The 230,686-nt window shown below is 63.7% G+C and carries 205 protein-coding genes, 5 tRNA genes, 1 other RNA gene, 3 pseudogenes and 1 riboswitch (2 of these 215 running past the window's edge); of the genes and pseudogenes, 58 read left to right on the forward strand and 156 right to left on the reverse strand.

The window, feature by feature from the left end:
* Together dnaX and AC5QPF_RS22160 are read right to left on the reverse strand one after the other, a co-directional pair.
* Positions 1–96, reverse strand: partial view of a DNA polymerase III subunit gamma/tau gene (gene dnaX / locus AC5QPF_RS22155; RefSeq protein WP_494959895.1) — the beginning only. Its footprint begins 1,974 nt before the window's first position; the window shows 96 of its 2,070 coding nt (coding positions 1–96); its start codon is at positions 94–96; its stop codon lies beyond the left edge, outside the window.
* 205 nt (positions 97–301) lie between these two features.
* Entirely contained in the window at positions 302–763 is a 462-nt protein-coding gene (locus AC5QPF_RS22160) for a DUF2938 family protein (protein ID WP_494959896.1), read from the reverse strand.
* Between the two features lie 85 nt (positions 764–848).
* Here AC5QPF_RS22160 and AC5QPF_RS22165 point away from each other — a divergent pair, with 85 nt between their 5' ends.
* Positions 849–1,226: a MerR family transcriptional regulator gene (locus AC5QPF_RS22165; RefSeq protein WP_494959897.1), complete on the forward strand. Its 378-nt coding sequence runs from the start codon at positions 849–851 to the stop codon at positions 1,224–1,226.
* Between the two features lie 128 nt (positions 1,227–1,354).
* Here the strand turns inward: AC5QPF_RS22165 and AC5QPF_RS22170 are convergent, their stop codons facing one another.
* Complete coding sequence (locus AC5QPF_RS22170; RefSeq protein ID WP_494959898.1) at positions 1,355–1,741, reverse strand: Rap1a/Tai family immunity protein; 387 nt, start codon at positions 1,739–1,741, stop codon at positions 1,355–1,357.
* 17 nt (positions 1,742–1,758) lie between these two features.
* Positions 1,759–2,682, reverse strand: coding sequence for a LysR substrate-binding domain-containing protein (locus AC5QPF_RS22175; RefSeq protein WP_494959899.1), 924 nt, complete (start codon positions 2,680–2,682; stop codon positions 1,759–1,761).
* Between the two features lie 102 nt (positions 2,683–2,784).
* Here AC5QPF_RS22175 and AC5QPF_RS22180 point away from each other — a divergent pair, with 102 nt between their 5' ends.
* On the forward strand, positions 2,785–3,537 hold the full coding sequence (locus tag AC5QPF_RS22180; protein ID WP_494959900.1) for an SDR family oxidoreductase: 753 nt from the start codon (positions 2,785–2,787) through the stop codon (positions 3,535–3,537).
* 353 nt (positions 3,538–3,890) lie between these two features.
* Positions 3,891–5,402, forward strand: a complete 1,512-nt coding sequence (locus AC5QPF_RS22185; protein WP_494959901.1) for a phospholipase effector Tle1 domain-containing protein — start codon at positions 3,891–3,893, stop codon at positions 5,400–5,402.
* Between the two features lie 148 nt (positions 5,403–5,550).
* Here the strand turns inward: AC5QPF_RS22185 and AC5QPF_RS22190 are convergent.
* The 8 genes and pseudogenes from AC5QPF_RS22190 to AC5QPF_RS22225 form a co-directional block, all read right to left on the reverse strand.
* Positions 5,551–5,922: pseudogene (locus AC5QPF_RS22190) on the reverse strand (HDOD domain-containing protein); the annotation flags it as partial.
* A gap of 84 nt (positions 5,923–6,006) precedes the next feature.
* Positions 6,007–6,267, reverse strand: a complete 261-nt coding sequence (locus tag AC5QPF_RS22195) for a hypothetical protein (RefSeq protein ID WP_494959902.1) — start codon at positions 6,265–6,267, stop codon at positions 6,007–6,009.
* Between the two features lie 65 nt (positions 6,268–6,332).
* Positions 6,333–6,884 (reverse strand): hypothetical protein, encoded by a 552-nt coding sequence (locus AC5QPF_RS22200; RefSeq protein ID WP_494959903.1) that lies wholly within the window; start codon positions 6,882–6,884, stop codon positions 6,333–6,335.
* 223 nt (positions 6,885–7,107) lie between these two features.
* An RNA gene (gene ffs, locus AC5QPF_RS22205) (signal recognition particle sRNA small type) lies at positions 7,108–7,204 on the reverse strand.
* Between the two features lie 325 nt (positions 7,205–7,529).
* Entirely contained in the window at positions 7,530–9,887 is a 2,358-nt protein-coding gene (gene ligA, locus AC5QPF_RS22210; RefSeq protein WP_494959904.1) for an NAD-dependent DNA ligase LigA, read from the reverse strand.
* 312 nt (positions 9,888–10,199) lie between these two features.
* Entirely contained in the window at positions 10,200–11,072 is an 873-nt protein-coding gene (zipA, locus tag AC5QPF_RS22215; protein ID WP_494959905.1) for a cell division protein ZipA, read from the reverse strand.
* Positions 11,073–11,272: 200 nt separating this feature from the next.
* Positions 11,273–14,761, reverse strand: coding sequence for a chromosome segregation protein SMC (gene smc / locus AC5QPF_RS22220; RefSeq protein ID WP_494959906.1), 3,489 nt, complete (start codon positions 14,759–14,761; stop codon positions 11,273–11,275).
* A gap of 2 nt (positions 14,762–14,763) precedes the next feature.
* Positions 14,764–15,423 carry a GntR family transcriptional regulator gene (locus AC5QPF_RS22225; protein WP_494959907.1) on the reverse strand — a complete coding sequence of 220 codons (660 nt, stop codon included), beginning with the start codon at positions 15,421–15,423 and terminating at the stop codon, positions 14,764–14,766.
* 339 nt (positions 15,424–15,762) lie between these two features.
* On the opposite strand from AC5QPF_RS22225, the gene xdhA reads away from it, so the two are divergent.
* The 4 genes from xdhA to guaD all read left to right on the forward strand — a co-directional run bounded on the left by xdhA (position 15,763) and on the right by guaD (position 21,903).
* Positions 15,763–17,214 carry a xanthine dehydrogenase small subunit gene (gene xdhA / locus AC5QPF_RS22230; protein ID WP_494959908.1) on the forward strand — a complete coding sequence of 484 codons (1,452 nt, stop codon included), beginning with the start codon at positions 15,763–15,765 and terminating at the stop codon, positions 17,212–17,214.
* The gene (xdhB, locus tag AC5QPF_RS22235; RefSeq protein WP_494959909.1) at positions 17,207–19,606 is read left to right on the forward strand and encodes a xanthine dehydrogenase molybdopterin binding subunit; all 2,400 of its coding nucleotides are present in this window, start codon (positions 17,207–17,209) and stop codon (positions 19,604–19,606) included. Before xdhA ends, xdhB begins: the two co-directional genes overlap by 8 nt.
* Positions 19,607–19,742: 136 nt before the next feature.
* A complete protein-coding gene (gene xdhC, locus AC5QPF_RS22240) occupies positions 19,743–20,588 on the forward strand; it encodes a xanthine dehydrogenase accessory protein XdhC (RefSeq protein WP_494959910.1) in 846 nt (281 codons plus the stop codon).
* 10 nt (positions 20,589–20,598) lie between these two features.
* Positions 20,599–21,903, forward strand: a complete 1,305-nt coding sequence (guaD, locus tag AC5QPF_RS22245; protein WP_494959911.1) for a guanine deaminase — start codon at positions 20,599–20,601, stop codon at positions 21,901–21,903.
* On the opposite strand, the gene aqpZ is transcribed toward guaD, so the two are convergent.
* Together aqpZ and AC5QPF_RS22255 are read right to left on the reverse strand one after the other, a co-directional pair.
* A complete protein-coding gene (gene aqpZ, locus AC5QPF_RS22250; RefSeq protein ID WP_494959912.1) occupies positions 21,900–22,619 on the reverse strand; it encodes an aquaporin Z in 720 nt (239 codons plus the stop codon). The two genes, guaD and aqpZ, sit on opposite strands and share 4 nt — an antisense overlap.
* A gap of 191 nt (positions 22,620–22,810) precedes the next feature.
* Positions 22,811–23,581 (reverse strand): GntR family transcriptional regulator, encoded by a 771-nt coding sequence (locus AC5QPF_RS22255; RefSeq protein WP_458978289.1) that lies wholly within the window; start codon positions 23,579–23,581, stop codon positions 22,811–22,813.
* A gap of 358 nt (positions 23,582–23,939) precedes the next feature.
* Here AC5QPF_RS22255 and AC5QPF_RS22260 point away from each other — a divergent pair, with 358 nt between their 5' ends.
* A complete protein-coding gene (locus tag AC5QPF_RS22260; RefSeq protein WP_494959913.1) occupies positions 23,940–25,289 on the forward strand; it encodes a solute carrier family 23 protein in 1,350 nt (449 codons plus the stop codon).
* 181 nt (positions 25,290–25,470) lie between these two features.
* Here the strand turns inward: AC5QPF_RS22260 and uraH are convergent, their stop codons facing one another.
* Complete coding sequence (gene uraH / locus AC5QPF_RS22265; protein ID WP_009396156.1) at positions 25,471–25,824, reverse strand: hydroxyisourate hydrolase; 354 nt, start codon at positions 25,822–25,824, stop codon at positions 25,471–25,473.
* Positions 25,825–26,212: 388 nt separating this feature from the next.
* Here uraH and puuE point away from each other — a divergent pair, with 388 nt between their 5' ends.
* The 7 genes from puuE (at position 26,213) to AC5QPF_RS22300 (ending at position 33,175) form a co-directional block, all read left to right on the forward strand.
* Complete coding sequence (puuE, locus tag AC5QPF_RS22270; protein WP_316918813.1) at positions 26,213–27,142, forward strand: allantoinase PuuE; 930 nt, start codon at positions 26,213–26,215, stop codon at positions 27,140–27,142.
* Entirely contained in the window at positions 27,139–27,654 is a 516-nt protein-coding gene (gene uraD / locus AC5QPF_RS22275; RefSeq protein WP_494959914.1) for a 2-oxo-4-hydroxy-4-carboxy-5-ureidoimidazoline decarboxylase, read from the forward strand. The genes puuE and uraD overlap by 4 nt, the downstream gene beginning before the upstream one ends.
* A 64-nt stretch (positions 27,655–27,718) precedes the next feature.
* The gene (locus AC5QPF_RS22280) at positions 27,719–28,222 is read left to right on the forward strand and encodes an ureidoglycolate lyase (protein WP_494959915.1); all 504 of its coding nucleotides are present in this window, start codon (positions 27,719–27,721) and stop codon (positions 28,220–28,222) included.
* Between the two features lie 51 nt (positions 28,223–28,273).
* Positions 28,274–29,644, forward strand: a complete 1,371-nt coding sequence (locus AC5QPF_RS22285; RefSeq protein WP_494959916.1) for a urate hydroxylase PuuD — start codon at positions 28,274–28,276, stop codon at positions 29,642–29,644.
* Between the two features lie 122 nt (positions 29,645–29,766).
* The gene (locus AC5QPF_RS22290) at positions 29,767–31,122 is read left to right on the forward strand and encodes a solute carrier family 23 protein (RefSeq protein WP_494959917.1); all 1,356 of its coding nucleotides are present in this window, start codon (positions 29,767–29,769) and stop codon (positions 31,120–31,122) included.
* Positions 31,123–31,259: 137 nt separating this feature from the next.
* The gene (locus AC5QPF_RS22295) at positions 31,260–32,048 is read left to right on the forward strand and encodes an outer membrane protein OmpK (RefSeq protein ID WP_494959918.1); all 789 of its coding nucleotides are present in this window, start codon (positions 31,260–31,262) and stop codon (positions 32,046–32,048) included.
* Positions 32,049–32,404: 356 nt separating this feature from the next.
* Entirely contained in the window at positions 32,405–33,175 is a 771-nt protein-coding gene (locus AC5QPF_RS22300; protein WP_494959919.1) for an outer membrane protein OmpK, read from the forward strand.
* Here AC5QPF_RS22300 and AC5QPF_RS22305 read toward each other — a convergent pair.
* Positions 33,159–34,865 carry a phosphoethanolamine--lipid A transferase gene (locus AC5QPF_RS22305; protein ID WP_494959920.1) on the reverse strand — a complete coding sequence of 569 codons (1,707 nt, stop codon included), beginning with the start codon at positions 34,863–34,865 and terminating at the stop codon, positions 33,159–33,161. The two genes, AC5QPF_RS22300 and AC5QPF_RS22305, sit on opposite strands and share 17 nt — an antisense overlap.
* A gap of 30 nt (positions 34,866–34,895) precedes the next feature.
* Positions 34,896–35,195: a hypothetical protein gene (locus tag AC5QPF_RS22310; protein WP_494959921.1), complete on the reverse strand. Its 300-nt coding sequence runs from the start codon at positions 35,193–35,195 to the stop codon at positions 34,896–34,898.
* Between the two features lie 225 nt (positions 35,196–35,420).
* Between AC5QPF_RS22310 and AC5QPF_RS22315 the strand changes: the two genes are divergently transcribed.
* Entirely contained in the window at positions 35,421–37,373 is a 1,953-nt protein-coding gene (locus tag AC5QPF_RS22315; protein ID WP_494959922.1) for a sulfatase-like hydrolase/transferase, read from the forward strand.
* 30 nt (positions 37,374–37,403) lie between these two features.
* Here AC5QPF_RS22315 and AC5QPF_RS22320 read toward each other — a convergent pair whose 3' ends face one another.
* The 6 genes from AC5QPF_RS22320 to AC5QPF_RS22345 all read right to left on the reverse strand — a co-directional run bounded on the left by AC5QPF_RS22320 (position 37,404) and on the right by AC5QPF_RS22345 (position 49,978).
* On the reverse strand, positions 37,404–40,220 hold the full coding sequence (locus AC5QPF_RS22320; protein WP_494959923.1) for an RHS repeat-associated core domain-containing protein: 2,817 nt from the start codon (positions 40,218–40,220) through the stop codon (positions 37,404–37,406).
* 76 nt (positions 40,221–40,296) lie between these two features.
* On the reverse strand, positions 40,297–41,202 hold the full coding sequence (locus tag AC5QPF_RS22325) for a DUF808 family protein (protein ID WP_494959924.1): 906 nt from the start codon (positions 41,200–41,202) through the stop codon (positions 40,297–40,299).
* Positions 41,203–41,281: 79 nt separating this feature from the next.
* Positions 41,282–42,703: an efflux transporter outer membrane subunit gene (locus AC5QPF_RS22330; RefSeq protein WP_494959925.1), complete on the reverse strand. Its 1,422-nt coding sequence runs from the start codon at positions 42,701–42,703 to the stop codon at positions 41,282–41,284.
* Positions 42,700–45,783: an efflux RND transporter permease subunit gene (locus AC5QPF_RS22335; RefSeq protein WP_494959926.1), complete on the reverse strand. Its 3,084-nt coding sequence runs from the start codon at positions 45,781–45,783 to the stop codon at positions 42,700–42,702. The genes AC5QPF_RS22330 and AC5QPF_RS22335 overlap by 4 nt, the downstream gene beginning before the upstream one ends.
* Positions 45,780–48,851, reverse strand: a complete 3,072-nt coding sequence (locus AC5QPF_RS22340) for an efflux RND transporter permease subunit (RefSeq protein WP_494959927.1) — start codon at positions 48,849–48,851, stop codon at positions 45,780–45,782. The genes AC5QPF_RS22335 and AC5QPF_RS22340 overlap by 4 nt, the downstream gene beginning before the upstream one ends.
* Positions 48,848–49,978 carry an efflux RND transporter periplasmic adaptor subunit gene (locus AC5QPF_RS22345; RefSeq protein ID WP_494959928.1) on the reverse strand — a complete coding sequence of 377 codons (1,131 nt, stop codon included), beginning with the start codon at positions 49,976–49,978 and terminating at the stop codon, positions 48,848–48,850. Before AC5QPF_RS22345 ends, AC5QPF_RS22340 begins: the two co-directional genes overlap by 4 nt.
* A 225-nt stretch (positions 49,979–50,203) precedes the next feature.
* Between AC5QPF_RS22345 and AC5QPF_RS22350 the strand changes: the two genes are divergently transcribed.
* Positions 50,204–50,812, forward strand: coding sequence for a TetR family transcriptional regulator C-terminal domain-containing protein (locus tag AC5QPF_RS22350; RefSeq protein ID WP_494959929.1), 609 nt, complete (start codon positions 50,204–50,206; stop codon positions 50,810–50,812).
* A gap of 177 nt (positions 50,813–50,989) precedes the next feature.
* Here AC5QPF_RS22350 and AC5QPF_RS22355 read toward each other — a convergent pair whose 3' ends face one another.
* A complete protein-coding gene (locus AC5QPF_RS22355; protein ID WP_494959930.1) occupies positions 50,990–51,430 on the reverse strand; it encodes a heme-binding protein in 441 nt (146 codons plus the stop codon).
* Between the two features lie 245 nt (positions 51,431–51,675).
* Between AC5QPF_RS22355 and gcl the strand changes: the two genes are divergently transcribed.
* From gcl to AC5QPF_RS22400, 9 genes are all read left to right on the forward strand, one after another.
* On the forward strand, positions 51,676–53,451 hold the full coding sequence (gcl, locus tag AC5QPF_RS22360; protein WP_494959931.1) for a glyoxylate carboligase: 1,776 nt from the start codon (positions 51,676–51,678) through the stop codon (positions 53,449–53,451).
* A 57-nt stretch (positions 53,452–53,508) separates the two neighbouring features.
* Complete coding sequence (hyi, locus tag AC5QPF_RS22365) at positions 53,509–54,291, forward strand: hydroxypyruvate isomerase (protein WP_494959932.1); 783 nt, start codon at positions 53,509–53,511, stop codon at positions 54,289–54,291.
* 145 nt (positions 54,292–54,436) lie between these two features.
* Complete coding sequence (locus AC5QPF_RS22370; protein ID WP_494959933.1) at positions 54,437–55,330, forward strand: 2-hydroxy-3-oxopropionate reductase; 894 nt, start codon at positions 54,437–54,439, stop codon at positions 55,328–55,330.
* A gap of 160 nt (positions 55,331–55,490) precedes the next feature.
* A complete protein-coding gene (locus AC5QPF_RS22375; RefSeq protein WP_494959934.1) occupies positions 55,491–56,771 on the forward strand; it encodes a DUF4147 domain-containing protein in 1,281 nt (426 codons plus the stop codon).
* Positions 56,761–58,176 (forward strand): pyruvate kinase, encoded by a 1,416-nt coding sequence (pyk, locus tag AC5QPF_RS22380; protein ID WP_494959935.1) that lies wholly within the window; start codon positions 56,761–56,763, stop codon positions 58,174–58,176. Before AC5QPF_RS22375 ends, pyk begins: the two co-directional genes overlap by 11 nt.
* A gap of 156 nt (positions 58,177–58,332) precedes the next feature.
* Positions 58,333–59,202 carry an urea transporter gene (locus AC5QPF_RS22385; RefSeq protein WP_494959936.1) on the forward strand — a complete coding sequence of 290 codons (870 nt, stop codon included), beginning with the start codon at positions 58,333–58,335 and terminating at the stop codon, positions 59,200–59,202.
* A 104-nt stretch (positions 59,203–59,306) separates the two neighbouring features.
* Positions 59,307–60,131, forward strand: a complete 825-nt coding sequence (locus tag AC5QPF_RS22390) for an ion transporter (RefSeq protein ID WP_494959937.1) — start codon at positions 59,307–59,309, stop codon at positions 60,129–60,131.
* Positions 60,132–60,225: 94 nt separating this feature from the next.
* A complete protein-coding gene (locus AC5QPF_RS22395; RefSeq protein WP_494959938.1) occupies positions 60,226–61,227 on the forward strand; it encodes a sulfate ABC transporter substrate-binding protein in 1,002 nt (333 codons plus the stop codon).
* Positions 61,228–61,424: 197 nt separating this feature from the next.
* Positions 61,425–63,452 carry a mechanosensitive ion channel domain-containing protein gene (locus AC5QPF_RS22400; protein ID WP_494959939.1) on the forward strand — a complete coding sequence of 676 codons (2,028 nt, stop codon included), beginning with the start codon at positions 61,425–61,427 and terminating at the stop codon, positions 63,450–63,452.
* A 151-nt stretch (positions 63,453–63,603) separates the two neighbouring features.
* Here AC5QPF_RS22400 and AC5QPF_RS22405 read toward each other — a convergent pair whose 3' ends face one another.
* Both AC5QPF_RS22405 and AC5QPF_RS22410 read right to left on the reverse strand, forming a co-directional pair.
* The gene (locus tag AC5QPF_RS22405) at positions 63,604–64,512 is read right to left on the reverse strand and encodes a class I SAM-dependent methyltransferase (protein WP_494964230.1); all 909 of its coding nucleotides are present in this window, start codon (positions 64,510–64,512) and stop codon (positions 63,604–63,606) included.
* A 42-nt stretch (positions 64,513–64,554) separates the two neighbouring features.
* Positions 64,555–65,447: pseudogene (locus AC5QPF_RS22410) on the reverse strand (DMT family transporter); the annotation flags it as partial.
* Positions 65,448–65,584: 137 nt separating this feature from the next.
* Here AC5QPF_RS22410 and AC5QPF_RS22415 point away from each other — a divergent pair.
* The 3 genes from AC5QPF_RS22415 (at position 65,585) to AC5QPF_RS22425 (ending at position 68,779) form a co-directional block, all read left to right on the forward strand.
* Complete coding sequence (locus AC5QPF_RS22415; protein WP_316918792.1) at positions 65,585–66,022, forward strand: Lrp/AsnC family transcriptional regulator; 438 nt, start codon at positions 65,585–65,587, stop codon at positions 66,020–66,022.
* Positions 66,023–66,465: 443 nt separating this feature from the next.
* Positions 66,466–67,995 (forward strand): cytosine permease, encoded by a 1,530-nt coding sequence (locus AC5QPF_RS22420; protein ID WP_494959940.1) that lies wholly within the window; start codon positions 66,466–66,468, stop codon positions 67,993–67,995.
* Positions 67,996–68,050: 55 nt separating this feature from the next.
* Entirely contained in the window at positions 68,051–68,779 is a 729-nt protein-coding gene (locus AC5QPF_RS22425) for an aspartate/glutamate racemase family protein (RefSeq protein ID WP_494959941.1), read from the forward strand.
* Positions 68,780–69,093: 314 nt separating this feature from the next.
* Here the strand turns inward: AC5QPF_RS22425 and AC5QPF_RS22430 are convergent, their stop codons facing one another.
* Positions 69,094–69,765: a histidine phosphatase family protein gene (locus AC5QPF_RS22430; RefSeq protein WP_494959942.1), complete on the reverse strand. Its 672-nt coding sequence runs from the start codon at positions 69,763–69,765 to the stop codon at positions 69,094–69,096.
* A 208-nt stretch (positions 69,766–69,973) separates the two neighbouring features.
* Positions 69,974–70,312 (reverse strand): FKBP-type peptidyl-prolyl cis-trans isomerase, encoded by a 339-nt coding sequence (locus AC5QPF_RS22435; protein ID WP_494959943.1) that lies wholly within the window; start codon positions 70,310–70,312, stop codon positions 69,974–69,976.
* A gap of 170 nt (positions 70,313–70,482) precedes the next feature.
* Here AC5QPF_RS22435 and AC5QPF_RS22440 point away from each other — a divergent pair, with 170 nt between their 5' ends.
* Positions 70,483–70,998, forward strand: a complete 516-nt coding sequence (locus tag AC5QPF_RS22440; protein WP_494959944.1) for a D-alanyl-D-alanine carboxypeptidase family protein — start codon at positions 70,483–70,485, stop codon at positions 70,996–70,998.
* Here AC5QPF_RS22440 and AC5QPF_RS22445 read toward each other — a convergent pair.
* The 12 genes from AC5QPF_RS22445 to ccmA all read right to left on the reverse strand — a co-directional run bounded on the left by AC5QPF_RS22445 (position 70,995) and on the right by ccmA (position 79,744).
* Positions 70,995–71,399: a GFA family protein gene (locus AC5QPF_RS22445; protein ID WP_494959945.1), complete on the reverse strand. Its 405-nt coding sequence runs from the start codon at positions 71,397–71,399 to the stop codon at positions 70,995–70,997. The genes AC5QPF_RS22440 and AC5QPF_RS22445 overlap by 4 nt on opposite strands.
* A 76-nt stretch (positions 71,400–71,475) precedes the next feature.
* A complete protein-coding gene (locus AC5QPF_RS22450; RefSeq protein ID WP_494959946.1) occupies positions 71,476–72,414 on the reverse strand; it encodes an NAD(P)-dependent oxidoreductase in 939 nt (312 codons plus the stop codon).
* A gap of 42 nt (positions 72,415–72,456) precedes the next feature.
* Entirely contained in the window at positions 72,457–72,867 is a 411-nt protein-coding gene (locus AC5QPF_RS22455) for a hypothetical protein (protein WP_494959947.1), read from the reverse strand.
* A 10-nt stretch (positions 72,868–72,877) separates the two neighbouring features.
* Entirely contained in the window at positions 72,878–74,077 is a 1,200-nt protein-coding gene (gene ccmI / locus AC5QPF_RS22460; RefSeq protein WP_494959948.1) for a c-type cytochrome biogenesis protein CcmI, read from the reverse strand.
* Positions 74,070–74,546, reverse strand: coding sequence for a cytochrome c-type biogenesis protein CcmH (locus tag AC5QPF_RS22465; protein WP_494959949.1), 477 nt, complete (start codon positions 74,544–74,546; stop codon positions 74,070–74,072). Before AC5QPF_RS22465 ends, ccmI begins: the two co-directional genes overlap by 8 nt.
* The gene (locus tag AC5QPF_RS22470) at positions 74,543–75,079 is read right to left on the reverse strand and encodes a DsbE family thiol:disulfide interchange protein (protein WP_494959950.1); all 537 of its coding nucleotides are present in this window, start codon (positions 75,077–75,079) and stop codon (positions 74,543–74,545) included. The genes AC5QPF_RS22465 and AC5QPF_RS22470 overlap by 4 nt, the downstream gene beginning before the upstream one ends.
* Positions 75,076–77,049, reverse strand: coding sequence for a heme lyase CcmF/NrfE family subunit (locus AC5QPF_RS22475; RefSeq protein ID WP_494964231.1), 1,974 nt, complete (start codon positions 77,047–77,049; stop codon positions 75,076–75,078). Before AC5QPF_RS22475 ends, AC5QPF_RS22470 begins: the two co-directional genes overlap by 4 nt.
* Positions 77,050–77,060: 11 nt before the next feature.
* The gene (gene ccmE / locus AC5QPF_RS22480; RefSeq protein ID WP_458978322.1) at positions 77,061–77,513 is read right to left on the reverse strand and encodes a cytochrome c maturation protein CcmE; all 453 of its coding nucleotides are present in this window, start codon (positions 77,511–77,513) and stop codon (positions 77,061–77,063) included.
* Complete coding sequence (ccmD, locus tag AC5QPF_RS22485) at positions 77,510–77,686, reverse strand: heme exporter protein CcmD (protein WP_494959951.1); 177 nt, start codon at positions 77,684–77,686, stop codon at positions 77,510–77,512. Before ccmD ends, ccmE begins: the two co-directional genes overlap by 4 nt.
* Positions 77,683–78,453, reverse strand: a complete 771-nt coding sequence (locus AC5QPF_RS22490; protein WP_494959952.1) for a heme ABC transporter permease CcmC — start codon at positions 78,451–78,453, stop codon at positions 77,683–77,685. The genes ccmD and AC5QPF_RS22490 overlap by 4 nt, the downstream gene beginning before the upstream one ends.
* Positions 78,454–78,497: 44 nt before the next feature.
* Positions 78,498–79,166 carry a heme exporter protein CcmB gene (gene ccmB / locus AC5QPF_RS22495; RefSeq protein ID WP_330076917.1) on the reverse strand — a complete coding sequence of 223 codons (669 nt, stop codon included), beginning with the start codon at positions 79,164–79,166 and terminating at the stop codon, positions 78,498–78,500.
* A complete protein-coding gene (gene ccmA, locus AC5QPF_RS22500; RefSeq protein WP_494964232.1) occupies positions 79,163–79,744 on the reverse strand; it encodes a cytochrome c biogenesis heme-transporting ATPase CcmA in 582 nt (193 codons plus the stop codon). The genes ccmB and ccmA overlap by 4 nt, the downstream gene beginning before the upstream one ends.
* 196 nt (positions 79,745–79,940) lie before the next feature.
* Between ccmA and fliK the strand changes: the two genes are divergently transcribed.
* On the forward strand, positions 79,941–81,503 hold the full coding sequence (gene fliK, locus AC5QPF_RS22505) for a flagellar hook-length control protein FliK (protein WP_494959953.1): 1,563 nt from the start codon (positions 79,941–79,943) through the stop codon (positions 81,501–81,503).
* Positions 81,500–81,838 carry an EscU/YscU/HrcU family type III secretion system export apparatus switch protein gene (locus AC5QPF_RS22510; protein WP_494959954.1) on the forward strand — a complete coding sequence of 113 codons (339 nt, stop codon included), beginning with the start codon at positions 81,500–81,502 and terminating at the stop codon, positions 81,836–81,838. Before fliK ends, AC5QPF_RS22510 begins: the two co-directional genes overlap by 4 nt.
* Before the next feature lie 144 nt (positions 81,839–81,982).
* Here AC5QPF_RS22510 and AC5QPF_RS22515 read toward each other — a convergent pair whose 3' ends face one another.
* The 68 genes from AC5QPF_RS22515 to flgB form a co-directional block, all read right to left on the reverse strand.
* On the reverse strand, positions 81,983–82,375 hold the full coding sequence (locus AC5QPF_RS22515; RefSeq protein ID WP_494959955.1) for a DUF2802 domain-containing protein: 393 nt from the start codon (positions 82,373–82,375) through the stop codon (positions 81,983–81,985).
* 1 nt (position 82,376) lies between these two features.
* Positions 82,377–82,856, reverse strand: coding sequence for a chemotaxis protein CheW (locus AC5QPF_RS22520; RefSeq protein ID WP_042123150.1), 480 nt, complete (start codon positions 82,854–82,856; stop codon positions 82,377–82,379).
* Positions 82,857–82,921: 65 nt separating this feature from the next.
* Positions 82,922–83,851, reverse strand: a complete 930-nt coding sequence (locus AC5QPF_RS22525) for a chemotaxis protein CheW (protein WP_494959956.1) — start codon at positions 83,849–83,851, stop codon at positions 82,922–82,924.
* On the reverse strand, positions 83,851–84,639 hold the full coding sequence (locus AC5QPF_RS22530; protein WP_330076911.1) for a ParA family protein: 789 nt from the start codon (positions 84,637–84,639) through the stop codon (positions 83,851–83,853). The genes AC5QPF_RS22525 and AC5QPF_RS22530 overlap by 1 nt, the downstream gene beginning before the upstream one ends.
* Before the next feature lie 42 nt (positions 84,640–84,681).
* Complete coding sequence (gene motD, locus AC5QPF_RS22535; RefSeq protein ID WP_494959957.1) at positions 84,682–85,572, reverse strand: flagellar motor protein MotD; 891 nt, start codon at positions 85,570–85,572, stop codon at positions 84,682–84,684.
* A 2-nt stretch (positions 85,573–85,574) separates the two neighbouring features.
* The gene (locus AC5QPF_RS22540; protein WP_494959958.1) at positions 85,575–86,315 is read right to left on the reverse strand and encodes a flagellar motor protein; all 741 of its coding nucleotides are present in this window, start codon (positions 86,313–86,315) and stop codon (positions 85,575–85,577) included.
* Positions 86,315–87,439, reverse strand: coding sequence for a chemotaxis-specific protein-glutamate methyltransferase CheB (locus AC5QPF_RS22545; RefSeq protein WP_494959959.1), 1,125 nt, complete (start codon positions 87,437–87,439; stop codon positions 86,315–86,317). Before AC5QPF_RS22545 ends, AC5QPF_RS22540 begins: the two co-directional genes overlap by 1 nt.
* Before the next feature lie 46 nt (positions 87,440–87,485).
* On the reverse strand, positions 87,486–89,723 hold the full coding sequence (locus tag AC5QPF_RS22550) for a chemotaxis protein CheW (protein ID WP_494959960.1): 2,238 nt from the start codon (positions 89,721–89,723) through the stop codon (positions 87,486–87,488).
* A gap of 12 nt (positions 89,724–89,735) precedes the next feature.
* Positions 89,736–90,524: a protein phosphatase CheZ gene (locus tag AC5QPF_RS22555; RefSeq protein ID WP_494959961.1), complete on the reverse strand. Its 789-nt coding sequence runs from the start codon at positions 90,522–90,524 to the stop codon at positions 89,736–89,738.
* A gap of 19 nt (positions 90,525–90,543) precedes the next feature.
* Positions 90,544–90,918: a chemotaxis response regulator CheY gene (locus AC5QPF_RS22560; RefSeq protein ID WP_330076905.1), complete on the reverse strand. Its 375-nt coding sequence runs from the start codon at positions 90,916–90,918 to the stop codon at positions 90,544–90,546.
* Positions 90,919–91,024: 106 nt separating this feature from the next.
* Complete coding sequence (gene fliA / locus AC5QPF_RS22565; protein WP_042123134.1) at positions 91,025–91,765, reverse strand: RNA polymerase sigma factor FliA; 741 nt, start codon at positions 91,763–91,765, stop codon at positions 91,025–91,027.
* A complete protein-coding gene (gene fleN, locus AC5QPF_RS22570) occupies positions 91,762–92,595 on the reverse strand; it encodes a flagellar synthesis regulator FleN (protein ID WP_009399964.1) in 834 nt (277 codons plus the stop codon). Before fleN ends, fliA begins: the two co-directional genes overlap by 4 nt.
* Positions 92,596–92,715: 120 nt before the next feature.
* Entirely contained in the window at positions 92,716–94,032 is a 1,317-nt protein-coding gene (gene flhF, locus AC5QPF_RS22575; RefSeq protein ID WP_494959962.1) for a flagellar biosynthesis GTPase FlhF, read from the reverse strand.
* An 11-nt stretch (positions 94,033–94,043) separates the two neighbouring features.
* Complete coding sequence (flhA, locus tag AC5QPF_RS22580; protein ID WP_494959963.1) at positions 94,044–96,173, reverse strand: flagellar biosynthesis protein FlhA; 2,130 nt, start codon at positions 96,171–96,173, stop codon at positions 94,044–94,046.
* A gap of 141 nt (positions 96,174–96,314) precedes the next feature.
* Complete coding sequence (flhB, locus tag AC5QPF_RS22585; RefSeq protein WP_494959964.1) at positions 96,315–97,451, reverse strand: flagellar biosynthesis protein FlhB; 1,137 nt, start codon at positions 97,449–97,451, stop codon at positions 96,315–96,317.
* Between the two features lie 2 nt (positions 97,452–97,453).
* A complete protein-coding gene (gene fliR / locus AC5QPF_RS22590; RefSeq protein WP_494959965.1) occupies positions 97,454–98,230 on the reverse strand; it encodes a flagellar biosynthetic protein FliR in 777 nt (258 codons plus the stop codon).
* Between the two features lie 7 nt (positions 98,231–98,237).
* The gene (fliQ, locus tag AC5QPF_RS22595) at positions 98,238–98,507 is read right to left on the reverse strand and encodes a flagellar biosynthesis protein FliQ (RefSeq protein WP_042124652.1); all 270 of its coding nucleotides are present in this window, start codon (positions 98,505–98,507) and stop codon (positions 98,238–98,240) included.
* A 16-nt stretch (positions 98,508–98,523) separates the two neighbouring features.
* A complete protein-coding gene (gene fliP / locus AC5QPF_RS22600; RefSeq protein ID WP_330076900.1) occupies positions 98,524–99,276 on the reverse strand; it encodes a flagellar type III secretion system pore protein FliP in 753 nt (250 codons plus the stop codon).
* Positions 99,276–99,737 carry a flagellar biosynthetic protein FliO gene (gene fliO, locus AC5QPF_RS22605; protein WP_494959966.1) on the reverse strand — a complete coding sequence of 154 codons (462 nt, stop codon included), beginning with the start codon at positions 99,735–99,737 and terminating at the stop codon, positions 99,276–99,278. The genes fliP and fliO overlap by 1 nt, the downstream gene beginning before the upstream one ends.
* Positions 99,738–100,208, reverse strand: coding sequence for a flagellar motor switch protein FliN (gene fliN, locus AC5QPF_RS22610; protein ID WP_494959967.1), 471 nt, complete (start codon positions 100,206–100,208; stop codon positions 99,738–99,740).
* Positions 100,209–100,254: 46 nt separating this feature from the next.
* Complete coding sequence (gene fliM, locus AC5QPF_RS22615) at positions 100,255–101,223, reverse strand: flagellar motor switch protein FliM (RefSeq protein WP_494959968.1); 969 nt, start codon at positions 101,221–101,223, stop codon at positions 100,255–100,257.
* Between the two features lie 9 nt (positions 101,224–101,232).
* Positions 101,233–101,736, reverse strand: coding sequence for a flagellar basal body-associated protein FliL (fliL, locus tag AC5QPF_RS22620; RefSeq protein WP_494959969.1), 504 nt, complete (start codon positions 101,734–101,736; stop codon positions 101,233–101,235).
* A 140-nt stretch (positions 101,737–101,876) separates the two neighbouring features.
* Positions 101,877–103,181, reverse strand: coding sequence for a flagellar hook-length control protein FliK (locus AC5QPF_RS22625; RefSeq protein WP_494959970.1), 1,305 nt, complete (start codon positions 103,179–103,181; stop codon positions 101,877–101,879).
* 96 nt (positions 103,182–103,277) lie between these two features.
* Positions 103,278–103,625 carry an Hpt domain-containing protein gene (locus AC5QPF_RS22630; protein WP_494959971.1) on the reverse strand — a complete coding sequence of 116 codons (348 nt, stop codon included), beginning with the start codon at positions 103,623–103,625 and terminating at the stop codon, positions 103,278–103,280.
* A 25-nt stretch (positions 103,626–103,650) separates the two neighbouring features.
* Positions 103,651–105,354, reverse strand: coding sequence for a SpoIIE family protein phosphatase (locus AC5QPF_RS22635; RefSeq protein ID WP_494959972.1), 1,704 nt, complete (start codon positions 105,352–105,354; stop codon positions 103,651–103,653).
* A gap of 8 nt (positions 105,355–105,362) precedes the next feature.
* Positions 105,363–105,677, reverse strand: coding sequence for an STAS domain-containing protein (locus AC5QPF_RS22640; RefSeq protein WP_494959973.1), 315 nt, complete (start codon positions 105,675–105,677; stop codon positions 105,363–105,365).
* A 94-nt stretch (positions 105,678–105,771) separates the two neighbouring features.
* Entirely contained in the window at positions 105,772–106,224 is a 453-nt protein-coding gene (gene fliJ / locus AC5QPF_RS22645; protein WP_494959974.1) for a flagellar export protein FliJ, read from the reverse strand.
* Between the two features lie 6 nt (positions 106,225–106,230).
* On the reverse strand, positions 106,231–107,589 hold the full coding sequence (gene fliI, locus AC5QPF_RS22650) for a flagellar protein export ATPase FliI (RefSeq protein ID WP_494959975.1): 1,359 nt from the start codon (positions 107,587–107,589) through the stop codon (positions 106,231–106,233).
* Positions 107,579–108,370, reverse strand: coding sequence for a flagellar assembly protein FliH (gene fliH, locus AC5QPF_RS22655; RefSeq protein ID WP_494959976.1), 792 nt, complete (start codon positions 108,368–108,370; stop codon positions 107,579–107,581). The genes fliI and fliH overlap by 11 nt, the downstream gene beginning before the upstream one ends.
* Positions 108,371–108,474: 104 nt before the next feature.
* Positions 108,475–109,494, reverse strand: a complete 1,020-nt coding sequence (fliG, locus tag AC5QPF_RS22660; RefSeq protein WP_494959977.1) for a flagellar motor switch protein FliG — start codon at positions 109,492–109,494, stop codon at positions 108,475–108,477.
* Positions 109,487–111,268 carry a flagellar basal-body MS-ring/collar protein FliF gene (gene fliF, locus AC5QPF_RS22665; protein ID WP_494959978.1) on the reverse strand — a complete coding sequence of 594 codons (1,782 nt, stop codon included), beginning with the start codon at positions 111,266–111,268 and terminating at the stop codon, positions 109,487–109,489. Before fliF ends, fliG begins: the two co-directional genes overlap by 8 nt.
* Positions 111,269–111,283: 15 nt before the next feature.
* Complete coding sequence (gene fliE / locus AC5QPF_RS22670) at positions 111,284–111,613, reverse strand: flagellar hook-basal body complex protein FliE (RefSeq protein ID WP_494959979.1); 330 nt, start codon at positions 111,611–111,613, stop codon at positions 111,284–111,286.
* Between the two features lie 117 nt (positions 111,614–111,730).
* The gene (locus AC5QPF_RS22675) at positions 111,731–113,125 is read right to left on the reverse strand and encodes a sigma 54-interacting transcriptional regulator (RefSeq protein ID WP_494959980.1); all 1,395 of its coding nucleotides are present in this window, start codon (positions 113,123–113,125) and stop codon (positions 111,731–111,733) included.
* Complete coding sequence (locus AC5QPF_RS22680) at positions 113,122–114,327, reverse strand: ATP-binding protein (RefSeq protein WP_494959981.1); 1,206 nt, start codon at positions 114,325–114,327, stop codon at positions 113,122–113,124. Before AC5QPF_RS22680 ends, AC5QPF_RS22675 begins: the two co-directional genes overlap by 4 nt.
* Positions 114,328–114,517: 190 nt before the next feature.
* On the reverse strand, positions 114,518–115,993 hold the full coding sequence (locus AC5QPF_RS22685) for a sigma 54-interacting transcriptional regulator (protein ID WP_494959982.1): 1,476 nt from the start codon (positions 115,991–115,993) through the stop codon (positions 114,518–114,520).
* A 169-nt stretch (positions 115,994–116,162) separates the two neighbouring features.
* The gene (gene fliT / locus AC5QPF_RS22690; RefSeq protein ID WP_494959983.1) at positions 116,163–116,459 is read right to left on the reverse strand and encodes a flagellar protein FliT; all 297 of its coding nucleotides are present in this window, start codon (positions 116,457–116,459) and stop codon (positions 116,163–116,165) included.
* 24 nt (positions 116,460–116,483) lie between these two features.
* Positions 116,484–116,867 carry a flagellar export chaperone FliS gene (fliS, locus tag AC5QPF_RS22695; RefSeq protein ID WP_330076883.1) on the reverse strand — a complete coding sequence of 128 codons (384 nt, stop codon included), beginning with the start codon at positions 116,865–116,867 and terminating at the stop codon, positions 116,484–116,486.
* A 131-nt stretch (positions 116,868–116,998) separates the two neighbouring features.
* Complete coding sequence (gene fliD, locus AC5QPF_RS22700; protein ID WP_494959984.1) at positions 116,999–118,411, reverse strand: flagellar filament capping protein FliD; 1,413 nt, start codon at positions 118,409–118,411, stop codon at positions 116,999–117,001.
* 81 nt (positions 118,412–118,492) lie between these two features.
* The gene (locus tag AC5QPF_RS22705) at positions 118,493–118,861 is read right to left on the reverse strand and encodes a flagellar protein FlaG (RefSeq protein ID WP_494959985.1); all 369 of its coding nucleotides are present in this window, start codon (positions 118,859–118,861) and stop codon (positions 118,493–118,495) included.
* A gap of 67 nt (positions 118,862–118,928) precedes the next feature.
* Positions 118,929–119,783: a flagellin domain-containing protein gene (locus tag AC5QPF_RS22710; protein WP_494959986.1), complete on the reverse strand. Its 855-nt coding sequence runs from the start codon at positions 119,781–119,783 to the stop codon at positions 118,929–118,931.
* Between the two features lie 218 nt (positions 119,784–120,001).
* Positions 120,002–120,262, reverse strand: coding sequence for a hypothetical protein (locus AC5QPF_RS22715; RefSeq protein ID WP_494959987.1), 261 nt, complete (start codon positions 120,260–120,262; stop codon positions 120,002–120,004).
* Entirely contained in the window at positions 120,259–121,548 is a 1,290-nt protein-coding gene (locus tag AC5QPF_RS22720) for a 6-hydroxymethylpterin diphosphokinase MptE-like protein (RefSeq protein ID WP_494959988.1), read from the reverse strand. Before AC5QPF_RS22720 ends, AC5QPF_RS22715 begins: the two co-directional genes overlap by 4 nt.
* Before the next feature lie 56 nt (positions 121,549–121,604).
* Positions 121,605–122,531 (reverse strand): 3-oxoacyl-[acyl-carrier-protein] synthase III C-terminal domain-containing protein, encoded by a 927-nt coding sequence (locus AC5QPF_RS22725; RefSeq protein WP_494959989.1) that lies wholly within the window; start codon positions 122,529–122,531, stop codon positions 121,605–121,607.
* A gap of 245 nt (positions 122,532–122,776) precedes the next feature.
* On the reverse strand, positions 122,777–123,829 hold the full coding sequence (gene pseI / locus AC5QPF_RS22730) for a pseudaminic acid synthase (protein WP_494959990.1): 1,053 nt from the start codon (positions 123,827–123,829) through the stop codon (positions 122,777–122,779).
* The gene (pseG, locus tag AC5QPF_RS22735; RefSeq protein WP_494959991.1) at positions 123,816–124,892 is read right to left on the reverse strand and encodes a UDP-2,4-diacetamido-2,4,6-trideoxy-beta-L-altropyranose hydrolase; all 1,077 of its coding nucleotides are present in this window, start codon (positions 124,890–124,892) and stop codon (positions 123,816–123,818) included. Before pseG ends, pseI begins: the two co-directional genes overlap by 14 nt.
* A complete protein-coding gene (gene pseF, locus AC5QPF_RS22740) occupies positions 124,889–125,602 on the reverse strand; it encodes a pseudaminic acid cytidylyltransferase (RefSeq protein WP_494959992.1) in 714 nt (237 codons plus the stop codon). The genes pseG and pseF overlap by 4 nt, the downstream gene beginning before the upstream one ends.
* A complete protein-coding gene (gene pseC / locus AC5QPF_RS22745) occupies positions 125,599–126,801 on the reverse strand; it encodes a UDP-4-amino-4,6-dideoxy-N-acetyl-beta-L-altrosamine transaminase (RefSeq protein WP_494964233.1) in 1,203 nt (400 codons plus the stop codon). The genes pseF and pseC overlap by 4 nt, the downstream gene beginning before the upstream one ends.
* A gap of 282 nt (positions 126,802–127,083) precedes the next feature.
* Positions 127,084–129,993, reverse strand: a complete 2,910-nt coding sequence (locus AC5QPF_RS22750; protein WP_494959993.1) for a TIGR00180 family glycosyltransferase — start codon at positions 129,991–129,993, stop codon at positions 127,084–127,086.
* A gap of 105 nt (positions 129,994–130,098) precedes the next feature.
* Complete coding sequence (locus AC5QPF_RS22755) at positions 130,099–130,830, reverse strand: CmcI family methyltransferase (RefSeq protein WP_494959994.1); 732 nt, start codon at positions 130,828–130,830, stop codon at positions 130,099–130,101.
* Positions 130,831–130,850: 20 nt separating this feature from the next.
* Positions 130,851–131,924, reverse strand: a complete 1,074-nt coding sequence (locus AC5QPF_RS22760; protein ID WP_494959995.1) for a methyltransferase domain-containing protein — start codon at positions 131,922–131,924, stop codon at positions 130,851–130,853.
* Positions 131,914–132,771: an NAD-dependent epimerase/dehydratase family protein gene (locus AC5QPF_RS22765; protein WP_494959996.1), complete on the reverse strand. Its 858-nt coding sequence runs from the start codon at positions 132,769–132,771 to the stop codon at positions 131,914–131,916. The genes AC5QPF_RS22760 and AC5QPF_RS22765 overlap by 11 nt, the downstream gene beginning before the upstream one ends.
* Positions 132,771–133,994, reverse strand: coding sequence for a methyltransferase domain-containing protein (locus AC5QPF_RS22770; RefSeq protein WP_494959997.1), 1,224 nt, complete (start codon positions 133,992–133,994; stop codon positions 132,771–132,773). Before AC5QPF_RS22770 ends, AC5QPF_RS22765 begins: the two co-directional genes overlap by 1 nt.
* Positions 133,991–134,551 (reverse strand): dTDP-4-dehydrorhamnose 3,5-epimerase family protein, encoded by a 561-nt coding sequence (locus AC5QPF_RS22775; protein ID WP_494959998.1) that lies wholly within the window; start codon positions 134,549–134,551, stop codon positions 133,991–133,993. Before AC5QPF_RS22775 ends, AC5QPF_RS22770 begins: the two co-directional genes overlap by 4 nt.
* Positions 134,548–135,630 carry a CDP-glucose 4,6-dehydratase gene (rfbG, locus tag AC5QPF_RS22780; protein ID WP_494959999.1) on the reverse strand — a complete coding sequence of 361 codons (1,083 nt, stop codon included), beginning with the start codon at positions 135,628–135,630 and terminating at the stop codon, positions 134,548–134,550. Before rfbG ends, AC5QPF_RS22775 begins: the two co-directional genes overlap by 4 nt.
* Complete coding sequence (rfbF, locus tag AC5QPF_RS22785; protein ID WP_494960000.1) at positions 135,612–136,385, reverse strand: glucose-1-phosphate cytidylyltransferase; 774 nt, start codon at positions 136,383–136,385, stop codon at positions 135,612–135,614. The genes rfbG and rfbF overlap by 19 nt, the downstream gene beginning before the upstream one ends.
* A 134-nt stretch (positions 136,386–136,519) precedes the next feature.
* Positions 136,520–140,104, reverse strand: coding sequence for a glycosyltransferase (locus AC5QPF_RS22790; protein WP_494960001.1), 3,585 nt, complete (start codon positions 140,102–140,104; stop codon positions 136,520–136,522).
* 115 nt (positions 140,105–140,219) lie between these two features.
* Positions 140,220–141,794, reverse strand: coding sequence for a flagellar hook-associated protein 3 (locus AC5QPF_RS22795; RefSeq protein WP_494960002.1), 1,575 nt, complete (start codon positions 141,792–141,794; stop codon positions 140,220–140,222).
* Positions 141,795–141,807: 13 nt separating this feature from the next.
* Positions 141,808–143,859: a flagellar hook-associated protein FlgK gene (gene flgK / locus AC5QPF_RS22800; RefSeq protein WP_494960003.1), complete on the reverse strand. Its 2,052-nt coding sequence runs from the start codon at positions 143,857–143,859 to the stop codon at positions 141,808–141,810.
* A gap of 10 nt (positions 143,860–143,869) precedes the next feature.
* Entirely contained in the window at positions 143,870–145,072 is a 1,203-nt protein-coding gene (gene flgJ, locus AC5QPF_RS22805) for a flagellar assembly peptidoglycan hydrolase FlgJ (protein WP_494960004.1), read from the reverse strand.
* A gap of 12 nt (positions 145,073–145,084) precedes the next feature.
* Positions 145,085–146,194, reverse strand: a complete 1,110-nt coding sequence (locus tag AC5QPF_RS22810; protein ID WP_494960005.1) for a flagellar basal body P-ring protein FlgI — start codon at positions 146,192–146,194, stop codon at positions 145,085–145,087.
* A gap of 12 nt (positions 146,195–146,206) precedes the next feature.
* Complete coding sequence (flgH, locus tag AC5QPF_RS22815; RefSeq protein ID WP_494960006.1) at positions 146,207–146,902, reverse strand: flagellar basal body L-ring protein FlgH; 696 nt, start codon at positions 146,900–146,902, stop codon at positions 146,207–146,209.
* 48 nt (positions 146,903–146,950) lie between these two features.
* A complete protein-coding gene (flgG, locus tag AC5QPF_RS22820; RefSeq protein WP_494960007.1) occupies positions 146,951–147,736 on the reverse strand; it encodes a flagellar basal-body rod protein FlgG in 786 nt (261 codons plus the stop codon).
* A gap of 46 nt (positions 147,737–147,782) precedes the next feature.
* Positions 147,783–148,523, reverse strand: a complete 741-nt coding sequence (locus AC5QPF_RS22825; protein ID WP_494960008.1) for a flagellar basal body rod protein FlgF — start codon at positions 148,521–148,523, stop codon at positions 147,783–147,785.
* Positions 148,524–148,841: 318 nt separating this feature from the next.
* Positions 148,842–149,024 (reverse strand): hypothetical protein, encoded by a 183-nt coding sequence (locus AC5QPF_RS22830; RefSeq protein WP_494960009.1) that lies wholly within the window; start codon positions 149,022–149,024, stop codon positions 148,842–148,844.
* A gap of 72 nt (positions 149,025–149,096) precedes the next feature.
* On the reverse strand, positions 149,097–150,428 hold the full coding sequence (gene flgE, locus AC5QPF_RS22835; RefSeq protein WP_494960010.1) for a flagellar hook protein FlgE: 1,332 nt from the start codon (positions 150,426–150,428) through the stop codon (positions 149,097–149,099).
* A gap of 27 nt (positions 150,429–150,455) precedes the next feature.
* Positions 150,456–151,181, reverse strand: coding sequence for a flagellar hook assembly protein FlgD (flgD, locus tag AC5QPF_RS22840; protein WP_494960011.1), 726 nt, complete (start codon positions 151,179–151,181; stop codon positions 150,456–150,458).
* A 16-nt stretch (positions 151,182–151,197) separates the two neighbouring features.
* Complete coding sequence (flgC, locus tag AC5QPF_RS22845) at positions 151,198–151,641, reverse strand: flagellar basal body rod protein FlgC (protein WP_494960012.1); 444 nt, start codon at positions 151,639–151,641, stop codon at positions 151,198–151,200.
* A 3-nt stretch (positions 151,642–151,644) separates the two neighbouring features.
* Positions 151,645–152,055, reverse strand: a complete 411-nt coding sequence (gene flgB, locus AC5QPF_RS22850; protein WP_494960013.1) for a flagellar basal body rod protein FlgB — start codon at positions 152,053–152,055, stop codon at positions 151,645–151,647.
* Between the two features lie 334 nt (positions 152,056–152,389).
* On the opposite strand from flgB, the gene AC5QPF_RS22855 reads away from it, so the two are divergent.
* On the forward strand, positions 152,390–155,074 hold the full coding sequence (locus AC5QPF_RS22855) for an autotransporter domain-containing protein (protein WP_494960014.1): 2,685 nt from the start codon (positions 152,390–152,392) through the stop codon (positions 155,072–155,074).
* A 146-nt stretch (positions 155,075–155,220) separates the two neighbouring features.
* Here AC5QPF_RS22855 and cheR read toward each other — a convergent pair whose 3' ends face one another.
* On the reverse strand, positions 155,221–156,048 hold the full coding sequence (gene cheR / locus AC5QPF_RS22860) for a protein-glutamate O-methyltransferase CheR (RefSeq protein WP_330077976.1): 828 nt from the start codon (positions 156,046–156,048) through the stop codon (positions 155,221–155,223).
* Between the two features lie 55 nt (positions 156,049–156,103).
* Positions 156,104–157,036, reverse strand: coding sequence for a chemotaxis protein CheV (locus AC5QPF_RS22865; RefSeq protein ID WP_489016446.1), 933 nt, complete (start codon positions 157,034–157,036; stop codon positions 156,104–156,106).
* A 67-nt stretch (positions 157,037–157,103) separates the two neighbouring features.
* Between AC5QPF_RS22865 and flgA the strand changes: the two genes are divergently transcribed.
* From flgA to AC5QPF_RS22885, 4 genes are all read left to right on the forward strand, one after another.
* Complete coding sequence (gene flgA / locus AC5QPF_RS22870; protein WP_494960015.1) at positions 157,104–157,856, forward strand: flagellar basal body P-ring formation chaperone FlgA; 753 nt, start codon at positions 157,104–157,106, stop codon at positions 157,854–157,856.
* 182 nt (positions 157,857–158,038) lie between these two features.
* Positions 158,039–158,353 (forward strand): flagellar biosynthesis anti-sigma factor FlgM, encoded by a 315-nt coding sequence (gene flgM, locus AC5QPF_RS22875; RefSeq protein ID WP_494960016.1) that lies wholly within the window; start codon positions 158,039–158,041, stop codon positions 158,351–158,353.
* 44 nt (positions 158,354–158,397) lie between these two features.
* Positions 158,398–158,865, forward strand: coding sequence for a flagella synthesis protein FlgN (locus AC5QPF_RS22880; protein ID WP_330077972.1), 468 nt, complete (start codon positions 158,398–158,400; stop codon positions 158,863–158,865).
* Between the two features lie 75 nt (positions 158,866–158,940).
* Positions 158,941–159,684 carry a flagellar regulator YcgR PilZN domain-containing protein gene (locus AC5QPF_RS22885; protein ID WP_494960017.1) on the forward strand — a complete coding sequence of 248 codons (744 nt, stop codon included), beginning with the start codon at positions 158,941–158,943 and terminating at the stop codon, positions 159,682–159,684.
* A gap of 36 nt (positions 159,685–159,720) precedes the next feature.
* Here AC5QPF_RS22885 and AC5QPF_RS22890 read toward each other — a convergent pair whose 3' ends face one another.
* The 3 genes from AC5QPF_RS22890 to bkdR all read right to left on the reverse strand — a co-directional run bounded on the left by AC5QPF_RS22890 (position 159,721) and on the right by bkdR (position 163,246).
* Complete coding sequence (locus AC5QPF_RS22890) at positions 159,721–161,061, reverse strand: MFS transporter (protein ID WP_494960018.1); 1,341 nt, start codon at positions 161,059–161,061, stop codon at positions 159,721–159,723.
* Between the two features lie 174 nt (positions 161,062–161,235).
* Complete coding sequence (locus AC5QPF_RS22895) at positions 161,236–162,477, reverse strand: glutamine synthetase family protein (protein WP_494964234.1); 1,242 nt, start codon at positions 162,475–162,477, stop codon at positions 161,236–161,238.
* A 277-nt stretch (positions 162,478–162,754) separates the two neighbouring features.
* Entirely contained in the window at positions 162,755–163,246 is a 492-nt protein-coding gene (bkdR, locus tag AC5QPF_RS22900; protein WP_494960019.1) for a Bkd operon transcriptional regulator BkdR, read from the reverse strand.
* A 199-nt stretch (positions 163,247–163,445) separates the two neighbouring features.
* Between bkdR and AC5QPF_RS22905 the strand changes: the two genes are divergently transcribed.
* The 4 genes from AC5QPF_RS22905 to lpdA are packed head-to-tail and all read left to right on the forward strand — an operon-like array spanning position 163,446 to position 168,401.
* Entirely contained in the window at positions 163,446–164,678 is a 1,233-nt protein-coding gene (locus AC5QPF_RS22905; protein WP_494960020.1) for a thiamine pyrophosphate-dependent enzyme, read from the forward strand.
* A 1-nt stretch (position 164,679) separates the two neighbouring features.
* On the forward strand, positions 164,680–165,738 hold the full coding sequence (locus tag AC5QPF_RS22910; RefSeq protein WP_494960021.1) for a transketolase C-terminal domain-containing protein: 1,059 nt from the start codon (positions 164,680–164,682) through the stop codon (positions 165,736–165,738).
* Positions 165,739–167,010 (forward strand): 2-oxo acid dehydrogenase subunit E2, encoded by a 1,272-nt coding sequence (locus tag AC5QPF_RS22915; protein WP_494960022.1) that lies wholly within the window; start codon positions 165,739–165,741, stop codon positions 167,008–167,010.
* A 2-nt stretch (positions 167,011–167,012) separates the two neighbouring features.
* Positions 167,013–168,401, forward strand: a complete 1,389-nt coding sequence (gene lpdA / locus AC5QPF_RS22920; RefSeq protein WP_494960023.1) for a dihydrolipoyl dehydrogenase — start codon at positions 167,013–167,015, stop codon at positions 168,399–168,401.
* Positions 168,402–168,453: 52 nt separating this feature from the next.
* Here lpdA and AC5QPF_RS22925 read toward each other — a convergent pair whose 3' ends face one another.
* From AC5QPF_RS22925 to AC5QPF_RS22945, 5 genes are all read right to left on the reverse strand, one after another.
* Complete coding sequence (locus tag AC5QPF_RS22925) at positions 168,454–169,419, reverse strand: hypothetical protein (RefSeq protein WP_494960024.1); 966 nt, start codon at positions 169,417–169,419, stop codon at positions 168,454–168,456.
* Positions 169,420–169,529: 110 nt separating this feature from the next.
* Positions 169,530–170,420 (reverse strand): hypothetical protein, encoded by an 891-nt coding sequence (locus AC5QPF_RS22930; RefSeq protein WP_494960025.1) that lies wholly within the window; start codon positions 170,418–170,420, stop codon positions 169,530–169,532.
* An 82-nt stretch (positions 170,421–170,502) separates the two neighbouring features.
* Positions 170,503–171,450 (reverse strand): hypothetical protein, encoded by a 948-nt coding sequence (locus AC5QPF_RS22935; protein ID WP_494960026.1) that lies wholly within the window; start codon positions 171,448–171,450, stop codon positions 170,503–170,505.
* 168 nt (positions 171,451–171,618) lie between these two features.
* Positions 171,619–172,341 (reverse strand): TylF/MycF/NovP-related O-methyltransferase, encoded by a 723-nt coding sequence (locus AC5QPF_RS22940; RefSeq protein ID WP_428583787.1) that lies wholly within the window; start codon positions 172,339–172,341, stop codon positions 171,619–171,621.
* Positions 172,338–173,204, reverse strand: a complete 867-nt coding sequence (locus AC5QPF_RS22945) for a phytanoyl-CoA dioxygenase family protein (protein ID WP_494960027.1) — start codon at positions 173,202–173,204, stop codon at positions 172,338–172,340. The genes AC5QPF_RS22940 and AC5QPF_RS22945 overlap by 4 nt, the downstream gene beginning before the upstream one ends.
* A gap of 333 nt (positions 173,205–173,537) precedes the next feature.
* Between AC5QPF_RS22945 and AC5QPF_RS22950 the strand changes: the two genes are divergently transcribed.
* A complete protein-coding gene (locus AC5QPF_RS22950) occupies positions 173,538–174,173 on the forward strand; it encodes a hypothetical protein (RefSeq protein WP_494960028.1) in 636 nt (211 codons plus the stop codon).
* Between the two features lie 120 nt (positions 174,174–174,293).
* On the opposite strand, the gene AC5QPF_RS22955 is transcribed toward AC5QPF_RS22950, so the two are convergent.
* Positions 174,294–175,496, reverse strand: coding sequence for an FAD-dependent oxidoreductase (locus tag AC5QPF_RS22955; RefSeq protein ID WP_494960029.1), 1,203 nt, complete (start codon positions 175,494–175,496; stop codon positions 174,294–174,296).
* 115 nt (positions 175,497–175,611) lie between these two features.
* On the opposite strand from AC5QPF_RS22955, the gene AC5QPF_RS22960 reads away from it, so the two are divergent.
* Positions 175,612–176,151, forward strand: coding sequence for an Rrf2 family transcriptional regulator (locus tag AC5QPF_RS22960; RefSeq protein WP_494960030.1), 540 nt, complete (start codon positions 175,612–175,614; stop codon positions 176,149–176,151).
* On the opposite strand, the gene AC5QPF_RS22965 is transcribed toward AC5QPF_RS22960, so the two are convergent.
* Positions 176,152–176,841, reverse strand: a complete 690-nt coding sequence (locus AC5QPF_RS22965; protein WP_494960031.1) for a TraX family protein — start codon at positions 176,839–176,841, stop codon at positions 176,152–176,154.
* Positions 176,838–177,662: an AraC family ligand binding domain-containing protein gene (locus tag AC5QPF_RS22970; RefSeq protein ID WP_494960032.1), complete on the reverse strand. Its 825-nt coding sequence runs from the start codon at positions 177,660–177,662 to the stop codon at positions 176,838–176,840. The genes AC5QPF_RS22965 and AC5QPF_RS22970 overlap by 4 nt, the downstream gene beginning before the upstream one ends.
* An 85-nt stretch (positions 177,663–177,747) precedes the next feature.
* Here AC5QPF_RS22970 and AC5QPF_RS22975 point away from each other — a divergent pair, with 85 nt between their 5' ends.
* Genes AC5QPF_RS22975 through AC5QPF_RS22985 form a run of 3 tightly spaced genes read left to right on the forward strand, consistent with a single transcriptional unit; the run spans position 177,748 to position 181,367 of the window.
* A complete protein-coding gene (locus tag AC5QPF_RS22975; RefSeq protein ID WP_494960033.1) occupies positions 177,748–178,647 on the forward strand; it encodes an EamA family transporter in 900 nt (299 codons plus the stop codon).
* Between the two features lie 51 nt (positions 178,648–178,698).
* Positions 178,699–179,382 carry a response regulator gene (locus AC5QPF_RS22980; protein ID WP_494960034.1) on the forward strand — a complete coding sequence of 228 codons (684 nt, stop codon included), beginning with the start codon at positions 178,699–178,701 and terminating at the stop codon, positions 179,380–179,382.
* Positions 179,379–181,367: a 7TM diverse intracellular signaling domain-containing protein gene (locus tag AC5QPF_RS22985; protein ID WP_494960035.1), complete on the forward strand. Its 1,989-nt coding sequence runs from the start codon at positions 179,379–179,381 to the stop codon at positions 181,365–181,367. Before AC5QPF_RS22980 ends, AC5QPF_RS22985 begins: the two co-directional genes overlap by 4 nt.
* Here AC5QPF_RS22985 and AC5QPF_RS22990 read toward each other — a convergent pair.
* The 6 genes and pseudogenes from AC5QPF_RS22990 to AC5QPF_RS23015 form a co-directional block, all read right to left on the reverse strand.
* Complete coding sequence (locus tag AC5QPF_RS22990; protein ID WP_494960036.1) at positions 181,339–183,258, reverse strand: pentapeptide repeat-containing protein; 1,920 nt, start codon at positions 183,256–183,258, stop codon at positions 181,339–181,341. The two genes, AC5QPF_RS22985 and AC5QPF_RS22990, sit on opposite strands and share 29 nt — an antisense overlap.
* 161 nt (positions 183,259–183,419) lie before the next feature.
* Complete coding sequence (locus tag AC5QPF_RS22995; RefSeq protein WP_494960037.1) at positions 183,420–185,276, reverse strand: ATP-binding cassette domain-containing protein; 1,857 nt, start codon at positions 185,274–185,276, stop codon at positions 183,420–183,422.
* 212 nt (positions 185,277–185,488) lie between these two features.
* On the reverse strand, positions 185,489–185,833 hold the full coding sequence (locus AC5QPF_RS23000; RefSeq protein ID WP_494960038.1) for a hypothetical protein: 345 nt from the start codon (positions 185,831–185,833) through the stop codon (positions 185,489–185,491).
* 82 nt (positions 185,834–185,915) lie between these two features.
* The gene (locus AC5QPF_RS23005) at positions 185,916–186,695 is read right to left on the reverse strand and encodes a methyl-accepting chemotaxis protein (protein ID WP_494964235.1); all 780 of its coding nucleotides are present in this window, start codon (positions 186,693–186,695) and stop codon (positions 185,916–185,918) included.
* 123 nt (positions 186,696–186,818) lie between these two features.
* Positions 186,819–187,856, reverse strand: a pseudogene (locus AC5QPF_RS23010) (cache domain-containing protein); the annotation flags it as partial.
* Between the two features lie 141 nt (positions 187,857–187,997).
* Positions 187,998–189,155, reverse strand: coding sequence for an aminotransferase class I/II-fold pyridoxal phosphate-dependent enzyme (locus AC5QPF_RS23015; RefSeq protein WP_494960039.1), 1,158 nt, complete (start codon positions 189,153–189,155; stop codon positions 187,998–188,000).
* 82 nt (positions 189,156–189,237) lie between these two features.
* Between AC5QPF_RS23015 and AC5QPF_RS23020 the strand changes: the two genes are divergently transcribed.
* Positions 189,238–189,684, forward strand: coding sequence for a MarR family transcriptional regulator (locus tag AC5QPF_RS23020; protein WP_494960040.1), 447 nt, complete (start codon positions 189,238–189,240; stop codon positions 189,682–189,684).
* A gap of 212 nt (positions 189,685–189,896) precedes the next feature.
* On the forward strand, positions 189,897–190,769 hold the full coding sequence (locus tag AC5QPF_RS23025; RefSeq protein WP_494960041.1) for an EamA family transporter: 873 nt from the start codon (positions 189,897–189,899) through the stop codon (positions 190,767–190,769).
* 36 nt (positions 190,770–190,805) lie between these two features.
* On the opposite strand, the gene AC5QPF_RS23030 is transcribed toward AC5QPF_RS23025, so the two are convergent.
* From AC5QPF_RS23030 to AC5QPF_RS23040, 3 genes are all read right to left on the reverse strand, one after another.
* Positions 190,806–192,905 (reverse strand): TonB-dependent receptor domain-containing protein, encoded by a 2,100-nt coding sequence (locus AC5QPF_RS23030; protein ID WP_494960042.1) that lies wholly within the window; start codon positions 192,903–192,905, stop codon positions 190,806–190,808.
* A gap of 100 nt (positions 192,906–193,005) precedes the next feature.
* Positions 193,006–195,414, reverse strand: coding sequence for a membrane-bound PQQ-dependent dehydrogenase, glucose/quinate/shikimate family (locus AC5QPF_RS23035; protein ID WP_494960043.1), 2,409 nt, complete (start codon positions 195,412–195,414; stop codon positions 193,006–193,008).
* A gap of 332 nt (positions 195,415–195,746) precedes the next feature.
* Positions 195,747–196,748 carry a substrate-binding domain-containing protein gene (locus tag AC5QPF_RS23040; RefSeq protein WP_494960044.1) on the reverse strand — a complete coding sequence of 334 codons (1,002 nt, stop codon included), beginning with the start codon at positions 196,746–196,748 and terminating at the stop codon, positions 195,747–195,749.
* A gap of 167 nt (positions 196,749–196,915) precedes the next feature.
* Between AC5QPF_RS23040 and AC5QPF_RS23045 the strand changes: the two genes are divergently transcribed.
* Positions 196,916–197,788, forward strand: a complete 873-nt coding sequence (locus AC5QPF_RS23045) for a TIM barrel protein (protein WP_494960045.1) — start codon at positions 196,916–196,918, stop codon at positions 197,786–197,788.
* Between the two features lie 111 nt (positions 197,789–197,899).
* Here AC5QPF_RS23045 and mmsB read toward each other — a convergent pair whose 3' ends face one another.
* The 6 genes from mmsB to AC5QPF_RS23075 all read right to left on the reverse strand — a co-directional run bounded on the left by mmsB (position 197,900) and on the right by AC5QPF_RS23075 (position 204,887).
* Complete coding sequence (mmsB, locus tag AC5QPF_RS23050) at positions 197,900–199,090, reverse strand: multiple monosaccharide ABC transporter permease (RefSeq protein WP_494960046.1); 1,191 nt, start codon at positions 199,088–199,090, stop codon at positions 197,900–197,902.
* On the reverse strand, positions 199,087–200,622 hold the full coding sequence (gene mmsA, locus AC5QPF_RS23055; protein WP_494960047.1) for a multiple monosaccharide ABC transporter ATP-binding protein: 1,536 nt from the start codon (positions 200,620–200,622) through the stop codon (positions 199,087–199,089). The genes mmsB and mmsA overlap by 4 nt, the downstream gene beginning before the upstream one ends.
* Before the next feature lie 54 nt (positions 200,623–200,676).
* Complete coding sequence (chvE, locus tag AC5QPF_RS23060) at positions 200,677–201,744, reverse strand: multiple monosaccharide ABC transporter substrate-binding protein (RefSeq protein WP_494960048.1); 1,068 nt, start codon at positions 201,742–201,744, stop codon at positions 200,677–200,679.
* 97 nt (positions 201,745–201,841) lie between these two features.
* Complete coding sequence (locus tag AC5QPF_RS23065; RefSeq protein ID WP_494960049.1) at positions 201,842–202,927, reverse strand: Gfo/Idh/MocA family protein; 1,086 nt, start codon at positions 202,925–202,927, stop codon at positions 201,842–201,844.
* A gap of 51 nt (positions 202,928–202,978) precedes the next feature.
* Complete coding sequence (iolG, locus tag AC5QPF_RS23070; RefSeq protein ID WP_494960050.1) at positions 202,979–203,974, reverse strand: inositol 2-dehydrogenase; 996 nt, start codon at positions 203,972–203,974, stop codon at positions 202,979–202,981.
* A 46-nt stretch (positions 203,975–204,020) separates the two neighbouring features.
* A complete protein-coding gene (locus AC5QPF_RS23075; protein WP_494960051.1) occupies positions 204,021–204,887 on the reverse strand; it encodes a TIM barrel protein in 867 nt (288 codons plus the stop codon).
* A gap of 258 nt (positions 204,888–205,145) precedes the next feature.
* Here AC5QPF_RS23075 and AC5QPF_RS23080 point away from each other — a divergent pair, with 258 nt between their 5' ends.
* The 3 genes from AC5QPF_RS23080 to AC5QPF_RS23090 all read left to right on the forward strand — a co-directional run bounded on the left by AC5QPF_RS23080 (position 205,146) and on the right by AC5QPF_RS23090 (position 207,669).
* The gene (locus AC5QPF_RS23080; RefSeq protein ID WP_494960052.1) at positions 205,146–206,060 is read left to right on the forward strand and encodes a LysR substrate-binding domain-containing protein; all 915 of its coding nucleotides are present in this window, start codon (positions 205,146–205,148) and stop codon (positions 206,058–206,060) included.
* A gap of 101 nt (positions 206,061–206,161) precedes the next feature.
* On the forward strand, positions 206,162–206,542 hold the full coding sequence (locus AC5QPF_RS23085) for a DUF4440 domain-containing protein (RefSeq protein WP_494960053.1): 381 nt from the start codon (positions 206,162–206,164) through the stop codon (positions 206,540–206,542).
* 56 nt (positions 206,543–206,598) lie between these two features.
* Complete coding sequence (locus tag AC5QPF_RS23090) at positions 206,599–207,669, forward strand: iron-containing alcohol dehydrogenase (protein WP_494960054.1); 1,071 nt, start codon at positions 206,599–206,601, stop codon at positions 207,667–207,669.
* Between the two features lie 59 nt (positions 207,670–207,728).
* Here the strand turns inward: AC5QPF_RS23090 and AC5QPF_RS23095 are convergent, their stop codons facing one another.
* Complete coding sequence (locus tag AC5QPF_RS23095; RefSeq protein WP_494960055.1) at positions 207,729–208,643, reverse strand: LysR substrate-binding domain-containing protein; 915 nt, start codon at positions 208,641–208,643, stop codon at positions 207,729–207,731.
* Positions 208,644–208,800: 157 nt separating this feature from the next.
* Here AC5QPF_RS23095 and AC5QPF_RS23100 point away from each other — a divergent pair, with 157 nt between their 5' ends.
* Together AC5QPF_RS23100 and AC5QPF_RS23105 are read left to right on the forward strand one after the other, a co-directional pair.
* A complete protein-coding gene (locus AC5QPF_RS23100; RefSeq protein ID WP_494960056.1) occupies positions 208,801–209,673 on the forward strand; it encodes a dioxygenase family protein in 873 nt (290 codons plus the stop codon).
* 65 nt (positions 209,674–209,738) lie between these two features.
* Entirely contained in the window at positions 209,739–210,044 is a 306-nt protein-coding gene (locus AC5QPF_RS23105) for a Dabb family protein (RefSeq protein ID WP_494960057.1), read from the forward strand.
* 112 nt (positions 210,045–210,156) lie between these two features.
* Here the strand turns inward: AC5QPF_RS23105 and AC5QPF_RS23110 are convergent, their stop codons facing one another.
* The 3 genes from AC5QPF_RS23110 to AC5QPF_RS23120 form a co-directional block, all read right to left on the reverse strand.
* The gene (locus AC5QPF_RS23110; RefSeq protein WP_494964236.1) at positions 210,157–211,467 is read right to left on the reverse strand and encodes a carbohydrate porin; all 1,311 of its coding nucleotides are present in this window, start codon (positions 211,465–211,467) and stop codon (positions 210,157–210,159) included.
* Between the two features lie 288 nt (positions 211,468–211,755).
* A complete protein-coding gene (locus AC5QPF_RS23115) occupies positions 211,756–213,219 on the reverse strand; it encodes a sugar porter family MFS transporter (protein ID WP_494960058.1) in 1,464 nt (487 codons plus the stop codon).
* Positions 213,220–213,458: 239 nt separating this feature from the next.
* Positions 213,459–214,007, reverse strand: coding sequence for a cytochrome b/b6 domain-containing protein (locus tag AC5QPF_RS23120; RefSeq protein WP_494960059.1), 549 nt, complete (start codon positions 214,005–214,007; stop codon positions 213,459–213,461).
* A gap of 242 nt (positions 214,008–214,249) precedes the next feature.
* On the opposite strand from AC5QPF_RS23120, the gene AC5QPF_RS23125 reads away from it, so the two are divergent.
* Positions 214,250–215,437 (forward strand): MFS transporter, encoded by a 1,188-nt coding sequence (locus AC5QPF_RS23125; protein WP_494960060.1) that lies wholly within the window; start codon positions 214,250–214,252, stop codon positions 215,435–215,437.
* A 5-nt stretch (positions 215,438–215,442) separates the two neighbouring features.
* Here the strand turns inward: AC5QPF_RS23125 and AC5QPF_RS23130 are convergent.
* A tRNA-Arg gene (locus tag AC5QPF_RS23130) sits at positions 215,443–215,519 on the reverse strand.
* Between the two features lie 296 nt (positions 215,520–215,815).
* On the opposite strand from AC5QPF_RS23130, the gene AC5QPF_RS23135 reads away from it, so the two are divergent.
* Positions 215,816–216,013: a hypothetical protein gene (locus tag AC5QPF_RS23135; RefSeq protein WP_494960061.1), complete on the forward strand. Its 198-nt coding sequence runs from the start codon at positions 215,816–215,818 to the stop codon at positions 216,011–216,013.
* Here AC5QPF_RS23135 and phnN read toward each other — a convergent pair.
* Positions 216,001–216,603 (reverse strand): phosphonate metabolism protein/1,5-bisphosphokinase (PRPP-forming) PhnN, encoded by a 603-nt coding sequence (phnN, locus tag AC5QPF_RS23140; RefSeq protein WP_494960062.1) that lies wholly within the window; start codon positions 216,601–216,603, stop codon positions 216,001–216,003. The two genes, AC5QPF_RS23135 and phnN, sit on opposite strands and share 13 nt — an antisense overlap.
* A 341-nt stretch (positions 216,604–216,944) precedes the next feature.
* Here phnN and AC5QPF_RS23145 point away from each other — a divergent pair, with 341 nt between their 5' ends.
* Complete coding sequence (locus tag AC5QPF_RS23145; protein ID WP_003254499.1) at positions 216,945–217,271, forward strand: Arc family DNA-binding protein; 327 nt, start codon at positions 216,945–216,947, stop codon at positions 217,269–217,271.
* Positions 217,272–217,387: 116 nt separating this feature from the next.
* Here AC5QPF_RS23145 and mgtE read toward each other — a convergent pair whose 3' ends face one another.
* From mgtE to alaS, 8 genes are all read right to left on the reverse strand, one after another.
* Complete coding sequence (gene mgtE, locus AC5QPF_RS23150) at positions 217,388–218,830, reverse strand: magnesium transporter (protein WP_494960063.1); 1,443 nt, start codon at positions 218,828–218,830, stop codon at positions 217,388–217,390.
* 375 nt (positions 218,831–219,205) lie between these two features.
* Positions 219,206–219,282 (reverse strand) — tRNA-Arg (locus tag AC5QPF_RS23155).
* A gap of 74 nt (positions 219,283–219,356) precedes the next feature.
* A tRNA-Arg gene (locus AC5QPF_RS23160) sits at positions 219,357–219,433 on the reverse strand.
* Positions 219,434–219,507: 74 nt separating this feature from the next.
* A tRNA-Arg gene (locus tag AC5QPF_RS23165) sits at positions 219,508–219,584 on the reverse strand.
* 108 nt (positions 219,585–219,692) lie between these two features.
* Positions 219,693–219,783: transfer RNA gene (locus AC5QPF_RS23170), tRNA-Ser, on the reverse strand.
* 72 nt (positions 219,784–219,855) lie between these two features.
* Entirely contained in the window at positions 219,856–220,044 is a 189-nt protein-coding gene (gene csrA / locus AC5QPF_RS23175) for a carbon storage regulator CsrA (RefSeq protein ID WP_009399024.1), read from the reverse strand.
* A gap of 181 nt (positions 220,045–220,225) precedes the next feature.
* Positions 220,226–221,461 (reverse strand): aspartate kinase, encoded by a 1,236-nt coding sequence (locus AC5QPF_RS23180; RefSeq protein ID WP_494960064.1) that lies wholly within the window; start codon positions 221,459–221,461, stop codon positions 220,226–220,228.
* An 87-nt stretch (positions 221,462–221,548) separates the two neighbouring features.
* Complete coding sequence (gene alaS / locus AC5QPF_RS23185) at positions 221,549–224,173, reverse strand: alanine--tRNA ligase (RefSeq protein WP_494960065.1); 2,625 nt, start codon at positions 224,171–224,173, stop codon at positions 221,549–221,551.
* Between the two features lie 227 nt (positions 224,174–224,400).
* Positions 224,401–224,553, forward strand: a riboswitch (FMN riboswitch).
* A gap of 109 nt (positions 224,554–224,662) precedes the next feature.
* Between alaS and AC5QPF_RS23190 the strand changes: the two genes are divergently transcribed.
* Positions 224,663–225,160 (forward strand): 6,7-dimethyl-8-ribityllumazine synthase, encoded by a 498-nt coding sequence (locus tag AC5QPF_RS23190; RefSeq protein ID WP_494960066.1) that lies wholly within the window; start codon positions 224,663–224,665, stop codon positions 225,158–225,160.
* 113 nt (positions 225,161–225,273) lie between these two features.
* Here the strand turns inward: AC5QPF_RS23190 and astE are convergent, their stop codons facing one another.
* The 6 genes from astE to aruF form a co-directional block, all read right to left on the reverse strand.
* Positions 225,274–226,284: a succinylglutamate desuccinylase gene (gene astE / locus AC5QPF_RS23195; protein ID WP_494960067.1), complete on the reverse strand. Its 1,011-nt coding sequence runs from the start codon at positions 226,282–226,284 to the stop codon at positions 225,274–225,276.
* 11 nt (positions 226,285–226,295) lie between these two features.
* Positions 226,296–226,586 carry a topoisomerase II gene (locus tag AC5QPF_RS23200; protein ID WP_042124493.1) on the reverse strand — a complete coding sequence of 97 codons (291 nt, stop codon included), beginning with the start codon at positions 226,584–226,586 and terminating at the stop codon, positions 226,296–226,298.
* Between the two features lie 14 nt (positions 226,587–226,600).
* A complete protein-coding gene (gene astB, locus AC5QPF_RS23205) occupies positions 226,601–227,950 on the reverse strand; it encodes an N-succinylarginine dihydrolase (RefSeq protein ID WP_494960068.1) in 1,350 nt (449 codons plus the stop codon).
* 25 nt (positions 227,951–227,975) lie between these two features.
* Complete coding sequence (gene astD, locus AC5QPF_RS23210) at positions 227,976–229,439, reverse strand: succinylglutamate-semialdehyde dehydrogenase (protein WP_494960069.1); 1,464 nt, start codon at positions 229,437–229,439, stop codon at positions 227,976–227,978.
* Entirely contained in the window at positions 229,436–230,464 is a 1,029-nt protein-coding gene (gene astA / locus AC5QPF_RS23215; protein WP_494960070.1) for an arginine N-succinyltransferase, read from the reverse strand. The genes astD and astA overlap by 4 nt, the downstream gene beginning before the upstream one ends.
* 61 nt (positions 230,465–230,525) lie before the next feature.
* A protein-coding gene (aruF, locus tag AC5QPF_RS23220) for an arginine/ornithine succinyltransferase subunit alpha (RefSeq protein ID WP_494960071.1) crosses the window boundary here: on the reverse strand, positions 230,526–230,686 show its end. The gene runs 859 nt beyond the window's last position; 161 of the gene's 1,020 nt are visible here — the last part of the coding sequence; its start codon lies beyond the right edge, outside the window; its stop codon occupies positions 230,526–230,528.

A 230,686-nucleotide genomic window follows, 5' to 3' on the forward strand; every position in this document is an offset into this window, starting at 1 on the left:
GAGCGCGTTGATCAGGGCCTTGAGCACATGGGTCTGGCCGACCATTTCGCGGAACGAGCGCGGACGCCATTTACGTGCAAGAACCTGATAACTCATGAAAAACGTCGCAACCTGAACGAGCCGGGAGAAGACCGCTAATGCTAGCGGAGCGGGGGCAAAATTGCATCCTGCCATTCTGGATCGGGCCGTGATTGCCCCTGAAGGCGGCGCGGACCTTGTGGGAGCGGGTTTACCCGCGATTACGGTAGTGGGCCCGCCATCGCCATCGCGGGTGAACCCCCACAGGGTTCGCGGCGCTCAGTCAGAGAAGGTTGGCAGCCAGATACAGCCCGCAACCGAACACCGCGTGGGTCATCAAGCTCCGCAACCGGTTCCGCCAGGGCGTCGGCGTCCGGCTGGCAAAGAGCCCCGCCCCCATGGCCGGCTGCATCACACACCAGGGCGCCAGTACCGTGATCAGGCCAAAGATCAACGCAGGCCCCAGCGTCGGTGCCTGCAACCAGCCCTCCCCGACGATCATCACCAAACTGGCAGCGAACAACAGCCCGACGGCGTAATGCAGCCCCCAACCCCAGGCCAGCTCATGGGCGATCGGTTCAGCCTTGGCGATGGCCGGCTGATAAACCTGCCCGCGAACCACATGTCCAGCCCAGCGCCCGAGCATGGCGTAGTTCAAGGTGGCGATACCCAGCCGCTTGAGCAACAGCGTCCACAGGTCCATGACCAGCGTGGCCCCGACCCCTATAAACAGAATGGAAAGCATGACGAAAACCCTCGGCACATTGACGAAAAACCACTATGCCGAGCACGATAGAAGTTGAAGTCAACTTCAAGTCAAGGATTTGAACATGGACATCGCCGACGTCGCCAAACGCACCGGGGTACCGGCTTCCACGCTGCGTTACTACCAGAAGATCGGTCTGCTCCAGTCACTGGCCGGGGCGGGACAGCGGCGGCAGTTTGCGGCGGATGTCGAGGATCGCCTGGCGCTGATCGCCCTGGGACAGGCGGCGGGGTTTTCCCTGGAGGATGTGGGCGCGATGCTGGTCAATCTGCAGGTGGACCGGCAGAAGCTGCTGGAGCGGGCAGACGAGATCGATGCTCAGGTGAAGCGCTTGCAGGCGATGAGCAAGGGGTTGCGGCATGCGGCGGAGTGTCCGGAGGAGGATCACCTGGCGTGCCCGACGTTTCGACGGTTGATGAAGGTGTCGCTGGCGAAGCGTTAGCTCGAGGGTGTTGCTGATGACCTCATCGCGGGCAACGCCCGCTCCCACAAGATTCAGGGTCGGCCTCCCGCCGCGATTGGACTGTGCCCCAAATATGGGACACCTTTGCCTAATCCATGCGGCACTGATCAGCGGCAGGGATACTCGGACTTGAGCGCGAGCATTGTTATCAGCGCCGCGTCCTTCTTCACCTCGTCAGGATGGTCATCCAGGAACTTCACGACAGCCTGCACTCCCATAGCCTCTTCATAGCTGGCAGGCAGACATACCTTGGCGTGATCGTTCTTCAGCCAGCCTTCGAGGTATTGCAGCGATGCACGAACCCCATGCACGACACCCACGCAGTAGCCCATGGCGGCGGCATCATAGTTTGCCTCTACCGGCTTTCCATTCCAGTAATTCAGGAGCCCCCTGCACGATTTGAAGAACTTCATCCCGCCCTCAACATCCGCGGCGAGTACCGTCCCATTTGCCAGCGCCCCAGCCAGCAGCACCATTCCCATCCATGCCTTCATGATGAAATCCTTTCGAATTAGCCGGGCATGCTACAACGCCACACCGGCTCTGCAAGGTGCTCATGGAAAAAGTCCGAAAGCGCCCTGATCTTCGCCGGCCGCGTCCGCGCCGATGGCGTCACGAAGTACAGCCCTCCCCGCGTCATGCTCCACTCCGGAAGGATCCTCTCCAGACGCCCATCCGCCAGGTACTCGCTGGCGATGAACTCGGGCAATTCCGCGATGGCGAGCCCTTCGAGCAATACCGGAATCATGGCATCGGAGTTGGTGACCCGCAGCGGCCCGTTGGGCACCACGTCCTCTTCAGCCCCGGAGGCATCGGTAAAGCGCCACACCTGGCTCCGGGCGCGGTAGGCATAGCTGAGACACGGCGCATCAACCAGATCCCGAGGATGCTGCGGACGACCGTGCCGCTCCAGGTAGGCCGGCGACGCCACCAGCACCTGCGTGACGGCACACAGACGCCGGGCCACCAGCGAGGAATCCGGCAACGCCGCAATCCGCAGCGCCGCATCGAAACCCTCCGCAACCAGGTCCACTGAGGCATCGGACAGGTGCAGATCGATGGACAGCTCGGGGTACTGGCGAATCAGCTTCGGCAGCAAGGGCGCCACCCACCTCAGCCCGAACGACATCGGCACCGCCAGCCGCACCTGACCACGGGGTTGCACCGACAACTCCATGGCCTCCCCTTCGACCTCCTCGGCCTGGCGATAGATCTCGCTGGCCTTCCCGACCATGCCGTGCCCGAACTCGGTCAACGACAACTGCCGCGACGTGCGATTGAACAGCCGCCCGCCCAGGCGCTCTTCAAGCCGGGCAACCGCCCGTGAAACCGTCGGCACCGACACCCCCATGACCCGCGCTGCCGCCGCGAACGAGCCTTCTTCGGCCACCTTGGCGAACATCGCCAGCCCCTCAAAATCCGGAAGCTTGCTCATTTCATTTCTGCAACGATGAGTTTCAAACGATTCTATTTTGGTTTTTCCTGATCGTCGATAGGCTTCTCTCACCGAAACAAACAACCCCTTGGAGAAGCAATCATGAGCAACAAACTTGAAGGCAAGATCGCAATCGTCACCGGCGGCACCAGCGGCATCGGCCTGGCCACCGCCAAGCTCTTCGCCAGCGAAGGCGCCACCGTCTACGTCACCGGCCGTCGCCAGGCCGAACTGGACGCCGCCGTCGCGCAGATCGGCAACGCCACCGGCGTGCAGGTCGACTCCTCGAAGGTGGAGCAACTGGACGCCCTCTATCAACGAGTGAAGGCTGAACACGGCCGCATCGATGTGCTGTTCGCCAACGCCGGTGGCGGCTCGATGCTGCCGCTGGGCGAGATCACCGAGGCGCACTACCACGACACCTTCGACCGCAACGTAAAGGGCACGCTGTTCACCGTGCAGCAGGCGCTGCCGTTGCTGGCGCCACAGGCTTCGGTGATCCTCACTGGCTCCACCGCCGCCAGTTCCGGCACCCCGGCGTTCAGCGTGTATGCCGCGTCCAAAGCCGCTATCCGCGCCTTCGCCCGCAACTGGATTCTGGATCTGAAGGACCGCAATGTGCGGGTCAACACCATCAGCCCGGGGGCCACCCGTACTCCAGGCCTGGTCGAACTCGCCGGCCCCGATGCCGCGCAACAGCAAGGCCTGCTGGACTACCTGGCTTCGCAGATCCCGCTGGGGCGCGTTGGTGAGCCGGAAGAGATTGCCAAGGCTGCACTGTTCCTGGCGTCCAGCGATGCGAGTTTCGTCAATGGGGCGGAGTTGTTCGTGGATGGTGGTCAGGCGCAGATCTGAGCTGAAGCCGTTGGGGCCGCTTTGCGGCCCCAAAATCACTGACTGACCGGCATTGAATACTTTCATCAAGCAACGAAGTCGGCGAACTCCATGACCTGGGGGACGCCTCCGCGCATAGCGCTGGCCCCCTGATGGCGCATTGCCTTTACCGCGTCTACCTTGATCCTTACCAACGTGCAAAACCCACGACAGGTGTCGCAGCTCGACTGCAGTAGTCGGTCCGTTGGATGGCGTTTCACGAGCATGGATGCATTGGATTGCCTGCTGGTGACTACCGCTCCATGGAAGGTCCGGCCGGCTTGTCCAATACAGGGCCCCAGGACCAAACAGGAAACTTGGCGTTCGAGGCCCCTATGCGCAAGACCTTGCTGCTGATCATCTGCACCCTGACAGGATGCTCAACTCCCCCGCAGTACCTCGCACCAATGAGCGAGAGCGTTTCAACCGCCGTACCGGCCTCACAGAGAGTCAAAAAGGATCCCGATAAGGTACTGGTCCAGAAAGCTCGGGGCTGTCCCGGCGTCGATACGTTTCCTTTCAGCAAGCCGGACGACGCCTACGAGAAGGTGCGGGCACGCTGGGCGCTGCTCAACTGCCTGCACAAAGGACCCGAGCCGCGCAAGCTGGTGGTTCTGCTGGACGGCACCGCCAACGACAAGGAAGACTCCACCAACATCTGGCGTCTATACAACCTGGCCCTGTCCAGCTCCCTCGCGGACAAGAACAGCCCTGACAGCTCCAGGGTGATTCCGTTCTATGACAAAGGCGTCGGGACGGATCCCTATACTCCCGTCAGCGGCGCCATGTTTGGCGCCGGGGTGAACACGAACATTCGCCAGGGCTATCGCTTCCTGGCAGAGACCTATAAGCCGGGTGATCAGATCTATCTGTTCGGCTTCAGCCGGGGTGCGTTCACCGCACGCTCACTCAGTGGTTTCATCGAGTTCGCCGGTCTGGCAGAGCTCGACACGGTCAAACCTGACACGCTGGACAGCACCTTCATGCTGCGCTGGGCCGGCAACTTCCATCGCAAGATCCAGGGCATGTATCGCGTCTACAACAGGACCAATGACGGCAGCGCAACGTTCGAGGAGACACTTCGAACCGACCTCGAGACATATCGGCAAGACAAGGGCATCAGAATCCACGGCGACAAGCCAGGTGAGCCCAGGCCCGTGGTAGAAGTCATAGGCGTCTTCGACACGGTTCCGGCGATCGGCTTCGGACTCGATGAAGATCCTGACGGTCACCGCCTGGAGCTGTACGCCAAGCGGGGGTACCACGCGATGTCACTGGATGAGCAGCGCGACAGTTTCCGCCTGCAGCGATTCGGCGTCCCCCAGTACGACTATCAGCAACTTGAAGAGGTCTGGTTCGCGGGTGCCCACGCGGATGTGGGCGGGGGATACTCCAAGGGATTCGACGCCTCCATGTGTGCGAAAAACCTGGACCCGGAGGCAGCCGACCCCGTAGGTCTCGAAGCGACGCCGCTGCGCTGGATGTTGGAGCAGGTCAAGGATCAGCGCCTGTTCGCAAGCACGGCGTGGCCCCAGGAATGCCTCAATGCCAGGCTGCACGACGAATACTTCGACGCCAGCGTCCTGCTCTCCCACTTCTATCAGAACGCAGGGCTGCTGAGACGCAAACCCGTCAACCACGACAAGGTCCATGGAAGCGTCCTGGCGCGTATGAAATTCTGCGCATTACCCAACCATCACCCCAAACGGGAGCCTTCGCAAAAGTACCACCCCACCAACCTGGGGCACGACCCGGAAAAGACGTTCACCATCGTCAATCGCTACATCGTTTCCGCAGATCCCTGCCCACCATCCACGCAGGATGTCGCGATCTCCCCGGGTCGGTGACGAGGTTTGAGAGCAAACATCCTCGATCGTAGAGTCCAGTTCCAGCGCAAGTCTTGGGCCATTTTCTGATTAGCCACAAGCTTGCGCTGGAACTCGGGACATTCGGATTGAACCTCGTAGGCTCATCGGGAAAAGAGTGTCGCGATGATCAGGCGAGAAAGTCGGCAAACGCCTTGTCCTGCTCCAGCACCACCGGCAACTTCTCGAACAACCCATCCAGATCCACGCCTTCGAACAACGGCCCACCCAACGCATTACGTGCCTCCACTCCCGGCCCGCCGTGCTGCTCCAACGCATCACAAATTTCCATGGCCTGGGCAATGATCCGCGCATATGGCTGCCCATCCGGCGCCTGATGTGGCTGCGCCTGATAGCGAATCGCCGACTGGATGGTCTGCGGCAGGTTCCAGCGCTTGCCCAGTTCCGCGCCGACTTCCGGATAACCGAAGCCTAGCTGCTGGGTTTCGCTGGCGGCGCGATTGGTGGTCCCGCTGGCGCCCTTGATCCGCGCGGCATACTCAGAAAAAAGGGGACAGATTTATTTTTCCAGCCGAAAAATAAATCTGTCCCCTTTTCTTTTAACACGAAGGGGTGATATCAAAAATCAAGCACTCTGCTTTGCATCGGGCTTAGACTCTTTTTGACGAGCCTTGATACTCTTGATCCATATGCCTTTCGTCTTCTTACCGACGAGTGGACCAACAAACTCTTGATCGTCGGAACCACTGAAGGTGAAAGAATAAAACTCACCACGAGCAGCAGCGTAGTCTTTAATTCGACGCGAAATCTCAGCAATATCGATTTCTTTCGGCTTTTGCTTTGATTTTCTGTTCAGCCCCACGAAACGGGCAGTGAGCTTTGCCATATGAACCTCCTACCTCGCTCCTCAGTGTCCACCCTACGCCAATCACCAGCGGCGGTCAAAACAACCTACCTAATCGCCTTCACAAGCAGTTTATCTCTCGGTGGGCTTCCACGGGCCATACGCTTCCGATCATTGAAAATCCGCCCGTACCCCAAGCGTAGGTAATAATCCACGACCAAGGGCAACGGATTCGATACGGAGACGTGGGTAGCGCCCAATGAGGCAGCAAATAATTCAGCATGAAACATCGCGACTCCCAGGAAGACTTTCTTCAGTGGGTGCTCAGGATCCGGTGATGCTTCAACGTACATCACATTGACATTCACACGTGACCGGGAAATCGTGGCAACCATCAAGCCACAAAGCTGATCACCGCAATAGAATGAGGCATCCATACGCTTGGCAGTCCGTCGGATCCGGCGCATCAACTCTCGCCACCCCCACGTGACTTGGCATGCGGGGTGTTGACGCCACAGCTCCGTTGCCAAGATTTCCGCTTCCTCGATCGAACCCAGCGAAATTTCGACCCCGGCACGCTGACTCAAAACTGGTGCGATCAAGGGAAAGGCGATCTCAGCATGCTCGACGTATCGCGCGCGTATTTGTCCGAGCTTCAAATTGACCACCCTGTTCCTATGAAGCGCGAATTCTATCCTGTTGCACCAAGCACCGAACAACACCGAAAATGCAACGCGGTATTAAAATGAAATCGGCCACTGGAATAGAACGATTACAAATCACAGGAAAATGAGCCCTCAGATAAACGGGCGCATAAAGAAGGGGCAAAGCGACGAGATAGAGGCCCTGAAACGACTTTTCAGACCCCAGAAATGGAGGCGGCCCCACCAGCCACACCCCGGCACACAATGTTCCCGCTGTGGCTGCTCCCTTCCGGGCCTGACCAGGTTTACGGGTAATCGTTGCGGGGGGACCGATGGGGCCACCATAACGCGGCTCGTCAGGTGACGAGCCGCGCTATTGTACCGGTCTGCGGCAGAGTTACAACCTTTGAGTGAGAAAAAATCATCATTTCTCAAGGACTTGTCCGAAGCGAGGGACTAGCTGCGCGTCTTTTGGCAATTGATGGCGAAGCTGTCGGAGAGCCTGAGCGCCAGTTGTGTCAGGCTTACCGAAATGAAGGCTGATTGTGAGGGCGGCGAACCACCGCAATCAGGAGGCTGAATTCACCGACGCAATCGCTGGCAAGCCAGCTCCCACAGGGGTCCGCGTCGCCCATGGGAACGCGGACACCGCGAGGGACGTTAGAGGGCGATGCCCTGCTCCGCCAGAAACTCGATGAACGCATCCTCATCCAGCACCTTGACCCCCAACTCATTGGCCTTGGTCAGCTTGGAACCCGCTCCAGGCCCTGCCACCACGCAGTGGGTCTTGCCCGAGACCGAACCCGCCACCTTGGCTCCAAGGCTTTCCAGCTTGTCCTTGGCGATATCGCGACTCATGCGCTCCAGGGTGCCGGTGAGCACCCAGGTCTGGCCGGCCAGGGGCAGGCCTTCGGCAACCTTCTTCTCGCTGGTCCAGTGCATGCCGAATTCCAGCAGTTGCGCTTCGATGGCGCGAGCCAGGTCACGATTGGCTTCGATCAGGAAGAATTCGCGCACCGCTTCGGCCTGCTTGGCCGCCAGGGCCTGGCGCAGGTCGATGCCGTCGGCGGCGAAGATGGCGTCCAGGCTGTCGAGCTTGGCCACCAGCTTTTCCGCGCCGGTCGGGCCGACGGAGGAAATATCCAGCTTGGCGATCAGGCCAGCCAGGGTGGTGCTGCGGGCGAACTCGGCCGCGACCTCGCCTTCGTCCTGCAGGACCATGCCGCAGTCCAGCAGTTGCTGGATGACGCTGCGGTTGTGCTCGTCTTCGAAGAAGTTGTGGATCTCGTGCGCCACTTCCAGGCCGATGTCCGGCAGGTAGGTGAGCACCTGCGGCAGGGCCTTCATCACCCGTTGCAGCGAGCCGAGGGAGCGGGCCAGGACCTTGGCAGTCTCTTCGCCCACGTCAGGGATGCCGAGGGCGTAGATGAAGCGCGCCAGGCCCGGGCGCTTGCTGGCTTCGATGGCGGCCAGGAGCTTGTTGCTGGACACTTCGGCGAAGCCTTCGAGCTCGACCACCTGCTCGAAGGTGAGGCGGTAGAGGTCGGCCGGCGAGGCGATGAGCTTTTCGTCCACCAGTTGTTCGACGCTCTTTTCGCCCAGGCCGTCGATGTCCATGGCGCGGCGGGAGACGTAGTGGATGATCGCCTGCTTGAGCTGCGCCGCACAGGCCAGGCGGCCGACGCAGCGGTACACGGCGCCTTCGCTGACGGTTTCCTTGCCCTTGCTGCGCTTGACCAGCTGGGTGCGCTCGACCTGGGAGCCGCACACCGGGCATTCGGTGGGGATCTGTACCGGGCGCACGGCCTCGGGGTCGCGGCGCTCCAGGACCACTTGCATCACTTGCGGGATGACGTCGCCGGCGCGGCGGATGATCACGGTGTCGCCGATCATCACGCCCAGGCGGGCAACTTCGTCCATGTTGTGCAGGGTAGCGTTGGCCACGGTGACGCCGGCGACCTTGACCGGCTTGAGCCGCGCCACGGGGGTGACGGCGCCGGTGCGGCCGACCTGGAATTCGACGTCGAGGACTTCGGTGAGCTCTTCCATCGCCGGGAACTTGTGGGCGATGGCCCAGCGCGGTTCACGGGCGCGGAAGCCGAGTTCGCGCTGCGAGGCGAGGCTGTTGACCTTGAACACCACGCCGTCGATCTCGTACGGCAGGTCGTTGCGGCGGGCGCCGATGTCCTGGTAGTAGGCCAGGCATTCCTCGATGCCGGCGGCATGCTTGAGCTCGCGGCTGATGGGCATGCCCCAGGCCTTGAGCTGTTCGAGGATGCCGATGTGGGTGTCGCCCACCGGCGCCGAGACCTGGCCGATGCCGTAGCAGCAGAATTCCAGCGGGCGGCTGGCGGTGATCTTCGAGTCGAGCTGGCGCAGGCTGCCGGCGGCGGCGTTGCGCGGGTTGGCGAAGGTCTTGCCGCCGATTTCGGCCTGGGAGGCGTTGAGCTTTTCAAAGCCGGCCTTGCTCATGAAGACTTCGCCGCGCACTTCCAGCACGTCCGGCCAGCCTTCGCCTTGCAGCTTGAGGGGGACGTTGCGGATGGTGCGCACGTTGACGCTGATGTCTTCGCCGGTGGTGCCGTCGCCGCGGGTGGCGCCCTGGACGAGCTGGCCGTTGCGGTAGAGCAGGCTTACGGCGAGGCCGTCGAGCTTGGGCTCGCAGCTGTAGTCGACGGGCGCACCGCCGCCGAAGAGGTCGCCGGCGGGGAGGTCGAGGCCTTCGGTGACGCGGCGGTCGAATTCGCGCAGGTCGTCTTCTTCAAAGGCGTTACCGAGGCTGAGCATGGGGACTTCGTGGCGGACCTGGGTGAAGGCCGCCAGGGCCGCGCCGCCGACGCGGCGGGTGGGCGAGTCCTCGGTGACCAGTTCCGGGTGCTCGGCTTCCAGGGCCTGGAGTTCGCGGAACAGGCGGTCGTACTCGGCGTCCGGCACGCTGGGCTCGTCGAGGACGTAGTAGCGGTAGTTGTGCTGGTCGAGTTCGGCGCGCAGTTCGAGGATTCGGGTTTCGGCGTTCATGGTTCGGGGTCTCTTGCGGTGCGGAAGAGCGGCCGGGTGGAGAGTCAGTTGTGGAGCCAATCCATATGGCGGCGCGGACCTTGTAGGAGCGGATTTATCCGCGATCGGCGGCGAAGCCGTCGTAAAACCTGAGTCCCGGATCTGCCTGACACACCCGGGACTCAGGTTTTATGGCCGCTTTGCGGCCAATCGCGGATGAATCCGCTCCCACGCCTATTGCGGCGTTTCCATATAGCACAAAGGGCCGCTATGCGGCCCCAAGGTTCAACTGACTGGCATCCACCAGCCTACTCTTGCGTGTTTCTATTCTTTTCAGCGCTTCTGGGTCAGGGCACGGCGTTCGAATTCGACGATGCGCTGGCGATAGTGCTCGATGGTCTGGGCGGTCAGCACGCTGCGCTGGTCGTCCTTCAATTCGCCATCCAGCTCATGGGCCAGCTTGCGCGCCGCTGCCACCATCACGTCGAAGGCCTGCTTCGGATGACGCGGGCCCGGCAGGCCGAGGAAGAAGCTCACGGCACGGGTGCTGAAGTGGTCGATGTCGTCCAGGTCGAACACGCCCGGCTTCACGGCGTTGGCCATGGAGAACAGGACTTCGCCATTGCCGGCCATGCTTTCGTGACGGTGGAAGATGTCCATCTCGCCGAAACGCAGGCCGCTTTCCAGGATGTTCTGCAGCAGGGCCGGACCCTTGAAGCCGCCTTCGTCGCGGGAAATCACGCTGATCACCAGCACTTCCTCGACCGGTGGCAATTCTTTGCCCTCGGCAGCGGTGCCGTAGCCGGTAGTGGTGGTGCGCGGTTTTTCCGCCGGGAAATCGTCGTCGGCATCGGCGAACAGGTCAGGCTCGCGCGGTTCGGCGCTGAGGTTCAGGTCGCCCTGCTGTGGCTCGTTGCCACGCTTGCCGCGCTTGTTGTTCTTGCCCGGCTTGGGCTCGCGCGCCGGGGCGCTCATCGACGGCAGGTCGTCCTCGTCGAGTTGCGGCTCCTGGTGCGTATCCAGCACGCGGGACGGGCCGAGCACTTCGGCATTGTTCTCTTCGTCGGGAAGATTGGAGAAACTGCGATCCAGACGGAATTTCAACTTGCCCTTGCCACCGCGCATGCGGCGCCAGCCGTCGAAGAGAATACCGGCTATGACAATGATGCCGATGACGATCAGCCATTCGCGCAGACCGATTTCCATGTAATCCCGTGCCTCTGTAAAAAATGCTGAAAAATAAAAGGGTTAAAACCCTTTAAAACGTGGCGCCAACTCTATGTTCTGACTGACGTTTTACCCACGCACGAAAAATTGACATTAAGCTAGCACGACCAAAGATAACTTTACACCGTCTGTCACCATTGACAGGCCATTTGCTCGAAGATCGTGCGCTTTTTCCTGTTTCAGGCGTCGACCATGGCCATCGCCTCCTCCACATCCACCGCCACCAGCCGCGAGCAGCCTGGCTCGTGCATGGTCACGCCCATCAATTGATCAGCCATTTCCATGGCGATCTTGTTGTGGGTGATATAGATGAACTGAACCGTTTGACTCATCTCTTTCACCAGTCGCGCATATCGGCCGACGTTGGCGTCGTCCAGTGGCGCATCGACTTCGTCGAGCATACAGAACGGCGCGGGATTCAATTTGAAGATGGCAAATACCAAAGCCAGGGCCGTCAGCGCTTTTTCACCGCCGGAGAGCAAATGAATGGTGCTGTTCTTCTTGCCCGGCGGGCGCGCCATGATCGTCACCCCTGTATCGAGTAGATCTTCGCCCGTCAGTTCCAAGTACGCGCTGCCACCACCGAAAACTTTCGGGAAAAGTGCCTGTAATCCGGCATTTATCTGATCGAAGGTATCTTTGAAGCGGTTGCGGGTTTCTTTGTCGATCTTGCGGATGACGTTTTCCAGAGTGTCCAGGGCTTCCACCAGGTCGGCGTCCTGGGCGTCGAGGTAGCGCTTGCGCTCGGACTGCTGCTGGTATTCCTCGATCGCTGCCAGGTTGATCGCGCCGAGGCGCTGGATGCGGGCGTCGATGCGTTCCAGCTCGGCTTCGGCTTCTTGCTCGCTGGCACCCTCGGCCAGGGTGGCGAGCACGCCGTCGAGGTCGTAGCCGTCGGCGTGCAGCTGTTCGTGCAGGGTCTTGCGGCGCACGCTGAGGCCCTGCCATTCCAGGCGATGGCTTTCCAGCTGGCCGCGCAGCAGTTGCGATTGTTGCTCGGCCTGGGTGCGGCGCTTTTCGGCGTCGCGCAGTTCGCGGTCGGCGTCTTCCATGTGCAGGCGGGCCTGGCGCATTTCCTCGTCGACGCTCATGCGCTTTTCCAGCAGCTCTTCGAGCTTGAGGCGCAGCTCTTCCAGCGGGGCCTCGCCTTCCTCCAGGTTCAGCGTCAGTTGCTCGCGTTTCTCGGTCAGGCGTTCGGATTGCAGTTCCAGGCGCTCAAGGGCCTGTCGGGTGGAGTCGTGCTGGGCACGCAGCGATCCGAGGCGCACGGCGAGCTGATGGGCATGATCCTTGTGCTGGCGGGCTTCCTGGCGCACGCGGTCGAGGTGTTCGCGCAGGCCGTCGCGCTGGGCCAGGAGCAGTTCGCGCTGCTCGGTGTCCTGGGCCATCAGGTCCAGGGACTCTTGCAGGATCAGGCGCGACTCGCCCAGTTGCTCCTGCTCGACGGCACGCTGCTCGGCGGCTTCGGCCAGTTCGTCTTCGAGACGCTGGCGGCGCAGGTTGAGCTGTTCGGCGCGGGCCTTGCCAGCGGACAGCCTGGCCTTGAGTTCGCCTTGCTGGCGGGCTTCGTCCTGGGCGCGGCGGCGCAGTTGCTCGCGGCCGTCTTCCAGTTGGCGCTGCTGTTCGCGCAGGTCGCCCAGTTGCTCGTCCAGTTGGGCAAGACGGGCTTGCTGTTCTTCCTGCTCCAGGCCCAGGCGTTCCAGCTCCTGACCACGGGCCAGCACACCGCCCTGGGCATCGCTGGCGCGGCTGACGCGGAGGAAGTGCCGACCGACCCAGTAGCCGTCGCGGCTGACGAGACTTTCGCCATCGCCCAGTTGAGCGCGCTGGGCCAGGGCCTGGTCGAGGGTTTCCACTGGCCGTACGCGACCGAGCCAGGGCGCCAGGTCCACCGCGCCTTCAACCTTCTCCAGCAGGCTGCCGGGCAGGCGCGGCGCACCGGCGGCGACATCCAGCAGGCGCAGTTCGCCCTGGTCGAAGCCGTCGAAGCTCAGGCCGTTGAAGCCATCCACCAGCACGGCCTGCAGATCGGCGCCGAGCACGGTTTCCACCGCCAGTTCCCAACCCGACTCGACCCGCAAGCCTTCGGCCAGACGCGGACGCTGTTCCAGGCCCTGCCCGCGCAGCCACTCGGCAGCGCCGCTACCGGGTTCCAGCGCAGCCTGTTGCAGGGCTTCCAGCGAGGCCAGGCGGCCGCCCAGACGTTGCAATTCGCCTTGGGCCTGCTGCTGGGCCTGGGTCGCCTGTTGCAGTTGCTCACGCAGCGCGTCGAGACGCTCCGCGGCGTGTTGTTCTTCCAGTTGCAGGTCTTCCAGCACCAGTTCGCTGCTGGCCACCTGTTCGGCGAGTTCGAGGATCGCCGCGTCTTCCGGGTCGGCGCTGAGCTGGTCGCGTTCCTCGCCGAGCTTGCGCTGGCGTTCGGACAGGCGTTCCAGGCTGTGTTCCAACTGCTGGATCCGCGACTGCTGCACCTCGGCCTGACGCCGAGGCTCGGCGGAGCGCGAGTTGAAGCTGTCCCATTGCTCCTGCCAGCCGTGCATGGTGGTCTCGGCTTCTTCCAGGGTCGCCGCGGCTTCCTCGGAGGACGCCAGGGTCATTTCCTGTTCCGGCTCGAGCATTTCCAGCTCTTCGGAGAGGGTCGCCAGCAAGGTGCGGTCGTGGCCCAGGTGGGATTCGGTTTCCTGGCGCGAGCGCTCGGCTTCCTTGAGGTCGTCCTGCAACTGGCGCAGGCGCTGCTGGCCGTGCTGGATGCTCTGTTCGATGCGGGCGATATCGCCGCCCACCGAGTAGAAGCGGCCCTGCACCTGGTTGAAGCGCTCGGACAGCTCGTGGTGGCCGTCGCGCAGGCGCTCGATGCTGGCGTCGGCGTTGCGCTGGTCGGCGACCAGGGCTTCGAAGGACACTTCCTGGTCGCCGATCACGCTTTCGCGCTGGCGCACCTGCTCATCCAGGGCGCGCCAGCGCAGGGCCGACAGTTGCGCCTTGAGCTGGCGCTCCTCGGCCTTGTATTCGGTGTATTTCTCCGCTGCCTGGGCCTGACGGTGGAGGCGTTCGAGCTGGCGCTCCAGCTCCTCACGCAAGTCGGTCAGGCGCTCGAGGTTTTCCTGGGTGCGGCGGATGCGGTTCTCGGTCTCGCGGCGGCGCTCCTTGTACTTGGAGATGCCGGCGGCTTCCTCGATGAAGTTCCGTAGTTCTTCGGGCTTGGCCTCGATCAGCTTGGAGATCATGCCCTGCTCAATGATCGAGTAGCTGCGCGGCCCCAGGCCGGTGCCGAGGAAGATATCGGTGATATCGCGGCGGCGGCACTTGGTGCCGTTGAGGTAGTAGGTGTTCTGCGCGTCGCGGGTGACCTTGCGCCGGATCGAGATCTCCGCGTAGGCGGCGTATTCGCCCACCAGGGTGTTGTCGCTGTTGTCGAACACCAGCTCGATGCTCGCCTGGCTCACCGGCTTGCGGCTGGTGGAGCCGTTGAAGATGACGTCGGTCATCGACTCGCCGCGCAGGTTCTTCGCCGAGCTTTCGCCCATCACCCAGCGCACCGCGTCGATGATGTTGGACTTGCCGCAGCCATTGGGCCCGACCACGGCGGCCATGTTGCTGGGGAAGTTGACGGTGGTCGGGTCGACGAACGACTTGAAGCCCGCCAGGCGGATGCACTTGAGGCGCATGGTCAGTCAGTCACCAGCGCGGCCAGCACCAGTTCGCAGCTGCGCGCGCAGTACTCGCCGAGCACCTCGCGGATCTGCACCAGGTCGCGGGCAATCACCGCCTGCAGCAGGCGGGCGAAGAGTTGCAGGAAGTCTTCCATCTGCGTCTTGCGCCGGTCGAGGGCCAGGTAGTGGGCACGGCTCATCGCCGGCTGCAGGTTTTCCACGGTCTCCTGCAGGTAAGGGTTGTTGGCGAACGGATAGGCGGCACGCATCACCGCGAAGCTTTCTTCGACGAAGGCCTTGATGTCCTTGCGTTCGCAGGCGGCCTGCAGGCGTTGCTGGATGGCGAGGAACGGGGCGAGGTCGGCCGGGGTCTTGTGCCCGGTGGCCACCGAGTTGCCCAGCAGGATGTACAGCTCGCCCATCAGCGCACAGAGGCTGCGCAGGTTGTGTTCGTTGAGCTCGGTCACATGGGCGCCACGGCGCGGCAGGATGGTCACCAGGTGACGGCGTTCGAGGATCAGCAGGGCCTCGCGCACCGAGCCACGACTGACATTCAGTGCCTGGGTGACCTTCTGTTCCTGGATACGCTCGGCAGGCTTGAGGACCCCACCGATGATCTGCTCGGCCAGGTGATGGGCAATTTGCTCGGAGAGGCTGTCCGGCGCCTTGAACGTCATGGTTTTCCTTCGAAATCGGTTAACGGCTAAAAACGCGGAAGTGTACCGCAAATGCCCTGCTGCCAGCATGAAGGCCGTCAACTGCGCGAAGCTTCCCTCCTAGGCTAGTAGAAGTAACGGCATGTTGCTTGCAGATGCTTAGGGCGTACCTACGCGATCCCAGGGCGCAGCCAGCCCACCATCTCCTACACTGAAATGCATGAAACCAAGGCATCGGACGACAGCGTGCGGAAAATTTCCTGACCCTTAGGTCAGAAAATCATTGACCGGAAAGTCAAGGCTGAATACATTCCGCCTCAGTCCGCTCAACAACAATAAATTCGCTTGTGAGGCCCTTCCGTGATCCAGTTTCTCTTGAACCAGGAATTGCGCAGTGAGCATGCCCTGGACCCCAACATGACGGTGCTCGAGTATCTGCGCGAGCATCTGGGAAAAACCGGTACCAAGGAGGGCTGCGCCAGTGGTGACTGTGGCGCCTGCTCCGTGGTGGTCGCCGAACTGACCCAGGAAGACGGCAAGGACAGCCTGCGCTACCGCAGCCTGAACTCCTGCCTGACCTTCGTTTCCTCCCTGCACGGCAAGCAACTGATCAGCGTCGAAGGCCTGAAGCATCAGGGCAAGCTGCACAGCGTCCAGCAGGCGCTGGCCGACTGCCATGGCTCGCAGTGCGGCTTTTGTACCCCAGGCTTCGTCATGTCGCTGTTCGCCCTGCAAAAGAACAGCGATGCACCGGATCTGCACAAGGCCCAGGAAGCCCTGGCCGGCAACCTGTGCCGTTGCACCGGCTACCGGCCGATCCTCGCCGCCGCCGACCAGGCCTGTTGCCAGGCCCAGCCCGACCAGTTCGACGCTGCCCAGTGGCAGACCATCGAACGCCTCAAGGCCATCGCGCCGAAGGACATCGGTGAACTCAACAGCGGCGACAAGCGCTGCCTGGTGCCGCTGACCGTGGCCGACCTGGCCGACCTCTACGGCTCGCACCCGGAAGCCCGTCTGCTCGCCGGCGGCACCGACCTGGCCCTGGAAGTGACCCAGTTCCACCGCACCCTGCCGGTGATGATCTACGTGGGCAACGTTGCCGAGCTCAAACGCATCGAGCACTTCGACGACCGCATCGAGATCGGCGCCGCCACCCCGCTCACCGACTGCTACGACGCCCTCAGCGCCGAGTACCCGGACTTCGGCGAACTGCTGCACCGCTTCGCCTCGCTGCAGATCCGCAACCAGGGCACCTTGGGTGGCAACATCGGCAACGCCTCGCCCATCGGCGACTCGCCGCCCCTGCTGATCGCCCTCGGCGCGCAGATCGTCCTGCGCAAGGGCAACGACACCCGCACCCTGAAGCTGGAAGACTATTTCATCGACTATCGCGTCACCGCGCGCCAGGAGAGCGAGTTCATCGAGCGCATCATCGTGCCGAAGGCCCGCGAACACTGGGCGTTCCGCGCCTACAAGGTGTCCAAGCGCCTGGACGACGATATTTCGGCGGTGTGCGCGGCGTTCAACCTGCGTATCGAGAACGGTGTGATCGAACAGGCCCGCGTCGCCTTCGGCGGCATGGCGGCGATCCCCAAGCGCGCCCATGCCTGCGAAGCCGCGCTGCTCGACAAGCCGTTCAACCAGGCCACCCTGGAAAAGGCCTGCCAGGCCCTGGCCCAGGACTTCACCCCGCTCTCGGACTTCCGCGCCAGCAAGGAGTACCGCCTGCTGGGCGCGCAGAACCTGCTGCGCAAGTACTTCGTCGAACTGCAAACACCGCACATCGAGACCCGGGTGACCGCTTATGTCTAACCATCATCACGTCGTCAAGAGCCAGGCGGAACTGGCCGAACTGTTCAGCCAGGACCTGACCACCGGGGTCGGTCGCAGCGTCAAGCACGACAGCGCCGACAAGCAGGTGTCCGGTGAAGCGGTGTACATCGACGACCGCCTGGAATTCCCCAACCAGCTGCACGTCTACGCCCGCACCGCCGACCGCGCCCATGCGCGCATCCTCAAGGTCGACACCAGCCCGTGCTACGCCTTCGAGGGCGTGCGCATCGCCATCACCCACGAGGACATTCCCGGCCTCAAGGACATCGGCCCGGTGGTGGCCGGCGACCCGCTGCTGGCCATCGACAAGGTGGAGTTCTTCGGCCAGCCGGTGATCGCCGTGGCCGCCCGCGACCTGGACACCGCGCGCCGTGCGGCGATGGCGGCGATCATCGAGTACGAGGACCTGGAGCCGGTGCTCGACGTGGTCGAGGCCTTGCGCAAGAAGCATTTCGTGCTGGACAGCCACACCCATCAGCGCGGCGACTCGGCCAGCGCCCTGGCCAGCGCCCCGCATCGCCTGCAGGGCACCCTGCATATCGGCGGCCAGGAACACTTCTACCTGGAGACCCAGGTGTCTTCGGTGATGCCCACCGAAGACGGCGGCATGATCGTGTATTGCTCGACGCAGAACCCCACCGAAGTGCAGAAGCTGGTGGCCGAAGTGCTCGACGTGCCGATGAACAAGATCGTCCTCGACATGCGTCGCATGGGCGGCGGTTTCGGTGGCAAGGAAACCCAGGCGGCCAGCCCGGCCTGCCTGTGCGCGGTGATCGCACGCCTCACCGGGCAACCGACCAAGATGCGCCTGCCGCGGGTCGAAGACATGACCATGACCGGCAAGCGCCACCCCTTCTATGTGGAGTACGACGTCGGCTTCGACGACAGCGGTCGCCTGCACGGCATCAACTTCGACCTGGCCGGCAACTGCGGTTATTCGCCGGACCTGTCGGGCTCCATCGTCGACCGCGCCATGTTCCACTCGGACAACGCCTACTACCTGGGCGATGCCACGGTGCACGGCCACCGCTGCAAGACCAACACCGCGTCGAACACCGCCTATCGCGGCTTCGGCGGCCCGCAGGGCATGGTCGCCATCGAGGAAGTGATGGACCGCATCGCCCGCCACCTGGCCCTCGATCCGCTGGCGGTGCGCAAGGCCAACTACTACGGCAAGACCGACCGCAACGTCACCCACTACTACCAGACCGTCGAGCACAACATGCTCGAAGAGATGACCGCCGACCTGGAAGCCAGCGCCGACTACGCCGAGCGCCGCGAGTCGATCCGCCGCTTCAACGCCAACAGCCCGATCCTCAAGAAAGGCCTGGCGCTGACCCCGGTGAAGTTCGGCATCTCGTTCACTGCCACCTTCCTCAACCAGGCCGGTGCGCTGATCCATATCTACACCGACGGCAGCATCCACCTGAACCACGGCGGCACCGAGATGGGCCAGGGCCTGAACACCAAGGTGGCGCAGGTGGTGGCGCAGGTGTTCCAGGTGGACATCGAACGTATCCAGATCACCGCCACCAACACCGACAAGGTGCCCAACACCTCGCCGACCGCAGCGTCCAGCGGCGCCGACCTGAACGGCAAGGCGGCGCAGAATGCGGCCGAGATCATCAAGAAGCGCCTGGTGGAGTTCGCGGCGCGGCAGTACAAGGTCACCGAGGAAGACGTCGAATTCCGCAACAACCATGTGCGGGTGCGCGATGAGATCATCACCTTCGAATCGCTGATCCAGCAGGCGTATTTCGCCCAGGTGTCGCTGTCGAGCACCGGGTTCTACCGCACGCCGAAGATCTTCTACGACCGCAACCAGGCCCGGGGCCGGCCGTTCTACTACTTCGCCTTCGGCGCGGCGTGCTGCGAGGTGATCGTCGATACGCTGACCGGCGAGTACAAGATGCTGCGCACCGACATCCTGCATGACGTCGGTGCGTCGCTGAACCCGGCCATCGACATCGGCCAGGTCGAGGGCGGCTTCGTCCAGGGCATGGGCTGGCTGACCACCGAGGAACTGGTGTGGAACGCCAAGGGCAAGCTGATGACCAACGGCCCGGCCAGCTACAAGATCCCGGCGGTGGCGGACATGCCCATCGACTTGCGGGTGAAGCTGGTGGAGAACCGCAAGAACCCGGAAGACACGGTGTTCCATTCCAAGGCCGTGGGTGAGCCGCCGTTCATGCTGGGGATCGCCGCGTGGTGTGCGATCAAGGATGCGGTGGCGAGCCTGGCCGACTATCGCGAGCAGCCGAACATCGACGCCCCGGCGACGCCGGAGCGGGTGTTGTGGGGTTGCGAGCAGATGAGGAAGAAGGTGGCGCAGCAGCAGGCCTCGGTCGAGGTCGAGGCTGTGACTGAATAAAGGACTCACTGAGTTAGCAGGGACCTTGTGGGAGCGGGTTCACCCGCGATGACGTCGGTGAATCCACCACCGCAATCGCGGGTGAACCCGCTCCCACAGGGGTCCGCGTCAACTTCACTGCATCGAGGTCTTAATCATGCACCAATGGATCAACGCCCTCGCCGACCTGCAAGCCCAGGGCGAGCCCTGCATCCTGGTGACCATCATCGAGGAGCGGGGCTCGACCCCGCGCAACGCCGGCTCGAAGATGGTGGTCAGCGCCACCCGCCTGTTCGACACCATCGGCGGCGGCCACCTGGAATTCAAGGCCATGCACATCGCCCGGCAGATGCTCGCCGAAGGCCGCGAATCGCCGCACCTCGAACGCTTCAGCCTCGGCGCCAGCCTCGGCCAGTGCTGCGGCGGCGCCACCGTGCTGCTGTTCGAACCCATGGGCGCGGTGCAGGCGCAGATCGCGGTGTTCGGCGCAGGCCATGTCGGCCGCGCTCTGGTACCCTTGCTCGCCGCCCTGCCCTGCCGGGTGCGCTGGATCGATTCGCGCGAGCAGGAATTCCCCGAGACCGTCCCCGCCGGCGTCAGCAAGATCGTCTGCGAAGAGCCGGTCGACGAGGTCGACGAACTGCCCCGCGGCAGCTACTGCATCGTCATGACCCACAACCACCAGCTCGACCTCGAACTCACCGCCGCCATCCTCAAGCGCAACGACTTCACCTGGTTCGGCCTGATCGGCTCGAAGACCAAGCGCGCCAAGTTCGAACACCGCCTGCGCGACCGCGGCTTCGACGCCGAACGCCTGCAGCGCATGCGTTGCCCCATGGGCCTGGCCGAGGTCAAGGGCAAGCTGCCGATCGAGATCGCCGTGTCCATCGCCGCCGAGATCATCGCCACCTACAACGCCAGCTTCGGCCAGCACAATCCGGCCGTGAACGCTGAACCCATCGCCCAACTGCTGCCGCCCTCCCGGCGCAGCCAAGCCATCTGACGAGACCGTTATGAGCGCAACCCGCAAAGCCTACCGATCCGCCCTCCTGCACAGCATCGCCGACCCCGCCGACGTGGGCGTGGAAAACTCCTTCGAGTATTTCGAGGACGGCCTGCTGGTGGTCGACCAGGGCAAGATCACTGCAGTCGGCCACGCCGCCGAGCTGCTGCCGACCCTGCCCGCCGATATCGAAGTGGTGCAGTACCAGGACGCCCTGATCACCCCGGGCTTCATCGACACCCATATCCACTTCCCCCAGACCGGCATGATCGGCTCCTACGGCGAGCAGTTGCTGGACTGGCTGAACACCTACACCTTCCCCTGCGAGAAGCAGTTCGCCGACAAGGCCCATGCCGACAAGGTGGCGAAGATCTTCGTCGAGGAACTGCTGCGCAACGGCACCACCACCGCGCTGGTGTTCGGCAGCGTGCACCCGGAGTCGGTGAATGCCTTCTTCGAGGAGGCCGAGCGCCTGGACCTGCGGATGATCGCCGGCAAGGTGATGATGGACCGCAACGCCCCGGACTACCTGACCGACACCGCCGAGTCCGGCTATGCCGAAAGCAAGGCGCTGATCGAACGCTGGCACGGCAAGGGCCGCCTGCACTACGCGGTGACCCCGCGCTTCGCCCCCACCAGCACCCCGCAACAGCTGCAACTGGCCGGGCAACTGCTGGGCGAGCATGAAGGCCTGTACATGCACACCCACCTGAGCGAGAACCTCAAGGAAATCGAGTGGGTGAAATCGCTGTTCCCCGAGCAGAACGGCTACCTCGACGTGTACGACCACTTCAAGCTGCTGGGCGAGCGCTCGGTGTTCGCCCATGGCGTGCACCTGTGCGATGCCGAGTGCCAGCGACTGGCCGAGACCGGTTCGGCCGTGGCGTTCTGCCCGACTTCCAACCTGTTCCTTGGCAGCGGCCTGTTCAACCTGCCCCAGGCCGAGCAGTTCAAGGTCAAGGTAGGCCTGGGCACCGACGTCGGCGCCGGTACCAGCTTCTCGCTGCTCAACACCCTGAACGAGGCATACAAGGTCATGCAGTTGCAGGGCGCGCGCCTGCATCCGTTCAAGTCGCTGTACCTGGCCACCCTGGGCGGCGCCCGCGCGCTGAGCCTGGACGACCGCATCGGCAGCCTCAAGGCCGGCAACGACGCCGACTTCGTGGTTCTCGACTACAAGGCCACGCCGCTGCTGGACTACCGCCTGCAGCAGTCCAACAGCATCGAGGAGACGCTGTTCGTGCTGACCACCCTGGGTGACGACCGCACCGTTCGCGAGACCTTCGCGGCCGGCAACCGGGTGCACCAGCGCTAGGTTTTAGCGCCGCCGAACAGTCCGCGATAGACCGCGCCGCCGATGACTGCCCCAATCAGCGGCGCCACCCAGAACAGCCACAGCTGATGCAGCGCCCAGCCGCCCACCCACAGGGCCGGCCCGGTGCTGCGCGCCGGGTTGACCGAGGTGTTGGTCACCGGGATGGAGATCAGGTGGATCAGGGTCAGCGCCAGGCCGATGGCGATCGGCGCGAACCCTGCCGGCGCCCGCGCATCGGTGGCACCCATGATGATCAGGATGAACATCGCGGTCATCACCACCTCACTGGCGAACCCTGCCGCCATCGAATAGCCCTGCGGCGAATGCTCGCCGTAGCCATTCGAGGCCAGCCCCGACGACAGCTCGAAACCGGCCTTGCCGCTGGCGATGAAATAGATCACTCCGGCAGCGACGATCGCCCCGACCACCTGGGCGACGATGTAGGGCAGCAGTTCCCGTGCCGGGAAGCGCCCACCCACCACCAGCCCCAGCGATACCGCGGGATTGAGATGACATCCAGAGATATGACCGATGGCGAACGCCATGGTCAGGACGGTCAGGCCGAAGGCGATGGACACACCCACCAGGCCGATACCGACCAGATTGGTACCGGTGGGAAACGACGCCGCCAGTACCGCACTGCCACAACCACCCAACACCAGCCAGAATGTCCCTATCAGTTCAGCCGCCATGCGTTTGCCAAGGGGCGAAGACATCTGTCAGTCCTCAAGAAGTGGTACGCCGATAAGCGCAAGCCCAACTGCCTTGATGAAGGTTTGCGGACATGTAGCAGAATAAATCTAGCAGAGCGGCAAACGCCCGCCAGCCGTGGTTACAAACGAAGCGGGGCCGTTCCACTCACCTGGTCATGGGAGTGGAACGGCCCCGCTTCGTTTATCGGTGGGAATCAGCCCTTGGCCGGTACCGAGCTGCCGCGTTTCTTGCTCTGCAGCAGGTGCGAGAACACCGCGTGGAGGTCGTCCGAGGCGCTTTCCTCGTCGAGGTTGAGCTTGCTGTCGATGTGGTCCATGTGGTGCATCATCAGGTCCACCGCCTTGGCCGCGTCGCGGGCCTCGATGGCGTCGATCAGTTGCATGTGCTCGTCGTAGGAGCAGTGCGAGCGGTTGCCGCTCTCGTACTGGGCGATGATCAGCGAGGTCTGCGACACCAGGCTGCGCTGGAAGCTGATCAGCGGCGCATTGCCGGCGGCTTCGGCGAGCTTGAGGTGGAATTCGCCGGAAAGGCGGATGCCGGCGCCGCGATCACCGCGGGAGAAGCTGTCGCGCTCTTCGCGGACCATCTCGCGCAGTTCGTTCAGTTGCTCGGCGGTGGCGTGCTGTACGGCCAGTTCAGTGATCGCCCGCTCCACCATGCGCCGCGAGAAGAACACCTGGCGCGCTTCCTCGACGGTGGGGCTGGCCACCACCGCACCGCGGTTGGGCCGCAGCAGCACCACGCTTTCATGGGCCAGGCGCGACAGCGCGCGGCGGATGATGGTGCGGCTGACGCCGAAGATCTCGCCCAGTGCTTCCTCACTCAACTTGGTACCCGGTGCCAATCGTTGTTCGAGAATGGCCTCGAAGATATGCGCGTAGACGATGTCATCCTGGGTGCCGCTGCGGCCACCGGTCTTGCCGGCTCGCGGGGCTTTCTTGAGGGGTTGTAGCTGTTCGTTCATGGGCACTCGCGCACGAAGATTCGCCTATCGGACCTCGACTGTAATACCAGCCAGTGGGGCGATGGCAAGTCCTGGGTAGAAAATTAACGGCTGAAGGTATTGCCGCATTGTACACAGCAATCGGCATTTCTGCAGGCGAGCGTGTTCGTTATAGCGCCTGCAACCGCTAATTTGCGCACATCTAATAAAACAGTATTTGCATTCTTTGTATACAAACGCATAATCCACGGGCAGCAACCTGACCCAAAAGTCAACTTAAGATCAGGATGCCATGCGATCCCCTTCCCTCGCAGAGCCCCCAGTGAATTTCCGCAGGACCAGCTCTGAAAAAACAAGAAAGACTTGAGGAGTACACGCTGTGGAAAGCCGCAAATCCGACGCACCTACGCTGGATCTCGCGCCGCCGCTCGAAACGAGCCTGCTGGAGCGGATTTTCAAACTCAAGCAACACGGCACCAGCATAAAGACTGAAATGATCGCCGGCCTGACGACCTTCATCACCATGGCCTACATCATCTTCGTCAACCCCAACATCATGGCCGATGCCGGCATCGATCACGGGGCGGCCTTCGTCGCCACCTGCATCGCTGCCGCCCTTGGCTGCCTGCTGATGGGGTTGTACGCCAACTGGCCGGTCGGGCTCGCGCCTGGCATGGGCCTGAACGCCTTCTTCACCTATACCGTGGTGGGCACCATGGGCTACACCTGGGAAGCCGCGCTGGGCGCGGTGTTCGTCTCCGGGGTGCTGTTCATGTTCCTTACCTTGTCCCGCGTGCGCGAATGGCTGCTCAACAGCATCCCGGTCAGCCTTCGCCATGCCATGGGCGCCGGCGTCGGATTGTTTCTCGGACTGATCGGCCTGAAAACCGCGGGCATCGTCGTCGACAGCCCGGCCACCCTGATCAAGCTCGGCCACCTGAACACGGCCGGTCCGCTGCTGGCAGCGCTGTGCTTCCTGATGATCGCGGTGCTCAGCTACCACCGGGTGTTCGGCGCGATCCTCATCAGCATCATCACCGTGACCCTGGCCGGCTGGGGCCTGGGCCTGGTGGAGTACGGCGGGGTGTTCTCGCTGCCGCCGAGCCTGGCGCCGACCTGGATGGCCATGGATGTCGCCGGGGTGTTCAACGTCAGCATGATCGCCGTGGTCCTGGCCTTCCTCTTCGTGCACATGTTCGACACTGCCGGGACCCTGATGGGCGTTGCCCAGCGCGCCAACCTGGTGAATGCCGACGGGCGCATCGAGAACCTGTCGCGTGCACTGAAGGCAGACAGTGCGTCCAGCGTGTTCGGTGCGGTGGTGGGCGTGCCGCCGGTGACCAGCTATGTGGAGAGTGCTGCCGGCGTGGCCGCCGGTGGACGGACCGGCCTGACCGCAGTGGTGGTGGGCCTGCTGTTCGTCGCGGCGATGTTCTTCGCCCCGCTGGCGGGGATGATTCCGGCCTATGCCACTGCTGGCGCGCTGATCTACGTAGCAATGCTGATGATGGGCAGCATGGCGCATATCGAGTGGGATGACGCCACCGACAGCATTCCGGCGATCGTCACGGTGATCATGATGCCGCTGACCTTCTCGGTGGCCGATGGTATCGCCCTGGGCTTCATCACCTTCGTGGTGCTGAAGGCCTTCACCGGCAAGCACAAGGAAATTTCCGCCAGCCTGTGGGTGCTGTGCGCGATCTTCATTGCCAAGTTCATCTTCCTGTAAGGGTTGGATGCAGGGCAGGAGCCTCACCTTCGGGTGGGGCTTTTTTGTGGGTGTTCTCCCGGGCCCTATCGCTGGCTTGCCAGCGATAGGGCCCGGGAGAACACCCACAAAAACTGCAGACGAAAAAAAGCCCGCCAGTGTGAGCGGGCCAAGGACCTACGAAGATTCTTCTAGCGACCAACTAGCTTCCGCGATAGGTCGAGTAACTGTAAGGCGAGATCAGCAGCGGCACGTGGTAGTGATCCTGTTTGTCGTTGATGCCGAACCGCAGCACCACCACATCCAGGAACGCCGGCTCCGGCAGTTGCACGCCACGGGCGCGGTAGTAATCACCGGCGCTGAACTGCAGCTGGTACACACCACTGCGGTAGTCGTCACCCTGCAGCAGCGGCGCGTCGACGCGGCCATCACTGTTGGTCAGGGCAGTGGTCACCAGTTCCAGTTGCTGGCCTTCGACCCGGTACAGCTCGACCTTGATCGAACTGCCAGGGCAGCCATGCGCGGCATCCAGTACATGCGTGGTCAAACGTCCCATTGCTTGCTCGCCTCTTGTTCACTCTATGGGCAAAAAATACCCGCCTGCACCAGAGAGAAACACGGCAGCGGGCGGCTGTGGAAGTATTAAGACACTTTAGAGAAAAATTGTACACAATTTTTCTGGCGATTTTCCGATTCAGCGCTAGCGACCTCTGGAAATACGCCATTAGTCGCAAAGCCAGAGCCTGTATAGACGTCATCGTCATTAGCTGACCAATCAGGCAGGTTTCTTGCACACCCTCCTATAGACGAAGGGCGAAAGAAAAGGGAAAAAACAGGCTTACAAATCGTAAATAAAGTTGTATACAATCAACCCATCGTCGTGGCCCCACGCAATCTCGCGCATGCCACCACCCCTGTTTTTACGAACAAGAAGGAAGACTGCAGTGAGCGCTGACTACCCTCGCGACCTGATCGGTTACGGCAATACCCCTCCCCATCCGCACTGGCCGGGGAATGCCCGCGTCGCTTTGTCTTTCGTGCTCAACTACGAAGAGGGTGGCGAGCGCAACATCCTCCACGGTGACAAGGAGTCCGAAGCCTTCCTCTCCGAGATGGTCGCCGCCCAGCCGCTGCAGGGCGCGCGCAACATGAGCATGGAATCGCTCTACGAATATGGCAGCCGCGCCGGCGTGTGGCGCCTGCTCAAGCTGTTCAAGGACAGCGGCGTACCGCTGACCATCTTCGCCGTGGCCATGGCCGCCCAGCGCCATCCGGACGTGATCCGCGCCATGGTCGAGGCCGGCCACGAGATCTGCAGCCACGGCTACCGCTGGATCGACTACCAGTACATGGACGAGGCCCAGGAGCGCGAGCACATGCTCGAAGCCATCCGCATCCTCACTGAACTCACCGGCGAACGCCCGCTGGGCTGGTACACCGGCCGCACCGGTCCGAACACCCGGCGCCTGGTGATGGAGGAAGGCGGCTTCCTCTACGACAGCGACACCTATGACGACGACCTGCCCTACTGGGAGCCGAACAACCCGACCGGCAAGCCGCACCTGGTGATCCCCTACACCCTGGACACCAACGACATGCGCTTCACCCAGGTCCAGGGCTTCAACTGCGGCGAGCAGTTCTTCCAGTACCTGAAGGACGCCTTCGACGTGCTCTACGAGGAAGGCGCCGAGGCACCGAAGATGCTATCCATCGGCCTGCACTGCCGCCTGGTCGGCCGTCCGGCACGCCTGGCCGCGCTCAAGCGCTTCATCGACTACGCCAAGAGCCACGACCAGGTCTGGTTCGCCCGTCGCGTCGACATCGCCCGCCACTGGCACGCCACCCACCCATTCCAAGCCGAGACCGCGAAATGACCGCTTTCAAGACCCTGACCCCTTCGACCCTGGACCGCGCCGCGTTCGTTGCGGCCTTCGCCGACATCTACGAGCACTCGCCGTGGGTCGCCGAAAAAGCCTACGACCTGGGTCAACTGGCGGAAGTGGATCAGATCGAGAACCTGCACCAGCGCATGAGCGACATCCTCCTCAGCGCCGATCACGCCGCCCAACTGGCGCTGATCAACGCTCACCCGGACCTCGCCGGCAAGGCCGCGATCCAGGGCGAGCTGACCGAATCGAGCACCAACGAACAGGCCGGCGCCGGTATCCACCAGTGTACCGCCGAAGAGTTCGCCCGCTTCACCGAGCTCAACGATGCCTACAAAGCGAAATTCAAGTTCCCGTTCATCATGGCAGTGAAGGGCAGCAACCGGCACCAGATCCTCGCCTCCTTCGAAACCCGCATCCACAACGATGCCGAGACCGAGTTCAAGGAAGCCCTGGCGCAGATCAACCTGATCGCCCTGTTCCGCCTGCTGCAACTGTAAGACCCGCGCCAGCCCGGCTGGCGCCCATAGCCTGACAACAACACAGAATTCAGAGAATAAAAGCATGCGTACTCTTGTGATCGAGCCCCTGACCAAAGAAGCCTTCGCCCCGTTCGGTGACGTGATCGAAACCGATGGCAGCGACCACTTCATGATCAATAACGGCTCGACCATGCGCTTCCACAAGCTGGCGACGGTCGAGACCGCGCAGCCGGAAGACAAGGCGATCATCAGCATCTTCCGCGCCGACGCGCTGGACATGCCGCTGACCGTACGCATGCTGGAACGCCATCCGCTGGGCAGCCAGGCCTTCATTCCGCTGCTCGGCAATCAATTTCTGATCGTGGTCGCGCCAGTTGGCGATGCACCTGTATCGGGTCACGTCCGTGCCTTCATGAGCAATGGCAGGCAGGGCGTCAATTACCATCGCGGCGTCTGGCACCACCCGGTGCTGACGATCGAAAAGCGGGATGACTTCCTGGTGGTTGATCGCAGTGGTTCCGGCAACAACTGCGACGAGCATTTCTTTACCGAGGATGAGCAACTGATCCTCAATCCCCACCAATAAGAGAAGGCCGGCCACCGTTTCCTGGCGGTGATCGGCAAGAGGTACAAGACTGTGGAAGCACATCTGTTGGAATGGCTGAACCTGAGCGTGCGCTGGGTTCACATGATCACTGGCGTGGCCTGGATCGGCGCGTCGTTCTACTTCGTATGGCTGGAAAACAACCTGAACCGGGCCAATCCGCGCGATGGCTTGTCAGGTGATCTCTGGGCGATCCACGGTGGCGGTATCTACCACCTGGAGAAGTACAAGCTGGCACCGCCGAAGATGCCGGAGAACCTGCACTGGTTCAAATGGGAAGCCTACTTCACCTGGATGTCGGGTATCGCTCTGCTGTGCCTGGTGTTCTACTGGCAGCCGACCCTGTACCTGCTGAAACCGGGCAGCACCCTGACCGGCTTCGAAGGCGTGACCATCGGTGTCGGCTCGCTGATCGCCGCCTGGTTCATCTACGACTTCCTCTGCGACTCGCCACTGGGCAAGCAACCTGCCCTGCTCGGCCTGGTGCTGTTCGTCCTGATCATCGCGGCCTGCTTCGGCTTCAGCCAGGTGTTCAGCGGTCGTGGCGCGTACCTGCACACCGGCGCGATCATCGGCACCATCATGGTCGGCAACGTGTTCCGCATCATCATGCCGGCCCAGCGCCAGCTGGTGGCCGCGATCGAAGCCAACACCACCCCTGATCCGGTACTGCCGGCCAAGGGCCTGCTGCGCTCGCGCCACAACAACTACTTCACCCTGCCGGTGCTGTTCATCATGATCAGCAACCACTTCCCGAGCACCTACGGCAGCGAATACAACTGGGCGATCCTGGCCGGTATCGCGGTAGCGGCGGTACTGATCCGTCACTACTTCAACACCCGCCACGACAGCAACAAGTTCGCCTGGGCCCTGCCTGTCGGCGCCCTGGCGATGATCTGCCTGGCCTACGTCACAGGTCCCAAGCCGCTGCCGACCGCGCCTGAGCAGGCTGCCGCGAAGATCGAGTACCAGCCGCTGCCGGAAACCGCACTGGGTGGCAAGACCGCCGCCGAGAAGGCCGAAGAAGAGAAAGCCGCTGCCTGGCAGGCCGCCCAGGCCAAGCCTGCCGCACCTGCTGAAGCCGTACCCGCCGCGCCTGCCGCGACCCCGGCCGAAGCGACCGCTGCCGCGCAAGCCCCGGGTGGTGGTTTCGACAAGATCCACAGCGTCATCCAGGAGCGTTGCACCGTGTGCCACTCGGCCAAGCCGACCAGCCCGCTGTTCAGCACCGCCCCTGCCGGCATCATGTTCGACACCCCGCAACAGATCCAGGCCCTGGCCCCGCGTATCCAGGCGCAAGCCGTCGCCAGCCAGATCATGCCGCTGGGCAACATCACCCAGATGACGGCCGAGGAACGCAAACTGGTCGGTGACTGGATCGCCAAGGGCGCCCCGGTCAACTGATCCGCGACACCGCAACATCGCTGCAAGCTTCACGCGCATCCCGGGCGGGAACCACGGGCTTTTCGAAGTCCGCCGCCAGGGATCGCGGCTCAAAAAAATAACAACAAAACTCGAGGTGCTGCATGTCCGAGTCTCGCCAGGCGTACATCCCCGATGCGCCGCCACGACAGCCCCTGCCCCTGCTGCAACTGATCCTGGTCGGTCTGCAACATGTGCTGCTGATGTACGGAGGCGCCATCGCGGTGCCGCTGATCATCGGTCAGGCTGCCGGACTCTCCCGAGAAGAAGTCGCTTTCCTGATCAATGCCGATCTGCTGGTCGCCGGTGTCGCCACCATGGTCCAGTCGTTCGGCATTGGTGCTGTCGGTATCCGCATGCCCGTGATGATGGGCGCCAGCTTCGCCGCCGTTGGCAGCATGGTGGCCATGGCCGGCATGCCGGGCGTCGGTCTGCAGGGCATCTTCGGTGCCACCATCGCCGCCGGTTTCTTCGGCATGCTCATCGCGCCGTTCATGTCCAAGGTGGTGCGGTTCTTCCCGCCGCTGGTGACCGGCACGGTCATCACCTCGATCGGCCTGTCGCTGTTTCCGGTAGCGGTCAACTGGGCCGGCGGCGGCGCCACGGCCGAGCCTTTCGGTTCGCCGGTGTACCTGATGGTCGCCGCCCTGGTGCTGCTGACCATCCTCTTGGTCAACCGCTTCATGCGCGGTTTCTGGGTCAACGTGTCGGTGCTGATCGGCATGGGCCTGGGCTACATCCTCGCCGGCTCCATCGGCATGGTCGACCTGTCCGGCCTGGACGAAGCACCCTGGCTGCAAGTGGTCACCCCGCTGCACTTCGGCATGCCGACCTTCAGCCTCGCGCCGATCCTTTCCATGTGCCTGGTGGTGGTGATCATCTTCGTCGAATCCACCGGCATGTTCCTCGCCCTGGGCAAGGTGACCGACCGTGAAGTCACCCCGGGCATGCTCCGTCGCGGCCTGATGTGCGACGCCGGTGCGTCGTTCGTCGCCGGGTTCTTCAACACCTTCACCCACTCCTCGTTCGCCCAGAACATCGGCCTGGTGCAGATGACCGGGGTACGCTGCCGCTACGTCACCGTGGTTGCCGGCGCCTTCCTGATCCTCCTGAGCCTGCTGCCCAAGGCGGCCTTCCTCATCGCCTCGATCCCGCCGGCGGTACTCGGCGGCGCCTCGATCGCCATGTTCGGCATGGTCACCGCCACCGGCATGAAGATCCTCCAGGAAGCCGATATCGCCGACCGCCGCAACCAGCTGCTGGTGGCCGTCAGCGTGGGCATGGGCCTGATCCCGGTGGTGCGTCCGGAGTTCTTCTCGCAGATGCCGCAGTGGATGGAACCCATCACCCATAGCGGCATCGCCATGGCCACGGTCAGCGCCCTGGTGCTGAACCTGCTGTTCAACATTCTGGGCGGGGCCGAACGCGCCGCGCACAACGAAGCCAGCCACTCGCATTGAGCTTTGGGCGGCGCCCTTGCCGCCCGGTTCCACTCCGAGCAACACGCAGGACCGTCGACCCGTGGGAGCGGGTCGTCCGGGGCGCTTCGCGCCGAAAAAACCGCAACGAACAATAATAATCAGCCGGGAATCACAACATGAAACGCACCACCACTTCCCTTCTCCTGGGCAGCAGCTTGCTGGCAACACTTCCAGCGATGGCGGGGGACCTGATCCAGTGGCACGGCGAAAGCCTCACCTACCTGTACGGCAAGGACTTCAAGGTCAATCCGTCGATCCAGCAGACGATCACCTTCGAACACGCCAACAAGTGGAAATACGGCGATACCTTCCTGTTCATCGACAAGATCTTCTACAACGGCCAGGCCGACCGGGGCAAAGGCTACCGAACCTACTACGGCGAGTTCACCGAGCGCTTCTCGTTCGGCAAGATCCTCGACCGCAAGGTTGGCTTCGGTCCGATCAAAGACGTGCTCCTGGCACTGAGCTACGAGTCCGGCGAAGGCGACAACGAGGCTTACCTGATCGGCCCCGGCTTCGACCTGGACATTCCCGGCTTCAACTATTTCACCCTGAACGTCTACAACCGTCACACCGAAGGCAGCCGTGCGGGTGACAACGTCTGGCAGATCACCCCGACCTTCTCCTACACCATTCCTGCAGGCAAGTCGGACATCCTCATCGATGGCTATATCGACTGGGTGGTGGACAACGACGAGACCAAGAAGCGCGGTACCTATCACGCCAACCTGCACTTCAACCCGCAGGTCAAGTACGACCTGGGCAAGGCACTGAACTTCGGGGCCAAGCAGCTCTACGTGGGTATCGAGTACAGCTACTGGAAGGACAAGTACGGTATCGAGAACAGTAGTCGCCTCGATACCAACCAGAGCGTGACCAGTGCGTTGGTCAAGTTTCACTTTTAGATCCTGACCAAACGCACAGTTTTTGTACCACCTGCTCCAGGAGGGAGCACTTGAGGGTCAGCGCGCAAGCCAGTAATCTGCGCGCCCCCTCGATCGGGGCGGAAGGATTCCGCCCACGTTTGCTGACCGCTCAGTCAATGAATCCGGGCGTTTGGCAGGCGTAAGGCCAGTACGAAATAGCCGTTTCATCTGTTCAGCAAGACGTCGAGCAGGAGTGCTGCATCCAGCCGGGAAGGTTGGCCCAGCTCTTGCCATGTTGCTGTGGCCAATCGAAAAAACCTGACTTTAAAGACAATAAACTAAACCCGACGACGCCATTACAAGAGCGTCGCACACAGAACCAAGGGAGCAACGCGATGAGCTTTACCAAGAGCCTGATTCTCGCCAGCGGCCTGCTGGCTGCCAGTGGCGCCATGGCCGGTGACCTGCTGCAGTGGCAGAACAACAGCCTGACCTACCTGTGGGGCAAGAATTTCGCCGTCAACCCGGAAGTCCAGCAGACCTTCACCTTCGAGCACGCCGATGCCTGGAAGTACGGTGACAACTTCCTGTTCGTCGACAAGATCTTCTACAACGGCAAGAAAGACGGGAACAACGGCCCGAACACCTATTACGGTGAGTTCAGCCCGCGCCTGTCGTTCGGCAAGATCTTCGACCAGAACCTGTCGTTCGGCCCGGTCAAGGATGTGCTGCTGGCCATGACCTACGAGTTCGGCGAAGGCGACAGCGAGTCCTACCTGATCGGTCCTGGCTTCGACCTGGACATCCCGGGCTTCGACTACTTCCAGCTGAACTTCTACAACCGCCAGACCGAAGGCAGCCGCGACGGCGACAACGTCTGGCAGATCACCCCGGTCTGGGCCTACACCATCCCCGTGGGCAAATCCGACATCCTGATCGATGGCTTCATGGACTGGGTGGTCGACAACGACAAGAGCTACCACGCCAACCTGCACTTCAACCCGCAGGTCAAGTACGACCTGGGCAAGGCGCTGAACTTCGGCGCGAAGCAGCTCTACGTCGGTTTCGAATACGACTACTGGGACAACAAGTACGGGATCCAGAACACCCGCTACTTCGACACCAACCAGAACACCGCGAGCTTCCTGGTCAAGGTGCACTTCTAAGGTTGTGGTCTGCCGCCGTCGGCTCCTCGATGGCGGCAACCTGTCCGGGCCCTGCGCAGGGCCTGAACAGGTCGAGTTCCGCGCGATACACCGTCGTCCTGACTCCCATCAGGCCGAGCATCGAGTGGAACAGGTTGTCGTGGGACAGCGTCGATTCCCGCTGCTCCCGCAGGCAACCGCTGGTGATGCCACTGCGCCGGGTGAAGCCCGGCGACAGCCAGGCGAGCATCGGCACCCGGGTCTGCTCGTCCGGCGCCATGGCGTAGGGCAGGCCGTGCAGGTACACCCCCTTCTCGCCCAGCGACTCGCCGTGGTCCGACACGTACAGCATCGCCGTATCGGCATGTCCCGCCTGTTTCTCCAGCAGCTCCACCAACTGGCCCAGCACGTGGTCGGTGTACAGGATGGTGTTGTCGTAGGCGTTGACAATGCTGGCCTGGTCGCACTTGTCCAGCTGCGCGGTTTCGCAAGCCGGGGTGAAGCGGTGGAAGGCCTGCGGGTAGCGCTTGTAGTAGGCCGGACCGTGACTGCCAAGCATGTGCAGGACGATCAAGGTGTCATCCGTCGAACGGCCGATGCGCTCGGCCAGCCCGTGCAGCAGCGCTTCGTCGAAGCAGCCATCAGCCGTGCACAGACCTTCGATCCGCTGCGCCTCCACGTCCTCGCTGGGCACCCGCTCGCAGACCCCCTTGCACCCTGAGTTGTTGTCCAGCCACAGCACCGACACCCCGGCGCGCTGGGCCACGTCCAGCAGGTTCTCGCGCCCACGGGCATGGAAGCTCTTGTACTCGCGCCGGCCCAGGTCCTGAAACATGCAGGGCACGGAGATGGCCGTGGCGGTGCCGCAGGCGCTGACCTCGCTGAAGCTCACCACATCGTCCCGCGCCGCCAGGGACGGGTTGGTCTCGCGCTCGTAGCCGTTGAGGGAAAAGCTCGCCGAGCGGGCAGTCTCGCCCACCACCAGCACCACCACCTTGTGCCGCTCGGCCTCGCCGGTCACGGCGACACGCACCGCATCCAGCCCCACCGGTTCGAGCACCGACGGCTGACGCAACTGACGCTTGGCATAGCTGTGCACGGCACCGACCAGGTTCGACGGCACCAGCATCAGGCGCAGTTCGCGGTGGTTACGCAGCAGGCCGGCGTAGGACTGGTAGGACAGCGCAAGAATCAGGGCAATCGCCAGCAACGCGGCGCACAGGCTGCCCAGCTTGATCAGCAGGGCACGCGGCAGGCTCTGGCGCACCAACTGCATTCGACTGACCAGGATCGCCGGTATCACTCCCACCAGCAGTACCCAGAACAGCAGGCCCGGGCCGAGCAGGTCGAAGACCTCGCGGCGGTCGGTCTGCAGGGCGTTCAGCAGCATGGAATAGTCGATCATGATTCCGTAACTGCTCATGAAGTAACTGACCGCAGCGGACAGCAGCAACATGACGATCAGCACGACTTTCGTCAGCCTGCCCCAGGCCAACAATCCAAGAACGACGAAGTTGAACAGACAGACCAGTACCGGCAGCGTCGCGAGAAACAAAGGCCGCTCATTCTCCAGCCCGCCCACCGCCTCCCACAGACGCAGCCAGAACGGCCCGTTCATGAACAGGGTCAACCAGACGGAAACGATAAATACCAACAACGTGTTTTGCAGCGGCCAACTCCCTGGCGCGCGCACCGATGCATCCACACTCATGCGTGTCTCCTGACACTGTTTGAACCCGCGTCAATCACGCAGGCGCAGGATCCTCCATATGCCCAGGGCCGGAACGCCGACACCGACCAGCATCAGCGCCAGCAGCAACAGGCCGTCGCGGTCGAGAAACACCAGCACGTCCAGTAGCAGCAGGCCGCCGATCAGCAGCACGCCGGACAGGGGCACGCCCCAACCCCCCAGGTAGAGGCGTTGGCGGGCCAGGCGTTTCGAGTGGAAAGCGAGCAACAGGCACAGGCAGAACCAGGCCAGGGCGACCACCAGATAGACGGCCAGATGGAAGATATCGAAGTGAAAATGAAAGCCGGGCATGAAACAACGTCCTTGAACTACTCGCGTGTGGAAACCGTTCTCAGTTCATAACGGACTTCCCTGCCCGAATGCAACGAGAGACGCTAGTTCAAGTTCTCGTTTTTTCCACATGACATTTACATTTCTTTCTCGTTCCCCTTGTTAGCGTTCGCCGCCTACACTCGCCATACCTGCCAGCCAACTGGAGTTGCCGCAGGTAATGGACCAATAAAAAGGGAATTAACGATGCACACCCCCAAGACGGCGCCCATGCGCTTTCTCTTCCTGCTGAGCGCCACCTGGCTCGGCATCTTCTTCCTGACCCGCGCGGTACTGCTCTTCAGCCATCTCGACGAAGCCGGACATGCGTACATCTCGCCGATCCTGGTCGGCCTGCTCAATGACCTGGTGTTCCTGGTCTATACCGCGCTGCCGCTGAGCCTCTTCATGCTGCTCTGCCCACGCCGGCTGTGGCAGGCGCGGGTCACCCGCGCACTGTTGTGGGTAGTACTGGCCGCAAGCATCTACCTGATGCTGTTCACGGCAGTGGCGGAATGGCTGTTCTGGGACGAGTTCGGGGTACGCTTCAACTTCATCGCCGTGGATTACCTGGTGTACTCCGACGAAGTGCTGAACAACATCCTCGAGTCCTACCCCATCGGCCTGCTCCTGAGCATTCTCGGCCTGCTCACCCTCACCCTTTGCCTGGCCCTGCGCCGGCCGCTGCGCTGGGCGCTGGATGCGCCGTATCCGAGCCTGCGCCAGCGCGGCCTGCAGACCGCCGGCCTGGCCGTGCTGACCCTGCTCTGCGTGCAGTTCGCCGACCAGGACAGCCTGCGCAGCCAGGGCGGCAACACCTATCAGCGCGAACTGGCAAGCAACGGTCCCTACCAGTTCTTCGCCGCGTTCCGTAACAACGAACTGGATTACCAGCAGTTCTATGGCACCTTGCCGGAAGCGGTCACCGCCAAGCAGATGCAGACCGAACTGAGCGAGCCGGGCGTGACCTTCATCGGCAAGGAACCGCTGGATATCCGCCGCAAGGTCAGCAACCCCGGCACGCAGCGCACGCCGAACATCGTCCTGGTGACCATCGAAAGCCTGAGCGCCAAGTACCTGGGCAGCAACGGCGACCCGCGCAACCTCTCGCCCAACCTCGACGCGCTGCGCAAGCAGAGCCTGTACTTCAACAACTTCTACGCCACCGGTACCCGTACCGATCGCGGCCTGGAAGCCATCACCCTGTCGATCCCGCCAACGCCGGGGCGCTCCATCGTCAAGCGCATCGGCCGTGAAGGCGGCTTCGCCAGCCTTGGCCAGCAGTTGAGCGAAGTAGGCTACGACGCCGTATTCGTCTACGGCGGCCGTGGCTACTTCGACAACATGAACGCCTTCTTCAGCGGCAACGGTTACCGCATCGTCGACCAGAGCAGCGTCGACGAGAAAGAGATCAGCTTCAAGAACGCCTGGGGCATGTCCGACGAAGACCTGTATCGCCAGGCGATCAAGCTGGCCGACGCCGACCACGCCAACCAGGTGCCGTTCCTGCTGCAACTGATGACCACCTCGAACCACCGGCCATACACCTACCCGGACGGGCGCATCGATATTCCGTCGGGCAACGGCCGCGATGGCGCGGTGAAGTACACCGACTACGCCATCGGCAAGTTCCTCGAGGAGGCACGTACCAAGCCCTGGTTCGACAACACCATTTTCATCTTCGTCGCCGACCACACCGCCGGCAGCGCGGGCAAGGAAGACCTGCCGGTGCAGAATTACCAGATCCCGCTGTTCATCTACGCGCCGAAGCTGATCGAGGCCCGCGAGGAAGGCAAGCTGGCCAGCCAGATCGACCTGGCACCGACCCTGCTCGGCCTGCTCAACATGAGCTACACCTCGACCTTCTTCGGCCGCGACCTGCTGCGCCAGGACGAACTGCCGCCACGGGTCTTGATCGGCAACTACCAGCACCTGGGCCTGTTCGACGGCCAGGACCTGGCGATCCTCAGCCCGCGCGGCATGCTGCGCCTGCACAAGCAGGCACTGGGGGAAAGCCGGGAAGTTCCTGCCGAGCTGGACGACCCGCTGATCACCCGCGCCATCGCCTACTACGAAAGCGCCAGCTACGGGTTCAAGCAGCGCTTGCTGGAGTGGGTGCCGGAGGGGCAGCACGAGGCGCGTACGGTGGCCAATCCGTAAGCCCTGCAGCGGCCACCCTGCGGTGGCCGCTCAGCCGATCGAGGCGCGTCGGCCGGGGCGGATATGTCGCCAGTTGGCCGAGGTATCCAGGCCGCTCCGATAGTCCGAATAGAACACATCGACCAGCGGCCGCTCCTGCGGTTCCTCGCCAGTAGGCGTGGTATCCCTTGAGTAGAAAGAGTCGATCGGCAAGGCATCCGCATCTCGACTCACCCGGTTTCTTCCCAGCACATTCACGATCATCTGCGGTCCGGTCAGGCTCATGGTGAGGTTGTGCCGGGAAAACATCGAAAGTCCGGGCCCGGAACGCTTATCGACCCAACTCGCCAGCGGCCTGAGACGATTCGTGGAAGCGTCCGGCGAGTACCCCAACACCAACCGGTCGAGCAGACGCTGGCCGGTCCACGACTCCGGCTCGGCGGCCAGAATGGTATTCGTGGCCTCGCCGCTCTCCTCGCTCGCATACATGTAGAAATCGCTGTCGAGCCCGGAAAGGTCAATTTGCCCGGCCACCGCTACATCACCATCCATCCACAGCCCACCATAGGCCTGTAGCGCGCCCAGCCGGAACGCATCACTCATCGATGCCCAATTCGGGTAGACCCCCGCACCTTCCCTTGCATAGATCCCCTTGACCTTGTGCGCCTGCGGATAAACCTCGGCCAATGCCGTGAACATTTCCTCCGGGTCACGGTGGACAATCTGATCACCGAATTCACGGGCCAGGAAACGCTGCACAGCGGTGCCGTCGTTTTCCATCTCCAGCATCGCCGGCACCCAATGCTTGGGCTTGGGCGTCCACAGGTTCACCTGCCAGTCCGGGTTGTGGTACTGGAACATCAGGGTGTTCTGCAGGAACTCCGCCGACATCGGCTTGCCCGCCCAGAACGAGTGCGCCAGGGTCGGTATTCCTTCACCACCCTGGCGATCCCGCAAGCTCAGCGGATTGTTCGACACCATGCGGTACAGGTTCAACCCGTCCACCTCGCCCAGCGGATCGGCGCTGGTCCAGCGCGCCAGCCAGGGCGCGTAGTAGCGCAGGCCGAAACAGTAAAGACCACTGGCATCGCGCTCCTTGCCAGAGTAACGGTGGCTTTTCCGGTTGCCTTGCACGGCACTCTTCGCGGCCCACACGGCGGTACCGCCATAGGGATAGAACGCCTCGCGACTGAGCAACGCGCCCTCCCCGTCCAGCTCGACGGCGATGGAGTCCAGATGATCGCCCAGGCTGTAACGCCATTGCCCGCTCGCGATGCGCAGATGCTCGTCGACCAGCACGACCTGGCGAGTTTCGCCGCTGACATCGCGATGCAGCTCCAGCCCAGGCAGGTAGCGCACCTCTGTCAGCAAACTGTGCGAACGCGCCTGTGCCACCCGGAGCTTGCGCACCCGGCTGCCATCGGCGGCATAGACATAGCGTTCGTAGTCGTCACCGGCCGACTCGCGCAGCACCTGGCGCACCTCGGCCAACTGGTTGCGCGGGTTCCAGATCAGGCTGGCAAGCCCTTCCAGCTGGAGAAGATTGCCGCAGCCATCGTGGGCCTCGGCGATCTGTGCATCGTCTGGCAGGCTGCCATCGGCGCGCTGGGGCAAGGCGCGATTGCTCGTCGTCGCCACCGCCATGTGCAGCGTCGGGGCGCCGCCGTGCTGACGCTGCAACAGGTTGCCGGCGACGTCGTAGGTGAAGTGCTGCTGGTAATTGACCAGCCGCGTCGGGTCCAGAGGCAGGTCGTATTGCGGCGGCAAGCCGGGACCATGGCTGGGCTGGTCGACCTCTACGCCACGGGCTTCGATCAACTGATAGAGCGTGTCGTAGATCATGGACTGCTGAGCCGCGACCCGCTGGTTGCGGTGGAAGGTCAGCGCTTGCGACAGGTCCTCGATGCTCAGGATATTGCCCACCGGATCGTACCCATAGCGCAGGTCCTGCAGCGCCGCCTGGCCCGGCAACCGCGACAGCTGGCGCTGAAGGCGGCCATCGCGGAGACAGAAGTCACGCTCGGTGACCACGCCATTGCCCGCCGTCTCGCTGACCACCCGACCCATGGCGTCGTAGCGAATGAAATCGCGGACCGCCTGCGGCGCCCCACCATCGGCCAGTTGCACACTGGAGCGGCGCAGCGCACCGGCCACGTCGAGCAGCAGCGACTGCCGGTTGCCGAGGGCATCGATACGCAGGCAGGGATCACCGGTGGGTGTGAAGTGCGCCTCGCTGACATAGCCTGCACCGACTTCCAGCAAGGCATCGCGGGCGACCAGGTCCAACGGCCAGTCCGGGTCCTGCACGATGTCGAGAAAGCGTCGGCGTTGCACCCGCAACTGCCCGCCCAGTGCATAGTCGTCGAACAGCACGCTGCCGGCCGGATCGTCATGGCGCAGCAGCCTGCCGGATTGATTGCGCGTGGCGAAACCGGCGCCGGCATAGTGCCGGCGCTCGATCACCCGGGAGGCTGCGCCGGCGGCCTGCTCGTGCCTCGCCAGCGGGCGCAGTTGTGCGTCGTACTCGGTGTGGAGGAAGGTGCCACGGCTGTCCCAGGCTTCGCAGGCAACACCGGCCTCGCCGAACAGCACCAGGCGCCAGCCGGCATCACAGCTGTCGACCAGCAACGGACGTCCGGACAGGGAGTGAACAGCGGTGCGGTTGGCCGGTCCGCCAGCGCCCCAGGCACGGGGATCGCGGGCGGCGACGTCGTGGCCCAGGAGATCGAACCCATGGACGGTGACGCGCGCCTCGGCAAGCGTCCGCGTCGAGGCCCGGCAATAGGCGACGGCGCGCACCGGCGCCCCGCGCGCATCGCTTACCGCCAGCCGTGGCGTGTTCTGATGAAGCAGACGACTTGACGACATGACTGGCATCCCCCGGTCCTCGGTGACGGCCAGTATGGTCCGATCCGGACGGGCTGGAACCTGACAAAAATACCAGTCAGCCGCGCAACGCCTTCCACAGCTTGCCCGCCACGCTGACAACGGCCAGCACCACAGCACCAGCGACAACACCCAGCACGCCGTTGATCAGCGTCGACACCAGCACCCCGCCGTTATCCGCCGCAAACGCCTCGACCCCGTGGTGCAGCGGCGCGATGCCGTGCACGAGGATGCCGCCCCCCACCAGGAACATCGCCGCCGTACCCACCACCGACAGCGTCTTCATCAGGTACGGCGCGGCACGCACGATGCCATGGCCGATGGACTTGCCGATGCCCTTGGAGGTCTCGGCCAGCCACAGGCCGAGGTCGTCCAGCTTGACGATCCCCGCCACCAGGCCATAGACGCCGATGGTCATGACCAGGGCGATGCCGGACAGGACGATGATCTGCTGGGTCAACGCGGCACCGGCGACGGTGCCCAGGGTGATGGCGATGATCTCGGCGGAGAGGATGAAATCGGTGCGGACCGCGCCCTTGATCTTGTCCTTCTCAAAGGCCACCAGGTCCACTGCCGGGTTGGCCGCGGCATCACTCAGGGCAGCGTGTTCAGCCTGTTTTTCCTCGGCGCCGTGGAGGAACTTGTGCGCCAGCTTCTCGAAGCCCTCGAAGCACAGGTAGGCGCCGCCGAGCATCAGCAGCGGGGTCACCGCCCAGGGGATGAAGGCGCTGATCAGCAGGGCCGCGGGCACCAGGATCAGCTTGTTGACCAGGGAGCCCTTGGCCACCGCCCAGACCACCGGGATCTCCCGCTCGGCGCGCACGCCGGACACCTGCTGGGCATTGAGGGCGAGGTCGTCGCCGAGGACCCCGGCGGTCTTCTTCGCCGCGACCTTGGTCATCACCGAAACGTCGTCGAGTACCGTGGCAATATCGTCCAGCAGTACGAGCAGGCTGCTTGCCATGTTGTGCATACCCTTGTGTGCAAAACGCAGAGCATACCCGGCTCTTCGGGACTGATGTCGGTCAAACCAGGTGGGGCCGCTAATCCTGGGGCCCCTGCCAGCCACCGCCGAGGCTCTGGATCAAGGCCACACTGGCCTGACTCAGTTGCCCTTGGGCATCCCGCAGATTCTGCTCGCTCTGCAGCAACAACAACTGCTGGGTCACCACTGCCTGCTGGCTGACCACCCCCACTCGCTGCTGGGCCTCCTGGCTGGCGAACAACTGCTGGTTGCGCTGGTGGATCTGCCGGTAGGTCTGCTCCTGAAGCTGCAAATGATTCACCGCCGAGAGGTTGTCCTCCACATTCTGCAACGCCGCCAGCACCGTGCCGCGATAGTTGGCCACATCCTGATCATAGCCGGCATAGGCCTGACGCAACGTCGCCTCGCGGGCACCACCGTCGAACAACGTCGCCGCCAACGTCGGCCCCAGGCTCCAGATGCGGTTGGGCAAGGTGAACAGATTGCCGAACGAACTGCCGCGGAATCCGATCTCGGCACTGAGGTCCAGCGTGGGGAAAAACGCCGCCTCGGCCACGCCGATGCGCGCATTGGCGGAGGCGGCGGTACGCTCGGCGGCGATCACGTCGGGCCGCCGCTGCAAGAGGCTCGACGGCAAACTCAAGGGCAGTCGCGGCGTGGCGAACACATAGTCGGCCTTCGGCGCCACGCCGAAGCGCGCCGGCGCCTCGCCCACCAGCACCGCCAGGGCATGCTCGAACTGCTCGCGGCTGCGTTGCGCGGTCTGCAAGGCGGCGACCACCGTGCTCAACTGGTCCTGGGCCACCAGCAACTGGTCATTGGACGCCGTGCCCTGGACGAAGCTGGCCTGGGTCATGTCCAGCAGTTGCTGGTTGAGACGCTGCTGCTGGCTGAGCAGGCCGATATCCAGGTCCAGCTGGCGCAGGCCCAGGTAGTTGTTGGCGACACTGGCCGCAATGGACAGGCGCACCCCGGCCAGTTGCGCATCGGACACCCGCTCCAGCGCCTCGCTGGACTCGATGCCCCGCCGCACCTGCCCCCACAAGTCCGGCTCCCAGCTGGCGCCAAGGGTAGCGCTGACCGACTGCTGCACCCCGCCGCTGCTGGTGGATGTGCTCTTCGACAACCCCGAGCCACCCCCATCGACACCACGGGTCGCCGAAACGTTCAGACCGACCGTAGGCCAGAGCCCGGCACGAGTGATCGCCACCTGCTCGCGGGCCTGGCGCCAGGCCGCCTCGGCGGCGACGATCGACTGGTTGGCCTGCGCGGCCCGTTGCATCAGGCCATCCAGTTCGGCATCGCCAAAGGCCGTCCACCAGCGGCTATCCAGCGCGCCTTTTGGGTCGGCGACCGCGCGCTGCCAGTCCCCGCCCTCCTTGAACGACTGCGGCAGGTCCAGCGCCGGTTGCCGGTAATCCGGGCCGACCATGCAGCCTCCCAGCAACAGGCAGATCGTCAACGGCCAGGCCTTGTTCATGACGGCTGCTCCTTCCCGCGTCGACGCAGCCGGCCCGCCAGGCGATCCAGCCACAGGTAGATCACTGGCGTGCTGTACAGGGTCAGCAACTGGCTGAACAGCAGGCCACCGATGATCGAGATGCCCAGCGGCCGGCGCAGCTCGGCGCCATAGCCGTTGCCCAGCACCAGCGGCAGCGCGCCGAGAGTCGCCGCCAGGGTGGTCATGATGATCGGCCGGCCGCGCACCAGGCAGGCGCGGCGGATCGCTTCGCGGGCCTCCAGGCCCTGGGCACGGCGCTCGTGGATGGCGAAGTCGATCATCATGATGGCGTTCTTCTTGACGATACCGATCAGCAGGATCACCCCGACCAGGGCGATGATCGACAGCTCGGTGCCGGTCAGCAGCAGGGCGATCAGTGCACCGACCCCGGCCGACGGCAGCGTGGAGAGGATGGTCAGCGGGTGCACCAGGTTCTCGTAGAGGATGCCGAGGACGATGTACACCGCCAGCAGCGCGGCGACGATCAGCAACGGCTCGCTGGCCAGCGACGACTTGAACACCTGCGCGGTCCCGGCGAACTCGCCGACCACGCTGGCCGGCATGCGCAACTGGCGCACCGCGTTGTCCACCAGCGCCGTGGCTTCGCCGATGGACACGCCCGGGGCCAGGTTGAACGAGGCCGTCACCGCCGCAAAGGTGCCCTGGTGGTTGATGGCGATGGCAGTACGCGTCAGCGACTGGCTGGCCACCGCCGTCAGCGGCACCAGTGGCGCGCCGGCCGTAGCGGATGGCAGGTAAATGGACTGCAAGGCCGCCGGGTCGGTCCAGTACGACGGCGCCACACTCATCACCACGTGGTACTGGTTGGCTGCCCGGTACAGGGTCGAGACCTGGCGCTGGCCAAAGGCGTCGTAGAGGGTCTGGTCCACCGCGACCATGCTCACCCCGAGGCGCGCGGCGGCGTCGCGGTTGACCTGCAGGCGGGTCATCAGGCTGGCGTTCTGCTGGTCGGTGTTGACGTCGGTGAGTTGTGGCAACCCGCGCAGCACCGCGACCACCTTGGGCACCCACTGGTCGAGGGTGTCCTGGTCGTCGGCGGTCAGGGTGTACTGGAACTGCGCGCCGCTCTGCCGGCCGCCGACGGTGATGTCCTGCACCGATTGCAGGTACAGGCGCGTGCCGGGCATGTCGCCGAGGGCATGGCGGACCTGGCCGATAACCTGGTCGGCGCTGTCCTGGCGCTCGCCCTTGGGCTTGAGGGCGATGAACATCTGCGCGCTGTTGATCGCTCCCGAGCCTCCGCCCCCGCCGCCACCGACGAAGCCGCCGACGGTCTCGACGTTGGGGTTGGCCGCGACCTTGCGGTTGATCTCGCGAAAGTCCGCCTGCATCGCCGCGTAGGACACGCTCTGCGAGGCGAGAATGCTGCCGGACAGGCGCCCGCTGTCCTCCTGCGGGAAGAAGCCCTTGGGCACCAGCACGAACAGGGCCACGGCCAGCACCAGGATCAGCAGGGTGACCAGGCCCATCAGCCGCGAATGGTCGATGACCCAGGCCAGGCTGCGGTCGTAGTAGCGATGGAACAGCGAGTCCGGGGTTTCGCCGTGGTCGGACTGGCGTGGCGGGCGCAGGGAGACGCTGGCCAGCACCGGGGTCACGGTGAGCGAGACCAGCATGGAAATGCCGATGGACAGCGACAAGGTCACCGAAAACTCGCGGAACAGCCGGCCGACGATGCCGCCCATCAGCAGCAACGGGATAAACACCGCCACCAGCGACACACTGATGCTCAGCACGGTAAAGCCCACCTCGCGGGCACCGTCCAGCGCGGCGTCGAGGCGCGACTTGCCGCGCTCAAGATGCCGCATGATGTTTTCCACCACGACGATGGCGTCATCGACCACGAAGCCGGTGGCGATGGTCAGGGCCATCAGCGACAGGTTGTTGAGGCTGTAGCCCAGCAGGTACATCGCGCCAAAGGTGCCGAGCAGCGACAGCGGCACGGCGACGGCCGGGACCAGGGTGCTGCGCCAGTCGCGGAAGAAGCCCCAGGTGACCAGGGTCACCAGCACGATGGAGGCCATCAGCGTGATTGCCACGTCACGCAGCGAGGCGCGGATGGTGGTGCTGCGGTCCATCAGGATGTCCAGCTTGATGGTCGCCGGGATCGATGCCTGGAGGAACGGCAACTGCGCCTTGACCCGGTCCACCGTCTCGATGACGTTGGCCCCCGGCTGCTTGAACAGCACCAGCAGCACCGCCGGCTTGCCATTGAACAGGCCGAAGTTGCGCAGGTCCTCGACATCCTCGCGGACCTGGCCGACATCGCCGATGCGCACCAGCTCGGCGCCGGACTGCTTGACCACCAGCGGCGCATAGTCCGCCGGGGTGTAAAGCTGGTCGTTGGCCGCCAGCACATGCTGCTGCCCGGCGATCTCGACGCTGCCCTTGGGCAGGTTGACGTTGGCTCCGGCCAGGGTGCTGCGCACCTGTTCCAGGCTGACGCCGTAGTGGTTCAGACGGTCGGGATTGAGCTCGACCCGCACCGCCGGCAGGGCCCCGCCGCCGACGGTCACGTCCCCTACCCCGCTGGTCTGCAGCAGGCGCTGTTCGAGCACGGTGGAGGCCACGTCGTACATCTGCGCCGGGGTGGCGCTGGTGGAGGTCAGGCTGATGATCAGGATCGGCGAGTCGGCCGGGTTGACCTTGCGGTAGGTCGGGTTGCCGGCGAGGTCGCTGGGCAGGTTGCTGCGCGCCGCATTGATCGCCGCCTGCACGTCGCGGGCGGCACCGTCGATATTGCGGTCGAGGTCGAACTGCAGGTTGATCCGGGTAGCGCCGAGGGTGCTGGCCGAGGTCATCTGGGTGACCCCGGCGATCTGCCCGAACTGGCGCTCCAGCGGCGTCGCCACCGAGGTCGCCACGGTGTAAGGATCGGCGCCGGGCAAGGAGGCGCGGACGCTGATGGTCGGGAAGTCCACCTCGGGCAGTGGCGACACCGGCAGCAGGCTCAGCGCCAGGCCGCCGAACAGGGCCAGGCCCACGGCGAGGAAGGTGGTAGCCACCGGGCGGCGGATAAAGGGTTCGCTGAGGTTCATCGTGCCAGGTCCAGCACCGCGCGGCGCCCGCCGAGGCGCTGCGCCAGGCCGTTCATGGCCAGGTAGATCACCGGCGTGGAGAACAGTGTCATCGCCTGGCTAAGCAACAGCCCGCCGATGATCGCGATGCCCAGCGGATGGCGCAGCTCGGAGCCAACGCCGGTGCCCAGCGCCAGCGGCACCGCACCGAACAGCGAGGCCAGGCTGGTCATCAGGATCGGTCGCAGACGCAGCTCGGCAGCGCGGCGGATCGCCGCCAGCGGCTCGATGCCTTCGCGGCGCTGCGCTTCGAGGGCGAAGTCCACCAGCATGATGCCGTTCTTCATGACGATGCCGATCAGCAGGACGATGCCGATCAGGCCGATGATGTCGAACTGGGTACCGGTCAGCAGCAGCGCCAGCAAGGCACCGAGGGCCGCCGAGAGCAGGGTCGAGAGGATGGTCACCGGGTGCACGAAGCTCTCGTAGAGGATACCCAGCATCAGGTACACCACCACGATGGCCGCCGCGACCAGGAACGCCTGGTTGCCCAGCGAATCAGCGAAGGTCGCCGCCGCGCCTTCCAGCGATACCTGCACCGAGGCCGGCACACCCAGTTGCGCCTCGATGTCCTTGAGCCGCTGAACCGCCGTGCCAAGGGTCTGCCCGGGGGCGAGATTGAAGGCGATATCGGCGTAGGGAAACTGGCCGAGGCGGTTCAAGGTCAGCGGCACCCGCAGCAGTTGCTGGCTGGCCATGCTCGCCAGCGGCGCCACGCCCCCGCCCGGAAGGCTGACGTGCAGGCCCGAGAGCAGGTCGGCGAGGTCATTGGGCGGCCGGTCGCTGACCATCACCACGTGGTACTGGTTGAGCTGGGTGTACAGGGTCGAGACCTGGCGCTGGCCGAAAGCGTCATACAGCGCGTTGTCGATGGCCAGCGGGGTGACGCCCAGGCGCGCGGCGGTGGTGCGGTCGAAGTCGAGCTGGACCTGGTTGCCAAACTGCATGGCCTGGCTCTGCACATCGGTGAACAGCGGGTCTTTGCGGATCGCGTCGAGCAGGCGGCCGGTCCAGCGCTCCAGGGTGCCCATGTCACCGGCCTGCAGGCCGAGACGGTAGCTGGTGGTCGACACCGTGGCATCCAGGGTCAGGTCCTGCACGCTGTGCAGGTACAGGCGGATGCCGGCGTCGTCGCGGTTGGCATCGGCCAGGCGACGGATCACCGCGCCGCTGCTGTCCCGTTCACCGCGGGGCTTGAGGTTGATCAGCAGGCGGCCCTGGTTCAGTGTCGGGTTGTTCTGATCGATGCCGACGAAGGACGACAGGCTCTGCACCGCCGGATCGCGCAGGATGCGTGCGGCCAGGCGCTGCTGTTGCTCCTGCATGCGCTGGAAGGAAATGGTCGGCGCGGCCTGGGAAATGCCCTGGATCAGGCCGGTGTCCTGCTCCGGGAAGAAGCCCTTGGGCATCAGGCTCAGGGTCAGCAGGGTCAGGGCGCCGGTGAGCACCACGGACAGCAGAGTCAGCACCCGGTGTGACAGGACCCAGTCGAGGGCGCGCACGTAACGGCGGTTGATGCGGTCGAAGAAATCCGCCTTCTGCTCCTCCGGCCGATGGCGCAGCAGGCGCGCGCAGAGCATCGGCGTCAGGGTCAGGGTGATCAATGCGGAAATGACGATGGTGACCGCCACGGTCATGGCGAACTCGCGGAACAGTCGCCCCACCACGTCGCCCATGAACAGCAGCGGGATCATCACCGCGATCAGCGCCACCGACAGCGAGACGATGGTGAAGCCGATCTGCGCCGAGCCCTTCAGCGCGGCCTGCAACGGCGTATCGCCGGCCTCCAGGTAACGGGTGATGTTCTCCACCATGACGATGGCGTCGTCGACCACGAAGCCGATGGAGATGGTCAGCGCCATCAGGGTCAGGTTGTTCAGGGAAAAGCCCAGGGTGTAGATCACCGCCAGGGTGCCGACCAGGGTCAGGGGCACGGTCAGCGCCGGAATCAGGGTGGCGGTGAGGCTGCGCAGGAACAGGAAGATCACCAGCACCACCAGGAGCACGGCCACGCCGAGTTCGAACTGCACGTCGCTGACCGAGGCGCGGATGGTCTCGGTGCGGTCGCTGAGCACGCTGACCTTGACCGTGCCCGGCAGGCTGGCGCGCAGGGTCGGCAGCAGGCGCTGGACCCGGTCCACCACCTCGATCACGTTGGCCCCGGGCTGGCGCTGGATGTTCAGGACGATGGCCGGGGTGCTGTCAGTCCACGCTGCCTGGCGCGGGTTCTCCGGACCGAGGATCGAGCGCGCCACCTGCGCCAGGCGGATCGCCGCGCCATTGCGGTAGGCAATCACCAGGTCGTGGTAGTCGTCGGGGTTCTGCAACTGGTCGTTGGCGCCGATGGAGTAGGCCTGGTAACGCCCGTCGATATTGCCCTTGGCCTGGTTGACGTTGGCCGCGCCGAGGGCGGTGCGCAGGTCTTCCAGGGACAGGCCGAGGTTGTTCAGCGCCGCGGTGTTGGCCTCGATCCGCACCGCCGGGCGCTGGCCGCCGCTGAGAGTGACCAGGCCGACGCCGGCGATCTGCGAGATCTTCTGCGCCAGGCGGGTATCGGCGAGGTCCTGGACCTTGGTCAGCGGCAGCACGTCGGAGGTCAGCGACAGGGTCAGCACCGGCGCGTCGCCCGGGTTGACCTTGCTGTACACCGGCGGGTACGGCAGGTTGGCCGGGAGGAAGGTGCCGGCGGCATTGATCGCCGCCTGCACCTCCTGCTCGGCGACATCCAGCGACAGCGCCAGGTCGAATTGCAGGGTCACCACCGAGGCGCCGTCGGAGCTGGTCGAGCCCATCGACTTCAACCCCGGCATCTCGCCCAACTGGCGTTCCAGCGGCGCGGTCACCGATGAACTGATGACCTCGGGACTGGCCCCGGGGTACTGGGTGAACACCTGGATGGTCGGATAGTCCACCTGCGGCAGCGCCGACACCGGCAACAGGCGGTAGCCGAGGATGCCCACCAGCAGCACCGCCACCATCAGCAGGCAGGTCGCCACCGGGCGCTCGACGAACGGCCGCGAGATGTTCATTGGCCGGGACTCACGACCTTGATCGGCGAACCGTCATCGAGCTTGTCGGCGCCTTCGGTGATCACCTGCTCGCCGGCCTTGACGCCGTCGTCGAGGATCGCGGTCAGCTCGCCCATGACCGGGCCGCTGCGCACATGGCGCAATTGCGCCTTCTGGCCGTTGACGATGAACAGGAAATCGCCGCCGCTGCCGTGCTGGATGGCCCGGGTCGGCACCACCGGCACCTGCTGCAGGGTATCGGCCTGCAGACGGGTGTTGACGAACTGGTTGGGAAACAGCGCGTGGCCGGCGTCGTCGAAACGCGCCTTGATCTTCACCGTGCCGGTGCTGGTGTCGATCTGGTTGTCCAGCGCCAGCAGGCTGCCGGTGGTCAACAGCTGGCGCTTGTCGCGATCCCAGGCCTGGACGCTGACCGGTCCCTTCTCGATGGCCTTGTGGATGCTGCCGAGGGCGTCTTCCGGCACGGCGAACACCACCATGGCCGGGTGCAACTGGGTGACCACCGCAATGGGCGTGGTGGCGGTGGTACTGACGTAGTTGCCCGGATCGACCTGGCGCAGGCCGACCACGCCGTCCACCGGCGAGGTCAGGGTGCAGTAGCTCAGTTGCACTTCAAGGTTCTGCACCGCGCCCTGATCGGCGGCCACGGTGCCGGCCAGTTGCTGCACGGTGGCGGCCTGGGTATCGAGGGTCTGCTGGCTGACCGAGCCGATGCGGATCAGCTCGTGGAAGCGCGCCAGGTCGCGGCGGGCGTTGTCCAGCACCGCCTGGTCGTGGGCCAGGGTGCCGCGGGCCTCGGCCAGTTGTGCCTTGATCGCACGGTCGTCGATTCGCGCCAGTACCTGGCCCTGGCGCACCGCCTGGCCCTCGGTGAACTCCACCGAAGCGAGAATGCCGTTGACTTGGGTGGTGAGGCTGACACTGTGCGCGGGGGTCACCGTACCCAAGGCATCGATGAACACCGGCACGTCCTTGAGCGTGATGGCGACCACCGCCACCGGCTCGCCGGCCTGCGGCGCGTGATTGACCTTGGCGGGGGCGGACAGCAGCCACCAGGCGCCGAGCGCCAGGAGCAAGCCGAGGCCGAGCAGAAGAAGTCCATGTCCAGTTCGTTTGCGGGTGCTCACGACAGCGCGTCCGATCGGTTCGAGTGAAAGGAAAGCGGGCAGCCCCGAAGACGTCGGCGACCTCCTGTCGCCGCAAGGCACGTTGACACTCTAGCAGCCGGTGGCCAGCACACCCGGGCGATGCGCATTTCATTCAGCCGGGCGACAGTTTGCAGCGCTGGCGTGCCGCTTCCAGCGTTCGGTGCTACCATCCGCGTTCGCCGCGCCAGAGGACTTCCAGCACCCATGAGTACCATTCGCGAACGCAACAAGGAACTGATCCTGCGCGCCGCCAGTGAAGAGTTCGCCGACAAGGGCTTCGCCGCCACCAAGACCAGTGATATCGCGGCCAAGGCGGGCCTGCCAAAGCCCAACGTCTACTACTACTTCAAGTCGAAGGAAAACCTGTACCGCGAGGTGCTGGAGAGCATCATCGAGCCGATCATGCAGGCTTCGACGCCGTTCAATGCCGAGGGTGATCCGGAAGAGGTGTTGAGCGCCTATATCCGCTCCAAGGTGCGTATTTCCCGCGACCTGCCCTTTGCGTCGAAGGTGTTCGCCAGCGAGATCATGCACGGCGCGCCGCATTTGAGCCCGCGCCAGGTGGAGCAGTTGAACGTCCAGGCCCGGCACAACATCGCCTGCATCCAGCGCTGGATCGACAAGGGCCAGATCGCCCCGGTGGACCCGCACCACCTGATGTTCAACATCTGGGCGGCGACCCAGACCTACGCGGATTTCGACTGGCAGATCTCGGTGGTGACCGGGAAGGCCAAGCTGGATGACAGCGATTACGAGGCGGCGGCGCAGACGATCATTCGCCTGGTTCTAAAGGGCTGTGCGCCGGACAACTGAAGATTCCGCGATTGGTGTGGGGGATTCACCGGAACGCTGGAACGCCGCGATCGGCGGCGAAGCCGTCGTAAATCCTGAGTCCCGGTTTCTCCTGACACACCGGGGATTCAGGTTTTATGGCCGCTTTGCGGCCAATCGCGGATGAATCCGCACACCGACCTTCACCAACCTCCCGACTTAGGCCGCAACCCCCGCATCCGCCCGCAACCCCGCCTCCTCGATCGCACTGATCGCACACTGCTCGTCGATATCCGACGTATCCCCGCTGATCCCGATCGCCCCGAGCACCACGCCCGCTTCATTGCGAATCAGCACGCCACCCGGCGCCGGCACCACCGGGCTCTGGCCCAGGCCATTGAGCGCGGCGAAGAACGCCGGGCGTTGTTGCGCGTCCAGGGCCAGCAGGCGCGAGCCCTTGCCCAGTGCGATCGCACCCCAGGCCTTGCCCATCGCCACCTGCGGTCGCAGCAGGCTGGCGCCATCTTCCCGCTGCAGGGTCAGCAGGTGGCCACCGGCGTCCAGCACCACCACGGTCAGCGGCGCAGCGCAGATCTTGCGACCTGCCGCCAGCGCGCCATTCACCAGGCCAACGGCGACTTTCAAGCTCAATGCGTTCATGAAACGGTCCTCTTGTTGTTGGAAGCCCAGGGGGCAAGTGAAAATTGATAGACCAAATAGAACACAATGGAGAAAATTTTTGTATACAATAATTCGAACCCGATTGCCTGATTCCCAGCAAACCCCATTTCTGCGGCATTTCGCCCATGGGCGATGAAAGGGATTGACCAGAGTCGCATCCCGTGAATACACTCTGGCCAAAAGCAGTTTTGTATACAATTACAACATCAATGAGGCACAAAGCCATGAGCAAAATGAGAGCAATCGATGCAGCCGTTCTGGTGATGCGCCGCGAAGGTGTGGAAACCGCGTTTGGCATTCCTGGTGCAGCGATCAACCCGCTGTACTCGGCCCTGAAGAAAGTCGGCGGTATCGATCACGTCCTCGCTCGCCACGTTGAAGGCGCCTCGCACATGGCCGAGGGCTACACCCGCACCAAGGCCGGCAACATCGGCGTATGCATCGGCACCTCGGGCCCTGCGGGCACCGACATGGTCACCGGTCTGTACAGCGCCTCCGCCGACTCCATCCCGATTATCTGCATCACCGGCCAGGCTCCACGTGCCCGCCTGCACAAGGAAGACTTCCAGGCCGTGGACATCACCAGCATCGTCAAGCCGGTGACCAAGTGGGCGACCACCGTCCTGGAACCGGGCCAGGTGCCCTACGCCTTCCAGAAAGCCTTCTACGAAATGCGCACCGGCCGCCCAGGCCCCGTGCTGATCGACCTGCCATTCGACGTGCAGATGGCCGAGATCGAATTCGACATCGATGCCTACGAGCCGCTGCCGGTCACCAAGCCCGCCGCAACCCGCAAGCAAGCGGAAAAAGCCCTGGCCATGCTCAATGACGCCGAGCGTCCGTTGCTGGTCGCCGGTGGCGGCATCATCAACGCCGACGCCAGCGACAAGCTGGTGGAGTTCGCCGAACTGACTGGCGTACCGGTAGTACCGACCCTGATGGGCTGGGGCACCATCCCTGACGACCACGAGCTGATGGTCGGCATGGTCGGCCTGCAGACCTCGCACCGCTACGGCAACGCCACCCTGCTCAAATCCGACCTGGTGTTCGGCATCGGCAACCGCTGGGCCAACCGTCACACCGGTTCCGTCGACGTCTACACCGAAGGCCGTACCTTCATCCACGTCGATATCGAACCGACCCAGATCGGCCGCGTGTTCACCCCGGACCTGGGCATCGTGTCAGACGCCGGCTCCGCACTGGATGCCTTCCTCGAAGTGGCTCGCGAGTGGAAAGCCGCCGGCAAGCTGAAGTGCCGCGGCGAATGGCTGAAAGACTGCCAGGCCCGCAAGTCGAGCCTGCAGCGCAAGACCAACTTCGACAACGTTCCGGTCAAGCCACAGCGCGTGTACCAGGAAATGAACGAAGTGTTCGGCAAGGACACCTGTTACGTCAGCACCATCGGCCTGTCGCAGATCGCCGGCGCACAGTTCCTCCACGTCTACAAGCCACGCCACTGGATCAACTGCGGCCAGGCCGGCCCGCTGGGCTGGACCATCCCTGCCGCGCTGGGCGTGGTCAAGGCTGACCCGACCCGCAAGGTCGTGGCACTGTCGGGCGACTATGACTTCCAGTTCATGATCGAAGAGCTGGCGGTAGGCGCGCAGTTCAACCTGCCATACGTCCACGTGCTGGTGAACAACGCCTACCTCGGCCTGATCCGCCAGGCGCAGCGTGGCTTCGAGATGGATTACTGTGTACAACTCGCGTTCGAGAACATCAACGCCCCGGACGTCAACGGTTATGGCGTCGATCACGTCGCCGTCGTGGAAGGCCTGGGTTGCAAAGCCCTGCGCGTGTTCAAGCCTGAGGAAATCGCCCCTGCCCTGCTCAAGGCGCAGAAGATGGCCGAAGAGTTCCGCGTACCGGTGGTCGTCGAAGTGATCCTCGAGCGCGTCACCAACATTTCCATGGGTACCGAAATCAACGCGGTCAACGAATTCGAAGACCTGGCGCTGGTCGGCAACGACGCGCCAACCGCGATTTCGCTGCTCGACTGATCGTCTGCGCGACCCAGCCCTTCGGGTGCGGGGTCCCGACCTAGCAAGGAGAATTCCATGCCACGTTTTGCCGCCAACCTGTCCATGCTGTTCACCGAACAGGACTTCACCGCCCGCTTCAAGGCTGCCGCCGACGCTGGTTTCAGCGGTGTCGAGTACCTGTTCCCGTACGACTACCCGGCGACCGAGATCAAGCAACTGCTCGACGCCCACGGCCTGACCCAGGTGCTGTTCAACCTGCCGGCCGGCGACTGGGCCAAGGGTGACCGCGGCATCGCCTGCGACCCGGCCCGGGTCGAGGAATTCCGCAGCGGCGTCGACCTGGCCATCGCCTACGCCAAGGTCCTGGGCAACACCCAGGTCAACTGCCTGGCCGGCATCCGTCCACAAGGGCGGCAGTGCGCCGACGTGCGCAAGACCTTCGTCGACAACCTGAAGTTCGCCGCCGACAAGCTGAAGGCTGCCGGGATCAAACTGGTCATGGAAATGATCAACACCCGCGACATCCCCGGTTTCTACCTGAACACCACCCAGCAGGCCCTGGAGATCCAGGCCGAGGTGGGCAGCGACAACCTGTTCCTGCAGTACGACATCTACCACATGCAAATCATGGAAGGTGACCTGGCGCGGACCATGGAAACCAACCTGGCGAAAATCAACCACATCCAGCTGGCCGACAACCCGGGCCGTCACGAACCGGGCACCGGCGAGATCAACTACCGCTTCCTGTTCGAGCACCTGGACCGCATCGGCTACCAGGGCTGGGTGGGCGCGGAGTACAAGCCCAAGACCACCACCGAGGAAGGCCTGGGCTGGCTGAAGACCCATAACGCGATCTAACAAGCACCGCCCTCCCCTGTGGGAGCTGGCTTGCCAGCGATGAGGCCCGACCGGACAACATCGTTGCTGCTGCCGGCCCTATCGCTGGCAAGCCAGCTCCCACAGGGACCGCGTCGCTCCTGATTAAAAGAAGAGGCAATTTCTCATGGCTAAAATCGGTTTCATCGGCACCGGCATCATGGGCCGCCCAATGGCGCAGAACCTGCAGAAAGCAGGTCACAGCCTGTTCGTTTCCACCCACCACGACGCAGCCCCTGCCGACCTGATCGCCGCTGGCGCCGTGGCCCTGGCCAATCCGAAGGAAGTGGCCCAGGAAGCCGAATTCATCATCGTCATGGTCCCGGACACCCCGCAGGTCGAAAGCGTCCTGTTCGGTGACAACGGCGTCGCCGAAGGCGTTGGCCCGAACAAGATCGTGATCGACATGAGCTCGATCTCCCCTACCGCCACCAAGGCCTTCGCCGAGAAGATCAAGGCCACCGGTGCTGCCTACCTGGACGCACCGGTGTCCGGCGGCGAAGTCGGTGCCAAGGCCGCGACCCTGAGCATCATGGTCGGCGGCTGCCCGAAAGCCTTCGAGCGCACCCTGCCGCTGTTCCAGGCCATGGGCAAGAACATCACCCGCGTCGGTGGCAACGGTGACGGCCAGACCGCCAAGGTCGCCAACCAGATCATCGTCGCCCTGAACATCCAGGCCGTCGCCGAAGCCCTGCTGTTCGCCGCCAAGAACGGCGCCGATCCGGCCAAGGTCCGCGAAGCACTGATGGGCGGCTTCGCGTCGTCGAAGATCCTCGAAGTGCACGGCGAGCGCATGATCAAGGGCACCTTCGATCCAGGCTTCCGCATCAGCCTGCACCAGAAGGACCTGAACCTGGCCCTGCAAGGCGCCAAGGAGCTGAACATCAACCTGCCCAACACCTCCAACGCCCAGCAAGTGTTCAGCACCTGCGCGGCCATCGGTGGTGCCAACTGGGACCACTCGGCGCTGATCAAGGGCCTGGAACACATGGCCAACTTCTCGATCCGCGACGACAAGTAAGCACGACCTGCACGCCGCGGAGCGAAGGGCCGCGCATCGTCCCTTTCATTCTTGTGGCTGGCAGTTGCAACCGCGCAACACCGCCCCTGGTTCAGCCTGCACGGAGGCCGTCCCAGGGGCGTTTTTGATTCTGCAGAACAATAAGATTTGGAGGCCTGAGATGTCGGTCGATCCGCAACAATTTCTCCGCGACCTGTTCGCCACGGCCATCGATGCCGCGCACCCGCGTCAGGTCCTCGAAGCCCACCTGCCCGCCGACCGCAGCGGCCGGGTGATCGTCATCGGCGCCGGCAAGGCCGCTGCGGCCATGGCCGAAGTGGTCGAGCGCGCCTGGCAGGGCGAAGTCCGCGGCCTGGTAGTGACCCGCTACGGCCACGGCGCCAGCTGCTCGAAGATCGAAGTGGTGGAAGCCGCCCACCCCGTCCCCGACGCCGCCGGCCTGGCCGTGGCCAAGCGCGTGCTGGAGATGGTCAGCGACCTCGGCGCCGACGACCGGGTGATCTTCCTCCTGTCCGGCGGCGGCTCGGCCCTGCTGGCCCTGCCGGCCGAAGGCCTGACCCTGGCCGACAAGCAGCAGATCAACAAGGCCCTGCTCAAGTCCGGCGCCACCATCGGCGAGATGAACTGCGTGCGCAAGCACCTCTCGGCGATCAAGGGCGGACGCCTGGCCAAGGCCTGCTGGCCGGCCACCGTGTACACCTACGCGATTTCCGATGTGCCGGGCGACCTCGCCACGGTCATCGCCTCCGGCCCCACCGTGGCCGACCCGAGCACCTCGGCCGAAGCCCTGGCGATCCTCAAGCGCTACAACATCGAAGCGCCGAAAGCCGTGATCGACTGGCTGAACAACCCCGCCTCGGAAACCGTGAAGGCCGACGACCCGGCCCTGGCCCGCAGCCACTTCCAACTGATCGCCCGGCCCCAGCAGTCGCTGGAAGCCGCTGCGGTGAAGGCCCGGCAAGCCGGCTTCAGCCCGCTGATCCTCGGCGACCTGGAAGGCGAATCGCGGGAAGTGGCCAAGGTCCACGCCGGTATCGCCCGCCAGGTGGTCCTGCATGGCCAGCCACTGGCCGCGCCCTGCGTGATCCTCTCCGGTGGTGAAACCACGGTGACCGTGCGCGGCAATGGCCGTGGCGGACGCAACGCCGAGTTTCTCCTCAGCCTCACCGAAAGCCTCAAGGGCCTGCCCGGCGTGTACGCCCTGGCCGGCGACACCGACGGCATCGACGGCTCGGAAGACAACGCCGGCGCCCTCATGACCCCGGACAGCTACGCCCGCGCCCAGGCCCTGGGCCTGTCGGCCTCCGACGAGCTGGACAACAACAACGGCTATGGCTACTTCGCCGCGCTCGACTCGCTGATCGTCACCGAGCCGACCCGCACCAACGTCAACGATTTCCGCGCCATCCTCATTCTTGAGACTGCCCAACATGACGCCTGACAAAAAAGTCAAAATCCTCGCCACCCTCGGCCCTGCCATCAAAGGTATCGACGACGTCCGCGCCCTGGTGGAAGCCGGGGTCAACATCTTCCGTCTCAACTTCAGCCACGGCGAGCATGAAGACCATGCGATGCGCTACCAGTGGATCCGCGAGGTGGAAAGCCAGCTGAACTACCCGCTGGGCATCCTCATGGACCTGCAGGGGCCGAAGCTGCGGGTCGGCCGCCTGGCCGAAGGCAAGGTCATGCTCCAGCGTGGCCAGTCCCTGCGCCTGGACCTCGATCCGACCCCGGGCGACGCCACCCGGGTCAACCTGCCGCACCCGGAAATCATCGCCGCGCTGGAACCGGGCATGGACCTGCTGGTGGATGACGGTCGCCTGCGCCTGCAAGTGACCGCCAAGCACGCCGACGCCATCGACACCCGCGTGCTCAACGGCGGCGAGCTGTCCGACCGCAAGGGCGTGAACGTGCCGCAGGCGGTGCTGGACCTGAGCCCGCTGACCGCCAAGGACCGCCGCGACCTCACCTTCGGCCTGGAACTGGGCGTGGACTGGGTGGCGCTGTCGTTCGTGCAGCGTCCCGAGGACATCGTCGAGGCCCGCCAGTTGATCGGCGACCGCGCCTTCCTGATGGCCAAGATCGAGAAGCCCTCGGCCGTCACCCAACTGCGCGAGATCGCCGAACTGAGCGACGCGATCATGGTCGCCCGTGGTGACCTGGGCGTGGAAGTGCCGGCCGAGGCCGTGCCGCAGATCCAGAAGAACATCATCGCCACCTGCCGCCAGCTCGGCCGTCCGGTGGTGGTGGCCACGCAGATGCTCGAATCGATGCGCTTCTCCCCGGCACCGACCCGCGCCGAGGTGACCGACGTCGCCAACGCCGTGGCCGAAGGTGCCGATGCGGTGATGCTGTCGGCGGAAACCGCCTCCGGCGACTACCCGCTCGAAGCCGTGCAGATGATGAGCAAGATCATCCGCCAGGTGGAGTCCGGCCCGGACTACCAGACCCAGCTCGATGTCGGCCGGCCGAAGGCCGAGGCCACCGTGTCCGACGCCATCAGCTGCGCCATCCGCCGCATCAGCGGCATCCTGCCGGTGGCGGTGCTGGTCAACTACAGCGAATCCGGCAACTCGACCCTGCGCGCCTCCCGCGAGCGGCCACGGGCGCCGATTCTCAACCTGACCCCGAACCTGGTCACCGCGCGGCGCCTGAGCGTGGTCTGGGGCGTGCACTCGGTGGTCAACGACCGCCTGCGCCAGGTCGACGAAGTCTGCTCCACCGCATTGGAAATCGCCCAGGCCCAGGGCATGGCCAACCGCGGCGACACGCTGCTGATTACCGCCGGTGTGCCTTTTGGCCAACCGGGATCGACTAACTCGCTGCGGATCGAAACCCTGCTTTGACCCTTTCGCGGGGCAGGCCGGCGGTCATCGCTTCATCCGCGTGAAGCCGTGGCCGCCAGCGTGCTCCGCGATCCACGACAGAAGAAAAGCTGTACCCGTAACCGTGGGAAAACACACGCCCAAAGAGGCGCCCCACTTCACTTCAGACCTACTGCCATGTACACGAAGAATTTTGTAAACCCGTGCCCGGACTGGGCCACTGCCTTGCTCAACGGCTTCAGCCAGGTGCTGCTGCAGCGCAATCCGCTGTGCGGCCTCTGTTGCCTGCTGGCCATCCTCATTACCGCACCGCAACTGATCGGCGGCGCGCTGCTGGGTGCCCTTGCCGGGCTGCTCACGGCGCAGCGCCGCGGCTACAACCGCGCCGACCGCCAGGCCGGACTGTACAGCTACAACGGCGTGCTGATCGGCGTGCTGTTCAGCTACCTGCTGCCGTGGTCGCCGTTGCTGCTGCCGCTGATCATCGCCGCCGCCGGGCTGAGCAGCATGCTCGTGCACCAGTGGCTCAAGCGCGGCGGCTCGGTGTTACTGCCGGCCTATACCCTGCCCTTCGTGCTGGCGGGCTGGGCCTTGTTGCTGGTGGCCGAGCCCGCGACGACGGCCAATACGCCAGTGCCGGCCAGTGCCCTGGATGCGCTGGCGCGGGGGCTGGGGCAGATCTTCCTGCTCGACCAACCGCTGGCGGGGATGCTGATTGCCCTGGGGCTGTTGTTGGCGGATCGCTATGCCGCGGCCTGGGCCTTCGTTGGCGCGGCTATCGGCGGCAGTGTCGCGCTGCTCGGTGGAGAGGCCACGGCGGCCTACATGGGGCTGTATGGCTTCAACGCGGCGCTGGCGGCGCTGGCCTTCAGCGGAACCCGGGCGCAGCCGTGGAAGCCGTTGCTGGCGATCGTGCTGGCGATCGCGGTGCAGCCGTTGTTCAACCTGCTGCCGATTCCGGGGCTGACGGCGCCGTTCATCGTGGCGTGCTGGATGGTGCGGCTGGGGGATGTAAAAGGGACCGGGGTGCAGAGTCGCTGCATCTGACGCTATCGCTGGCAAGCCAGCGATTGGGCCCTGGAAGCTTGCACAACTGCCGGATCCCACCCTAGGCTTCCCAGCACCACCCCGCTTTTGGAACCACCATCCCTATGGACACCCCCCAGAGCCTGCGCGAACGGCTCTATGTCATCGTCTTTCAAACCGACACCATCGCCGGCCGCCGCTTCGATACCATCCTGCTGCTGATCATCCTCGCCAGCCTGGTCACCGTGATCCTCGACAGCATCGACGAGGTCCATCAGAGCTACGCCGGCCTGCTCGCCGCCATCGAGTGGGGCTTCACGGCGGTGTTCCTGGTCGAGTACCTGCTGCGCCTGTACTGCTCGCCCAAGCCCATGCGCTACGCCTTCAGCTTCTACGGCCTGGTCGACCTGCTGGCCATCGTCCCCGGCATCATCGCGTTGTACTACAGCGACGCCCAGTACCTGCTGATCATCCGGGTCATCCGCATGCTGCGGATCTTCCGCGTACTCAAGCTCAGCCCCTACCTCAAGCAGGCCCACTACCTGCTCGACGCCCTGCGGGGCAGCAAGCAGAAGATCATCGTGTTCCTGGTCAGCGTGTCGACCCTGGTCACGGTGTTCGGCACCCTGATGTACGTGGTCGAAGGTCCCGAACACGGCTTCACCAGCATCCCCAAGGGCATCTACTGGGCCATCGTCACCCTGACCACCGTGGGCTTCGGCGACATCGTGCCGAAGACGCCGCTGGGCCAGGTCATCTCCTCGATGGTGATGATCACCGGCTACTCGATCATCGCCGTGCCCACCGGTATCTTTACCGCCGAACTGGCCAACGCCATGCGTGGCGAGCAACTGCGCCATGATTGCCCGGTTTGCCGTAAAGGCAGCCACGAACATGGCGCCGCGTTCTGCTCGCGCTGCGGCAATGCGTTGTTCAAGAAGCTGGAATAAGCACAGTACTTTTTAATCTTTTTGTGCCTAAGCGGCGTTTGGCTATAGTCGCTGGCACAATGCCTTTAACTCCAATGCCAACAAGGAATGCACAGTGAAAAAACTCTTCGGTGCCTCGCTTCTCGCCGCGAGCCTGGCCGTGGGCAGCGTTGCCCAGGCCGCTCCTGCTCCGCTGCTGAACGTCTCCTACGACGTGATGCGCGACTTCTACAAGGACTACAACGTCGCCTTCCAGAAGCACTGGGAAGCCGAGCACAAAGAGAAGATCAACATCCAGATGTCCTTCGGCGGTTCGAGCAAGCAGGCCCGCGCCGTGATCGACGGCCTGCCGGCCGATGTCATCACCATGAACATGGCCACCGACATCAACGCCCTGGCCGACAACGGCAAGCTGGTCCCGGACAACTGGGTGACCCGTCTGCCGAACAACAGCGCGCCCTTCACCTCGGCCACCGTGTTCATCGTGCGCAAGGGCAACCCGAAAGCACTGAAGGACTGGCCGGACCTGCTCAAGGATGGCGTGCAGGTGATCGTGCCGAACCCGAAGACCTCGGGTAACGGCCGCTACACCTACCTCTCGGCCTGGGGCTACGTCCTCAAGACCGGCGGCGACGAAGCCAAGGCCAAGGATTTCGTCGGCAAGCTGTTCAAGCAGGCGCCAGTGCTGGACACCGGTGGCCGTGCCGCCACGACCACCTTCATGACCAACCAGATCGGCGACGTGCTGGTGACCTTCGAGAACGAGGCCGAGATGATCGCCCGCGAGTTCGGTCGCGACCAGTTCGAGGTGATCTACCCGAGCGTGTCCGCCGAGGCCGAGCCGCCGGTGAGCGTGGTGGACAAGGTGGTCGACAAGAAAGGCAGCCGCGCCACCGCCGAGGAATACCTGAAGTACCTGTGGTCGCCTGAAGCCCAGGAAATCGCCGCCGCCAACTACCTGCGCCCGCGGGATCCGGCGGTGCTGGCCAAGTACACCGACCGCTTCCCGAAAGTGGAATTCCTCTCGGTGGAGAAGACCTTCGGTGACTGGCGCACCGTGCAGAAGACCCACTTCAACGATGGCGGGATCTTCGACCAGATCTATACCGGCAAATAAATCTGGGGCCTGACTTTAGGGCTCCATCGCTGGCAAGCCAGCTCCCACAAGGTCTCCACTGGCTTCGAAAGCGGCGCGGTACCTGTGGAAGCTGGCTTGCCAGCGATTGGCCCTCCGGTATTGCAAATCCCTCGCAGAAAAACCCGCCCGAGCATTGTCTACCCTTTCCGTCACCCCACGGCTGAAAGGAGTACCCCGTGATCCGTACCCTCCTCGTCCTCCTGCTCTGTACCCTGCTCGGGACGCCCGCATTCGCCGCCGGCCCGTTGTCCGCCATCACCGGCGAACCGCCGGCCAAGGAGCCGGAACCCGTGGTCCAGGGCGGCTTGCTCGGTGCCCTGGCCAACGGCCTGGACGATGTCTCCGACGAACTCGACCTCGACCACCACCTGCTCGACGCCTGGCGCCTGCGCGCCGACCGTGCGGCCAACGAGGCCGGACAACTGGTCACCCGGCACAGCCCGGAAGACAGGCTGCAGATGGCCCGTGACTTCCTCATCCTCAGCGCCGCCTGGGCCGCCAGCTTCGCCTTGCTCTGCTACCTGGGCCGCCTCGCCTCGCGCCGATCGGCGCGCACCCGGCTCCTGCGCGAACGCCCGCGCCCGCAAAAACTGCTCGGCTACCTGCTGTCCTTTACCCTGCCCGCGCTGATCAGCCTGCCCGCCGCGCTGTTCGTCAGCCGTCAGCTGGACCCCTCGGTGGGCCGCGCCCTGGGCATGAGCCTGGCCTACGCCACCAGCAGCGGCCTCTTCTCCACCTCGATCATCCTCTGCCTGATCACCCTCTTCGACGTCGGCCACAAGCGCGCCGCGGTGCGTATTCTCCGCGAGTCAGCGCCACGGCCGCTGTTCATGGTGGGCTTCCTCGCCGCCTGGAGCGACGCCCTGACCAGTCCGCAGATCGTCCGCCAACTGGGCGGCAACCTGACCAGCAGCACCGCCGCGATCACCGGTCTGCTGGCGACCCTGACCTTCGCCGTGCTGGTCCTGCGCTCGCGGCGCCCGGTGGCGCACCTGATCCGCAACCGCAACCTCAAGGAGCGCCTGCAACACCGCGCCGTGCAGGAAACCCTGCGAATCTTCTCGGCACTGTGGTACCTGCCGATCCTGATGATGATCCTGGTCTCGGCGATCAACCTGATCGGCGCCGGCGAGGAAAGCCAGCGCGCCCTGCAGAAGGCCCTGCTGACCACCGTGCTGCTGATCGGCACGGTGTTCCTCAGCATCACCCTGCAGCACCTGTTCAAGCCACGGCAGACCGAACAGCGCCTGCGCCCCTACAAGGAACTGCTCTACAGCCTGGCTCACGCCCTGCTGCGCATCGCCATGGCGGTGGCCTTCATCGAACTGCTCGGGCGCATCTGGGGCTTCTCGGTGCTGGACTTCGCCCTGCGCAACAGCCTGGGCCGGGCGATCAGCGACTCCCTGAGCAGCATCGGCCTGATCCTGCTGGTGACCTGGCTGCTCTGGGTGGTGATCGACACCGCCATCCAGGAGGCCCTGAAACCCACGCCGGGCAAGCGCAATTCGCGCCAGCCCAGCACTCGCACGCGGACCATCCTGCCGATGCTGCGCAACGCCACCAAGGTGGTGCTGGTGGTGATCTGCACCATCACCACCATGGCCAACCTGGGGATCAACGTGGCGCCGTTCCTCGCCGGTGCCGGGGTGGTCGGCCTGGCCATCGGCTTCGGCTCGCAGCAACTGGTGCAGGACGTGATCACCGGGCTGTTCATCCTGATCGAGGACACCATCGCCATCGGCGACTGGGTGGTGCTCGACTCCGGGCATGCCGGAACCGTCGAGAGCCTGACCATCCGCACCCTGCGTCTGCGCGACGGCAAAGGCTTTGTGCATTCGGTACCCTTCGGCCAGATCAAGGCGGTCACCAACCAGTCGCGGCAGTTCGCCTATGCGTTCTTCTCGGTGCAGTTCAGCTATGACTCGGACGTGGACACGGCCCTGAAGCTGATTCGCGAGGCGGGACAGTCGATCAGCGAGGACCCGATCCTGAGGCACAACCTGCAGGGGCCGTTGCAGGTGTTCGGGGTGGACAGCATGAACCTGAATGGCATGACCCTGACGGCGCAGTTCAGGACCACGTCGGGCGGGCAGTATGCGGTGAACCGGGCGTTCAACGAGCGGTTGAAGAAACTGGTGGACCAGACCGACGAGGTGAGTTTTGCCCAGTACAACCCGTTGCCGCAGCGGGATGTAGCTCAATAATTTGTGGTGTTCTTGAGGGCCTCATCGCGGGCAACGCCCGCTCCCACAAGGTTCGGCAATGGACACAGGGTCTGTGTCGTTCTTGAGGGCCTCTCGGCGGCAGGCACAGGACCTGTGGAAGCGGGCGTTGCCCGCGATGAGGCCCTGAAGGTCAGCGGAAGACCAAAGCCTTCAAACCACCACCCACCTCGATCTCGGGAAACTCCGGCGGATTCTCCAGCCGCTCGACGAACCTCAACCCCGGCGCCTGCTCTGCCATCCCCTGGATCAGGAACTCCGGCCCGATCCCCGGATCGTTCACGCAGGCCAGCACCGTCCCGTCCTCGTTCAGCAACTCCGGCAGACGCCGCAGGATCTTCGCGTAGTCCTGGGTCAGGGCGAAGCTGCCCTTCTGGAAGGTCGGCGGATCGATGATGATCAGGTCGTAGGGCGCCGACTTGCGCACCTTGCCCCAGGACTTGAACAGTTCATGGCCAAGGAAACCGACCCGGCTCAGGTCATGGTCATTGAGCCGGTGATTGTCTCGCCCGCGGGACAGCGCCGCCCTGGACATGTCCAGGTTGACCACCTGCTCCGCTCCACCCGCAATCGCCGCCACCGAGAAACCGCAGGTGTAGGCGAACAGATTGAGCACCCGCTTGCCCGCCGCCTGCTCGCGAACCCAGCGCCGGCCGTAGCGCATGTCGAGGAACAGCCCGTTGTTCTGCTTCAGGCCCAGGTCCAATTGGTAGCGCAAGCCATCCTCTTCGATCACCTTCGACTCGCAGGGCTCCCCCAGCAGCCAGTGGCCGGGGCTGTCCGGCAGGTAGCGATGCTGGATCAGTACCGCCACGCCTTCCGGCGCCAACCCGCGCAACATGGCTTGCAGTTCCGCCAGTTGGCCTTGCGGCGGCTCGCGGAACAGCGCCACCAGCAACACACCCTGCAGCCAGTCCACGGTGATCTGCTCCAGCCCCGGCCAGCAGCGCCCGCGGCCATGAAACAGCCGCCGGGTTTCACTCGGCGGCGGGTTCAGGGCGGTCAGCAGGTGGTGGTGCAGAGTTTCGATGGCAGCGGTCATGGCGGGTTTTCGGCGAACTAAAGCGGCGCATTCTACGCCTTTGCGTCGCTCGCGCGGACGGCGGATTTGAACCACCAGCCCCGTTGCATGCCGGCAGCCGCCAGCAGGATCGCCGCCACGCCCAGCCATTGCAGGGCTTCCAGGCGGTGACCGAACGCGATCCAGTCCACCCCGATGGCGGCGATCGGATAGATGAACGACAGTGCGCCGGTCAGCGCGGTCGGCAGTTTCTGGATTGCGCCATACAGCAGCACGTACATCAGGCCGGTGTGAACGATGCCCAGGGTCACCAGGCTACCCAGTTCGGCATGACCGGTCGGCAAGCCGCCGAGGTTGGCGAACGGCGCCAGCAACAGCACCCCGGTGCACACCTGGATCAGCGCGATCAGATGCGGCGGCGTGCCGGTCAGGCGCTTGATGACCAATGCCGCGACGGCATAGAGGAACGCCGCGCCGAGGGCCAGGGCGATGCCCAGCAGGTAGGCGTCACCGCTCTCGCCCTGGCTGCCGTGGGCACTGACGATGGCCAGCATGCCGGCGAAGGACACACCCAGCCAGAACAGCTTGGGCACGGTGATCTTCTCGCCGAGGAACAGCGCCGCCAGGCCCACCAGCATGAACGGCTGAACGTTGTACACCGCCGTGCCGATGGCGATGGACGCCCGCGAATAGGAGGCGAACAGCAGCACCCAGTTGCCGACGATGGCCACGCCACTGAGCACGGCGAGCAGGAAGGTCGTGCGGGTCAGCAGGCCCGGGCGCAGGAAACCCATGGCCGCGCAGATCGCCAGCAAGGTGGCGGCGCCGAACAGGCAGCGCCAGAACACCACATCCAGCACCGGTTGCCCGGAGACCAGCACGAACCAGCCAATGGTCCCGGAGATCAGCATGGCGCCGATCATTTCCAGCGAACCGCGACGCAGCGAATTGTCCATCACGCACCTCCCAGTAGATGTGACAGATTATGACGAGGGTCTTGCGGGCCGTTCCAGTGGATAAACAAGGCTGGAATGTCGGCTAACCTTTGTTATCAAGGCAATTACACCAACTCACCTTACGAGGCGTGTTACCCATGACCGATGCCATCGACCAACTGCTGCTCAATGCCCTGATGGAGGACTCGCGGCGCTCGCTGAAGGCGCTGGCCAGCCTCACCGGGCTGTCCGCCCCCAGCGTCAGCGAACGCCTGCGACGCCTGGAGGAACGCGGGGTGCTCAAGGGTTACACGGTGGAAGTGGATGCCCGCAGCTTCGGCTACCAGCTGCAGGCCATCGTGCGGATCCGGCCGTTGCCGGGGCAGTTGCATGAGGTGGAACGGCAGATCATCGCCATTCCCGAGTTCACCGAGTGCGACAAGGTGACCGGGGATGACTGCTTTATCGCGCGCCTGCATGTGCGCTCGATGGAGCAGTTGGACACCTTGCTGGACAAGCTCAACAGCCATGCCGAGACGAGTACGGCGATCGTCAAGAAGACCCCGGTGAAGCGGCGGTTGCCGCCGATGGATTGATGTACGCGGTCAACCTGTGGGAGCGAGTCAACCTAAAAACTGTACACATACATGTAACTTTAAGTGCCATTTTTGTGTGCAATTTTTCCAGCAAGCGCCCCATAACGTTACATCCCCCGCTCCAACTAATTTGACCAATCGATCAGTATTTAACCGCTTTAAAAAATAAATCCTGCTTATTTGGTCAACTTATAAATTCGGAATTTCATCAACTTACAAAAAATCCAAACAACTTCAACAACATAGCCAACCCCCCACTGAAGTTCCCGTGGCATGGAACTGGCTAACCTCTGCTCGTGCTTTGTATACAAATTTCATAAATCCAGAGCACACATAGATCCGCCCACCTGCCGTCGCCGGGTAGCGGAATGCCCCTAACCAATTGGTTCTCGTGGTTTAACAACCAGGCCTCACCGCGCCACGAGTATCAGGAGCACGCCGGAATGAGCATGAGTCTCTACAACAAGACAGAACTGGACTTTTCCTCGTCTATCCCCGAACCGTCGACGCAGCCGCAACACCCCGTTACCCTCAGCCCCCGCCTGCACAACCACGACCTGGCCCCGACCAAGGCCGAAGGTCGGCGCTGGGGGCGCTACAGCATCTTCGCCCTGTGGACCAACGATGTGCACAACATCGCCAACTACTCCTTCGCCATGGGTCTCTACGCCATGGGCCTGGGTGGCTGGCAGATCCTGCTGTCACTGGGTATCGGCGCGGCGCTGGTGTACTTCTTCATGAACCTGTCCGGCTACATGGGCCAGAAGACCGGCGTGCCGTTCCCGGTAATGAGCCGGATCGCCTTCGGCATCCACGGCGCGCAGATCCCGGCACTGATCCGCGCGGTGATCGCCATCGCCTGGTTCGGCATCCAGACCTACCTGGCCTCGGTGGTCCTGCGGGTGCTGCTCACCGCCGTCGCCCCGAGCCTCGCCGTGTATGACCAGGATTCGATCCTCGGCCTGTCCAGCCTCGGCTGGGTGTGCTTCGTGGCGATCTGGCTGGTGCAACTGGTGATCCTCGCCTACGGCATGGAGATGGTGCGCCGCTACGAGGCCTTCGCCGGCCCGGTGATCCTGCTCACCGTCACCTGCCTGGCCGCCTGGATGTACACCCAGGCCGGCTTCGACATCGCCTGGTCGGTTCGCGAGCCGCTGACCGGCACCGCCATGTGGCACAACATCTTCGCCGGCGGCGCGCTGTGGCTGGCAATCTACGGCACCCTGGTGCTGAACTTCTGCGACTTCGCCCGTTCTTCGCCCTGCCGCAAGACCATCCGCTCCGGCAACTTCTGGGGCCTGCCGGTGAACATCCTGGCCTTCGCGGTGATCTCGGTGCTGCTGTGCGGCGCGCAGTTCAAGATCAACGGCCAGATCATCGACAGCCCGACGCAGATCATCGCCAGCATCCCCAACACCTTCTTCCTCGTGCTTGGCTGCCTGGCCTTCCTGATCGTCACCGTGGCGGTGAACATCATGGCCAACTTCGTCGCCCCGGCCTTCGTTCTCAGCAACCTGGCGCCGCGGGTCCTCAACTTCCGCCGCGCCGGCATGATCAGCGCCACCCTCGCCGTGCTGATCCTGCCGTGGAACCTCTACAACAGCCCGCTGGTGATCATGTACTTCCTGTCCGGCCTCGGCGCCCTGCTCGGCCCGCTGTACGGCGTGATCATGGTCGACTACTGGCTGGTGCGCAAAGGCCGGGTCAACGTACCCGAGCTGTACAGCGAAGACCCGAAAGGCGCCTACCACTACCGCCGTGGCGTCAACCCGCGAGCCATCGCCGCGTTCATCCCGGCCGCGCTGCTGGCCATCGTCCTGGCCCTGGTGCCCAACTTCGAAACCATCGCGCCGTTCTCCTGGATGATCGGCGCGGGCATCGCCGGCCTGCTCTACCTGCTGATGGCGCCACGCAACCGGCAGTACGCCGAGGTCAGCGGCGAATCCATTGCCGTCGACAGCGTCAGCCACTGATTCCTTGTTCAGGCCCGGGACTGCCGGGCCGTCACTGCCTTAGCGAGACCCCCACATGCGTATCCTGATCGTCAACGTCAACACCACCGAAGCCATTACCGAGGCCATCGCCCGCGAAGCCCAGGCGGTCGCCGCGCCGGGCACCGAGATCATCGGCCTGACCCCGTACTTCGGTGCCGAGTCGGTGGAAGGCAATTTCGAAAGCTACCTGGCCGCCATCGCCGTGATGGACCGCGTGCTGGCCTACGACGGCCCCTACGACGCGGTGATCCAGGCCGGCTACGGCGAGCATGGCCGCGAAGGCCTGCAGGAGTTGCTCAATGTGCCGGTGGTGGACATCACCGATGCGGCCGCCAGCACCGCCATGTACCTCGGGCATGCCTACTCGGTGGTAACCACCCTGGACCGCACCGTGCCGCTGATCGAGGACCGCCTCAAGCTCTCCGGCCTGTACGACCGCTGCGCCTCGGTGCGGGCCAGCGGCATGGCCGTGCTGGAACTGGAAGAGCAGCCGGAACGCGCCCTGGAAGCCATCGTCGAGCAGGCCGAGCGGGCGGTACGCGAGGACAAGGCGGAAGTGATCTGCCTCGGCTGCGGCGGCATGGCCGGCCTGGACGAGAAGATCCGCCAGCGCACCGGCGTGCCGGTGGTAGATGGGGTCAGTGCGGCGGTGAAGATGGCCGAGTCGCTGGTGCAACTGGGCCTGTCCACGTCCAAGAGCCGTACCTACGCCACGCCGCGGACCAAGCGCATCGTTGGCTGGCCGGCGCATTTCGGTCGTTGAGATTCCGGTAGCTGCTGTCTCCCAGCAGCGGCACACCGGTGAGGAGCGGCGGAACGCACGCCGACCCGCTCCCACACCCGCCGGATGCCCAGGCCCAGGAACCTGACGCATCCGGCAAACCCGGCAATACCTCTTTGCGAGGCGCGGTCCGAGACCGACGCCTCGTTTTTTTACGCACTCAGAACACTGGAGAACGTTGTAGGAACTGGCTTGCAAGCGATGGGGCCTGATCAGACAACGTCGTCGTCAACTCTGACCCAATCGCTGGCAAGCCAGCTCCCACAGGGTTTTGCGTTGGCAGTGAGGAATGTGTTTCAGACCCCGGCCTTCGGACAGCTCGCTTCACCGCCATCCAGCCCCTGTTTCACATTGCGGCTGAGCATCGTCGCCTTGCCGTCATGCCAGGTCAGGGTCAGCACGTACAGCGAATCGAAATCGCTGTTCTCCCAATCCTCGGTGATCACCCGCTTCTCGCCCAGGGCCTTGCCGGCCACGGCGTTGATCAGTTCCGGGAGATAGCCATGGGACCAGGCGGTATACACCGTGGCATTGCGGTACTTGTTGCTGGTCAGCTCGCGGGCCAGGGCATTGGTGTCATTGGCGCCGTAGTCGATGTTCACCGGCAGGCCGAGCTTGATCGCGCTGGGGCTGATGGTCATCAACGGCCGCAGGTAGCTGTAGCTGTCGTCATTGGCGCCCTCTTCCACCTCACGGGTGGGATCGGCGGCGAACACGTAGTCGGCCTTGCCGAAGCGCTCGGGGAGCACGGTGGCCAGTTCGAGGGCGCGGTTCAGGCCCTGGCAGTTCAGTTGGCCGAGACCTTCACCCGGCTTTTCCGCATGGCGCAGGAATACCAGGGTCTGGGTGCCGTCGACCGGCGTGGCGAAACTGTCGAAGGTGGTGAATCCGAGGAGGGCGGTGCCAGCAGCGAGCACACAGCCAAGCAGCGCCTGGCGGCGCGAGGGGAAGGTCACGGGCAACTTCATGATGAACCCTTGAGGACAAAGACATGGAACCAACCCGCCAGTGCTGCCCCGCGGCCGAAGCCGCGGAGCATCCCTGTCTGTCGTTCCTTCCTTGGATGCGGGCGTCCTTGAGAGTGCAGCAGGCCCGATTGGTTCTGTCCTTGGGGTGCTCATCCGTAAGCTGGGTGTGACTCTACCCAGCCGGTGTTACGAAATTAAGACGCCCGACTCAGTCGTCGCGGGTCAGGACTTCCAGCACTTCGATCTCGAAATGCAGGTCCGAACCCGGCGGGATCGAGCCGACGCTACGCTCGCCATAGCCCAGGTGCGCCGGCACGAACAGCTTGCGCTTGCCGCCCACCTTCATGCCCATCAGGCCGATATCCCAGCCCTTGATCACCCGCCCGGTGCCGATCACGCACTGGAACGGCTTGCCGCGCTGGTGCGAGGAATCGAACACGCTGCCATCGGCCAGCGTCCCGGTGTAATGGGTGGTGATCAGGGCGCCCTTGACCACTTCCTTGCCGTCGCCCAGCTGGACGTCGGTGATTTGCAGTTCATCGCTCATGGCGCGGACCTCTTTCTTCAAGCTGTGACATAGGTCGCAGCCTTTTCTCAGGAATATCAGTAATTTGCAACAACAGGATGGGCAAACTCCGAGTGAGGGCAAACCTGCGTCAAAGCAGATTCAGCGCAATCAGCTAGGATCACCCGGACAAGCGTCACAAGGACATAACAATGAACGAGAAAATCAAGGCGCTGTGCGAGGAACTGGGGATCGGCGAGGAACTGCTGATCGCCCGTGGTTTCGTCGAATATCCGGAAGCACCAGTGCTGGCCATTGCCGAGATCGACGCGGATGGCCGCCGCTTCGAACTGGAACCGAACGCCGCCGCGGCCTGGCGCGACCTGCGTGCTGCGGCGGCACGGGATCATGTCGAGCTGTGGCTGGTCTCGGCATTTCGCAGCATCGAATACCAGGCGAAGATCATCCGCTACAAGCTGAACAAGCAGCAGGACCTGGAACAGATCCTCGCCCTCAGCGCACCGCCTGGCTTCAGCGAGCATCACACCGGCCGGGCGGTGGATATCAATTCCCTGGAACCCGAGTTCGAGCACAGCGCGGCCTTCGAATGGCTGAAGCTCAATGCCGAACGCTTCGGTTTCCATCTCTCCTACCCGCGGGACAATGCCATGGGCTATCAGTTCGAGCCCTGGCACTGGTGCTACCGGGCGCCCCTGCTGGCCGGTTAGCTGAACTGCGCCACCACCTCGGCGCCGGTCATGTTCTGTGTCTGGTTGGAGAAGCAGTAGTAGGACGGTTTTTCGTCGATATACACCTGCAGATTGAAGTCCCAGGCGTGTTCACCATCCAGCACGCCCACCGGGATAGCGAAGAAATTACCGCCCTTGAGGCGGTAGAAGAGGTGGCTGCCGCATTTTCCGCAGAAACCGCGCTCGGCCCAATCGGAGGAGCCGAAGACCGTTGGCTGAGCGCCTCTGAACTGCGGCGCCTGGCTGCTGTGGACGGTGAGCAGCGGGCCGCCGTTCCACTTGCGGCACATGCTGCAATGGCAGGCACCTAGGCCGTTGTCGTCGAGGGTGACGGTGAGCTGGATGGCGTTGCACAGGCAACTGCCGTGATGGGTGGTCATGTGAGCTCCTTGCCAGGGTGAATGGCTGGTGAGTGTAGCCAATATCTTGCTGACACCGCAGAACCCTGTGGCGGGTTCAAAAGGTCACGGGCGTCAGCACCGGCTCGCCCGCAAAGAACGCCTGCATATTCTTCAACACCAGCGCCACCATGTCCCGTGCCGCTTCGGGCGTCTGCGCCGCAACATGCGGGGTCAGCACCACGTTGCCCAACTGCTTCAACTCATCCGGCACCGACGGCTCTTCATCGAACACATCCAGCCCCGCCCCGGCAATCCGCCCTTCGCGCAGTGCCGCGACCATCTCGGCGGTAGACACCACGCTGGCCCGGGCGATATTTACCAGGTAACCCTGCGGCCCCAGCGCATCCAGCACCTCGCGCCCGACCAGCGCCCTGGTATTGGCCCCGCCCGGCGTGGCGACAATGAGGAAATCCGACTCCCGCGCCAACTCCAGCACGCTCTCGCAGTACTGGTACGGCACGTCATCGCGCCGCGAGCGATTGTGATAGCGCACCTGCATGTCGAAGCCGAGCGCGCCCCGTTTGGCGATGGCCATCCCCACCGCACCCAGCCCGAGAATCCCCAGGCGCTTGCCCGCCAGCGACGGACTGATCACCCGGTTCCACTGTCCCAGCCGCGTGGTGGCATCAGCCCGGGTGATATCCCGGACCACCGCAAACAGCAGGGCCATGGTGTGATCCGCCACCGCCGAGGCATTGGCCCCGGCGCCATTGGTAACGACGATACCCCGCGCCGCAGCGGCAGCCAGGTCGACCTGCTCGTAACCGGCGCCGATCACGCAGATCAGTTGCAAGGCCGGCAACGCGGCGATTTCCTCGGCGGTGATACCCAGTGGCCCACGGGTCAGCACCACATCGATCTCCGCTCCATGGCGAGCGATCGCCTCGGTGCGCAAGGCCGGCGTCTTGGCGCGGATCAGGCGATATCCGTTGTCTTCCAGCAGGGGCAGGTAGTCGTCGACCGTCTCCACCAGCACCAGTACCGTCTTCGTCATCTCGGGCTCCCAGGCGATAAGCGAGGGGCCATTATGCCGAGATTACTGGCTGAACGCGCGGCCCAGACCGCCTGGCACGCCGCTGGAGTCGGTGTCCTGCCACGGGCCTTCAGGATTGGTCGACCAGCTCCAGCCGTTGTTCCAGCGGTAGTAGGTGCGCTGGCGGTAGAAGGTGTTGGTCTTGCCTTCGAGCACGTACACGCCGAGCTTCGGGTCCCAGTGGCTGGCGCCGCCCGGTGGCGGGGCGAAGCTGGCCGAGGTGCGCGGCATGGGTTTCGGCGTCGGGGTAACGGTGGGTTTCGGTGCGGTCGGGCCCGGCTTGATTACCGGGCCCGAGGGTGGCAGGGTTTCGATCGGCGGCAGTGGTTGGCGATCCGGCTGCTGCTGGTGCACCGTACAGGCGCTCAACCCCAGGGCCAGTGAAATCAGGGTCAGGCGTACGGTGCTGTTCATGGAAGCTCTCTTATAGATCCGGTCGGTCGATGGTCAGGTGCTGCGGCGTCGCAGTATTGCTCGCCAGGGGCGCACCGCTGCCGACCCATTCGCCCTTGGTGGGCTGGCCGGCGCGCGAGATGCGTGCCATCAGTTGGACTTCAGGGAAGTTCGACAGTTTCATGTTCGGCATCATTGCGTCGCTGTCGCTCAGCTCGACCTCGATCGGCAACTGCGCCACGGTGATCCGTTTGGCGGCCAGCGGCAGGCTCGGCCCGGACGCCGCGCGGGCGAAGATGAACACCACATCGTCCGGCTTGACCTTGTCCTGCAACGCTGCAGCCAGTTCCACGCGCACGGTCAGCTTCGCGCCCGAGGCTGCCACCGGCTCCGAGGCCTTGCCCTCGCCCGCCGCGACCTTTTCCTTGGCCTTCTCGATACCGCCCAACAGCGCGGCACGGGAGCTGTCGCCTTCCGGCAACTGCGCCAGCAGGCGATTCCAGTAGTCGATAGCGTCCTGGTAGCGCTCATCCTCGAACGCGGCGATACCCAGCAGGCCGAGACTGGTCACTTCCTTCGGATCGCTCTTCAGCGCTTCGTCGGTCAGGGCCTGGAATTGCGCAGTCCACTGCTTGTTATTGGCAAAGTACAGGGCCTGGGCCCACTGTCCGAGCAGTTCCGGCGCACGACCGGCAACGCCCACGGCGCGCTCGAAGGCCTTGGCTGCGTCCGCCGGACGCTCCTGGGCCATGTAGGCACGGCCGAGGAAGTACAGGCCTTCGGCGTTGTCCGGCTGGGCGGCGACGGCACGCTCCAGGCGTGAGGTCATCTCCTCGATGGTCTGCGGCGCCGTAGCGAACTCCTGGGTCAGGGCGACCTTGTCGCTGGCCCCGTAGTGCAGGTAGAGGCCCACCGCCATCGCCGGCACCAGGAACGCCGCAACGATCGGCAGCGCCTTGCCCAGCCGCGCACTGCGAGAGGCATCGGCATTCTCGGTATCGGCCAGCAGTTCGCGGGCGGCTTCGTCCTTGCCGCGGGCCAGTGCGTCGGCATCGAGCACGCCCGCTGCACTCTGGGCCTGCAGTTCGGCGACGCGCTCCTGGTACAGGGCGACGTTGAGGGCGGTACGGTCTTCTTCCTGCTGCGCACGACGGCCACGCAACACCGGAATCAGCAAAAAGCTCAGGGCTACCAGCAGCAGCAGGCCTGAAGCGAGCCAGAAATCAGTCATGGGTCTGTTCTTTGTCCAGCAGTGTGGCGAGGCGCTTGCGCTCCTCGGGAGAAAGGTCGGTCGAGCCGTTGCTTGCCGGTGCGCGGCGCTTGCGCACGATCACCGCCATCACGCCGACACCGCCCAGCAGCAGCGCTGCCGGACCGAACCAGAGCAGCCAGGTCTTGGCGGTCAGGGCCGGCTTGTAGCGGACGAAATCACCGTAGCGATCGACCATGAAGTCAACGATCTGCTGATTGCTCTTGCCTTCGCCGAGCATGCGGAAGATTTCCCGGCGCAGGTCGGCGGCAATCGGCGCGTTGGAGTCGGCGATGTCCTGGTTCTGGCACTTGGGGCAGCGCAGTTCCTTGGTCAGTTCGCGGTAACGCTCGCGTTCGGCCTCGTCGGCGAACTGGTAGGTGTCGATGGCCGCCTTGGCCACGCCGCACAGGCTCAGGCCGAGCACGGCGGCTGCCAGCCAGCGCTTCATTGGCTGGCCTCGTCGACCAGGCCCTGGTACACCGGCGCCAGCTTCTCGCGCCACACGGTTTCGTCGATCACGCCGACGTACTTGTCGCGGATGATGCCCTTGGCGTCGATGAAGAAGGTTTCCGGCGCGCCGTACACGCCCAGGTCCAGGCCCAGGGTGCCCTGCTCGTCGCGGATGTCCATCTGGTAGGGGTTGTGGAACTCGGCCAGCCACTTCAGGGCGTCGGCATTGATGTCCTTGTAGTTGACCCCGTAGATCAGCACGCCCTGCTGGGCCAGTTTGTTCAGCACCGGGTGCTCGACCTTGCACGAGATGCACCAGGTGGCCCAGACGTTGACCAGCGCCGGCTTGCCCTTGAGGTCGGCCTCGGTCAGTTGGCGGTCGCCCTGCACGTTGGGCAGGGCGAAGGCCGGGAACGGCTTGCCGATCATCGCCGATGGCAGCTCGGCCGGGTCCAGGTACAACCCGCGGTAGAGAAACACCGCCACCAGCAGGAACACCGCCAGCGGCAGCACCATGATCCAACGCTTCATGCAGTCGCTCCTTCCAGACCGAGGACATCACGCACCTTGGTCTTGACCTTGATTCGATAGCGACGGTCGAGCGCCGCGAGGAAACCGCCGAGGCCGGTGAGCAAGCCGCCCAGCCAGATCCAGCGGACGAACGGCTTGACGTGCACCCGCACCGCCCAGGCGCCGTTTTCCAGCGGTTCGCCGAGGGCGACATAGAGGTCGCGGGTGAAGCCGGCGTCGATCCCGGCTTCGGTCATCATCGACTGCTGCACGGTGTACAGGCGTTTTTCCGGATGCAGCACGCTGATCTCGCGGCCGTTCTCCAGGACCCGCACGGTGCCCTTGTCGGAGGTGAAGTTGGGGCCTTCGAAGTGCTTGGCGCCTTCGAAGACGAAGTGGTAGCCGGCCAGTTCCACCGACTCGCCCGGCGCCATGCGCAGGTCGCGCTCGGCGCTGTTGTTGCTCGATAGCACCACGCCCAGGGCGCAGACCGCCAGACCCAGGTGGGCCAGGTGCATGCCCCAGTAGCTGCGGTTGAGCCCGCGAATACCCTTGAGCAGGCCTTTGTGACGGGTCTTGTCGAGGATGTCGCGCACGCCGCCGAGGACGATCCACGCGGCCAGGGCGAAGGTGGTCAGCACCGGCCAGTCGAAGTCGTCGACCAGCAGGCCACCGATCGGAGCCAATACCGCGGCGCCGATCAGCACCGGGGTCAGCATGCTGGCCAGCCAGCGTACCGGGGTGTCCTTCCAGCGCACGATCACGCCGACCGCCAGCACCACCATCAGCAGCGCCATCAGCGGGATGAACAGGGCGTCGAAGTACGGCGGGCCGACCGACAGTTTGGCCCCGGTCAGGGCGTCCAGCACCAGCGGGTACAAGGTGCCGAGCAGGATCATCGACGCCGCCACCACCAGCACCAGGTTATTGGCCAGCAGCAGGGTCTCGCGGGACCACAGGGCGAAGCCGACCTGGCTCTTCACCACCGGCGCGCGCAAAGCGAACAGGGTCAGCGAGCCGCCGACCACCACCAGCAGGAAGAACAGGATGAAGATGCCGCGCTCCGGATCGGAGGCGAAGGCGTGCACCGAAGTCAGCACGCCGGAACGGACCAGGAAGGTGCCGAGCAGGCTGAGAGAGAACGCGGCGATGGCCAGCAGCACGGTCCAGCTCTTGAACACGCCACGCTTCTCCGTGACCGCCAGCGAGTGGATCAGCGCAGTGCCCACCAGCCACGGCATGAACGAGGCGTTTTCCACCGGGTCCCAGAACCACCAGCCGCCCCAGCCCAGCTCGTAGTAGGCCCACCACGAGCCAAGGGTGATGCCGATGCCGAGGAAGGCCCAGGCGACGATGGTCCACGGCCGCGACCAGCGCGCCCAGGCGGCGTCGAGGCGCCCGCCGAGCAGTGCGGCGATGGCGAAGGCGAAGGCCACCGAGAAACCGACGTAACCCATGTACAGCATCGGCGGATGGACGATCAGGCCAATGTCCTGCAGCAGCGGGTTGAGGTCACGGCCGTCACCGGGGATCTGTGGCAGCAAGCGCTGGAACGGGTTGGAGGTGATGATCAGGAACGACAGGAAGCCGACGCTGATCATGCCCATCACCGCCAGTACGCGGGCGAGCATGACCAGTGGCAACTGCCGGGAGAAGATCGACACGGCGAAGGTCCAACCACCGAGAATCAGCGCCCAGAGCAGCAACGAGCCTTCGTGGGCGCCCCACACCGCGCTGAACTTGTAGTACCAGGGCAAGGCGCTGTTGGAGTTGCTGGCGACGTAGGCGACCGAGAAGTTGTCGGTCATGAAAGCGTGGGTCAGGCAGGCGAAGGCGAAGGCGAGGAAGGCGAACTGGCCCCAGGCCGCCGGGCGCGCCAGGCTCATCCACAGGCTGTCGCCGCGCCAGGCGCCGAGCAGCGGCACCGTGGCCTGCACGCAGGCGAAGCAGATGGCCAGGATCATCGACAACTGGCCGAGTTCGGGAATGATCAGCGAGGCGTTCATTGCGCAGGTACTCCCGAGGCCGTCTGCCCGCTTTCCTTGAGGGCCTTGGTGACTTCCGGCGGCATGTATTTCTCGTCGTGCTTGGCCAGCACTTCATCGGCCACCACCACGCCTTCGGCGTTCAGCTTGCCCAGGGCGACGATGCCCTGGCCTTCGCGGAACAGGTCGGGAAGGATGCCGCGGTAGGTGATCGGCACCGACTTGCTGAAGTCGGTGACCACGAAGCGCACGTCCAGCGAGTCGGGGGAGCGCTGCACCGAACCCTTCTCGACCATGCCGCCGGCGCGGATGCGGGTGTCCAGTGGCGCCTCGCCATTGGCAATCTGGGTCGGGGTGTAGAACAGGTTGATGTTTTCCTGCAGCGCGCTGAGGGCCAGGCCGACGGCGACACCGAGGCCGGCGAGCAGGCCGAGGATGATAAACAGGCGCTTCTTGCGTTGCGGATTCACTTGGCGTTCTCCCGGCGCAGGCGGCGCGCCTCAGCTTGCAGGTAACGTCGGCGGGCCAACAGGGGGGCGACGACGTTGATGGCCAGCACCGCCAGGCAGATGCCGTAGGCCGACCACACATACAGGCCGTGATGGCCCATGGCGAGGAAGTCGCCGAAGGATGCGAAGCTCATCGTGCGCCTCCCAGACTGTTCAGCACTTCTTCCCGGACCCAGCTGGCGCGGGCCTCGCGCTTGAGCACTTCGAGGCGCATGCGCAGCAGCAGCACGGCGCCGAAGAAACAGTAGAAACCCAGCACCGTGAGCAGCAACGGCAGCCACATCTCCGCCGGCATCGCCGGTTTCTCGGTGAGGGTGAAGGTCGAGCCCTGGTGCAGGGTGTTCCACCACTCCACCGAGTACTTGATGATCGGGATGTTGATCACCCCGACGATGGCCAGCACCGCGCAGGCCTTGGCCGCGCTGTCACGGTTGCTGATGGCGTGGCCGAGGGCGATGAGGCCGAAGTACAGGAACAGCAGGATGAGCATGGAGGTCAGGCGCGCATCCCAGACCCACCAGCTGCCCCAGGTCGGCTTGCCCCAGATGGCCCCGGTGACCAGCGCCACGGCGGTCATCCAGGCGCCGATGGGCGCGGCGCTCTGCAGGGCGACGTCGGCGATCTTCATCTTCCACACCAGCCCCACCACCCCGCACACCGCGAGCATGACGTAGCAGGACTGCGCCAGCATCGCCGCCGGCACATGGATGTAGATGATGCGGAAGCTGTTGCCTTGCTGGTAGTCCTGCGGGGCGAAGGCCAGGCCCCAGACCACGCCGGTGCCGATCAACAGGATCGCGGCGACCGCCAGCCAGGGCAGCATGCGGCCGCTGATGGCATAGAACCATTTGGGGGAACCGAGCTTGTGAAACCATGTCCAGCTTATTGCGCTGCTTTTCATCACGGTACATCCAGGGTCTTTGCTGGGCGGGGGCCCAGACCTCGTTATTCGCCGACGCTGATCTTCAGGCCAGCGGCTATTGCAAAAGGTGCAAGGGTGACTGCCAGGGCGGCCAGGCTGCCGAGCCAGAGCAGGTATCCGGTTGCCGGCATAGCTTGCACTGCTGCTTGTAGCGCGCCACTGCCCAGGATCAATACAGGGATGTATAGCGGCAAAATCAGCAGCGCCAGCAGCAGGCCACCACGTTTCAAACCAACAGTCAGGGCCGCACCCACGGCGCCCAACAGACTCAGTACCGGGGTACCGAGCAAGAGCGATGCCAGCAGGACCGGCAGGCATTCCACGGGCAGGCCGAGCATCACCGCCAGCAGCGGCGACAACAATACCAGCGCCAGCCCGGAAAAAGCCCAGTGTGCCAGTACCTTTGCCAGCACCAGAAGTGGCAGGGGGTGTGGCGAAAGGACCCACTGCTCGAGGGATCCGTCCTCGAAATCACTGCGGAAAAGCCCGTCCAGCGAGAGCAGGACGGACAAAAGCGCGGCTACCCAGACTAATCCTGGAGACAAAATTTGCAACAATTGTGTCTCAGGACCGACCGCAAGTGGAAACAATGCGATGACGATGGCGAAGAATACCAGCGGGTTGGCCAGCTCTGCCGGACGACGGCACAACAGGCGTGCTTCGCGGCGCAACAACAGGACGAATACGCTCATGCGGCCCACTGCCCCAGGTTGATGTCACGGTAGCCGGACGGCGTCTGCGCCAGCGTGTGGTGGGTGGTCAGGACCACCATACCGCCCTGTTCGCAGTGTTGCGCCAGATGCGCTTCGAGCTGGGCCACGCCCTGCTTGTCGAGAGCGGTGAAAGGTTCGTCGAGGATCCACAGCGGCGGGCTGTCCAGATACAGCCGGGCCAGGGCCACCCGGCGCTGCTGACCGGCAGACAGGGTATGGCAGGCGACATCCTCGAAACCGCGCAGGCCGACGGCATCCAGCGCCTGCCAGATCGCCTCGCGGCTCGCCGGGCGATGCAGGGCGCAGAGCCAGGTGAGGTTTTCTTCCGGGGTGAGCAGGTCCTTGATCCCGGCGGCGTGGCCGATCCACACCAGGGAGCGGGCCAGTTCGCTGCCCTGTTCCTTGAGTGGCTTGCCGTTGAGCAGGATCTCGCCATGGGTGGGTTGCATCAGGCCGGCGAGCAAGCGCAGCAGGCTGGTCTTGCCGCTGCCGTTGGGGCCGCTGATCTGCAGCATGTCGCCGGGGCACACGCGCAGTTCGAGGTGTTCGAAGAGCATTCGCCAGTCGCGCTCGCAGGCCAGGCCCACGGCTTGCAGATGAGGAGTCACAGGTTCGCCTTATGCTCAAGTCGGTTGATACCTGGCCGTTATAGAGACAACGAAATCCTGGCCGACCGGTCTGGAAGAAATCGGCCGGCATTATACATGCCATGTCCTACTGTAAAGAGGGCTATTTGAACAGGTCGCAACAGCCATGACAGGCGAAATAAACAGCCTCGGCCCACAGTTTGCCGCCGTCGCGCAACAGGCGCGGGGCTCGGCGATGACCGGCGAGCTGGTGCAACTGCTGCAGGAGCAGCCGGACCTGCTGAAGCCGGGAGAAACCGCCAAGGGTGAGGTAGTCTCGCTGCGCCAGGTCGGCCAGGACATCCAACTTTTGATCAAGCTGCTTCAGCAGAATGGCCGGGAGACCATGGTCGCAGCCAGTGCCAGCCAGCCGCTGGCCCAAGGCACCCTGATCACGGTCAGCCAGCCCAATTCGAGCCAGCTCAGTCTCACTTTGCAACAGGCCATCGCCAGCAATGTCGCCGCCCTCACCCGCCTCGACAGCCGCGAACTGCCCGTGGGCACGCTGGTGCAGGGCAAGGTGCTGACCACCCAGTTGCAGCAGCAAGGCGCGGGCCTGCCGCCGCTATACCGCTCGCTGGTCAGTCTGCTCAATACCACCCAAGCCGGCGCCACCCTGGCCATCGACTCTCCTCGCCCGCTCCCCTTGGGCAGCCTGCTCAGCGCGCGGGTGATGGGCGACCAGCTACTGAACTTCGTGCCGCTGAGCGGGCGCCAGGATCAGATGGCCATTGCCCAGAACCTCAGCGCCCAGCAGAACCGCCAGGCTTCGCTGCAAGGCCTGCTGGCGGCCATGCAGCGGATCGCCGCCGATGACGACCAGCCGGCCGATGTCCGTGCCAGCGTCGACAAGCTGCTGGCCAGCCTGCCGGATATCCGCCAGATGGGCGACGCCCGCCAGCTAGCCCAGGCCTTGGGCAACAGCGGAGCCTTCCTCGAAGCCAAGCTGTTCAACGGCGCCACCGTGGTACCGGACATCAAGGCCCAAGTAGTACGCCTGATCGCCCAGTTGCTGCCGAACGTGCCGGGCGGCGTGCTGTTCACCCAGAACAACGCCGCCGTCGCCCAGGCACTGCCGGGCATGCTGCGCAGCGCCCTCGGCGCGCTTGGCCAGGTGACGCCGCGCACGCCGCCGGGTGGCTTCCCGCTGCCAACGCGCCTGCTGCAGAACGCCGAAGGCGAGGAAGACCTGCAACACCTGCTGCGCCTTGCCGCAGCGGCCATCTCGCGGGTGCAGAGCCATCAACTGGCAAGTCTCGAACAGACCGGCAAGACCCCGGACGGCAACCTGCAAACCACCTGGCAGACCGAGATTCCCCTGCGTACCGGGCCGGAATTCATGCCGATGCAGGTCAAGGTGCAGCGCGAGGAAACCCCGGAACAGCAGGCCGATCCGGAGCGCCAGCGCCGCGACCCGCTGGAGATGCTCTGGCGCATCGACCTGGCTTTCGATCTGCATCCGCTGGGGCCGTTGCAAGTCCAGGCGCAGATCAGCCAGGGTAGTCTGTCCAGCCAATTGTGGGCGGAACGCCCTGAGACTGCGGCATTGATCGAGCGCGAGCTAGGCGATCTGCGCGCGCGGCTGGTGGCCCGAGGGGTAAATGTCGGCGAACTGCATTGCCATCAAGGCGTCCCGCCCCAAGGGGCGCGCACGCATCTGGAACAACGCTGGGTGGACGAGAACGCATGACCCGCAAGACACCACCCCGCCAGGCCATCGCCCTGAGCTACGACGGTACCCAGGCCCCTACCCTCACGGCCAAGGGCGATGACGAACTGGCGCAAGCCATCCTCGCGCTTGCCCGCGAGCATGAAGTGCCGATCTATGAGAATGCCGAACTGGTCAGGCTGCTGGCACGTATGGAGCTGGGGGACAGCATCCCCGAGGCGCTATACCTGACCATTGCCGAGATCATCGCCTTTGCCTGGCAGTTGAAGGGCAAGGTGCCGGTGGGGTTCTACGACGAGGGGCCGGTGGAAAGGGATATCACGCCGGACCTGAAGCGGTTGCCTGGACCGAAATGATGTGGGGCCTGCTCGGGCCAATCGCTGGCAAGCCAGCTCCCGCAAGGCTCTCCGTTGCTCTCAAGAGCACCGCAATCATTGTGGGGGCTGGCTTGTCGGAGCGCCGTGGCGCAGCGTCAAGGCCCTGAAGAACGCAGGAAACCCTCAGCTCTTGTGCAACTTGCTCATCAACTCCGCCTCAGCCTGGGTCAAGCCGCAGGTCTGGGTCAGTTCGTCGACGCTGGCGCCCATCCCCACCAGCCGCGCCGCCTGAGCAAACGACAGGCTGTTGGGGTCGCGCTGTTCCAGCTGGAGCAGTTTTTCCGGCAGCGGGGCGACCGTCGCGCGCAGCTCGTGCAAGGCCTCGCCCATGGACACCGACATGTTCTGGTAGTCATCCAGGCGCTTGTTCAGGTCCTTGATGCGCTGGTCGCGCAGCGCATCACCCTGGGCCTGTTGCGACGCCAGTTCACGCTGCCGCTTGCTGTAGCCAATGAACAACCAGGCACTCAGTGCCCACAGCAAGGCCAGGAATACAACCGCTACCTCAAGGATCAACTCAGATGTTCTCCAGCTCGGACCACTCTTCCTCGGTCATCATCTTGTCCAGCTCGACCAGGATCAGCAGTTCGCCGTTCTTGTTGCATACGCCCTGGATGAACTTGGCCGATTCCTCGTTACCGACGTTCGGTGCGGTCTCTACCTCGGACTGACGCAGGTAGACCACTTCGGCAACGCTGTCGACGAGGATGCCCACCACCTGTTTGTCCGCCTCGATGATGACGATGCGGGTGTTGTCGGTGACATCACTCGGCACCAGGCCGAAGCGCTGGCGGGTGTCGATCACGGTGACCACGTTGCCGCGCAGGTTGATGATACCCAGCACGTAGCTCGGCGCACCGGGTACCGGGGCGATCTCGGTGTAGCGCAGCACTTCCTGGACCTGCATCACGTTGATGCCGTAGGACTCGTTGTCCAGGCGGAAGGTAACCCACTGCAGGATCGGATCTTCGGAACCTTGTCCAGACGTCTTTTTCATTCCCCTAACCCTCAAAAACCGCCTTCGGCGGAGTGCTCAGTGCGATCGCGCCGGTGCGCGACCGATCATTTGTTTCCCAACTGCATCTTCTTGACGGCGCCACTGGCGATCAGCTCGGCCAGCTCGGCGACATCCAGCAATGCGCACATGTGTTCGATCACCGTGCCCGCCAGCCACGGCCGCTGGCCGCGTTGCGAGCGCCATTTGATCTCGTTCGGGTCCAGGCGCAACGAGCGGCTGACCTGATGCACCGCCAGCCCCCACTCGTAGCCCTGCACCGAAATCACGTATTGCAGTCCTTCGCGGAAATCGTCGCGGTAGCGCTCGGGCATGACCCAGCGCGCGGTATCCAGAACCTTCAGGTTGCCGGCCTGGCTCGGCAGGATGCCAAGGAACCACTCCGGCTGGCCGAACAGCGGCGTCAGCTCCTGGCCGGCCAGGGAGTAGATCGAGCCCAGGCATACCAGCGGTACCGCCAACGTCAGCCCGGCGACATCGAACAGCAGGCATTCGAAGGGCTCGGCGGCCCAGTCCGGACGCCCGCCTTCGGCCTTCGGCGGCTGCGGCGGTGCCGGCAAGTGGACTTCCACCAGCGGTTCGACCCGCGGCGGCGCCTCGACCTTGATCTCGGGCTTGGCAACGACCGGCGCAGTCACCTTCTCTACCACCGGCTCGACGACAGGCGCTACCTTGAGCGCCGGCGGTGCTACCGGAATACGGACTGGCGATGGCTCGGCAAAGGTGGTCGGCGCGACGCGCGCGCCCAGCGATTCGCGGCGGGCATCCCGGGCCTGCTCTTCCAGCACCGCGGCCTGGAACTCGTCCAGGACTTCGCTGGTATCCGGGGCCGGCGCGGTCACGACCGGCGTAACCACAGGGACGACGACCGGTGCGACCACCGGTTCGATGATGTCTTCGGTCGCTTCCTGCAGCAGTCCATCGAGGTAGGACTGCAAGGCCATCTGCGGCTTGGTGGCGATCTGCGGACGATTCATCAGGCCACCTGCGCCACGGTTTTCTGCTGCAGCAGGTGCTTGAGCAGTGCACGGTAAGCGACCACGCCGCGGCTCTTGGCATCGTATTGCGAAGGCGTCACCCCGGCCCGGCTGGCATCGCGCAGGCGGGTGTCAACCGGAATGTAGCCATGCCAGATGTTCTCCGGGTAACCATCGCGCAGCACCTTGAGGGTCCCCATAGAGGCCTGGGTACGGCGATCGAACAGGGTCGGCACGATATGGAAAGGCAATGCCTGGCGGCGCGAGCGATTGACCATGGCCAGGGTGCTGACCATGCGCTCCAGGCCTTTCACCGCGAGGTATTCGGTCTGCACCGGGATCACCAGTTGCTGGCTGGCGGCCAGGGCGTTGACCATCAACACGCCGAGCAGCGGCGGGCTATCGATCAGGGCGTAGTCGAAGTCCTGCCAGAGCTGCGCCAGACTCTTGGCGATCACCAGGCCGAGGCCGTTCTGCCCCGGCGACTGGCGCTCCAACACGGCAAGCGCGGTGCTCGACGGCAGCAGGGAAATCTTTTCATTGCTGGTGGGCAGCAGCAATTGCCCGGGCAGGCCGTCCGGCACCTGGCCCTTGTGCTGGAACAGGTCGAAGCTGCTGTGCTCCAGGGTGTCCGGGTTATGCCCGAAATAGCTGGTCATCGACCCGTGCGGGTCGAGGTCGACGACGACCACGCGCTTGCCGGCGTCAGCCAGCAGGCCTGCCAGGGCGATGGACGTGGTGGTCTTGCCTACGCCACCTTTTTGATTGGCTACTGCCCAGACTCTCATGCGCGGTTTCCTCCCGGTCAGACGGTTGCCAGCCGGGATCGATTAAAAGGTCGAGGATGACGGAGTTTTGACGGGGTTGTTACCCGCCGTCGGTGTTACAGCAGGCGGTGCAGTTTGTGTGCCAGCCCGCTTCAATGCCGCATCCGGCTGCGCGTTCGCTGTTCCGGTACCGGTCAGGCTGCGGCGCACGTCGAGATTACGCGAGATCACCAGCACCACGCGGCGGTTTTTCGCGCGACCGTCGGCAGTGCTGTTGGGAGCGATCGGCTGGAACTCGCCGTAGCCGACGGACGCCATGCGCGCCGGGTTGACCCCCTCCATGGCCAGCAGGCGCACGATACTCGCAGCCCGGGCCGAGGACAGTTCCCAGTTGGTCGGGTACTGCGCGGTACGGATCGGCTGGTCGTCGGTAAAGCCTTCGACGTGGATCGGGTTGGCGAACGGCTTGATGATATTCGCTACCTTCTCGATCAGATTGAACGCGATATCGCTGGGCATGGCATCGCCGCTGCCGAACAGCAGCGAGGAATTGAGCTCGATCTCGATCCACAGCTCGTTGCCGCGCACGGTCATCTGGTCGCTCTTGATCAGGTCGCCGAAGGCCTCCATGACCTGGTCGGTGATGGTCTTCAGCGGATCGGCGCTGGACTGGTTGAGACCAGCGTCGGTCTGCTCGCTGTCCTTGATGATCGGCTGCGCCGGACGGGTGCTGAGCGGGCGCTCTTCGCCGATGGGGATCGGCCGGGTGCTGCGCTCGGACTCGCTGAACACACCGATCAGCGCCTGCGACATGATCTTGTACTTGCCCTCGTTGATCGAGGAAATCGAATACATCACCACGAAGAAGGCGAACAGCAGGGTGATGAAGTCCGCGTAGGACACCAGCCAGCGTTCGTGATTCTCGTGTTCCTCGACCTTGCGACGACGGGCCATGCTTACTCCATGAAGCCTTGCAGCTTCAGTTCGATGGACCGCGGGTTCTCGCCTTCCGCGATGGACAGCAGGCCTTCCAGGAGCATTTCCCGGTAGCGCGACTGGCGCATCACCTGGGCCTTCAGCTTGTTGGCCACCGGCAGCAGGATCAGGTTGGCGCTGGCCACGCCGTAGATGGTGGCAACGAAGGCCACGGCGATGCCGTTACCCAGCTGCGACGGGTCGGCCAGGTTGCCCATGACGTGGATCAGGCCCATCACCGCACCGATGATGCCGATGGTCGGCGCGTAGCCGCCCATGCTCTCGAAGACCTTTGCCGCCTGGATGTCGCGGGCTTCCTGGGTGAGGAAGTCGACTTCGAGGATGCTGCGGATCGCTTCCGGTTCGGCGCCGTCCACCAGCAGTTGCAGCCCCTTGCGCGCATAGGCGTCAGGCTCAGCATCAGCAACGCCTTCCAGGCCCAGCAGGCCCTCCTTGCGCGCTGTGAGGCTCCAGTTGACCACCCGATCGATACCACCGGCCAGATCGACGCGCGGCGGGAAGAGGATCCAGCCGAAGATCTGCAGGGCGCGCTTGAACGCGCTCAGCGGCGACTGCAACAGCGCGGCCGCGAGGGTACCGCCCAGCACGATCAGCGCTGCCGGGCCATTGAGCAGCGCACCGACATGACCGCCTTCGAGCAGGTTGCCGCCAACGATTGCGACAAAGGCCAGGATGATGCCGAGAAGGCTGAGAACGTCCATCAGATGCACGCCTCGACCAGGTGGCGACCAATATCGTCAAGGCCGTAGACCGCATCGGCCAGGTTGGCCTTGACGATGGCCATGGGCATGCCGTAGATCACGCAGCTCGCCTCGTCCTGGGCCCAGACCTGGCTGCCGCCCTGCTTGAGCAGGCGCGCGCCTTCGCGGCCGTCGGCCCCCATGCCGGTGAGCACCACGGCCAGCACCTTGTCACCATAGGACTTGGCCGCCGAACCGAAGGTGATGTCCACGCAAGGCTTGTAGTTGAGGCGTTCATCGCCCGGCAGGATCTTCACCATGCCGCGACCGTCCACCATCATCTGCTTGCCACCCGGGGCCAGCAGGGCCAGGCCAGGACGCAGCATGTCGCCGTCCTCGGCTTCCTTGACGCTGATCTTGCACAGCTTGTCGAGACGCTCGGCGAACGCCTTGGTGAAGGCCGCCGGCATGTGCTGGACCAGCACGATAGGCGCCGGGAAGCCGGCCGGCAGTTGGGTCAGGACTCGCTGCAGGGCGACCGGCCCCCCGGTGGACGTACCGATGGCCAGCAGTTTGTAAGCCTTGCGCTTGGGCGCCGGAGAAAGGTTGGCAGCCGGGGCCGGCGCGGGCGCGGCAGCACGGGTCGGCAGCGCAGACGGCGCACGGGTCGAACCCAACGACGACACCGGGCTGGACGAAGTAGTGCTCACCGCCGGCAATGAACTGGCGTAGCTGCTGAAACGACGGTTGCTGCGGGAGATGGTGTGGACCTTCTCGCACAGCATCTGCTTGACCTTGTCCGGGTTGCGCGAGATGTCTTCGAAGTTCTTCGGCAGGTAGTCCACCGCGCCAGCATCCAGCGCATCGAGGGTCACCCGGGCGCCTTCATGGGTCAGCGAGGAGAACATCAGCACCGGGGTCGGGCAGCGTTGCATGATGTGACGGACCGCAGTGATGCCGTCCATGGTCGGCATCTCGTAGTCCATGGTGATGACGTCGGGCTTGAGCGACAGTGCCTGGTCGATCGCTTCCTTGCCATTGGTCGCCGTACCGACGACCTGGATGGTCGGGTCCGCCGAGAGAATTTCCGAGACACGGCGGCGGAAGAAACCGGAATCATCCACCACCAGGACCTTGACTGCCATAAACACTCCATTAGGGCGCGCGGCCGCAAAACCGCGCCACCCGGGATCAGATTCGCCGTGCGGCGTAACGCTTGAGCATGCTCGGCACGTCGAGGATCAGCGCGATGCGCCCGTCACCGGTAATGGTGGCGCCCGACATGCCCGGCGTGCCCTGGAGCATCTTGCCCAGCGGCTTGATGACCACTTCCTCCTGGCCCACCAGCTGGTCGACGACGAAACCGATGCGCTGGGTGCCCACGGACAGGATCACCACATGGCCTTCATGCTGCTCTTCATGAGCGGCCGAGCTGACCAGCCAGCGCTTGAGGTAGAACAACGGCAGTGCCTTGTCGCGCACGATCACCACTTCCTGGCCGTCGACCACGTTGGTTCGCGACAGGTCGAGGTGGAAAATCTCGTTGACGTTGACCAGCGGGAAGGCGAAGGCCTGGTTGCCCAGCATCACCATCAGGGTCGGCATGATCGCCAGGGTCAGCGGCACCTTGATGACGATCTTCGAGCCCTGGCCCTTGGCCGAGTAGATGTTGATCGAGCCGTTGAGCTGGGAAATCTTGGTCTTCACCACGTCCATGCCGACGCCGCGGCCGGACACGTCGGAAATCTCGGTCTTGGTCGAGAAGCCCGGGGCGAAGATCAGGTTGTAGCAATCCGACTCGCTGAGGCGGTCGGCCGCGTCCTTGTCCATCAGGCCCTTTTCCACGGCCTTGGCACGCAGCACGGCCGGATCCATGCCCTTGCCGTCGTCGGAGATGGACAGGAGGATATGGTCGCCCTCCTGCTCCGCCGCCAGAACCACCTTGCCGCCACGGGACTTGCCCGAGGCCTCGCGTTCTTCCGGAGTTTCCACGCCGTGGTCGACAGCGTTGCGCACCAGGTGGACCAGCGGGTCGGCCAAGGCCTCCACGAGGTTCTTGTCGAGGTCGGTTTCTTCGCCGACCAGCTCCAGGTTGATCTCTTTCTTCAGTTGCCGGGCCAGGTCGCGAACCAGGCGCGGGAAGCGCCCGAAGACCTTCTTGATCGGCTGCATGCGGGTCTTCATGACCGCGGTCTGCAGGTCGGCAGTGACCACGTCGAGGTTGGACACGGCCTTGGACATGGCCTCGTCGCCGCTGTTCAGACCCAGGCGGACCAGGCGGTTACGCACCAGCACCAGTTCGCCGACCATGTTCATGATCTCGTCCAGACGCGCGGTGTCGACGCGTACGGTGGTTTCCGCTTCGCTGGCGGGCGGATGCTTGTCGCCAGCAGCAGGTGCGGCCGCCTGACGGGCAGGCGCGGCGGCAGCCGGCTTGGCGGCGGCCGGCGCGGGTGCAGGGCGGGCCGCAGGCTTGGCGACAGCGGCGGCGGCAGGTGCGGCAGTGGCCGCCACGGCATCGGCCGCGAACTTGCCCTTGCCGTGCAACTGGTCCAGCAAGGCTTCGAATTCGTGTTCGGTGATGTGATCGGCGCTTGCGCCAGGCGCCGGCGCTTCGCTGACCACGGCTTCCGGTGCGGCGACTGCGGTCCCCGGCAGCGCGTCCACAGCGAAGGCCCCCTTGCCGTGCAACTGATCGAGCAAGGCTTCGAACTCGGCGTCGGTGATCTCGTCACTCGGCTCGCCCCCCACTTCGGCTACCGGTGCCGCAGCGCTGGCACCCGGAAGGCTGTCGGCAGCGAACTGACCCTTGCCGTGCAACTGGTCGAGCAGGGATTCGAATTCGGCGTCGGTGATTTCGTCGCTGGCGACCTCGGCACTCTGCGCCTCGGCGGCATCATGCACGGCGTTCAGGGAGTCGAGCAGTTGCTCGAATTCGCTGTCGGTGATGTCACCGGAGGCGACGGCGGCCACGGGCTCAGGCTCCGCAGCGATCGCCACAGGCTCTGGCGCAGCCGGCGCAGCGGCAGGTTCGGCACCCGCAGGCTCGGCCAGGCGCGCCAGGGCGCCCAGCAGCTCCGGGGTAGCCGGGGTGATGTCGGTGCGCTCGCGCACCTGGCCGAACATGCTGTTGACCGTGTCCAGGGCCTCCAGGACCACGTCCATCAGTTCGGCGTCGACCCGGCGCTCTCCCTTGCGCAGGATGTCGAAGACGTTTTCGGCGATATGGCAGCACTCCACCAGCTCGTTGAGCTGGAGGAAGCCGGCGCCCCCTTTTACAGTGTGAAAACCGCGAAAGATTGCATTGAGCAGGTCGGAGTCGTCCGGGCGGCTTTCCAGCTCGACCAGTTGTTCGGACAGTTGCTCAAGAATTTCGCCGGCCTCTACCAGGAAATCCTGAAGGATTTCTTCATCGGCGCCGAAGCTCATCAAACGTGCTCCCTAAAAACCCAGGCTGGACAGCAGATCATCGACATCGTCCTGACCGGACACGACATCTTCACGTTTATCGGCATGAATCTGTGGTCCTTCACCCCGAGTCGGATGTTTGTAGTGGTCGCTCTCGTCACGCATCTGCTGGCGGTCATGCTCGATACCGGCGAAGCGGTCGACCTGACTGGCCATCAACACGAGCTTGAGCAGATTCTTTTCGACTTCGGTAACCAACGAGGTCACGCGCTTGATCACCTGGCCGGTCAGGTCCTGAAAATCCTGGGCCAGCAGAATGTCGTTGAGGTAGCCGCCAACTTTGTGGCTATCCTCGGCGCTGCGCGCCAGAAACCTGTCGACGCGCTGGACCAGCTCGCGAAACTCCGGCGCCGCCACCTCCTTGCGCATGAACCGCTGCCAGTCGTTGTGCAGCAGGCGAGCTTCCTCGCCCAGATCGTGGAGCACGGGCGTGCCCTGCTCGACCAGGTCCATGGTGCGGTTCGCTGCGGCCTCGGTGAGCTTGACCACGTAGGCCAGGCGCTCGGTGGCATCGGTGATCTGCGACATTTCCTCGGCCTGCGGGCCCTGGGTGTCGATCTGGAAGCTGACGATCGCACTATGCAGCTCGCGCGTGAGTTTGCCGACTTCCTGATACAGGCCGCGGTCACGGGTCTGGTTCAGCTGATGGATCAGTTGCACCGCGTCGCCGAACTGGCCGCGCTCAAGGCTCGCGACCAGCTCCTGGGCGTGTTTCTTCAGGGTCGACTCGAAGTCGCCCAACGATGATTCGTTATGGTCCATAGCGCCCCCGTTGCACGCCTCAGGCGTTGACGCGTTCGAAGATCTTGTCGATTTTCTCTTTCAGCACCTGGGCGGTGAAAGGCTTGACCACATAGCCGTTGACGCCGGCCTGGGCCGCTTCGATGATCTGCTCGCGCTTGGCTTCGGCAGTGACCATCAGCACGGGCATGTGCTTGAGGCGCTCGTCGGCGCGCACCTTGCGCAGCAGGTCGATGCCGGACATGCCAGGCATGTTCCAGTCAGTCACCAGGAAGTCGAAGTTGTTGCTTTCGAGCATGGGCAGCGCGGTGGTGCCGTCGTCGGCCTCGTGCGTGTTGGTGAAGCCCAGGTCACGCAGCAGGTTCTTGATGATCCGCCGCATCGTCGAGAAGTCGTCAACGATGAGGATTTTCATATCTTTGTTCAATTAGACCTCCAAGCAGTCTTTAACGCGTCCAGCGCTGAACGCGCGTTCAATCAATTCCGGCTACCACGTTGTCACGACTGCATCGAACCCGCGTTCAACGCGCCCGCCATTCCCCCAACCGACTACGCAGACGGGCTGCGCACTGGCTGTGCAACTGGCTGACGCGCGACTCGCTGACCCCCAGGACCTCACCGATTTCCTTGAGGTTCAGCTCTTCGTCGTAGTACAGGGCCAGGACCAGGCGTTCGCGTTCCGGCAGGTTGGCGATCGCGTCGGCCAAGGCTGCCTGAAAGCGCTCGTCTTCCAGATCGCGCGATGGCTCGAGCTGGGCACTGGCGCCATCCTCGTGCAGGCCTTCATGCTCGCCGTCCTGCAACAGGTCGTCGAAGCTGAACAGGCGACTGCCCAAGGTATCGTTCAAAATCCCGTAGTAATCATCGAGACTCAATTGAAGTTCGGCAGCAACCTCGTGATCTTTAGCGTCACGGCCGGTTTTTGCTTCAATTGCACGAATCGCGTCACTGACCATGCGGGTATTGCGGTGTACCGAGCGCGGCGCCCAGTCGCCCTTGCGGACCTCGTCGAGCATCGCACCGCGGATGCGGATGCCGGCGTAGGTCTCGAAACTGGCACCCTTGCTCGAGTCGTACTTGTTGGCGACTTCCAGCAGGCCGATCATTCCGGCCTGGATCAGGTCCTCCACCTGCACGCTGGCCGGCAGCCGCGCCAGCAGGTGGTAGGCAATGCGCTTGACCAGCGGGGCATAACGCTCGATCAGTTCGTACTGGGCGTCACGTGAGGCCTTGCTGTACATCCGGTAGCCGCTCGCGCTCATAGCACAGGTCCCGCACTGGTCGGTTGCACCAGCCGCTCGACGAAGAATTCCAGGTGCCCGCGCGGGTTGGCCGGCAGCGGCCAGCTGTCGACCTTCTGCGCGATGGCCTTGAAGGCCAGCGCGCACTTGGAACGCGGAAAGGCTTCATAGACCGCTCGCTGCTTCTGCACCGCCTTGCGCACACACTCGTCGTAGGGAACTGCACCGACGTATTGTAGGGCGACATCGAGGAAGCGATCCGTGACCTTGGTCAACTTGGCGAACAGATTGCGGCCTTCCTGGGGGCTCTGCGCCATGTTGGCGAGAACGCGGAAACGGCTCATGCCGTAGTCGCGGTTGAGCAGCTTGATCAGGGCGTAGGCGTCGGTGATCGAGGTCGGCTCGTCGCAGACCACCAGCAGCACCTCTTGCGCAGCGCGGACGAAACTGACCACCGAGTCACCGATACCTGCGGCGGTGTCGATCACCAGCACATCGAGGTTGTCGCCGATCTCGCTGAAGGCCTGGATCAGGCCAGCGTGCTGCGCCGGGGCCAGGTGCACCATGCTCTGGGTACCGGAAGCGGCCGGGACGATGCGCACGCCGCCAGGCCCCTGCAGCAGGACGTCACGCAGCTCGCAACGGCCTTCGATGACGTCGGCCAGGGTGCGTTTGGGGGTGAGCCCGAGCAGTACGTCGACATTGGCCAGGCCCAGGTCGGCGTCCAGCAGCATGACGCGACGGCCGAGCTCGGCCAGTGCCAGCGAGAGGTTCACCGACACGTTGGTCTTGCCAACGCCACCTTTGCCGCCTGTCACGGCGATCACCTGTACGGGATGCATGCTACCCATATTTGTTCTTTACCTTGTCTTGCTTAGACCGAGGCCACATGACGGGCCGCGCCGGCTACAACCGCGAACTGCCACGCGGACCCTGTGATGCAGGTACTGTGCAACTGATACATATCCACCTCAGCCGACTCGCTTGCCGTCACTGTGGTACAGGTCGGCGAACATGTCGGCCATGGCCTCCTCGCTCGGCTCGTCCTGCATCTGCACGCTGACCGCGCGGCTCACCAGCTGGTGGCGCCGTGGCAGGTGCAGGTCGTCAGGAATGCGCGGGCCATCGGTGAGATAGGCCACCGGCAATTCGTGACTGATGGCCAGGCTCAGGACTTCGCCCAGGCTGGCGGTTTCATCGAGTTTGGTCAGGATGCAGCCGGCCAGGCCGCAGCGCTTGTAGCTGTGGTAGGCGGCGGACAGCACCTGTTTCTGGCTGGTGGTGGCCAGGACCAGGTAGTTCTTGGACTGGATGCCACGGCCAGCCAGGGTTTCCAGCTGCATGCGCAGGGCCGGGTCGCTGGCCTGCAGGCCGGCGGTATCGATCAGCACCACGCGCTTGCGCAGCAGCGGCTCCAGCGCCTGGGCCAGGGACTGGCCGGGGTCGACGTGGGTCACCGGGACGTTGAGGATGCGGCCGAGGGTCTTGAGCTGTTCCTGGGCGCCGATACGGAAGCTGTCCATGCTCACCAGCGCGAGGTTCTGCGCGCCGTACTTGAGCACGTAACGCGCGGCCAGCTTGGCCAGGGTGGTGGTCTTGCCCATGCCGGCCGGACCGACCATGGCGATCACCCCGCCCTCCTCGATCGGCTCGACTTCCGGCACGTGGATCATCCGCGCCAGGTGCGCCAGCAGCATGCGCCAGCCGTGGCGCGGATCGACGATGTCCTGGGTCAGGTCAAGCAGGTCGCGGGACAGCGGGCCGGACAGGCCGATGCGCTGCAGGCGGCGCCACAAGTTGGCCTGGTGCGGTTTGGCGCCCTGCAACTGAGACCAGGCCAACGAGCCGAGCTGGACTTCCAGCAGCTCGCGCAGGCCTGACAGTTCGGAGCGCATCGAGTCGAACAGGCGCGGGTCGATGGCCGGAGCCATGGGCGCAGGAGCCGGCGGTGGCGCCAGCTCTTCGAGACGGCTCTCGACCAGCGGCTCGGAGGCGGTCAGCGGCAGGCCGGCGAACAGCTGGCGGTTGCCGGTGTCGGTCTCGTTGCGGCTGCTCAGTTCGGCCTGGGCAGTGGCGATGCGCGATTCGGTCTTGCGCAGCTCGTCTTCCAGCTCGACGTTGGGCACGCGCGGGGCCAGGGCGGACAGCTTGTAGTCCAGCGCCGCCGTCAGCTCGACACCGCCAGCAATCCGTCGGTTGCCGATGATGGCGGCATCGGCCCCCAGCTCATCGCGAACCAGCTTCATGGCCTGACGCATATCGGCGGCGAAAAAACGCTTAACTTGCATAACCCACTACCTCAGCCGTTGGGGCCCACTGTGGCAACGATGGTGACTTGCTTGTTGTCAGGTATTTCCTGATACGCCAAAACATGCAAATTCGGTACAGCCAGGCGACCGAAGCGCGACAGCATCTGACGGATCGGCCCTGCAACCAGCAGGATGGCCGGCTGACCTTGCATCTCCTGACGCTGGGCAGCCTCGATCAACGAACGCTGAAGCTTTTCAGCCATGCTCGGCTCAAGAAGAACACCGTCTTCCTGACCTTGCCCGGCCCTTTGCAGACTATTGAGCAAAATCTGTTCCAACCTTGGTTCGAGCGTGATCACAGGCAGCTCGGACTCAGTGCCGACAATGCTTTGCACGATAGCGCGACACAATCCGACGCGGACTGCGGCGACCAGTGCGGCGGTATCTTGACTCTTGCTGGCATTGTTGGCGATCGCCTCGGCAATGCTACGGATATCCCTGACGGGAACCTGTTCCGCCAACAGGGCCTGGAGCACTTTCAACAGGCCGGACAGCGGCAGCACACCGGGCACGATTTCTTCGGCCAGCTTTGGCGAACCCTTGGCCAGGACCGCCAGCAATTGCTGCACTTCCTCATGGCCGATCAGCTCGTGGCAGTGCTTGTAGAGAATCTGGTTGAGGTGGGTGGCGACCACGGTACTGGCGTCGACCACGGTATACCCCAGGGACTGCGCCTGGCTGCGCTGACCGACGTCAATCCACACCGCCTCCAGGCCGAAGGCCGGGTCGCGGGCAGCAATGCCGTTGAGGGTGCCGAACACCTGGCCGGGGTTGATGGCCATTTCCCGCTCGGGGAAGATTTCCGCCTCGGCCAGAATCACGCCCATCAGGGTCAGGCGGTAGGTGCTCGGCGCCAGGTCGAGGTTGTCGCGGATATGCACGGTGGGCATGAGGAAGCCCAGGTCCTGGGACAGCTTCTTGCGCACGCCCTTGATCCGCGCCAGCAGTTGCCCGCCCTGGTTGCGGTCTACCAGCGGAATCAGGCGGTAACCGACTTCCAGGCCGATCATGTCGATCGGGGTGACGTCGTCCCAGCCCAGTTCCTTGGTTTCGGCAGCGCGTTGCGGCGATGGCAGCAGGTCCTGCTGGCGCTGCACTTCCTGGGCGGCCTTGACCTTGGCCTGGTTCTGTTTCTTCCACACCAGGTAGGCGCCACCGGCAGCCAGCAGGCCGAGGCTGAGGAAGGCGATGTGCGGCATGCCCGGGACCAGGCCCATGACGATCATCAGCGCCGCGGAGACCGCCAGGGCCTTCGGCGAATCGAACATCTGCCGGTTGATCTGCTTGCCCATGTCTTCCGAGCCGGAGGCCCGGGTGACCATGATCGCCGCCGCGGTGGAGAGCAGCAGGGACGGCAGCTGCGCCACCAAACCGTCACCGATGGTCAACAGGGCGTAGACCTTGCCGGCGTCACCGAAGCTCATGCCATGCTGGGCCATGCCGATGGCCATGCCGCCGATGAGGTTGATGAAGAGGATGAGCAGACCGGCGATGGCGTCGCCGCGAACGAACTTGCTTGCACCGTCCATGGAGCCGTAGAACTCGGCCTCCTGGGCCACTTCGGCGCGACGGGCCTTGGCCTGGTCCTGATTGATCAGGCCGGCGTTGAGGTCGGCATCGATGGCCATCTGCTTGCCCGGCATGGCATCGAGGGTGAAGCGCGCGCTCACCTCGGAGATACGTCCGGCACCCTTGGTCACCACGACGAAGTTGATGATCATGAGGATGGCGAAGACGACGATACCGACCACGTAGTTGCCGCCGATGACCACGTCACCGAAGGCCTGGATCACCTTGCCGGCAGCGCCGTGGCCGTCGTGGCCGTGGAGCAGGACCACCCGCGTCGAGGCGACGTTCAGGGCCAGGCGCAACAGCGTGGCCACCAGCAGGATGGTCGGGAAGGCGGCGAAGTCCAGCGGGCGCAGAGCGTACACGCAGACCAGCAGGACCACGATGGACAGGGCGATGTTGAAGGTGAAGAACACGTCGAGGAGAAACGGCGGGATCGGCAACATCATCATTGCCAGCATCACCAGCAACAGCACCGGCACGCCGATATTGCCCCGGCCCAGGCTGCTGAGGTTGCTGCGCGCGCTGTTGATCAGTTGGGAGCGGTCCACCGGTCTTCCTCTTCAAGCAAACTTTTGACGCCACGGAGGCGCTTGGCGCTGCTCTTTGCAAGAAGCTTTCCAACTTTGCGGTGAACATCAGACCCCCATCGCTGGCAAGCCAGCGATGAGGCCCGAAAGAACAGCAGAGAATCAGGAGTCGCGCCGCAGATCCGGAGGAATCGGCAGGTCCTTGATCGGCTCCGGCGCCTTGCCTTTGCCAGCATGGTACTGCCGCAGCTGGTAGACGTAGGCCAGCACCTGCGCCACCGCCAGGTACAGCCCCGCAGGAATCTCCTCCTCCAGCTCGGTTGAGTAGTAGATCGACCGCGCAAGCGCCGGCGACTCCAGCAGCTGGATATTGTTCTGCACCGCGATCTCACGGATCTTCAGCGCGATGAAATCCGTGCCCTTGGCCAGCAACAACGGCGCCGAACCCTTCTCCGGGTCGTACTTCAACGCCACCGCATAATGCGTCGGGTTGGTGATGATCACGTCAGCCTCGGGCACTGCGGCCATCATCCGCCGCTGCGAAATCTCGCGCTGGACCTGACGGATGCGCTGCTTGACCTCCGGCTTGCCCTCGGTGTCCTTGTATTCGTCGCGCACTTCCTGCTTGGTCATCATCAGCTTCTGCTTGGCCTGGTAGAGCTGGATCGGTACGTCCACCGCGGCGATGATCAGCAGCCCACAGGCCATCCACAAGGCGCTCCAGGCCACCACCTGGACGCTATGCATGATCGCCTGGTCCAGCGGCTCGTTGGCAATGGCCAGCAGGTCGTCACGGTCCGCCGACAACACTGCCAGGGCCACCAGCAGAATCACGAAGAACTTGGCCAGCGCCTTGAGCAGCTCGGCCAACGAGTGCATGGAGAACATTCGCTTGATCCCCGCCAACGGGTTCATGCGGCTGAACTTGGGCGCCATGGTGCCGGCAGCGAACAGCCAGCCACCCAGCGCGATCGGCCCGATCAACGCCGCCAGCAGCAGCACCAGCAACACCGGCTGAGTAGCAAGGATGGCCAGCTTGCCAGAGGAGAGCAGGAAGATGCCCATGTAGCGCTCGTCCATCAGCACTTCCCGGGACAGGCTGAAGTTGCTACGCATGATCTCCATCAGCGCCCCGGCCAGGAAACCGCCGAAACTCAGCAACCCCAAGGCACCGGCGAGCATCACCGCCACCGTGTTGAGCTCCTTGGAACGGGCGATCTCGCCCTTCTCGCGGGCGTCGTTCTTGCGTTTCTCGGTGGGGTCTTCTGTCTTGTCCTGACCGCTTTCGCTCTCTGCCATGCTCAGCGCGCCCGTGCCAGTTCACGCAGCCATTGCAGCGCTTCGGATGCCAACGACTGGTAATGGGAAAGGATGTCGGCCATGCCGATCCAGAAGATGCCCATGCCCAGCACCAGGGTCATGGGGAAACCGATGGAGAAGATATTCAGTTGCGGCGCGGCGCGGGTCATCACGCCGAAGGCGATGTTGATCACCAGCAGCGCAGTGATCGCCGGCAGCACCAGCAACAGCGCCGCGCCCAGCACCCAACCGAGGCGCCCGGCCAGGTCCCAGAAATGGTTGACCATCAGCCCGCTGCCCACCGGCAAGGTAGTGAAGCTTTCGGTGAGCACCTCGAACACCACCAGGTGGCCGTTCATCGCCAGGAACAGCAGGGTCACCAGCATGGTCAGGAACTGGCTGATCACCGTGGTATTGACGCCGTTGGCCGGGTCGACCATGGAGGCGAAGGCGAGGCCCATCTGGATCGCGACGATCTGCCCGGCAATGACGAAGGCCTGGAACAGCAACTGCAAGGAAAAACCGAACAGCGCACCGATGATGATCTGCTCGCCCACCAGCAGGAAGGCACTGAGGTCCAGCGCCTCGATCGGTGGCATCGGTGGCAGCCCCGGCGCGATCACCACGGTGATGGCCACGGCAAAGTACAGGCGGATGCGTTGCGGCAACAGGGAGGTGCCGAATACGGGCATGGTCATCAGCACGGCCGCCACGCGAAACAGCGGCAGCATGAAGCTGGCCACCCACGTGGAGATCTGCGTGTCGGTCAGTTCGAGCATGTCGCGCTCAGCCGATCAACTGCGGGATGCTGCCGTACAACGACAGGATGTACTCCATGAACTTCTGCACCAGCCAGGGCCCGGCGACGATCAGGGTGACCAGCATCACCAGCAGCCGCGGCAGGAAGCTCAGGGTCTGTTCGTTGATCTGCGTAGCGGCCTGGAACATTGCCACCAGCAGGCCCACCAGCAGGCTCGGAATCACCAGCACGGCGACCATCAGGGTGGTCAGCCACAGGGCATCGCGGAACAGGTCGACGGCGACTTCAGGGGTCATGTGCGTTCTCCCGGGGCTAGACGCCGCCGAAACTGCCAGCGAGCGTGCCGATGATCAAGGCCCAGCCATCCACCAGGACGAACAGCATGATCTTGAACGGCAGGGAAATGATCAGCGGCGACAGCATCATCATACCCATGGCCATCAGTACACTGGCGACCACCAGGTCGATGATCAGGAACGGGATGAAGATCATGAAGCCGATCTGGAACGCGGTCTTCAGTTCCGAGGTGACGAAAGCCGGGACCAGGATGGTCAGCGGCACCTGGTCGGGACCGGCGATATCGGTGCGCTTGGACAAGCGCATGAACAGATCGAGGTCGCTCTGCCGGGTCTGCGCCAGCATGAAGTCCTTCAACGGCACCTGAGCCTTTTCCAGCGCCTGTTGCGCGGTCAGGGTCTCGGACAGGTACGGTTGCAGGGCGTCCTTGTTCACCCGGTCGAACACCGGCCCCATGATGAACATGGTCAGGAACAGCGCCAGGCCGATGAGGATCTGGTTCGACGGGGTCTGCTGCAGGCCCAGCGCCTGACGCAGGATCGAGAAGACGATGATGATCCGGGTGAAGCTGGTCATCAGGATGACGAACGCCGGGATGAAGCTCAGCGCGGTCATGATCAGCAGGATCTGCAGGCTGACCGAGTATTCCTGCTGGCCGTTCGCCCCGTTGGACAGGGTGATCGCCGGGATCGACAGCGGGTCGGCCGCCAGCGCCATCGGCGCCGCAACCAGCAACAGCAGCGTCAACAGGGTTCGCAATGCGGCCATCACGGCTTGTCCTTCTGGTCCTTGCCCAACAGCTCCATCAGGCGCTGGGCGAATTCCGGCGTGGCCGGGCGGGTGCTGGCCGGCGCAGCGACGGGCCGGGTCATGACATGCAGGGTGGTCAGGCTACCCGGGGTATGGCCGACGAGTATCTGCTCGTCGCCCACCTGTACCAGCAGCAGGCGGTCACGCGGACCGACCTGGCGACTGCCGACCACCTGGATCACCTGGTTGGCGTTTGGCGCGGCGTTCTGCACCCGGCGCAGCAGCCAGGCGAGGAAGAAGATCAGCCCCAGCACCAGCAGCAGGCCGAAGACCAATTGGGTCAGCTGGCCGGCGACGCTGCCGGAAGTCGCCGGTGCCGCAACGCTGGCCGCCGGCGTGGCGCCGACCTGCGCCGACAGGGCCAGGGGCAGCCAGCACAGGCTGGCGGCGGCCGCCAACCGTGAGAGAAGACGCTTCACTCAGCGCAGCTTCTTGATACGTTCGCTCGGACTGATCACGTCGGTCAGGCGAATGCCGAACTTCTCGTTGACCACCACCACCTCGCCGTGGGCGATCAGCGTGCCGTTGACCAGCACGTCCAGCGGCTCGCCAGCCAGGCGGTCGAGCTCGATCACCGAGCCCTGGTTGAGTTGCAGCAGGTTGCGGATGCTGATCTCGGTGCTGCCCACTTCCATGGAAATGTTCACCGGGATGTCCAGGATCACGTCCAGGTTCGGGCCTTCGAGGCTGACCTGTTCGTTTGGCCGTGGCGAGCTGCCGAACTCTTCCATCGGCAGGCGGCTGGCGCCCCCACCGGAAGCACCGCTGTCGCCGGCCATCAGCGCGTCGATATCGGCCTGGCCGCCATCGCCGCTTTCGCTCAGGGCTGCCGCCCACTCATCGGCCAGGGCCTGCTCTTCCATGGAAGTAATGTCGTTTTCGTTAGCCATGCTGTCCTCGACGGGCAATCAATTCGGTTGGTAAGGCATGCGGCGCTCAGCGCCGCTCGATCGGCGCCTGGATCTGCAAGGACAGCGTGCCCTTGTGCGAACCCAGGCGGGCCTTGAAGGAGGGCACGCCATTGGCGCGCACGATCAGGTCTTCCGGCAGCTCCACCGGAATCACGTCGCCCGGCTGCATGTGCAGGATGTCGCGCAGCTTGAGCTGGCGGCGGGCCACGGTGGCACTGAGCGGCACGCTGACGTCCAGCACGTCCTCGCGCAGGGCCTTGACCCAGCGTTCGTCCTGGTCGTCGAGGTCGGACTGGAAGCCGGCATCGAGCATTTCCCGCACCGGCTCGATCATCGAGTACGGCATGGTCACGTGCAGGTCGCCGCCGCCACCGTCGAGTTCGATGTGGAAGGTCGAGACCACCACCGCTTCGCTCGGGCCGACGATGTTGGCCATGGCCGGGTTGACCTCGGAGTTTATGTACTCGAAGTTGACCGGCATGATCGCCTGCCAGGCTTCCTTGAGGTCGACGAAGCACTGGTCAAGGACCATGCGCACCACGCGCAGCTCGGTCGGGGTGAACTCGCGACCCTCGATCTTGGCGTGACGGCCATCACCGCCGAAGAAGTTGTCCACCAGCTTGAACACCAGCTTGGCGTCGAGGATGAACAGCGAGGTGCCGCGCAGCGGCTTGATCTTCACCAGGTTGAGGCTGGTCGGCACATACAGCGAGTGCACGTATTCGCCGAACTTCATCACCTGAACCCCGCCCACCGCCACGTCGGCGGACCGGCGCAGCAGGTTGAACATGCTGACGCGGGTGTAACGGGCAAAGCGCTCGTTGATCATTTCCAGGGTCGGCATGCGACCACGGACGATCCGGTCCTGGCTGGTCAGGTCGTAGCTCTTGACACTGCCGGGATCGGTATTGGATTCGGTTTGCACCAGGCCATCGTCGACGCCGTGCAAGAGGGCATCGATCTCATCCTGGGACAGCAGGTCCTGCACGGCCATCTTCGGCTCCTACTGCAATACGAAATTGGTGAACAGCAACTGGTCGACGACCAGCTTGCCGACTTCCTTCTGCGCCACTTCCTGGACACTGGCAGTGGCCTTCTGACGCAGCATTTCCTGGCCGACCGGGGTCGCCAGCGAGTCGAACGACTGGCCGGAGAACAGCATCACCAGGTTGTTGCGAATCACCGGCATATGCACCTTCAGGGCATCCAGCGCGACCTGGTCGCGGGCCTGCATGGTGATACTCACCTGCATGTAGCGCTGGCGGCCGTTCTGGTTGAAGTTGACCACGAAGGCCGGCGACATGGATTCATAGATGGCCGGTTGCTTGACGTTGGCTGCCGCCGCTGCGGGTTCGGCGGCCGGTTTGCTGTCGGACTTGTGCAGGAAAAACCAGGTCGCGCCCACGGACAGGCCGATTGCCAGCAGCAAGGCCAGCACCAACAGCAGGATCAGCTTGAGTTTGCCTTTTACCGCGGGGTCTTTGACTGCTGCTTCGCTCTTCGCCATGCCAATAATCCGTCACTCACAGGAGGTTTGTTCCACTATGGCGTGTGGGCGAGCAAGTGTTATGCCAGTTTCCAGGCCAGGAAGGACAACGCAGAGCCTGTGGGGGCTGGCTTGCCAGCTCCCGCAGGCTCTGCGCAAGATCAGACGACGTAGTCGACGGTGCTGTTGCCCAGGACGGTTTCCACCGGCGCGGTCGCCGCAGCCGCGGCCACCTCACCCTCCTCGCCCTCGGCATTACGTCGACCAGCGACGCCGCTCATCTTCGGCGTGTCATCCTGGCTGCCATTGTGCTGCTGGCGTGACTGGTCAGCGACGTTGACGTCCGGCTGGGCCAGGCCCTGCTGACTGAACAGCTCGCGCAGACGCGGCACCTGGCTTTCCAGGCTTTCGCGCACGCCGGCATGGCCGCTGGTGAAGGTGACCTGAGTGGCATCGGCACCCATGTTCACGCGGATGTCGAGACGCCCCAGCTCCTTCGGCTCCAGTTGGATATCGGCGGACTTGAGATTCTGGCTGGACAGGTACATGACCCGGTTGACCAGGCCTTCGCTCCAGCCGCTCTGGTTCATCGCCAAGGGTTGGTGCAGCGGCGCAGGCGCCACGGCATTGGCGGTCTTGGCGGTCACGGCCTGGGTCAGGCTGGCCAGGCGGTTGGCGAAGTCGTCGACGCGGGTGTCGCTGCTGGCGCTCTTGGTGTCCTTGAGGCCATCGTCGATCAGGTTGGCGAAGGCCTTGTCGCCGCCTTCGGTCTGCCCGCCATCGGCATCCGCCGGCTCGAGCATCTGCGCCAGTGTATTGACAGCCGGCTGCTGGGATTGAGCGGTTTCCGTCGTCGCTGGCTTGGCGTGCGTCGAGGTGGTGCCCTGGGCCTGGGCATTCTGTTCCAGGGCCAGGCGCAGTACCGGCAGGTCGGCCAGGGCATCGCCGTCCGGGTCGAAAGCGTCGTCTTCAGTGGCTGGCGGCGTGACAGATGCAGCCTGGGCCTGCTGGCTGGCGGCCTGGATCACCGGCGCCACCGCTTCAGCCTGGGCCTGCAGCAATTGCGCCCCCTGGGGCGCGTCGGTCAGTTGACCAGCCACCAGGCTGGCATCGAGGGGCTGACTGTCGCCGTCGGCCACCGCGCTGTCGTCGTCGGTCGCGTCGGCGGGCTTGGCCTGGTCATCGCGCTCGTCAGGCAATTTGTTGCCGCCATCGGCAACCTTGCCTTGCCCGGGACCATCGGCCTTGCCGCTGTTTGCCGTCGATTTGTCGACGCCGTCACGATCTCGCGCCGGTACCTCGACCTTGTTGTCGGTCTTGTCCCGAGACTGCTGCGCATACACCTGAGAAAAGTCCGAACCCTTGTCGTTGAGGCTCTGCTGGGCTTTGTCCAGGCTGCCGGCCTGGGCCTTTGCGCTCTTGGCGGCAAGGCTGGATTGCAGCAATGGGTTTGATGCGACGGGCATGAAAAAGGTCTCCGCTACAGAAGCTCGTCATCACGAATAGCGAAGCCTACGCAAAAGTCACGCCAGGTTGGCCCTGACGCGGTGGGGAAAGGTGAATCAACCCACCAGCACCCGCTCGCGCTCGGCGCGGTAGACCTGGCGCACCACTGCGAACTCACGGTCGATCTGGTTGATCAGGTCCTCGATGCCAAACAGCGAATGTGTCTTGACCCGCTCTTCCAACTGGCGACACAGCTCGGCCAGGCCGACAGCCCCCATGTTGCTGCTGCTGCCCTTGAAACTGTGCGCGGCGCGACCCAAATCGTCCGCGCTGCGAGCCTTGTAAAGCTGGCGAATGCGGTCTTCGGAATCGGCGAGGAAGGTTTCCAGCAGGTTCAGGTAATTCCCTTCCATGATCTCCTGAAGATCGCTCAATACCTTGCGGTCAACATGAATATCGGACACTTGTTCACTCCTTGATCAAGTCGGATTATGCCAGAGCATCCCAGGCGAACTCCACGTGCGCCCGGCGCCCACCCTCGGTCCATTCGGCCTGCCGGCTCAGGCGGCGTACCAGGTTCAGGCCCCGGCCACTCAACCGCTGCTCCACGGGCGGCGGCACCTGCACTTTGGCAACATCGAAGCCGCTGCCACTGTCCTCGACTTCAATGATCAGACGCCCACCGCCCTTGCGCGGTTCCACTCGCAGATTGAGGCGGATATGGCCGCTGTCCAGAGCCTCCAGACGCCGGTTGCGTTCTTGATAATAGGCGTTGAAACCATTGGCATCGCGCTTCTGTGCCGAATCCAGGCCCAGCACCCCGTGCTCCAGGGCGTTGGCATAGAGCTCGTTGAGCACGCAGTACAAGGCCCCGCTCTGCTTGCGCAGGCCATGCACCTCCTGCAGTACTTGCATCAGCCAGGGCAAGGGATTGAAGCGCTTGAGGGTCTGGGCACGGAATTCGAAGGACAGCGACCAGTCCAGGGGACTCGATTGCCCGCTATCGGAGTACATCAGTGGCGGCGGCACTACCTGGTCAGGCGCGACCACGGTGATTTCCAGCATGCTGACATCATCCCGCGAGCGCCCGCGAAAGGCTTCCAGGGCCTGCAGCACATCCTCGAACAGGTGTTCGGGCGCCTGATTGTCGGCGAACACGCGCTGCAGGCGCTCGACGCCGAATAGCTGCTCAGTCTCGTCACAGGTATCCACCACCCCGTCGGAGAGCAGGAACAGGCGATCGCCCAAGGCCAGCGGTAACACATCGGTATGCTCGTCGAACTGCTCGGCGGACAGCACCCCCAGCGGCAGGTGTCGCGAAACCAGTGGAATGGCTTCGCCGCCCTTCGCCGGCAACAGATAGCCGTCCGGCATGCCGCCGTTCCACACCTCGACCATGCGCCGTTCAAAGCTCAGGTTGAGCAGCAGCGCGCAGCAGAACATGTCCACCGGCAGTATGCGCTTGAGCTTGGCGTTCATTTCCCGCAGGGTCTCGGCCAGGCCATAGCCCTTGGCGGTCATTCCATAAAAGACCTCGGCCAGGGGCATCGCACCCACGGCCGCCGGCAGACCATGGCCGGTGAAGTCACCGAGCAGCACATGCATCTCGCCGGTAGGCGTGAATGCCGCCAGCAGCAGATCACCGTTGAACAGCGCGTAGGGTGACTGCAGGTAACGGATATTAGGTGCACTGAGACAGCCAGCATGGGCGACCTGATCGAACACCGCCTTGGCCACGCGCTGCTCGGTCAGCAGGTGATCATGATGTCGCGAGATCTCGTCGCGCTGCTCCAGCACCGTTGCCTGCAAACGCCGCAGACGGTCCATCGCGCGGATCTTGGCAGCCAGCACCACCGGGCTGTAGGGCTTGGCGAGAAAGTCATCGCCGCCGGCCTCCAGGCAACGCACCAGCGCCTCGTCCTCGGTCAACGAGGTCAGGAAGATGATCGGTACCAGCTCTTCACCGGCCAGCGCCTTGATCTGCCGTGCCGCCTCGAAGCCATCCATCACCGGCATCACCGCATCCAGCAACACCAACTGCGGACGCTGCTCGGCGAACAGCGTCACGGCCAGCATGCCGTTCTCGGCGGTCAATACCCGATGCCCCTGCTTGCGCACCAGGGTCGCCAGCAGCAGACGGTCCGTGGCGCCGTCTTCGACAATCATCACGGTGAGGGCTTGCTGGCTGCTCATGGTGAGGCTCAACTGATCTCGAAGAGCTTTTCGAAGTTGGAAATCGCGAGGATCTTGCGCACATCGGGCGTGGTGTTGATCACGCTGATCTGCGACTCCTCGCCGGCATGGTCACGCAAAAGCAACAACATGCCGAGGGCCGAGCTGTCGAGGTAGGTCGCCTCCTTGAGGTCGACCACCACCGCATCGAACTGCCTGGAGGAGCGTCCGGTGTCGTCCTCGTAGGTCTTGCGGAATTCCTGATGCTTGCCGAAATCGAAACGACCCTTGACACGGATCGTCAGTTTTTTCCCGTCCGGGGACAGCTCGGATTCAACGGCCATGTTGAGGCTCCCTTCGACAATGGCGAAAGCGGACTTCTACAGGTTTAGCAGGGGTCCGACACGCCGGCAAGGCGCGCCCACCATCGCCCGGTGTTCAGAAGTGATCGTGCCGGGGCAGACGCTGGGAGAGCTCGTCGAGCAGCTTCTGCTCACGCTTGTCTTCCAGCAGACGGGCTTCCTCGATATAGCGCTGGACCAGCTTGCGCAGGCCCTCGACCCGGGCATAGGCCTGTTGCCAGGTACCGCGGGCACTCTCAAGATTGTTCTGGTGCCAGGTCAGGCTCTGGTGCTGCTGGGCCACCGCGGTGTCGAGCTGGCCAAGGAAGCGCTGGAAACCCACCAGCCACTTGCCGGACACACCCTGGCTGCCGCGCTGCACCCATTGTTGCGAGTAGTCGGCGCGGAACTGGTCGAGCTCGGCAAGCTTGGCCTGGGCCAGGTTGACCTGCTGCTGGAAGTGACCGAGACGCTGCGCGGCCTTGCGCTCGGCGTCCTCGGCCATCTCCACCACCGGAACCAGGCGGGCGGCGCGGCTGGGTTGGGCCATGGCCTATCAGCCCGGCGCAAGCGGGGCGAACACCCCTGCCAGTTGGTCGCGGCTCTGCTCCTGGCTGACGTTCTCGTTCAGCCCCTGGCGCAAGAAGCCGACGAGACGCGGCTGCAGGGCGATGGCCAGGTCGGTTTCCTTGTCACCACCGGCGACGTAGGCCCCGACACTGATCAGATCGCGACTCTGCGAGAGGCGCGACCACAGTTGCTTGAATTGCTGGGCCTGGGTCATCTGCTCGGGGGTGACCACCTGCGGCATGACCCGGCTGATGGACGCCTCGATATCGATAGCCGGGTAGTGCCCCTCCTCCGCCAGGCGCCGTGACAGCACGATATGGCCGTCGAGCACGCCACGTGCCGAGTCGGCGATCGGGTCTTGCTGGTCGTCGCCCTCGGACAGCACGGTGTAGAACGCGGTGATCGAACCACCGCCGGCCTCGCCGTTACCGGCACGTTCCACCAGCTTGGGCAGCTTGGCGAACACGGAAGGCGGATAACCCTTGGTCGCCGGCGGCTCGCCGATAGCCAGGGCGATTTCCCGCTGGGCCTGGGCGAAACGGGTCAGGGAATCCATCAGCAACAGGACGTTCTTGCCCTTGTCGCGGAAATATTCGGCGATCCGCGTGCAGTACATCGCCGCGCGCAGACGCATCAGCGGCGCATCGTCCGCCGGCGAGGCAACGACCACCGAACGCTTGAGGCCCTCGGTGCCGAGGATGTGCTCGATGAATTCCTTCACCTCGCGACCCCGCTCGCCGATCAGCCCGACCACGATGATGTCGGCTTCGGTGAAGCGGGTCATCATGCCCAGCAACACCGATTTACCCACGCCGGTACCGGCGAACAGGCCAAGACGCTGGCCACGACCAACGGTGAGAAGGCCGTTGATGCTGCGAATACCCACGTCCAGCGGCTGGCTGATGGGGTCGCGGTTCAGCGGGTTGATGGTCGGACCATCCATCGGCACCCAGTCCTCGGCCTTCATTCCACCCTTGCCGTCCAGCGCACGACCGGCACCGTCCAGAACCCGGCCGAGCATGCTCATGCCCATTGGCAGGCGACCACTGTCGTCCAGCGGCACCACCCGCGCGCCCGGTGCGATGCCGGCGACGCTGCCGACCGGCATCAGGAACACCTTGCCGCCGGCAAAGCCCATGACCTCGGCCTCGACCTCCACCGGATGGTAGCTGTCGTCGTTGATCACCTTGCAGCGACTGCCGATGGCAGCGCGCAGGCCTTCGGCCTCCAGGGTCAGGCCGACCATGCGCAGCAGGCGCCCTTCCACCACGGGCTGGCTGGGCAGACGCACGGCGTCCGCGTAGGTGCCGAGGCGCGTGGCGAAGCTGGTGCGATCAAGGCGCATCGCTGGTTTCCGTTTCTTCGACCGGCACCTTGTGCTTGTCCTGCAGGTCGATGTGCAAGTCCGGCGCGGCCGGGTGCAGGCCCTGGTCGTGCAACTGGTCGAACAGTTGCTTCAGGGCCTTCTCGATTCGGGTTTCGACAGTGGCGTCGATGCGGCTGTGGGCGGTCTCTACCCAGCAGCCGCCAGGCTGCAGGGAATCGTCCTCGAGCAGCTTCCAGCTTTCCTCGTGGCGCTCGCGCAGGGCCTTGGCCAGGGCGAAGTCCTGGGGATTGACATGGATGCGGATGTTCTCGGCCCCCATGGGCAGCAGCTTCAGGGCTTCGCGCAGGACATGGGTGATCTGGCTGGAATCAGTCTTCAATTCGCGGCCGATCACTTCCCGGGCGATATGGCTGACCAGGTGCACCAGTTGCTTCTCGATCAGCGCGTCCTGCTCGGCGATCGGTTCCAGCAGATGCCCCATCAGTTGCTCCAGGCTTTCCAGGCGGGCATTCAATGCCACCTCGGCTTCCTGGCGGACCTTGAGCTGGGTGCTGTGGAAACCTTCGCGCTCGCCGGTGGCAAAGCCCTCGTTGTAGGCCTCCTGGCGGATGCTTTCGAGTTCTTCGAGGGTCAGCGGCTGGACTTCCTCCAGCGGGACTTCCTCGACGGTTTCCTCGGGCTCCGGCTCAGGTTCAGGCTCGGGTTCAGGCTCAGGGTCGAAACTGGGCAGCGCCCAGCGGTCGAACCCCTCGAGGTCGCGGGCGCGGATCAGTTCACTCAAATGCTCGTTGGTCGACATGATTCCATGCGCTCAAAATGGGTTGCGGATGATCGGGCCCAGGCGCTGCCACTGGCGGGCTGCCTGGAAAAAGGCGCCGATCCCGAGGGACCGGCGCCCAGCCATCAGATCATCTCTTCGGCACCTTTGCCGCCCAGCACGATTTCGCCGGCTTCGGCCATGCGGCGGGCGATGGTGAGGATTTCCTTCTGCGCCGTCTCGACGTCGCTGACGCGGACCGGGCCCTTGGCCTCCAGGTCGTCGCGCAGCAGCTCGGACGCACGCTTGGACATGTTCTTGAAAATCTTGTCCTTGACCTTCTCGTCGGCACCCTTGAGAGATACCACCAGCACATCGGAGGAGACTTCCCGCAGCAGCGCCTGGATGCCGCGGTCGTCCACATCGGCCAGGTTGTTGAAGACGAACATGAGGTCTTCGATCTGCTCGGACAGATCGCCATCGATATCGCGAATCGCATCCATGAGCTGGCCTTCGACCGAACTGTCGAGGAAGTTCATGATGTCCGCGGCGCGCTTGATGCCACCCAGGGTGGTTCGGGCGGCGTTGGAGTTGCCGGAGAACTGCTTCTCGAGGATCTGGTTGAGTTCCTTCAGTGCCGCCGGCTGCACGGTGTTCAGCGAGGAGACGCGGAGAATGATGTCCAGGCGCACCTTGTGATCGAAGTTGCCCAGCACCTCGCCAGCCTGATCGGGGTCGAGGTAAGCCACGACGATCGCCTGGATCTGCGGGTGCTCGTAGCGGATGACGTCAGCGACAGCGCGCGGCTCCATCCACTTCAGGCTGTCCAGGCCGCTGGTGTTGCCGCCCAGAAGGATGCGGTCGATCAGGCCGTTGGCCTTGTCCTCGCCCAGCGCCTGGGTGAGCATCTTGCGGATATAGCCGTCGGAACCGACGCCAAGGCTGGTCTGGTCGCCGACGATCTCGACGAACTCGCTCATGACCTGCTCGACCTGCTCGCGATGGATGTTGCCCATCTGCGCCATGGCCACGCCTACGCGCTGGACCTCTTTCGGCCCCATGTGCCGCAGTACCTGCGCGGCGTCGGTCTCGCCCAGCGACAGCAGCAGGATGGCTGCCTTGTCGACCCGGGTGAGCTTGGAAGTCAGGGCTCGATTGTCACTCATCGGCGTTGATCCACTCTTTCACGACCTGGGCCACGCGACCCGGGTCTTCTGCCACCAGACTCTTGATAGCGTTGAGCTGGGCGTCGTAGCCCTCGCTCGGACTAGGCAAGAGGATGCTTTGCGGACCACCCAGGCTCACACGATCGTTGGCCAGTTCGCCATCCAGACCGATCATGCCGCCCAGTTCCATGTCGCTGTCGCTGGCCGACTGCTTGCCGCCGCCAGTGATGTTGTTGAGCACCGGACGCAGGACACCGAAGACCAGCACGAGGATGAACAGGACACCGAGCACCTGCTTGACGATGTCCCAGAACCACGGCTGCGAGTAGAACGGGATCTCGGCGATGGTCTCGCCACGGTCGGCGGCGAACGGCACGTTGATCACGCTGACGCTGTCGCCGCGGCTGGCATCGAAGCCCACCGCGTCCTGCACCAGGCGGGTGAAGCGCGACAGGTCCTCGGCACTCCACGGCACGGTGGTGGTGTTGCCGTTGGCGGGATCGATCTTGACCTGGTCGTCCACCACCACGGCGACCGACAGGCGGGTCAGGCGACCCTGCTGCTGGCGGGTATGGCTGATGGAGCGGTCCAGCTCGAAGTTCTTGGTCGACTGGATGCGCTTGTCCGCAGGATACGGCGCGAGCATCGGCTGGCCGGTGGCCGGATCCATGACCTGCTGGCCGTTGGCGTCGAGGAGCGGCTGACCGGGCTGGATCGCCGCTGCGGCGCCAGCGGCACCGCCACCGGTGGTCTGTGGCGCCGTGGCCGGGCCAGGCGGCTGGTTGCTCAGCGCGCCGGGCACGCCTTGCGGGCCGGAGCTGCTGGAGCGCTGCTCATTGACCGACTGCTCGCTGCGCAGTGCAGGCTGGTCCGGGTTGAACTGTTCGGCGGTGGATTCGACGGCACTGAAGTCGACGTCGGCGGAGACTTCGGCCTTGTAGCGGTCGTTGCCCAGCACCGGCTGCAGGATGTTGTGCACCCGCTGGGTCATCAGGGCTTCCATGCGCCGACTGTAGTCGAACTGCTTGCCGGCGACGGTGAGTTCGGTGTTTTCCAACTGGCTGGAGAGCAGGTTGCCCTTTTGGTCGACCACGGTGACCTGGGACTTGTCCAGTTCCGGCACGCTGGTGGCCACGAGGTTGACGATGGCCATGACCTGGCCCGCTTCCAGCGAACGCCCCGGGTACAGCTCGACCAGTACCGAGGCGCTCGGCTTGCGCTCGTCACGCACGAACACCGAGCTTTTCGGGATGGCCAGGTGCACGCGGGCGGCCTTGACGTTGCTCAGGGCGGAGATGGTCCGCGCCAGCTCGCCTTCCAGGCCGCGACGGTAGCGGGTGGCCTCCATGAACTGGCTGGTGCCGAGCCCTTGCTCCTTGTCGAGGATCTCGAAGCCGACGTTGCCGTCGCTTGGCGCCACGCCGGCGGCGGCGAGTTTCAGGCGCGCGCGGGAGACGTCCTCGGCCTTGACCAGCAATGCACCGGAATTGGGCTCGACGTTGTAGGGGATGTCTGCGGCCGCCAGGGTTTCCATGACCTGCTTGGTGTCCATGCCGCTGAGGCTGCCGTACAGCGGACGGTAGTCCGGCTGCTGCGACCAGAGGACCACGGCGAAACCGATGGCCACGCTGGCGGCCAGACCGACCAGCAGGCCGATCTGCCGCAGCATGGGCATCTGCGAGAGGTTTTCCAGGAACGACATGCCGAACAGCGGCGGTTTTGGCGCTGGCGGGCTGCCCTTGGCGGGCACGTTATCGACGACTGCATCGGCCATGAATCAAATCCCGCCTTAAACCGGCATCTGCATGATGTCTTGATACGACTGGACCAGCTTGTTGCGCACCTGGGTCAGGGCCTGGAACGACACGCTGGCCTTCTGCGAGGCGATCATCACGTCGGTCAGGTCGACCCCGCTCTTGCCGATCTCGAAGGCATTGGCCAGTTGCGTGGAAGCCTGCTGGGTGTCGTTGACCTTGTTGATGGCCTGACCCAGCATGTCGGCGAAACTGCTCTGCCCCAGTTCGGCAGGCGACTGCACGGCCTTCGGCGCCGACATGGCTTCCGCCTGCATGGCGCGCATGTCCAGCATCAACCGATTGAATTCAACACCTTGGCTCATGAACTTCTCTCTCCGACGGCCCGCAGATTTTTGACACTCACGCAGCGGATGAACAGGACTTAGCAACAAGAGTGCCAGCTACGCCCAACGATTTTGCAAAACGATGACCATCCATCCTCAAAGCCCCGTGGCGTACAGGCTGGCTTCGACATCCATACCTGCATCACGCATCTGCGCCAGCTTGTAGCGCAGCGTCCGCGGACTGATGCCCAAACGCTCGGCGGCCTCCTTGCGGCGGCCGCGCTCAGCGCGAAGGGTGTCGATGATCATCTGGAATTCATGCCGGCGCAAGTCGTCACCCAGCCCGCCCGGCTCCTGTGTTTCAGCCGCTGCCGCCACGGGGGCCGCAACCTTGAGCGGCTGCGGCGCCAGCACCGGCAGCACGCCGGCCAGGCAGAAGTCCGCAGCGGCGATCACCCCGCCCTGCTGCAGGATCAGTGCACGCTGGATCGCATTGTCCAGTTCACGCACGTTGCCTGGCCACGGATAGCCTTGCAGGCACGCCTTGGCTTCCTCGGAGAGCCTAACCGGCGCGTGCTTCATTTTATTGACGTGGCGCAATAGCAGACGCTCGGCCAATGGCAGAATGTCGGCGCTCCGTTCTCTCAACGGGCGCCAGGCCAGCGGGAACACCGACAGGCGATAGAACAGGTCTTCACGGAAACGCCCCGCTGCCACTTCGCCCGCCAGGTCGCGGTTGGTCGTGGCAACCACGCGGATATCCAGGGGTATCGGCTTGCGCCCGCCAACCCGCTCCACTTCGCGCTCCTGCAATACCCGCAACAGCTTGGCCTGCAGGCCCAGGGGCATTTCGGAAATCTCGTCCAGCAGCAGCGTGCCGCCGTCGGCCTGCTCGAACTTTCCGGCCTGCGCCGCGATGGCGCCGGTGAACGAGCCTTTCTCGTGACCGAACAGGGTGGCTTCGAGCATGTTGTCAGGGATCGCCGCGCAGTTGATCGCCACGAAAGCCTCACTGGCCCGCGGCGATTGCTGGTGGATATAGCGCGCCAGCACTTCCTTGCCGGTCCCCGACTCGCCAGAAATCAGCACAGTGGAATCGCTGCGCGCGACCCGCGCAGCCAACTCGAGCAGTTGCGCACTGGCCGGCTCGCAGGCTATCGGGCCCTCAGCGTCGGCGCCGCTGGCAGCACCCAGCGCATGGCGAGCGACCAGGTCGAGCAGAGCTCGCGGCTCGAATGGCTTGACCAGGTAGTCCGCCGCGCCTTGGCGAATCGCATCCACCGCCCGCTCCACCGCGGCATGAGCGGTCATCAGCAGCACCGGCAATTGGGGTTGCACCGCACGCAGGCGTGCCAGCAACTGGTGCCCATCCATGCCCGGCATATTGACGTCGCTGACCACCAGGCTGAACGACTCGGCCGCAACCCTCTCCAACGCCTCTTCCGCCGAGCCGGCGGCACAATAGGTGAAACCACCCAGTTCCAGGGTGTCACCCAGGGCCTGGCGCAGGGAGCGGTCGTCTTCGACCAGCAGGACCTTGATCGCGCTCATGCCGACACCTCCGTCGCCGCGCCAATCAATGGCAAGGTGACGATGGCGCAAGTGCCGCGCCCCTGGCGCGAACGCAGGTGCAACTCCCCCTGGTGCGCACGGGCAACCGCCGTCACCACTGCCAGCCCGAGACCGGTGCCGGTTGCCTTGGTGGTCAGGAAGGGTTCGCCCAGGCGTTGCAGCAGCGCGGCGTCGATACCCGCCCCCGCATCGCTGACGCACAGGCGCAGGGTGTTGCTTCGGCGATACAGGTGAATCTTCAGGCGCGCGCGATCGCCACTGGCCTGCAGGCCGTTCTCGATCAGGTTGAGCAACGCACCCACCAGGGTGTCGCGGTTGCATAGCAGCTCACCGAGGTGGCTATCGCACTGCCAGCGCACCTCATGACCTTGAACCTGGGTCTGCGCCGCTTGCTGCAGCGCCTGGAACAGCGCCTTGGGGGTCAGGCGCTCGGTCAGCGGCAACTCGCCACGGGCGAACACCAGCATGTCACGGACCTGATGCTCCAGCTCATGCAGGCGCTCCTTGAGGTTGCCGGCGAAACGCTGGCGGGTGTCCAGCGGCAGGTCCTGCTCGGCCAGGTGGCTGGCGTAGAGCAAGGCCGCAGACAGCGGCGTACGGATCTGATGAGCCAGCGAGGCGACCATCCGCCCGAGAGTGGAAAGCCGCTCGTGACGGGCGAGCTGGGCCTGCAGATGCCGGGTTTCGGTGAGATCGTTGAGCAGCACCAACTGACCGGGCTCGGCATCCAGCGAACGCGTCGAGATGGAGAGGCGACGACCATCGCGCAGGGAAATCTCGTGGCCATCGTCTTCCCGCGGAGCAAAGCTGCGTGCAATCACCTGACGCCACAACTCCCCCACCAGCGGCTCGCCAAGCAGTTCCCCGGCCGTCGGGTTGGCCTCGCGCACCAGACCATGACCATCGATGACAATCACCCCACCAGGCAAAAGGTCCAGCAGGTTCTGCAAGCGATTGGCCAGACGCTCCTTTTCCGCCAGCTCGGCCATACGCTGGGCACTGACCACTTCCAGTTCGCCCTTGAGCTCGGTAACCCGGGCCTCGAGCAGGTTGTAGGACTGACTGAGCTGGGTCGACATCTGGTCGAACAAGGCGAACGCCTGCTCCAGGCCGTCGCGGCTCTGCTGCTCGGCGTCATCCGCGCGTTGCGGCTCAGGGGAAATGGTGGCGGCGTGGGGCATCGTGCTCTCTCGCATGGCTTACCGTCATAAAACGGCATGTTGCCAGCGATGTAGCAATAGCCATGCCGGAAACTTTTCCGCCATTCGGGAGGGAACCAGGGATGGCGCAAAAAGCCCGTGGACACGGGCCTTTACCACATACAAAGAAAGGTTTTATGACAACAACGCGGGCAAGCACGCGAAACAGGCGTCAATCATCCGCCTGCTCATCACCTTCACGCCGGCTCATGCCGTACTTGCGCATCTTCTCCACCAGAGTGGTACGACGAATGCGCAGGCGCTCTGCGGCACGGGCGACGATACCGTTGGCATCGTCCAGCGCCTGCTGGATCAGACCCTGTTCCAGGCTGCCAAGGTAATCCTTCAGATCCAGGCCTTCCGGCGGCAGCATGGCGTTGGTCGGGAAACTTGGCGCATGACCGTTGATCGCCACGCGCTCCTCGAGGTCGGTGCGCAGGCTGTCCACCAGTTGCTCGTCCTCGTCGTCGACATAGCGGAACTTCTTCGGCAATTCGGCCACGCCGATCACGCCATAGGGGTGCATGATCGCCATGCGCTCCACCAGGTTGGCCAGCTCGCGGACGTTGCCCGGCCAGCCGTGGCGACACAGGGACATGATCGCCGCCGAATTGAAGCGGATCGAACCGCGCTTCTCGTGCTCCATGCGCGAGATCAGCTCGTTCATCAACAGCGGGATGTCTTCCACGCGCTCGCGCAGCGGGGCCATCTCGATGGGGAATACGTTCAGGCGGTAGTACAGGTCCTCACGGAACGACCCCACCTCGATCATGCTTTCGAGATTCTTGTGGGTCGCCGCAATGATGCGCACGTCGATGCTCTGGGTCTTGTTGCTGCCGACCCGCTCGAAGGTGCGCTCCTGCAGCACGCGCAGCAACTTGACCTGCATCGGCAACGGCATGTCGCCGATCTCGTCGAGGAACAGCGTGCCGCCGTTAGCCAGTTCGAAACGCCCGGCGCGGCTGGTGATGGCACCAGTGAAGGCACCCTTCTCATGGCCGAACAGCTCGCTTTCAAGCAACTCGGCAGGGATCGCCCCGCAATTGACCGGGACGAACGGCGCCTCACGGCGCTTGGAGTGATAGTGCAGGTTGCGCGCGACGACTTCCTTGCCGGTCCCGGACTCGCCGAGGATCAGCACGCTGGCGTCGGTATCGGCAACCTGCTGCATCATCTGCCGCACGTGCTGGATGGCCCGACTGGTGCCGACCAGACTGCGGAACAGGTTCGGCTCGCGCTGCCGGCCGCGCTCGCGGGCCTGGTCGTACATCTCGCGATAGACCTGGGCACGGTGCAGCGAATCCAGCAGGTTGCTGTAGCTCGGCGGCATTTCGAGGTTGGAGAGCACGCGGCGGCGCAGCTCTTCCGGAAGTTCGAGCGAAGAAATTTCGCCCAGAAGCAGAACGGGAAGGAACTCATCCCAGGCAGCCACTGTCTTAAGCAAACCCAGCACCCCAGCCGGCGCATTTACATCGCCGATAAGGACACAGAGGACTTCACGACTGGACGACAACGACTCGACCACCTGCTCCCAGTCATGACTGGAGCACGGCAGATTTTCTTCCCCAAGAAAATTCAACACCACCGCCAGATCACGGCGGCGAGCACTATCGTCATCGATCAGGAGAATTTTGGTTTCACGCCACATGCAATAGCAACTTCCCTAGTCAACTCGAGGCCCGTCGAAGGGCATGCTCGACATCATTCCGACTGAACGGTCAGTGTTCCGACGTCTGAAATTAGAAAACAGCCACTAGTTAAGTCAAAAAACCCTTCACAGTCAAATTTATGGCGCGCGACTGATTTTCGATCCACCTTCAGCGGTACAGATGGTATACCTTTGTCGCCTGTTGCGCCTGCTTGATCTTTGACATCTCGTCGGCAATTGCCTGACGCTCTTCCGTCGCCACGTCGATCAACTGACGATAGACCCCGAGCAGGTCCTGAAGGTTGTCCCGCAGCGCCTCCTCGTCGACCACTTCCGCGCTCATTACCTCGTCCATGCAGTCACGGCAAGCCTGGTCCAGTTCACCCACCGCTTCCCAGTCGCGCTTGGCCAGTGCACCGATCAGCGCCTCCCGGGTTTCCTCGATTCGCTTGAGCACAGCACTCATCACGATACCCTCTATCGCAACTGGTTATTGTGGAGCGACCGCATCCCAGCCTTCCTTGACGGTAGTCAACAATTCCGTCACTTCGTCGAGCGCGGCAATGTCGTTCTTCAGGTTGGCGTCGGTCAGGCGACGGGTCATGTAGAGATAGAGGTTGTCCAGACGCTCCAGTTCCGCCGTCATGTTGTCGCGGTCCAGGCCCTCTCGCAGACCGCCGACGATGCCGATGGCCTTGCCGATGGCGATGCCCTTGCCGGCGATATCCTTGCGCTCCAGCGAGCCTTTGGCCTGGGCGATACGGTCCAGGCCGCCTTCCATCAGCATTTGCACCAGGCGGTGCGGGCTGGCTTCGGACGTCTGCGCCTGTGCACTGATTTTCTGATACTGCCGAAGGGCCAACATCGGATTCATTGCGTGTACCTCACCAAAAACGTTGTCTCTATGACAGGGCTATCGGCGCCGCGTCAAAAAACTTTAGGAAAAATGCAAAAAGCCCGACATGCTGGATTGGCACTGCCGGGCTTTTGGCGTTACGCGCGGGATCAGGAGTTTTTCTGCTGAGCCGCCATCGCACTGAAGATCGACGTGATGTTATCACGCTGGGCGTTGAGCTTGCCGACCAGGGTATCCATGGTGTTGTACTTCTTGGTCAGCGAGGTGGTCATCGCGGTAATCCGTGCATCCAGGCTCGACTGCTGCATGGTCAGGTTCTTCTTGGCGCTCTCGAGGATCTTCGAGCGGTCCGCCAGCAGGCCATCGGTGGCCGTGTACGGTTCCAGCGCCTTGGTCATGCGATTGGCCAGGCCGTCATCACCGGAGAACATCTTCTGGATCTCGCCCCCCAGCTTCTGGGTGTCGATGGCCGCGGTGAACTTGGTGCTGTCGAGCTCCAGCAGGCCAGTGCTCTGCACGGTATTGATGCCCAACTGCGACAGCACCTTCAAGGTGCCGTTGCCATTGGCGTTGGGAACCACCAGCTCGTTGCGCAGCGCCGAGAGCATGCCGCGGACCATGGAGTCGCCAGCCAGTGCAGGAGCGGTACCCATGGTGCCATCAGCGTTCTTCGGCGTCTGGCTGAAGTTGTTGATGGTAGTCACCAGCGCGTTGTAGGCGTCGACGAAGCTCTGCACCGATTTCTTCAGGCCGTCGTTGTTGGTGCCGACAGTGATGTTGGTCCCTGCTTCAGTGGTTTTGGCCACCAGCTCGAAGGTCAGGCCGCTGACGGCATTCTCGACCTTGTTGGACTTGCTGGTCAGCGGCATGCCGTCGACAGTGAACGAGGCATCCTTGGCGATCTCGGTAATGAAGCCGGCGCCCGTGCCCGTCATCTTGGTGGTGCCGGTGATCTCCAGTTCGCTGATGCCACTCACGGAAATGTCCGAACCGGCACCCGTGTTGGTCGACGTCAGGACCAGGCGCGAGCCGGTGCCGTCGTTGATGATGTTGGCGGTGATGCCCTTGGCGGTCAGCGTGCCGTTGATCGAATCGCGCACCGACTGCAAGGTGGCACCGGCACCGATCTCGACCTTGAGTTCTTCACCCGCCGCGCCCTGCTTGATCACCAGGGTGCCTTCACTGATCGCCGTGCTGCTGTCGGCAAAGCGCTGGCTGGCGACCTTGGACGCCGTAGCGAGGCTGTTGACGACGACGTTGTAGTTACCATTAACCGCATTCGCACCCGCCGTCGCCTTGACGGTCTTGTCGTCGGCAGTGGTCGCCGAATAGGCGATGAACTGCGGCGTGGTAGAGCTGCCGAGTTTTTCCAGCGCGGTCTTGTAGGTGGCCAGCGCACTTTTCAGGCTGCCGATGGCGGAGATCGAGGCCGTATTGGCCTTGGTCTGCCGGTCGATCTGGTTCTGCTTGGGCGTTTTTTCGGCGTCAACCAGGGCTTTGACGATCGCAGTGGTATCCAGACCACTGCCAAGGCCGAGGGCCGGTAGAATTGGACTTGCCATTGTTCTCTCCTTTTTGGTTCACGCCAAACGCTTGACCATCACTGGCCACGAACCGGGGATCAATCAAATTTCGTACCGCTTTCAGACTTTCTCGTCGAAAAGCAGGCTGTTGACGTCTTGCAGGCTCTTGGCCAGTTCCAGGGCGGTCTCCGACGGAATCTGTCGAATCACTTCGCCGCTGTCCCGCGCAATCACCTTGACGACAGTCGTTCCGGTGGACTCGTCCACCGAAAACTCCAGGTTGCGCTGCAACGACTGGACGTAATCCTGAAGGCCCTTCACCGCTTCCTGCAAGTCGGTGTCGGACTGTTTCTTCTCGTTTTCCACAGCCGCAAGGCTCGGCTTGCTGTGGACCTTCTCGGACGCACCCTGTTCAGCAGCTTTGTCCTGCTGGGCCACGGCTGCCGCCGGAGCCGGGTAAGACGCGTTCAATCTGACGCTCATGTCCATCGCCCATCACCTCCAAAGTAAAAAGCGAGGGAATGCTCGCGCACGCCCTCGCTCTTCATCGTAGCTATTACTGAAGCAGTTTCAGTACAGCGGATGGCAGTTGGTTGGCCTGGGCCAGAACTGCGGTGGACGCTTGCTGCAGGGTTTGCTGCTTGGTCAGCTGAGCGGTTTCTGCGGCGAAGTCGGTGTCCTGAACACGGCCCAGAGCGGAAGCCGAGTTCTCGTTCATGCTCTGCAGGTTGTTGATGGTGGACTGGAAGCGGTTCTGGATGGCACCCAGTTCCGATTTCTTGTCGTCAACTTTCTGCAGGGCGGCGTCGATCGCGGTGATTGCGCCGTCAACAGCGGTGTGAACTGCGGAGTCCGAAGTACCGGAGATCGCCAGGGCGCCGGTACCAACAGCCAGGGCGGTAGCCGCGAAGCTGGAGGTCATCGAAACGCTCAGGATCTGGCTGGTACCGGTCATCGCACCGACCTGGAACTCCATGGTGCCAGCGGAACCGTTCAGCAGTTGCTTGTTGGTGCCGTAGGTGGTGGAGGTGGCGATACGGGTGATTTCGTCGGACTTGGCCGCGAATTCCTTGTTCAGAGCAGCACGTTCAGTGGTGCCGTTCGAGTCGTTACGTGCTTGCAGAGCCAGCTCACGCATACGCTGCAGGATGTTGGTGATTTCCGACAGAGCGCCTTCAGCGGTCTGGGTGATCGAGTTACCGTCGTTGGCGTTCTTGATGGCAACGGTGGTACCGGTAACCATGGTCTGCAGCTTGTTAGCGATCTGCTGACCAGCGGCGTCGTCTTTGGCGCTGTTGATACGCAGGCCGGAAGACAGGCGGGTCATCGAGGTGCTCAGCGAGTCGGAAGCTTTGTTCAGGTTCTTCTGCACGCCCAGCGAAGTGGTGTTGGTGTTTACGGTTAATGCCATGACGAATTCCTCGTTGGATGGATACTGCGGCTTCCGGCCCTGGCATCCGCCGGGTGTGGCCTAGAGAACCTTCGTAATGTTTATCGCCGGGTTCGGGGATTGCTTTAGGGTTTTTTCAAAAAAAAATGCCATCACGCTGCCACCCCTTGAAAATCAGGCACTTGCCAAGAGGCACCGGAAACGCAAACGGTTAGCCCGGTGTGATGGCCATCACAGTTTCAGGTCGAAGCTGCCTGCTCGATCAGATTCACCAGCTCGTACTCCAGGCTGTCGGCCAGGGCGATCCAGTCCTGGCGCTGCTGGGTGGCGAGCAGTTCGCCGAACAGCGCGGCGAATTGCCCTTGCAGTGCCTGTGGCGCCCGGCTGAACAGGCCCGGGGCGGCCTCGAACAGCTCGACCATGGCGACCGCCGCCTCTACATCCCGCCCCAGGCGGAACAGGCCGGCACAGCGACGGGCATTGTCCTGGAAGGCGGTCATGGGCAGAACTCCGGAGCGAAACGGGTGCCGACGATCAGGGCGCCGGCCCGGCTGGTGTTGACGAAGTCGACCTGCGGATGACGGGCGATGAAGCGCTCCAGCTCGATCAGGTAACTGCGGAAATTCAGCTGGGTGCGCACCCGCTGGCCATGACCGTCGAGCACCCAGTGACGCGCCGCGGCCAGTTGCGGACCGAGCACGCCATCGTCCCAGCCCGTGTGGGTGCGGTTGCCGGGGAAGGCGAAATCTGCGCCGAACAGGGTGATGCGCTGCATGCCCATCTTCACCGCCAGGTCCGCCGCCGGATGGATGACGCTGCCGCCGACGAACAGGTGCCCGCGCGGGATCGTGTCGCGCACCCGGGCATACAGGGCGCTGTCGGAATAGGCGGCATAGCGCGGGCCGCGCCAGAGCGCGACGGTCTCGACATCGAGCATGGGCATATAGACCAGCGCGGTATCCGCCGAAGCCTCGGGCGGCAGGTGGTGCAGGCGGATCTTGTGGTCGACGCTGACCACGATGTCCGGGGTGATGCCCGCCGCCAGCAGCGGCTTGTAGGCAGTGTCGACGGCAATGAACAGCGGTCGCCCGGCCTGCTCGCGCACACGCTTCAACGCCGGCAGGTGGCCTTGCAGGCTCGGACCGGTGGCGATCACGAAGGCCTCCTGCCCTGCCCGGCTGCCGAACAGTTGCGCCACGTCGTGGTCGGCGCGCAGCAGCGGCAGGCTCTGGTCGAGCAGCGCCACCAGGTGCGGGTCGGCCACGTCGAAGGTGGTGTTGTTGAAGGTCAGGTGGGTTTCGCTGATCAGGCGGTCGCGGATCTTCGCATTGAAGTCGTCGGCCAGGACCAGCTCCGCCGGCAGGGCGAAATACGGCAGGGCAATCTCGCTGGCGTCGCCCGCGCAGGCAAGTTCGACCCGTGGATCGGCCAGCCAGGAGGTCTGGTCGAGCAGGTGCAGGACCAGGGCGAACAGGGCGCCGTTGAGGATGTGCACGTGCAGGCGCTGCAGCCCGGGGCGTTGCAGCAGCACGTCCTGGAGATCACCGAGCCCGGTGCCATAGAGATGCAGCACCGCAACATCGGGCAGGCTGGCAGCCTGGAAACGCGCCTCGGCGAGGCGATCGTGGCGACTGGTGAGCTGGATGCCATCGATACTGAGGGTCGAGCCCAGGCCTTCGACCAGTTGCGCATTGACCGCTGCGCTGTCCTCGCCCGCGATACGTGTGGACAACGCCGGCCAGCGGGCCTGGAGGATCTGGGCGTTACGCTGGAAAAACTCGCTCATCGATGAGCATCCCCTGCCTGCGAAACGCCCGAGATTACCTCGGGAACCGCTTCAGGTCACGAACGATGAAGAATCGCCGACCCCCAGGACAGCCCTACCCCGAAACCACTGACCGCAACCCGCTTCCAGGTAGTGTCCAGCGCATGTTTCTCCAGCAGCAGCGGAATGCTCGACGACACGGTATTGCCGGTCTCGACCATGTCCTTGACGAACTTCTCCGGCTTGTCTTCGAAGCGCCGCGCCACGGCATCGACAATGGCCGCGCTGCCCTGGTGGATGCAGAAGGCATCGATATCGTCGGCGGACAACTGCGATTGCTCGAGCAACTCGTGCAGGTGCGCCGGCACCTTGAGCAAGGCGAAGTTGAACACCTGACGGCCGTTCATGAAGAACACGCCATCGGTCACCTTCAGGTGCGCGGCACCGGAACCGTCGGTGCCGAACGCCGACTTGCCCAGAGCCCAGACCGGGTCCTCGCCCATCCAGGTGGCGGTGGCGGCGTCGCCGAAGAGCATGGTGGTGTTGCGGTCTTCCGGGTCGACGATCTTCGAATACGGATCGGCGGTGATCAGCAGACCGTTCTTCAGGCCGGTGGCTTCCATGAAGCCCTTCAGCGCGTAGATACCGTAGACATAACCGGAGCAGCCCAGGGAAATGTCGAAAGCGGCGACATGGGTTGGCAGACCGAGTTTGTCCTGGACGATCGCGGCGGTGTGGGGCAAGCCTTCAGCGTCACCGTTCTGGGTGACCACGATCACCGCGTCGATGGCCTCGCGCGACAGCGCGGGATTGGAGGCGAACAGCGCGTTGGCCGCTTCGACGCACAGGTCCGAGGTTTCCTGCTCGTCGCTCTTGCGTGGCAGGAAGGCCGAGCCGATCTTGCCGAGGATGAAGTCTTCGTCCTTGCCGAACTTGGCGCCTTGGGCGTAGTTGTCCACGCCGGCGGCAGGCACGTAGCTCGCAATGCTTTTGATGCCAATCATCATGGCTTCCCGATAAAAAAGGGCTGAATATCACCGCTCGCATGATTCGAGGGGCGCCAGTAACTAGGAATTCCCGCCGCCCGCTGGACTGGACGGCAGTGGCAATGACGGTGACACGGCCGTCACTCCCATTAACGATAGAGACACAGATGTCCGTTCTGACCGATAGGTCACGGATTTTCACAGACAATGGCATATTTTCCTAGGCGCGCCCACTCGGAGGGCGCACCAGGGCGACCGGCACCCTATTCGACGAGGGACCAGTCCAGCGCCGTTCCGCGCTTCAGCGGCTGCCGGGCCTTGCGCCCGAGAAGGGAATCGAGATGTTTGGGCGCCAGGCCCAGCCCCGGACGGATGGCCCGCACGTTGCGAGTGTCGAACACCTCGCCGGCAGCCATGTCACGGACCACGTAGAGCGAGCGACGGAAGCGCTTCGAAGCCTGCTCGGCCTGACTCGCGCCGTAGTTGACCTGCCCCAGAGCCAGCCAGGCGCGCTCGGTTTCCTGCACCAATCCGAGCATTTCAGAAGGCTCCAGGGAAAATGCAGCATCCACGCCACCTTCATTGCGATCCAGAGTGAAGTGCTTTTCCACGACGCTGGCACCCAACGCCACCGCAGCTACCGCGCCACCAACCCCGAGGGTGTGATCCGACAGACCGACCTCGCAACCGAACAACTCGCGCAGATGCGGAATGGTCCGCACGTTGCTGTTTTCCGGACTCGCCGGATAGGTGCTGGTGCATTTGAGCAGGACAAGGTCGCGACAACCGGCCGCACGGGCGGCACGCACGGTTTCGTCCAGTTCGGCAATGCTGGCCATGCCAGTGGAAATGATCATCGGCTTGCCGGTAGCCGCCACCTTGCGGATCAAAGGCAGGTCCGTGTTTTCGAAGCTGGCGATCTTGTAGGCCGGCACCTCGAGGCTTTCGAGGAAGTCCACGGCGGTCTCATCGAACGGGGTGGAAAAAGCCAGCATGCCCAGCTCACGGGCGCGGCGGAAAATCGGCTCGTGCCATTCCCAGGGCGTATAGGCCTTCTGGTACAGCTCATACAAGGATGACCCCGCCCACAGGCTCTTGGGATCCTCGATGAAGAACTCACCGTGCTTCAGATCCAGCGTCATGGTGTCGGCGGTGTAAGTCTGCAGTTTCAGCGCATGGGCCCCGGCTTTCGCCGCAGCCTCGACGATCTGTAGCGCACGCTCCAGCGACTGGTTGTGGTTGCCGCTCATCTCGGCGATCACCAGCGGTGCGACCTCGGTGCCTACACGACGGTGACCGATATCAAAACTGCTCATCTTGCGAATCCTTCAATACCTGTTCGAAATGGCACTCAGCCTGTGAATAACCTGCATCGCTGAACAGTGCCGCCGCCACGCGCCGCGCGCCCAGGGCATCCACCAGTTGCCGACTGCATGCGGCAAATTGTTGACGCAACGGCGCATTGCTCAATAGCCCGGCGATGGCCTGGCGCAGCGCCTCCACCGTGACCTGCTCCGCGCCCCCCAGATAGAGATGGACGCCAGCGCGGGCCAGGGCCTGCGCATTGGCCACCTGGTTGTCGGCAACGCTGACGCACAGACTGGGCAAGCCCAGGGCAGCACGTTCCCAGGTGGTCCCGCCACCGGCCCCCACAAACAGCGTGGCGGCCGCCATACGTTCGGCCAGATCGTCGACGAAAGGCAGCAATTGCCAGCCGGGATGCGCCTCCACCAGGGCGCGCAAGCACGCCTGGTCCGGGCTGGACTGCCCCGCGATGCACTGGACCACGACCGGCTCGTTGCCGACCAGGGCCTGGAGGGTCTTCAGGGTCATGCCCGCCTGGTCGAAACCACCGAAGCTGACCAGCACGCGCCGGGCGGTAGCGGCCGCCGCCTCGGGTTCGCGGCGAAACTCCGGGCGCAACAAGGCGTAGCGAGGCCCGGCGAGCAGACGACAGGTTGCGGGAACCCGCGCCTGGTAGAGCGCCGCGCTGGCGGTGAAGTTCTGGTCCAGCAGCAGGTCGCAGGCGTGGTTACGATCAGCCAGATCGTCGATCACCATGAGTCGCCGCGCCCATTGTCGTGCTGCGGTTTCCCAGTCGGCATCGAGCTGATAGTGGTCGACGATGATCCAGTCGAAGAAAGCATCCTCCGGCAAAACCGCCCGCAGCGCGGTTATCTCGTCCGGCGTATCGGCCGACAGGGCGAAGACCGCATGTCCCGCCGCCGCAATGCGGGTCATCTGATGCCCGGCGATGTCACGACAGGCAAAACTGACCTTCGCCCCACAAGTCTTGAGTTCCGCCGCCAGGGTCAGGCAGCGGGCCACATGGCCGATACCCAGCGAACAGCCGGCATCCACGCGAAACAGCAGGTTCAATCGTCCAGTTCCCCGGCAGCGTGCAACACGCTGTACAGGTATTCGGCCCGCACCCAGTCGTCCTCGGTATCGATGTCCTGGACCAGATGCCGCGGCACCATCACCGGCAGGCTGCGTTCGGAGAACAGTGGCTCACCGCGCACCCAGGCGGCACTGCGCCCCCAGTAGAACTGTGCGGCATCCTGATAGGCATGGGGCAGATCCTGCGAGCGGGTGTCGCGGTACTGCGGGTACAGGGGCGTCAAGGCGCCATCGTCGGTCAAGGTCAGGGCCCGTTGCACCGGGAAGCCGGCGCTACACACGGAAAACGCGTAGTCCTTGTGCGGATGTGCCACCAGGGTTTCGAAACCGGCCCGCAGGTAGCGCTTTTGCAGCAACGGCGCGGTCGCGTAGATGCAACACGCCAGCTCGGCCCAGTAGCCCTGCTCTTCCAGGGCCTGCAAGGCATGCACGATGACCGCGAGCGTACTGGCATGGTCATCGGCCAGCGTAGCCGGACGCATGAACGGCACCTCGGCGCCCAACTCCCGGGCCGTTGCCGCGATCAGCGGATCATCGGTACTGACCACCACGCGATCGAACAGGCCGCAACCCAGTGCGGCACGGATCGAGTAGGCCATGATCGGCTCGCCCTTGAACGGCTTGCGGTTCTTGCCGGGAATCCGCTTGCTGTCGCCACGGGCCGGAATGATCGCTACCGCGCCGCTCATGCCTGTTGCTCCAACAGCTCGGCGAACACAGCTACCACCCTGTCCTGCTGTGCTTCGCCGAGATCCGGATACAACGGCAGGGTGATCGCCTGGCGGTAATAACGCTCCGCCTCGGGGAAGTCACCGTCGGCGAAACCGAGATCACGGTAGTAGGGCTGCAGGTGAATGGGGATGTAGTGCAGGTTGACGTTGATGCCCGCCGCGCGCATGCCGTCGAACACGGCACGATGCCGACCTTCGAGCGACGCGTGCAGGCGCACCACGTAGAGGTGCCAGGCAGAATGCGCCCCCGACTGCGCCGTCGGCAACTGCAGCGGCAGGTCGGCCAGCAGACGCTCATAGCGCGCCGCCAGTTGGCGACGGCGATCGAGGAATTCATCGAGCCGACGCAACTGCGACAAGCCAAGGGCCGCCTGGATATCGCACATCCGATAATTGAATCCCAGCTCGGTCTGCTGGTAGTACCAGCCGCCATGGCTGGCTTCGCTCATTTGCGCCGGGTCACGGGTGATGCCGTGACTGCGCAGGCCGCGCAGGTGCCGGGCCAGCTCGGGATCGTTGCACAGAACCATGCCACCCTCGCCACTGGTGATGATCTTCACCGGGTGAAAGCTGAACACGGTCATGTCGGCGTAGCGACCACAACCTACCGGTTCGCCAGCATAGTCGGCGCCAAAGGCATGGGCTGCATCCTCGATCACACGAAAACCGTATTCGTGGGCCAGACGGGCGATCTCGACCATGTCGCAACTCTGTCCGGAGAAGGCCACTGCCACCAGCACCTTGGGCAGACGTCCGGTGCTGCGGGCCCGCTCCAGCTTGCGCGCCAAGGCATGCACGTCCAGGTTCCAGGTCTGCGGATCGATATCGACGAAATCCACGCTAGCACCGCAGTAGCGGGCGCAGTTGGCCGAAGCGACAAAACTGTTGGGACTGGTCCACAACCAGTCGCCAGCACCCAGGCCGGCAGCCAGGCAAGCCAGGTGCAGGCCAGCGGTGGCATTGCTCACCGCAACCGCGTGCGTGGCGTGGCAACGCTCGGCGACCGCCAGTTCGAAACGCTCGAGCGTTGGACCTTGGGTCAACCAGTCGGAACGCAGCACCTCGACGACGGCATCGATATCGGCCTGATCGACGCTCTGTCGACCATAGGGAACAGTGCCGGATTCCGGCGACACCGACCTCTCGGCCAGCGGCATCCGGCTCACGGTCGCCGACGGCAATGGTGCCGCCAGGCCGCCGGCCAGTTCCACCGGCGCGCCGGACAGCGTGCGACCGAACGCGCCGATCACGCTGGAAGTAAAGAGGGACTTGTCGTCGAACATGCCGGAATCCTGGCTTGATTGCCGGCCCTTCGGGAAAAGGCCGGCAACCGTAACTCGCAGTGGGCGGGGGCCGGAAAACCAACGTTTTTCTGACCACCACCCTGTTTACCCAAGCCCGAAGCAAGAGTCAGGCCAGTCCCTGGCCCTGTCGCTGGTTCAGCCGACCAGGGCTCTCCAGTCGAACGCAGCGCTGCGCGGTTCGAGGCTGCGACCATGGGCCGCGCTCGACCACAACGACGACCACTTGTCGCGCAAGGCGGCGAGCGCGACTGCGTCGTCCGACAGCCGCCCCGGATGGACCACCTGAACCTGCGGCGTCCACACGGTCAACAGGCCGGCGTCGGCGACTTTCAGACACAGGTCGACATCAGCATGACTGGCAGCGAAAGCCTCCTCGTCCAGTCCACCGAGGGCACGGAACACCTCGCCGCGGACCATCAGGCAGACACCCGAGACCGCCGGGTAGTTCTGCTCCACCGCAGCCTGCCCGAGGTAGCCGGTGTCGTCCTTGCCCAGGCCGACATGGGCCGCCACCACACCGTTGGCGCCGAGCATCAGGCCGCCTTGGGTGACCGTACCCTCCGCGTCCACCAGCTTTGCCCCGACCACGCCGACTTCCGGGCGCTGGGCCTGGTTGAGCAGCAGTTCCAGCCAGTTGGCGTTGACGATTTCCGCCTCGGCGTCCAGCAGGACCAGATAGTCGCCCGTGGCTTCGGCGCTGGCGGCATTGACCAGGGCGGCAGGGCTCAGGCGCTGCGGGCTCTGCAGGACGCGCACGCGACCGCCGAGCTTCTGCAGTTGCTCCAGCCATTGCAGGTGCTGCGGTGACTGGCTGGCGTTATCGACGATCAGCACCTCGTAGCGCGTGTAGCGGGTGCGCTGGAGAATGCTTTCCAGACAACGCTGCAGGGCGTCCTGGTTTTCCTCGCTGCGCAGAATGATCGACACCTGCGGACGCTCCAGGTGACGGTAGTCGATGCGCAAGCCACCCTGCTGCGCCGAGCTGACCTGAGCCTTGTAGCCGCGAGCGGACAGGTGCCGGGCCAGGGCCAGACGGGCGTGTTCGTTGTGTACGGCCTCCGGCGCGCGGCTGATCAGCAGCGGCTCGTCGAGGTGCGCCAGACCGTTCAGGCCGCCCTTCTCGATCAGCCGCAAAAGCAGGTCGTATTCCAGCGCGTCGCTGAACTCACCGGCATAACCACCCGCCTCGACCAGCACCTCGCGACGCACCAGCCAGTGGCGCGCCATCAGTCCCGGCAGGCTCTGCAGCAGGTCCAGGTTGATCCCTGGTCGCAGGACTTCACGCCAGGCGCCCGCCAGAACCTGGATCTCATCCACCGCCACCGCACGGCAGTCCGGTGCGTCGAGCAGTTCCAGGCCGGCGCGCACGAGGCCGGTGCTGGTGAATTCGTCGCCGGCCTCGGCCAGCATCACCCAGTCGCAGTCCATCTGGCGGGCGACCTGGTTGAGCTTGTCGACGTAGTCGTCCTTGCTCACGCGGACGAAGTGCAGGGTCTGTTGCAGGCTGGTCGTCGCCGGCAGCGCACCGTTGGTGAAGACCACGACGCGGAAGGCGCGGCTGACACCGCCGAGCAGGCTGTCGAAGGTGGCTTGCAGCTTGGCCTCGTCGTGCTCCAGGTTGAGCAGAAGGACACCGATCTGCGGACCACCCTGATGCTGATCGAGATGCTTGGTAATGGCCGCGCGGCTGGCCTCGTCAGGCTGGCGTGCGTCCAGCCAGTCAAGCAGGCGGCCGGAAGGTTGCGCAGCCAGCAGCGCGCGGCCGCCATCGCTTTGCACCGCTTCCAGACGTCGGGCCCACTCACGCAGTTTGCCCGCCTCTTCCGTCTCACCGTCGTCCTGCAGCAGGTCGGCCAGACGCTTGACCACAGTGAGGTTGTAGGGTGCTGCCTGCAGCGCTTCGCGAGCACGGGCGATCTGACTGAGGGCATTGTCATTGACCTGTACCGCGAGCAGACGCTCCTGTTTCAACCAGATCGCCTCCAGTTCCTCCAGTTGCACACGGCCGGCCGGCATGGCGTGCAGGTGAAACTCGATTTCGTCGAGGCGATCGAAGAAGGCCTTGTTGTAGAACGGCAATTCTACGTACTGGGTGGGCAGGAATCCCCGCTTCGCGGGAACACCAGGGCCCTGGACCAGGGAGTAGAAGAGTTGCTCGATGGTCAGCGAACGCTTTTGCGCCAGGCCTTCGTACATCGTCGCGAAACTCTGCCGGACGAACGCCCGCAGCTCTTCGCCCTCGCCCTTGAGCGGCGTGTCCAGGCCCGCCAGGACATCGGTGAACGCCTCGCGGCTGGCCACCGACTCAGGGTCCGGCAAGGCCAGTGCGTAGGTCACTTCGGTCTTGTGCTCGGAGGCGCCGTAGTTGGCTTCGCGCACCACGTAGGGAATCGGCAGCATGCGCGCCTTGGCGCTGGCCAGGAGGAAGTACACATGGCTGACCTCCAGCCATTCGAAGCGCATGTTCGCGGGGATCTGCCGGGCCCAGTCCTGCAGCAGCGCGGTGCGGGTCACCGCGTAGAACGGCGGGATATAAGCGTAGAGGTAATCGAGCACGCGCTGGCGCGGATCGTCGCTGGCGAAGTCTTCCTGCTCGAGCTTCTTGTCACGGCGGTAATAGTTGGTATGCCGTCCGGTGGCCAGGTACATCAGGTTGTACCCGTGGCACATGCCGTAATCAGGATTGGCGTCAAGGAACGCCAGCGACTCGACGATGGCATCGGGCAGGACGAAGTCGTCGTCGGCCACCAGGGCCATGTACGGGGTCTGCACCAGGCCGAGGCCGTGGGTGATCTTGGCCTGGAAGCCCATGTAGTCGAACTGCGGCAGGTGATGGTAGTCGACATTCGGGAAGCGACTGGCGATGTCCTCGGCGGGCTGCAGCGAGGAATCCAACACCAGGATCCGGCCCTGGAAATCCTTGTAGTACTGCAGGGAGCGGCGCAGGAACGAGGGGCGTTTGTGGGTCAGCAGGACCAGGGTGAACTGGTCGTGCAGGGAGGAAATGAGCATGGCGGTACCTGACTCGAAATCAGTGGTGGTCATTCGGGCCTCATCGCGGGCAACGCCCGCTCCCACAGGTTTTGTGTCCGACACGGACAATGTGGGAGCGGGCGTTGCCCGCGATGAGGCCATCAAGTGAACGCAGGATCAGCGCACCCGGCGCAGGTAGCCATCCGGGGCGACACTGATCAGCAGCTTGTCCTGCATCTGTTGGTCGATCTCGAAATCGCTGTTTTCCTTGAGGTACTCCCAGACTGCGGTCTTCGGGTTGTCGCCCGGACCCCATGGACGGTCGGGGAAGAACTCCGGCGGCATGTCCTCGACCACGGTGTCCATCACCACGCAATAGCTGTCCACGGCCACCAGCGGCGCGTAGGCACGCAGCTCTTCGAGGACGTGTTCGTGGGTGTGATTGGAGTCCAGCACGAGGATGACCTTCTTGCCCTCGGCCAGCGCGCGAACCTGGGCGACGATCGCCGGATCGATGCTCGACCCTTCGATCATCGAGATGCGCTTGGCCATCTGATGGGTTTCGATGGCTTCGCGGTTGTGCGGGCGGATGTCCAGGTCGATGCCCAGCACCTCGCCGTGGCCTTGCAGTTCCAGCAGCGAGGCGTAGTAGATGATCGAACCGCCGTGGGCGATGCCGCACTCGATGATCAGGTCCGGCTTGACCCGCCAGATGATCTCCTGCATCGCCAGCATGTCCTGGGGCAGCTGGATGATCGGCCGGCCCATCCAGGAGAAGTGGTAGCTGTACTTGTGCTTGGCCGACTCGTTGAAGAAGTCCCGGGCCAGGCCCTTGAGCTGCTCGTCTGCGCCCTGGGCTTTGATACCGGCAGCGCATTCGGCTTCGAAGGCTTTGATAACGTCGGTCATGGTGCTGTCTCTCTGGGAAGTCATTGAAATGCGACGCTGTCGACGGCGTGATAGGTAAAGCGGTCGGCGGTCATGCGACGGATTTCATCGAGGTAGTTGGAATTCATCACGAACAGGTTGGCGCCATCGGGCAAGGCGGCCATGGCCTCCTCCGGCGACGACACCCGTGCGCCGCTGAGTGGCAGGTAACGGCCCTGCTTGGCCGGGTTGATATCGACCACCTGGTCGACCGCCACACCGGCGCGCTGCAGGAACAGCGAATAGATCACGCCCTTGGACGAGGCCCCCCAGATCGCCGAGCCCTTGCCGGCGTCGCGACGGACAATCGCCACCGCGCGCGCAAGGCTGGCGCTGAAGTCGACCGGCAGGTGCAGCGGTGCGACGCCGGCCGCGTCGGGGCGGCGCAGGCTGGCCAGGTCGGCGACCACGTACAGGTACTGCTCGCCGAACAGCCGCCCGGCCTCCAGCACGCGGCCGAACAGACTCTTCAGGTCGCAGAGGCGGAAGTAGTTGACGTGCTCGTAGAACAGGTCGAACCAGGCCTTGTGCTCGATGATCCAGTCCAGGCACGGTACTTCGATGTAGATCAGACCGCGGTTGCCGTTGGCGCGGGCGATCTCGTGGAGGAAGCTCACCGGGTCCTGGATATGTTCCAGCACATGGCGCAGGACAATGGCTTCGGCGCGCAGGTCCAGCTCAGGGGTGAATGGCGCCTTGATAACCTCGGCATTGCTGCCCTCATAGGCCGGGTCGATGCCGGTCACCGCGTAGCCGCGCTCGCGCAGCAACTCAAGGAAATACCCTTTGCCGCAGCCTACTTCGATCAGGCTGCGACCCTTGAAATGCCGGGCGACGATGGCCTCGACATCGTTCAGGTGACGCTGGAACTGGCCGGAATGGGCCTGCTCGTTCTGGTAGTCACTGTCGTAGCTGAGCTTGTCGGCATCGAAGGCGTCGTTGAACACCAGGCCGGTGCCCAGGTCCTGCACCAGGCGCATGTCGGCACTGGCACTGGCGCGAGCGCTGGCGGCATCGGCGAAAGTGCGGTTCTGCAGCACCGGCAGGTCGCTGGCGCGGTACAACTCATGCTTCATGTTCTGCTCCCAGCAAGGCCCGCAGAAGGCGGGCATCGCCCCAGAAAGCCATGGGCTCGTGCGTCGGATAAGGGTAATGCCCAAGATTCAGGGCGATCCGCGAATCCCGCGCGGCGCAGTGACGTTCCACCAGGCTACGTACCGATATCGGCCGGCCACTGCAAACGTTGACCACACCGCTGAAATCGCGCTGCTGGAGCAGATCGGCCAGGTACGCGGCTGCCGTTTCGATCGGCAGGAAATCACGCAACTGTTCGCCGCCGGACATGTCGAAGTGCGCCTGGCCGGCATCGATCGCCCGGTCCAGCGCGGCCAGCAGACTGTTGGGGTTTTGCCCCGCGCCATGCAGGTAGAACAGCCGCGCCCATTGCAGGGCGAACGGCAACTGCTGGCGCAGGCTGGCGAGGAACAGGTGCAGGCTGTGCTTGGCCAAGCCATAGGCGTTGGCCGGCCGGCACTCGACTGCCTCGTCCAGTGGGCCGCTTTGCAGACCGTATTCAAAGCAGGTGCCGGTGACCTGCACCTGCCCCACGCCGGCCTCGACCGCGCGCTTGATGAAGGCGTAGTCGGCCATCAGGTTGCGTTCGAAGTGGAACAGGCCCTGGTAGTTGGGCAAACCCGGCCAGGCCAGGTGAACAAGGGCATCGACGCCGTCGCACAAGGCGGCGACATCGGTGTCCGGACTATGGATATCGGCGCCGACGAACTCGACCTGGTCGAACCACGGCAAGGCACGCGCAGGTTCCTCGCGGCGCGCCACGGCGCGCACCTGACAACCCCGGGCCAACAAGGCGGCGACCAGGTGCTGCCCAACAAAACCGCTGGCGCCGGTGAGCAATACCTTCATCACAGGACGGTCAGCTCCGGCACGGCGATGACGAAGCGGCCGCCCCACTCACGCACCAGCGCCTGTTGCTCGCTGACTTCCTTGAGCAGGTTCCACGGCAGCACCAGCACATAATCCGGCTGCTCGATGGCCAGGCGCTCCGGCGCCACCACCGGGATACGGCTACCCGGGAGGAACTTGCCCTGCTTGTGCGGGTTGGCGTCGGCGACCCAGGCTAGCAGATCGCCCCGTACCCCGGCGTAGTTGAGCAGGGTGTTGCCCTTGGCTGCGGCGCCATAGCCCACCACGCGCTTGCCCTCGGCCTTGGCCTGGAGCAGGAAGCGCAGCAACTGGTGCTTGATGCGTTCGGCGGCCGGGGCCAGGGTCGAATAGAAGTCCGCGCTGCTCACACCGACCTTGTCCTCGATCTCCAGCAGCCCCTGCACCGCCGGCAACACGTCCTGCGGACCACCTGCGCGCTGCACGAAGACCCGCAGCGAGCCACCGTGGGTCGGCAGTTCCTGGACGTCAAAGATCTCCAGGCCGTTGCGCTGGCACAGGGTGCGTACCGCGGTCAGCGACAGGTACGAATAGTGCTCGTGGTACAGGGTGTCGAACTGGTGCTCGGCCATCAGGCTGAGCAGGTGCGGAAACTCGAAGGTAGCAACGCCCGCCGGCTTGAGCAGGGTGGCAAAACCGCGGAGGAAATCGTTGATGTCCGGGACATGGGCGAGAACGTTGTTGGCTGCCATCAGGTCGGCGGCCCAGCCCTCCTCCACCAGCGCCCGGGCGCTGCCCTCGCCGAAGAACACCTCGCGAATCTCCAGGCCTTTTTCCCGCGCCGCCTGGGCGGTGCTGCGAGTCGGCTCGACACCCAGGCACGGGATGCCGCGGGCGGCCACGTACTGCAGCAGGTAACCGTCGTTGGCGGCGATTTCCACCACCCGGCTCTGCCCGTCCAGGCCGAAGCGCGCGCTCATGTCCTCGACGTACTGGCGGGCATGCGCCAGCCAGGAACTGGAGTAGGAGCTGAAATAGGCGTAGTCGGCATCGAACAGCGCGTCGGCGCGGGTGTAGTCCTCGGTCTGCACCAGCCAGCACTGCTGGCACACGCCGACTTTCAGCGGTACCCAGGCCTCGGCCTGGGCCAGTTGCTCGGCGCGCAGGTAAGCGTTGGAAGGCGGCGCGGTGCCGAGGTCGATCAAGGGCAGGTTCAGCGCTGCGCCACAGCCACGGCAATTCATGCAGGCACTCCGGTAAAAAGGTGATCCAGCCAGGGATGGGCTTCATCCCGGGCCGACAGATTCTTGACAGGCAGCGGCCAGGCGATCGCCAGGCGCGGGTCGTGCACCGACAGCCCGCCTTCGCGGACCGGGGCGTAGTCGGCGCTGTGCAGGTAGAGCAACTCGGCTTCCTCGCCAAGCACCTGGAAGCCATGGGCGAAACCGGCCGGGATCAGGAGGCTGCGTCCGTCGTCCGCTTCGAGGCGTTCGGCATGCCACTGCAGGAAGGTCGGCGAGCCCTGGCGCAAGTCCACCGCCACGTCCCACACCGCGCCGCGCAGACAGGTGATCAGCTTGGCTTCCGGCTGCTCGCCTTGCTGGTAGTGCAGGCCGCGTACCGAGCCTTCGCCGAGGGTCCGCGAATGGTTGATCTGGCGGATATGGAACGGCGTGCCCAAGCCCTCCAGGCTGCCTTCGCAGAACAGCCGGGAAAACTGGCCGCGGGCGTCGCCATGGCGCTTGTGCTCGACGCTGAACAGGCCGGCGAGCGGCAAGGCGTGCAGATGCAGGTCGCTCACGACAGCTCCGCGTACAGGTTGAGCTGGTCGAGGGTCACGGCGCGCAGATCGTCGCCGCGCTTCCATGCCAGGTGCCATTGCAGGGTGTGCTCCAGGCACTCGCGCAGCGACCAGCGCGTACGCCAGCCGAGCAATTGCCGGGCGCGGCCGCTGTCCAGGCGCAGCACGCCGGCTTCATGCAGCTCGCTCGGCTCGACGCGGATGCCCGGCGAGTCCGGCCACTGCCGCGACAGGTGGGCGACCACTTCGCCGACGCTGCACATGTCGCCTTCGTTAGGGCCGAAGTTCCATGCCCCGGAGAAGGCCGGGCCCTCGGTGTACAGGCGGTGGGCCAGCAGCAGGTAGCCCGCCAGGGGCTCCAGGGCGTGCTGCCAGGGGCGGACCGCCTGTGGATAACGCAGGGTGACCGGATGCCCGGCATCCCAGGCCTTGAGTACGTCGGGAATCAGGCGTTCGGCAGCGAAGTCGCCACCGCCAAGGACGTTGCCGGCGCGCGCGGTGGCCAGGGCCAGGCCATGCTCGGCATGTTTCTCCGGGGCGAAGAACGACGCCGTGTAGGACTGCGCCAGCAGCTCGCAGCAGGCCTTGCTGCTGCTGTACGGATCGTGGCCGCCGAGGGCTTCGTTCTCGCGATAGGGCCATGGCCATTCCTGGTTGGCGTAGACCTTGTCGGTAGTGACCAGCACCACCGAGCGCACGCCGCCAACCTGGCGGATCGCTTCGAGCAGGTTGAGAGTACCCATGACGTTGCTGGAATAGGTGCCCAGCGGATCACGGTAGGCTTCGCGCACCAGCGGCTGCGCCGCCAGGTGCAGGACGATTTCCGGCTGCGCCTCGGCTACCGCTTCGAGCAGCGCGCCGAGGTCGCGCAGGTCGCCGCGTATATCACGGATCTCGCGGCCGACCTGGGCCAACTCGTAGAGGTTCGGTCCTTCCAGCGGATCGAGGGCGAAGCCGGTGACTTCGGCGCCCAGTTCACGCAGCCACAGCGCCAGCCAGCTGCCCTTGAAGCCGGTGTGGCCGGTCAGCAGGACGCGCTTGCCCTGCCAGAATTCGGCGTTCAGGCCCACTGTTTCCATGGGGCCTCCCCGCTCTGCCACAGATGTTCCAGGTGGTTCTTGTCGCGCAGGGTGTCCATCGGATGCCAGAAGCCATCGTGCTGGAACGCCTGCAACTGGTCTTCGGCGGCCAGTTGTGCGAGGGGCTCGGACTCCCAGGACGTCTGGTCATCGGCGATGTAGGGCAGCACCTTCGGCGAGAGGACGAAGAAGCCGCCGTTGATCCAGCCGCCGTCGCCACGGGGTTTCTCGATGAAGCCACTGACCCGGTCGCCGTCGCGCTCCAGGGCGCCGTAGCGTCCGGGCGGCTGTACGGCGGTGACGGTGGCGAGCTTGCCGTGCTGCAGATGGAAGTCCACCAGGGCACCGATGTTCAGGTCGCAGACGCCGTCACCGTAGGTGAAACAGAAGGCCTTCTCGTCTTCCAGGTAGCGTGCGGCGCGGCGCAGGCGGCCGCCGGTCATGGTTTCCTCGCCGGTGTCGACCAGGGTCACGCGCCATGGCTCGCTGTAGTTCTGGTGCACGTCCATGCGGTTGGCGCGCATGTCGAAGGTGACGTCGGAGGTGTGCAGGAAGTAGTTGGCGAAGAAGTCCTTGATCGCATAGCCCTTGTAGCCGAGGCAGATCACGAAGTCATGGATGCCGTGGGCCGAGTACTGCTTCATGATGTGCCAGAGAATTGGCTTCCCGCCGATCTCGATCATTGGCTTGGGCTTGAGGTGCGACTCTTCGCTGATGCGAGTGCCCAGTCCACCGGCCAGTATTACTGCCTTCATGTCCTTCCCTCTCGTACGTCACAGGGCCCGCGCGGGGCGGGCCGTCCTGATAAATCGCGCAGGTGCGGGATTTATGGCGATGGGAGGGGGACTTGCAGGAAACGCGCCAGATTTGCGGGGAGCCTATGGCCTCATCAGCTCGGCATCCACCCGTCATACCAGACCTGCACATGCTCCGGCCGCAGCACATAGTTGCGCATCACCTCGTCATGCAACTGGTCGCCCATGCGGTAGCTGGCCTCAGGGTCGGCCAGGTGCATGCGGATCGCTTCCAGCCATTCCTCGGTGGAGTTGGTCTTGACCCGGGTACACGGCAGGTAGCCACGATAGGCGGCGGTGTCGGTGACGATCACCGGATAACCGCACGCCCCGTACTCCAGCAGGCGCAGGTTGCTCTTGCAGTCGTTGAAGATATGGAATTCCAGCGGTGCCAGGGCCAGGTCCAGGTTGAGGCTGGACAGCTTGGCCGGATAAGCCCCCAGGCCCACCGGCGCATGGAATTCGTGGATGTACGGCAGTAGCGCCGGCGGGCACATGCCGAAGAAGATCCATTCCACCTCATGGGCGAGGGTCTTGATCACCTCGGCGATCACTTCCAGGTCGCCGGTATGACTGGTCCCCCCGCCCCAGCCGACCCGCGGCTTGCGCGACGTGCGGCGCTGGGCACGGCGGCCGACCCAGAGTTCCTCGGCAAGCATGTTGGGCAGCACGCGGATGTCATGGTGGGTGTCGCTCAGGGCATCGGCCAAGGGCTCCGTGGACACCACCAGACGATCGCAACGGGCGATGCCGCGGCGCAGCGAGCCTTCGAGGTCGCGCGGCGTGTGCTTGAGGTGGCCGTTCTTCTTCGGCACCTTGATCACGTAGTCGTCCAGCTCATAGATGACGAAGCCCTTGGAATAGGTCTTCAGCCGCTCGATTTCCTTGATGAAGCCTTCGGTGTAGCGCCCCTGCAGAATCGCCACGTCCGGCGCGCTGCGCGCCAGCTCGACATTGGTGGGGATCTCGAAATACTGCTGCTGGGTCACCCAGCCCGCCGCTTCCAGCTCGGTCAGCGGCTTGATCACCCGGTAGTGGCCCACCGCGGACTTGTTCATCGGCAAGGCCAGGATATGCGGCAGCGAACGCCCGAGGAACGGCAGCCAGCCATCCTTGAGCCCCGGATCGAGACGGAACGCCGATTCCTTGAGCGAAAGGTTGGCGTTATAAGCCGGGTCGCGGGCGATCAGCGGCATCCAGGCCTGCTGGAAGGTCTCGTGCTGGCGGGCCAGCACCTGCTGGCGCTCGGCTTCCTGCTCCGGCGTCAGCACTGGCCCCGGGAGACGGTCCAGCACCAGCCGCGCCCGCGGCGTCCACACACTGAGATAGCCTGCCTGGCGCATGCGCAGGCCGAGGTCGACATCACTGAACGCCGCGCTGAAGGCGCCGTCGTTCAAGCCCCCCAGCTCGAGGAACAACTGCTTGCGCATCAGCAGGCAGTCGGCCCCCAGCGCCGAGTAGTTCTGCGCGACCTGCAGGCGCTGCATGTAGCCGCCCGCCTCGACCGTCTCGCCGACGAAGGGCGAGTAAACCGCACCGCGCAGGCCAAGGATGCCGCCGGCATTGACCACCAGACCCTGGGCATTGCACAGCTCGGCACCGACCATGCCGACCTCGCTGCGCTGACCCTGGGCGACCAGTTCATCCAGCCAGTCTCCCTGGGTAACCACGGCGAAGGTATCGAGCAGCAGCAGGTAGTCGCCCCGCGCGTGCTGCGCGGCGAGGTTGACCTGCAGCGGGAACGACGTCTGCTCGTCCAGGGTCAGGACCCGCAGGCGCTCGCCCATCTGCGCCAGGGCCGCCAGCCAGGCACGGGAGTCCTCGCTTTCACTGGCGTTGTCGATCACCAGCACTTCGTAGTGCGGGTAGATGGTCCGGCCCAGTACGCTTTCCAGGCAACGCTCCAGCGCTGCCACCTGGTCGCGGAAGCTCAGCACCAGGGTGACCAGCGGCTGGCTGGCATGCACATAGCGAATATGGTTGATCGCCCCGCCCGCCTCGTTCTCCAGGCGGTAGTCGACACCCAGGCGGCGCAGGTGGCCGTCCAGCAGGCGCGGGTTTTCCGCGACCACCGCCGGCGAGGAGACCCAGGCCGCGAAGCCGAACGCCGACTCCACCAGCACTTCCGGGATATGTTCGATGACCTGCGGGCCGTGGCTTTCCACCAGGCGCCAGAGCAAGTCGTGGGGCGCCAACTCGCGGTAGCCCTCGGCAAAGCCACCGGCCGCCAGGTAGTGCGCACGGGAAAACGCCAGCCCGCGCCCGGTGAAGGGATAGGCGCGCTGCAGGTCGAGGTTGAAGTCGGGCTTGAATACCGGCTCGATGGACTCGTCATCGCCCAGACCACCCTCGTCGCCGTAGATGCAGGCGATATCCGACAGGCTGACGACGCGCTCGGCCAGCAGCATCAGGCTGAACTCGCTGAGGCGGTCGCCGGCACGGACCAGCCAGAACCAGTCGATACCGTTCATTTCCGGCAGCAACGTATTGAGCTGCCGCGCCCAGTCGTCCTGCAGCGCACGGCTGACCAGATGCTCGTCGACACCGGCCGGCAAGCGCCCGGCAGCAAGGAGCACGGTGCTGGCGGCGCCATAGCATTGACGCTGGATGCTATCCAGGGTGCGCTGGCGTGCTGCGCTGTCGCCGTCCTCGTCGATCACCACCACGGCGAAGCGCGGGCGCCATTCCCAGTGTTCGCTCAGGCGCATCAGGCGGCGCAGGACCAACGGGTCCTGACGGCAGCCCAGCCACTTGGCGTAGAGGTCGGCGAAGGTGTCGCTGTCGCTACCCACGTGGGATTCCTGGATCGCCTGCAGGCTGCGCAGGACGTGGACCAGAAACAGGTTTTCCCAGGTCCGCGCGACGCTGCTTCCATCCACCGGCAGCACATGGATGCGCACCCAGCCGGAGAAGGTCTCGGTGGCTGGCGGACGCGCGGCGAACATGTTGCGCAGCCACTGCAGCTCGGTGGCACGGGCCTCCTGCAGCCCGGCCTGGCTGCGCATCTGATCCGGATGGATACGCTCGATGCATTGCACCTGGGCGGTCACGCCCAGGTGGCCACGGCGCAGCAGGCAGACGAACAAAGCGAAGTCGATACGGGTATGGAAGCCCGCCTCGACCAGCGCCGGCAACAGTTCACCGAGGTCCTTGGCGCGCATCAGGGTGTTGCTCAGGCCGCCGATGAAGTTGAGCGGGTTGCTTTCGAAGAAATCCAGCAGGTCATTGCCGTGGTACACCGTGTCGCCCCAGGCGAACCAGCTGTTCTCCAAACGCTGGGACAGGGCGAAGTCGGCGCCGTCCACCAGGCTGCGCCGGGTGGTGACCAGGCTCAGGTCGTCATTGGCCAGGAACAGGCGCACCTCGCTGCTGACGCAGTCGGCCAGCAGGCGGTCGTCCTCGCAGAGGAACTGCACATAGTCGCCCCGGGCCAGTTCCAGCCCTGCCAGCAGGTTGCGCGACAGGCCGAGGGGTTGCGGGTTGCGCTGGTAGTACAGCGGGCAGCGGGCCAGTGGTTCGAGCTCGTCGACGATGGCCTTGATCTCGTCATCGCGCCCTTCGTCGCAAACGATGACCTCGAGGTTTTCGTAGTTCTGGGCCAGGGCACCGACCAGCGCCGCACGGAAGAAACGCGCGTTGTTGGCGGGAATGACGAGACTGACAAGAGGCGCTGGATTCACGACGAAAACTCTCGGCCGGAGGCTGCCCTCGGGTGAATCGGAACAGCCTGGAGCGTGGGGAATGGCGGATGGCCCCGTCGCGCGTCATCGGGACGACGCGACGGGGAAGACGGGGTTACAGGCGGTTGAACAGGCTCAGCTGGCTGATCTTGCTGAAAGCCATCTGCGACGCCTGAAGCATGGTCTGCTGCAGGGTCAGGCGGGTCATCACCTCGGCCGGGTCCGAGTCGCGGATCGACGACTGGGTGGTGGAGTTGGCGATGCTCAGGCTTTCGTTGGCCAGCTCCTGCAGGTCCAGGGCCTTGCCGCGGGCACCGATGGACGTAACGGTGTAAGCCAGTTGGTTTTGCCCGCTGCTGATGTTGGAAATCGCCGCGTCGAGGTCTTCGCGCAACTGCTGCTGGCCGGCGACGCTGCCATCGATCGGTTTCTCGAGCGCCTGGCGCAGTTGGCTGACGGTGTCGAGGATGTTCTGGGTCTGGTGTTTGTTGACCTGCACGCTGTACTGGTCACTGGCACCCGGCGCGGCGCTGAAGGTGAACTGCACACCGGCGGCGGTGGCGGTAGGCGGCGTGCCTGCCAGCGTACCGTTGGCCACCGGCCGGCTGTCCGGGCCCAGCGGTTGGGCATACAGCTCGAAGTCGGTGGCGCTGGTGAACTTGATCACCGCGCCGCCGGACGGGAAGGCCTTGGCGTACTTGTCGGCGTCGACCACCTGGGTGGAGGTGACCTGGGTGCTGGAGCCATTGCCCGGGCTGCGAATGCCGGTGATGGTGTCCGGCTTGCTTTCCAGGGTGAAGGTATGACCCGCGACAACCGCGTCGGGGTTGGTATCGCCCGGCTGCAGGTTGATGTTCAGACGCAGGTCGACCCCGCGGAACGTGACCGAACTGCCACCGATGGTGCCCGGGTCGAAGGTGCCGGAGTTGGTCGCCTCGGTGGTGACGTCATTGCCCGCACCGTCGGTGATCTTGAACTGGGTGCTGCTGAGCATCGTGACCGTGTACGGCTCGCCCTTGCGGAACTGGTCGTTGTAGCCCACGGCGCCGGACATCTGCCCGTCGGTCAGGCGCACACGGCCGTCATCCGGGGTCGGCGCGGTCAGGCTGGTCTGCGTGCGATTGGTGTTCAGGGCCTGCTGGAAGGCAGTGGCGCCACTGTTGTTGGCAGCCATGGTGAGCATGTCGCCGACCTGCAGTTGCAGCTCGCCTTCGTCGCCGTTGTAGCTGTAGGTACCGTCGGAATTGCGGGAGAACGGCTGGGTCTCGCCCTTGGAGCCGGAGAACAGGTACTGACCGTTCTCGTCACGGGTGTTCATCAGGCTCAGCAATTGCTCTTCGAGCTTGCCCAGCTCGGTGGCGCTAGCCTTGCGCTCGGTGTCGGTGAAGGTGGCGTTGCCCGCCCCCAGGGCCAACTCGTTGACTCGTTGCAACAAGGTGTTGATCGAGTTCAGGGTGGTCTCGGCCTGGCTCAGGCTGTTGCGCACCGAGGTGGTGTTGGTGGCGTACTGTTCCAGCAGCGAACTCTGGTGGTCGAGTTGCAGCAGGCGCGCGGCGCCCACCGGATCGTCGGCGGCGGTGCGCACGCGGATCAGGTCGCTGGCTTCCTCGCCGCTCTTCACCACGTTGGAATAGTTGCGCTGATAGTTGGCAGCGCTGGTCTCGAAATACTGGGATGTAGAGATACGCATCGTCTACGACTCCTTAAAGCGCGCTGATCAGCGTGTTGAAAACTTCCTGCGCCGCTTTGATGATCTGCGACGAGGCGGTGTAGTACTGCTGGTACTTGACCAGGTTGCCGGCTTCTTCATCCAGCTGCACGCCGGAGAGAGAGTCACGGGAGGCCTTGGCCTGGGTCAGGATGGCCTCGGTCGCCGCGCTGTCCATCTTGGCCTGCTGGGTCTTGGCACCCACGCTTTCCACCAGCTTGCCGTAGGCATCGGTGAGGCTGACCCCCTTGGTGGCACTGCCGACGTCGACGGTCTGTTTGTTCTGCAGCTCAAGCAGGCCGAGGCCGTTGCGGTTGTCCGAGGACGAGGCGCCGGTCAAGGCGATGCTGTAGCTGTCGCCCTGCTTCGGCGAGCCGCTGACATCCATTTGCACGGCGATGGTTTTCTGCACGCCGCTGCCGTCGACCACCGGCGCACCGCTGGCATCCACCATCGGGATGTTCAACTGCAAGGTATTGCTCTGGCCGGGAATGAAGGTGCCGGGGGCACCGATCGCGTCGCCCTTGGCGTTCACCAGTTGGTAGGTCTGCGGGGACACGCTTTCATCACCGAAGACCAGGCGCACCGGCGTCGAGTACTTGATACCGTTCTGCAGTTCCAGGCGCTGGGCCGGGTCGGCGATGTCCAGCACCGACTTCAGCACCGGCTGGCTGATCACGCCGGTGCCCTTGTTGCTGCCGCCAGCGGTGGCGGTCAGCGGGGCGGCCATGGCCAGCTTCTTCGGGTCGGTCATGACCACGTCGAGGTTGGCCGCGCCATTGCGGGTCGGGGTGATCTTGAAGCTGTCACCGGCACTCACCGCGCCGCCGTTGAGATTGAGGCTGAAGCCGTCGATCACTGGCTGCGGGACGGTGTTGAGGTCGAAGCTGCCCATGTCGGTATTGTCAGGCAGCTTGCGCACGGTGTAGCCGGTGGCGCTGGTGAAGGTCACCTGGTAGTCACTGGTGCTGAGCAGGCTGGTGTCCTTGATCACCACGTCGAGATTGCCGGAGCCGGCACTGTTGCCGGCCATGGCCAGGCTGCGGCTGGCCATCGACATCGCACTGTTGATGTCGTTGAACAGGGCCGCGCCGAACTCGCCGTTCTTGTCGATACCCTGGGCCAGCTGCGAGTTGACCTTGTCGGCCATGACCAGTGCCAGGCGACCGATCTCGTTTTGCGCCGGGATCAGGGTTTCCTTGCGGTAGCGCATCAGGCCGCCGATCTCGCCACCGGTGAGGGAGTTGGTCACGTCGACGGTGGTGTTGTTGTAGGCCAGCTTGATCGAGACCTGGCTCGGGTCGGTGGTGCTGGTGACCACGCTCAGAGCGTTGACGCTGGTACCCAGGACAAGTGACTGGCCGTTGGCCAGGGTTACGTCGATGTTGCCGTTGCGGTTGGTCGTCTGCACACCGACCAGCTCGTTCAGTTGGCGGATAGTCTCGTCGCGCTGGTCCATCAGGTCGTTGGGCTGGCCATTGACCGCGGCGACCTTGGAAATCTGATCGTTCAGCTGGGCAACGGTCTTGGCCAGGTTGTTGACCTGCTCGGTCATCGACTTGAGGTTGCCGTTGATATTGCTGTTCTGTTCCTTGAACTGCGCGGCGATGGTGTTGAAGCGGTTGGCCAGTGACTCGGCGTTGGTCAGCAGCAATTGCCGCGAAGCGTCGTCATTGGGCTTGGCGGACAGTCCCTGCAAGGCAGTGAAGAAGCTCTTCAGCGCGCCGGTGACGCCGGTGTTGGCGTCGGACAGCAGGTTGTCGGTCGGGGTGATCTGGCTCAGGTACGACGCGGCATCGCTGTTGAGCGAGGTGCTGGTCTGCAACTGGTTGTCGAGGAAGGCGTTATACACCCGGCGCACGTCGGCCAACGTGGTGCCGGTGCCGATGAACACCTGGCCATAGCGGACCGAACCCGTCGTGGTCTGGACGTTCTGCTGGCGCGAATAGCCGGCCACGTCGGCATTGGCAATGTTGTTACCTGTGGTGTGCAGGCCCGACTGAGCGGCCCCAAGTCCCGACATCCCGATGCTGATCAAACTCGCCATGGTTCAAACCTTATAGTTTCGTCGTTGGGCTGAGCGCCGCGTAGCTTTCGTACGACTTCATCTGTTTTGCGATCTGAGAGATCTTGCTCGCGTAGTCCGGGTCGGTTGCGTACCCGGCCTTTTGCAGCTCTCTCACGAATTGTTCCGGGTTATCGGCCGACTTCACCGCTTCTTGATAGCGCGCGTTGTTCTGCAGCAGGCTGACCAGGTCGTGGAAGCTGTCCTGGTACGAATCGTAGGAACGGAACGCTGCGGTTTCCTTGACGAACTTGCCGTCACGGAACTCGCTGGTGATCGCCCGCGCCTCACCGCCCTGCCAGTTGCCGGTGGCCTTGATGCCGAACAGGTTATGGCTGCTGCTGCCGTCGGCAGAGCGCATGACCGATTTGCCCCACCCGGTTTCCAGCGCTGCCTGGGCCACCAGGTAACGCGGATCGATACCGATGCGCTTGGCGGCCTGCTCGGCCATCGGCAGCATGGTGGCGACGAAATCGTCGCTGGAATCGAAGGCCTTCTTCGCCGGCGCGAGAGGTGGCTGGGCCACCGCGCGGCCATAGATGCGCGTCGCGCCGGGGGCGGCGAAGGTCTGCGCCGGCTGCCAGTCACCCTTGACCACGGCATCGGTCATGGCTGTGGTGCGGCCTGGAATCGCAGCGGTATTGGTGGTGGCCGCAGCGGCGTCCGCCGACGGCACGATACCGGCCAACAGGCGATCGGTGAGCTTGCCCGGCAGCGCCAGGCGCCGCGAATTGAGGGCCGCCACGTCATTGCGCGTGATGGCGGTTTCTTCGGCCTTGCGCGCAGGCTCCGCCACCTTGCTCGCCCACAGCGCGCGCTGCTCGGTATCGATCCGCGGGAACGGACTGGTATTCGGCGCGCTGGCCTTCTGCTTGGACAACTGGCGCATCAGCACATCCTGCAGGCCGATGCCGCCACCCTCGCGGGACAGGCTCACCGCCAACTGCTGGTCGTACATCGACTGATACTGCTTGGTGGTCTCGGTGTTGAGCGGGTTGTCCTTGGCCAGCACGTCGGTGGCCGAACGCACCGACTTGAGCATTTCGTTGAGGAACAGCGACTCGAATTCCTGGGCCACCTTGCGCAGGTTGCCCTCGCTGTCGCGGTCACCGACCTTGAGCGAGTTGAGGCGATTGAGGTCGGTATAGGCACCGCTATCGGCAGTGCTGAACATCTGGCTCTTGGGCATGTCCATGGGCCGGCGTCCTCAGATCACGATCAGGTCGGCCTGCAACGCACCGGCCTGCTTCAGGGCTTCGAGGATCGCCATCAGGTCGCTGGGCGCGGCGCCCACCTGGTTGACGGCACGGACGATTTCATCAAGCGTGGTGCCCGGGCCGAACTTGAACATCGGCTTGGCTTCCTGCTCGGCATTGACCCGGGAACGCGGGACCACGGCAGTCTGACCGTTGGAGAACGCGCCAGGCTGGCTGACGATCGGGTCTTCGGTGATGGTCACGGTCAGGCTGCCATGGGTCACCGCCGCCGGCGAGACCTTGACGTTCTGGCCGATGACGATGGTACCGGTACGCGAGTTGATGATGACCTTGGCCACTGCCTGACCCGGATCGATCTCAAGGTTTTCCAGGATCGACAGGTAGTCGACGCGCTGGCCCGGATCGAGGGGCGCAGTGACCCGCACCGACCCGCCGTCCACGGCCTGGGCCACACCCGGACCGAGCAGCTCGTTGACCTTGTCGACGATGCGCTTGGCGGTGGTGAAGTCCGGACGATTGAGGTTCAGGGTCAGGCTGTTGCCCTGGTTGAAACCGCTGGGCACGGCACGCTCGACGCTGGCGCCGCCGGGAATGCGACCGGCCGACGGAACGTTGACGGTGATCTTCGAACCGTCGCGACCCTCGGCGTCGAAGCCGCCTACCACCAGGTTGCCCTGGGCGATGGCATAGACGTTGCCGTCGATACCTTTGAGCGGGGTCATCAGCAGGCTGCCGCCACGCAGGCTCTTGGAGTTGCCGATGGACGAAACGGTGATGTCCACCACCTGACCCGGCTTGGCGAACGGCGGCAGGTCGGCGTGCACCGATACGGCTGCAACGTTCTTCAACTGCACGTTGCCCGAACCTGGCGGCACCTTGATGCCGAACTGCGAAAGCATGTTGTTGAAGGTCTGCAGGGTGAACGGGGTCTGGGTGGTCTGGTCACCCGTACCATTCAACCCCACCACCAGGCCATAGCCGATCAACTGGTTGGAACGTACGCCGGAAATGCTGGCGATGTCCTTCAGGCGCTCGGCCTGGGCACTGCACGCCACGACCAGCAGGAGGGTCGTGGCTACGAACTGCTTGAACTTGAGCATGGTCACCCGAACCTAGAACGGGAAAAGCGGGCTGAGGAAGAAGCGGTCGAACCAGCCAGGCTGGCTGGCATCGGCGAAGGCCCCGGTACCCGAATAGGTGATGCGCGCATCGGCGACCCGGGTCGAGGACACGGTGTTGTCGGTGGCGATGTCATCGGCCCGTACCAGGCCGGCGATCCGCACCAGCTCGTCGCCGGTGTTGAGGGTCATCCACTTCTCGCCGCGCACGGCGATGATGCCGTTGGGCAGCACCTCGGCCACGGTCACGGTGATCGAGCCGGTCAGGGTGTTGCCCTGGGCCGACTTGCTGTCGCCCTTGGTTCCCCGGGTGCCGCTATAGCCGGCACTCAGGCTGAGGTCATTGCTGCCCACCGGGTTGTTGGTGGTCAGGCTGGAACCGAACAGCGAGGTAAGACCGATGTTGGCGTTGCTGTTCTTGGCGATCTGGGACCCGGCATTCTTGCTCGCCTGGGTCTTCTCGTTCAGGGTGATGGTGATGATGTCACCGACCCGGAACGCCTTGCGGTCGCTGTAGAAGTTCTGCTCGAACCCGGCCTGGTAGATCGAGCCGTTGTTGGCGGCCGCCGGCAGGGGCGTACGCGGCAACACAGGCGCGTAATACGGATCGTTGGGCTTGGGCGTCGGCGCGACGCAACCAGCCAGCAACACCGCCCCCCCCAGGGCGACTACGGACAACAAACGGCTCATGACTCTGACCTCACGGTGTAACGGTGAAAACGACTTTGCCCACGTCAATTACAGGTTCTGGGTAACGTACTGGAGCATGCTGTCGGCGGTGGAAATCACCTTGGAGTTCATCTCGTAGGCACGCTGGGTGGTGATCATGTTGACCAGTTCTTCCACGGTGCTGACGTTGGAGTTCTCCAGGGTCTGCTGCATGGTGGTACCGAAGCCGTTCAGGCCCGGGGTACCGATCTGCGGCGCGCCGCTGGCGGCAGTTTCCAGGAACAGGTTGCCACCCAGCGCCTGCAGGCCGGCCGGGTTGATGAAGTCGGCGGTCTGGATGTTGCCGATGATCTGCGCGGCCGGGTTGCCGGCAGTGGTGATCGATACGGTGCCGTCCTGGCCGACGGTGAAGGTCTGTGCGTCCGGCGGCACGACGATGGCCGGTTCCAGGGCGAAACCGTTGGCGGTGACGATCTGGCCGTTGGAGTTCAGGTGGAAGGTACCGTCACGGGTGTAGGAGACGGTGCCGTCCGGTTGCAGGACCTGGAAGAAACCGCGGCCGTTGACCGCGAGGTCCAGCGGGTTCTCGGTGGTCTGCAGGCTGCCGGTCATGAAGTTCTTCTGGGTGCCGACGATACGCACACCGGTACCCACTTGCAGGCCCGACGGCAACTCGCTGTCCTGGGTCGACTGGGCGCCTGGCTGGCGTTTTACCTGGTACAGCAGGTCCTGGAACTCGGCGCGATCGCGCTTGAAGCCCGTGGTGGAAACGTTGGCCAGGTTGTTGGAAATGACGGTCAGGTTGGTGTCCTGGGCGGACAGACCGGTTTTACTGACCCAAAGAGCCGGAAGCATGCTGTTCTCCTGGTACGCCTGTTTTACGGCGCTACGCCTGTGTCAATTAGCTGATTTGCAAAACCCGAGCCATGGCTTCGTCGCCTTCCTTGGCCGTGTTCATCATCTTTACGTGCAGCTCGAACTGTCGGGCCAGCGCCAGTACCGAGGTCATCTCTTCCACGGCGTTGACGTTGCTGGCCTCAAGGAAACCGGAAACCACCTGCACATTGGCGTCGGCGGCAGCGGGCTGGCCGCTCTTGGTATGGATCAGGCCATCGAGGCCCTTGGTCATGGTCTTCAGGTCGGGATTGACCAGCTTGATCCGGTCGACCTCGGCCATCACCCGCGGGCCTTCACCCATGGCGCGGATGGAGATGGTGCCGTCCTGGCCGACTTCGATCTTCTGCTCAGGCGGCACGGCGATCGGACCGCCGTTGCCCATCACCGGCATGCCATTGCCGGCGCGCAGGACGCCGACCGCGTCAACATTCAGGCTGGCGGTGCGCACATAGGCTTCGCTGCCATCGGGGGCCTGCACGGCGATGAAGCCGTCGCCGCCGACGGCGACATCCAGGTCGCGGCCGGTTTCCTGCAGCGCACCGGGGGTGAAATCGGTGGCCGGGCGTTCGGTCATGGCATAGGCGCGCGCCGGAAAGCTGTCGCCGAACACCGGCATCGAGCGCGCCTGCTCCAGGTCACGCTGGAAACCGCTGGTGGAAATGTTCGCCAGGTTGTTGGCATGGGCCTTCTGCGCCAGCGCGTTCTGGCTGGCACCGGTCATGGCCACGTAAAGCATCTTGTCCACAAGTCATCCTCCGCTGCGCTGGCGAACACTTGCCGTTCACCGCTGCTGTCGAGCGATAAAGCAATTTTCGATCCAGTTTTTGATCAACCGGGAAAAGACCCGTGTTTTCGGGGCATTGCCGGTTTCAGGGAAGGTTGTAGCAGAAGGAAAAGACAAATTATCGGCGCTGGCATTGCCGGTGGCGGCAAGATCCCGCCCTTCCGTTTTCCTTTCGGGCCTCATCGCGGGCAACGCCCGCTCCCACAAGGTCCGCGACGACTCCAAACCCTGCGGGAGCGGGTGCTGCCCGCGATGAGGCCCGCAAGATCAGCCAAGAGATCAGGGCCGGCACCCGGCATTGTTGAACGGCCCGGCAAAGCGCTTCCAGCCTTCGCCCGGCGCATGCTGGGCACACACCAGTCGCCCGTCAGCCTGGCTTTCCCAGCGATACCACGGCGCCATGGCCGCCACGGCCTGAACCGCCGCCAGGACCAGCACCCCGGCAATCAGATAGCGCTTCATTCGCACCTCACTGAAACGACAAGCCCCCGCCCGGACCGGGAAGGGGCTCGTATTCACTCTACCCAGCCAGCATCAGGTCATCTGGATGATGGTCTGCATGATGGAGCTCTGGGTGGAAATGGTCTTGGCGTTCGCCTGGTAGTTGGACTGCGCCTTGACCAGTTCGACCAGTTCCTGAGTGAGGTTGACGTTCGACTCTTCCAGGGAGTTGGAGGCGATCGAACCCAGGGTGCCGGTCTTCGGCGTGTCGATGCCAGGACTACCGGAGGCGAAAGTTTCCTTCCAGCGCGTACCCCCCATCTGCTCCAGACCTTGCTCGTTGGCAAAGCTGGCAATCGCCACCTGGCCGATGGCACGGGACTGCTGGTTGCTGAAGCTGGCGAACATGACACCCGTGGAGTCGATGCTCAGGCTCGACAGCAGGCCCGTGGCATAACCATCCTGGGTTGGTGGCTTGCGAGCGGTATCAGTGTTGTAGGAGGTGGTCGCGCTCATGTCCAGACGGATACCGGCGGCATTGCCGGCGGAGCCGTTTGAGCCCCAGGTACCGGTGGTGGCATTGTAGGTCGCCGGAACCCAGTTTTTCACGGTAAAGACATTATTGACCACGGCGAAACTGTCGTCCGGAGCCACCGAACCGGTCATCGTCTTGATGCTGCCGTCGGAATTGAAGGTCATGGTCCCCACCAGCGGCGTGGCACTGGCCGGATTCTGCGGATTGCGCCCATCGATCAGGGAGTACATGGTCCAGGTGTTCTGGTCGGTCTTGCGATAGTACTGCTCCAGGGTGTGCTTGTTGCCCTGGGTATCGTAGATCTCGGTCGAGAACTTCTTGGTGTAGGTGTTTTCGTCGGTCGGCACGAAAGTAGGGCCAGGCGGCGTCGCGCCCGGCAACGGAATCGGGGTGGCCTCGGAGTTCAGGTTGATCCCCTGGGTGACCAGGCTGGTGGCCTTCGGCGGCTGCGACAGGGTATCGATCTTGAGGTCAGTCAGGCTGGACGTCAGAATCTTGCCGTTTTCGTCGGCAGCGTAACCCTGCAGGCGCAGACCATCGGAAGTGACGACATAGCTGTCCTTGCTGGTCTGGAAAGCACCGGCGCGGGTGTACGCGAGCGAGCCATTGTCGCTGAGAACGAAGAAACCCTGCCCCTGGATCGCCATGTCGAGCACGTTGCCGGTGTTGTTCACATCACCCTGGCCGAATTGCTGGGAAATCGCCGCCAGGCTCACGCCGTTACCGACAGTCTTGCTGCCGACACCCAGCTTGCTCGCCGAGTAGACGTCCTGGAATTCCGCACGGGAAGACTTGAAACCGTTGGTGGCGACGTTGGCGATGTTGTTGCCAGTCACGTCCAACTGCTTGTTGGCTGCATAGAGACCGCTAAGGCCGATATTGAAGGACATCTTTCACTCCTGTGCCGTTAGCCGGCTCTATATACCGATGGTTTGCACTTTGGACAGCGCGACGCTGCCCAGACCGGCGAGATTGAGCATCATCTCGCCCCCTGTCTGACTGATGGTGACGCTACTGACCGTGGCAGGAAGCAAGGTGTACATCTCCGCTTCCTTGCCATCGACCGTGGTGGTGGCCTTGAACGAGTAGGTGCCCGGTGCCATGACCTCGCCCTTTTCGTTCTTGCCGTCCCAGACGAACGAGGCGTTGCCGGCCTTCTGCTCACCCAGTTGCAGGGTGCGCACGGCGTTGCCGTCCTTGTCCTTGATGGTCACGGTGACGCTGCTCACCGACTGCGGTACCACCACCGAGCCGTTCAGGCTCTTCGAGGTGTCGACCACCGCCTTGTCGGTCTGCGCGATCACCGAGCGACCGACCAGCGACGAGGCCTGCAGGGCCTGGGACGATTTGTAGTTGCTGGAAATCGCGGTGACGGACTCGTTCAGCGAGGTGATGCCTTCCAGGCTGCTGAACTGCGCCAGCTGGGCGACGAACTCGCTGTTGTCCTGCGGATCCAGCGGGTTCTGGTGCTGCATCTGGGTCACCAGCAGTTGCAGGAACGCGTCCTTGCCGAGCGTCTGCCCACCGCTTTTACTGTTGGTGGCGGAAGCGACACTGGTCTGGTCGCTGGCGCTCTTGACCCCGGACGACTTGATGACGTCGCCGAGGTTCACCGCTGAAGTCGTATCGTTGACACTGGCCATTGGCTCGGTCCTTTAATCACTGACCCAGGGTCAGTACTTTCTGCATCATGGTCTTGGCCGTGTTCATCAACTCGGCGTTGGTCTGGAACGAGCGGCTGGCCGAGATCATGTCGGCCATTTCCTCGACTACGTTGACGTTCGGGTAGTAGACGTAGCCGTCCTTGTTCGCCGCAGGGTGGTTCGGCTCGTATCGCGCCTCGAGGTTGCTCTGGTCCTCGACCACGCCAAGCACCTGCACGCCCTGCCCCGCCGCATCCTGGTCCTGGAACAGCGACTGGCTGCCGTTGTTCTGCGCCTGCTGGAAGGTGGTGGCGAACACCGGGTGACGGGCGCGGTAGGTCTGGTCGATGCTCGACGAGACGGTCTCGGCGTTGGCGATGTTCGAAGCGACGGTGTTCAGACGGGTGGTCTGGGCGCTCATGCCGCTACCGGCGATGTTGAAAACACTGGCGAGGGACATGGATTACTCTCCGCGCAGGGCCGATACCAGCCCTTTGAATTTACTGTTGAGCAGCGTGAAGCTGGCCTGGAAACCCACGGCGTTTTCCGCGTAGTTCGATTGCTCGAGCTGGGCATCGACGGTGTTCTGGTCGATCGACGGCTGCATCGGCGTGCGGTACTGCAGCGACTCGTCGCTGAGGGTCACGCCCTCGGCGTCGATATGCCGGGCATTAGTGCGATCCAGGGCGAAATGGCCGCCCTTCTGGGTCTTCTCGGTTTCGGCGGCGAGCACCTTGGAGAAGTCCATGTCCCGCGCCTTGTAGTTCGGCGTATCGGCGTTGGCGATGTTGTTGGCCAGCACCTCGGCGCGCTGGGCGCGGAAGCTCAGGGCCTTTTCATGGATACCGAGCGCTTTGTCGAAACTGATGCTCATGTCGGGGAAACCTTCGGAGGTTGACCGGATGTTCTGTTGGCGATGAGAGAGCAAGTCCCATGCCAAAACAGGAAAACCCAGTGAAACCGGGGTTTTCGTGATTTTGCCAAAGCGGCAATGCCAGAAAAGCGGCAATGGATTTCCGCTGGCTGCCAGTACCGGCGGCGAAAAGCGGCAACGATGCAGGGAAAGCCGGCGCCAAAAGTATGTCCTTTTGATGGCTGGTCCCTTACCATCCGCTCGCTCGCTGCATGGCATATCGCTATTACCGCCAACAAGGCTTATGCCGCGCAAGGACCGCACCGTGATCTCTACGACGTTTAAGGATTGAACCGTGACTTACATTCGTTTGCGCAAGACCCTGCTCGCCCTGGCGGTTGCCGCCACCTCCCTTCCCGCCCACGCCCAGACCGTGCAGTTGACCAATGCCGGCTTCAAGAGCGAAAACCATACCTACGCCGAAACCCTGGAAATCACCGGTAGCTATAGCGGTGACAACGGCAAGGTTGTCGTTGACCAGGGTAGTGGCAACGCCCCCCAACCCAGCGCCCCTGTCGAAATCCATGGCAGCCATCTGCAGAAAGACCTGATTCTCAATGCCTCCATCGACAGCAAGGGTGACTACGCTGGCGGCGCGGATCTGGATCAGGCCCCCACCACTTCTGCCAGCCCGCTCATTAGCCGGGTCGATGGCAACCTCGTCAACAAAGGCAGCATCAGTGCCACGGGCGACGGTGTCGTCAGCCTGCGCATTGCCTTGGCAGACATCGGCGGCAGCGTGATCAACGAAGGGTTGCTGTCGGCCAAAGGGGGACCGATGGAGGGTGACGACGTTGCCAACGGGATGAACATCAGCAGCCCGGCCCGCATCGGCGGCGACCTGATAAACAGCGAACAGGGTCGCATCATCGTCGAAGGCGAGGGAGCCAGCGCGATCGATATCCGTGGCGGGGCAATCGCCGGCAAGGTGATCAATCGTGGCTTGATCCAAGGGACGGGCGAAGATACTACCGGTATCGAGTTCAGTGCCCGGTACAACTTCGGCACTGGCAACGGCCCTAGAGTCGAGCTGGTCGATATCGCAGGTATCGAGAACCACGGCACCATCATTGCCCGCGGCCAAAACGCTCTTGGCATCGATATTGGCGGCGTCAGCTTCAACGGTGGCAGTGATCACTTCATCAACACCGGCACCATCGAGGGAAGCTGGGCAGCCATCTACATCACCCGCTATGACATCAATGTCCCGAACGTCGGCTCCCTGGGCGACCTGGTGCCGCTGAGGATCATCAACAGTGGAACATTGCGCTCGGATGAGCAGGCCATCGACGTATGGACACCCCGCGGCAAGGTTTACCTGGAACTGGAAGAAGGCAGCCAGGTGATCGGCAACCTGATGGACCTTTCGTCGATCCAGGTCAATGGCGATACCCGCTTCACCGGAAAGACCGTCGAATCGCGTGGCGAGGGCTACAACATCCAGATGAAAGATGCCGCCCGAGACTGGGTGGAAGTCGGAAGCGCCCAGGACTACCCACCCGCGCAACTGAATCTGCTGGCACCGCACACCCGGCTCGACGGCAATCTCTACGTTTCCTACAACTCGGCAATCGGCTTGAATCTGAGCAGTGCCACCAATCCGGATGTCGCGGTGTTCGCCCTCAGTGGCACCGCCGAATTCGCCCAGGGCGCCCAGATCAAGCTGGCTGCCCAAGGTAGTGACTTTGCCGCCAATGGCAGCGTGTACAAGCTGTTGAGCGCTGGCCGGATCGATATCCTGGCCGACGACGGCATCACCATCGATCCGAACGGCAAGCTCGACCTCGTCAGTTCCTCCGCCCTGCTCAAGGTCGACAGCTACAGCGTCGAAAACAACACCCTGGTAGCCACCGTCACCGGCAAGGGCCAGGAAGAAGTCAGCGAGATCATCGGCAACCACGGCGGCTCGGCCAACAGCCAGAAAGCCATCGGCAGCCTGGTCAACGACGGCGTTCTCAACCGCATCCGCGAACAGAACCCCAACGATCCTCTGCTGCAAGCCCTGCTCAACACCAACGAAGCCGACCTGACCCGCATCGCCGAGCAACTGACCCCGGAAACCAACGGCGGCGCGACTCGTGCCGCGACCACCAGCCAGAACCTGGTCAGCAACGTCACCGGCAGCCGCACCAGCAGCCTGCGCGGCGCCTCGTCCGGCGAAGGTTTCAAGGAAACCGGCGTATGGGTACAGAGCCTGTATAGCGACGCCACCCAGGACCTGCGTGACGGCGTGGCCGGCTACAACGCCTACAGCCGCGGCATCGCCGTGGGTGCCGATGGCAAGCTCAGCGACGACCTGACCCTGGGCCTGGCCTACAGCTTCATCAACACCGACGTGAACGGCAAGAGCGGCAACAAGACCGAGGTCGACAGCCATGCCTTCACCCTGTACGGAGGCTATGAGCTGGGCAGCTACTTCGTCGATGGCAGCCTGACCTACGGCCTCAACGACAACGACAGCAAGCGCCAGATCGCCGGCACCCGGGCCAAGGCCAGCTACGACAGCGACCTGCTCGGCCTCAACCTGGTGGGCGGCTACACCTGGAAGATCAACCCGCAGGTGCTGGTCGAACCACGCCTGGCGGCGCGCTACAGCCTGGTGAACATCGACGGCTACCGCGAGAAGGGTTCGTCTGCCGCGCTGAAAGTGGAAGACCAGCGCTACGAAGCCATCGAGCTGGGCGCCGGCGTGCGCGTTGCCGGCAGCTTCAACCTCGGTGCCGGCACCCTGGAGCCGCAGGTCAAGCTGATGGCGTACCACGACTTCGCCGCCGATGAGACCAGCAGCACCTCGACCTTCCTGCTCGGCAACACCCCGTTCGTCACCAGCGGCGCCAAGGCCGTGCGCAACAGCTATGAGGCCGGTATCGGTACCGATTACAAGCTGGGCGCGGTGACCCTGGGCGTGAACTACGACTACATCGGCAAGTCGGGCTTCGATGCCGATGTGTTCTCGGCGAAGGTGCGTTACGACTTCTGACGGCAGCGGCAAGCTTCAAGCCATAAGCTGCAAGTAAAAGCAAAAGCCCCCGGTCGTGAGATCGGGGGCTTTTTCCTGGGTCTTGCAGTGGTTTCGAGGGCCTCATCGCTGGCTTGCCATCGATAGGGCCCTGACGGGCACCCGAATCATTTAGCCTGGTAGATGATCCCCGGACTGCACTGGACCATCTGGTAATGATCCGGCAACCCGTTCAGCGCCTCTGAAGCACCGAGGAACAGATACCCACCCGGCTTCAGCGTGGCATGGATACGGGTCAGGATGTCCTTCTTCACCTGTGCCGAGAAGTAGATCAGCACGTTGCGGCAAAACACGATGTCGAACTTGCCAAGGGCGGCATAGCTGTCCAGCAGGTTGAACGACCGGAATTCCACACGGTTGCGGATCGGCGCCTTGATCGCCCAGCGCCCCGGCCCCTTCGGGTCGAAGTAGCGCTGCAGGCGCTCCTGAGACAAACCGCGGGCGATCGCCAGGCTGTCATACTCGCCCGTCTTGCAGTTGGCCAGCATCGAACCGGAGAGGTCGGTCGCGACGATCTGCGCGCCCATCTTCAACTGGCCGACATTGCTGCGCTCGAACTCGTCGATGCTCATGGAAATCGAATAGGGCTCCTGGCCAGACGAACAGGCCGCCGACCAGATACGCAGGCGCTGACCCGGATTGTTGCGGATCAGCTCTGGCATGACCTTGTTCTTCAGTACCTCGAACGGATAGGTATCGCGGAACCAGAGGGTTTCGTTGGTGGTCATGGCGTCGACCACCTGCTCGCGCAGCCCGCTGCGCGGCTGGCTCTGGATACGTTGCACCAGCTCGGTGAGCGTCTTGATACCCTGCTGTTCCATCAGCTTGTTGAGACGGCTGGAAACCAGGTACTGCTTATTTTCGCCCAGCAGGATGCCACAGGCTTTTTCCAGGAAGACCCGGAACTGTTCGAAATCCAAATTACCCGTAGACAATGGTGCCGCCTCTTAAATCGTGTGCAATGCCGGGAGCCGAAGCCCCCGACAACTATTAGTGTGTGGCATTGATCCGGTCGACCACACGCTGCGCCAGGTCGTCCGGCCTGAACTTGGCGAGGAAGTCGTCGGCGCCGACCTTCTTCACCATGGCCTGGTTGAACACCCCGGACAGCGAAGTATGCAGGATGATGTGGAGGTTTTGCATGCGCGGGTCGTTGCGGATCTCCGCGGTCAGCGTGTAACCGTCCATCTCCGGCATCTCGATGTCGGAGATCATCATCAGGAACTCCTCTTCCGGACGCTTGCCCTCGTCGACCAGGTTCTTCAGGTAATCCAGCGCCTGGCGACCATCGTTGAGCGCGACCACTTCGACCCCGACGGTCTGCAGGCAGCGACTCACCTGCTTGCGCGCCACCGACGAGTCATCGACCGTCAGTACCCGCAGCGACACCGCCTTGCTGTGCACTTCGGCATTGACCACGCCGGTGGAGACCGATTCGGACGCAGGAGCCACTTCGGCGAGGATCTTCTCGACGTCGATGATCTCGACCATCTTGTTGTCGACCCGGGTCACCGCCGTCAGGTAGTGATCGCGACCGGTGCCCTTGGGTGGCGGATGGATCTCCTCCCAGTTCATGTTGACGATGCGCTCGACCGAATGCACCAGGAACCCCTGGGTCTTGGTGTTGTACTCGGTAATGATGACGAAACTCTTGCTCGGGTCCTGGTTCTCCAGCGGAGGCAGGCCCGTCGCCATCGCCAGATCCAGGATCGGGATGGTCGCCCCACGAATATTCGCGACACCGCGCACGACCCGGCTGGCTTTGGGCAGAAGCGTCAGGCTCGGGCATTGCAGCACTTCCCGAACCTTGAACACATTGATCCCGTACAGTTGCTCGCCGCGCAGGCGGAACAGCAGCAGTTCGAGACGATTCTGTCCCACCAGTTGCGTGCGCTGGTTCACCGAATCCATAACACCAGCCATGCCAGACTCCTCAACCGAAGCTTGGGGCAGCGCGCTCATTCGGCACGCGCCTTGCTTTTTAACTTTTATGAATACGAAAACGACATTTTTCCGACACCTGCACCGCCATCTGCCCGGCTTCCTTGCTGCGCTGTTGCTATTGACTCCCGGTGCGCGAACTCTGGCTGACACCTTCACCTTGCCTGAACAACTTATCGGTGTCACTCAGGGGTTTCTTGAGTTCACTGTCGAAGACTATTTGCAAAAAACCCATACCGAGGGTCGCTACGAGATCCAGGTGAACAATCTCGACCCGCGCCTGCGCATGCCGTTGTGCAGCGAACAGCTCGGCGCCAACCTGGAAAGCCCGGCCCAGCCGCTGGGCCGGGTGACCGTGCGGGTGCGCTGTGATGGTAGCGCGCCCTGGACCGTGTTCGTGCCGGCCCAGGTCAAGCTGTACCGCGATGTCGTGGTGGTCAGCCGCCCGCTCAAGCGCGAAGCGGTGGTCGGCGAACAGGACGTTTCCCTGCGCGAGCGCGACGTGGGCCTGCTCAACCAGGGCTTCCTCGCGAGCCTGGACCAGGCGATCGGACAGAAAGTCGTCCGACCAATGGTCATCGACCAGGTCATCACCCCGGTTCACCTGGAACAGGCGGAGGTCATCCGCAAGGGCGATCACGTGGTCATCATTGCCCGAACCGGCGCCCTGGCGGTGCGCATGCCCGGCGAAGCGCTGAGCAAGGGCGGCATGAGCGAACAGATCCGGGTGCGCAATCTCAACTCCAAACGGGTGATCAAGGCCAGGGTAACCGGGCCGGGTGAAGTGGAGGTTTCGATGTGACCTTGTGACGCAGAGCACCGCGCAGTCGATGAGCACTGGCGATTGGCAGATGCATTTTCTAAACTGTGCGCATTACGGGCTGATGGCGCTGTCGCGAATCTTCCATTCATTCGCGCCTAAAGTTTTGTCCGGGTTGGCCGAAAAAAGGGCAAGCGTCCAAATTCCCACGAGGTTTTCTGATCATGGTCATCGACTTCAGTCGTTTGAATAACTCCCCGTCAGTGACGGGCGGCTTGCGCACTGGCACCAGCCAGGAGCCGGCCGCCAAGAGCGCCGGCCAGCCTGCAGCGGCCAGCGGCACCGTCCAGAGCGGGGAAACCGTACACCTCAGTCATGAGGCCCAGCAGTTGCAACAGGTCAGCGACAAGCTGCGCGACCAGCCCATCGTCAACAGCGACCGCGTGGCCGCGTTGAAACAGGCCATCGCCGACGGTAGCTACCAGGTCGACGCCAACCGCGTCGCCAGCAAACTGCTCAATTTCGAAGCCCAGCGCTAGCCTCGGCGCGCTGACTTCAAGGACGCGAAGACCAAGAGCCAGCCATGCACGACACCACCCTGCTGCAACTGATCGAAGACGACATCGGCCCGGCGGAACAGCTGCTGCAACTGCTGCGGGACGAATACGTGGCCCTGCACGGCCGTGACATGCCGGCCCTGGAGAACATCCTGGCCTACAAGCAGTCGCTGGTCGTTCTTCTTGATCAGCAGGGGCGTCGACGCAGCGAACTGCTCGCCAGCATCGGCCTGACCCCGGACCGTGCCGGTGTCGAGGTCCTGGCCAGCCAGTCGCACCTCGGCTCGCAACTGCTGCACCAGCTCGATGTGCTCGGCAACCTGCTCAATGAGTGCAAGGCGGTCAACGAGCGCAACGGTGAATCCATCGTGCTGCAGCAGGCCACCACGGCCAACCAGATCAGAATCCTCAATGGCGGCGAAGCCCCCACCCTCTACGACAGCCGGGGCTCAAAATCGCCGCTATCCAAGCCTCGTGCGCTCAGCCAGGCGTGACCCTCTATCAAGGCACAACGCATGCTGGCAGAATGCTAGCTGCGTGTGCCGTTTTTGCCTGGAGATTCATCAACCGTGTTCAATGACGTAGAAGCTCCGCAGCCTCCGAAGGTGTTCACCACGCCTCTGGAGATCGCCGCCAATTTGCGGATGCTGCAAGAGAGCCATGATCCGCTGATCATTACCTTCCATGAGCGCAGCCAGCGTTTCCAGAGCTATGTGGTCGAGGTTGACCGCGACAAGAACATACTGGCCCTGGATGAAATGATCCCTCGTGATGGCGAGCGCTTCCTGGAAAATGGCGAACCCTTCCGCGTCGAAGGTTTCCACGAAGGCGTGCGGATCGCCTGGGAATGCAATCAACCGCTGACCATCGATTCCACTGGCGACATCCGCTGCTATCGCGGCACCCTGCCCGCTGAAGTCACCTACCACCAGCGCCGCAACGCCTTCCGTGCTGCCCTCAAGCTGTCGCAACTGGTCGATGTGGTCCTCGATGGCGAGAAGCTCAAGGGCGCCGGAGCCATTCGCGGCAAGCTGCTGGACATCTCTGCCACCGGCTGCAAGCTGCGCTTCGATGGCGATATCGAAGAGCGCCTGCAACTGGGCCAGGTCTACGAGAAGTTTGCCGCCAGCAATCCGCTTGGTCTGAGCAACATGTCCGTCGAGCTGCGCCACCTGCATTTCGAGGAGCGCCTGGGCGCAACCTTCGCCGGGGTCAGGTTCCACAACCTCAACGGCCAGATGCAGCGCAAGATCGAAAGCTTCGTCTATCAGCTGCAGCGCGAGGCGCGTCGGTTCGACAAGGACGACTACTGATGTGAAACGGGGAGCCAGAAGGCTCCCCGTTCGGTTTCAGACCTGGGTCGGTTTCGCCGGCTCCTGCCCTTCCCTGACCTCGACCTTGTCTTCCTCGGCCTCGGTATCCTCGGCCGCCACCGGCGTCTGCATCTGATCCTGCACAACCTGCTCGTCGACCCGCGGGTCGAGGGCGGCAGCGAGCGGTGAACTGGCCGCCGGCATGGCCACGTGGGACAGCGGCGCGTCCACCACCTGATGCAGCCCGGTCACTGCTTTCGGACGGATGCGCCAGACCAGGACCAATGCGAAGAAGGTGAAGAAGGCATACAGCATCTGGTCGCCGAAAGCCTTCATCAGCACACCGGCCGCCAACGGGCCGATACTCGCACCCACACCATAAGTGACCAGGAGCATGGCCGTCAGCGACACTCGCCGCTCGCTTTCCACATGGTCGTTGGAGAACGCCACCGCCAGCGGGTACAGGCAGAACTGCAGGAGCGAGACCAGGAACCCGGCGGCGAACAGCACCGGCAGTGGCACTCCGGGCAGGATCGCCAGGGGCAGCGAGGCCACCGCCAGACCGATCGCCACGCTGCGGATCAGCACGGCGCGGTCGTAGCGGTCGGATAGCCAGCCCAGCGGCCACTGCACCAGCAGGCCGGCGAAGATGCACACGCCCATGAAGATACCCACCTGCTCGGTGCTCAGGCCCTGCTTGGAGGCGTACAACGGTGCCAGACCGTAAAAGGAGCCGACGATCAGACCCGAACCGAGCACCGTGCTCAACGACTGCGGCACCCGCTTGATGAAGAACCGCGGCTCCATCGGCGCCGGCCGCAGCGGCGCCGGGTGAATGCGCCGGGTCAACGCCACCGGCACCAGGCACAGGGCGAAGCACATGGCGACCAGCATCAGCAGTTCGGGACCGAGCTGCGGATGCACGACGAGGATCAACTGGCCGAGCACAAGCCCAAGGTAGGAGGCGATCATGTAACCGCTGAACACCGCGCCACGATGTTTGGCGTCGGCCTGCTCGTTCAGCCAGCTCTCGATGACCATGTATTGGCACATCATGCCGAGACCGACGATCACCCTCAGGAACAGCCACGCCGGAAGGAAGCTGACCAGGCCGTGACCGAGCACCGCCGCGCCGACGATACCGGCACAGGTGGCGTAGGCACGGATATGGCCGACCCGGGCAATCAGCCGGTGGCCGATCTTGCCGCCCAGGGCCAGGCCGAAATAGTTGGCCGCCATCAGGGCACCGACCCACAGGCTGTCGACCTGGTCGGCACTCAGGCGCAGGGCCAGGTAGGTACTCAAAAGGCCGGAGCCGATCAACATCATCAATGCGGCGAAGTACAACGCGCGAAAAGACTTCCAGATAGTGCGCATCAGCGTCCCGAACGGCCTCTTGAGCAGGTGGAAAAAGCTGCCTGAAAGCATAAGTGATTATTTCCGGCGAGCGGTCAGGCAGACATAAAAAAACAGGATTCCGATGCGACATGAATGCCGCTATCGGACTCCTGTCCGTCAGTTTCCGACCCGCGCCGGCCAGCGTGCGTTCAATCAGGCCTGGGCAGCCAGCACGCGACGCTCCCACGGGGTGATTTCATCGAAGAAGCTGGTCAGCTCCTGGGTCTTGGTCGCCAGGTAACCGTCGATGAATTCGCGGCCGAACAGCTCGCGAGCCAGGCTGCTGCGTTTCAGGCGGTCGAGGGCGGCATGCAGGGTGCACGGCAGCGACAGGTGATCCGGAACCTCGAACTCACCCTGGATCGCCGCAGTCGGTTGCAGGCCGTTCTCGATGCCGTGCAGACCGGCAGCAAGGCTTGCGGCAATGGCCAGGTAAGGGTTGGCATCGGCGCCCGGCAAGCGGTTTTCCACCCGTCGCGCCACCGGCGAACTGGCCGGAATGCGCAGGCCGGCAGCACGGTTGTCCTCGGACCAGCAGGCGTTGTTCGGCGAGGCGTAGGGATGGCACAGACGCTGGTAGGAGTTGACGTTGGGCGCGAACAATGCGGTGAAGTCGGCCATGCAGGCCTGCTGGCCGCCGATGAAGTGGAAGAAGGTTTCGGTCGGCTTGCCGCCGGCGTCGCTGAACACGTTGCGACCGCTGCCGATCTCCACCACGCTCTGATGGATGTGCATCGAGCTGCCCGGCGTTTTGGCCAGCGGCTTGGCCATGCACACCACGGTCAGGCCGTGCTTGAGCGCCACCTCCTTGAGCAGGTGCTTGAACAGGAAGGTCTGGTCGGCCAGCAGCAGAGGGTCGCCGTGCAGCAGGTTGATCTCGAACTGGCTGACGCCCATCTCGTGCATGAAGGTATCGCGGGGAAGGCCCAGGTCCGCCATGCAGCGGTAGACCTCCTGGAAGAACGGGCGCAGGCCGTTGTTGGAACTGACGCTGAAGGCAGAGTGGCCGTCCTCGCGACGACCGTCCAGGCCAAGCGGCGGCTGGAAGGCTTGCGTCGGGTCGGGGTTGGGCGCGAAGACGAAGAATTCCAGTTCGGTCGCCACCACCGGGGCCAGGCCGCGGGCGGCGTAGCGGGCGATCACTGCCTTGAGCTGGCCGCGGGTAGACAGGCCGGAACTTTCGCCGCTCAGTTCGTCGGCATCGCAGATGGCCAGGGCGCGGGGTTCGGTGCTCCAGGGCAGGCGGTGGATCTGGGTGGGTTCGGCAACCAGTGCCAGGTCGCCGTCATCGCCGCCGTAGAAGCGCGCCGGCGGGTAGCCGCCCATGATGCACTGCAACAGCACCCCACGGGCCAATTGCAGGCGGCGGCCTTCGAGGAAGCCTTGCGCAGTCATTACCTTGCCGCGCGGCACGCCGTTGAGGTCGGGCGTAACGCACTCGATTTCATCAATGCCCGTCAAACGCTCTTCCAGGGAGCGCTGAACATTGGTCGTCATGACTCTATCCTTGTTGTTTTCGCATGCCGGAAACGGCGACAGGAACAACATACTCAGGGACTGTTCAAAATATCAAGCGAAGATAGCGGTGATTGATCGTGATTTTCTACACCTTTAAAGGTGTGTTGCTCTCAGGGGCCCTATCGCTGGCTTGCCAGCGATGAGGCCCTCAAAATCAACGCGGCTCGCGCAGGGTCAATCCATTGGCCGGCAACGGCAACGCGGTCTTGTACCGGACCTGCTTCAGGGCAAAGCTCGACCTGATATTCGCCACCCCCGGCAAGCGCGTCAGGTAATCGAGAAACCGCTCCAGCGCCTGGATGCTCGGCAACAGCACCCGCAGCAGGTAATCCGGATCCCCCGTCATCAGGTAGCACTCCATCACCTCGGGCCGCTCGGCAATCTCTTCCTCGAAACGGTGCAGCGACTGCTCCACCTGCTTCTCCAGGCTGACATGAATGAACACATTGACATCCAGCCCCAGCACCTCAGGCGCCAGCAGGGTCACCTGCTGGCGGATCACCCCCAGCTCTTCCAGGGCCTTGACCCGGTTGAAACAGGGCGTCGGCGACAAATTAACCGAACGAGCGAGCTCGGCATTGGTGACCCGGGCATTTTCCTGAAGGCTGTTGAGAATACCGATGTCGGTGCGATCCAGTTTGCGCATGAGATAAATCTTCCTGCCTATTGTTCTTTTGCAGAATATTTATCCGCGCACCCATTCAAAGGCAATCAACATCAGAAAAATATTCTTCCGGGGCCGGAATATCATTAAGCCAACACTGACTTTCCGGTCACGAGCCGGGTCTCAGTAGCTACTGCGTCAGAGCTCAACAAAAACACAAGACAGAGCGAGCGTAAAAAGCATGAACGAGTACGCCCCCCTGCGTTTGCATGTGCCCGAGCCTACCGGCCGGCCAGGCTGCCAGACAGATTTTTCCTACCTCCGTTTGAATGACGCCGGTCAGGTCCGCAAACCCGCCATCGATGTCGAACCCGCCGATACCTCCGACCTGGCCTACAGCCTGATCCGCGTGCTCGACGGTGAAGGCAATGCCGTCGGCCCCTGGGCCGAGGACATCGACCCGCAGGTCCTGCGCCAGGGCCTGCGCACCATGATGAAGACACGTCAGTTCGACAGCCGCATGGTCGTTGCCCAGCGCCAGAAGAAGATGTCCTTCTACATGCAGAGCCTCGGCGAGGAAGCCATCGGCAGCGCCCAGGCCCTGGCCCTGAACCGCACCGACATGTGCTTCCCCACTTACCGCCAGCAGAGCATCCTGATGGCGCGCAACGTGTCGCTGACCGAGATGATCTGCCAACTGCTGTCCAACGAGCGCGATCCGCTCAAGGGCCGCCAGTTGCCGATCATGTACTCGGTGCGCGAAGCCGGCTTCTTCACCATCAGCGGCAACCTCGCCACCCAGTTCGTCCAGGCCGTCGGCTGGGCCATGGCGTCGGCGATCAAGGGCGATACCAAGATCGCCTCGGCCTGGATCGGCGACGGCGCCACCGCCGAGTCCGACTTCCACACCGCCCTGACCTTCGCCCACGTCTACCGCGCCCCGGTGATCCTCAACGTGGTCAACAACCAGTGGGCGATCTCCACCTTCCAGGCTATCGCCGGCGGTGAAGCCACCACCTTCGCCGGACGCGGCGTTGGCTGCGGCATCGCTTCCCTGCGGGTCGACGGCAACGACTTCGTCGCGGTCTACGCCGCCTCGCGCTGGGCCGCCGAACGCGCCCGCCGCGGCTTCGGCCCGACCCTGATCGAGTGGGTCACCTACCGCGCCGGCCCGCACTCCACCTCCGACGATCCGTCCAAGTACCGCCCCGCCGACGACTGGATTCACTTCCCGCTCGGCGACCCGATCATGCGCCTGAAACAGCACCTGATCGCCAGCGGTCACTGGTCCGAGGAAGAGCACCAGGCCGTCAGCGCCGAACTGGACGCCGAGATCATCGCTGCGCAGAAGGAAGCCGAGCAGTACGGCACCCTCGCCGGCGGCCACATGCCGAGCCCGGCCTCGATGTTCGAGGATGTCTACAAGGAAATGCCGGAGCACCTGCGCCGGCAGCGCCAGGAACTGGGGATCTGACATGAACGATCACAACACCGCCATCGAAGTGGAAACCGCCATGTCGACCACCACCATGACCATGATCCAGGCTCTGCGCTCGGCCATGGACGTGATGCTCGAACGCGACGACAACGTTGTCATCTACGGCCAGGACGTCGGCTACTTCGGCGGCGTGTTCCGCTGCACCGAAGGCCTGCAGAACAAGTACGGCAAGTCCCGGGTGTTCGACGCGCCGATCTCCGAGAGCGGCATCGTCGGCACCGCCGTCGGCATGGGCGCCTACGGCCTGCGGCCAGTGGTGGAAATCCAGTTCGCCGACTACTTCTACCCGGCCTCCGACCAGATCGTCTCGGAGATGGCCCGCCTGCGCTATCGCTCCGCCGGCGAGTTCGTCGCCCCGCTGACCCTGCGCATGCCCTGCGGCGGCGGCATCTACGGCGGCCAGACCCACAGCCAGAGCCCCGAGGCCATGTTTACCCAGGTCTGCGGCCTGCGCACGGTGATGCCGTCCAACCCCTACGACGCCAAAGGCCTGCTCATCGCCTCCATCGAAAACGACGACCCGGTGATCTTCCTCGAACCCAAGCGCCTGTATAACGGCCCGTTCGACGGCCACCACGACCGCCCGGTGACGCCGTGGTCGAAACACCCGGCCAGCGCCGTGCCGGACGGCTACTACACGGTGCCGCTGGACAAGGCGGCGATCACCCGCCCGGGTAACGACGTTACCGTGCTGACCTACGGCACCACCGTCTATGTGTCCCAGGTCGCCGCCGAGGAAACCGGCGTCGACGCCGAGGTCATCGATCTGCGCAGCCTGTGGCCGCTGGACCTGGAGACCATCGTCGAGTCGGTGAAGAAGACCGGTCGCTGCGTGGTCGTCCACGAAGCCACCCGTACCTGCGGCTTCGGCGCCGAACTGGTGGCGCTGGTCCAGGAGCATTGCTTCCATCACCTGGAAGCCCCCATCGAACGCGTCACCGGCTGGGACACCCCCTACCCGCACGCGCAGGAGTGGGCGTACTTCCCCGGCCCGTCGCGGGTCGGGGCGGCATTGAAACGGGTCATGGAGGTCTGAATGGGTACGCACGTCATCAAGATGCCGGACATTGGCGAAGGCATCGCGCAAGTTGAACTGGTGGAATGGTTCGTCAAGGTCGGCGACACCATCACCGAGGATCAGGTGGTCGCCGATGTCATGACCGACAAGGCTACCGTGGAAATCCCGTCGCCGGTGTCCGGCAAGGTCCTCGCCCTGGGCGGCCAGCCCGGCGAGGTCATGGCGGTGGGCAGCGAGCTGATCCGCATCGAAGTGGAAGGGGCCGGTAACCATCAGGAGAGCGCCAGCAAACCGGCGCCCGTGGTCGCCGCACCTGAGCCGAAAGCCGCCGTGGTCGAGGTCCCGGCGGCCAAGCCGACGCCGGTCGCCGCGCCAGCCAGTCATACCGAGGCAGCGCCGATCATCCCGCGCAGCGCCAACGAAAAACCCCTGGCCTCCCCCGCCGTGCGCAAGCGCGCCTGGGATGCCGGCATCGAGTTGCGCTACGTCCACGGCAGCGGCCCGGCAGGTCGCATCCTGCACGAGGACCTCGACGCCTTCCTGACCCAGCCGACCCGTGGCCAGGCAGCGCCGAGCGGCTACGCCAAGCGCGAAGACAGCGAGCAGATCCCGGTGATCGGCCTGCGCCGCAAGATTGCCCAGCGCATGCAGGACGCCAAGCGCCGCGTCGCCCACTTCAGCTATGTCGAGGAAATCGACGTAACGGCGCTGGAAGAACTGCGCCAGCACCTCAACGGCAAGTTCGGCGAAAGTCGCGGCAAGCTGACCCTGCTGCCGTTCCTCGTTCGAGCCATGGTCGTGGCCCTGCGCGATTTTCCGCAGATCAACGCCACCTATGACGACGAAGGCCAGGTCATCACCCGACACGGTGCGGTGCACGTGGGTATCGCCACCCAAGGCGACAACGGCCTGATGGTGCCGGTGCTGCGCCATGCCGAAGCCGGCAGCCTGTGGAACAACGCCAGCGAGATCTCGCGCCTGGCCAACGCTGCGCGCAACAACAAGGCCAGCCGCGAGGAACTCAGCGGCTCGACCATCACCCTGACCAGCCTCGGCGCCCTTGGCGGCATCGTCAGCACGCCGGTGGTCAACACGCCGGAGGTGGCCATCGTCGGGGTCAACCGCATCGTCGAGCGGCCCATGGTGGTCAACGGCCAGATCGTCGTGCGCAAGATGATGAACCTGTCCAGCTCCTTCGATCACCGGGTGGTCGACGGCATGGACGCCGCGCAATTCATCCAGGCCGTGCGCGGCCTGCTCGAACAACCCGCCAGCCTGTTCGTGGAGTGAGCATGCAGACTCTGGACACCACCCTCCTCATCATCGGCGGCGGCCCCGGCGGCTATGTTGCCGCGATCCGCGCCGGGCAACTGGGCATCCCCACCGTGCTGGTGGAAGGCCAGGCGCTGGGCGGCACCTGCCTGAACATCGGCTGCATTCCGTCGAAGGCGCTGATCCATGTGGCCGAGCAGTTCCATCAGACGGAACAGCACGCGCACAAGTCGAACATCGGCATCAAGGTTGCGGCGCCGAGCCTGGACATCGGCCAGAGCGTGGCCTGGAAGGACGGCATTGTCGATCGCCTGACCACCGGCGTCGCTGCCCTGCTGAAGAAGAACGACGTCAAGGTCATCCACGGCTGGGCCAAGGTGATCGACGGCAAGCTGGTAGAAATCGAAGGCCAGGACCTGCGCATCCGTTGCGAGCACCTGCTGCTCGCCACCGGCTCCAGCAGTGTCGAACTGCCGATGCTGCCCATGGGCGGCGCTGTGATTTCTTCCACCGAAGCGCTGTCGCCAACCAGCCTGCCCAAGCGCCTGACTGTGGTCGGAGGCGGCTACATCGGCCTGGAACTGGGCATCGTTTATCGCAAGCTCGGCGTCGAAGTCAGCGTGGTCGAGGCCCGCGAGCGCGTCCTGCCGACCTATGACGCCGAACTGACCCAGCCGGTGGCCGAGTCGCTGAAAAAGCTCGGGATCAAGCTGTACCTGGAACACAGCGTCGAAGGCTTCGACACGGCGGAACAACGCCTGCGCGTGCGCGCCCCGGACGGCAGTGAACTGGCCCTGGATACCGAGCAGGTCCTGGTGGCCGTGGGCCGGCGGCCGCGAACCAAGGGCTTCAACCTCGAAGCCTTGGCCCTGAAGATGAATGGCGCCGCCATCGCCATCGACGAGCGCTGCCAGACCAGCATGCGCAATGTCTGGGCTATCGGCGACGTAGCCGGCGAGCCGATGCTCGCGCATCGGGCAATGGCCCAGGGCGAAATGGTCGCCGAACTGATCGCGGGCAAGCAGCGCGCCTTCACCCCCAGGGCTATCGCGGCAGTGTGCTTCACCGATCCCGAGATCGTAGTGGCGGGCAAGACGCCAGAGATGGCGAAGGAAGAAGGCCTGGATTGCCTGGTAGCGCACTTCCCGTTCGCAGCCAACGGACGGGCCATGACCCTGGAATCGAAGAGCGGCTTCGTGCGGGTGGTGGCACGGCGTGACAACCATCTGATCCTTGGCTGGCAGGCAGTCGGTGTGGGTGTTTCCGAGCTGTCGACGACATTCGGCCAGTCACTGGAGATGGGTGCGCGGCTGGAGGATGTGGCCGGCACTATCCACGCTCACCCGACGCTGGGTGAAGCGGTGCAGGAAGCGGCGCTGCGGGCGCTGGGGCATGCGTTGCATATCTGAGAAGAAACCTGATGACCGGGCTTGCCAGGCTCGGTCATCAGAGACTGCCGCGTCAGTCCACAACCTTGAACGTCACGGAACCACCCTTGGTACCCGGAAACGTCATTTCCACCACAGGCACGCGAATCCCGCTGACTTTCTGGTAGACATCGCGGTCATGCTGGGCAGTGGGCTTGCCTTCGGCGTTCACATAAAAGAAGGCACGGATCTTCATTCGAGGGTCATATCCCTTTTTCCAGGTTTCGACCTTTAGCTCGTTAAGCACATCCGATACCCGGGAAGACTTGACCGCCGAGGTGACGCCCAGATTGAATTGAATGGCGGAATCCGCTCCACGCAGATCATAGCGACAGCGCATCGGGTTCGCGAAATCGGCAGTCATCACTATATTGTCCGGGCATTGCAGGTTGAGGTTTGACCCGCCTTCATACGCACCACAGCCTTTGTCGCCACGCTTGTCGGAATCGCCGTCCACCGGGAAGAAACAGTCGACTTTCAACGTACTGGCTGGATCGAGAATGAAGCCGTTGGGATAAGGCCCCGCCCACCGCGTCATTCTGATATCCGATCGCAGGTAACTGAACGAGCTATCGCTCGTGCGCCCTTCGGGATACGGTTCCCAGGCATGTTCCACCGGTGGGGTGCTTCGCACGAGCAGCCCTGAACACTTGTACAGCGCTACATCCTGAGAAGCGATCTCTTTCGCCATGATGGCTTCCACGGATACCGTATCCAGGACCGAAGCCACTTCGGCGTAGGTCTTCTTGTAGTGTTCCTTATAGGCGTTCACCGCCCCCTCCAACTGCCGGTCCTCTGGCAGGGGCATGCCCCTGACAAGGTTGTCCACGCAATTCGTCCAGCCTCTGGAATACATCGTCGTCAAATAAACCTGAGTGGCATCTGCCGCGAGAACCTGCCCGTTACCGAGCAGGGCCAGCAGGGACAAGAACGTAATGAGCAGCCCGCGTGTGCGGGGGGAAGAACAACGGTTTCGTTGATGGACTCGTAGTTGCAACATGCCGCCAGCCTTCCTGGGGAGTCCCCAGGGATGTTGTTAACTGCAAAAAGCAATGGGTCAGTCCAAGGCTCAAAAAGTCACGACAAGACCGTCAGGACGGCCCGTATCACTTATTCCCCGCTCTCGAACCTGAGCGGCTCCCCCATGGTCTCCGACAAGGTGATTTTCAACAGGGGCAGATGGATCTTCGTCGCCTTTTCGAATTGATCTCGATCCCGCTGGGCAAAGGGCTTGCCCTGATCGTTGATATAAAAGAATGCCTTGATCGGTAGCCGCGGGTCATGGCCCGGGTTCCAGGTCTGGACCTTCATGTCATTGGGCTTGTCCGCCTGTTGCGAGGCCTTTGCCGCCACGGCCAGGGCCACTTCGAAACGCTGGGTGGCATAGGCATCGTCGAGCCGGTAGGCACAACGCCGGCGCATGCTGTCGGTGAATTGCCGGTCCCATTCCAGCCACAGGTCCGCCAGTTGCTCCACGGCCCAGCGGTACTCCTCGCTGTTCGCGTCCCGCTCCATGACCATGGCATCGGCGGGCAAGACCTCACACAGCGAGTAGTTGTAGCGGTAGTCTTTGTTGGGACCGCAGCCTTTGTCGATACGCTCGTCCGACACCGCGTCGACGGGATAGAAGCATTTGACCGACAACGCCTGCGGCGGCGCGATGATGAAACCATTGCTGTAGTGCCAGGCCAGCCGTGGCACGCGGATATCGGCTCGAACATAGGTGAACGAGGTGTCCAGCGTCCGCCCTCGCGGATAGGGCTCCCAGGCACCCTGGCCTTCGGGGAGGGTCTGACGCGTACCGCGAATCATGACGCCGCTGCATTTATAGGCGGCCTGGTCGTCCTTGCAGCGCGAAGGTGTGGCCTCGTACAGCAGAGTCAACTCCGCAGCCAGTCGCTCACCCTCGGACACCGTGGGGGAGGGTGCCTTTTCAGCTCCGCTGACGCCAGACAGGGTCAGGCCCATCGCACACCCGAAAATCACGCCATGAATCTTCATGACAATCCCCTGGATATTCAGCGATCAGTCGCTGGCTTCACTGCCCGGACAGGAAACCTTGTCCAAGCGGCGCACCTACCCGTCACTCGACGAACTCGAATTTGATGTTGCCTTCGCGCTCACCGGGAAAGGTCACCTTGAGAACAGGCAAATGGATCTTCGTCACCTGCTCGAACCGCTCACGATCACGTACGGCAAACGGCTTGCCCTGATCGTTCACATAAAAGAACGCCCGTATCGGCAACCGCGGGTCGTAGCCCGGATCCCAGGTCTGGATCTTCAGGTCGTTGGGCAGTTCGGTGAGGCGCGACACTTTCGCCGCCACCGCCAGGGCGATCTCGAAACGCTGGGTCGCGTGCGCGTCCTTGAGGGAATAGGCGCAGCGCCGTTTCGCGTCCCCGGCGTGAAGCTCGTCCCATTTCAGCCATAGCGCACTGAGGCGCTCCAGCGTCCACTGGTACTCCTCACTGTCGCGCCGCACAGGGGGCCCCCTGCTATCGCCCTCCGTCGTGGAACGGAGCGTCAGCAACGCCTCGCACAGCGAGTAGCCGTAGCGATAGTCTTTGTTGGGGCCACAGCCTTTGTCGTCGCGCTGGTCCGAAACGGCATCGATGGGAAAGAAGCAGTCCACGGCAAGCTGGTCCGGCGCCGCGATGATGAAGCCATTGGTGTAGCTCCATGCCAGGCGCTTCATCTTGATGTCGGCCCGCAGGAAACTGAACGAGGTGTCCCGCGACCATCCCCGGGGATAAGGCTCCCAGGCGCCCTGCCCTTCAGGCAATGTCTGCCGTGTGCCGCGAGCGATGACACCGCTGCAGCGGTAGGCCGGCAGATCGTTCTCGCAGTGCGAAGGGGTGGCTTCGTAAAGTGCGGTCAGCTCGGCGGCCAACTGTGTACCCGCCGCCATGGCCGCCGTCTGCGGTGCCGCCCGGGCAGAAACGGACAGCGCCATCAACAGGGTGAAGATGATGGAAAAAGCCACCTTGCTCCATGACATCGACAGCCCAAAGACGAGACCCTGACGGTTCATGGGAGCTCCCCGAAAGATGTCCAGCGATACCGTCCCCAATAGAACGGCGACGACAGGATTCAAGCAGCGCCGGTACCATGGCCGCAACTGACAAAAATACCAGGTCGTCCCGCCGTGAATGAAAACGGCCGCTCCAGGGCGGCCGTTTCGGACAATCTTGAAATTCGCTCAGACGCGGAAGTAACCCACCGACGAATCGAACGGCAGGCGCTTGAGCTCGATCTTGTTCAGATCCAGCACATCGCGCAGGGCAGCGGTCTCGCCGGGGAAGTTGCGGTAGGCGACTTCGTCCAGGACCACGATGGCGCCTTTCGGCATGTACGGCAGGAAGGTTTCCAGGGCCACCTTGGTCGACGAGTACAGGTCGGTGTCGAGGATCAGCATCGCCACCACCAGGTCCGGACGGGTCTTGACGAAGGCCGGCACGGTTTCGAGGATGTCGCCCTTGACGATCTCGCAGCGCGGGATGCGGTTCACCGGACGGATCAGGTCGTTGGCCTCGATCATGTCCTGGATCAGGGTTTCGTCGGTGTCGGAGAACATGCTCTCGTTGATATCCGCCGGATCTTCCTTCTCGTCGATGCTGGCAAAGCCCTGGAAGGTATCGAAGCCGATGATCGACCGGTTGATCGCATACGGCTCGAGAATCATCGACAGCTGCATGTAGAGCATCAACGAATTGCCCTTGTACACGCCGCATTCGACGATGGCGCCCGGGATGTCCTGGACCATCTTGAACAGCTCGATGCGCGACAGCGCGGCGGTCACGGCGATGCGGTTGGCGAAGACGAAGGGGGCGTCAGCCACGTATTGGGCATCGACGCGGCTCAGCACGCTGGCGCGCTTTTCGTTGTACTCGACCTCGGCAGCAGTCAGACGACGCTTGGTCATGGATTAACTCCCTGGAATTGCGAAAAGTCGCTGGCATGGAAAAGGTCTTTGAAGCCGGCTTCCACGTCGAAACAACCGTTGTCGACATTGGGCGCGCCGCGCTTCTGAATCAGGTCTTGCAGGTGAATCAGGCGGAAGTCCACGCTGAAGCGGATGCGGTCGGTGTGGTTGGCCACGGTACCGTGCAGGTGAGCGCCGGAGAAGGTGATGATCTCGCCACTGTTGCCTGCGATGCGGATTTCCGAGGAGGTGTCGATCTCTTCCAGCGGCACCGGGTGTACGCGGTTTTCCTGGGTGATGTTGTCCTTGGCCTTGAGGCGCTGGTTGTTGATCCAGTCGGTCAGGCTCCAGCTGTGGGACGAGTTCTGCACCGGGCGCTCGAAATAGGCCGGGTTGATCATCATGGTCTGACCGGGCTCGATGCTGTAGATCGGCATCCAGGTGTTGAGCTGGCAATCGACACTGCCGTACCAGGTGTCACGGTGCGGCTTGTAGGCGTAACTGACGCCGGCGTGCAGGTAGTCGTAGTTCGGCACTACGCGCACTCGTGGTACGTCGAAGATGTAATCGTTCGGGTCGGCACCGATCTCGAGGATATAGTCGCGAATCAGCGCCTTGGCTTGCGGGCCGTTGGTGAACTTGCGCTTGAGCCGGGTAACGTGCTCGACGAAGGTTTCCACCGGCATCATCTTGTGCAGCGAGACATGATCGGTCTCGCCGTCAAAGGCCTCGGTGATGCTATGCCGGGCCAGCGCACACAGCTCGTGGGCGCTGCGCAGGTTGGTATCGAGGAAGATATCGCCCGCATAGACCTGCTCGCGGAATGCCGGCTTCTTCTGCAACTGGTTGATGTAAAGATTCATACGCCTCTTCCTCATAAAGACCGATGCCCGCCGCCTTGGGCGGGCCATGAATTGAAGTGGACGCAAGGCGACGCCACCCTGCCCGTCCGGCAGGGATCTCCAACCGCATGGGACACCGGGTCATGGCCCGGCTCTCGTGTTCTTGTGATCGGCATCACGTGGGCAAACTTTAGTGCCGTTCGCCTTGCCGCCAGCGGCAAGCTGCTTCCTGCAAGTGGCAAACAGCGGTCCCCCGCCATCGCTGAAAGGCCCGGTTTTCAGGGCTTTGCCAATCTGGCACAGCTATTGCCGTGTCAAGCCGAACCTGTACCCCACCCAAAGGAGTGTGATCCCGTGAGCATCATCAACGGCCATGGCTGGCAAAACATTGCGGTCAGTCAACACCGCACGCTCGCCGCGATTCCCGGCGCCGATGCGCAAGCTTACCAGTCCGAGACCGCGACGGCCTCGGCAGTGTCCACCGTGGCCAGCACCAGCGCCTCGCGCAGTGCTTCGGACTCGACCTACCAGGATGCCAAGGACGCCCAGGACGAGGCCTTCGCCAAGCTCAAGGTGGCGCTGCAGAACGCCGGCGCCAGCGAGACCGGTACATCCGTCGAAACCGGCGATGCTGCGAGCTTGACCGAGAAACCGGGCACTCCGGTCACACCGAGCGCAGCCCAAGAGTTCCGCGACTACATGGCCCTGTCCCCCGAAGAGAAGATCCGCCTGAAGATGCTCAACGAGCTTGGGCTGACCGAAGAGGACTACGAGGCTCTGCCGCCGGAGAAGAAGGACGCGATCGACAAACAGATTGCCCAGCGCATGAAGGAAGAGGGAGAGATAAAGTCGATGGCCGCCGTGGAGCCCCAGATGCAGGCGGCGGTAGCGGCACAGACTCTGATCAAGCCGATCAGCGAGGTGGATGCGGCGGATCCTGCGCAGGTGCGCAAGGACAAGGAGGATCGGGAAGATCCTTTAAACGTCTGAGAACCTGGGGCTGCTTTGCAGCCCTTCGCGAGCAAGCTCGCTCCCACAAGGCAAGGGCTGCTGCCGATATCCATTGTGGGAGCGAACTTGCTCGCGAAGGGCCGCAGAGCGGCCCCAAAATCAGGCAATCGGAATCAACGGATCCGCCGCCGCCAAAGCCACCGCCTTATCGGCCACCGGCGGGTAGATCCACACCCTGTTGATCTGCGTCTTCAATTGCTTGCCCTCCTCCCGCACCAGCTTCACCTGACGATCCCAGCCCTCGGTATACACCGCGCCCCAGGCGCCCAGGTCGAGGCAGGTCACATACTTCGGCTGGCTGTAGGCAATCGGCTCGACCCCCAGCAACTGCGCCGCGACGTTGTTGCCCGCATAGCGTCCGAGCATGATCGCGTGCTGGCAGGTCATCAGCGCATGGTTGCCCAGTTCGTCGGTGGCCGCGTACGCGGTATCGCCACTGGCGTAGATGTCTTGCAGGCCGATCACCCGCAGGTTGCCATCCACCTTCAGCCGACCCAGACGATCACGCTCGCCTGGAATCTGCGCGGTCAGGTCGCTGGCCTTGACGCCGGTGGTCCAGATCACCGTGGCCGCCTCGATGCGCTGACCATCGGCGAGGGTCACGCCGTCGGCATCCACCACTTCCACCGACGACTTCAGCTGCCAGTCCACGCCCAGCTCGGCGCTGGCCGCGGCGATGGAGACAGCAATCTCGGCGCCCATGGACGCGCCGATGGCCTCACCACGATCGACGATCACCACCTTCACCTCGGCATCTGCGCCGAGCACCTCACGCAGGCGCGCCGGCATTTCCATCGCGGTCTCGATCCCGGTGAAACCACCACCGGCGACCACCACAGTATTGCGACCCGATGAGGCCGGGCGCCCGGCCAGCGCCTTCAAGTGTTCTTCAAGTCGCACGGCTTCTTCCAATTGGTCGACATCGAAGGCGTGCTCGGCGACACCCGACATGTCCGGCCGTGCCAGGCCACTACCGGTAGCCACTACCAGCTTGTCGAAATGGCGGGTCGCGGTGTTGCCCTGGGTATCGCGGTACTCGACCTGCTTGCCGGCGACATCGATGCGCTGCGCAGTGCCCTGGATGAATCGCACCCCCACCGCCTCGAACAGATCGCCCAACGGCGCGGCCATCTTCGCCACATCCGGTTCGTAGAAGCGCGGACGAATGCGCAGTTCGGCCTGCGGGGCGAGAACGCTGACCTGGATGTCCAAACGCCCCTGCCGGTCCAGCAGGCGAATGGCGCTGAGGGCGCTCCACAAACCGCCGAAACCGGCGCCGAGAATCAGGATGTGCTGCGTCATGGTGTTGCTCCGTTGTGAGGTTGCTTTGCTTCGACAACTACGACTTTATTAGTCGTAGTTTTAAAAAACAAGCCTTCGCGGTAATATTGCGATCAATTCAGTCGGAGATAACGAGATGTCGCTGTACAGCGCGGGGGTCGAATACGGCATCCACTGCCTGATATTCCTGGTGGGTGATGCGGAGGAAAGCCGTGACGCCAGCGTGCGCGACCTGGCCGAATTGCAGGGCGTGCCGCAGGATTACCTGGCGAAGATCTTTACCAAGCTGGCGAAGGCGAAACTGGTGGCCGCCACCGAAGGCGTGAAAGGCGGCTTCCGCCTGGCCCGACCGGCCGGCGAGATCAGCCTGCTGGATATCGTCAACGCCATCGACGGACGCAAGTCGATCTTCGACTGCCGCGAGATCCGCGGGCGCTGCGCGCTGTTCGACGGCGAACCGCCCAGTTGGGCCATCGACGGCCCGTGTGCGGTGCATGCGGCGATGATCACCGCACAAAAACGCATGGAAGAAGCGCTGGCCGAGCTGACCGTGCTGGACCTGGCACGCAGGGTCGGGCGCAAGGCGCCGAGCGGGTTTGCGGCACAGGTGGGGGACTGGATGAGTGGGAGGCGGGAAAAGAAAGGGACTGGGGATATTCCAGTGGTGGACATCTGATCAGATACTAGCCAGTTTGATCAACGCCAGGTGCAGCGGATAGAACCACCATCCCCAACGCCCCACCGGCGGCACCTGCCCGGGCCATGGCCGACGCAGCAGCGCCAGCCCCAGTGGTATCGACAGGAATGCGACCGACATCACCAACAGCGAGACAGGTTGCAATGGATGATGCAACAACCAGCTGTTCGTCAGGTTCCCTGCCACCGCCAGCAACCCTGCCAGCCAGAACAAGCGTCCGTCCCGCAGTGCCGCGAGCAACGCTGCCGGCAGCAGCACGCCAGGCAAGCCATACATCAACCAGTGACTCGCCGCTGCCGCCACGATCACGACCACCAATGCCAGCAAGCTCGCCACCCGCGTACGCAAATGCACACCCCAGGCGACCAGCAGGCCTAGGGCCAGGGTCGGCATCACGTTGAGGGTCGGTGAGCCATTGTCCAGCCAGCGGTACGTTAACTCCGACAACAGGGAAAACAGCAGAAAGCCGTACAGGTAGTGACGCTTGATGCCTTTCGAGCGCGCTACATTCGCCGCGATCGCCAGGCAGAACCAGGGAAACGCCAGGCGCCCGGTGACGAACAGCCAGTCCTGGTCTACCCACAGGTAGCGCAGGTGATCGCCGACCATGCTGACGATCGCCAGCCACTTCAGCAGGTCGAGTGAAGCGCAGCGGCCTGCCGTGCTCATCGGCAAAGGCTATCGCGGAAACTGGCCGGGGTCACGCCCACGACCTTCTTGAATGCCCGGGCCATGTGGCTCTGGTCAAAGAAGCCCGCAGCCACGGCGGCCTCCGCCAATGCCATCCCGCCGCGCAACAGAACCTGGACGCGAGCCACCCGCGTCTGGATCTGGTAGCTGTGCGGCGCCACACCCACCTCGCGCTTGAACACCCGGATCAGGTAGAGAGGGTCCATGCCCACCTGCGCGCCGAGACTTTCCAAAGACAGATTGTGCTCCAGATCATCTTCCAACCGGGCCTTGATCCGTCGCACCGCGTCCCGCTCGACACGTCCCTGCTCCACCTGCAACCGCCCATGACGCTGGAACAGGTCGGCGAGCATTTGCACCAGCACGCTTTCGCGCTCCAGCGACGACAGCGACTGGCTGGCGGTGCGATGAGCAGCAATGAAGGCGCTGGCCAGGGCCGGATCCCGCGCCATCGGTTCACGGAACAGATGGATCGCGTCATCTGGCGCCTGCAGCACCCGCTCGTTCAGCCACGCGGGATCGATGTAGAGCATGCGATAGACCCAACCGATGGCGTCCACCGGCACGCCGTCATGGATCTCGCCGGGGCTGAGGGTAACCAGTGTCCCCGCCGTGCCGACATGCTGGGCGCCTCGGTAGTAGAGTTTTTCAATACCTTGGGTAATCACCCCGAAGGCATAGCGGTCATGGCTGTGGCGGCCGAAATGCTGGTTGCTGTAACGGGCACTGAGCAGCTCGCAGCCGCCCTCGGGGATGCGAAGAAAATGCGAGAAATCGTGATCGTGCGGTCCGTGGCTCATGACGTGTCCAGTTTCGTCCAATCGTTGCGCCGGCAAGAGGGTTAGGTTCTGTGTTCCCACGCAAACCTGCAAGTGATCTTCCGACATGGACAATAGAAAAGCCCTTCTCGAACTGACCTTCGGCGGCCTCATGCTCAGCCTCTCGGCACTGGCCGTCGCCTTCGCCGACATCGGCGCGGGCGGCGCCGGGTTCTACCGCATGCTGTTCGCCTCGGCGCTGTTCTACCTAAGCCTGAAATGGCGCAAGGTGCCGCTGCACCTGCCGAGCCGCAAGGCCAGCCTGCTCACCGGAATGGCCGGAGTGTTCCTGGCCATCGACCTGATTCTCTGGCACCACAGCATCTATATCGTCGGCCCCGGCATCGGCTCGATCCTGACCAACTGCCAGGTGTTCTTCATGACCCTGCTCGGCCTCTACCTGCTCAAGGAAAAGCCCTCGCTGAACTTCACCGGCGCCATCGTCCTGGCGTTTCTCGGCCTGTACCTGCTGCTGGCACCGGAAATGGCCAGCGCACTCGGCATCCGCGGCGTCGTCTTCGGCATCGCTTCGGGCCTGGCCTACGCCATTTGCGTGTACTACCTGAAGGCCGCCAGTGCCCTGCCCGACGGCGGCGGTGACAAACTCGCGCAGATGTTCAACCTGAGCGTCTGGTCCGGCCTGGTGATGCTCGCCTACGCCCTGCTGCGCGGCGAAAGCCTGGCCATCGGCGACGGCCAGACCCTGCTGATGCTGGTGATCTACGGGGTGATGGTGCAGTTCGTCGGCTGGCTGATGGTCAACCGTGCCATCGGCCATATCAGCCTCGGCCTGGCCGGCCTGATCCTGCTGCTCGAACCGGTGATCACCTACTTCGTCGACGTGGTGTTTCTGCATAAACCGAGTTCGCTGGTGCAGATCGGCGGCGCTTTGCTGACGGTGGCGGCGGTGTATATCGGCTCGCTGCGGCCGCCGCGGAAGTTTCAACAGTTATCGACTTCCCGATAGACTGGGCGCCCGCTCAGGTTGGCGCCTGGCATTCCCTGTCGAACCCCATAGATGCTCCCACTCATTCTCCTTGAAGACGAACCGGTCATGGCCCGGGAGCTCGGCGAGTTCCTCGGCGACTGCGGCTATGCCGTGACCCTGGTTCACGACCTGGCCAGCTTCACCCACGCCTTCGAGCCACGCCGTCACCGGCTCGCGGTGCTCGACCTGAACCTGCCGGACGGTGACGGCCTGGACCTGATCCAGAGCCTGCGCGACCAGGGTTGCGCCCTGGGCATCGTCGCCTTCTCCGCCCGCGGCAGCAGCGGACAGAAAGTCCAGGGACTGCGCACGGGCGCCGATCACTACCTGGCCAAGGGGTGCGACCTGGACGAACTTGCCGCCGTGCTGGCCGCCCTGGTGCGCCGCCTGGACCTGCAACGCCCGCCCGCCGCCTGGCGCCTGGACACCCGCCCGCGCGAGCTGCGGGCACCTAACCAGCAGGTCGTGCGCCTGTCACATCAGGACACGCTGGTGCTGCACAGCCTGATGGTGCAAGCCTGTGCCACGGTGAGCCGACGCCAGATCGTCGACGCCCTCGGCGAAGACTGGCTCAGCTACGACCTGCGCCGCCTCGATACCCAGATTCGCCGCCTGCGCCGCAATGTCGAGCAGGCGACCGGCCTTGAGCTGCCGCTCAAGACCCTGCGCAACAACGGCTATTGCTTCTACGAACCGGTGGAGATCAGCCAGTGAAACGGTCCGCCCTGCCCTGGCTGCTGCTGTGCCTGCTGCTGGTAGCCTTGCGCACACCGGCAGCGCCTTTGCTGCTGGGCGACCAAAGCCAGGTCGCCAATGGCTTTCTCGAACGCCTGGACGATCCCGGTGAACATCTGGATGCCGCTGCGGCCCTGGCCTCGCCGAACTGGCAGGCACTGCCGGGTTCGCTGAGCGCCGGCTTCGTTTCCGGTGCGGTCTGGCTGCGCCTGCACTTGCGCAGCGGCCCAGAATCGCCGTCGCAGTGGATGCTGGTGCTGAGCAATTCACTGCTCGACGAAGTGACCCTGTACGACATGAGCAGTGTGCCGCGGGTCTTGCACAGCGGCGAGGCAATGGGCCGCCAGCACTGGGCCGTGGACTATCGCTCGCCAGCATTCGAACTCAGCCTGCCGCCCGATCAGCCGCGCACCCTGCTGCTGCGCCTGAAAAGCAAGAATGCGATGTCGGTGAACCTGCGCCTCACCCCCAACGATCGCTTCGCCCACGGCGTGGCCATGGAATACCTCGGATTCGGCCTGTACTTCGGCATCTGCCTGGTGCTGATCGTCTTCCACACCGCCTTCTGGCGCATGACCCGGGCCCCCGAAAGTGGCTGGTACCTGGCCTACGTCAGCTTCTGCGTCGTCATCGAACTGCTGACCCTGGGCCTGCCCCAGCAGATGCTAGCCCTGCCGATGGGGCTCAGCGACACCCTGCTGGGTTGCGCCTTGGGCCTGAGTCTGCCGGTGGGCGTGGTCTTCACCTTGCGCCAACTGCGTCTGTCTGGCCATCGACGGCTACAACGCGGTCTGATTGCCGCCGGCCTGCTGATCGGCTGCACTTCGGCCCTGCTGGTCGTCGCGGATCAGTACCGCCTCGGCGCGCCACTGCACCAGCTCACGGTACTGCTCAGCATCCCGTTCTTCATCGGCCTGGCACTGTGGTCGCTGATCCGCGGCCATCGACCGGCGCGCGCCTTTCTGCTGCTGTTCGGCATCTACTACGTTGGCATCGTCATCAGCTTCCTGCGCAACCTGGGTTTGCTCCCCGCGACCTTCTTTACCGATAACGCCGTGGCCCTCGGCGCGCTGCTGCACATGTTGCTGATGAGCATGCGCATCATCCGCCACTACCGCTCGCTGAAACGCCAGACCCGCCGCGCCGAAGCGGCTTTCGCTGCGTTGCTGCAGCAGCAGAATGTGGAACTGGAGCGCGAGATCGAGATACGCACGCTTGCACTGCGCGAAGCGCTGCACCACGAACAGCAGATGCGCGAGGAACAGCGCGACTTCGTGGCCATGGTGTCCCATGAGTTCCGCACGCCACTGGCGATCATTGGCACCTCCGCGCAACAGATGATCCGCAACCTCACGGCCGCGCCGGAACGCAACGAGCAGCGCTGCCGGGATATCCACGCATCCTCCCGCCGCCTGCTGACCCTGGTCGACGACTACCTGCAGCACGACCGCATGGAGGAACGCGCCAGCGAGCCGCACTGTGCCGAACACGACCTGCGCACCTTGCTTGCTGGCTGTCTGGAGGACTTCCCGCCTGGCCGGATCGACCTGGTACGACGCAGCGAGCGAACGCTGCTCAGCTGCGACGTCGGCCTGCTGCGGGTAGCCTTGCGCAACCTGCTGGCCAACGCCGACCGCCATGCCCCGCCGCACAGCCCGGTGGTGCTGGAGGTGGAGGATGGCGTCAGCGGCGTGTGCCTGCGGGTTCTCAACGAAGGTGCGGAAATTCCCGCCGAGCAGGCGCCCCAGCTGTTCCACAAGTACTTCCGCGGTACCCAGGCCCTGCACCGGTCGGGGGTCGGCCTGGGGCTGTACCTGGTCAGACGTATCGCCGAACTGCATGGCGGCAGCCTGGTCCTGGAAAGTCGTGGGCAAGGCCGCCCCATCTGTTTCTGCCTGGAGTTGCCGCAGCCAGCCGGCCACGACACGACAGTCCTCAGGAAAGCCGTGGCATTGCCGCCGTGAAGAACGCCTCGCTGTCGAGCGCATTCGCCGTCAGCGCCTGCTTCAGGTAGCCCGCCGGCCCGATACTGTGCTCGGACATCGCTGCCACCAGCCCGGCGGTCGCCTTGAAGGCCACGCCGGACGGATACGCCGGCCAGTCGCGCATCAACAGCGACCCCATGCCGAAGACCTGAACCCACTGCTCACAGCGCACCAGACGGAAGCCGGCATAACCGTATGGACCGATGATGCCCGTGCCAGGCGCCGGTCGCACGATCGGATCGGCAACCTGACGAATGCTCGCACTCACCGGATCAATGGCATCGTCCAGTAACCAGAGTGTCCCCGGCTCGATGCTCGGCGACGTTCCCAGTGGGTAGCCTGCCAGGGCGAAACGTGAGGCAAGCGTGGCAATGCCAGCGGGGGTGAGATCGTCCCAGGCCGATGGCGGCAGGGTGAACAGTGGCACACCCTGCGCCATCGACACCCCGGCGTTGATCAGCAAGGCATCGACCAGGCTGGTGTCGCTGAAGTCGACCCCCTGGATCTGCGCGCCATCCAGGGAAAAGGCCCGCGAACCGGCATCGCAGAGGATGGTGCAAGCGCTCATCCGCGCATCCACCAGCACGCAGCCAGTAAGGTCGGCTCCACTGAGCAGCGCCCCGGACAAGTCCAGGGATGCCAGCAGGCTGTGGGACAGCACCGCACCTTCCAGGTCGGCATGATCGAGGGTCGCGGCGCTGCCACACCACTGCACGCCGCGAAGGTCGGCGCCGCTCAGGTGGGCGCCGGAGGCACGGGTGTCGATGCAGATGGCCCGATAGAAGATCGCCGGACGCAGGGCTGCATCCGTGCGGAACACCTCGATGCGCTCAGCCGTACCGATCAGCGTGTAGCCTTCGCTGCGCGCACCGATCTGCCAGCACCGCCGTGCCACCCGCTCGCGAATCTGAGTGTCTGCGGGCAGATCAAGGCCATGGGTCTGGAAGGCCGCCAGCAGGGCCGCGTCCGCCAGCCCGCACTGCAGGGTGTCGATGTGACTCACGTCCAGACTGAACAGATGGACCTTGGCATCCAGCTGTGCCTGGCTCAGATCGGCATCGGACAGGTTCGCCGCGGTGAAGTTGGCGTTGCTGGCGACGATGTTTTTCAACGAGCAATCACGCAAGCTCGCCTTCAGGGCAAAGACGCCGGTCAGGTTGGCACCGTCCAGCACGGCACCGTCCAGTCGGCAGCCCGTCAGCGTTGCGTCGACCAGACTGGCCCGCTCCAGGCGCGCGCCTGCGAGCGATGCGCCTTCCAGCCGGGCCCCGCTGAAATCGGCTGTGCTCAGCAGGCAATCGGACAGGTCGGAACCCTGCAGGCTCGCTCCGCTGAAACACGCACCGGTGAAGTCCACGCCGCAGAGCCGCGTCCCATCCAGCACAACATTGCTCAAGTCCGCTCCTCGCCCTTGCCTGGTTGCCACCAAGGTGGTGAGTGAGGGTGTGACCAGCACCGGCTCGAAACAGGACTCGGCGCCCTCTTTCTGACGGATCGTCAGCAGCGCTTGCGTCTCCTGTGGATGGAACACCACGGGCAACCAGCGGTCCTCCACCAGCATCTCCCAGCCCTGCCCCAGGCACTCGCCGGCCAGGCGCAAGGTCGCCGCCTGAGCAAGGTTGCGGTTCAGAACCAGGCACCCGGATTCGCGGTCGAGGCCGATCCAGCGTTCATCGATCTGCAGGCGAACGCTGCCGTCGGACAGTTGGTAAGCGCTGACGCGCGCAGGACGGGTGCCTTGGGCAAATGCCGTCATTGCCGGAGCTTGCCCGCCATCCGGCAGCATGCACGCCGCCAGGCAGGTGCTGCCGGAGGTGAAGGCCAGCTTGCCGAGGAAGGTGGCCGCCGGTTCGAAATGCAGTGGCTTCAATGGCCATCTCCTTGAGGGTGGTGGGCACCGTTCTCGGCGATGGGCACTCTGTCGTGAAGCCTGCAGCGGGAATGGCGCCAATAAGCGGCGCCAAAATACGCAGTGTTTTCTGGCCTGTCTTCAGCGGGTTTCTGAGCAAACCTGAGCGCCAGCGCAGCGCTTCACTCCAGCGCCTCGGCCACGCCCAGGTCCTCGCCGAGGAAGCCGCCGCTCTGGTGTTGCCACAGGCGCGCGTAGGTACCGTTCCTGGCCAGCAATTCGGCGTGGGTGCCCTGCTCGACGATTCGCCCGTCGTCCATGACCACCAGGCGGTCCATGGCGGCAATGGTGGACAGGCGGTGGGCAATGGCGATCACGGTCTTGCCCTGCATCATGCCGTCGAGGCTTTCCTGGATTGCCACTTCGACCTCGGAGTCGAGGGCGCTGGTGGCCTCGTCGAGCAGCAGGATCGGCGCGTTCTTCAGCATCACCCGGGCGATGGCGATACGTTGCCGTTGCCCGCCGGACAACTTGATGCCGCGCTCGCCGACCAGGGTGTCGTAGCCACTGTGGCCTTGGCGGTCGCTCAACTGCTGGATGAACTCATCGGCCTGGGCATTGGCCGCGGCGGCACGGATCTGCGCGTCGCTGGCCTCGGGACGACCGTAGGCGATGTTGTCGCGAATGGAGCGGTGCAGCAGCGAGGTGTCCTGGGTGACCATGCCGATGGCGCTGCGCAGGCTGTCCTGGGTCACCCGGGCGATGTCCTGGCCGTCGATGCGGATGGTACCACTGTCGACATCGTAGAAGCGCAGCAACAGGTTGATCAGCGTCGACTTGCCGGCCCCGGAACGGCCGACCAGGCCGATCTTCTCGCCCGCGCGGATATCCAGGCTGAGGCCGTCGAGTACCTGGCGCTCACCGTTGTAGTTGAAGCTGACATTGTCGAACGATACCGCCCCGCCCCGAGTCGCCAGCACGCCCGCATCCGGCGCATCGACGACCTTGGGGCCCTGGGTCAGGGTGGCCATGCCGTCCTGCACCGTGCCGATGCTTTCGAACAGCGAGGTCATCTGCCACATGATCCAGTGCGACATGCCATTGATGCGCAGGGCCATGGCGGTGATTGCCGCGACCGCACCGGCACCCACGTCGCCCTGGTGCCACAGCCACAGGGAATAGCCGCCGGCGCCCAGGATCAGGCCGACCACCAGCGCCTGGTTGACGATCTCGAACTGGCTGACCAGGCGCATCTGGCGGAAACCGGTGTCCTTGAAGTCTTCCATGGCCGCGCGGGCGAAGTGCGCTTCGCGCTTGGAGTGAGAGAAGAGTTTCACCGTGGTGATGTTGGTGTAGGCATCCGATATGCGCCCGGTCATCGAGGAGCGCGCATTGGCCTGCTCCTGGCCGACCTGGCCCAGACGCGGTACGAAGTAACGCATGGCCAGACCGAACAGCAAGAGCCAGACAATGAACGGCAGCATCAGCTTGAGGGCGAAGCCACCGGCCAGGGCAATAATGGCGATGAAATACACGCCGATGCCGGGCAGGATTTCGATCACCGTGAACAGCACTTCGCGCACGGCCAGGGCGGTCTGCATCACCTTGGTGGTGACGCGCCCGGAAAACTCATCCGAGAAGAACGACAGGCTCTGGCGCAGCATCAGGCGGTGGAAGTCCCAGCGCAGGCGCAGCGGCAGGTTGATCGCCAGGACCTGGTGCTGGACCATGGTTCGTGCCGCCACCAGACCGATGCTGGTCACCAGCACGATACCGATGCCCCATAGAACACGGCGCTCCTCCTCGCTCGCTGCACTACCGCCTGCTTGCCAGGTCGAGAGCAGGTCGACCACCTGGCCGAGGAAGGCGAACAGCCAGGCTTCGTAGATCGACACGCCGGCACTGAGTACTGCCATCGCCAGTACATAACCGCGCGCGCCGCGGGTGCAGGCCCAGAGGAAACGCAGCAAGCCCGTGGGGGGTGGCGGCAGTTCATCGGGGGGGAATGGGTCGAGCCATCGTTCAAGCACGCGCAGCATGGGGTATCTCCGAAAACTTCAGGTTGCGCGAAGTCTGACAGCTATCGGTGATGTTTGAGCGGTTGAGGGTCAAAGAAAGGGGAATTGTATCGTCCTTGCCGGCCTCATCGCAGGCTTCGCCAGCTCCCACAGGTTCAGCGGCAAGCCGAAGTGCAGCGGCTGGCGGCAATCCTTGTGGGAGCGGGCGTTGCCCGCGATGAGGCCATCAGGTGTCAGCGCCGGACAACCCGCTGACGGCTCTGCTCGTGCCGGATACACCCCTCGTAGTAGGTCTTCTTCACCGACCCAGGCTGCAAGCGACTGCGGCTGGCATAGGTCTGCTCGGTAATGCCCACGGCCATCTTCGGCATCCACGGCCGCGGGTACGTGCGCCCCTTGAGGTTCTCCCGCGCCCGCCACAGCGTGGTCCCGGACAACTTGGAGTGCTGCGCCGAACGAGCCACTTCCGAGCCCCACCGGCACATCTCGATCTGCTGCTTGCTCAACCCCTTCGCCTGCGCCGACATCCCCACGGACATCAGCACCAGCGCCACCACCGCCACATAGTTGAATCGCATCTGGAAATCAGTCCCTCTATCCATGAAGCGAAAAATGCTATGTGAAAACAGTGACTTGAAAGGGCCAGCATGCGACCTTTTCCTACGACTTGAAGCGCCCTACCAACAAATGCAGCTCCTGAGAAAGGCTGGACAAGCGCCCGGAATCCACCTGCGCCGAACTCGCCAGTTGCTCCACCAACCGCGCCTCGTCGTAGATCTGCTGGATATGCCGGTTGATGTCCTCGGCCACGCTGTGCTGTTCCTCCGCGGCCGCGGATATCTGCAGGTTCTGGTCGCGGATCTCGTTGACCGAGAGCTGGATGCCTTCGAAGCTGTCCCGCGCGCTTTCGATCGAGGCGACACTGGCCCGCGACAGGTCCAGACAGCTTTCCATCTTCTGCGACACCTCCTGGGTCTTGCTGCCCAGGCTGCCAAGCAACTGGTCGATCTCGCCGGTGGAGTCGGAAGTGCGCTTGGCCAGCGCCCGCACCTCGTCGGCAACCACGGCGAAACCACGGCCCTGGTCCCCCGCCCGCGCGGCCTCGATGGCGGCGTTGAGGGCCAGCAGGTTGGTCTGCTCGGCGATGGCGCGGATGGTGCCGAGGATCTGGTTGATGCTGCGGCTGCCCGCTTCCAGTTCGAGCATGGCCTGGGACGACTCGACCAGACGATTGCCCAGGCGGTTGACGTTCTCGGTGGTCACTTCGATCTGTTGCTTGCCCTCGGCCACCCGGCGATGGCCGTTTTCCGCAGAGTCGGCGGCGGTGCTGCAGGAGCGAGCGACTTCGTTGGCGGTGGCGACCATTTCGTTGAACGCAGTGGACACCAGCTCCACCGCCTCACGCTGGCGACCGGCGGCTTCGTTCATGTTGCCGGCCATCTCGCTGTTGACCCGCGAGGCATCATGCAGGTTGGTGGAGGCGGCGCCGATGTGCTGGATCAGTTGGCGGATGGCGGCGAGGAACTTGTTGAACCAGCCGGCCAGTTCCGCGGTTTCGTCCTTGCCGTGGACCTTGAGGTCCTGGCGCAGGTCGCCCTCGCCTTCGGCGATCGACTGCAGGCCGCTGCTGACCTGGCCGATCGGCTTGACGATGACCCGCGAGAACGCCGCGGCAATCACCGCGAAGATCAGCGCCAGCACCGCGACGATGGCAGCGGTCAGCCAGGTCATGCGGGTGGCCGAGGCCATCACTTCGCTGTGCTCGATCAGGCCGATGAAGCGCCAGCCCAGGCCTGGCGAGGTCCAGACATTGGCCATGTAGCGGACGCCGTCGATCTCGACCTCGGTGAAGCCTTGCGTGGTGGCGGCCAGTTGCGCGTAGGGCTCGCCCAGCTCCTTGAGCGGCTTGAAGCTGTGGGCCGCGTCGCGGGGATCGACCAGCACGGTGTCGTTCTCGATCAGCATCACGTAGCCGCTGTCGCCCAGCTTGATGCTCTTCACCAGTTCGGTGAGGTTCTTCAGCGACACGCTGACGACGAACACGCCCTTGGCCTTGCCGGCATCATCGAGCATCGCCCGCGCCGTGCCTACCAGCGCCACGTCGTCCTTGTCGTAGTAGTAGGCCGCCGTGCGCACGGTCTTGCCCGGGCTGGCCATGGCCGCCTTGTACCAGGGGCGGGTGCGCGGGTCGTAGTTGGCCAGGGTCGGATCGTCCGGCCACTTCGCGTAGCTGCCGTCCTCCAGGCCGATGGACAGGATGGCGGCGGCGGGATGGGTCTGGCCGTAGCGGGCGAACTGCTCGATCACCTTCTTGGCCGATTCCGGCAGTGGCTGCTGGGCGGCGTCAGGCGCAGCGTAATGTTTCAGGCTGGTTACAGAGGTGTATACAGGATCCTTGGCCAGTTGATCGACGTTCTGCTGCGTGCCATCGAAGAACTGGCGCATGTTGCCATCGATCTGGCGGATTTCCCGGGTGCTGCTGTCAACGAACTGGCTGACCGCGTCGGTGCGGGTATTGCTGACGGAGATAACGCCAACCAGGCTCACCGGGACGATGGCGACGGCGACGAAGGCAAGTGCGAGCTTGGTTCTTATTTTCATGAAAAGGTCCCGGAAAACGAAAAGTTGGGCAGGCGGTCAAGTAATGGCAACCTGCCATCTATGGGTTTTCGGCCGGAACCTTTGGAACCTTTAACGGTAAATTCGTGTACAAAAAAAATTAATCTTGTTTCGAGAATACCGTCACAGCGACTGCGCCCTGCGCACTACCTCCGCCAGACGCCGCAGACCTTCGTCCAGCAATGCCGGATCGACGTGACTGAAGTTAAGGCGCAGGTGCCCCTTGTGCGCATCGGGCTCGGGGAAGAACGGTTCCCCCGGCATGAAGGCCACATCCACCGCCAGCGCAGCATCGAGCAAGGTACGGGTGTCCAGCGGCTGCTTCAGGGTCAGCCAGAAGAACAGCCCGCCCTGCGGCACATGCCAGTCGGCCAGGTCAGAGAAATGGGTTTGCAGGGCGACCTGAAACGCATCGCGGCGAACGCGGTAGTAGCTGCGCAATTCTTCCAGATGCTCCTTGAGCCGATCGCTCCCGAGCCACTGCAACGCCTGCCACTGGCCCACGCGGTTGGTGTGCAGGTCGGCAGCCTGCTTGAGACGCAGCAGGGGCTGGAACAGGTCCGGGCTGGCGATCAGGTAGCCGACACGCAAGCCCGGCAGCAGGGTCTTGGACACGGTGCCGGTGTAGATCCAGCTGCTCCGCTGCAAGCGGCTGACCAGGGGCCGGGCGCCGCCGCCGTCGAACGCCAGCTCGCGATAAGGCTCATCCTCGATCAGGGTCACGCCGAACTCGTCGAGCAACGCGGCCACGGCATCACGCTTGGCTTCGCTGTAGCAGACGCCGGAGGGATTCTGGAAGGTCGGGATCAGGTAGATGAACGCCGGGCGATGGGCCTGCAACTGGCTGCGCAGCGCGTCGAGATCCGGGCCGTCCGCCTCCAGCGGGGCGACGATGCAGTCGGCGCCGAAGAACTGGAACACCTGCAACGCCGCCAGGTAGGTCGGCGCCTCCAGCATCACCTGGGTGCCCTTGTCGATGTACAGCTTGGCCGCCAGGTCCAGCGCCTGCTGCGAGCCGCTGAGCACCAGCACCTGGCTGGCCTCGCAGGGAATGCCCAGCGCCCGCGCCTCGGCCGCCAGCACCTCGCGCAATGCCGGCTCGCCTTCGCTCATGCCGTACTGCCCCATCGACACCGGCATGGCTGCCCAGTCCACCGCCGGCAACATGGCTTCGGCCGGCAGGCCGCCGGCGAACGACATGACTTCAGGGCGCTGGGCCGCAGCAAGGATTTCTCGGATCAGGGAACCTTTGAGACGCGAAGCACGTTCGGAAAAGGGCATGGGAATCACCGATGGCAGGACGGGAGCGAAATGAGTCAAACTGGTTGACCGAAATTACGTCAGCCCTTCAGGATAAGTCAACATGATTGACCTTAAAAAAACCCCTTCCCAGCAACTGGCCATGGAAGCGTTTTTCTTCGGTTACCAGGCCTTCACCAGCAAGGCCGACGAGATGCTGGAACGTCGGGGCCTGAACCGGGTACACCAACGCATCGTTTTCTTCATTGCCCGCTACCCGAACCTGAGCGTCAAGGAACTGCTGGCCGTGCTCGGGGTGAGCAAGCAGGCTTTGAACACGCCGTTGCGCCAGTTGATGGAGATGCACCTGGTGAACAGCGTCGCGGCCGAGGACGACAAGCGCAAACGGCTGCTGGAGCTGACGGCGGAAGGCGCGAAGCTGGAGCAGATGCTGCGCAAGGAGCAGGTCAGGTTGCTGGAGCGGGCATTCGACGAGGCCGGTGAATCGGCGGTGCAGGGTTGGCTGATGGTGAACCAGGCGCTGGGCAAGGCGCGGCTGCCGCAGGCCTGATCCTTGAGCGCCTTCTCGCTGGAGTGGCAGGCTCAACCCGACCTTGACCCTCTCCCGCACGATCCCGCAGGATGGCCTGGTCGAAAGCGTCCAGCCACGTCCGGTGGTTTCGTTCATTTCACCGATCCAGATAGAGCAATTCACTCGAAGGGCGCGTCGACTTTCAGCACTTCGCCCTATCGTTCTTGCAACAACGCCCTGTGGATATCGCCGTGAACCAGAATTCCCCCGCCCATTACATCCCGGTCTTCGCGGCGATGCTCGGACTCGTTTCCGTGCAGATCGGCGCCGCCGTGGGCAAGACCCTCTTTCCCCTGGTAGGTCCCGAGGGCGTGGCCGCGCTGCGCCTGGGGATCGCGGCGCTCGTCCTGTTCATCTTCATCCGGCCGCGCTCGATCTGGCGTGAAGTAAAGCTCGGCGAACTGCTCGGTTACGGGGTGATGATGGGGCTGATGAACCTGCTGATCTACCGCGCCTTTCTCTACATTCCGGTAGGCATCGCGGTGTCCATCGAGGTCATCGGACCGCTGGGTGCGGCGCTGTGGTCGTCCCGGCGCAGGATCGATTTGCTGTGGATCGCGCTGTCCGCTGGTGGCCTGGTGCTGTTGCCTTGGGATTCGGGTCAGGGCGGGCTGGATCCGCGGGGGATCGCGTTCGCCCTGGCCGCTGCTTTGGCCTGGGGACTGTACGTGGTGCTGGGTTCGCGGGTAGCGATTCACGGCAGGCAGGCGGTTTCCGCCGGCATGTTGATCGCCGCCGCGCTGGCGGTGCCTCTGGGGGCAGCCCAGGCGGGACCGCTGCTGCTGGAGCCACAGGTGATGATCGTCGGCCTGAGCGTCGCCCTGCTCTCCAGCACCTTTCCGTTCCTGCTGGATATCTTCGCCATGCGGCGCTTGCCGGCGAGCCTGTTCGGGGTGCTGCTGAGCGCTTCGCCTGCCGTTGCGGCAATCGCCGGCTGGCTGGTGCTGGGGGAACGCCTGAGTGCGACCCAATGTGCAGGGATCGTGGCGATCGCCGGGGCTTGCGTGGGTTCTGCGCTGGTCGGCGCGGGCCATGCTCGTCGAGTCAACAACGAGGCGGCCTGACGGGGATCGCCAAGGTGGCAGAGTCCGTGTCGCAGGTCAGAAGCGATACTCCACACCCACCCCCGCATACCAGGAACGTCCCGGCGCCGCTTCGTAGTAGCGATAATTGCCATCGCCGACGATCACCGAGCCCACGTACCGGCGGTCCAGCAGGTTGTCCACGCGGACCATCTCGTAGACGGTGAAGCGGTCGAGCCGCTGCTCCATCCGCGCCCGCCAGTTGAACACGCTGTAGGCCGGTGCGGCCTTCTGCTGGTTACTGTCCTCGACGTACACATGACTGCGATACTGGCCTTCGACGGCCGTGCTCAGACCCTCCAGCGGCGTCCACACCAGCTCGCCGAACAGACTGTCCCCGGGCACCCCGGGCAGGCGATTGCCCTTGTCGATACGATTGCTGCCAGCCGTGATGTCGTCACGGTAGGTCGCGTCGAGGCGGGTGTAGGCCAGGTTCAGTTCCCAGGCTTCGGCGAGCTGGTTCTGCAGGCCCACTTCCAGACCCCGACGCTGGGTCTTGCCGGCGTTGTAGTAGCTGGTGCGGCCGGAATTGGATCCGGCAACGACGATCTCATCCTCGGTGTGGATCTCGAAGAGCGCGACATTCAATCGGCTCTGCTCGTTCAGACGTGCCTTGAGGCCGATCTCGTACTGGGTGCTGGTGGCCGGTTTCAGGCCAAAGTTGAAGGCCTCGCTGCCGCCTGGCGCATAGGCCATTTCCGCCTGGGTCGGGGTTTCGAAGGCCTTGCCGGCGCTGAGATAGCCGTGCAGGTCAGGGGTGAAGGCGTACATCAGCGAGAAGGTCGGCGTGGTCCGCTGGTACTTCTTCGAACCGCTGGAGTCGCCGTTGCCCGGATAGTGGTCATCCACCTCCATCTCCATGCTGCTGCGACGCAGGCCGGCGTCGAGGGTCCAGCGGTCCAGTTCCCAGTGGGCCTGGATATACGGATCGAGGCTGGTGGCGGTATCGATCTCGTCGCGGCGCAGTTCGCCTTTCACGCCAAGCACGTTGCCGACATGGTTCTGGTATCCGCGGCGATCGTCGCGACTCTGGTCGTAGTCGGCGCCGACAGTCACGGTCAGCGCGCCCGGCACGGCAGTGACCGGCTGGATCCAGCGCAGGGTGCCGCCATGGACCTCGCGGTCGAAATCCACCACGCCACCGCCCCGCTCGTTGGCCGGCGTGCCTTTGGGAATCGACAGGTACTGGATAACGCTGCGCTGACCGGCATACAGGTTGAACTGCAGGGTGGCCTCGCCGAAGTCGCGCTCGTAGTTCATGCCCACTTGCTGGTGATGGATGCTCTTGCGCGTGTCATACGCCTCGGCCTGCGGGATCACGGAGCGGCGGTCGTGCCGGTAGCCGCTCCAGGTCTGGCCGAGCGGATCCTGGGTAGCGTTCTGTTCCAGGGTATTGAAGATCAGCGCCAGGCGGCTGTCGTCATCAGGGCGCACATGGACCTTGGCGAAGGTCTGGTCGCGGCGTGCCGAACTGTGGTCGCGGTAGCCATCGGTGTCCATGCGCGAGGCATCGAGAACGAAGCCCGCCGTATCGTTGCCGCCCTGGCTGTACAGGTGGTTCTTGAGGAAACCGTCGCTGCCCAGCAGGGTACTGGCGCCGATCGTCGCCGGGCCGCTGCCGTCCTTGCTGAACATCTGGATCACGCCGCCGGCGTTGCTGCCATAGATCGCCGAGGCCGGGCCCCGCAGCACCTCGATGCGCTCGGCCACGTCGAGGTTGAGCGAGGCCGCCTGGCCCTGGCCATCCGGAGTGCTGGCGGGGATGCCGTCGCTGAGCACCTTGATGCCACGGATGCCGAAGGCCGCGCGGGCGCCGTAGCCACGGGTCGAAACCTGCAGGTCCTGGGCGTAGTTCTGGCGGTTCTGCACCACCACGCCGGGCACCCAGGACAGGGCTTCGGAAAGGTTGACCCCGACCTGGCCATCCTTGACCTGCTCACGGGTGACGATATCCAGGGACGCCGGTACATCGAAGGTCGAGGACGGCACGTAGGTGCCGGTCACGGCGACCGGGTCGAGGGTGACACGGTGGTCCTGGGCGACCGCCGTGGCACTGGCCACGGCGCACAGCAAGGATAGAGGGGCGCGAAGGCCGCACCCCTTGGTTTGATCAGGCATGGGAAAATCTGCTGTCACAGGAATGAAGCGGCCGCCTGTAGCGGCGGCCGTAAGACACGGCAACGGCCCGGATACACCGAACCGCCGCCGGGAACGCCAGTTACTTCGCCGCGCCTGGCAGCGCGTAGGCGATCACGTAGTCGCCGCGGTTGTCATTGGTGCCGGTGCGGGTCGCGCCGCCCACGGTCACCACGATGTACTGCTTGCCATCGTGACCGACATAGGACATCGGTGCGCCCTGCCCGCCAACCGGCAGGCGGCCGCGCCAGACTTCCTCACCCGTGTCGTTGTCGAGCGCACGGATGTAGTAGTCCAGGGTGCCATGGAAGAAGGTCAGGCCGCCCCCGGTCACCAGCGGACCACCCATGGTCGGCATGCCCAGCGGGATATGCACGCCCGGCACGATACCGTGGACCGGCGCGTCCTCGATGCTGCCCATTGGTACCTGCCACTTGGTCTTGCCGTTGTTCAGGTCGATGGCGGTCATGGTGCCGAACGGCGGCTTGAAGCAAGGCACGCCCAATGGCGAGACGAACATCGAACGCTCGACGCCCCACGGGGTGCCCAGCTGTTCGGAGTACTCACCCTCGGTGCTTGGCTTGAGGCCGGTGCGGCGGGCGTCTTCGCGCTTGATGAAGCGCCCCCACTGGGCCATGCGGATGTCGTTGACGATCAGGGTCCCCGTAGAGGCGTCCAGTGCGCCACCGCCCCAGTTGAAGCCACCGTAGTAGCCCGGATAGATCAGGCTCGCCTGGCCTTCCACCAGCGGGGTGAACTCGCCTTCCCAGCGCAAGGACTTGAAGTCGATCCGGCACATCAGTTGGTCGAACACGGTACCGCCCCACATGTCCGATTCCTTGAAGCGCTCGGTTCCGACCGAGAGCTGCGAGTACGGCTGGGTCGGCGAGATGCGCATGCCCGGGACGCCATCGGTGGGCACCTGGCGCTGCTCCACCGGGAATACCGGGGTGCCATCGCGGCGGTCAAGGACGAAGATCTGTCCGCGCTTGGTCAGGGCGATGACCACCGGGGTCTTGCCACCCTGCTTGTTCGGCAGGTCGTAGAGGATCGGCTGGGCAGACACGTCGTAGTCGAACATGTCGTTGTTGGCAGTGCGGAAGTGCCACTTGTCCACGCCGGTGTTCACGTCGATGGCGACGATGGAATCGTTGTACTCGTCGGAGCCGGGATTGCGATCGCCGTTCCAGAAGTCCGGGGTCTGGTTGCCGGTGGGGATATAGGCCAGGCCCAGTACCGGATCATAGGAAGCGGTGCCCCAGAAGTTCGGCGAATCGCTCGGATAGTCCTCGCCGTCCGGCAGCGGTACGCCGCGCTTCGGATTCAGCGCGTCCCAGGCCCACAGCAATTGCCCGGAGCGCACGTCGAAGCCGCGGGTCACGCCCGAGGGTTCGCCGGTCTTCAGGTTGTCGTTGATCTTGCCGCCGACGATGACCACGTTGCCCGCCACCAGCGGGGCAGAGGTCAGGTAGTAGGAGCCGTCGGTGTTCGGGCCGATGCCCTTGAGCAGATCCACTTCGCCATGCACGCCGAAGTCGTCACAGGGCTTGCCGGTAGCGGCGTCCAGGGCGATCAGGCGCGCATCGACGGTGGTGGTGATGATGCGCCGGCGGCATTCGGCAGGCTGCGTCGCACCTGCGACGGCAACGGTCTCGACCGGTGACGAGGCGTCCTGCGGGGCCTTGTCGGCATCGTAGTAGCCCACGCCACGGCAGCGCTTCCACGCCTTGTTGGACGGGGTTTCCTTGATATGCGGATCGTACTTCCACTTCTGCGCGCCGGTGACAGGATCGAGCGCGAAGACCTTGTTCAGGGGCGTGCACAGGTACACCGTGTCATCGACCTTCAGCGGCGTGCCCTGGTACTCGGCACCATTGATCGCCATGTCGCCGGTACGGAAGGTCCAGGCGACCTGCAGGTCCTTGACGTTGCTCTTGTTGATCTGGTCGAACTGGGCGAAACGCTCGCCGTGGGTGCCACGCCCATAGGCGGTCCAGTCCTGGCCGTCCGCTTCGCCGGCATCCGGGGCGATCACGGGCGAGGTGCTGCCCTTCTGCGCTACCACGGTCGGGTGCGGACGGAACATGCCGACGCCAAAGCCGACCAGGCTGGCGATCAGTGCCAGGCTGATGCCCGCACGTGGGCCGACACCGAGGAAGCGGCGGTTGCCCGCAAGCAACGGCACCAGCAGGGTCAGCACCAGGGCAATGACGATGAAGGTCAGCAGGCGCGGCACCAGTTGCCAGAAGTCCAGGCCGACTTCCCAGAGCGACCAGGCCAGGGTCAGCAGCAACAAGGCAAGACCGATCCAGGTCGCGACGACCTTGCGTCGCACCAGGCCGATACCACTGGCGATCATCAGCACGCCTGCCATCAGGTAGTACCCGCTACCCCCCAGGGCGATCAGCTTGCCGCCGCCCAGTGCCAGGCCAGCGCCGAGCACGGTCAGAATCGCGCCGATGACGATCGGCACGATGGTTCTCAACTTCATATTCCTTCCTACAGTACTTGCGGCCTCAGCCATTCATTCAGATCGATGCCCCACTGCCCCCGCAGCGGGACCTCCCCAGGCAGCCTCTGCCGTGAAGGCAGCCAGCCCGTCCTTGGCCAAGCACGCCGCAGCATTATGAGAGCGCTCTCATTTTTACTGGCCATGATCCACCAGTTTCCTGTCCCAGAGCGGAATGAACGAAATGAGAGCGCTCTCATGAAGCGACAAAAAAAAGCGGCCATCTCCGGGCCACCTTGCAACCGCGCGGAATGTTATGAATTGTTACACCCTGAGTCAATCTGCCGCAGTCGATAATGAGAACAATTATCGAATTATTTAGGCGGCGCCGTGGAGGCACGTACTACCAGGCTGACCGGCATGTCTATCCTGCGCTTTCCCGCGGTATCGCCTGCGAGGATCGCTTGCAAGGCCTGCACCGCGACCTGGGCCTGGACCTCGGTGTCCTGCTTCAGGGTGGTCAGGGAGAACAAGGCATGGGCGGCATCGGGGATATCGTCGAAGCCCACCACCGAGACATCCTCGGGCACGCTCAGTCCCAGGCCCTTGAGTCGGTCCAGCACGCCCAGGGCGATGAAGTCGTTGGAGGCTAAAATCGCCGTGGGCGGTGTCGCGCTGGCGAACAGGATGTCCACGCCCTGGCGACCCGAGGCGGCGGTGTGCTTGCCGCGGATCACCAGCGGCTCCAGGCCGGCCTCGGTCATGAACGCGTTGTAGGCGTTGGCCCGCTCTTTCGAGGAGGGTTCGCGCCCACCGGCCAGGTGGGCGATGCGGCGATGCCCCAAGGCATAGAGGTGCTCCATCGCCAGCCTGACGCCACTGTCGTCGTCCACGGCGATGGAGATGACCTCGGGATGGGACACCCGCTTGCTGCCGATGAACACGCACGGCAGCTTGTCGGCGATCTCGCCGATCACCTTGGGATGATGGGCCGGTCCGAGGAGGATCACGCCGGCGGCGCGCAGGCTGAGCAGGCGCTCGACTTCCTGCAGGGCGGCGCTGTCGTCCACCGAGCGCAGCGAAGTCACCGCGTCGAAACCGGCCGCCAGCAGGCGTCGGTCCACGGCCTGGGCCAGCTGGATATGGAAAGGGTTGTTGGGGTCGCCGATGATCAGTCCGACAATGGACGAACGTGACGACACCAGGCTGCGCGCCGCCAGGTTGGGCCGGTAGTTCAAGTGCGCGGCAATGGCATCGATGCGCTCACGGGTTTCTGGCCGTACGCCGGGATCGCCACGCAGCGCACGGGACACCTGGGCACGGGACATGCCCGCCGCCTTGGCGACGTCATCCAGGGTTACGAACGATCTGGCCATCGGTTATCCACAACTCCAGCGCAAAGCCACGGGCGGCGGAGGATAGCACAGCGCCCTGGCGCCGATGAGCGAGCGCTTCGCCTGGGAAAAACAGTTTTCCACAAAGCCTCACTGACATCGCCGCAGGGCCGCGCAAGAATTCCTGCTTTCCCTGAAGAGCCACAGCCATGCCTGACCAACAACAACGACTGCGCACCGACCTGACCTTCAGCATGCCGTTCTCCAACGTGCTGCACCTGGACTTCGCCGGCAAGCTCAAGGCCACCCGCCTCGCTGGCTTCCACGAACTGAGCATCCAGCCCCAGGAAGTGCAGCGCCTGGTGGCCAGAGGCCTGAAGATCCGCGACATGCGGGCCATGGCCGCCGACCAGGGCGTGCGTATCAGTCGTCTCGACCCGCTGTGCACCTGGAACCCGAACTGGGCCCCGAACAACATGGACGAGGCATTCATTGCCGACCACACCACCACCGCCAGCGAGTTCTTCGCCATCGCCAGCGAGCTGGGCTGCAGCCATATGAGCCTCAACGCCACCTTCGCCGCGGACGCCTACGCCTTCGACGAACTGGTCGGGCACTACGCTGCCATCTGCCGGCGTGCCGGGGATCACAGCATGACCTGCGACCTGGAGCCGATCCCGATGTGGGGTGTGCGCTCGCTGGAGCAAGGCTGGGATGTGGTGCGCGAGGCCGGCGTGGCCAATGGCGGCCTGGTCCTCGATACCCTGCACTTCGTGCGCAGTGCGTCGCGGCTGGAAACCCTGGCGCAGATTCCGGGGGAGATGATCCGCTGTGTGCAGATCTGCGACGGCGTGCATCCGCTGCCAGCGCAGACCACCCTGGAACAGGACTGTTTCAACCGCATGTGGCCCGGCCAAGGCAACTTCCCGCTGCAGGACATCGTCGCGCTGCTGGCACGCATCGGCGGGCTGAACCAGGTGGGGCCGGAGGTGTTTTCCCTGGCGAACCGGGAAATGTCGGCAGAGGATGTGGCGCAGCGCTGCGTCGAATCGCTGCTGGTGTATCCGCAACTGCGTGGCTGAATCCGGGTTCGCCGCCAACCCCGCCGGAGCGGTTCAGGCAGGAGCGTGGGACCAGCACCTTGATCTTCAGCACGAAGGGGCTGCAACGCAGCCCCGAAAGACAGTGAAGTACTACCCCCGGCTCTTCTGGTAGACGTCCACGAACACCGCCGCCAGCAGCACTGCGCCCTTGATCATCTGCTGGTAATCCACACCGATGCCCATGATCGACATGCCGTTGTTCAGCACGCCCATGATGAACGCACCGATCACCACGCCGATCACCTTGCCTACCCCGCCCGAGGCCGACGCCCCGCCGATGAACACCGCGGCGATCACGTCCAGCTCGAAGCCGCTGCCGGCCCGCGGCGTGGCACTGTTCAGGCGTGCGGTGAAGATCAGCCCGGCCACCGCCGCCAGCACGCCCATGTTGACGAAGGTGAAGAAGGTCACCCTGGCGGTATTGATGCCCGACAGCTTCGCCGCCTTCAGGTTGCCCCCCACCGCATAGACCCAGCGACCGATCACCGTGCGGTTCATGATGAAGGTGTACAGGCCGATCAGCAGGCACATGATCACCAGTACCGACGGCAGTCCGCGATAGGTGGCGAGCACGTAGCAGAAGGCGATGATGGCGCCACCGAGGATGCCGTTCTTGAGCAGGAACAGCGGTACCGGCATCGCAACGGCACCGGCCTTGACCACCCTCCTGCGCGCCCGCCATTCGACCCACAGGAAGCAACCGACCACCAGCACGCCCAGAAGCAGCGAGCTGATCTTCAGGCCCTGACCCTGCAAGGGATCAGGCAGGAACCCGGCGCTCAGGGCGACGAACTGCTCCGGGAACGGACCGATGGACTGCCCTTCGGTGATGGCGATGGTCGCGCCGCGGAAGATCAGCATGCCGCCGAGGGTGACGATGAACGACGGCATCCCCCAGAACGCGACCCAGTAACCCTGGGCCGCACCGATCAGGCCGCCCGCCAGCAGGCAGATCAGCGACACGGTGACGAAATCCATGCGGTACTGCACCATCAGCACCGCGGCGATCGAACCGACCACCCCGACGATGGACCCCACCGACAGGTCGATATGCCCGCAGACGATCACCATCAGCATGCCCAGGGCCATGACCACGATATAGCTGTTCTGCAGGATCAGGTTGGTCAGGTTCAGCGGTTGCAGCAAGGCGCCACCGGTGGCGACCTGGAAGAAGATCACGATGACCAGCAGCGAACTGAGCAGGCCGTATTCCCGGGCCCCGCGCTTGATGGCCGGGAGAAGATTCTGTTTCGGCGCCACGGGGGCGATGACGTCACTCACTGGATCACCTCGTTTTTCATGATGGCGTGCATGATTCGCTCCTGAGAGGCGTCGGCGATGGCGAACTCACCGACGAAGCGCCCTTCGTTCATCACGTAGATGCGGTCGCAGGTGCCGAGCAGCTCGGGCATCTCCGAGGAAATCATGATCACGCATTTGCCTTTGGCCACGACCTGGTTCACCACGCCGTAGATCTCGTACTTGGCGCCGACGTCGATGCCCCGGGTGGGCTCGTCGAGGATCAGCACCTCGGGGTCGGAAAAAAGCCACTTGGCCAGCACTACCTTCTGCTGGTTGCCGCCGGACAGCCGTTCCACCGGTTGGCGCAGATCGGGACTGCGAATGCGCAGGGTGCGCTTGTAGCCATCGCCGACGCCGGTCTCTTCGCTTTCGTCGATGACCCAGCGCCGGGCCAGGGACTTCAGGCTGGCGAGGCTGACGTTGCGGCCAATGCCATCACCCAGGACCAGGCCGGCGCCCTTGCGGTCCTCGGTGGCATAGGCGATGCCGCTGTCGATGGCTTCGCGCACCGAGCGCAGGCGCAGGTCCTGCCCCGCCAGGCGCAGCGTGCCGCGAATATTGCGGCCGAAGGCACCGCCGAACAGACTCATGGCCAGCTCGGTGCGCCCGGAGCCCATCAGCCCGGCGATCCCTACCACTTCACCGCGGCGAGCGTGGAAGCTGATGTTGCGGATGAAGTCCGCGCCGGGACGCTCGGGATGCTCCACCGACCAGTTGTGCACTTCCAGCAAGGTGTCGCCCAGCACCGGCTCCCGAGGCGGATAACGGTCGGCCAGCTCACGGCCGACCATGGCCTGGACGATGCGGTCCTCGCTCAATGGCGCGCTGCGGCAGTCGATGACATCCACCGTGGTGCCGTCGCGGATCACCGTGACGCCGTCAGCGACCCGGGAAATCTCGTTGAGCTTGTGGGAAATGATGATGGAGGTGATGCCGCGTGCCTTCAGTCCCAGCATCAGTTCCAGCAGGCGTTCGCTGTCGTTCTCGTTGAGGCTGGCAGTCGGTTCGTCGAGGATCAGCAGGCGCACGTCCTTGCCCAGCGCCTTGGCGATCTCCACCAGTTGCTGCTGGCCGATGCCGAGCTGGCTGACCAGGGTCTGCGGCGACACCGCCAGGCCCACCTTCTCCAGCAGCGCCTTGGCCCGACGATGAGCCTCGGACCAGTCGATCACGCCACGCCGGGCGATCTCGTGGCCGAGGAACAGGTTTTCGGTGATCGACAGCATCGGCACCAGGGCCAGTTCCTGGTGGATGATGCAGATGCCCAGGGACTCGCTGTCGCGCAGGTCGGCGAAGCGGCGCTCCGCGCCGTCGAAGTGAATGCTGCCGTCGTAGCTGCCCGCGGGATACACCCCGCTGAGGATCTTCATCAGGGTGGATTTGCCGGCGCCGTTCTCGCCGCAGATGGCGTGGATCTCGCCGCTGCCGACCTGCAGGTTCACACAGGACAGGGCCTTCACCGGGCCGAAGCTCTTCTGGATGCCACGCATATCCAGCAGATGAGTTGACATGGATGTTCTCCGCTCTCAGAGGCGCCCCGCTCGGGAGCGCCGTCACCGTGGCGATTACTGCAGGCGGTCGGCGCTGTAGTAACCGGAGTCCACCAGCACCTGCTTGACGTTGCCGGCCTCGACCGACACGGGCGCGAGCAGCAGGGTGGGCACGACCATCGCGCCGTTGTCATAGGAGGTGGTGTCGTTGACCTGGACCGGCTTGCCCTGCAAGGCGTTGTCCATCATCACCGCGCAGGACTGGGCCAGGGCCCGGGTGTCCTTGAACACGGTGGAGAACTGGTCGCCACGCATGATCGCCTTGACGCTCGGTACCTCGGCATCCTGGCCGGTGATTACCGGCATCGGCGCATCGCCGCGGCCATAGCCGACGCCACGCAGCGACGAGACCACGCCCACGGCGATCTGGTCGTTCATCGCCAGCACCGCGTCGAGATGGTTCTTGCCGTAGAAGGCGCTGAGGATATTGTCCATCCGCGACTGGGCCTGGGCACCGTCCCAGTTCGGCGTCGCCACCTGCTCCAGCTTGACCTGGCCGCTGCGAACCAGCAGCTTGCCGTTATCCAGGTAAGGCTTGAGCACCGACATCACCCCGGCGTACACCACGTGGGCGTTGTTGTCGTCGGTGGAGCCGGCGAAAATCTCGAAGTTGAACGGTCCCCTGCCCTCTTTCAACTTCAACGCATCGACGATGGATTCGCCTTGCAGGACGCCCGTCTTGAAGTTGTCGAAAGTGGCGTAATAGTCGAAGTCCTTGGAGTTTCGGATCAAGCGGTCATAGGAAATGATGGTGATGCCCTTTTCCTTGGCCTGACGTAATACATCCGTCATGGTCGTGCCATCGATCGGCGCGATGACCAAACCCTTGACGCCTTTTACCAGGAGGTTCTCGATCTGCGACAGTTGCGTGGGAATTTCATACTGGGCGTACTGGATATCGGTCTTGTAGCCCAGCTTTTCCAGGGCCTCGACCATGCTGGCGCCATCAGCCGTCCAGCGCGCCTCGGTCTTGGACGGCATTGAAATACCGATGAGGCCTTTTGAGGTTTCTTCCTGTTTCGAGCAGCCGAACAGCGTCACCGCAACGACAAGCGTCGCGGCAAGTTGAAATAACTTGCGCATGTTTTTTCACCTTCAAATGTATCTGTTGTTTTTGTTGTTACTTTCAAAGCCGCCCCCGTTGCGGGGGCGGAACAGCAAGATTGAACAGGGGATAGGTTCAGCCGAGTTGCACTTCGCGACCGGCGTTATCCGAAGACTCGAACAGGGCTTCGAGCAGGATGTTGATGTTGTGGGCCTGGCTCGCCGGCACTTGCGACGGCGTACCGTTCTGCAGGGCCTGGACGAAGGCCGCGGCCTCGCGATCGAAATACACCGGGTTGCCGATCTCGGCGATTTCCGGCGAATACACGGTTTTGCGCACCGCCCAGATTTCCGGGAAGCTGGTCTCGTTCCAGTGGGTCCAGCCCTGCGGGTGGCCGTTCTTGCCGTCGTGGTAGAGCTTGTACGAGGCTGGCATCGGCGTCGAGTGCATGACGCCGTGGGTGCCATAGGCGGTGATGTCCCAGGTTTCGGTCCAGGGCATCGGATCCCACGACATGAAGTCGATGGTGACCATCTTGTCGTCGTAGTTCAGCACGGCGGCAGCGGCGTCTTCCCGGGCGGACTCGGGCATCTGTCCAGCGAACTTGGAGATGCGCGCGTTCACCGAGCGCGGCATGCCGAAGTGCAGGAGGATGCGGTCGATGGTGTGGCAGCCGATCACGTAGAAGGCACCACCGCGGTCACCGGGCTGCTTCATGTGGTTGGTGTCGGCTTCGTTGTGCGAGCAGCCGGCGTGAGCGCGAACCTGCAGCACCTTGCCGATTTCACCGCTGGCCAGCACCTGCTGCATCTTTTCCACCGACGGCGCGAAGCGCCAGCAGTAGCCGACCTGGAACAGGCCACCTGTGCGTTCCACCGCCTCGACGATCCGCTGGGTATCCTGCGAACCGCGACCGGCGGGCTTCTCGCAGAGCACCGCCTTGCCGGCTTCGAGGGCTTCAATGGCCCAGTCGGCCATCAGGTAGCTCTTCGGGTGCACCAGCACCACATGGACATCCGGGTCGGCCAGGATCTCTTCCTTGGTCCGCGCCTGCAGTTCGAGGGCATCGACGAACGGCTGCAGCAGCGGGCTGTCATCGTAGGCGCCGAGGAAGCGCACCCCTGGGATGCGCTTGAACGCCTTGACGCGGCCCGAGGTGTGGGGGTGAGTGATGCCCAGGCAGGCGACACCCAAGGGTTTGCCGTTAATGGTCAGCGACATGTGTTGTTCTCCTTATCGCAAGAGCGGACGCCCGCGGGCGTCCGTCATGAATCAAAGCTTGACCGCGCGGCCGCTGGCCACCGACTCGACACAAGCGTCGGCCAGGCGCAGGGCCTGCAGGCCGTCGAACGGGGTGACCGGCAGTGGCTGGTTGTCTGCCAGCGCCGAGACGAAGGCGTCCAGTTCGGATTTGTACGCCTGCTGGTAACGCTCCAGGAAGAAGTTCAGCAACGGCTCGCGGGCGTCGGTGACATCCTGGGTCCAGCGCCGCACGGTGGTCGGGCGCAGGTTGTCCTGCAGCAGCATGCCTTTGGAGCCGAACACTTCGATGCGCTGGTCGTAGCCGTACACGGCCTGGCGGCAGTTGTTGATGTGGCACTGCTTACCGGAAGCGGTCTTCATGTGCACCATCGCGGTGTCGTAGTCGTCGTACTTTTCCATCAGTGCCGAATCCACCAGGCGGCTGCCCATGGCGGTGATTTCCACTGGTTCCTCGCCCAGCAGCCAGCGGCCGATGTCCAGGTCGTGAATGGTCATGTCGCGGAAGATGCCACCGCTGTGCTGGATGTAGTCTTCCGGCGCCAGGCCCGGGTCGCGGCTGGAGATGATGACCTGGCGCACTTCGCCGATCTCGCCGGCGAGAATCGCCTCGCGCATGGCGGCGAAGGACGTTTCGAAGCGGCGGTTGAAGGCCAGCATGACCCGGCCGTTGAGGCCCTGGATCTCTTCCACCGCGGCCTGGCTCTTGAGCAGGTCGAGATCGATCGGCTTCTCGCACAGCACCGCCTTGCCCTGGCGCACTGCGCGCATCATCAACTGGATATGGGTGTTGGTGGGCGTGCCGATGACCACGGCATCGACATCGTTGCGGTCAATGGCCGCTTCGCAATCGGTCATCGCGTCGGCGCCCAGGGCACCCGCCAGGGATTGTGCGGCGCTGGCGTAGGGGTCGGCCACGGCGATCAGGCGCGCGCGCGGGTTGGCGGCGACGTTGGCGGCGTGGATCTTGCCGATGCGCCCGGCGCCCAATACTGCGATTCCAACCATGATGTAGTCCTCGTTGTTCTTGATGTGATGGAGAGTTGCCGGCGCTTCAGAAGCGCGCGTTTTCAAACTGGGCCATGGTGCTGTCGAAGGCACGCTTGGCGACGACGTCCAGCGGCAGCTTGCGTAGCTCGGCAGAAATCAGCTCGACGCCCCATGGGCCGCGATAGCCGGTGTCGAGAATGGCCTGGACGAAATGCGGCAGGTCCAGTTGGCCTTCGCCGCAGCACTTGCGGTGGTGGGTGGAGTCGTTGAACACGTCGCCGACCAGTTCGAGATTGGCGTCGTCGATCTCGACGCCCTTGATCAGTTCGACCGGAATCTTGCTGATTTCCCCGAAACCCATGCCGCCACGGGCGATATGCCAGCTGTCTACCATCAGGCCACCGTTGGGGCGTACGCCCTGGGACACCGCCAGCGCCTTGTCGATAGTGTTCACGCTGGAGAACGGCAAGAACTCGATGGCTACCTCGACCTTGTACTCGGCAGCCTTGTCGCAGAGCACGGCGAATGCATCGCGCATCAGGGCGACGTCCACTTCACCTTCCTCGAACAGGCCGGCCGCGCATTTGAGGCGGGTCGCGCCGACTTCGCCGGCAACATCCAGCAGCTCCTTGCAGATCCGGTCGGACACGGAGCGGCGATCACAGGTCAGGTGCCAGTCGATGAGGAATTCCACCTCGCGGTGCTTCATGCCGTTGTCATCGAAGATCTGCCGTACCGTCGGCAGGCCCAGGCGCTCGATCCAGTGCAGGATGTCCGCGTGGACCAGGCCCATGCCACGCCAGCCGGCCTTGGCCGCGGCTTGCGCGCGGGCCTGCAGGGTGTACGGGCTGATTTCGCTGGGCGCACCCGGGTAGGTATCGCCGGCGATGGTCCAGTAGGAAGCGATCAGGTCGACTTGATGACTTGGCATGTAGGAATCACTCGATGGGTGAAGGAAAGCGGGCACGCTGCGTGGCTACCGTCGGTAGCGCCGAGGTGTCTTTACGGTCTGGACAAGAGGTGGCGAAGCGCATTCGCCGATAGCCGTGCAGCAGGAAGCCGGGGGCTGGAGTGTCATGGTTGCGACCACTTCTTGTTGTTGTGACTGTGTGACGGAGTCTAGTTTCTCCCACTGCACGAAAAAACCCGTTACATTGGGAGACAGCTTCCCACCCAGCGGGAGAATCCATTGGATCCCTTCAAAGAAGTCGAGTTATTTCTCCAGGTCGTCGACGCCGGCAGCATCAGCAAGGCGGCCGAGCGCCTGGGCCTGTCGGTATCCGCCGCCAGTCGCCACCTGATCGCCCTGGAAACCCGCCTCGGTGTACGCCTCGTGCAGCGCACTACCCGCCAGCTGTCACTGACCGAGGTCGGCGAGGAATTCCATCGCCGCACTCGCTCGGTGATGGCCGACCTGAGGGAGGCCGAGAGCGTCGCCCGCGACGCGGTGGTGAAACCCAGCGGCGTGCTGCGGGTCACCGCGTCGCTGTCGTTCTGCCTGTTGCATATCGAGCCGCTGCTGCCGGAGTTCACCCGCCGCTACCCGGAAATCAGCATCGATGTGATCGCGGCCAACCGCTACCTGGACGTCATGGAAAACAACGTGGATGTGGCAATCCGCACGCGGCAGTTCGAGGCTGACAACAACCTGACCATCCGCCGCCTGGCTGAAACCCGCCGGGTGCTGGCAGCCTCGCCGAGGTACCTGGAACGCCACGGCACGCCCAAGCACCCGATGGACCTGATCCGTCACAAGATGCTGGTCTACGACTACGCCATCAATCCCACCGAACTGCCGTTCAAGCGTCGTGGCGAGGCGGCGACGGTTAACGTGCGCTCGTTCATTTCCACCAACGACGGGCAGATGGTGGTCAAGTGCGCACTCGACGACATGGGCATCCTGATCCAGCCCAAGTACATCGTCCACGACCATCTGCAGCGTGGCGACCTGGTACCGGTGCTGGACGACTGGGACCTGCCGCGCCTGACCATGAACATCGCGTTCCAGACCCGCCGCCACATGCCGGCCAAGGTCCGCCTGTTCATCGAGGCACTGGCGGAGCGCTTCCGCGAGAACGACTACGAGCGGTTGTGGACGCGTTGAAACTTTTTCAACAGGGAAATAAAGATTTCCAGAATCGGCATTCTTTACCGTTTGCAGGAAATATAGGCTGACCCGGTCAACAACGATCAATCGGGTCAGCCATGCAAAGCACCGAAGCCCTCCATGCCCACCTGCAGGACCTGGAACAGGGTCGCTACCGCGCCATGCTCGATGGCGACATCGACGCGTTCATCGCCCTGTCGCACCCCAGCCTGACCTACACCCATTCCACCGGCGTGGTGGATACGCTGTCCAGCTACGTCGCCAAGTGCCGCGACGGCTTCTATGAATACGTCCACCTCGACTTCCCCCTGGACAAGATCCAGGTGCTGGGCGACGTCGCCCTTCTGCATGGACGGATGTCGGGCAACATCGTCGCCGGCGGCGTGCACAAATCGCTGAACAACCGCACCCTTTCCATCTGGTCCATGTTCGGCGGCGAATGGAAGTTCCTCGCCTATCAACCGACCCCGATCAGGTAACGCTGCTGCCCGCCCCCGCAGCGAGCAGTTCATCAACAAGAACAGGAACCGATTCCGTGGCTATCGCGAATTTCACCTACACCGGCCTGCCGTCCCGCGTCATCTTTGGCAAGGGCTCCCTGCAACAACTGGAAGCGGAGATCGACCACCTCGGCTCGCGTCGGGCGCTGGTGCTGTCCACCCCCGAACAACGCGGCCAGGCCGAACGCATCGCCGACATCCTTGGTTCGCGTGCTGCGGGCATCTTCGACAAGGCAGTGATGCACGTACCGATCGAAACCGCTCGCGAAGCCCGTGAAGTGGCACGGCAACTGGGCGCCGACTGCGCCGTGGCCATTGGCGGCGGCTCGACCACCGGCCTGGGCAAGGCCATCGCCCTGGAATCCGGCCTGCCGATCCTGGCGATCCCGACCACCTACGCCGGTTCGGAAATGACCTCGGTCTACGGTCTTACCGAAAACGGCATCAAGCGCACCGGCAAGGATGTACGGGTCCTGCCGAAAACCGTGATCTACGACCCGGAGCTGTCGGCCACCCTGCCCGTGGATCTGTCCGTCACCAGTGGCATGAACGCCATCGCCCACGCCGCCGAAGGCCTCTATGCCCAGGACGGCAACCCGGTGATGTCGCTGATCGCGGAGGAAGGCATCCGCGCCATGGCCGAGGGCTTGAAGTTGATCGTCGACAACCCGCAGGACCTGGATGCCCGCGCCGACTGCCTGTATGGCGCATGGCTGTGCAGCACCGTGCTGGGCAATGTCGGCATGGCCTTGCACCACAAGCTCTGCCACACCCTGGGTGGCAGCTTCAACCTGCCCCATGCACCGACCCACACCATCGTCCTGCCCCACGCCATCGCCTACAACGCCGAAGCAGCGCCGGACGCGGCCAGGCGCATCGTTCGTGCGCTCGGTGCGGGCAGCAACTCTGCCGGTCAGGCGCTGTACGACCTGGCCAAGACCCTGGGCGCACCGCTGGCCCTGAAGTCGCTGGGTGTGAACGAGGCCGACATGGACCGGGCCACTGAAATCGCCCTGGCCAATCCGTACTGGAACCCCCGTCCGATCGAGGGCGTGGCGATCCGTGAATTGCTCCAGAATGCTTACGAAGGGAAACGCCCGGCGTAAACCGGACCATTGCCTTTACTCCACCCGATCTCCGTGCGGGGGGCCGGGTGGGGCTTTTTTCAACGCGTCCAGTAGCGCTCGTAGCCCTCGCGCTTGAAATGCTCCAGCAGGAAGTCGATGAACAGCCGGGTCTTGGCCGGCATGTAGCGACGATCCTGGAACGCCAGGTTGATCGTCAGCCGCGGCAGATCCCAGTCATCCAGCACCGGCAGCAGCCGGCCCGCCACCAGGTCGTCATAGATGATGTACTTGGGCTGCACCAGAATCCCCGCCCCCGCCAGCGCCGCCGCGCGCACGATCTGGCCATCGTTCGACTCCATCGCCGGCTGGATCTTCACCGACTCGCGCTCGTCGCCTTTGCAGAACTCCATCGAATTGGGGTGGTTGGCATGGCTGTAGATCAGCATGTCGTGGTGCTGCAGGTCGCTCACCGTCTTCGGCTGGCCGCGCAGGGCCAGGTAGGCCGGCGATGCGGCCAGCACCCGACGGGTCTCGGCCAGGCGTCGGATGGTGATGCTCGAATCGGCCTCGAACTCGCGGGTGCGGATTGCCAGGTCGATCTCGGTATCCATGATGTCGTAGTAACGGTTGGCACCGATGATCTTCACCTTGATCCCCGGGTACAAGCGCTGGAACGCCGGCACCAGCGGCGCCAGGTGAAGCATGGAGAAGGAGATGGTGGCGGTGATGGTCAAGGTCCCGGTGGGTTCGACCAGCGCAGCGTTGACCGAGGCCTCGGCCTCTGCCCACTCGGCCAGCAGTGCCTTGCAGCGCCCGTAGAAATCGTGGCCGGCATTGGTCAGGGCCAGGCGCCGGGTGTTGCGCTCGACCAGGCGCACCTTCAAGCGGCTTTCCAATGCTGCCAGGTGACGACTGGCGGCGGCGTTGGAGATATCCAGTTTTTCCGCAGCCCGGCTCAGGGTGCCCAGCTCGGCGGTCTGCACGAACAGCTCTATCTCGGTGAAACGGTCCACAGGGCACCTCTTATTATTTCACTGGTGAAACAAAGAATTTCATTGGCGTTGTTTTATTCCACTGGAGAGCACTTTAGCGTAGTCGGGTGGAATCGAAAACGGCCGGGGTAGCGATTGTTCCTGGCCCACTACAAGAAAAAGTCAGCAAAGGCCTCCTATGAGAAATCTGGACGAACACACCATTACCCAAGCGGTCCTGACCCGCAATGCCAGCGCGCCCGACCCGCGCCTGCGGGAAATCATGACCAGCCTGGTGCAGCACCTGCACGCCTTCGCGCGCGAAACGAAGCTGACCGAGGCGGAATGGGAAAAAGGCATCGAGTTCCTGACAGCGGTCGGGCAGATCTGCACCCCGACGCGCCAGGAGTTCATCCTGCTGTCCGACACTTTGGGCCTGTCCACCCTGGTGACTGCGCAGAACCACAAGAAGCCCGAGGGCTGCACCGAGGCCACGGTGTTCGGGCCTTTCCACGTGCTCGATGCACCGCACTTCGACCTCGGCGCCGACATCAGCGCCGGCCTCCCCGGGGTACCCTGGTTCGTCCGTGGCACCGTGCGCGACATCGACGGCAACCCGGTACCCAACGCCACCCTGGAGGTCTGGCAGGCCGACGATGCAGGCTTCTACGACGTGCAGAAAGCCGGACGCGCAGCGAACAGCTTCGAGGGGCGCGCCATCCTGCAGGCCGACAGCGAAGGCCGCTACCACTTCAAGACCATCATCCCGGATTGCTACCCGATTCCCCATGACGGCCCGGTGGGCAAGATGCTCGAAGCCCTGGAGCGCCATCCATGGCGCCCGGCGCACCTGCATTTCATGATCATCTCGCCGAACCACGAACGCCTGGTGACCCACGTCTTCCGCGAGCATGGCGAGTACCTGGATTCCGACGCCGTGTTCGGCGTGCGCTCCTCGCTGATCGCCGACTGGGTGGCCCACGACGCCGGTACCGACCCGTACGGCCAGGCCATCGACACGCCCTGGTTCTCACTCGATTTCGACTTCGTCCTCAACCCCATCGCTCGCTGACAACGGGCCTCGGGGCGAGCCAGGCCACTGCAGCCGGCTCGCCCCTCTTCCTCCTGGAGCACCCCATGCAACCGGTAAAACACATCGTCATGTGGAATCTGCGCGGCGAAAGCGAGCAGGAACGCAATGACAACATCGACACGGTCAAGCGCGAGTTCGAGGCTATCCGCCACGAAATCCCTGGCCTGAAACTGCTGGAAATCGGCGTCGACATCAGCAGGATCGACTACGCCTGCCACGTTGTCCTCTACTCGGAGTTCGAGTCGGTACAGGCACTGGAAGACTATGCGACGCACCCCGCGCACCTGCGGGTCAAGGCGGCGCTGGGCAACATGCGCACCCACCGCTACCAGGTGGACTACCTGGGCTGAGCCCATGCCAGGAGGAGCGGCCCGTGCAGTGATGCACGGGCTTTTTTTCGCCTGGAAAACGAAAAGGCCCGGCACTGGGTGCCGGGCCTGAGTCATGTCGAAGACTGCCGCCTTAGAATTTCACGGCCATCTTCAGGCCTGCCACCACCGCACTGTCCACCTCGTCCACGCCACCGGGATGACGGATGTACTGCAGGTTCGGACGCAGGGTCAGCCAGGGCGTGACCGCAAAGCCGTAGTAGATCTCGGCATCGTACTCGGTATCACGGATGGGCCTGTAGGCCGGGTTGTCGTAGTCCTGGATACCGGCCAGTTCGTTGGTCAGGCGTGCCTGACGCGCTACATCCGGGTTCACGTGGATGCGGGCCACACCGAATCCGAAGTCGTCCTTGGGACGTGCGTCGAAGGGTCCCTTGTAGGAAATACCGGCCTGGATGAAGTGATCGACCAGGTTGGTTTCCTTGTCGTGCAAGGTGGCGTTGAAAAACACGCTCAGGCCACGCTCGGCACTGCCGCCGCGAGAGGTCAGTTGCTGCTGGATGACCAACCAGGAACCGTGCTTGCTGCCATGGCTCTGGAACGCGCCGCCCGAAACCGGCTGCGGCTGGCCATCGGCGCCGTCGTAGACGTCATCGGCCTTCGCGTTGCTGTAGTAGTAACCCGCGCGATACTCACCCGGCAGGCCGTTGAACTTCGGGGTCCAGACCAGTTCGACCGGGAACAGGGCGCCCTTGGCACCGCTGCCGCTGAGCTTGAAGCCGTTGCCGGTTTCCAGGTACGACGGGTTGACCTCGAACGCACCGACCTGGGCATAGACCTCAGGGGTCAGCTTGTACTTGATCCGGCCGGCCCACTGGCTGACCGGCCAGTTGTACCAGACCGAGCCGGCCCAGTTGGCCGCCTGGGCACCGCAAAAGGCGTTGTTCTGGAAATCGCACGGGAAGGTGTTGAAGTCCTCGCCCTCGCCGAAGCGGCCGACCTTTACATCCAGGTCGCCATCGAGGAAACCCTTGCTCAACCACATCTGGGTCAGGCGCCAGGTCTGTCCACGGCCATAGACCTCCTGGGTCGAGCTCAGCATGCCGGCGCGCGGATCACCGACACGGTCGCCGGCGAGGTTGCGACCGCTGCGCTCGGTGATCATCAACTGGAACCTGGTGTCCTGCCAGCCCGCCATCTTTTCCAGGTCCAGCGTCGCGCCCAGGGCCATCTGGTCGGTGTAGCGCGCGGTCTTGTCCTTGTTGTAGCCACCGTGGAGGTTGGCAGCCGCCTCGCCGACGTATTCGATGGTCAGGTCGGCGCCTTTTTCATGCAGCTCCGAACGCAGACCGCCCCAATCGCCCGTCATGTAGTTGGCGGCATTGAATGGCTCGGCGGCGATGACTTTATCGGACAACAAGCCAATCACTCCCAGCACGCTCATGCCCAGCAACAACCGGGCATTGACCGGACGAACATAACCGATGTGCATAAACTCTCCTGCTCTTCTTATTGTGAGTTAACGGATACGAGCCTTTTACGCAGAGGCTCCACTGCCTGAACGACACGCGCACTGACCCGCCCTCATGGACTTGGCCATGAAGCGAGGAATGAGTTGGCAGAACGTGTGAACAAAACGATCAGCGTGTTCTGTTCGAACCCGGCGGGCGGGTGAAGCGACGACGCAAGCCGGTTCGGACTACGTCGCCGCAGGCAACAGAAGTGTTACGGCTTACCAGGTCGTTCCGGTCGAGGCCTTGCCGGCCAACCTGCCGGGCTGCTGTTCCTTGCGACCGAAGCGGCGCTCCATCAAGCGCTCGATCTCTTCCAGCGACAGCCCTTTGGTTTCAGGCACGCAGCGCAGGCAGAAGATGATCGAGAAGACGTTCACCACGGCGAACAGGAAGAAGGTCATGCCGCCGAAGTAGCTGAGAGCGATCGGGAAGGCGAACGCCACGATGGCGTTGAACACCCAGAACAGGCCCACCGCGATGCCGTTCATCACGCCACGGGAATGGGTCGGGAAGATCTCCGACATCAAGACCCAGTACACCGGACCGATGCACATCTGCATGAAGAACAGGAACACCAGGATACCCGACAGGGCCAGGTAGCTCTGCAGCAGGGAGCCGGGCATGAAGTTGAGCACCCCGCCGAGGAAAACCTGCGTCAGCACCACAACGGACAGGCCCAGCAACAACATCGGCCGGCGCCCCATGCGATTGATGGCCCACATGCCGATCAGGCAGGCGATCACCGAGATCACGCCATTGCCGATGGTGGCGATCAACGCGGCGTTGGTGCCCATGCCGGTGGATTTGAGGATGATCGGGGTGTAGTACATGAAGGCGTTGACGCCAGTAGCCTGGATCATGAAGCCGAGGCCGATGCCCACCAGCAGCAGCTTGACCAGCCAGGGCTCGTTGAGCTTGCTCATCAGGCTGGTATGGGTCTTCTCGTAGCTGCACTGCTCGACGATTTCCTTGATTTCGTCGTCGGTCTCCCTGGCCGAGTCACGCAGCCCCAGCAGCACCTTTCGTGCTTCGTCCACGCGCCCCTTGGCCACCAGCCACCGCGGCGAGGTCGGCACGAAATTCACGCCCATGTACAACAGCGCCGCCGGAATCAGGGCGATGGCCAGCATGTAGCGCCAGATAGCCGGGTTCTCGAACAGGTGTGCCAGCAACGCACTCGACACATAGGCCAGGCACTGTCCGGAAACGATCATCAGCTCGCTCTGGCACACCAGCCGCCCCCGATGCCTGGGGCCGGCCAGCTCGGCAATGAACACCGGCACGATGGACGATGCGCCGCCTACGGCGATGCCCAAGGCAAAGCGGATCAGGATCATGGCCAGGAAGTTCGGCGCGAGGGCACTGCCGATGGCACCGAAGGCAAACAGCAAGGCCAGGACCTTCAGCACGAACAGGCGACCGTAGCGGTCGGCCAGGTGACCGGAGGCGAAGGCCCCCACCGCGCCACCGAAAATCAGCGAGGACGCGACCGCGCCTTCGGTGAAGGGGGTCAGCCCCAGCCCACCCTGGCTGGGTTCGAGGGTCATGAACGGCAGCGCGCCGGAGATCACTCCGGTGTCGTAGCCAAAGGCAAGCGATCCCATGGTCGCGATGGCCGCGACACGCCAGAGGATCGTGGATTTGGAGCCAGGCAAGGCTTGGTCGCCGGAGTGCATGAGCATCTACCTTTCTTAGAGTTATTTGTAAATCTGGTAGTGCGAGACTATCGCCGCTACAGGCAAAGAAAAATCGGCTCACGGGAATTGTGTTTTTCGCCTGTGAAATTCTTGAGGTCTTATCGCCCGGTTTATTGCAGTAATGTTCAAATTGGATCCACCTTTCACCATCGGATCCCATCTTTCGAAAATGAAAAAGCCTCGACACTGCGAGGCTTTGAACGAAGGCGAAACAATTGCTCGGATCAGCTTTTCCGACCCGGCAGCATTCCGGTCAATACATTGTCGCGATCGATGAAGTGATGCTTGATGGCCATGCCCACATGTCCCGCAATCAACGCAGCGCAAAACCATGAGGTGTAGGTGTGAACGAACTTGGCGAGGCCGTACTGGTCCTGGTCGGGTGCCACCAGCGCAGGCAGTTGCAGCAGCCCCAGGAGCATGATCGGCTTGCCCGCCACCGAGCTCCAGTACCAGCCGGACAAAGGCAGGAATACCAACGCCAGGGCATACAGCAGGACATGGCCCACTATTGCGCCCTGCTTCATCCGCACGCTCATCGAATCCGGTAGCGAGGGTGCGGGATGGGTGGCGCGCCAGAGCAGGCGAACCACTACCAGGAAGATCAAGGTGCTGGCCAAGGCCTTGTGCAGGAAGGTCAGCGAGTGAGCCGAATTGAATTCATCCCGCCAATGCGTGGCGACAAAGCCGATGCACCAGGCGACCAGCCAGATCGCCGCGCTGCCCCAGTGCAACGTCATCGCCGTCGCGGTGTAGCCCTTGCTGCCTGCCATTGTTGTTTCCCGCGCCTGATCGGCGTCCATCGAAAAAGGATCGTCGAATCTAGCAGTGCGGTCAGAAACGACGCAGCGCGAAGGTGAAAATCAGATTTTCATCAGTGAAACATCGCCCGTCCTGGGCGGCAGTAGGATAGCGCCCACAGGCTACAAGCCCCGGTTCTGGCGTCCTCGACTGCTTTGCCTGCAATAGCCTAAGATCGAAACTTTAACGTTTCAGCTTATTTCAAAGGAGCCGCATGTCCGTCCACGAAACACCCCCACTGATTGCCCCCAAAAGCACCGTCGTCAAGATGGAGGTCGCCATGGCTCTCGGCAGCTTCGCCATCGGCACCGGGGAATTCGCCATCATGGGCTTGATGCCCGACGTCGCCAGCAACCTGTCGCTCAGCGAGCCCGAGGTCGGCCACGCGATCAGCGCCTACGCGCTGGGGGTGGTGGTCGGTGCGCCGGCCCTGGCGATTCTCGGCGCCAAGCTGCTGCGCAAACACATGCTGCTGTTGCTGATGGCGCTGTATGCACTGGGCAACCTTGCCACGGCTTTTGCCCCGTCCTTCGCCAGCCTGATCGCTTTTCGTTTCATCAGCGGGCTGCCACACGGCGCCTACTTCGGCATCGCTGCCGTGGTGGTGTCGAGCATGGTCGCCAGCAACCAGCGAGCCAGCGCCGTCGCGCGGGTGATGATGGGCCTGACCCTGGCCATGCTGCTGGGCAATCCGGTGGCCACGTTCCTGGGTCAGTTCTTCGGCTGGCGGTCGGCGTTCATCCTGGTTGGCGTGATCGCCCTGTGCACCATCGGCCTGGTCTGGCGCTTCGTTCCGCAGCCGCGCGACGAAGCCCGCAGCGATCCGCGCAAGGAACTCCAGGCATTTCGCCTGCCACAGGTGTGGATGGCCCTGGGCATCGCCTCGATCGGTTTCGCCGGCATGTTCTGCGTCTTCAGTTACCTCGCCCCCACGATGCTCGAAGTGACGAAGGTATCGCCCCAGTGGATCCCCTTCGGCCTGGCGGCGTTTGGCGTGGGCGGCATCATCGGCAACTTCGCCGGCGGCAAGCTGTTCGATCGCCTGCAGTTCCGTGCCGTGGGGCTGATCCTGGCCTGGTCGATCGCGGTGCTGTTGTTCTTCACCTTCGCGGCCCAGGCGCTGTGGTCGATTCTGCTGGGCATCGGCCTGGTGGGGACCATGGTTGCGCTGGCGGCGCCGTTGCAGATCCGCCTGATGGATATTGCCCACGAGGCGCCAAGCCTGGCGGCGGCTTCGAACCATGCGGCGTTCAACCTGGCCAATGCCTTGGGGCCGTGGTTGGGTGGCATGGCGATCAGCGCGGGACTGGGGTGGACGAGCACCGGGTACATCGGTGCGGTGACGGCATTGGTCGGGCTCGGGGTGTTTCTGCTGGCCCGGCGGATGAAGGGGGGCCGTTGAGGAGATGGTGTCCCAGGGCAGGTTCGAACTGCCAACCTTCCCCTTAGGAGGGGGATGCTCTATCCAATTGAGCTACTGAGACACAAGGCCGGCGGCGGGCGCCACGCGGCGGAAGGCGGCCATGTTAACCAGCGGGAAGGCATTTGTCATGCCGTGGATCGGGCTTTTTGCCCGTCACAAGAAGGATTGTGGAAAGTCAGCTCGTGCATTTTGCAATGAAGCCTAAAGCCATCATTGCAGGATGCACGGATGCACTACCGATACATCAATATAAGCCGTTGATTTACAAGAGAAATTCTTTAATTAAAGGCTGGCACGACAACTGCTCTGACAAGGGTAATGGAATGTTTTCGACCCTACAGCCCCGGACCAGCCCCCATGACCCATACCTTGCTTGCCCTCAACGCATTGGCCCTGACCGCCGTGATTGCCTTGGGCCTGTTGCCCAAGGAGACGCCGGCCAACTCGCTGGATTACCGCACATCGATGCAGGCCCGGCCGGCGGTGCTCGGACAGGCACCCGACGGGCAGCGGCAGGATCATCCGGTCCGCGAGCAGGATCATTATTCGTTCTGAAGCGGCAGCCCGGCTTCATGCAACAACGCCAGCAAGCGCTGCGCGGCCTCTTCCACCGAGGTGGAATTGTCGAGGCGACGCACATCCTCATCCAGACGAGTGGACACCTGCTGATTGCGCGCCAGGCGCTGCTCGATCTCTTCGGCGGTCTCCCGCCCGCGACGCATCAGGCGCTCGCGCAATACCTGCGGCGCAACGCTGAGTAGAATCGGCAGCAGGTCCGGATACCGGGCACGCGCCTCCTCCAGATGTCCGCGCGAACCATTGACCAACACCCAGCGCCCCTGCTCCAGCCAGGCGTCGATCTCCCGCGGAATGCCGTAGTGCAGGCCATTGGCCGGCCAGTCCAGGGCGAACGCCCCCTGGGCCCGTAGCGAAGCGAACTGCTGGGGCGACACACCCTGGGCGTCTTCACCCACCGCCTCGGCGGATCGGGTAATCACCCGCCGGGCGACCGCCACGCCCAGATCCCGCAATGCGGGCCTGGCCTGATCGATCACGCTGTCCTTTCCGGAACCCGACGGCCCCATCAGGTAGATCAGCCTGCCCCGGTCGTCCGACGGAGGCCTGGCGCTTGCGTCATGCTGCATAGCCACTATGCTCATAGATAGGAAAAGCCCCAGCATTTTAGGAGCTTTCCGTTACCTTTTCGTCTCTCGTTGCAAAGAGTCAAAAAGGTGGCTGAATCGGATAAGTGGATGAATCTTAACTTTTCAAACCAGTGCTCATTTCTGATAATTGGTACTGGCAAAAAGCCTCCACCCGGTTCAATATTTGTCACAGAATTGACGCCAAGGAACCGGCGACAATGAGGCATCATTGCGACCTCATTCACAATTCAGGTTGAACATTTGACCGTATCGGTGGTCGTAGTCTCCATCGCGCGGCCAATTTCAAGAACCGCTTCCCCTGAACTAAACCGGTCAATTATATGCGCCCAATGAAACAGGCTATCTACTCAAGCCGCACCGCAGACAAATTCGTCGTCCGCCTGCCCGACGGAATGCGTGAGCGCATTGCCGAGGTTGCGCGTAACCACCACCGCAGCATGAACTCCGAGATCATTGCCCGCCTGGAACAGAGCCTTATCCAGGAAGGTGCACTGGGCGACGAGTTGAGCATGCGCCTGGACAGCCCGGAACTGTCCCTGCATGAACGTGAACTGCTGCAACGCTTCCGCCAACTGTCCCACCGCCAGCAAAACGCCCTGGTTGCGCTGATCGCCCATGACGTCGAGATGGCTGCGGACGCCTCCTGACTCCTTATTCCTGAACGCGCTTCAGAACACAACGCCCGGTGCATCGCACCGGGCGTTGTGCTTTGTGGCAGCCACAAAAAAGCCAGCACTAGGCTGGCTTTCGCGTTTACTGATGACTACAGCAAGAACAGCGTAGCCAGGCCCAGGAAGATGAAGAAGCCACCACTGTCGGTCACCGCAGTGATCATCACACTGGAACCCATGGCCGGGTCGCGCCCCAGACGCATCAGGGTCATCGGGATGAACACCCCCATGAAGGCCGCAAGCAGCAGGTTCAGCGTCATCGCCGCAGTCATCACCACACCCAGCGACCAACTGCCATACAGCAGGAAGGCCACCACGCCGATCACCCCGCCCCAGATCAGGCCGTTGAGCAGCGAAACAGCCAGCTCCTTGCGCATCAAGCGCGTGGTATTGCCCGGGCTGACCTGGTCCAGCGCCATGGCGCGGACAATCATGGTGATCGTCTGGTTGCCGGAGTTACCGCCGATGCCCGCTACGATCGGCATCAGCGCCGCCAGCGCAACCAGCTTCTCGATCGAGCCTTCGAACAGGCCGATCACCCGCGAGGCAACAAAGGCGGTGATCAGGTTAATCGCCAGCCAGGCCCAGCGGTTGCGCAGCGAACGCCAGACCGAGGCGAAGATGTCTTCTTCCTCGCGCAGACCGGCCATGTTCAGCACTTCACTTTCGCTTTCTTCACGAATCAAGTCGACCATTTCATCGATGGTCAGACGGCCGATCAGGCGGTTGTTCTTGTCCACCACCGGGGCCGATACCAGGTCGTAACGCTCGAAGGCCAGGGCCGCGTCGTAGGCGTCTTCTTCCGGGTGGAAGCTGACCGGATCGTCGGCCATCACTTCGGCGACCTGCTTGTCCGGGTCGTTTACCAGCAAGCGCTTGATCGGCAGCACGCCCTTGAGAATACCGTCGTAGTCGACGACGAACAGTTTGTCGGTGTGGTTCGGCAGTTCCTTGAGCCGGCGCAGGTAACGCAGGACCACTTCCAGACTGACGTCTTCGCGGATGGTGACCATCTCGAAGTCCATCAGCGCACCGACCTGCTCCTCGTCATAGCTCAGCGCCGAGCGAACACGCTCGCGTTGCTGGGCGTCGAGGGTTTCCATCAACTCGTGGACGACGTCACGAGGCAGCTCAGGGGCGAGGTCGGCCAGTTCGTCGGCGTCCATCTCCTTGGCCGCGGCGAGGATCTCGTGATCGTCCATGTCGGCGATCAGGGTCTCGCGGACCGAGTCGGATACTTCGAGGAGGATGTCGCCGTCGCGCTCGGCCTTGACCAACTGCCAGACGGTCAGGCGGTCCTCAAGGGGCAGCGCTTCGAGAATATGGGCGACGTCGGCGGAGTGCAGGTCATCGAGCTTGCGTTGCAGCTCGACCAGGTTCTGCCGGTGAACCAGGTTTTCGACGCGATCGTTATGCGCGCCTTCCTGGCGATGGGTCAGGTCTTCGACCACGCGCTGGCGGTGCAGCAGCTCGACCACCTGGGCCAGGCGGTCCTGCAGGCTTTCCTGCGTTTTTTTTGCTTCGATTTCAGTCATAGGCGAACTCCACTCCCAGCAGCGGAGCACGCCGGGAGGATCAATCAGTCACATCGTGATTGGCAAAAGAGGCTTTTAAGTAACTACTGGGTAAGTCCATGGTGGTATTCCACAAGCCCCGGCGGGGCTGACGGGCGCAATCATACACCGCTTGAGCTGGCAGGGGCTGAAAATATCGGTGAAAACAATCGTTTGCGAACGTTACGCATGCAAACTCCCGAGTCCATCAATGCGACGGCCAGCGCTCGATAAAGAGCACATGCACTACAGAAAAATTAGCACGCGCCATTGAGGCATGAATGACAATTTATTTATCGGGATCAACAAATCGCGGAAAACAAAAAGCCCGCCATGAAGGCGGGCTGTTTGCTTGTATGGTGCACTCGACAGGATTCGAACCTGTGACCGCTCGGTTCGTAGCCGAGTACTCTATCCAGCTGAGCTACGAGTGCAGGGTTGGTATTTGATGAACCAGATTACCGCTGGCTGAAGCAGAAGCAAACTTCAGTGAAACTTGCTTCTTATATGGTGCACTCGACAGGATTCGAACCTGTGACCGCTCGGTTCGTAGCCGAGTACTCTATCCAGCTGAGCCACGAGTGCAGGGTTGGCATTTGATGGACCAGATAACCGCTGGTTGAAGCAGAAGCAAATTTCAGTGAAACTTGCTTCCTATATGGTGCACTCGACAGGATTCGAACCTGTGACCGCTCGGTTCGTAGCCGAGTACTCTATCCAGCTGAGCTACGAGTGCATTTGAAGCCGCGCATTATAGTTCGCTAAATCGTTTTGGCAACCACTTTTTCGTTTAATTTCAACTACTTAGTGATTCATGCCAGATTACAGCGCCCTACATGAATAATGGCGGAGAAGGGGGGATTCGAACCCCCGATACCCTTGTGAGGTATACTCCCTTAGCAGGGGAGCGCCTTCGGCCACTCGGCCACCTCTCCGCAACACGGGGCGTATAATAACCAGACCCTTCCCCGTTTGCAAACTCTTTTTTGAAAAAAAAACGAGAAAAATTAAAGGGTTGGTTCTTCGTCCTTCTCCTTCTTGATCCGAAGGTAGATTTCCTCACGGTGCACGGCCACTTCCTTGGGGGCGTTCACACCGATTCGCACCTGGTTTCCTTTGACGCCGAGCACGGTCACGGTGATTTCGCCATCGCCAATGATCAGGCTTTCGGCACACCGACGAGTCAGAATCAGCATACGTTTTTCCTCACGGGATTCAGTTCAGGGATAACAGTCTGTAAGTAAGAAAGGCTTCGACCTGCAACCAGGACGGCTGTAGGACTACACCTGAGTATTGACCAGCATGACCGAGATGGCGGGCGCCACAGCGGTCGAAAAAAGAGGGGCGCGGCCAGGCCGCGCCCCTCGGGGACAACGCTTATTCGCCCTGACGGGCAGGAGCGTCCAGCTCGAAGGCGGTATGCAGAGCGCGTACGGCCAGTTCCAGGTACTTCTCTTCGATGACCACCGAGACCTTGATCTCGGAAGTGGAGATCATCTGGATGTTGATGCTCTCCTTGGCCAGGGCTTCGAACATGCGGCTGGCAACGCCCGCGTGGGAGCGCATGCCGACGCCGACGATCGAGACCTTGGCGATCTTGGTGTCGCCGATCACTTCACGGGCGCCGATCTCGGCAGCCGTGGTCTTCAGCACGCCCATCGCCTTCTCGTAGTCGTTGCGGTGCACGGTGAAGGTGAAGTCGGTGGTGTTATCGTGCGAGACGTTCTGCACGATCATGTCGACTTCGATGTTCGCGGCGCTGATCGGGCCGAGGATCTTGAAAGCCACGCCCGGGGTGTCCGGTACGCCACGGATGGTCAGCTTGGCTTCATCGCGGTTGAAGGCGATGCCGGAAATGATCGGCTGTTCCATGGATTCCTCTTCATCAATGGTAATGAGGGTACCCGGACCCTCCTGGAAGCTGTGCAGCACGCGCAGCGGAACGTTGTACTTGCCGGCGAACTCGACGGCACGGATCTGCAGCACCTTGGAACCGAGGCTGGCCATTTCCAGCATCTCTTCGAAGGTGATCTTGTCCAGGCGCTGGGCCTGGGACACCACGCGCGGGTCGGTGGTATAGACGCCGTCCACATCGGTGTAGATCTGGCATTCGTCAGCCTTCAGGGCTGCTGCCAGGGCCACGCCGGTGGTGTCGGAGCCACCGCGACCGAGGGTGGTGATGTTGCCCTGCTCGTCGACCCCCTGGAAACCCGCGACCACGACCACGCGACCGGCCTTGAGGTCGCCGCGGATCTTCTGGTCGTCGATCTGCAGGATGCGCGCCTTGTTGTGCGCGCTATCGGTGAGGATCCGCACCTGGTTGCCGGTGTAGGAAACCGCCGGAATGCCCCGCTTCATCAGCGCCATGGCAAGCAAGGCGATGGTCACCTGCTCACCGGTGGACACGATCACGTCCAGTTCACGCGGAACCGGCTGATCGCTGATCTGCTTGGCAAGGTCGATCAGGCGGTTGGTTTCGCCGCTCATCGCCGACAGCACAACCACCAGGTCATCGCCAGCTTCGCGGAACTTCTTGACCTTCTCGGCAACCTGCTCGATTCGCTCGATTGTGCCGACCGAGGTACCGCCAAATTTCTGTACGATCAACGCCATTTCAAAGCCGCCTCAGCCCGTGAAGGGCACCCAATAAACAAAACACAACGCCGACGGCCCGCCACTAGACGACGGGCCGTCGGCGCCTCAGACACCCTGCTCTACGAATGGCACGGTCAAGGCCAGTGCAGCGTCCAGCGCCGCGGCGTCCACGCCACCGCCTTGCGCCATGTCCGGACGTCCACCGCCCTTGCCACCCACCGCCGCAGCGGCTTGTTTCATCAGATCCCCGGCTTTGAGTTGGCCGGTGAGGTCCTTGGTCACGCCTGCAACCAGTACGACCTTCTCTTCGTGGACACTGCCGAGCAGGATCACTGCGCGGCCGAGCTTGTTCTTCAGTTGATCGACCAGGGCCAGCAGAGCCTTGCCATCCTGGCCGTCCAGGCGCGCGGCCAGGACCTTGACGCCCTTGACGTCCACGGCGCTATTGGCCAGGTCGTCACCAGCGGCACTGGCGGCCTTGGCCTGCAACTGCTCCAGTTGCTTTTCCAGCTGACGGTTACGCTCCAGCACTGCCGACAGCTTGTCGATAAGGTTGTCGCGGCTGCCCTTGACCAGTTGCGCGGCTTCCTTCAATTGCTCTTCCGCACCATTCAGGTAGGCCAGTGCAGCGGCGCCGGTCACTGCTTCGATACGCCGCACGCCGGAGGCCACGCCACCTTCGCTGACGATCTTGAATACCGCGATGTCGCCGGTGCGCTTGGCATGGATGCCACCGCACAGCTCGACCGAGAAGTCGCCGCCCATGCTCAGCACCCGCACGCTGTCGCCGTACTTCTCGCCGAACAGCGCCATGGCGCCCTTCTGCTTGGCGGTTTCGATATCGGTTTCTTCGGTCTCGACCGCGGTATTGCGGCGCACTTCGCGGTTGACGATCTCTTCCAGAGCCTTGATCTGCTCTGGCTTGACCGCTTCCGGGTGGCTGAAGTCGAAACGCAGGCGCTGGCTGTTCACCAAGGAGCCTTTCTGTTGTACATGCTCGCCCAGGACCTCACGCAGCGCAGCGTGCAGCAGGTGGGTAGCGGAGTGGTTCAGCGATGTGGCGTGCTGCACGTCGGCGTCGACCTTCGCTTCGACCTGAGCACCAACGCTCAGGCTGCCGCTGGCGATCACACCATGGTGCAGGAAGGCACCGCCGGTCTTGGTGGTGTCGCGCACGTCGAAGCGCACGGCGCCGGCCTGCAGGTAGCCGGTGTCGCCGATCTGACCACCGGATTCGGCATAGAACGGCGTGCGATCGAGGATGACCACACCCTCTTCGCCTTCACCCAGTTGCTCGACGGACTGGCCGTCCTTGTACAGGGCGACGACCTTGGCGTTGCCTTCGGTGGCGCTGTAGCCGAGGAACTCGGTGTCCACGTCGACCTTGACCAGGCTGTTGTAGTCCAGGCCGAAGGCGCTGGCGGAACGGGCGCGCTCGCGCTGCGCTTCCATTTCACGCTCGAAGCCGGCCTCGTCGATGCTCAACTCGCGTTCACGGGCGATGTCGGCGGTCAGGTCCATCGGGAAGCCGTAGGTGTCGTACAGCTTGAACACCACTTCGCCCGGAATGACGTTACCCTGCAGGTCGGCCAGGTCCTGTTCAAGGATCTTCAGGCCTTGCTCCAGAGTCTTGGCGAACTGCTCTTCCTCGGTCTTCAGCACGCGCTCGATATGCGCCTGCTGGGATTTCAGTTCAGGGAAGGCTTCGCCCATCTCGGCCACCAGCGCGGCGACGATCTGGTAGAAGAAGCTGCCCTTGGCACCGAGCTTGTTGCCGTGGCGGCAGGCGCGCCGAACGATGCGGCGCAACACGTAGCCGCGGCCTTCGTTGGACGGCACCACGCCGTCGGCGATCAGGAAGCCGCAGGAACGGATATGGTCGGCCACCACTTTCAGCGAAGGCTGGCCTTCGTCGGTGCAGCCGATGGCCTTGGCCGAGGCGGCCAGCAGGCTCTGGAACAGGTCGATCTCATAGTTGGAGTGCACGTGCTGCAGCACGGCACTGATGCGCTCCAGGCCCATGCCGGTATCCACCGACGGCGCTGGCAGCGGATGCAGGACGCCATCCGCGGTGCGGTTGAACTGCATGAAGACGTTGTTCCAGATCTCGATGTAGCGGTCGCCGTCTTCTTCCGGCGAGCCTGGAGGGCCGCCCCAGATGTCGGCGCCGTGGTCGTAGAAGATCTCGGTGCACGGACCGCACGGGCCGGTATCGCCCATGGTCCAGAAGTTGTCGGACGCGTACGGAGCACCCTTGTTGTCGCCGATGCGGACCATGCGCTCGGCAGGTACGCCGACTTCCTTGGTCCAGATGTCATAGGCTTCGTCGTCGCTGGCGTAGACGGTGACCCAGAGCTTTTCCTTCGGCAGGTTCAGCCATTTGTCGGAGGTCAGGAAGGTCCAGGCGAAGGTGATGGCGTCACGCTTGAAGTAGTCGCCGAAGCTGAAGTTGCCCAGCATCTCGAAGAAGGTATGGTGGCGCGCGGTGTAGCCGACGTTTTCCAGGTCGTTGTGCTTGCCGCCGGCGCGTACGCATTTCTGGCTGCTCACGGCGCGGGTGTAGGCGCGCTTTTCCTGGCCGAGGAAGCAGTCCTTGAACTGGTTCATGCCGGCGTTGGTGAACAGCAGGGTCGGGTCGTTGCCCGGGATCAGGGAGCTGGAGGCGACTCGGGTGTGTCCCTGCTCTTCGAAGAATCGAAGGAAGGCTTCACGGATTTCTGCGCTTTTCATAGGTTCTTCCACGGAAACGGCGGCCTGAGGCAAATGTGCGCGTCAAATGACGAAAACGACGGCAAAGGGCCGCATTATAGCTAGCCTGAGGGCCAGGTGTAGTGGGTTTTATACGCTGTTGCCCCCCATTCAGGATGAAATGCCTGTTAATCGGGGCGATTTAGTTAGCAGGCTATACGTTCCGTCGAAATCTATGTTACAAATTGACCCGCCATCACCCATGATGGCAACGTTCTCAGGGCGGGGTGCAATTCCCCACCGGCGGTAATTGCGCGCAACGCGCATAGCCCGCGAGCGCTTGCAGGCAAGGCCTGTGAGGTCAGCAGACCCGGTGTGATTCCGGGGCCGACGGTCACAGTCCGGATAAAGAGAGAACGGGATAGGCACCGTTGTGTCCGTTCGTCCGCAAATTTCGTTTCAGAAGCGTCGCGGCGACCATCCCCTTCGATCCAGCTGCCCTGTTTCTCATACAAACAGGAGTCCGTTTCAATGCAAGCAACCCCAATCGGCCACAGCAACGAGCGTATCGCTTTCGTACAAGCCTGCTGGCACAAGGATATTGTCGATCAGAGCAAGAAAGGCTTCGTCGAGCAGATGGCCAAGCACGGCTATCAGGCCAGCGATATCGATTTCTACGAGGTTGGCGGGGCCTTCGAGATCCCCCTGCACGCCAAGCTTCTGGCCCGCAGCGGCCGTTACGGCGCCATCGTCGCAGCCGGACTGGTGGTGGATGGCGGCCTGTACCGCCATGATTTCGTCGCCCACGCGGTGATCGACGGGCTGATGCAGGTTCAACTGGAAACCGAAGTGCCGGTGTTCTCGGTTGTGCTGACCCCGCATCACTTCCATGCCGGTGACGAGCACCAGAAGTTCTTCTTCGAGCATTTCGTGCTGAAGGGGCAGGAGGCGGCGAATACCTGTGCGGATACGCTGCTGAAGCTGCGGGCGTTGCGCAGGAATGAAGTGCCGCAGAAGGTGGCGGTATAAAAGAAGAAGGCCGCGGTTGATACCGCGGCCTTTTCTTTTGCCTGTTCCGGCCTCATCGCGGGCAACGCCCGCTCCCACAGGGTTCGGCGGTGTTGCCTGCGATGAGGCCAGTATTACTGGCCCAGTCCTTCGGCCGATGCAGGGACGATCAGGATCCCCGCTCGCAACCCGTTCTTCACCTTGGGATTTGGGAAGATGATCCGCGCCCCCTCCTCCTCCACGATCCAGCGCGTCTGCGCCAGGTCTTCCGCCAGCAGGTAGCCACGGGACAACTCCGAGAAGTTCTCGATATCCGCCGGCAGGTGCAGGTGGAAGCTGTCGCTGTGCTTGATGATCTCGCGGGCAACGCTGAACAGTTGCAAGCCATCGAGCGCGTCGGTCTCTTCCGGCTCGGTGCCTTCGATGATCTGGATCAGGCGGTTTTCCAGCCGGTCGAGATTGACCTGCTGGTTCTGCCCGAACGGCCGCGCCTTGCCCAGTTCCAGGGTGAAGGACTCGGCATCGAGCTTTTCGTAGGTGTAGGCAGTGAAGGTGATCGAGGTCTTGCTCTGCAGCAGCACCGCTTCCATGCCAGCGGCACGCAGGCGGGCGAGTTCGCGGCGGGAGTGCTGGCGCCCCTCTTTATAAGGATAAAGCGCGAACTGCTCGATCTTCGACCCGCGAATCGCCGTGTGCAGGTCGTAGTGCAACCGGGTGCGCCCCGGAATGCTGAAGAAGGTCGCCGCCAGGTGCTCCAGGTCGCCGGCGCGCATGGCTTCCGATCCGCTGGTCAACTCATGACGGCCATTGAACAGGCGATTGACGTCCTGCTCCAGGTAGCGCTCGCCGCGGCGGATCGCCTCGGGGTTGCCGAACAGGAAGAGGATCCGCGCCCGTGGCTGCACCTGACCGCTGGCGATACGCCCCAGCAGGTCGTCGAGCAGCTCGATCGGCGCGGTCTCGTTGCCGTGGATGCCGGCGGACAGGAGGATATCCAGCCCGCTGTCCCGCGACTCCGGCGGACGAACTTCCAGCGCCCCCTCGGCCAACCAGCGCAAACGCACGCCTTGAACTGTCGTCTGGGTCTTCTCGGCCGGTTCTCGACCGGCCAGGGTCAGTTCAAGCAGTTTGCCGAGGGCGAGCATGGTGTCGTTCCTTAGTGATGATGTCCGCAATCGGGACCGTGGACGTGATCGTCATCGTCGCCGGCATCCGCCGGCTCCATTTCCAGTTGCAGGCTGACCAGGTTGGTGGCCAGCGGGCGCAGCAGCAGGTTGGCGTACTCGGTGTCGCCTTCTTCGACGTCGACACCGATCAGCAGCTGGCCGCGGCCGTCCTGCTGGATCCACACTTCCTTGCCCTGCCAGATCACCGCAAAGCGGCTGCTGGATACTTCACGCTGGTTACCATCTTCGTCTTCAAGGATCAGTTGCAGGGCGTCGGACATGTTCGGGTGCTCTTTCAGGGGTTGAGTTGGAACGGATAGACCGAGCCCAGCTTGAGGATCCGGGTCAGTTCATCCAGCGCCGTGCGACACTCCACCAGCAGTTGCGGATCGGCCAGGTCGCTTTCGACCAGGTGGTCACGGTAGTGCCGGTCGACCCACTGGGTCAGGGTGTCGTACAGCGGGGCGGTCATGATAACGCCTGGATTCACCGCCGCCAGTTCCGTTTCATTCAGCGCCACGCGCAGACGCAGGCAAGCCGGACCACCGCCGTTCTGCATGCTCTGCTTGAGGTCGAACACACGCACTTCGGAAATCGCGCCCTGCTGGCTGGTCAGGCTGTTCAGGTAGGCCCAGACCCTCTCGTTGTTGCGGCATTCTTCCGGGACGATCAGCAGCATCGAACCGTCGTCGCGGGACAGCAGCTGGCTGTTGAACAGGTAGGAACGCACCGCATCCTCCACCGAGACCTGGGCCCGCGGCACGCAGATCGCCTTGAAGTTGCCGCCACGCCTGGCCAGCTTGTCCTTCAGTTCGGCCAGGACCCGCTCGGTCTCCAGGAAGGCGTCCTCGTGGTAGAACAGCACCTCGCCGTTGCCGACCGCGATCACGTCGTTGTGGAACACGCCCTGGTCGATCACATCCGGATTCTGCTGAGCATAGACCACGCCGTCATCCGTCAAGCCGTGCAGCCGGGCCACGGCCTGCGAGGCTTCCAGGGTCTGCCGCGCCGGGTACTTGGCCGGCGCCAGGTAGCGGGTGTCGAAGGCACTGCGGCCGAACACGAAGAACTCCACGCCCGGCTCGCCGTAGGCGCGGCAGAAACGCGTGTGGTTGGCCGCGCCTTCGTCACCGAACTGGGCCACCGCCGGCAGCGCGGCGTGGTGGGCGAAGTGCTGCTGGTCGGCGAACATCGCCCCCAGCACGCGGCTGGTGGTCGGGTGCTCGATGCTGCGGTGGTACTTGCAGTTGAGGTTGGCAGCGGTGAAATGCACGCGGCCGTCGGCAGTATCGGCGCTCGGGCTGACGGTGGCGGCGTTGGCCACCCACATGCTCGATGCCGAGCAACTGGCGACCAGCAGCGGCATGGCTTCCTTCGCCGCGCGCTGGATCACTTCGGCATCGCTGCCGCCGAAGCCGAGGCGGCGCAGCGCCGCCACGTCCGGGCGCTCCTGCGGCGCCAGCACGCCTTGCTTGAAGCCCATGTCGGCCAGGGCCTTCATCTTGGCCAGTCCCTGACGCGCCGCTTCCCGCGGGTTGGAACCCTGCTGGCTGTTGCTCTGCGAGGCGACGTTGCCGTAGGACAGGCCGCCGTAGTTGTGCGTCGGTCCGACCAGACCATCAAAATTCACTTCAAACGATTTCATCGGCTAAGGCTCCGTGAACCTGTTGTTATAGGGCGACGCCGGGCGTCAGCGTGGCAGGCAGGACAAGGCTCGCGGTTTCCAGCGAGGCCACCGGGTAGGCGCAGTAGTCCGCCGCGTAATAGGCACTGGCGCGGTGGTTGCCGCTGGCGCCGACGCCACCGAACGGCGCGCTGCTGGCGGCGCCGGTCAGTTGCTTGTTCCAGTTGACGATGCCGGCACGACTTTCCAGCCAGAACTGCTGGTAGCGCGCATGGGAGTCGGACAACAGGCCGGCAGCGAGGCCGTACTGGGTGTCGTTGGCTTCGGCGATGGCTGCCGGGAAGTCGGCGTAGCGGATCACCTGCAGCAGCGGGCCGAAGAATTCTTCATCCGGACGCCCGCTCACGGCGGTGACGTCGATGATGCCCGGGGTCAGCAGCGCGGCAGTGGCCTGCGGCTGGGTCATTTCCAGCAGCACGGTGGCGCCGTTGGCCAGCAGTTGGGCCTGGGCATCCATCAGGGCCTTGGCCGCAGCCAGGGAGACCACCGAGCCCATGAACGGCGCTGGCTGTTGATCGAAGGCACCCACTGAAATGTTCTTGCTGACCTCCACCAGGCGCGCCAGCAGCGAGTCGCCCCAGGCGCCTTGCGGTACCAGCAGGCGGCGCGCGCAGGTGCAGCGCTGGCCGGCGGAGATGAACGCGGACTGGATGATGGTGTAGACCGCGGCGTCGAGATCCTTGACCTCGTCCACCACCAGCGGGTTGTTGCCGCCCATCTCCAGGGCCAGGATCTTGTCCGGGCGTCCGGCGAACTGTTGATGCAGATGATTGCCGGTGCGGCTGGAGCCGGTGAAGAACAGCCCGTCGATACCCGGATTGGCGGCCAGGGCCACGCCGGTTTCCCGCGCACCCTGCACCAGGTTGAGCACGCCTGTCGGCAGGCCGGCGTCGATCCAGCACTTGACGGTCAGCTCGGCGACCTTCGGCGTCAGTTCGCTGGGCTTGAACACCACCGCGTTACCGGCCAGCAGCGCCGGGACGATATGACCGTTGGGCAGGTGACCGGGGAAGTTGTACGGGCCGAACACCGCCACCACGCCGTGGGGCTTGTGGCGCAGCACGGCGGTGGCATCAGCCAGCGGGCCGCTCTTCTCGCCGGTCCGCTCGCGGTAGCTCTGCACCGAGATGGCGACCTTGTTGACCATGCTGGTCACTTCGGTGGCGGCTTCCCACAGCGGCTTGCCGGTTTCTTCACCGATGCAGTGGGCCAGTGCTTCGGCATTGGCCTTCAACTGCGCGGCGAAGGCTTCCAGCACGGCGATGCGCATGTCCAGCGACTGCCGCGCCCAGCCCGGGAAGGCCTGGCGTGCGGCGGCAACCGCCTGCTCGACCTGCGCCGCCGTGGCGCCCTGCCCTTCCCAGATCACCGCCTGGGTCACCGGGTTGAGGGATTGCAGGGTTTCGCCCTGGCCGGCCAGCCATTGGCCTGCGATGAAGTGAGTGGTCATTGTTTGGCCTCCCGGGCAGCGGACAGCGGAACGGCGCGCACCTGGTCGCCGGCGCTCAGGCGCAGGCGCTTGGCGGTCGCGGGATCGACCACCAGGGTGCCGGCCGCCAGGCGCGCGGGCGCTGCGGCGATGCGGCAGTCTTCGCGCTTGCGGTTGTGAATGATGTAGGCCGGGGCGTCGTCGCCCGGCGTGCCGACGGCCAGGACCAGGTTCTGGCTGTCCTGCACCGCGCGGATCTTGCGGGTTTCGCATTCGATGGCCGGGCCGGCATCGAAGATGTCGACGTAGCCCTGGTAGCTGAAGCCTTCGCTCTTGAGCATCGCCAGCGCCGGCTCGGTGTCGGTGTGGACACGGCCGATGACATCGCGCGCGGCTTGCGAGAGGAAACAGGTGTACAGCGGGAACTTCGGCATCAGCTCGGCGATGAAGGCCTTGTTGCCGACGCCGGTGAGGTAGTCGGCCTGGCTGAACTCCATCTTGAAGAAGTGCCGGCCCAGGCTTTCCCAGAACGGCGAGCGGCCCTGCTCGTCGGACATGCCGCGCATCTCGGCGATGATCTTGTTGCCGAACAGCTCGGGGAACTCGGCGATGAACAGCATCCGCGCCTTGGACAGCAGGCGGCCGTTGAGGCCGGTGCGGCTGTCGGCCCGCAGGAACAGCGAGCACAGCTCGGAGTTGCCGGTCAGGTCGTTGGCCAGGAACAGGGTCGGGATTTCCCGGTAGATGTTCAGTTCCTGGGAGGCGCTGACGGTCAGCCCGACCCGGTAGTTGTACCAGGGCTCGCGCAGGCCGACGGCGCCGGCGATGGCGGAAATGCCGACGACCACGCCGTCGTCGTTCTCCAGCACGAACAGGTAGTCCGCGTCGCCGCGCTCGGCCTCGCCGCGGAAGGTCTTCTCGGCCCAGCCGACCCGATGGGCCAGGCGGTCCTCGTTGGCCGGCAAGGTGGTCAGGCCGGTGCCGGTGCTGCGCGCCAGCTCGATCAGCGCCGGAAGGTCGCTGTTGCGTACGGGACGAACGATCATGCTATCTCCTCGGGCGGATGCCTGGGGGCATCCGCGAAACTCGGCCGGTATCTCTCAGGTATCAAACCGCGACCAGGCGCACGCTGGCGCCCTCGCCCACACCCAGGGCCTCGACGGCCTCCGGGCTGAGGTACACGGGCTTGCCCGGAACCCAGTCCAGTTCCAGCAATACCGCGCGGTAATCCTGCAACTGGCCGTTGGTCACCAGGTACTGGCGGCCGC

Source organism: Pseudomonas sp. Con_6 (assembly GCF_059379395.1).

Bases quoted from the DNA above. Each gene is read 5' to 3' on its own strand.
- AC5QPF_RS22320 (WP_494959923.1), bottom strand. From the start codon at position 40,220: ATGTCGTCAAGTCGTCTGCTTCATCAGAACACGCCACGGCTGGCGGTA.
- AC5QPF_RS22750 (WP_494959993.1), bottom strand. From the start codon at position 129,993: ATGACCACCACTGATTTCGAGTCAGGTACCGCCATGCTCATTTCCTCC.
- fliP (WP_330076900.1), bottom strand. From the start codon at position 99,276: ATGGCCGCATTGCGAACCCTGTTGACGCTGCTGTTGCTGGTTGCGGCG.
- fliI (WP_494959975.1), bottom strand. From the start codon at position 107,589: ATGCGCCTTGATCGCACCAGCTTCGCCACGCGCCTCGGCACCTACGCG.
- mgtE (WP_494960063.1), bottom strand. From the start codon at position 218,830: ATGACTGAAATCGAAGCAAAAAAAACGCAGGAAAGCCTGCAGGACCGC.
- AC5QPF_RS22390 (WP_494959937.1), top strand. From the start codon at position 59,307: ATGGACACCCCCCAGAGCCTGCGCGAACGGCTCTATGTCATCGTCTTT.
- flhF (WP_494959962.1), bottom strand. From the start codon at position 94,032: ATGCAAGTTAAGCGTTTTTTCGCCGCCGATATGCGTCAGGCCATGAAG.
- AC5QPF_RS22980 (WP_494960034.1), top strand. From the start codon at position 178,699: ATGCTCCCACTCATTCTCCTTGAAGACGAACCGGTCATGGCCCGGGAG.
- ccmI (WP_494959948.1), bottom strand. From the start codon at position 74,077: ATGACTGATTTCTGGCTCGCTTCAGGCCTGCTGCTGCTGGTAGCCCTG.
- bkdR (WP_494960019.1), bottom strand. From the start codon at position 163,246: ATGCGCAAACTGGATCGCACCGACATCGGTATTCTCAACAGCCTTCAG.
- AC5QPF_RS22325 (WP_494959924.1), bottom strand. From the start codon at position 41,202: ATGGCAAGCAGCCTGCTCGTACTGCTGGACGATATTGCCACGGTACTC.
- fliA (WP_042123134.1), bottom strand. From the start codon at position 91,765: ATGAGCGCGAGCGGCTACCGGATGTACAGCAAGGCCTCACGTGACGCC.
- ligA (WP_494959904.1), bottom strand. From the start codon at position 9,887: ATGAACGCCGAAACCCGAATCCTCGAACTGCGCGCCGAACTCGACCAG.
- AC5QPF_RS22635 (WP_494959972.1), bottom strand. From the start codon at position 105,354: ATGAGCAGCCAGCAAGCCCTCACCGTGATGATTGTCGAAGACGGCGCC.
- AC5QPF_RS23005 (WP_494964235.1), bottom strand. From the start codon at position 186,695: ATGGCCGGCAACATGAACGAAGCCGCCGGTCGCCAGCGTGAGGCGGTG.
- AC5QPF_RS22675 (WP_494959980.1), bottom strand. From the start codon at position 113,125: ATGAGCGCGATCAAGGTCCTGCTGGTCGAAGACGACCGCTCCCTGCGC.
- astE (WP_494960067.1), bottom strand. From the start codon at position 226,284: ATGCTCGCCCTCGGCAAACTGCTTGAACTGACCCTGGCCGGTCGAGAA.
- fliE (WP_494959979.1), bottom strand. From the start codon at position 111,613: ATGAGCCAAGGTGTTGAATTCAATCGGTTGATGCTGGACATGCGCGCC.
- fliT (WP_494959983.1), bottom strand. From the start codon at position 116,459: ATGAGTGCTGTGCTCAAGCGAATCGAGGAAACCCGGGAGGCGCTGATC.
- AC5QPF_RS23105 (WP_494960057.1), top strand. From the start codon at position 209,739: ATGCAACCGGTAAAACACATCGTCATGTGGAATCTGCGCGGCGAAAGC.
- fliJ (WP_494959974.1), bottom strand. From the start codon at position 106,224: ATGGCCCAACCCAGCCGCGCCGCCCGCCTGGTTCCGGTGGTGGAGATG.
- pseC (WP_494964233.1), bottom strand. From the start codon at position 126,801: ATGCCGCTGGCCGAGAGGTCGGTGTCGCCGGAATCCGGCACTGTTCCC.
- AC5QPF_RS22175 (WP_494959899.1), bottom strand. From the start codon at position 2,682: ATGAGCAAGCTTCCGGATTTTGAGGGGCTGGCGATGTTCGCCAAGGTG.
- gcl (WP_494959931.1), top strand. From the start codon at position 51,676: ATGAGCAAAATGAGAGCAATCGATGCAGCCGTTCTGGTGATGCGCCGC.
- AC5QPF_RS22330 (WP_494959925.1), bottom strand. From the start codon at position 42,703: ATGAACAAGGCCTGGCCGTTGACGATCTGCCTGTTGCTGGGAGGCTGC.
- xdhC (WP_494959910.1), top strand. From the start codon at position 19,743: ATGCACCAATGGATCAACGCCCTCGCCGACCTGCAAGCCCAGGGCGAG.
- AC5QPF_RS22925 (WP_494960024.1), bottom strand. From the start codon at position 169,419: ATGTTGCAACTACGAGTCCATCAACGAAACCGTTGTTCTTCCCCCCGC.
- ccmB (WP_330076917.1), bottom strand. From the start codon at position 79,166: ATGAGCGTATTCGTCCTGTTGTTGCGCCGCGAAGCACGCCTGTTGTGC.
- AC5QPF_RS22255 (WP_458978289.1), bottom strand. From the start codon at position 23,581: ATGAACGAACAGCTACAACCCCTCAAGAAAGCCCCGCGAGCCGGCAAG.
- uraD (WP_494959914.1), top strand. From the start codon at position 27,139: ATGACCGCTTTCAAGACCCTGACCCCTTCGACCCTGGACCGCGCCGCG.
- AC5QPF_RS23030 (WP_494960042.1), bottom strand. From the start codon at position 192,905: ATGCCTGATCAAACCAAGGGGTGCGGCCTTCGCGCCCCTCTATCCTTG.
- AC5QPF_RS22405 (WP_494964230.1), bottom strand. From the start codon at position 64,512: ATGACCGCTGCCATCGAAACTCTGCACCACCACCTGCTGACCGCCCTG.
- AC5QPF_RS22160 (WP_494959896.1), bottom strand. From the start codon at position 763: ATGCTTTCCATTCTGTTTATAGGGGTCGGGGCCACGCTGGTCATGGAC.
- chvE (WP_494960048.1), bottom strand. From the start codon at position 201,744: ATGCGCAAGTTATTTCAACTTGCCGCGACGCTTGTCGTTGCGGTGACG.
- aqpZ (WP_494959912.1), bottom strand. From the start codon at position 22,619: ATGTCTTCGCCCCTTGGCAAACGCATGGCGGCTGAACTGATAGGGACA.
- AC5QPF_RS22710 (WP_494959986.1), bottom strand. From the start codon at position 119,783: ATGGCATTAACCGTAAACACCAACACCACTTCGCTGGGCGTGCAGAAG.
- flgK (WP_494960003.1), bottom strand. From the start codon at position 143,859: ATGGCGAGTTTGATCAGCATCGGGATGTCGGGACTTGGGGCCGCTCAG.
- AC5QPF_RS22545 (WP_494959959.1), bottom strand. From the start codon at position 87,439: ATGGCAGTCAAGGTCCTGGTGGTGGATGATTCCGGTTTCTTCCGCCGC.
- flgC (WP_494960012.1), bottom strand. From the start codon at position 151,641: ATGTCCCTCGCCAGTGTTTTCAACATCGCCGGTAGCGGCATGAGCGCC.
- guaD (WP_494959911.1), top strand. From the start codon at position 20,599: ATGAGCGCAACCCGCAAAGCCTACCGATCCGCCCTCCTGCACAGCATC.
- AC5QPF_RS22755 (WP_494959994.1), bottom strand. From the start codon at position 130,830: ATGACCGACGTTATCAAAGCCTTCGAAGCCGAATGCGCTGCCGGTATC.
- AC5QPF_RS22940 (WP_428583787.1), bottom strand. From the start codon at position 172,341: ATGACCAAGCGTCGTCTGACTGCTGCCGAGGTCGAGTACAACGAAAAG.
- AC5QPF_RS22280 (WP_494959915.1), top strand. From the start codon at position 27,719: ATGCGTACTCTTGTGATCGAGCCCCTGACCAAAGAAGCCTTCGCCCCG.
- flgG (WP_494960007.1), bottom strand. From the start codon at position 147,736: ATGCTTCCGGCTCTTTGGGTCAGTAAAACCGGTCTGTCCGCCCAGGAC.
- AC5QPF_RS22970 (WP_494960032.1), bottom strand. From the start codon at position 177,662: ATGAGCCACGGACCGCACGATCACGATTTCTCGCATTTTCTTCGCATC.
- AC5QPF_RS22335 (WP_494959926.1), bottom strand. From the start codon at position 45,783: ATGAACCTCAGCGAACCCTTTATCCGCCGCCCGGTGGCTACCACCTTC.
- AC5QPF_RS23200 (WP_042124493.1), bottom strand. From the start codon at position 226,586: ATGTCCGACGCCCTGCAACTGATCCTTGAAGACGAAGATGGTAACCAG.
- AC5QPF_RS23115 (WP_494960058.1), bottom strand. From the start codon at position 213,219: ATGCTCATGCACTCCGGCGACCAAGCCTTGCCTGGCTCCAAATCCACG.
- AC5QPF_RS22170 (WP_494959898.1), bottom strand. From the start codon at position 1,741: ATGAAGGCATGGATGGGAATGGTGCTGCTGGCTGGGGCGCTGGCAAAT.
- AC5QPF_RS22305 (WP_494959920.1), bottom strand. From the start codon at position 34,865: ATGAGTGTGGATGCATCGGTGCGCGCGCCAGGGAGTTGGCCGCTGCAA.
- uraH (WP_009396156.1), bottom strand. From the start codon at position 25,824: ATGGGACGTTTGACCACGCATGTACTGGATGCCGCGCATGGCTGCCCT.
- AC5QPF_RS22445 (WP_494959945.1), bottom strand. From the start codon at position 71,399: ATGACCACCCATCACGGCAGTTGCCTGTGCAACGCCATCCAGCTCACC.
- AC5QPF_RS22760 (WP_494959995.1), bottom strand. From the start codon at position 131,924: ATGAAGCATGAGTTGTACCGCGCCAGCGACCTGCCGGTGCTGCAGAAC.
- AC5QPF_RS22525 (WP_494959956.1), bottom strand. From the start codon at position 83,851: ATGAATCGTCCGCAGATCGCCACCAAGCCGCAGATGGCCTTGCAGTCC.
- AC5QPF_RS22540 (WP_494959958.1), bottom strand. From the start codon at position 86,315: ATGGACGTTCTCAGCCTTCTCGGCATCATCCTGGCCTTTGTCGCAATC.
- AC5QPF_RS22765 (WP_494959996.1), bottom strand. From the start codon at position 132,771: ATGAAGGTATTGCTCACCGGCGCCAGCGGTTTTGTTGGGCAGCACCTG.
- hyi (WP_494959932.1), top strand. From the start codon at position 53,509: ATGCCACGTTTTGCCGCCAACCTGTCCATGCTGTTCACCGAACAGGAC.
- AC5QPF_RS22550 (WP_494959960.1), bottom strand. From the start codon at position 89,723: ATGAGCTTCGGCGCCGATGAAGAAATCCTTCAGGATTTCCTGGTAGAG.
- AC5QPF_RS22720 (WP_494959988.1), bottom strand. From the start codon at position 121,548: ATGAGCGAGTTTTTCCAGCGTAACGCCCAGATCCTCCAGGCCCGCTGG.
- AC5QPF_RS23040 (WP_494960044.1), bottom strand. From the start codon at position 196,748: ATGGCCAGATCGTTCGTAACCCTGGATGACGTCGCCAAGGCGGCGGGC.
- AC5QPF_RS22530 (WP_330076911.1), bottom strand. From the start codon at position 84,639: ATGAGAGTCTGGGCAGTAGCCAATCAAAAAGGTGGCGTAGGCAAGACC.
- AC5QPF_RS22520 (WP_042123150.1), bottom strand. From the start codon at position 82,856: ATGAAAAAGACGTCTGGACAAGGTTCCGAAGATCCGATCCTGCAGTGG.
- AC5QPF_RS22195 (WP_494959902.1), bottom strand. From the start codon at position 6,267: ATGGCAAAGCTCACTGCCCGTTTCGTGGGGCTGAACAGAAAATCAAAG.
- AC5QPF_RS23110 (WP_494964236.1), bottom strand. From the start codon at position 211,467: ATGAGCGTGCTGGGAGTGATTGGCTTGTTGTCCGATAAAGTCATCGCC.
- AC5QPF_RS22470 (WP_494959950.1), bottom strand. From the start codon at position 75,079: ATGAAGCGTTGGATCATGGTGCTGCCGCTGGCGGTGTTCCTGCTGGTG.
- fliG (WP_494959977.1), bottom strand. From the start codon at position 109,494: ATGAGTGACAATCGAGCCCTGACTTCCAAGCTCACCCGGGTCGACAAG.
- AC5QPF_RS23145 (WP_003254499.1), top strand. From the start codon at position 216,945: ATGCGCCCAATGAAACAGGCTATCTACTCAAGCCGCACCGCAGACAAA.
- flgB (WP_494960013.1), bottom strand. From the start codon at position 152,055: ATGAGCATCAGTTTCGACAAAGCGCTCGGTATCCATGAAAAGGCCCTG.
- AC5QPF_RS23020 (WP_494960040.1), top strand. From the start codon at position 189,238: ATGATTGACCTTAAAAAAACCCCTTCCCAGCAACTGGCCATGGAAGCG.
- AC5QPF_RS23075 (WP_494960051.1), bottom strand. From the start codon at position 204,887: ATGCCAAGTCATCAAGTCGACCTGATCGCTTCCTACTGGACCATCGCC.
- AC5QPF_RS22435 (WP_494959943.1), bottom strand. From the start codon at position 70,312: ATGAGCGATGAACTGCAAATCACCGACGTCCAGCTGGGCGACGGCAAG.
- fliF (WP_494959978.1), bottom strand. From the start codon at position 111,268: ATGGCCGATGCAGTCGTCGATAACGTGCCCGCCAAGGGCAGCCCGCCA.
- AC5QPF_RS22370 (WP_494959933.1), top strand. From the start codon at position 54,437: ATGGCTAAAATCGGTTTCATCGGCACCGGCATCATGGGCCGCCCAATG.
- AC5QPF_RS22420 (WP_494959940.1), top strand. From the start codon at position 66,466: ATGAGCATGAGTCTCTACAACAAGACAGAACTGGACTTTTCCTCGTCT.
- AC5QPF_RS22185 (WP_494959901.1), top strand. From the start codon at position 3,891: ATGCGCAAGACCTTGCTGCTGATCATCTGCACCCTGACAGGATGCTCA.
- pyk (WP_494959935.1), top strand. From the start codon at position 56,761: ATGACGCCTGACAAAAAAGTCAAAATCCTCGCCACCCTCGGCCCTGCC.
- AC5QPF_RS22415 (WP_316918792.1), top strand. From the start codon at position 65,585: ATGACCGATGCCATCGACCAACTGCTGCTCAATGCCCTGATGGAGGAC.
- AC5QPF_RS22945 (WP_494960027.1), bottom strand. From the start codon at position 173,204: ATGAATCTTTACATCAACCAGTTGCAGAAGAAGCCGGCATTCCGCGAG.
- fleN (WP_009399964.1), bottom strand. From the start codon at position 92,595: ATGGGTAGCATGCATCCCGTACAGGTGATCGCCGTGACAGGCGGCAAA.
- AC5QPF_RS22915 (WP_494960022.1), top strand. From the start codon at position 165,739: ATGGGTACGCACGTCATCAAGATGCCGGACATTGGCGAAGGCATCGCG.
- fliH (WP_494959976.1), bottom strand. From the start codon at position 108,370: ATGTCGACCAACGAGCATTTGAGTGAACTGATCCGCGCCCGCGACCTC.
- zipA (WP_494959905.1), bottom strand. From the start codon at position 11,072: ATGGAAATCGGTCTGCGCGAATGGCTGATCGTCATCGGCATCATTGTC.
- AC5QPF_RS22465 (WP_494959949.1), bottom strand. From the start codon at position 74,546: ATGAAGCGCTGGCTGGCAGCCGCCGTGCTCGGCCTGAGCCTGTGCGGC.
- astD (WP_494960069.1), bottom strand. From the start codon at position 229,439: ATGACCACTCACTTCATCGCAGGCCAATGGCTGGCCGGCCAGGGCGAA.
- AC5QPF_RS22995 (WP_494960037.1), bottom strand. From the start codon at position 185,276: ATGCTGCGCGTGCTTGAACGATGGCTCGACCCATTCCCCCCCGATGAA.
- AC5QPF_RS22935 (WP_494960026.1), bottom strand. From the start codon at position 171,450: ATGAACCGTCAGGGTCTCGTCTTTGGGCTGTCGATGTCATGGAGCAAG.
- AC5QPF_RS22295 (WP_494959918.1), top strand. From the start codon at position 31,260: ATGAAACGCACCACCACTTCCCTTCTCCTGGGCAGCAGCTTGCTGGCA.
- fliD (WP_494959984.1), bottom strand. From the start codon at position 118,411: ATGGCAAGTCCAATTCTACCGGCCCTCGGCCTTGGCAGTGGTCTGGAT.
- csrA (WP_009399024.1), bottom strand. From the start codon at position 220,044: ATGCTGATTCTGACTCGTCGGTGTGCCGAAAGCCTGATCATTGGCGAT.
- AC5QPF_RS23035 (WP_494960043.1), bottom strand. From the start codon at position 195,414: ATGAAGTTGAGAACCATCGTGCCGATCGTCATCGGCGCGATTCTGACC.
- AC5QPF_RS22865 (WP_489016446.1), bottom strand. From the start codon at position 157,036: ATGGCTGGTGTTATGGATTCGGTGAACCAGCGCACGCAACTGGTGGGA.
- AC5QPF_RS22680 (WP_494959981.1), bottom strand. From the start codon at position 114,327: ATGCCCCACGCCGCCACCATTTCCCCTGAGCCGCAACGCGCGGATGAC.
- AC5QPF_RS22905 (WP_494960020.1), top strand. From the start codon at position 163,446: ATGAACGAGTACGCCCCCCTGCGTTTGCATGTGCCCGAGCCTACCGGC.
- AC5QPF_RS23180 (WP_494960064.1), bottom strand. From the start codon at position 221,461: ATGGCGTTGATCGTACAGAAATTTGGCGGTACCTCGGTCGGCACAATC.
- alaS (WP_494960065.1), bottom strand. From the start codon at position 224,173: ATGAAAAGCGCAGAAATCCGTGAAGCCTTCCTTCGATTCTTCGAAGAG.
- fliL (WP_494959969.1), bottom strand. From the start codon at position 101,736: ATGGCGAAGAGCGAAGCAGCAGTCAAAGACCCCGCGGTAAAAGGCAAA.
- ccmD (WP_494959951.1), bottom strand. From the start codon at position 77,686: ATGAGCTTCGCATCCTTCGGCGACTTCCTCGCCATGGGCCATCACGGC.
- mmsA (WP_494960047.1), bottom strand. From the start codon at position 200,622: ATGTCAACTCATCTGCTGGATATGCGTGGCATCCAGAAGAGCTTCGGC.
- flgD (WP_494960011.1), bottom strand. From the start codon at position 151,181: ATGGCCAGTGTCAACGATACGACTTCAGCGGTGAACCTCGGCGACGTC.
- AC5QPF_RS22960 (WP_494960030.1), top strand. From the start codon at position 175,612: ATGTCGCTGTACAGCGCGGGGGTCGAATACGGCATCCACTGCCTGATA.
- fliS (WP_330076883.1), bottom strand. From the start codon at position 116,867: ATGAATCCGATGTTGGCCCTTCGGCAGTATCAGAAAATCAGTGCACAG.
- lpdA (WP_494960023.1), top strand. From the start codon at position 167,013: ATGCAGACTCTGGACACCACCCTCCTCATCATCGGCGGCGGCCCCGGC.
- astB (WP_494960068.1), bottom strand. From the start codon at position 227,950: ATGAAATCGTTTGAAGTGAATTTTGATGGTCTGGTCGGACCGACGCAC.
- AC5QPF_RS22165 (WP_494959897.1), top strand. From the start codon at position 849: ATGGACATCGCCGACGTCGCCAAACGCACCGGGGTACCGGCTTCCACG.
- fliM (WP_494959968.1), bottom strand. From the start codon at position 101,223: ATGGCCGTGCAGGACCTGCTGTCCCAGGATGAGATCGATGCCCTCTTG.
- AC5QPF_RS22770 (WP_494959997.1), bottom strand. From the start codon at position 133,994: ATGAATTGCCGTGGCTGTGGCGCAGCGCTGAACCTGCCCTTGATCGAC.
- flgA (WP_494960015.1), top strand. From the start codon at position 157,104: ATGAATACGAAAACGACATTTTTCCGACACCTGCACCGCCATCTGCCC.
- AC5QPF_RS22705 (WP_494959985.1), bottom strand. From the start codon at position 118,861: ATGGACATGAGCGTCAGATTGAACGCGTCTTACCCGGCTCCGGCGGCA.
- AC5QPF_RS22430 (WP_494959942.1), bottom strand. From the start codon at position 69,765: ATGAAGTTGCCCGTGACCTTCCCCTCGCGCCGCCAGGCGCTGCTTGGC.
- AC5QPF_RS22955 (WP_494960029.1), bottom strand. From the start codon at position 175,496: ATGACGCAGCACATCCTGATTCTCGGCGCCGGTTTCGGCGGTTTGTGG.
- fliK (WP_494959953.1), top strand. From the start codon at position 79,941: ATGACAGGCGAAATAAACAGCCTCGGCCCACAGTTTGCCGCCGTCGCG.
- rfbG (WP_494959999.1), bottom strand. From the start codon at position 135,630: ATGGAAACAGTGGGCCTGAACGCCGAATTCTGGCAGGGCAAGCGCGTC.
- AC5QPF_RS22510 (WP_494959954.1), top strand. From the start codon at position 81,500: ATGACCCGCAAGACACCACCCCGCCAGGCCATCGCCCTGAGCTACGAC.
- AC5QPF_RS22890 (WP_494960018.1), bottom strand. From the start codon at position 161,061: ATGCGCACTATCTGGAAGTCTTTTCGCGCGTTGTACTTCGCCGCATTG.
- iolG (WP_494960050.1), bottom strand. From the start codon at position 203,974: ATGGTTGGAATCGCAGTATTGGGCGCCGGGCGCATCGGCAAGATCCAC.
- AC5QPF_RS23120 (WP_494960059.1), bottom strand. From the start codon at position 214,007: ATGGCAGGCAGCAAGGGCTACACCGCGACGGCGATGACGTTGCACTGG.
- AC5QPF_RS22440 (WP_494959944.1), top strand. From the start codon at position 70,483: ATGAACGAGAAAATCAAGGCGCTGTGCGAGGAACTGGGGATCGGCGAG.
- flgM (WP_494960016.1), top strand. From the start codon at position 158,039: ATGGTCATCGACTTCAGTCGTTTGAATAACTCCCCGTCAGTGACGGGC.
- fliR (WP_494959965.1), bottom strand. From the start codon at position 98,230: ATGCTCGAACTGACCGACACGCAGATCTCCACGTGGGTGGCCAGCTTC.
- fliQ (WP_042124652.1), bottom strand. From the start codon at position 98,507: ATGACCCCTGAAGTCGCCGTCGACCTGTTCCGCGATGCCCTGTGGCTG.
- AC5QPF_RS22300 (WP_494959919.1), top strand. From the start codon at position 32,405: ATGAGCTTTACCAAGAGCCTGATTCTCGCCAGCGGCCTGCTGGCTGCC.
- flgE (WP_494960010.1), bottom strand. From the start codon at position 150,428: ATGTCCTTCAATATCGGCCTTAGCGGTCTCTATGCAGCCAACAAGCAG.
- flgJ (WP_494960004.1), bottom strand. From the start codon at position 145,072: ATGGACATGCCCAAGAGCCAGATGTTCAGCACTGCCGATAGCGGTGCC.
- AC5QPF_RS22975 (WP_494960033.1), top strand. From the start codon at position 177,748: ATGGACAATAGAAAAGCCCTTCTCGAACTGACCTTCGGCGGCCTCATG.
- AC5QPF_RS22560 (WP_330076905.1), bottom strand. From the start codon at position 90,918: ATGAAAATCCTCATCGTTGACGACTTCTCGACGATGCGGCGGATCATC.
- AC5QPF_RS22715 (WP_494959987.1), bottom strand. From the start codon at position 120,262: ATGACCGCCTTCCAGGACAATGCCCGTCGCTGTGCCGGCCTGTTCCGC.
- AC5QPF_RS23100 (WP_494960056.1), top strand. From the start codon at position 208,801: ATGAGAAATCTGGACGAACACACCATTACCCAAGCGGTCCTGACCCGC.
- AC5QPF_RS22340 (WP_494959927.1), bottom strand. From the start codon at position 48,851: ATGAACATCTCGCGGCCGTTCGTCGAGCGCCCGGTGGCGACCTGCCTG.
- AC5QPF_RS23000 (WP_494960038.1), bottom strand. From the start codon at position 185,833: ATGCGATTCAACTATGTGGCGGTGGTGGCGCTGGTGCTGATGTCCGTG.
- AC5QPF_RS22640 (WP_494959973.1), bottom strand. From the start codon at position 105,677: ATGGCCGTTGAATCCGAGCTGTCCCCGGACGGGAAAAAACTGACGATC.
- AC5QPF_RS22315 (WP_494959922.1), top strand. From the start codon at position 35,421: ATGCACACCCCCAAGACGGCGCCCATGCGCTTTCTCTTCCTGCTGAGC.
- AC5QPF_RS22180 (WP_494959900.1), top strand. From the start codon at position 2,785: ATGAGCAACAAACTTGAAGGCAAGATCGCAATCGTCACCGGCGGCACC.
- AC5QPF_RS23135 (WP_494960061.1), top strand. From the start codon at position 215,816: ATGACCCATACCTTGCTTGCCCTCAACGCATTGGCCCTGACCGCCGTG.
- AC5QPF_RS23125 (WP_494960060.1), top strand. From the start codon at position 214,250: ATGTCCGTCCACGAAACACCCCCACTGATTGCCCCCAAAAGCACCGTC.
- fliN (WP_494959967.1), bottom strand. From the start codon at position 100,208: ATGGCTAACGAAAACGACATTACTTCCATGGAAGAGCAGGCCCTGGCC.
- AC5QPF_RS23045 (WP_494960045.1), top strand. From the start codon at position 196,916: ATGCCTGACCAACAACAACGACTGCGCACCGACCTGACCTTCAGCATG.
- pseI (WP_494959990.1), bottom strand. From the start codon at position 123,829: ATGAGCAGTTTTGATATCGGTCACCGTCGTGTAGGCACCGAGGTCGCA.
- motD (WP_494959957.1), bottom strand. From the start codon at position 85,572: ATGGCCCGTCGTCGCAAGGTCGAGGAACACGAGAATCACGAACGCTGG.
- AC5QPF_RS22425 (WP_494959941.1), top strand. From the start codon at position 68,051: ATGCGTATCCTGATCGTCAACGTCAACACCACCGAAGCCATTACCGAG.
- AC5QPF_RS22350 (WP_494959929.1), top strand. From the start codon at position 50,204: ATGAGTACCATTCGCGAACGCAACAAGGAACTGATCCTGCGCGCCGCC.
- AC5QPF_RS22930 (WP_494960025.1), bottom strand. From the start codon at position 170,420: ATGAAGATTCATGGCGTGATTTTCGGGTGTGCGATGGGCCTGACCCTG.
- AC5QPF_RS22375 (WP_494959934.1), top strand. From the start codon at position 55,491: ATGTCGGTCGATCCGCAACAATTTCTCCGCGACCTGTTCGCCACGGCC.
- AC5QPF_RS22450 (WP_494959946.1), bottom strand. From the start codon at position 72,414: ATGACGAAGACGGTACTGGTGCTGGTGGAGACGGTCGACGACTACCTG.
- AC5QPF_RS22290 (WP_494959917.1), top strand. From the start codon at position 29,767: ATGTCCGAGTCTCGCCAGGCGTACATCCCCGATGCGCCGCCACGACAG.
- ccmA (WP_494964232.1), bottom strand. From the start codon at position 79,744: ATGCTCTTCGAACACCTCGAACTGCGCGTGTGCCCCGGCGACATGCTG.
- AC5QPF_RS22830 (WP_494960009.1), bottom strand. From the start codon at position 149,024: ATGAAGCGCTATCTGATTGCCGGGGTGCTGGTCCTGGCGGCGGTTCAG.
- AC5QPF_RS22795 (WP_494960002.1), bottom strand. From the start codon at position 141,794: ATGCGTATCTCTACATCCCAGTATTTCGAGACCAGCGCTGCCAACTAT.
- pseF (WP_494959992.1), bottom strand. From the start codon at position 125,602: ATGAGCGGCGCGGTAGCGATCATTCCGGCCCGTGGCGACAGCAAGCGG.
- phnN (WP_494960062.1), bottom strand. From the start codon at position 216,603: ATGCAGCATGACGCAAGCGCCAGGCCTCCGTCGGACGACCGGGGCAGG.
- AC5QPF_RS22625 (WP_494959970.1), bottom strand. From the start codon at position 103,181: ATGCCCGTCGCATCAAACCCATTGCTGCAATCCAGCCTTGCCGCCAAG.
- AC5QPF_RS23190 (WP_494960066.1), top strand. From the start codon at position 224,663: ATGCAAGCAACCCCAATCGGCCACAGCAACGAGCGTATCGCTTTCGTA.
- astA (WP_494960070.1), bottom strand. From the start codon at position 230,464: ATGATCGTTCGTCCCGTACGCAACAGCGACCTTCCGGCGCTGATCGAG.
- AC5QPF_RS22880 (WP_330077972.1), top strand. From the start codon at position 158,398: ATGCACGACACCACCCTGCTGCAACTGATCGAAGACGACATCGGCCCG.
- AC5QPF_RS22385 (WP_494959936.1), top strand. From the start codon at position 58,333: ATGTACACGAAGAATTTTGTAAACCCGTGCCCGGACTGGGCCACTGCC.
- AC5QPF_RS22810 (WP_494960005.1), bottom strand. From the start codon at position 146,194: ATGCTCAAGTTCAAGCAGTTCGTAGCCACGACCCTCCTGCTGGTCGTG.
- AC5QPF_RS22225 (WP_494959907.1), bottom strand. From the start codon at position 15,423: ATGACGTTCAAGGCGCCGGACAGCCTCTCCGAGCAAATTGCCCATCAC.
- AC5QPF_RS22910 (WP_494960021.1), top strand. From the start codon at position 164,680: ATGAACGATCACAACACCGCCATCGAAGTGGAAACCGCCATGTCGACC.
- AC5QPF_RS22310 (WP_494959921.1), bottom strand. From the start codon at position 35,195: ATGCCCGGCTTTCATTTTCACTTCGATATCTTCCATCTGGCCGTCTAT.
- AC5QPF_RS23085 (WP_494960053.1), top strand. From the start codon at position 206,162: ATGCAAAGCACCGAAGCCCTCCATGCCCACCTGCAGGACCTGGAACAG.
- AC5QPF_RS23015 (WP_494960039.1), bottom strand. From the start codon at position 189,155: ATGCCCTTTTCCGAACGTGCTTCGCGTCTCAAAGGTTCCCTGATCCGA.
- AC5QPF_RS22355 (WP_494959930.1), bottom strand. From the start codon at position 51,430: ATGAACGCATTGAGCTTGAAAGTCGCCGTTGGCCTGGTGAATGGCGCG.
- rfbF (WP_494960000.1), bottom strand. From the start codon at position 136,385: ATGAAGGCAGTAATACTGGCCGGTGGACTGGGCACTCGCATCAGCGAA.
- AC5QPF_RS23065 (WP_494960049.1), bottom strand. From the start codon at position 202,927: ATGTCGCTGACCATTAACGGCAAACCCTTGGGTGTCGCCTGCCTGGGC.
- AC5QPF_RS22685 (WP_494959982.1), bottom strand. From the start codon at position 115,993: ATGTGGCGTGAAACCAAAATTCTCCTGATCGATGACGATAGTGCTCGC.
- smc (WP_494959906.1), bottom strand. From the start codon at position 14,761: ATGCGCCTCAAGTGCATCCGCCTGGCGGGCTTCAAGTCGTTCGTCGAC.
- AC5QPF_RS22725 (WP_494959989.1), bottom strand. From the start codon at position 122,531: ATGATTGGCATCAAAAGCATTGCGAGCTACGTGCCTGCCGCCGGCGTG.
- xdhB (WP_494959909.1), top strand. From the start codon at position 17,207: ATGTCTAACCATCATCACGTCGTCAAGAGCCAGGCGGAACTGGCCGAA.
- AC5QPF_RS22555 (WP_494959961.1), bottom strand. From the start codon at position 90,524: ATGGACCATAACGAATCATCGTTGGGCGACTTCGAGTCGACCCTGAAG.
- AC5QPF_RS22490 (WP_494959952.1), bottom strand. From the start codon at position 78,453: ATGAAAAGCAGCGCAATAAGCTGGACATGGTTTCACAAGCTCGGTTCC.
- flgH (WP_494960006.1), bottom strand. From the start codon at position 146,902: ATGAGCCGTTTGTTGTCCGTAGTCGCCCTGGGGGGGGCGGTGTTGCTG.
- AC5QPF_RS22965 (WP_494960031.1), bottom strand. From the start codon at position 176,841: ATGAGCACGGCAGGCCGCTGCGCTTCACTCGACCTGCTGAAGTGGCTG.
- AC5QPF_RS22455 (WP_494959947.1), bottom strand. From the start codon at position 72,867: ATGAACAGCACCGTACGCCTGACCCTGATTTCACTGGCCCTGGGGTTG.
- AC5QPF_RS22895 (WP_494964234.1), bottom strand. From the start codon at position 162,477: ATGACTGCGCAAGGCTTCCTCGAAGGCCGCCGCCTGCAATTGGCCCGT.
- flhB (WP_494959964.1), bottom strand. From the start codon at position 97,451: ATGGCAGAGAGCGAAAGCGGTCAGGACAAGACAGAAGACCCCACCGAG.